Origin of the sequence: Mesorhizobium sp. B2-4-13, from assembly GCF_006658535.1 — a bacterium.
Taxonomy (GTDB): Bacteria; Pseudomonadota; Alphaproteobacteria; order Rhizobiales; family Rhizobiaceae; genus Mesorhizobium; species Mesorhizobium australicum.
On record NZ_VFVB01000003.1, the window covers coordinates 288,358 to 511,931 of the forward strand.

At 62.6% G+C, this 223,574-nt stretch carries 218 protein-coding genes and 4 pseudogenes (2 of these 222 only partly in view); 114 read left to right on the top strand and 108 right to left on the bottom strand.

The annotated features are described in order from the left end of the window. The 4 genes in view from FJ936_RS09380 to FJ936_RS09395 are tightly spaced (at most 25 nt apart) and all read left to right on the top strand, a layout consistent with a single transcriptional unit that may run on beyond the window. Positions 1 to 457: the 3' portion of an iron ABC transporter permease gene (locus FJ936_RS09380; RefSeq protein ID WP_181763118.1), read on the top strand. It extends 1,352 nt beyond the left edge of the window; the window shows 457 of its 1,809 coding nt (coding positions 1,353–1,809); its start codon lies beyond the left edge, outside the window; it ends in the stop codon at positions 455 to 457. Then, the gene (locus FJ936_RS09385; protein WP_181763119.1) at positions 454 to 1,497 is read left to right on the top strand and encodes an ABC transporter ATP-binding protein; all 1,044 of its coding nucleotides are present in this window, start codon (positions 454 to 456) and stop codon (positions 1,495 to 1,497) included. The genes FJ936_RS09380 and FJ936_RS09385 overlap by 4 nt, the downstream gene beginning before the upstream one ends. Positions 1,498 to 1,522: 25 nt before the next feature. Continuing rightward, positions 1,523 to 2,275 carry a COG4280 domain-containing protein gene (locus FJ936_RS09390; RefSeq protein WP_141906459.1) on the top strand — a complete coding sequence of 251 codons (753 nt, stop codon included), beginning with the start codon at positions 1,523 to 1,525 and terminating at the stop codon, positions 2,273 to 2,275. After that, positions 2,275 to 2,490, top strand: a complete 216-nt coding sequence (locus FJ936_RS09395; protein WP_141906460.1) for a hypothetical protein — start codon at positions 2,275 to 2,277, stop codon at positions 2,488 to 2,490. Before FJ936_RS09390 ends, FJ936_RS09395 begins: the two co-directional genes overlap by 1 nt. Here the strand turns inward: FJ936_RS09395 and FJ936_RS09400 are convergent, their stop codons facing one another. Further along, on the bottom strand, positions 2,491 to 3,123 hold the full coding sequence (locus tag FJ936_RS09400; protein ID WP_141906461.1) for an isoprenylcysteine carboxylmethyltransferase family protein: 633 nt from the start codon (positions 3,121 to 3,123) through the stop codon (positions 2,491 to 2,493). It lies immediately after the preceding gene. Between the two features lie 236 nt (positions 3,124 to 3,359). Here FJ936_RS09400 and FJ936_RS09405 point away from each other — a divergent pair, with 236 nt between their 5' ends. From FJ936_RS09405 to FJ936_RS09450, 10 genes are all read left to right on the top strand, one after another. Next, a complete protein-coding gene (locus FJ936_RS09405; protein WP_141906462.1) occupies positions 3,360 to 3,617 on the top strand; it encodes a hypothetical protein in 258 nt (85 codons plus the stop codon). Between the two features lie 29 nt (positions 3,618 to 3,646). Further along, entirely contained in the window at positions 3,647 to 4,441 is a 795-nt protein-coding gene (locus tag FJ936_RS09410) for a hypothetical protein (RefSeq protein WP_141906463.1), read from the top strand. Between the two features lie 39 nt (positions 4,442 to 4,480). After that, positions 4,481 to 5,050: a tyrosine-protein phosphatase gene (locus tag FJ936_RS09415; protein ID WP_246680437.1), complete on the top strand. Its 570-nt coding sequence runs from the start codon at positions 4,481 to 4,483 to the stop codon at positions 5,048 to 5,050. A gap of 60 nt (positions 5,051 to 5,110) precedes the next feature. Next, positions 5,111 to 5,785: a winged helix-turn-helix domain-containing protein gene (locus FJ936_RS09420; protein WP_141906464.1), complete on the top strand. Its 675-nt coding sequence runs from the start codon at positions 5,111 to 5,113 to the stop codon at positions 5,783 to 5,785. Positions 5,786 to 5,848: 63 nt separating this feature from the next. Next, entirely contained in the window at positions 5,849 to 7,228 is a 1,380-nt protein-coding gene (locus tag FJ936_RS09425) for an ATP-binding protein (RefSeq protein ID WP_141906465.1), read from the top strand. Between the two features lie 106 nt (positions 7,229 to 7,334). Continuing rightward, positions 7,335 to 7,937, top strand: a complete 603-nt coding sequence (locus FJ936_RS09430; protein WP_141906466.1) for a hypothetical protein — start codon at positions 7,335 to 7,337, stop codon at positions 7,935 to 7,937. Between the two features lies 1 nt (position 7,938). Further along, positions 7,939 to 8,601 (top strand): ABC transporter ATP-binding protein, encoded by a 663-nt coding sequence (locus tag FJ936_RS09435; RefSeq protein ID WP_141906467.1) that lies wholly within the window; start codon positions 7,939 to 7,941, stop codon positions 8,599 to 8,601. After that, positions 8,594 to 9,262: an ABC transporter ATP-binding protein gene (locus FJ936_RS09440; RefSeq protein WP_141906468.1), complete on the top strand. Its 669-nt coding sequence runs from the start codon at positions 8,594 to 8,596 to the stop codon at positions 9,260 to 9,262. The genes FJ936_RS09435 and FJ936_RS09440 overlap by 8 nt, the downstream gene beginning before the upstream one ends. Continuing rightward, complete coding sequence (locus tag FJ936_RS09445; protein WP_246680438.1) at positions 9,238 to 11,919, top strand: ABC transporter permease; 2,682 nt, start codon at positions 9,238 to 9,240, stop codon at positions 11,917 to 11,919. The genes FJ936_RS09440 and FJ936_RS09445 overlap by 25 nt, the downstream gene beginning before the upstream one ends. Positions 11,920 to 12,088: 169 nt before the next feature. After that, complete coding sequence (locus tag FJ936_RS09450; protein ID WP_141906469.1) at positions 12,089 to 12,343, top strand: DUF1344 domain-containing protein; 255 nt, start codon at positions 12,089 to 12,091, stop codon at positions 12,341 to 12,343. 371 nt (positions 12,344 to 12,714) lie between these two features. On the opposite strand, the gene FJ936_RS09455 is transcribed toward FJ936_RS09450, so the two are convergent. Beyond that, on the bottom strand, positions 12,715 to 13,257 hold the full coding sequence (locus tag FJ936_RS09455; RefSeq protein WP_141906470.1) for a phosphatase PAP2 family protein: 543 nt from the start codon (positions 13,255 to 13,257) through the stop codon (positions 12,715 to 12,717). A 2-nt stretch (positions 13,258 to 13,259) separates the two neighbouring features. On the opposite strand from FJ936_RS09455, the gene FJ936_RS09460 reads away from it, so the two are divergent. Beyond that, entirely contained in the window at positions 13,260 to 13,790 is a 531-nt protein-coding gene (locus FJ936_RS09460; RefSeq protein WP_246680439.1) for a DUF2127 domain-containing protein, read from the top strand. Here the strand turns inward: FJ936_RS09460 and FJ936_RS09465 are convergent, their stop codons facing one another. Further along, positions 13,791 to 14,438, bottom strand: a complete 648-nt coding sequence (locus FJ936_RS09465; protein WP_141906601.1) for a phosphatase PAP2 family protein — start codon at positions 14,436 to 14,438, stop codon at positions 13,791 to 13,793. It lies immediately after the preceding gene. Positions 14,439 to 15,244: 806 nt separating this feature from the next. Between FJ936_RS09465 and FJ936_RS09475 the strand changes: the two are divergent. Together FJ936_RS09475 and FJ936_RS09485 are read left to right on the top strand one after the other, a co-directional pair. Continuing rightward, a pseudogene (locus tag FJ936_RS09475) lies at positions 15,245 to 15,585 on the top strand (transposase); the annotation flags it as partial. Positions 15,586 to 16,551: 966 nt separating this feature from the next. Further along, positions 16,552 to 18,420 carry a recombinase family protein gene (locus FJ936_RS09485; protein WP_246680440.1) on the top strand — a complete coding sequence of 623 codons (1,869 nt, stop codon included), beginning with the start codon at positions 16,552 to 16,554 and terminating at the stop codon, positions 18,418 to 18,420. A gap of 111 nt (positions 18,421 to 18,531) precedes the next feature. Here FJ936_RS09485 and FJ936_RS09490 read toward each other — a convergent pair. Continuing rightward, a pseudogene (locus FJ936_RS09490) lies at positions 18,532 to 19,298 on the bottom strand (IS5 family transposase). Between the two features lie 134 nt (positions 19,299 to 19,432). Between FJ936_RS09490 and FJ936_RS09495 the strand changes: the two are divergent. Next, positions 19,433 to 19,729: a hypothetical protein gene (locus FJ936_RS09495; RefSeq protein ID WP_141906471.1), complete on the top strand. Its 297-nt coding sequence runs from the start codon at positions 19,433 to 19,435 to the stop codon at positions 19,727 to 19,729. 54 nt (positions 19,730 to 19,783) lie between these two features. On the opposite strand, the gene FJ936_RS09500 is transcribed toward FJ936_RS09495, so the two are convergent. After that, on the bottom strand, positions 19,784 to 20,209 hold the full coding sequence (locus tag FJ936_RS09500; RefSeq protein WP_141906472.1) for a hypothetical protein: 426 nt from the start codon (positions 20,207 to 20,209) through the stop codon (positions 19,784 to 19,786). Positions 20,210 to 20,537: 328 nt separating this feature from the next. Further along, entirely contained in the window at positions 20,538 to 21,665 is a 1,128-nt protein-coding gene (locus FJ936_RS09505) for an FAD-binding oxidoreductase (protein WP_141906473.1), read from the bottom strand. A gap of 237 nt (positions 21,666 to 21,902) precedes the next feature. Here FJ936_RS09505 and FJ936_RS09510 point away from each other — a divergent pair, with 237 nt between their 5' ends. The 5 genes from FJ936_RS09510 to FJ936_RS09530 all read left to right on the top strand — a co-directional run bounded on the left by FJ936_RS09510 (position 21,903) and on the right by FJ936_RS09530 (position 28,623). Beyond that, a complete protein-coding gene (locus tag FJ936_RS09510) occupies positions 21,903 to 22,802 on the top strand; it encodes a LysR family transcriptional regulator (RefSeq protein WP_141906474.1) in 900 nt (299 codons plus the stop codon). 89 nt (positions 22,803 to 22,891) lie between these two features. Next, a complete protein-coding gene (locus FJ936_RS09515) occupies positions 22,892 to 24,970 on the top strand; it encodes a hydantoinase/oxoprolinase family protein (protein WP_141906475.1) in 2,079 nt (692 codons plus the stop codon). 4 nt (positions 24,971 to 24,974) lie between these two features. Next, a complete protein-coding gene (locus FJ936_RS09520; protein WP_141906476.1) occupies positions 24,975 to 26,960 on the top strand; it encodes a hydantoinase B/oxoprolinase family protein in 1,986 nt (661 codons plus the stop codon). Beyond that, positions 26,957 to 27,259 carry a (2Fe-2S)-binding protein gene (locus FJ936_RS09525; protein ID WP_141906477.1) on the top strand — a complete coding sequence of 101 codons (303 nt, stop codon included), beginning with the start codon at positions 26,957 to 26,959 and terminating at the stop codon, positions 27,257 to 27,259. Before FJ936_RS09520 ends, FJ936_RS09525 begins: the two co-directional genes overlap by 4 nt. Continuing rightward, entirely contained in the window at positions 27,256 to 28,623 is a 1,368-nt protein-coding gene (locus tag FJ936_RS09530) for an FAD/NAD(P)-binding oxidoreductase (RefSeq protein WP_141906478.1), read from the top strand. Before FJ936_RS09525 ends, FJ936_RS09530 begins: the two co-directional genes overlap by 4 nt. Before the next feature lie 45 nt (positions 28,624 to 28,668). On the opposite strand, the gene FJ936_RS09535 is transcribed toward FJ936_RS09530, so the two are convergent. Beyond that, positions 28,669 to 29,994, bottom strand: coding sequence for an FAD-binding oxidoreductase (locus FJ936_RS09535; protein ID WP_141906479.1), 1,326 nt, complete (start codon positions 29,992 to 29,994; stop codon positions 28,669 to 28,671). 223 nt (positions 29,995 to 30,217) lie between these two features. Between FJ936_RS09535 and FJ936_RS09540 the strand changes: the two genes are divergently transcribed. Continuing rightward, on the top strand, positions 30,218 to 30,694 hold the full coding sequence (locus tag FJ936_RS09540) for an Lrp/AsnC family transcriptional regulator (RefSeq protein WP_140504424.1): 477 nt from the start codon (positions 30,218 to 30,220) through the stop codon (positions 30,692 to 30,694). A 31-nt stretch (positions 30,695 to 30,725) separates the two neighbouring features. Here the strand turns inward: FJ936_RS09540 and FJ936_RS09545 are convergent, their stop codons facing one another. Then, positions 30,726 to 31,667 (bottom strand): LysR family transcriptional regulator, encoded by a 942-nt coding sequence (locus tag FJ936_RS09545; RefSeq protein WP_141906480.1) that lies wholly within the window; start codon positions 31,665 to 31,667, stop codon positions 30,726 to 30,728. Positions 31,668 to 31,739: 72 nt separating this feature from the next. On the opposite strand from FJ936_RS09545, the gene FJ936_RS09550 reads away from it, so the two are divergent. Both FJ936_RS09550 and FJ936_RS09555 read left to right on the top strand, forming a co-directional pair. Continuing rightward, complete coding sequence (locus FJ936_RS09550; RefSeq protein ID WP_141906481.1) at positions 31,740 to 33,815, top strand: NADH:flavin oxidoreductase; 2,076 nt, start codon at positions 31,740 to 31,742, stop codon at positions 33,813 to 33,815. Between the two features lie 9 nt (positions 33,816 to 33,824). Next, positions 33,825 to 34,301 (top strand): Lrp/AsnC family transcriptional regulator, encoded by a 477-nt coding sequence (locus tag FJ936_RS09555; RefSeq protein ID WP_140504419.1) that lies wholly within the window; start codon positions 33,825 to 33,827, stop codon positions 34,299 to 34,301. Here the strand turns inward: FJ936_RS09555 and FJ936_RS09560 are convergent, their stop codons facing one another. The 7 genes from FJ936_RS09560 to FJ936_RS09590 form a co-directional block, all read right to left on the bottom strand. Next, positions 34,302 to 35,957: an ABC transporter ATP-binding protein gene (locus FJ936_RS09560; protein WP_141906482.1), complete on the bottom strand. Its 1,656-nt coding sequence runs from the start codon at positions 35,955 to 35,957 to the stop codon at positions 34,302 to 34,304. It abuts the gene before it with no gap. Further along, complete coding sequence (locus tag FJ936_RS09565; RefSeq protein ID WP_140748540.1) at positions 35,954 to 36,799, bottom strand: ABC transporter permease; 846 nt, start codon at positions 36,797 to 36,799, stop codon at positions 35,954 to 35,956. The genes FJ936_RS09560 and FJ936_RS09565 overlap by 4 nt, the downstream gene beginning before the upstream one ends. 2 nt (positions 36,800 to 36,801) lie before the next feature. Further along, positions 36,802 to 37,752, bottom strand: a complete 951-nt coding sequence (locus tag FJ936_RS09570) for an ABC transporter permease (RefSeq protein WP_097572240.1) — start codon at positions 37,750 to 37,752, stop codon at positions 36,802 to 36,804. Positions 37,753 to 37,837: 85 nt separating this feature from the next. Next, entirely contained in the window at positions 37,838 to 39,448 is a 1,611-nt protein-coding gene (locus tag FJ936_RS09575; protein ID WP_141906483.1) for an ABC transporter substrate-binding protein, read from the bottom strand. Between the two features lie 64 nt (positions 39,449 to 39,512). Continuing rightward, a complete protein-coding gene (locus FJ936_RS09580) occupies positions 39,513 to 40,235 on the bottom strand; it encodes an HAD-IA family hydrolase (protein ID WP_141906484.1) in 723 nt (240 codons plus the stop codon). Positions 40,236 to 40,472: 237 nt separating this feature from the next. Further along, positions 40,473 to 41,846, bottom strand: coding sequence for an aspartate aminotransferase family protein (locus FJ936_RS09585; RefSeq protein WP_141906485.1), 1,374 nt, complete (start codon positions 41,844 to 41,846; stop codon positions 40,473 to 40,475). Between the two features lie 13 nt (positions 41,847 to 41,859). Next, positions 41,860 to 42,699 (bottom strand): GNAT family N-acetyltransferase, encoded by an 840-nt coding sequence (locus tag FJ936_RS09590; protein ID WP_141906486.1) that lies wholly within the window; start codon positions 42,697 to 42,699, stop codon positions 41,860 to 41,862. A gap of 319 nt (positions 42,700 to 43,018) precedes the next feature. Between FJ936_RS09590 and FJ936_RS09595 the strand changes: the two genes are divergently transcribed. After that, on the top strand, positions 43,019 to 43,687 hold the full coding sequence (locus tag FJ936_RS09595; RefSeq protein WP_141906487.1) for a haloacid dehalogenase type II: 669 nt from the start codon (positions 43,019 to 43,021) through the stop codon (positions 43,685 to 43,687). A gap of 16 nt (positions 43,688 to 43,703) precedes the next feature. Next, positions 43,704 to 44,978, top strand: coding sequence for an FAD-binding oxidoreductase (locus FJ936_RS09600; protein ID WP_141906488.1), 1,275 nt, complete (start codon positions 43,704 to 43,706; stop codon positions 44,976 to 44,978). 21 nt (positions 44,979 to 44,999) lie between these two features. Here the strand turns inward: FJ936_RS09600 and FJ936_RS09605 are convergent, their stop codons facing one another. The 6 genes and pseudogenes from FJ936_RS09605 to argE all read right to left on the bottom strand — a co-directional run bounded on the left by FJ936_RS09605 (position 45,000) and on the right by argE (position 51,576). Then, a complete protein-coding gene (locus tag FJ936_RS09605) occupies positions 45,000 to 46,457 on the bottom strand; it encodes an NAD-dependent succinate-semialdehyde dehydrogenase (protein ID WP_141906489.1) in 1,458 nt (485 codons plus the stop codon). A gap of 17 nt (positions 46,458 to 46,474) precedes the next feature. Continuing rightward, positions 46,475 to 47,517: pseudogene (locus FJ936_RS09610) on the bottom strand (tartrate dehydrogenase). Between the two features lie 10 nt (positions 47,518 to 47,527). After that, positions 47,528 to 48,991: an aldehyde dehydrogenase family protein gene (locus FJ936_RS09615; protein ID WP_141906490.1), complete on the bottom strand. Its 1,464-nt coding sequence runs from the start codon at positions 48,989 to 48,991 to the stop codon at positions 47,528 to 47,530. A gap of 147 nt (positions 48,992 to 49,138) precedes the next feature. Continuing rightward, positions 49,139 to 49,492 carry a cupin domain-containing protein gene (locus FJ936_RS09620; RefSeq protein WP_141906602.1) on the bottom strand — a complete coding sequence of 118 codons (354 nt, stop codon included), beginning with the start codon at positions 49,490 to 49,492 and terminating at the stop codon, positions 49,139 to 49,141. A gap of 23 nt (positions 49,493 to 49,515) precedes the next feature. After that, positions 49,516 to 50,439 carry a glyoxylate/hydroxypyruvate reductase A gene (locus FJ936_RS09625; protein WP_141906491.1) on the bottom strand — a complete coding sequence of 308 codons (924 nt, stop codon included), beginning with the start codon at positions 50,437 to 50,439 and terminating at the stop codon, positions 49,516 to 49,518. A gap of 12 nt (positions 50,440 to 50,451) precedes the next feature. Further along, complete coding sequence (gene argE, locus FJ936_RS09630) at positions 50,452 to 51,576, bottom strand: acetylornithine deacetylase (protein WP_141906492.1); 1,125 nt, start codon at positions 51,574 to 51,576, stop codon at positions 50,452 to 50,454. Between the two features lie 232 nt (positions 51,577 to 51,808). Here argE and FJ936_RS09635 point away from each other — a divergent pair, with 232 nt between their 5' ends. Further along, positions 51,809 to 52,711, top strand: coding sequence for a GNAT family N-acetyltransferase (locus FJ936_RS09635; protein ID WP_141906493.1), 903 nt, complete (start codon positions 51,809 to 51,811; stop codon positions 52,709 to 52,711). Between the two features lie 505 nt (positions 52,712 to 53,216). Here FJ936_RS09635 and FJ936_RS09640 read toward each other — a convergent pair. Then, entirely contained in the window at positions 53,217 to 54,134 is a 918-nt protein-coding gene (locus FJ936_RS09640; protein WP_141906494.1) for a LysR substrate-binding domain-containing protein, read from the bottom strand. A gap of 123 nt (positions 54,135 to 54,257) precedes the next feature. Between FJ936_RS09640 and FJ936_RS09645 the strand changes: the two genes are divergently transcribed. The 8 genes from FJ936_RS09645 (at position 54,258) to FJ936_RS09680 (ending at position 63,532) form a co-directional block, all read left to right on the top strand. Continuing rightward, positions 54,258 to 55,298, top strand: coding sequence for an aromatic ring-hydroxylating dioxygenase subunit alpha (locus tag FJ936_RS09645; protein ID WP_141906495.1), 1,041 nt, complete (start codon positions 54,258 to 54,260; stop codon positions 55,296 to 55,298). Then, positions 55,295 to 56,422: a 2Fe-2S iron-sulfur cluster-binding protein gene (locus FJ936_RS09650; protein WP_141906496.1), complete on the top strand. Its 1,128-nt coding sequence runs from the start codon at positions 55,295 to 55,297 to the stop codon at positions 56,420 to 56,422. Before FJ936_RS09645 ends, FJ936_RS09650 begins: the two co-directional genes overlap by 4 nt. Before the next feature lie 47 nt (positions 56,423 to 56,469). Continuing rightward, positions 56,470 to 57,591 carry a histidinol-phosphate transaminase gene (hisC, locus tag FJ936_RS09655; RefSeq protein WP_141906497.1) on the top strand — a complete coding sequence of 374 codons (1,122 nt, stop codon included), beginning with the start codon at positions 56,470 to 56,472 and terminating at the stop codon, positions 57,589 to 57,591. Positions 57,592 to 57,614: 23 nt separating this feature from the next. Then, entirely contained in the window at positions 57,615 to 59,114 is a 1,500-nt protein-coding gene (locus tag FJ936_RS09660; protein WP_246680458.1) for an FAD-binding oxidoreductase, read from the top strand. A gap of 22 nt (positions 59,115 to 59,136) precedes the next feature. Beyond that, a complete protein-coding gene (locus tag FJ936_RS31150) occupies positions 59,137 to 61,146 on the top strand; it encodes a DUF2817 domain-containing protein (RefSeq protein ID WP_141906499.1) in 2,010 nt (669 codons plus the stop codon). A 75-nt stretch (positions 61,147 to 61,221) separates the two neighbouring features. After that, complete coding sequence (locus FJ936_RS09670; RefSeq protein ID WP_140716619.1) at positions 61,222 to 62,019, top strand: transporter substrate-binding domain-containing protein; 798 nt, start codon at positions 61,222 to 61,224, stop codon at positions 62,017 to 62,019. 77 nt (positions 62,020 to 62,096) lie between these two features. Next, a complete protein-coding gene (locus FJ936_RS09675; protein ID WP_181763128.1) occupies positions 62,097 to 62,810 on the top strand; it encodes an ABC transporter permease subunit in 714 nt (237 codons plus the stop codon). Then, positions 62,807 to 63,532: an ABC transporter permease gene (locus tag FJ936_RS09680; protein WP_141906501.1), complete on the top strand. Its 726-nt coding sequence runs from the start codon at positions 62,807 to 62,809 to the stop codon at positions 63,530 to 63,532. Before FJ936_RS09675 ends, FJ936_RS09680 begins: the two co-directional genes overlap by 4 nt. Positions 63,533 to 64,529: 997 nt before the next feature. Here FJ936_RS09680 and FJ936_RS09685 read toward each other — a convergent pair. The 5 genes and pseudogenes from FJ936_RS09685 to FJ936_RS09705 form a co-directional block, all read right to left on the bottom strand. After that, on the bottom strand, positions 64,530 to 65,162 hold the full coding sequence (locus FJ936_RS09685) for a class I SAM-dependent methyltransferase (RefSeq protein WP_140790650.1): 633 nt from the start codon (positions 65,160 to 65,162) through the stop codon (positions 64,530 to 64,532). A gap of 104 nt (positions 65,163 to 65,266) precedes the next feature. Next, a pseudogene (locus FJ936_RS09690) lies at positions 65,267 to 65,422 on the bottom strand (nuclear transport factor 2 family protein); the annotation flags it as partial. Positions 65,423 to 65,542: 120 nt separating this feature from the next. After that, positions 65,543 to 66,145 (bottom strand): NADPH-dependent F420 reductase, encoded by a 603-nt coding sequence (locus FJ936_RS09695; protein ID WP_140790616.1) that lies wholly within the window; start codon positions 66,143 to 66,145, stop codon positions 65,543 to 65,545. Positions 66,146 to 66,176: 31 nt separating this feature from the next. Continuing rightward, a complete protein-coding gene (locus FJ936_RS09700; RefSeq protein ID WP_140790618.1) occupies positions 66,177 to 66,929 on the bottom strand; it encodes a glucose 1-dehydrogenase in 753 nt (250 codons plus the stop codon). A 48-nt stretch (positions 66,930 to 66,977) separates the two neighbouring features. After that, positions 66,978 to 67,712, bottom strand: coding sequence for an SDR family oxidoreductase (locus FJ936_RS09705; protein WP_140790652.1), 735 nt, complete (start codon positions 67,710 to 67,712; stop codon positions 66,978 to 66,980). A 227-nt stretch (positions 67,713 to 67,939) separates the two neighbouring features. Between FJ936_RS09705 and FJ936_RS09710 the strand changes: the two genes are divergently transcribed. Next, complete coding sequence (locus FJ936_RS09710) at positions 67,940 to 68,836, top strand: LysR family transcriptional regulator (RefSeq protein ID WP_140790620.1); 897 nt, start codon at positions 67,940 to 67,942, stop codon at positions 68,834 to 68,836. 64 nt (positions 68,837 to 68,900) lie between these two features. On the opposite strand, the gene FJ936_RS09715 is transcribed toward FJ936_RS09710, so the two are convergent. From FJ936_RS09715 to FJ936_RS09740, 6 genes are all read right to left on the bottom strand, one after another. Further along, positions 68,901 to 69,641: a ribonuclease activity regulator RraA gene (locus FJ936_RS09715; RefSeq protein ID WP_140665598.1), complete on the bottom strand. Its 741-nt coding sequence runs from the start codon at positions 69,639 to 69,641 to the stop codon at positions 68,901 to 68,903. Between the two features lie 23 nt (positions 69,642 to 69,664). Further along, the gene (locus tag FJ936_RS09720) at positions 69,665 to 70,828 is read right to left on the bottom strand and encodes a mandelate racemase/muconate lactonizing enzyme family protein (protein ID WP_140790622.1); all 1,164 of its coding nucleotides are present in this window, start codon (positions 70,826 to 70,828) and stop codon (positions 69,665 to 69,667) included. Positions 70,829 to 70,861: 33 nt separating this feature from the next. Then, positions 70,862 to 71,959 (bottom strand): ABC transporter ATP-binding protein, encoded by a 1,098-nt coding sequence (locus FJ936_RS09725; protein ID WP_140790624.1) that lies wholly within the window; start codon positions 71,957 to 71,959, stop codon positions 70,862 to 70,864. Positions 71,960 to 71,969: 10 nt separating this feature from the next. Further along, positions 71,970 to 72,860 carry a carbohydrate ABC transporter permease gene (locus FJ936_RS09730; RefSeq protein WP_015319199.1) on the bottom strand — a complete coding sequence of 297 codons (891 nt, stop codon included), beginning with the start codon at positions 72,858 to 72,860 and terminating at the stop codon, positions 71,970 to 71,972. After that, positions 72,857 to 73,816 (bottom strand): sugar ABC transporter permease, encoded by a 960-nt coding sequence (locus FJ936_RS09735; RefSeq protein WP_015319198.1) that lies wholly within the window; start codon positions 73,814 to 73,816, stop codon positions 72,857 to 72,859. The genes FJ936_RS09730 and FJ936_RS09735 overlap by 4 nt, the downstream gene beginning before the upstream one ends. 73 nt (positions 73,817 to 73,889) lie before the next feature. Next, positions 73,890 to 75,368, bottom strand: coding sequence for a sugar ABC transporter substrate-binding protein (locus FJ936_RS09740; RefSeq protein WP_015319197.1), 1,479 nt, complete (start codon positions 75,366 to 75,368; stop codon positions 73,890 to 73,892). A gap of 177 nt (positions 75,369 to 75,545) precedes the next feature. Between FJ936_RS09740 and FJ936_RS09745 the strand changes: the two genes are divergently transcribed. The 5 genes from FJ936_RS09745 to FJ936_RS09765 all read left to right on the top strand — a co-directional run bounded on the left by FJ936_RS09745 (position 75,546) and on the right by FJ936_RS09765 (position 80,531). Continuing rightward, a complete protein-coding gene (locus FJ936_RS09745; protein WP_141906502.1) occupies positions 75,546 to 76,256 on the top strand; it encodes a GntR family transcriptional regulator in 711 nt (236 codons plus the stop codon). A gap of 56 nt (positions 76,257 to 76,312) precedes the next feature. Beyond that, complete coding sequence (locus FJ936_RS09750; protein WP_140877765.1) at positions 76,313 to 77,479, top strand: mandelate racemase/muconate lactonizing enzyme family protein; 1,167 nt, start codon at positions 76,313 to 76,315, stop codon at positions 77,477 to 77,479. 55 nt (positions 77,480 to 77,534) lie between these two features. Then, complete coding sequence (locus FJ936_RS09755) at positions 77,535 to 78,893, top strand: mandelate racemase/muconate lactonizing enzyme family protein (RefSeq protein WP_141906503.1); 1,359 nt, start codon at positions 77,535 to 77,537, stop codon at positions 78,891 to 78,893. A gap of 102 nt (positions 78,894 to 78,995) precedes the next feature. Beyond that, positions 78,996 to 79,322: an NIPSNAP family protein gene (locus FJ936_RS09760; RefSeq protein WP_141906504.1), complete on the top strand. Its 327-nt coding sequence runs from the start codon at positions 78,996 to 78,998 to the stop codon at positions 79,320 to 79,322. 9 nt (positions 79,323 to 79,331) lie between these two features. Beyond that, positions 79,332 to 80,531 carry a mandelate racemase/muconate lactonizing enzyme family protein gene (locus FJ936_RS09765; RefSeq protein WP_141906505.1) on the top strand — a complete coding sequence of 400 codons (1,200 nt, stop codon included), beginning with the start codon at positions 79,332 to 79,334 and terminating at the stop codon, positions 80,529 to 80,531. A 112-nt stretch (positions 80,532 to 80,643) separates the two neighbouring features. Here the strand turns inward: FJ936_RS09765 and FJ936_RS09770 are convergent, their stop codons facing one another. The 5 genes from FJ936_RS09770 to FJ936_RS09790 all read right to left on the bottom strand — a co-directional run bounded on the left by FJ936_RS09770 (position 80,644) and on the right by FJ936_RS09790 (position 85,602). Further along, positions 80,644 to 81,237 carry a DJ-1/PfpI family protein gene (locus FJ936_RS09770; RefSeq protein ID WP_015319191.1) on the bottom strand — a complete coding sequence of 198 codons (594 nt, stop codon included), beginning with the start codon at positions 81,235 to 81,237 and terminating at the stop codon, positions 80,644 to 80,646. Positions 81,238 to 81,304: 67 nt separating this feature from the next. After that, complete coding sequence (locus FJ936_RS09775; RefSeq protein ID WP_140665623.1) at positions 81,305 to 82,255, bottom strand: substrate-binding domain-containing protein; 951 nt, start codon at positions 82,253 to 82,255, stop codon at positions 81,305 to 81,307. A gap of 55 nt (positions 82,256 to 82,310) precedes the next feature. Further along, positions 82,311 to 83,300: an ABC transporter permease gene (locus tag FJ936_RS09780; protein WP_181177950.1), complete on the bottom strand. Its 990-nt coding sequence runs from the start codon at positions 83,298 to 83,300 to the stop codon at positions 82,311 to 82,313. Then, complete coding sequence (locus tag FJ936_RS09785) at positions 83,297 to 84,889, bottom strand: sugar ABC transporter ATP-binding protein (protein WP_141906506.1); 1,593 nt, start codon at positions 84,887 to 84,889, stop codon at positions 83,297 to 83,299. Before FJ936_RS09785 ends, FJ936_RS09780 begins: the two co-directional genes overlap by 4 nt. A gap of 11 nt (positions 84,890 to 84,900) precedes the next feature. After that, entirely contained in the window at positions 84,901 to 85,602 is a 702-nt protein-coding gene (locus FJ936_RS09790; protein WP_141906507.1) for a GntR family transcriptional regulator, read from the bottom strand. A 154-nt stretch (positions 85,603 to 85,756) separates the two neighbouring features. Here FJ936_RS09790 and FJ936_RS09795 point away from each other — a divergent pair, with 154 nt between their 5' ends. From FJ936_RS09795 to FJ936_RS09810, 4 genes are all read left to right on the top strand, one after another. Further along, positions 85,757 to 86,983 carry an iron-containing alcohol dehydrogenase gene (locus tag FJ936_RS09795; protein WP_141906508.1) on the top strand — a complete coding sequence of 409 codons (1,227 nt, stop codon included), beginning with the start codon at positions 85,757 to 85,759 and terminating at the stop codon, positions 86,981 to 86,983. A gap of 17 nt (positions 86,984 to 87,000) precedes the next feature. Next, entirely contained in the window at positions 87,001 to 88,488 is a 1,488-nt protein-coding gene (locus FJ936_RS09800; protein ID WP_141906509.1) for an NAD-dependent succinate-semialdehyde dehydrogenase, read from the top strand. A gap of 9 nt (positions 88,489 to 88,497) precedes the next feature. Then, positions 88,498 to 89,313, top strand: coding sequence for an alpha/beta hydrolase (locus FJ936_RS09805; protein ID WP_141906510.1), 816 nt, complete (start codon positions 88,498 to 88,500; stop codon positions 89,311 to 89,313). 154 nt (positions 89,314 to 89,467) lie between these two features. Beyond that, positions 89,468 to 89,935, top strand: coding sequence for a hypothetical protein (locus tag FJ936_RS09810; protein WP_246680441.1), 468 nt, complete (start codon positions 89,468 to 89,470; stop codon positions 89,933 to 89,935). Positions 89,936 to 89,973: 38 nt separating this feature from the next. Here FJ936_RS09810 and FJ936_RS09815 read toward each other — a convergent pair whose 3' ends face one another. The 10 genes from FJ936_RS09815 to FJ936_RS09860 all read right to left on the bottom strand — a co-directional run bounded on the left by FJ936_RS09815 (position 89,974) and on the right by FJ936_RS09860 (position 98,112). After that, complete coding sequence (locus FJ936_RS09815; RefSeq protein WP_141906512.1) at positions 89,974 to 90,537, bottom strand: hypothetical protein; 564 nt, start codon at positions 90,535 to 90,537, stop codon at positions 89,974 to 89,976. Next, positions 90,534 to 91,106 (bottom strand): L,D-transpeptidase, encoded by a 573-nt coding sequence (locus tag FJ936_RS09820; protein WP_141906513.1) that lies wholly within the window; start codon positions 91,104 to 91,106, stop codon positions 90,534 to 90,536. The genes FJ936_RS09815 and FJ936_RS09820 overlap by 4 nt, the downstream gene beginning before the upstream one ends. After that, positions 91,093 to 92,256, bottom strand: coding sequence for an AAA family ATPase (locus tag FJ936_RS09825; protein WP_141906514.1), 1,164 nt, complete (start codon positions 92,254 to 92,256; stop codon positions 91,093 to 91,095). Before FJ936_RS09825 ends, FJ936_RS09820 begins: the two co-directional genes overlap by 14 nt. Next, entirely contained in the window at positions 92,253 to 92,837 is a 585-nt protein-coding gene (locus FJ936_RS09830; RefSeq protein ID WP_246680442.1) for a TadE/TadG family type IV pilus assembly protein, read from the bottom strand. Before FJ936_RS09830 ends, FJ936_RS09825 begins: the two co-directional genes overlap by 4 nt. 41 nt (positions 92,838 to 92,878) lie before the next feature. Then, positions 92,879 to 93,370 (bottom strand): TadE/TadG family type IV pilus assembly protein, encoded by a 492-nt coding sequence (locus FJ936_RS09835; RefSeq protein WP_141906516.1) that lies wholly within the window; start codon positions 93,368 to 93,370, stop codon positions 92,879 to 92,881. A 7-nt stretch (positions 93,371 to 93,377) separates the two neighbouring features. Further along, entirely contained in the window at positions 93,378 to 94,913 is a 1,536-nt protein-coding gene (locus FJ936_RS09840; RefSeq protein WP_141906517.1) for a pilus assembly protein TadG-related protein, read from the bottom strand. A 69-nt stretch (positions 94,914 to 94,982) separates the two neighbouring features. Beyond that, the gene (locus tag FJ936_RS09845) at positions 94,983 to 95,255 is read right to left on the bottom strand and encodes a hypothetical protein (protein ID WP_246680443.1); all 273 of its coding nucleotides are present in this window, start codon (positions 95,253 to 95,255) and stop codon (positions 94,983 to 94,985) included. 4 nt (positions 95,256 to 95,259) lie between these two features. Next, on the bottom strand, positions 95,260 to 96,693 hold the full coding sequence (locus FJ936_RS09850) for a type II and III secretion system protein family protein (RefSeq protein WP_141906519.1): 1,434 nt from the start codon (positions 96,691 to 96,693) through the stop codon (positions 95,260 to 95,262). A gap of 54 nt (positions 96,694 to 96,747) precedes the next feature. Beyond that, positions 96,748 to 97,788 (bottom strand): Flp pilus assembly protein CpaB, encoded by a 1,041-nt coding sequence (cpaB, locus tag FJ936_RS09855; RefSeq protein ID WP_141906520.1) that lies wholly within the window; start codon positions 97,786 to 97,788, stop codon positions 96,748 to 96,750. Positions 97,789 to 97,896: 108 nt separating this feature from the next. Then, positions 97,897 to 98,112, bottom strand: coding sequence for a Flp family type IVb pilin (locus FJ936_RS09860; RefSeq protein ID WP_141906521.1), 216 nt, complete (start codon positions 98,110 to 98,112; stop codon positions 97,897 to 97,899). 539 nt (positions 98,113 to 98,651) lie between these two features. Between FJ936_RS09860 and FJ936_RS09865 the strand changes: the two genes are divergently transcribed. The 7 genes from FJ936_RS09865 to FJ936_RS09895 all read left to right on the top strand — a co-directional run bounded on the left by FJ936_RS09865 (position 98,652) and on the right by FJ936_RS09895 (position 104,563). Then, positions 98,652 to 100,040, top strand: a complete 1,389-nt coding sequence (locus FJ936_RS09865) for a CpaF family protein (protein ID WP_141906522.1) — start codon at positions 98,652 to 98,654, stop codon at positions 100,038 to 100,040. Next, complete coding sequence (locus FJ936_RS09870; RefSeq protein ID WP_246680444.1) at positions 100,040 to 101,014, top strand: type II secretion system F family protein; 975 nt, start codon at positions 100,040 to 100,042, stop codon at positions 101,012 to 101,014. The genes FJ936_RS09865 and FJ936_RS09870 overlap by 1 nt, the downstream gene beginning before the upstream one ends. Before the next feature lie 16 nt (positions 101,015 to 101,030). Beyond that, positions 101,031 to 101,981 carry a type II secretion system F family protein gene (locus tag FJ936_RS09875; protein ID WP_141906523.1) on the top strand — a complete coding sequence of 317 codons (951 nt, stop codon included), beginning with the start codon at positions 101,031 to 101,033 and terminating at the stop codon, positions 101,979 to 101,981. A gap of 54 nt (positions 101,982 to 102,035) precedes the next feature. Then, positions 102,036 to 102,596 (top strand): tetratricopeptide repeat protein, encoded by a 561-nt coding sequence (locus tag FJ936_RS09880; RefSeq protein ID WP_141906524.1) that lies wholly within the window; start codon positions 102,036 to 102,038, stop codon positions 102,594 to 102,596. A 2-nt stretch (positions 102,597 to 102,598) separates the two neighbouring features. Further along, positions 102,599 to 103,138 carry a prepilin peptidase gene (locus tag FJ936_RS09885; protein ID WP_141906525.1) on the top strand — a complete coding sequence of 180 codons (540 nt, stop codon included), beginning with the start codon at positions 102,599 to 102,601 and terminating at the stop codon, positions 103,136 to 103,138. Between the two features lie 247 nt (positions 103,139 to 103,385). After that, entirely contained in the window at positions 103,386 to 103,703 is a 318-nt protein-coding gene (locus tag FJ936_RS09890; RefSeq protein WP_141906526.1) for a hypothetical protein, read from the top strand. A gap of 365 nt (positions 103,704 to 104,068) precedes the next feature. Beyond that, complete coding sequence (locus FJ936_RS09895) at positions 104,069 to 104,563, top strand: hypothetical protein (RefSeq protein WP_141906527.1); 495 nt, start codon at positions 104,069 to 104,071, stop codon at positions 104,561 to 104,563. 68 nt (positions 104,564 to 104,631) lie between these two features. Here the strand turns inward: FJ936_RS09895 and FJ936_RS09900 are convergent, their stop codons facing one another. Next, positions 104,632 to 106,743 (bottom strand): catalase, encoded by a 2,112-nt coding sequence (locus FJ936_RS09900; protein ID WP_141906528.1) that lies wholly within the window; start codon positions 106,741 to 106,743, stop codon positions 104,632 to 104,634. 290 nt (positions 106,744 to 107,033) lie between these two features. Here FJ936_RS09900 and FJ936_RS09905 point away from each other — a divergent pair, with 290 nt between their 5' ends. Then, positions 107,034 to 107,597, top strand: coding sequence for a sigma-70 family RNA polymerase sigma factor (locus FJ936_RS09905; RefSeq protein ID WP_140793122.1), 564 nt, complete (start codon positions 107,034 to 107,036; stop codon positions 107,595 to 107,597). Here the strand turns inward: FJ936_RS09905 and FJ936_RS09910 are convergent, their stop codons facing one another. The 10 genes from FJ936_RS09910 to FJ936_RS09955 form a co-directional block, all read right to left on the bottom strand. Further along, on the bottom strand, positions 107,598 to 107,774 hold the full coding sequence (locus FJ936_RS09910; RefSeq protein ID WP_015319163.1) for a hypothetical protein: 177 nt from the start codon (positions 107,772 to 107,774) through the stop codon (positions 107,598 to 107,600). Positions 107,775 to 108,003: 229 nt separating this feature from the next. Beyond that, positions 108,004 to 108,984 (bottom strand): class I SAM-dependent methyltransferase, encoded by a 981-nt coding sequence (locus FJ936_RS09915; protein WP_246680445.1) that lies wholly within the window; start codon positions 108,982 to 108,984, stop codon positions 108,004 to 108,006. A 70-nt stretch (positions 108,985 to 109,054) separates the two neighbouring features. Then, positions 109,055 to 110,047: a GNAT family N-acetyltransferase gene (locus tag FJ936_RS09920; RefSeq protein WP_140793126.1), complete on the bottom strand. Its 993-nt coding sequence runs from the start codon at positions 110,045 to 110,047 to the stop codon at positions 109,055 to 109,057. Next, positions 110,044 to 111,108, bottom strand: coding sequence for a glycosyltransferase (locus tag FJ936_RS09925; RefSeq protein WP_140793128.1), 1,065 nt, complete (start codon positions 111,106 to 111,108; stop codon positions 110,044 to 110,046). The genes FJ936_RS09920 and FJ936_RS09925 overlap by 4 nt, the downstream gene beginning before the upstream one ends. A 129-nt stretch (positions 111,109 to 111,237) precedes the next feature. Further along, positions 111,238 to 112,170, bottom strand: coding sequence for a beta-xylosidase (locus tag FJ936_RS09930; protein ID WP_015319159.1), 933 nt, complete (start codon positions 112,168 to 112,170; stop codon positions 111,238 to 111,240). Continuing rightward, positions 112,163 to 112,924 carry a TIGR04290 family methyltransferase gene (locus FJ936_RS09935; protein WP_015319158.1) on the bottom strand — a complete coding sequence of 254 codons (762 nt, stop codon included), beginning with the start codon at positions 112,922 to 112,924 and terminating at the stop codon, positions 112,163 to 112,165. Before FJ936_RS09935 ends, FJ936_RS09930 begins: the two co-directional genes overlap by 8 nt. A gap of 2 nt (positions 112,925 to 112,926) precedes the next feature. Beyond that, the gene (locus FJ936_RS09940; RefSeq protein ID WP_140793130.1) at positions 112,927 to 113,730 is read right to left on the bottom strand and encodes a sugar phosphate nucleotidyltransferase; all 804 of its coding nucleotides are present in this window, start codon (positions 113,728 to 113,730) and stop codon (positions 112,927 to 112,929) included. After that, entirely contained in the window at positions 113,730 to 114,830 is a 1,101-nt protein-coding gene (locus tag FJ936_RS09945; RefSeq protein WP_140665711.1) for a glycosyltransferase, read from the bottom strand. Before FJ936_RS09945 ends, FJ936_RS09940 begins: the two co-directional genes overlap by 1 nt. A 14-nt stretch (positions 114,831 to 114,844) precedes the next feature. Beyond that, entirely contained in the window at positions 114,845 to 115,441 is a 597-nt protein-coding gene (locus FJ936_RS09950) for a histidine phosphatase family protein (RefSeq protein ID WP_140617543.1), read from the bottom strand. Then, positions 115,438 to 116,541: an inositol-3-phosphate synthase gene (locus FJ936_RS09955; RefSeq protein WP_140793148.1), complete on the bottom strand. Its 1,104-nt coding sequence runs from the start codon at positions 116,539 to 116,541 to the stop codon at positions 115,438 to 115,440. Before FJ936_RS09955 ends, FJ936_RS09950 begins: the two co-directional genes overlap by 4 nt. 155 nt (positions 116,542 to 116,696) lie before the next feature. On the opposite strand from FJ936_RS09955, the gene FJ936_RS09960 reads away from it, so the two are divergent. Continuing rightward, entirely contained in the window at positions 116,697 to 118,442 is a 1,746-nt protein-coding gene (locus tag FJ936_RS09960) for a hypothetical protein (RefSeq protein ID WP_140793134.1), read from the top strand. Positions 118,443 to 118,448: 6 nt separating this feature from the next. Here FJ936_RS09960 and FJ936_RS09965 read toward each other — a convergent pair whose 3' ends face one another. The 9 genes from FJ936_RS09965 to FJ936_RS10005 all read right to left on the bottom strand — a co-directional run bounded on the left by FJ936_RS09965 (position 118,449) and on the right by FJ936_RS10005 (position 127,680). Beyond that, a complete protein-coding gene (locus tag FJ936_RS09965; protein ID WP_224582624.1) occupies positions 118,449 to 118,649 on the bottom strand; it encodes a hypothetical protein in 201 nt (66 codons plus the stop codon). A gap of 80 nt (positions 118,650 to 118,729) precedes the next feature. Then, positions 118,730 to 119,776, bottom strand: coding sequence for a UDP-glucuronic acid decarboxylase family protein (locus FJ936_RS09970; protein WP_140793136.1), 1,047 nt, complete (start codon positions 119,774 to 119,776; stop codon positions 118,730 to 118,732). Positions 119,777 to 119,799: 23 nt separating this feature from the next. Next, positions 119,800 to 120,903, bottom strand: coding sequence for a glycosyltransferase (locus FJ936_RS09975; protein ID WP_140715380.1), 1,104 nt, complete (start codon positions 120,901 to 120,903; stop codon positions 119,800 to 119,802). After that, the gene (locus tag FJ936_RS09980; RefSeq protein WP_140793138.1) at positions 120,900 to 121,994 is read right to left on the bottom strand and encodes a glycosyltransferase; all 1,095 of its coding nucleotides are present in this window, start codon (positions 121,992 to 121,994) and stop codon (positions 120,900 to 120,902) included. Before FJ936_RS09980 ends, FJ936_RS09975 begins: the two co-directional genes overlap by 4 nt. Further along, positions 121,991 to 123,121: a glycosyltransferase gene (locus FJ936_RS09985; RefSeq protein ID WP_140793150.1), complete on the bottom strand. Its 1,131-nt coding sequence runs from the start codon at positions 123,119 to 123,121 to the stop codon at positions 121,991 to 121,993. Before FJ936_RS09985 ends, FJ936_RS09980 begins: the two co-directional genes overlap by 4 nt. 2 nt (positions 123,122 to 123,123) lie before the next feature. Then, positions 123,124 to 124,224, bottom strand: coding sequence for a glycosyltransferase family 4 protein (locus FJ936_RS09990; RefSeq protein WP_140793140.1), 1,101 nt, complete (start codon positions 124,222 to 124,224; stop codon positions 123,124 to 123,126). Then, positions 124,209 to 125,501, bottom strand: a complete 1,293-nt coding sequence (locus FJ936_RS09995; RefSeq protein WP_140793142.1) for a TIGR04295 family B12-binding domain-containing radical SAM protein — start codon at positions 125,499 to 125,501, stop codon at positions 124,209 to 124,211. Before FJ936_RS09995 ends, FJ936_RS09990 begins: the two co-directional genes overlap by 16 nt. Continuing rightward, complete coding sequence (locus FJ936_RS10000) at positions 125,498 to 126,577, bottom strand: NAD-dependent epimerase/dehydratase family protein (RefSeq protein WP_140793144.1); 1,080 nt, start codon at positions 126,575 to 126,577, stop codon at positions 125,498 to 125,500. The genes FJ936_RS09995 and FJ936_RS10000 overlap by 4 nt, the downstream gene beginning before the upstream one ends. Next, a complete protein-coding gene (locus FJ936_RS10005) occupies positions 126,574 to 127,680 on the bottom strand; it encodes an NAD-dependent epimerase/dehydratase family protein (protein ID WP_141906529.1) in 1,107 nt (368 codons plus the stop codon). Before FJ936_RS10005 ends, FJ936_RS10000 begins: the two co-directional genes overlap by 4 nt. Before the next feature lie 215 nt (positions 127,681 to 127,895). Here FJ936_RS10005 and FJ936_RS10010 point away from each other — a divergent pair, with 215 nt between their 5' ends. Beyond that, positions 127,896 to 128,168 (top strand): hypothetical protein, encoded by a 273-nt coding sequence (locus FJ936_RS10010; protein WP_015319143.1) that lies wholly within the window; start codon positions 127,896 to 127,898, stop codon positions 128,166 to 128,168. A 146-nt stretch (positions 128,169 to 128,314) separates the two neighbouring features. On the opposite strand, the gene FJ936_RS10015 is transcribed toward FJ936_RS10010, so the two are convergent. Both FJ936_RS10015 and FJ936_RS30485 read right to left on the bottom strand, forming a co-directional pair. Next, positions 128,315 to 128,911 carry a response regulator gene (locus tag FJ936_RS10015; RefSeq protein WP_015319142.1) on the bottom strand — a complete coding sequence of 199 codons (597 nt, stop codon included), beginning with the start codon at positions 128,909 to 128,911 and terminating at the stop codon, positions 128,315 to 128,317. A 4-nt stretch (positions 128,912 to 128,915) separates the two neighbouring features. Then, positions 128,916 to 129,143, bottom strand: coding sequence for a hypothetical protein (locus FJ936_RS30485; RefSeq protein WP_181171361.1), 228 nt, complete (start codon positions 129,141 to 129,143; stop codon positions 128,916 to 128,918). 98 nt (positions 129,144 to 129,241) lie between these two features. On the opposite strand from FJ936_RS30485, the gene FJ936_RS10020 reads away from it, so the two are divergent. After that, entirely contained in the window at positions 129,242 to 132,352 is a 3,111-nt protein-coding gene (locus FJ936_RS10020; protein ID WP_140791474.1) for a CheR family methyltransferase, read from the top strand. Between the two features lie 20 nt (positions 132,353 to 132,372). After that, the gene (locus FJ936_RS10025; protein ID WP_246680446.1) at positions 132,373 to 132,720 is read left to right on the top strand and encodes a response regulator; all 348 of its coding nucleotides are present in this window, start codon (positions 132,373 to 132,375) and stop codon (positions 132,718 to 132,720) included. Positions 132,721 to 132,743: 23 nt separating this feature from the next. On the opposite strand, the gene FJ936_RS10030 is transcribed toward FJ936_RS10025, so the two are convergent. The 3 genes from FJ936_RS10030 to FJ936_RS10040 all read right to left on the bottom strand — a co-directional run bounded on the left by FJ936_RS10030 (position 132,744) and on the right by FJ936_RS10040 (position 135,200). After that, positions 132,744 to 132,983 carry a hypothetical protein gene (locus tag FJ936_RS10030; protein ID WP_140791478.1) on the bottom strand — a complete coding sequence of 80 codons (240 nt, stop codon included), beginning with the start codon at positions 132,981 to 132,983 and terminating at the stop codon, positions 132,744 to 132,746. 126 nt (positions 132,984 to 133,109) lie between these two features. Beyond that, a complete protein-coding gene (locus tag FJ936_RS10035; RefSeq protein WP_140617532.1) occupies positions 133,110 to 134,288 on the bottom strand; it encodes a zinc-dependent alcohol dehydrogenase in 1,179 nt (392 codons plus the stop codon). Positions 134,289 to 134,414: 126 nt separating this feature from the next. Continuing rightward, on the bottom strand, positions 134,415 to 135,200 hold the full coding sequence (locus FJ936_RS10040) for an SDR family NAD(P)-dependent oxidoreductase (protein ID WP_140791480.1): 786 nt from the start codon (positions 135,198 to 135,200) through the stop codon (positions 134,415 to 134,417). A gap of 354 nt (positions 135,201 to 135,554) precedes the next feature. On the opposite strand from FJ936_RS10040, the gene FJ936_RS10045 reads away from it, so the two are divergent. From FJ936_RS10045 to FJ936_RS10080, 8 genes are all read left to right on the top strand, one after another. After that, positions 135,555 to 135,821: a hypothetical protein gene (locus FJ936_RS10045; protein ID WP_015319136.1), complete on the top strand. Its 267-nt coding sequence runs from the start codon at positions 135,555 to 135,557 to the stop codon at positions 135,819 to 135,821. After that, positions 135,818 to 136,042 (top strand): hypothetical protein, encoded by a 225-nt coding sequence (locus FJ936_RS10050; RefSeq protein ID WP_140791482.1) that lies wholly within the window; start codon positions 135,818 to 135,820, stop codon positions 136,040 to 136,042. The genes FJ936_RS10045 and FJ936_RS10050 overlap by 4 nt, the downstream gene beginning before the upstream one ends. A gap of 320 nt (positions 136,043 to 136,362) precedes the next feature. Next, positions 136,363 to 136,581 carry a hypothetical protein gene (locus FJ936_RS10055; protein ID WP_140715361.1) on the top strand — a complete coding sequence of 73 codons (219 nt, stop codon included), beginning with the start codon at positions 136,363 to 136,365 and terminating at the stop codon, positions 136,579 to 136,581. Positions 136,582 to 136,832: 251 nt separating this feature from the next. Further along, complete coding sequence (locus FJ936_RS10060) at positions 136,833 to 137,060, top strand: hypothetical protein (protein WP_181171363.1); 228 nt, start codon at positions 136,833 to 136,835, stop codon at positions 137,058 to 137,060. Between the two features lie 450 nt (positions 137,061 to 137,510). Continuing rightward, complete coding sequence (locus FJ936_RS10065) at positions 137,511 to 137,915, top strand: hypothetical protein (RefSeq protein ID WP_140791487.1); 405 nt, start codon at positions 137,511 to 137,513, stop codon at positions 137,913 to 137,915. Further along, positions 137,912 to 139,132 carry a divalent metal cation transporter gene (locus tag FJ936_RS10070; RefSeq protein ID WP_140661619.1) on the top strand — a complete coding sequence of 407 codons (1,221 nt, stop codon included), beginning with the start codon at positions 137,912 to 137,914 and terminating at the stop codon, positions 139,130 to 139,132. The genes FJ936_RS10065 and FJ936_RS10070 overlap by 4 nt, the downstream gene beginning before the upstream one ends. Next, on the top strand, positions 139,132 to 139,491 hold the full coding sequence (locus FJ936_RS10075) for a hypothetical protein (RefSeq protein ID WP_015319130.1): 360 nt from the start codon (positions 139,132 to 139,134) through the stop codon (positions 139,489 to 139,491). Before FJ936_RS10070 ends, FJ936_RS10075 begins: the two co-directional genes overlap by 1 nt. 2 nt (positions 139,492 to 139,493) lie before the next feature. Further along, positions 139,494 to 139,826 (top strand): hypothetical protein, encoded by a 333-nt coding sequence (locus tag FJ936_RS10080; protein WP_140661618.1) that lies wholly within the window; start codon positions 139,494 to 139,496, stop codon positions 139,824 to 139,826. A 29-nt stretch (positions 139,827 to 139,855) separates the two neighbouring features. On the opposite strand, the gene FJ936_RS10085 is transcribed toward FJ936_RS10080, so the two are convergent. After that, positions 139,856 to 140,173 (bottom strand): hypothetical protein, encoded by a 318-nt coding sequence (locus FJ936_RS10085; RefSeq protein ID WP_015319128.1) that lies wholly within the window; start codon positions 140,171 to 140,173, stop codon positions 139,856 to 139,858. Positions 140,174 to 140,245: 72 nt separating this feature from the next. Continuing rightward, positions 140,246 to 140,533 carry a DUF982 domain-containing protein gene (locus FJ936_RS10090; RefSeq protein WP_224595357.1) on the bottom strand — a complete coding sequence of 96 codons (288 nt, stop codon included), beginning with the start codon at positions 140,531 to 140,533 and terminating at the stop codon, positions 140,246 to 140,248. Positions 140,534 to 140,751: 218 nt separating this feature from the next. Here FJ936_RS10090 and FJ936_RS10095 point away from each other — a divergent pair, with 218 nt between their 5' ends. From FJ936_RS10095 to FJ936_RS10115, 5 genes are all read left to right on the top strand, one after another. Further along, positions 140,752 to 141,495 carry a DUF4142 domain-containing protein gene (locus tag FJ936_RS10095; RefSeq protein WP_015319126.1) on the top strand — a complete coding sequence of 248 codons (744 nt, stop codon included), beginning with the start codon at positions 140,752 to 140,754 and terminating at the stop codon, positions 141,493 to 141,495. A gap of 21 nt (positions 141,496 to 141,516) precedes the next feature. Next, entirely contained in the window at positions 141,517 to 142,119 is a 603-nt protein-coding gene (locus FJ936_RS10100) for a general stress protein (RefSeq protein ID WP_015319125.1), read from the top strand. A gap of 286 nt (positions 142,120 to 142,405) precedes the next feature. Next, positions 142,406 to 143,215: a hypothetical protein gene (locus tag FJ936_RS10105; protein ID WP_015319124.1), complete on the top strand. Its 810-nt coding sequence runs from the start codon at positions 142,406 to 142,408 to the stop codon at positions 143,213 to 143,215. Then, the gene (locus tag FJ936_RS10110) at positions 143,208 to 143,957 is read left to right on the top strand and encodes a metallophosphoesterase (protein WP_140791491.1); all 750 of its coding nucleotides are present in this window, start codon (positions 143,208 to 143,210) and stop codon (positions 143,955 to 143,957) included. Before FJ936_RS10105 ends, FJ936_RS10110 begins: the two co-directional genes overlap by 8 nt. 212 nt (positions 143,958 to 144,169) lie before the next feature. After that, positions 144,170 to 144,601: a hypothetical protein gene (locus FJ936_RS10115; RefSeq protein WP_015319122.1), complete on the top strand. Its 432-nt coding sequence runs from the start codon at positions 144,170 to 144,172 to the stop codon at positions 144,599 to 144,601. Positions 144,602 to 144,658: 57 nt separating this feature from the next. Here FJ936_RS10115 and FJ936_RS30490 read toward each other — a convergent pair whose 3' ends face one another. From FJ936_RS30490 to FJ936_RS10130, 4 genes are all read right to left on the bottom strand, one after another. Continuing rightward, positions 144,659 to 144,823, bottom strand: a complete 165-nt coding sequence (locus FJ936_RS30490) for a hypothetical protein (RefSeq protein WP_015319121.1) — start codon at positions 144,821 to 144,823, stop codon at positions 144,659 to 144,661. Positions 144,824 to 144,910: 87 nt separating this feature from the next. Then, the gene (locus FJ936_RS10120) at positions 144,911 to 146,536 is read right to left on the bottom strand and encodes a DHA2 family efflux MFS transporter permease subunit (RefSeq protein ID WP_015319120.1); all 1,626 of its coding nucleotides are present in this window, start codon (positions 146,534 to 146,536) and stop codon (positions 144,911 to 144,913) included. Continuing rightward, positions 146,533 to 147,585, bottom strand: coding sequence for an HlyD family secretion protein (locus tag FJ936_RS10125; protein ID WP_140617523.1), 1,053 nt, complete (start codon positions 147,583 to 147,585; stop codon positions 146,533 to 146,535). Before FJ936_RS10125 ends, FJ936_RS10120 begins: the two co-directional genes overlap by 4 nt. 424 nt (positions 147,586 to 148,009) lie before the next feature. Then, complete coding sequence (locus FJ936_RS10130; RefSeq protein WP_140791546.1) at positions 148,010 to 149,080, bottom strand: YihY/virulence factor BrkB family protein; 1,071 nt, start codon at positions 149,078 to 149,080, stop codon at positions 148,010 to 148,012. Between the two features lie 168 nt (positions 149,081 to 149,248). On the opposite strand from FJ936_RS10130, the gene FJ936_RS10135 reads away from it, so the two are divergent. From FJ936_RS10135 to FJ936_RS10170, 8 genes are all read left to right on the top strand, one after another. Next, positions 149,249 to 149,608 carry a DUF768 domain-containing protein gene (locus FJ936_RS10135; protein WP_140661615.1) on the top strand — a complete coding sequence of 120 codons (360 nt, stop codon included), beginning with the start codon at positions 149,249 to 149,251 and terminating at the stop codon, positions 149,606 to 149,608. Next, positions 149,605 to 149,787 carry a hypothetical protein gene (locus tag FJ936_RS10140; protein ID WP_140791493.1) on the top strand — a complete coding sequence of 61 codons (183 nt, stop codon included), beginning with the start codon at positions 149,605 to 149,607 and terminating at the stop codon, positions 149,785 to 149,787. The genes FJ936_RS10135 and FJ936_RS10140 overlap by 4 nt, the downstream gene beginning before the upstream one ends. Positions 149,788 to 150,000: 213 nt before the next feature. Beyond that, a complete protein-coding gene (locus tag FJ936_RS10145) occupies positions 150,001 to 150,411 on the top strand; it encodes a DUF427 domain-containing protein (protein WP_140617520.1) in 411 nt (136 codons plus the stop codon). Between the two features lie 244 nt (positions 150,412 to 150,655). Further along, positions 150,656 to 151,225 carry a (2Fe-2S)-binding protein gene (locus FJ936_RS10150; protein WP_246680447.1) on the top strand — a complete coding sequence of 190 codons (570 nt, stop codon included), beginning with the start codon at positions 150,656 to 150,658 and terminating at the stop codon, positions 151,223 to 151,225. Position 151,226: 1 nt separating this feature from the next. Beyond that, a complete protein-coding gene (locus FJ936_RS10155) occupies positions 151,227 to 152,249 on the top strand; it encodes a xanthine dehydrogenase family protein subunit M (RefSeq protein WP_140791497.1) in 1,023 nt (340 codons plus the stop codon). Between the two features lie 2 nt (positions 152,250 to 152,251). Beyond that, complete coding sequence (locus FJ936_RS10160; protein ID WP_140791499.1) at positions 152,252 to 154,531, top strand: xanthine dehydrogenase family protein molybdopterin-binding subunit; 2,280 nt, start codon at positions 152,252 to 152,254, stop codon at positions 154,529 to 154,531. Positions 154,532 to 154,650: 119 nt separating this feature from the next. Further along, the gene (locus FJ936_RS10165; RefSeq protein WP_140661611.1) at positions 154,651 to 154,854 is read left to right on the top strand and encodes a hypothetical protein; all 204 of its coding nucleotides are present in this window, start codon (positions 154,651 to 154,653) and stop codon (positions 154,852 to 154,854) included. Positions 154,855 to 154,958: 104 nt separating this feature from the next. Further along, positions 154,959 to 155,123 (top strand): hypothetical protein, encoded by a 165-nt coding sequence (locus FJ936_RS10170; RefSeq protein ID WP_015319110.1) that lies wholly within the window; start codon positions 154,959 to 154,961, stop codon positions 155,121 to 155,123. 22 nt (positions 155,124 to 155,145) lie between these two features. Here FJ936_RS10170 and FJ936_RS10175 read toward each other — a convergent pair whose 3' ends face one another. From FJ936_RS10175 to FJ936_RS10210, 8 genes are all read right to left on the bottom strand, one after another. Beyond that, a complete protein-coding gene (locus FJ936_RS10175) occupies positions 155,146 to 155,421 on the bottom strand; it encodes a hypothetical protein (protein WP_015319109.1) in 276 nt (91 codons plus the stop codon). 68 nt (positions 155,422 to 155,489) lie between these two features. Continuing rightward, positions 155,490 to 156,008 (bottom strand): ferritin-like domain-containing protein, encoded by a 519-nt coding sequence (locus FJ936_RS10180; RefSeq protein ID WP_015319108.1) that lies wholly within the window; start codon positions 156,006 to 156,008, stop codon positions 155,490 to 155,492. A gap of 156 nt (positions 156,009 to 156,164) precedes the next feature. Then, on the bottom strand, positions 156,165 to 157,166 hold the full coding sequence (locus tag FJ936_RS10185) for an ATP-dependent DNA ligase (protein WP_140661610.1): 1,002 nt from the start codon (positions 157,164 to 157,166) through the stop codon (positions 156,165 to 156,167). Between the two features lie 66 nt (positions 157,167 to 157,232). Beyond that, the gene (locus FJ936_RS10190) at positions 157,233 to 157,676 is read right to left on the bottom strand and encodes a PPC domain-containing DNA-binding protein (protein WP_015319106.1); all 444 of its coding nucleotides are present in this window, start codon (positions 157,674 to 157,676) and stop codon (positions 157,233 to 157,235) included. Positions 157,677 to 157,701: 25 nt separating this feature from the next. After that, complete coding sequence (locus FJ936_RS10195) at positions 157,702 to 158,019, bottom strand: hypothetical protein (RefSeq protein ID WP_015319105.1); 318 nt, start codon at positions 158,017 to 158,019, stop codon at positions 157,702 to 157,704. Between the two features lie 111 nt (positions 158,020 to 158,130). Continuing rightward, on the bottom strand, positions 158,131 to 158,316 hold the full coding sequence (locus tag FJ936_RS10200) for a hypothetical protein (RefSeq protein ID WP_140617515.1): 186 nt from the start codon (positions 158,314 to 158,316) through the stop codon (positions 158,131 to 158,133). 20 nt (positions 158,317 to 158,336) lie between these two features. Beyond that, the gene (locus FJ936_RS10205; protein ID WP_140661608.1) at positions 158,337 to 160,049 is read right to left on the bottom strand and encodes an HAD-IIB family hydrolase; all 1,713 of its coding nucleotides are present in this window, start codon (positions 160,047 to 160,049) and stop codon (positions 158,337 to 158,339) included. Between the two features lie 10 nt (positions 160,050 to 160,059). After that, positions 160,060 to 161,031 (bottom strand): SDR family oxidoreductase, encoded by a 972-nt coding sequence (locus FJ936_RS10210; protein ID WP_140661607.1) that lies wholly within the window; start codon positions 161,029 to 161,031, stop codon positions 160,060 to 160,062. 707 nt (positions 161,032 to 161,738) lie between these two features. On the opposite strand from FJ936_RS10210, the gene msuE reads away from it, so the two are divergent. Further along, entirely contained in the window at positions 161,739 to 162,299 is a 561-nt protein-coding gene (msuE, locus tag FJ936_RS10220; RefSeq protein ID WP_140791548.1) for an FMN reductase, read from the top strand. Between the two features lie 201 nt (positions 162,300 to 162,500). On the opposite strand, the gene FJ936_RS10225 is transcribed toward msuE, so the two are convergent. Then, positions 162,501 to 163,784 (bottom strand): FAD-binding oxidoreductase, encoded by a 1,284-nt coding sequence (locus tag FJ936_RS10225; RefSeq protein WP_141906530.1) that lies wholly within the window; start codon positions 163,782 to 163,784, stop codon positions 162,501 to 162,503. 304 nt (positions 163,785 to 164,088) lie between these two features. On the opposite strand from FJ936_RS10225, the gene FJ936_RS10230 reads away from it, so the two are divergent. From FJ936_RS10230 to FJ936_RS10260, 7 genes are all read left to right on the top strand, one after another. Continuing rightward, on the top strand, positions 164,089 to 164,862 hold the full coding sequence (locus FJ936_RS10230; protein ID WP_140791503.1) for a glucose 1-dehydrogenase: 774 nt from the start codon (positions 164,089 to 164,091) through the stop codon (positions 164,860 to 164,862). Between the two features lie 79 nt (positions 164,863 to 164,941). After that, a complete protein-coding gene (gene hisD / locus FJ936_RS10235; RefSeq protein ID WP_140791505.1) occupies positions 164,942 to 166,264 on the top strand; it encodes a histidinol dehydrogenase in 1,323 nt (440 codons plus the stop codon). 15 nt (positions 166,265 to 166,279) lie between these two features. Next, a complete protein-coding gene (locus FJ936_RS10240; RefSeq protein WP_140791507.1) occupies positions 166,280 to 167,308 on the top strand; it encodes a zinc-binding dehydrogenase in 1,029 nt (342 codons plus the stop codon). A gap of 1 nt (position 167,309) precedes the next feature. Continuing rightward, complete coding sequence (gene hutC, locus FJ936_RS10245; protein WP_140617508.1) at positions 167,310 to 168,041, top strand: histidine utilization repressor; 732 nt, start codon at positions 167,310 to 167,312, stop codon at positions 168,039 to 168,041. Between the two features lie 265 nt (positions 168,042 to 168,306). Beyond that, on the top strand, positions 168,307 to 169,317 hold the full coding sequence (locus tag FJ936_RS10250) for an ABC transporter substrate-binding protein (RefSeq protein WP_140791509.1): 1,011 nt from the start codon (positions 168,307 to 168,309) through the stop codon (positions 169,315 to 169,317). 28 nt (positions 169,318 to 169,345) lie between these two features. Continuing rightward, on the top strand, positions 169,346 to 170,209 hold the full coding sequence (locus FJ936_RS10255; protein WP_140791511.1) for an ABC transporter permease: 864 nt from the start codon (positions 169,346 to 169,348) through the stop codon (positions 170,207 to 170,209). A gap of 10 nt (positions 170,210 to 170,219) precedes the next feature. Then, complete coding sequence (locus tag FJ936_RS10260; RefSeq protein ID WP_140791513.1) at positions 170,220 to 171,002, top strand: ABC transporter ATP-binding protein; 783 nt, start codon at positions 170,220 to 170,222, stop codon at positions 171,000 to 171,002. Between the two features lie 37 nt (positions 171,003 to 171,039). Here FJ936_RS10260 and FJ936_RS10265 read toward each other — a convergent pair whose 3' ends face one another. Beyond that, on the bottom strand, positions 171,040 to 171,369 hold the full coding sequence (locus FJ936_RS10265) for a hypothetical protein (protein WP_140791515.1): 330 nt from the start codon (positions 171,367 to 171,369) through the stop codon (positions 171,040 to 171,042). A gap of 279 nt (positions 171,370 to 171,648) precedes the next feature. On the opposite strand from FJ936_RS10265, the gene FJ936_RS10270 reads away from it, so the two are divergent. Further along, positions 171,649 to 173,094 carry a DHA2 family efflux MFS transporter permease subunit gene (locus FJ936_RS10270; protein WP_140791517.1) on the top strand — a complete coding sequence of 482 codons (1,446 nt, stop codon included), beginning with the start codon at positions 171,649 to 171,651 and terminating at the stop codon, positions 173,092 to 173,094. Between the two features lie 53 nt (positions 173,095 to 173,147). On the opposite strand, the gene FJ936_RS10275 is transcribed toward FJ936_RS10270, so the two are convergent. Both FJ936_RS10275 and FJ936_RS10280 read right to left on the bottom strand, forming a co-directional pair. Then, complete coding sequence (locus FJ936_RS10275) at positions 173,148 to 175,037, bottom strand: ABC transporter ATP-binding protein (RefSeq protein ID WP_181171367.1); 1,890 nt, start codon at positions 175,035 to 175,037, stop codon at positions 173,148 to 173,150. Further along, positions 175,037 to 176,890 (bottom strand): ABC transporter ATP-binding protein, encoded by a 1,854-nt coding sequence (locus FJ936_RS10280; RefSeq protein WP_140791520.1) that lies wholly within the window; start codon positions 176,888 to 176,890, stop codon positions 175,037 to 175,039. The genes FJ936_RS10275 and FJ936_RS10280 overlap by 1 nt, the downstream gene beginning before the upstream one ends. Before the next feature lie 262 nt (positions 176,891 to 177,152). Here FJ936_RS10280 and FJ936_RS10285 point away from each other — a divergent pair, with 262 nt between their 5' ends. Next, positions 177,153 to 178,595: an NAD(P)-dependent oxidoreductase gene (locus tag FJ936_RS10285; protein WP_140791522.1), complete on the top strand. Its 1,443-nt coding sequence runs from the start codon at positions 177,153 to 177,155 to the stop codon at positions 178,593 to 178,595. Between the two features lie 8 nt (positions 178,596 to 178,603). Here the strand turns inward: FJ936_RS10285 and hutH are convergent, their stop codons facing one another. The 5 genes from hutH to FJ936_RS10310 form a co-directional block, all read right to left on the bottom strand. Further along, a complete protein-coding gene (hutH, locus tag FJ936_RS10290) occupies positions 178,604 to 180,100 on the bottom strand; it encodes a histidine ammonia-lyase (protein WP_140791524.1) in 1,497 nt (498 codons plus the stop codon). 149 nt (positions 180,101 to 180,249) lie between these two features. Then, complete coding sequence (locus FJ936_RS10295) at positions 180,250 to 181,344, bottom strand: alcohol dehydrogenase family protein (RefSeq protein ID WP_140791526.1); 1,095 nt, start codon at positions 181,342 to 181,344, stop codon at positions 180,250 to 180,252. 8 nt (positions 181,345 to 181,352) lie between these two features. After that, positions 181,353 to 182,732 (bottom strand): aspartate aminotransferase family protein, encoded by a 1,380-nt coding sequence (locus tag FJ936_RS10300; RefSeq protein ID WP_140791528.1) that lies wholly within the window; start codon positions 182,730 to 182,732, stop codon positions 181,353 to 181,355. A 34-nt stretch (positions 182,733 to 182,766) separates the two neighbouring features. Further along, positions 182,767 to 184,260 (bottom strand): NAD-dependent succinate-semialdehyde dehydrogenase, encoded by a 1,494-nt coding sequence (locus tag FJ936_RS10305; RefSeq protein ID WP_140791530.1) that lies wholly within the window; start codon positions 184,258 to 184,260, stop codon positions 182,767 to 182,769. Between the two features lie 129 nt (positions 184,261 to 184,389). Beyond that, positions 184,390 to 184,881 (bottom strand): Lrp/AsnC family transcriptional regulator, encoded by a 492-nt coding sequence (locus FJ936_RS10310; RefSeq protein WP_140617495.1) that lies wholly within the window; start codon positions 184,879 to 184,881, stop codon positions 184,390 to 184,392. A gap of 83 nt (positions 184,882 to 184,964) precedes the next feature. Here FJ936_RS10310 and FJ936_RS10315 point away from each other — a divergent pair, with 83 nt between their 5' ends. The 13 genes from FJ936_RS10315 to FJ936_RS10375 all read left to right on the top strand — a co-directional run bounded on the left by FJ936_RS10315 (position 184,965) and on the right by FJ936_RS10375 (position 199,784). Further along, complete coding sequence (locus tag FJ936_RS10315; protein ID WP_140617494.1) at positions 184,965 to 186,350, top strand: PLP-dependent aminotransferase family protein; 1,386 nt, start codon at positions 184,965 to 184,967, stop codon at positions 186,348 to 186,350. 179 nt (positions 186,351 to 186,529) lie between these two features. After that, complete coding sequence (gene ehuA / locus FJ936_RS10320) at positions 186,530 to 187,321, top strand: ectoine/hydroxyectoine ABC transporter ATP-binding protein EhuA (RefSeq protein ID WP_015319080.1); 792 nt, start codon at positions 186,530 to 186,532, stop codon at positions 187,319 to 187,321. Between the two features lie 91 nt (positions 187,322 to 187,412). Then, complete coding sequence (gene ehuB, locus FJ936_RS10325; protein WP_015319079.1) at positions 187,413 to 188,264, top strand: ectoine/hydroxyectoine ABC transporter substrate-binding protein EhuB; 852 nt, start codon at positions 187,413 to 187,415, stop codon at positions 188,262 to 188,264. A 159-nt stretch (positions 188,265 to 188,423) separates the two neighbouring features. Next, entirely contained in the window at positions 188,424 to 189,083 is a 660-nt protein-coding gene (ehuC, locus tag FJ936_RS10330; RefSeq protein ID WP_140791532.1) for an ectoine/hydroxyectoine ABC transporter permease subunit EhuC, read from the top strand. A gap of 34 nt (positions 189,084 to 189,117) precedes the next feature. Then, complete coding sequence (gene ehuD, locus FJ936_RS10335) at positions 189,118 to 189,777, top strand: ectoine/hydroxyectoine ABC transporter permease subunit EhuD (RefSeq protein ID WP_015319077.1); 660 nt, start codon at positions 189,118 to 189,120, stop codon at positions 189,775 to 189,777. A gap of 3 nt (positions 189,778 to 189,780) precedes the next feature. Further along, positions 189,781 to 190,560 (top strand): ectoine utilization protein EutA, encoded by a 780-nt coding sequence (gene eutA, locus FJ936_RS10340; RefSeq protein ID WP_140791534.1) that lies wholly within the window; start codon positions 189,781 to 189,783, stop codon positions 190,558 to 190,560. Between the two features lie 5 nt (positions 190,561 to 190,565). Beyond that, positions 190,566 to 191,558 carry a hydroxyectoine utilization dehydratase EutB gene (gene eutB, locus FJ936_RS10345; RefSeq protein WP_140791536.1) on the top strand — a complete coding sequence of 331 codons (993 nt, stop codon included), beginning with the start codon at positions 190,566 to 190,568 and terminating at the stop codon, positions 191,556 to 191,558. Beyond that, the gene (gene eutC, locus FJ936_RS10350) at positions 191,555 to 192,547 is read left to right on the top strand and encodes an ectoine utilization protein EutC (protein ID WP_140791538.1); all 993 of its coding nucleotides are present in this window, start codon (positions 191,555 to 191,557) and stop codon (positions 192,545 to 192,547) included. The genes eutB and eutC overlap by 4 nt, the downstream gene beginning before the upstream one ends. Before the next feature lie 137 nt (positions 192,548 to 192,684). After that, the gene (gene doeA / locus FJ936_RS10355; RefSeq protein WP_140791540.1) at positions 192,685 to 193,863 is read left to right on the top strand and encodes an ectoine hydrolase DoeA; all 1,179 of its coding nucleotides are present in this window, start codon (positions 192,685 to 192,687) and stop codon (positions 193,861 to 193,863) included. A 5-nt stretch (positions 193,864 to 193,868) separates the two neighbouring features. Then, entirely contained in the window at positions 193,869 to 194,870 is a 1,002-nt protein-coding gene (gene doeB / locus FJ936_RS10360; RefSeq protein WP_140791542.1) for a N(2)-acetyl-L-2,4-diaminobutanoate deacetylase DoeB, read from the top strand. Between the two features lie 268 nt (positions 194,871 to 195,138). Further along, positions 195,139 to 196,308, top strand: a complete 1,170-nt coding sequence (locus tag FJ936_RS10365; protein WP_140791544.1) for an acyltransferase — start codon at positions 195,139 to 195,141, stop codon at positions 196,306 to 196,308. A gap of 127 nt (positions 196,309 to 196,435) precedes the next feature. Next, positions 196,436 to 197,224 (top strand): DeoR/GlpR family DNA-binding transcription regulator, encoded by a 789-nt coding sequence (locus tag FJ936_RS10370; RefSeq protein WP_041163907.1) that lies wholly within the window; start codon positions 196,436 to 196,438, stop codon positions 197,222 to 197,224. 82 nt (positions 197,225 to 197,306) lie between these two features. Then, positions 197,307 to 199,784, top strand: a complete 2,478-nt coding sequence (locus FJ936_RS10375; RefSeq protein WP_140724380.1) for an FAD-dependent oxidoreductase — start codon at positions 197,307 to 197,309, stop codon at positions 199,782 to 199,784. Here the strand turns inward: FJ936_RS10375 and FJ936_RS10380 are convergent. Next, positions 199,781 to 200,650, bottom strand: a complete 870-nt coding sequence (locus FJ936_RS10380; protein WP_140724383.1) for a LysR substrate-binding domain-containing protein — start codon at positions 200,648 to 200,650, stop codon at positions 199,781 to 199,783. The two genes, FJ936_RS10375 and FJ936_RS10380, sit on opposite strands and share 4 nt — an antisense overlap. A gap of 265 nt (positions 200,651 to 200,915) precedes the next feature. On the opposite strand from FJ936_RS10380, the gene FJ936_RS10385 reads away from it, so the two are divergent. The 9 genes from FJ936_RS10385 (at position 200,916) to FJ936_RS10425 (ending at position 211,678) form a co-directional block, all read left to right on the top strand. Further along, entirely contained in the window at positions 200,916 to 202,115 is a 1,200-nt protein-coding gene (locus tag FJ936_RS10385; protein ID WP_140724386.1) for a 2-aminoethylphosphonate--pyruvate transaminase, read from the top strand. 24 nt (positions 202,116 to 202,139) lie between these two features. Continuing rightward, a complete protein-coding gene (phnA, locus tag FJ936_RS10390; protein ID WP_140724388.1) occupies positions 202,140 to 203,396 on the top strand; it encodes a phosphonoacetate hydrolase in 1,257 nt (418 codons plus the stop codon). Positions 203,397 to 203,662: 266 nt separating this feature from the next. Then, positions 203,663 to 205,120 (top strand): phosphonoacetaldehyde dehydrogenase, encoded by a 1,458-nt coding sequence (gene phnY / locus FJ936_RS10395; RefSeq protein ID WP_140724391.1) that lies wholly within the window; start codon positions 203,663 to 203,665, stop codon positions 205,118 to 205,120. Positions 205,121 to 205,193: 73 nt separating this feature from the next. Continuing rightward, entirely contained in the window at positions 205,194 to 206,552 is a 1,359-nt protein-coding gene (locus FJ936_RS10400; RefSeq protein ID WP_140724394.1) for an aspartate aminotransferase family protein, read from the top strand. Between the two features lie 2 nt (positions 206,553 to 206,554). After that, positions 206,555 to 207,568, top strand: a complete 1,014-nt coding sequence (locus FJ936_RS10405) for an NAD(P)-dependent oxidoreductase (protein ID WP_140724397.1) — start codon at positions 206,555 to 206,557, stop codon at positions 207,566 to 207,568. A 250-nt stretch (positions 207,569 to 207,818) separates the two neighbouring features. Continuing rightward, positions 207,819 to 208,847: a 2-aminoethylphosphonate ABC transporter substrate-binding protein gene (locus tag FJ936_RS10410; RefSeq protein ID WP_140724400.1), complete on the top strand. Its 1,029-nt coding sequence runs from the start codon at positions 207,819 to 207,821 to the stop codon at positions 208,845 to 208,847. A gap of 32 nt (positions 208,848 to 208,879) precedes the next feature. Next, positions 208,880 to 210,025 carry an ATP-binding cassette domain-containing protein gene (locus FJ936_RS10415; protein ID WP_140617479.1) on the top strand — a complete coding sequence of 382 codons (1,146 nt, stop codon included), beginning with the start codon at positions 208,880 to 208,882 and terminating at the stop codon, positions 210,023 to 210,025. Then, positions 210,018 to 210,878 (top strand): 2-aminoethylphosphonate ABC transporter permease subunit, encoded by an 861-nt coding sequence (locus FJ936_RS10420; RefSeq protein WP_015319061.1) that lies wholly within the window; start codon positions 210,018 to 210,020, stop codon positions 210,876 to 210,878. The genes FJ936_RS10415 and FJ936_RS10420 overlap by 8 nt, the downstream gene beginning before the upstream one ends. A 2-nt stretch (positions 210,879 to 210,880) precedes the next feature. Continuing rightward, a complete protein-coding gene (locus tag FJ936_RS10425; RefSeq protein WP_140617478.1) occupies positions 210,881 to 211,678 on the top strand; it encodes an ABC transporter permease subunit in 798 nt (265 codons plus the stop codon). Between the two features lie 11 nt (positions 211,679 to 211,689). On the opposite strand, the gene FJ936_RS10430 is transcribed toward FJ936_RS10425, so the two are convergent. The 8 genes from FJ936_RS10430 to FJ936_RS10465 form a co-directional block, all read right to left on the bottom strand. After that, a complete protein-coding gene (locus FJ936_RS10430; protein WP_181171274.1) occupies positions 211,690 to 212,139 on the bottom strand; it encodes a MaoC/PaaZ C-terminal domain-containing protein in 450 nt (149 codons plus the stop codon). Then, the gene (locus FJ936_RS10435) at positions 212,136 to 213,212 is read right to left on the bottom strand and encodes a Gfo/Idh/MocA family oxidoreductase (RefSeq protein WP_140793959.1); all 1,077 of its coding nucleotides are present in this window, start codon (positions 213,210 to 213,212) and stop codon (positions 212,136 to 212,138) included. The genes FJ936_RS10430 and FJ936_RS10435 overlap by 4 nt, the downstream gene beginning before the upstream one ends. Beyond that, on the bottom strand, positions 213,205 to 213,534 hold the full coding sequence (locus FJ936_RS10440; protein ID WP_140793961.1) for an L-rhamnose mutarotase: 330 nt from the start codon (positions 213,532 to 213,534) through the stop codon (positions 213,205 to 213,207). Before FJ936_RS10440 ends, FJ936_RS10435 begins: the two co-directional genes overlap by 8 nt. Positions 213,535 to 213,543: 9 nt before the next feature. After that, on the bottom strand, positions 213,544 to 214,656 hold the full coding sequence (locus FJ936_RS10445) for a mandelate racemase/muconate lactonizing enzyme family protein (RefSeq protein WP_141906531.1): 1,113 nt from the start codon (positions 214,654 to 214,656) through the stop codon (positions 213,544 to 213,546). Positions 214,657 to 214,661: 5 nt separating this feature from the next. Further along, positions 214,662 to 215,759 (bottom strand): sn-glycerol-3-phosphate ABC transporter ATP-binding protein UgpC, encoded by a 1,098-nt coding sequence (gene ugpC / locus FJ936_RS10450; protein ID WP_140794014.1) that lies wholly within the window; start codon positions 215,757 to 215,759, stop codon positions 214,662 to 214,664. Positions 215,760 to 215,763: 4 nt separating this feature from the next. Next, entirely contained in the window at positions 215,764 to 216,630 is an 867-nt protein-coding gene (locus FJ936_RS10455) for a carbohydrate ABC transporter permease (RefSeq protein ID WP_140617472.1), read from the bottom strand. 2 nt (positions 216,631 to 216,632) lie between these two features. Further along, a complete protein-coding gene (locus tag FJ936_RS10460; protein ID WP_140794016.1) occupies positions 216,633 to 217,529 on the bottom strand; it encodes a sugar ABC transporter permease in 897 nt (298 codons plus the stop codon). A 125-nt stretch (positions 217,530 to 217,654) separates the two neighbouring features. Continuing rightward, a complete protein-coding gene (locus FJ936_RS10465; RefSeq protein WP_140794018.1) occupies positions 217,655 to 218,974 on the bottom strand; it encodes a sugar ABC transporter substrate-binding protein in 1,320 nt (439 codons plus the stop codon). A 168-nt stretch (positions 218,975 to 219,142) separates the two neighbouring features. On the opposite strand from FJ936_RS10465, the gene FJ936_RS10470 reads away from it, so the two are divergent. Together FJ936_RS10470 and FJ936_RS10475 are read left to right on the top strand one after the other, a co-directional pair. After that, entirely contained in the window at positions 219,143 to 219,928 is a 786-nt protein-coding gene (locus tag FJ936_RS10470) for an IclR family transcriptional regulator (RefSeq protein WP_023771193.1), read from the top strand. 64 nt (positions 219,929 to 219,992) lie between these two features. Continuing rightward, positions 219,993 to 220,832 carry an amidohydrolase gene (locus tag FJ936_RS10475; protein WP_140794020.1) on the top strand — a complete coding sequence of 280 codons (840 nt, stop codon included), beginning with the start codon at positions 219,993 to 219,995 and terminating at the stop codon, positions 220,830 to 220,832. Positions 220,833 to 220,841: 9 nt separating this feature from the next. Here FJ936_RS10475 and FJ936_RS10480 read toward each other — a convergent pair whose 3' ends face one another. The 3 genes in view from FJ936_RS10480 to FJ936_RS10490 are tightly spaced (at most 2 nt apart) and all read right to left on the bottom strand, a layout consistent with a single transcriptional unit that may run on beyond the window. Beyond that, the gene (locus tag FJ936_RS10480; protein WP_181171534.1) at positions 220,842 to 221,990 is read right to left on the bottom strand and encodes an extracellular solute-binding protein; all 1,149 of its coding nucleotides are present in this window, start codon (positions 221,988 to 221,990) and stop codon (positions 220,842 to 220,844) included. Continuing rightward, positions 221,987 to 223,147, bottom strand: coding sequence for a CaiB/BaiF CoA-transferase family protein (locus tag FJ936_RS10485; RefSeq protein WP_140794022.1), 1,161 nt, complete (start codon positions 223,145 to 223,147; stop codon positions 221,987 to 221,989). Before FJ936_RS10485 ends, FJ936_RS10480 begins: the two co-directional genes overlap by 4 nt. A gap of 2 nt (positions 223,148 to 223,149) precedes the next feature. Further along, positions 223,150 to 223,574, bottom strand: partial view of a MaoC family dehydratase gene (locus tag FJ936_RS10490; RefSeq protein WP_140794024.1) — the 3' portion only. Its footprint extends 127 nt past the window's final position; 425 of the gene's 552 nt are visible here — the last part of the coding sequence; the start codon falls outside the window, past its right edge; the stop codon is at positions 223,150 to 223,152.

A 223,574-nucleotide genomic window follows, 5' to 3' on the forward strand; every position in this document is an offset into this window, starting at 1 on the left:
CTATGGCGACGGCTCGCTGCTGGTCATGGGCTATGTGGCGGCGGCACTTCCCTACTGTCTCGTGGTCATCCTGTCGGCCATCGGCCAGCTGGCGCCCAGCCTGACCGACGCCGCGCGACTGCATGGCGTCGGCGCGCTGCGGCGTTTGCTGTCGGTCACCTTGCCGCTGATTGTGCTCAGTGTCGTCACCGCTTTCCTGCTGACCTTCATCCGCACGGTGTTCGAATTGCCGATGTCGCAGATGCTCATCCCGCAAAGCGGCCCGCCGGCGCCGACGCTGATCCTGAAACTGTTCAGCCATGACCGCGACGGGCTGGCCTGTGCGATCGCCCTGGTCGCGATGACGGTCGCCGGAGGTACGGCGGCCCTGATATGGTACCCGCTGAACCGGTTCGTCGGACCGGGACGGCGTCGTGCACACGGCCGCCGCGAGGTTGCCTTGGAAAAACTGCCATGACCGCTTCGCTCAATTGCGCCGGCATCTGCAAATCGCTCGGCGGCCGCGCCGTGCTGAGCGACCTCGATCTGGCAATCAGCGCCGGCGAGGTGGTGTCGCTTCTGGGTCCGAGCGGCTCCGGCAAGACCACGCTGCTGCGCAGCATCGCCGGGCTGGTCGATCCGGAACGCGGCACCATCACCCTCGACAATCGCATCGTCTGGAGTGAGAGAACGGTAGTGCCGCCGGAAAAGCGGCGGATCGGCATGGTGTTCCAGGACTATGCTCTCTGGCCGCATATGACGGTGGCCGGAAATCTGGCCTTCGGCCTGCAGTCGCAGCGTCTGTCCGAGCGCGACGTCGCGGCGCGCCTTGGACATGCCCTGGAGGTCACACGCCTTGCGCCCTATTGCGATCGCTATCCGGCCGAACTCTCGGGCGGCCAGCAGCAGCGCGTCGCCATCGCCCGCTGCCTCGCCGCCCGACCGGCGCTGATGCTGTTCGATGAGCCGCTCAGCAATCTGGACGCTGCACTGCGCGAGGACATGCGCATCGAGATGATGGAATTGGTGCGCCGCGAGACCGCCACCGTGATCTACGTCACGCATGACCAGGCCGAGGCGATGGCAGTTTCCGATCGCATCGCGGTGATGCGCGACGGTCGCATTGCCCAGTTCGACACGCCGCGCGCGATCTACGAAGCGCCGGCCGATTCTTTCGTCGCCGGTTTCATCGGTGGCTTCTCGGTGGTGCCCGGCGTGGTCCAGGACGGGCTGTTCAGGCTGCGCGACAGCGATGCCGAAAGCCTGCGCACGCCCGGCGCCCGGTCCGGCGAGGGCATGCTGGTGGTACGCCCCGAAGATGCCCGGCCGGCCGAAGCCCATCCCGCAAATCGGCTGCAGGGCCGGGTGCTGTCGAGCGCCTTCCAGGGCCGTTGCTGGCGGCTGGCGGTGGAACTCGGACGGCAGCGCGTAAGGCTCGACTGGCCGGAGGCGCCGCCGGTCGGCTCGTCGCTCGCTTTCTCCCTGCCGCCGGAGCGCTGTATCGTCCTGACCCACTAGCGATTCTCGAACACAAGGTATCTTCATGCATGGCCTGACGCCGATACTCTCCACCGTCACCGCTTCGTTCCTGGCGTCCTTCGTCGAGGTCGTCGAAGCCTTCACCATCGTGCTCGCGGTCGGCGTGACGCGCAGCTGGCGGCCGGCGTTGACCGGCGCGGCGCTGGCGCTGGCCGCTCTGGCGGCGCTGGTCCTGGCCTTCGGTCCGCTGCTGGCACTGGTGCCTATCACCGTCCTGCAATTCGTCGTCGGCGTGCTGTTGATCCTGTTCGGCATGCGCTGGCTGCGCAAAGCCATCCTGCGCAGCGTCGGCGTCATCGCCTTGCATGACGAGGCGGCAGCCTTCTCCAAGGAAACGGCCGCGCTCAGCCGCCAGGCCGGCGAGCGCCGGGCCGACTATCTGGCGGGTCTGGCGTCGTTCAAGGCGGTTTTGCTCGAGGGCGTCGAAGTGGTGTTCATCGTCATTGCCGTCGGTGCCGCCCACGGCCAGACGTTCTACGCCGGCACGGGCGCGCTGGCCGCCTTCGTACTGGTGATGCTGATCGGTCTCGCCGTGCACCGGCCGTTGGCGCAGGTGCCGGAGAACGCGCTTAAATTCGTCGTCGGCCTGATGCTGACCAGCTTCGGCATCTTCTGGACCGGCGAAGGTCTTGGCGCCGACTGGCCCGGCGCCGATCTCGCGCTACTTGTCATTTTCGCAATCGTTGCGTTGGCGTCCCTGGCCATCGTGCGCTGGCTGCGCGCTATCCATACCGCGCCGGCTGAAGGAGCCGCCTGATGAACGTCATTGGTCTCGTGCTGAAGGAACTCGTCGGCATGTTCGTCGACGACGGCAATTTGGCGCTGCTGGCGCTGACCCTGATCGCCCTGGTCACCGCAGCGGTGAAATTGCTGGCTTTGCCGCCGCTCATCGGCGGCTGCCTGCTTCTGATCGGCTGCCTGGCGATCCTTCTGGACAGCGCCCGCCGCGCCGCGCGCGACAGGCAGCGCTGATCAGTAGACTGTGAAGAGCGTCGGCAGCACGCCGCTCAGCCTGAAATGCTCGACCGTTTCGATGAGCGGGAACAGAGCCAAAAAATAGAGCCCGTCATAAAACGTGCTCTTCAACGCGCGGGTGGAAAAAGACCATTCGTCCTGATCCGTATAAAGCGCCGGGTTCGGCCAGAACCGGGGCGTCCGCTCAGCATAAGCCGTGTAGGCGGCGCCGAACTTACCGAGCAGGAATTCGGCCTCCTTGCGCGCGGTGAAGCGGAACACGAAGAAGCTCACGGCACCCAGGAACGCGGCCGCCAGCACTGACCCGAACATCAGTCCGATGCCGACCGCGCCAACGGTCGAGAAAAAATAGAGCGGGTTCTGTGTCACCGAAAACGGGCCGGAGACGATCAGCTCGCCATTCTTCCTGCCGCCGACATAAAGAATGCTCCACAGCCGGCCAAGGAAGCAGGCGAGCACGAGGATGAAGCCGGCCAGCTCCATATATTCATGCCCGTCCGAGCCTTCTGTGAGAAACGGCTCCGTAAACAGCAGCAGGACAATGGCCGCCACGGCTGCGACCTGGACGAGGATCAGGCGCTTGTGCTGGTCAAAGGGCTTCGGCGCCGATTTGAGGGATGTGTAGGCCATTCTTTTGCTGCTCCGGCGGCCATCGGGAGGCATGGGGACGTGACGTTTCTCCACTAGCCCGTCTGCCGGCTCATGGCGAGGGCCAGGCTTCATTTTCGGTCTTTCTTACCAATTTGTAAGGCGGCGGACAGGCTGAGGTGAATTGCCCCGCCTAACCTTCTCTTCGCCGCCACACGAGATTTGAGGCGGCTTGGATAGGTGCAGCCGGACTCCGGCTCAAGACGGGACATTGAACCATGACCAGATTTGCCCTTCCCCTGGCGATAGCCACGATTGCCGTGGCCAATCCGCTCTCATCGGCCATTGCCGCACCGACGCCTTGCGAGACCGTGCTGAAAGATCTGCGCGTCGCCGAAGCCACGGCGAAACTCGGCGATGCCGACAAGAACAAGGTGTCCGAACTGGAGACCAAAGGCATTGAGCGCTGCAACGCCGACGACGACAAGCGCGCCGACGGCTTCTTTGCCCAGGCGATGAAGATTCTCGGCAAGTAATTCCCGCACAGACCCGAATGGATATCGCCATGACCTCACTGGCCGACAAGCCCGTCGCGCCGGCACTCAACCGGGTTCCGGACGTCACCATCGATTTCTGGCTGATCAAGGTCATGGCGGTCACCATGGGGGAGACGGCGGCCGACTATCTGGCTGTCAATCTCGGGCTCGGCCTCACCGTCACTTCGCTGATCATGACCGGCGTGCTGATCGTCGCGCTGGTTGTTCAGTTCGCGCAGAAGCGCTATGTGCCCTGGGCCTACTGGCTGGCGGTGGTGCTGATCAGCATTGTCGGCACCCTGGTCACCGACAATCTCGTCGACAATTTCGGCGTGCGGCTGGAGACAACGACGATTGTGTTTTCCATCCTGCTCGCCTTGACCTTCGCGGTCTGGTACGGCAGCGAGAAGACGCTGTCGATCCACACCATCTTCACCACCAGGCGCGAGGTCTTCTACTGGCTGGCGATCCTGTTTACCTTCTCGCTCGGCACCGCGGCCGGCGACCTGGTGGCCGAGCGCTTAGACATGGGCTATCTCACCACCGGGCTGATCTTCGGCGGCGTGATCGCGCTGATCGCCCTTGCCTATTATTTTCTCGGCCTGAACGGTGTCCTTGCCTTCTGGCTTGCCTATATCCTGACCCGGCCGCTCGGTGCCTCGTTCGGCGACCTGCTTTCGCAGCCGGTCGAATATGGCGGCATGGGCTTCGGAACCACTTTCACCAGTCTGGTCTTCCTCGGCTGCATCATTGCGTTGGTGCTTTACATGACGCTGAAGAAGGGTAGCGATGAGGCCGATGAAATCCTGATCGAAAACGACTAACTATGGCGTAAGAGCAGACGGCAACGAGGAATCCAATCGGTGAGGGCATCGCGGCGCATCAGGGTCTGGACGGCAGCGGCGCTCGGCGTGTTCGCATGCGCCGGCGGCGCGCTTGCGGCCACCCATCTGAACGATAATTTCCATGTTATTGTCGAGGGCCAGGCCTATCGTTCAGCGCAGCCGACGGCCGATGAGATCGCCGGCTATCGCCGCGACGAGCACATCGCGGCGATTGTCAATCTGCGCGGCGCCGCCCCCGGCCAGGAATGGTACGACGCCGAGGTGCGCGTGGCCAAGCAACTCGGCATCCGCCATATCGACTTCGCCATGTCGGCGCGCACGACATTGACCCGGCAGCAGTCGCTTGCCCTGATAGCGTTGATGAAATCGGCACCCAAGCCATTGCTGATCCATTGCCAGGCGGGATCCGACAGAAGTGGCCTGGCGGCGGCCCTCTACACGGCCGCGATCGCGCACGCCGGCGAGGAGAAGTCAGAGGCGCAGCTCTCGATCCGCTTTGGTCATATCGCCATTCCGATTATTGGCACCTATGAAATGGACCAGAGTTTCGAGAACATGGAGCCGGCGTTGGGTTTTTTCGGTTCGTGAGCTTTTCTGGGCAGCGCCACCACCGGCGCTTGCATTTCGATATTATATGGGCACGCAACGATGCGCCTTTTACTTGTCGAGGATGAACCAAGAACCGCCGCCTATGTCGTCCGCGGGCTGACCGAAGCCGGCCATGTCTGCGATCTCCTGCGCAATGGTCATGACGGGCTCTTTGCCGCGACCCGCGATGCCTATGACGTGATCATCGCCGACCGTATGATCCCCGGACTCGACGGCCTGTCCATGATCAAGGCGGCGCGCGCCGCGGGCGTACGCACGCCGGCGATATTCCTGACCTCCATCGGCGGTGTCGACGACCGGGTCGAGGGCTTGGAGGCCGGCGGGGACGACTATCTGGTCAAGCCATTCGCCTTTTCCGAACTGCTCGCCCGCATCAACGCGCTTGGCCGCCGGCCGGCAGCGCAGGAGCAGAAGACGGCGTTGCGGGTCGCCGATCTCGAGATGGACCTGATCATGCGCCGGGTGACCAGGCAGGGCCAGACGATCGACCTGCAGCCGCGGGAGTTCAGCCTGCTCGAAGTGCTGATGCGCGGCGAAGGCCGCGTCATCACCCGCACCATGCTTCTGGAGCGCGTCTGGGACTTCCATTTCGAGCCCAAGACCAGCGTCGTCGAAACCCATATCAGCCGGCTGCGGGCCAAGGTCGACAAGCCGTTCGAGGTGCCGCTCATCCACACCGTGCGCAACACCGGCTACAGCCTGCATGCAGTCTGAGCAATCTCAGGAAAAATGCGCGGCGGTTTTCCGTTCGGAATTGCCGCAGGCCATAGCTGAGGCATGAGCAGGATGCGCGCCAGCCTGCTGAGCAGCACGCCGTTCAGGCTGGCGTTGGCCTTCGCCTTCCTGTTCGTGCTGGCCTTCATCCTCTCCGGCTCCATCGTCTATCGCCTGATGAGCAGCGACCTCGCAAGACGGTTGGATGAATCGATCAAGGAAACCTATTCGGTCGTGGCCGTGACTTATGCCGAAAGTGACCAGGAGGATCTCATCTCCACGGTCAACGACCATGCACGGCTCAGCGCAGGCAAAGAACAGCTATTTTCGCTGACCGACGCCAAAGGCAATCATCTGGCGGGCAATTTCGCCGCCTCCAACCTGCCCGACGGCTTTTCGATGTTTGCCGCGAGGCTGCCGGGCGTGCCATCCGATACCATGTACCGCGCCTATTCGGGTGAGGTTGGCGGCAACAGTTTGACGGTCGCCTTCTCGCTGTCGGAAACCGAGGAACTGGAAACCATCGTGCTGATGAGCTTCGGTTGGGGAACGCTCTTCATCCTGGGCCTTGCGATCGCCGGTGGCGCCGTGCTCGCATCGCGCGTCCAGCGCCGCCTCGACGGCATCGCTTCCACCATGGTCGACGTCTCGCATGGGCGGCTCGACGCCCGCATCCCGCTGATCGGCAATGGCGACGACATCGATGCCGTCTCTGGCCAAGTGAACGCCGCGCTTGATCGCCTGTCGGCGCTGGTCGACGGCATGCGGGAGGTCAGCGCCAACATCGCGCATGATCTGAAGACGCCGCTCAACCGGCTGCAAATGATCCTGGAATCCGCCGCCGACAAGACCGCGTCGGGCGAGGATGTTTCCAGCGAACTGGCTGACGCGCGTGCCGAGAGCGTGCAAATCAACGAGACCTTCGACGCGCTGCTGCGCATCGCGCAGATCGAGGCGGGCGCACGCAAGGCCCGGTTCGTCGAATTGGACCTCGGCGACGTCGTCGAAACCATGGGCGAAATCTATGCCGATGTCGCCGACGATGACGGAAAGTCGCTGTCGGCAGAGATCGTCCCAGAAGCGGAATGGCTTATCCACGGCGATCGGGAACTGCTGATGCAGATGGTCGCCAACCTCGTGGAGAACGCGTTGCGGCACTGCCCCCGAGGCACGGCCATCGAATTGTCGGTAACCCCGCAAGGCGACCGCATCCTGGCCAATGTGTACGACAATGGCCCCGGCATACCGGCGGAGGAGCGCGAAAAAGTCTTTCAGCGGCTTTACCGGCTGGATTCGAGCCGCTCGACGCCCGGCAGCGGCCTCGGCTTAAGTCTGGTGCGGGCGATAGCCGACCTGCATGGCGCGACCATTTCGCTCGAAGACAGACATCCCGGCCTGGCGGTCGTGGTCAGCTTCCCGGCGGCGAGGCCGCCAGGCGCCTGAAGCAAGGCGTTTTGCAGCTTACCAATCCGTATGAATGAGGCGACCTCACCGTAAGTTTGGCGCGGCATAGTGGTGCACATGTCGATCCATCGAAAGGCAGTATGACATGATCGTTTTTCGTCAGAAAGTTACCCGGTTCCTGCCTGCCCTGTCGCTCGCCGCATACCTGGCCGCCGGAGGCCTGCTCCCCGGCCCCGCCGTCGGCCCGGCAGCCGCCGCCGAAAAGGCTGTTCCCGCCGAAAAGAACCCGCCCGGCGACATCCCCGACAGCCAGGTCTTCATCGATTATGCCTCGCCGGAAGGCTTCACCATGAAGGTGCCGGAAGGATGGGCGCGGTCCGACCGCGCCGATGGCGCGAGCTTCATAGACAAGCTCGACGGTGTCGTCGTCTCGGTGGCCAAGGCGGATACCGCGCCCACCGTTGAAAGCGCCAAGGCGGACTATGTTCCGAAGCTGGAAGCCAGCGAACGGGCGGTACGGGTGACCGCGGTCAAGCAGGTCAATCTGCCCGCTGGTCCGGCGATCCGCATCGTCTATACCTCCAATTCCGAACCGAACGCCGTGACCAACAGGCAGGTTCGTCTCGAAGACGAACGCTACCTCTATTTCAAGAACGGCAAGCTCGTCACGCTGGAGCTTTACGCGCCCAAGGGCGCCGACAATGTCGATCAATGGCAGCTGATGTCCAACTCATTCCACTGGAAATGACATGCACGTGCTGGAAGCGCACGAGCTCTACCGGTTCTTCCATATAGGTGACGACGAGACCGCCGCCCTGCGCGGCGTCAGCTTTCATCTGTCGGCCGGCGAGATCGTCGCTCTTGTGGGACCCTCCGGAAGTGGAAAATCAACGCTGCTGTCCTGCGTGACGGGACTGGACGAGCCGGACGGCGGCTATGTCGAAGTCGGCGGCTCACGTCTGACCCGCAGACCGGAGACCGAGCGCACGCGCATTCGCGCCGCCAGTTTCGGCATTCTCCTGCAATCCGGGAATCTGTTCGGCCATCTCACTGTGGAGCAGAACCTGCGGCTGCAGATGCTGCTGGCAGGAAGATCGGACGAGAAGCGAATCGCCATGCTCCTCGAAAGCGTCGATCTCCTGCATCGGGCCTGGGCTCTCCCGACCGAGCTTTCCGGCGGCGAGGTGGCGCGTGCCGGCCTTGCGGTGGCGCTCGCGGCTAATCCGCCGATCCTGGTCGCCGACGAGCCGACGGCCGAGGTCGACCGCGACACCGAAACCCGTCTGATCGCGCAGTTCGAGGCGCGCCGCCAGGCTGGCTTGGCAACGCTCATCGCCACCCACAGCAAGGCGCTTGCCCATATGGCCGACCGCATCATTACCTTGAAGGACGGGAGGATCGACGGTGAGTGACCCGCTCGTTATCTGCCGCGGCATCGGCCGCAATTTTCAGCGCGGGGTCGCGGCGCTGCGCGATGTCCATTGCAGGATTTCGGCCGGCGCACGCATTGCGCTGGTCGGCCGGTCCGGCAGCGGCAAGACGACCTTGCTGCATATTGTCGGCGGACTGGACCGGCCGACGGCTGGCAGCATCGAATGGCCGGGACTTGGACCGTTCGACGAACTGAGGCCGCGCCAGATCGGATTGGTGTTCCAGTCCCCGAGCCTGTTCCCCGCCCTGACCGCCGCCCAGAATGTGGCCCTGCCGCTGGTGCTAGCCGGCGAACACATGGCCGCCGGCGCCAACACCAGGGCGCTGCTGGATAGCTTCGGCCTCGGCGAGCTTGCCGATAAATTGCCCGAGGAATTGTCCGGCGGACAGTCACAGCGCATAGCCATGGCCCGAGCACTCGTCATGCGGCCGAAGCTGGTTCTCGCCGACGAGCCCACCGGTCAGCTCGACAGCGTCACGGCGCAGTTCTTCTTCGATACCGTCCTGGAACAGCTGGAAGGCACTGATACAGCGCTTGTCGTGGCGACCCACGACGAGGCGGTAGCCGCCCGGATGGCAACCAGATGGACGATGGACCATGGCCGGCTTGTCTCCGAATGGCCAAGACACGAGGCGGCATGAAGGTGGCGTGGCTCTGGATACGCGGCATTCTGGCAAGGCGCTTTCTGCGCGTGGCAGGCGCCACCGCGGGTGTTGCGATGACCGTCGCCCTGCTCGCGGCGATGACGCTTTTCCTGGTCCAGGCAAGCGCTTCGATGACCTCCCGCGCCATCGGCGCAGTGCCGATCGACTGGCAGGTGCAGGTGATTTCCGGCGCCGATCCGGTATCCATCCGCAAGGCGATGGCAGACGCCGCGCCGGTCAAGGCCGTCCATGGCGTAAGCTATGCCGACGTGGCGGGCTTCGAAGCATCGACCGGCGGCACGACGCAAACCACCGGTCCGGGCCAGGTCGTTGCCTTCGACAGCGGCTATCTCGCGGATTTTCCCGCCGAGATCCGCTTGCTGTCGGGCAGCAGGGATGGCGTCCTGGTCGCGCAGCAGACGGCGGCCAACCTCCATGTCCAACCAGGCGATACGGTTTCGATCAAGCCGACAGGTCTGCCGCCGGCGACGGTCAGGATAGCGGGCGTGGTCGATCTTCCCGACGCGGATTCGCTGTTCCAGGCCGTCGGTCTGCCGGCCCAGGCCGCGCCGCAAGCGCCTCCCGACAATGTGCTGGTGCTGCCGCGGCAAGACTGGCAAGGGCTCTTCGAACCGCAGTTGAAGCTGCGCCCCGACACCGTCCGGCTGCAATGGCATGCGCGGCTCGCCCATGATGTGCTGCCGACCGACCCTGTCGCGGCCTACACTTTCGTCACCGGCGCGCAACGGAACCTAGAGGCAAGAACCGTTGGCCAGGCTCTCGTTGCCGACAATCTCGGTTCGCGCCTCGGAGCGGTCCGCGAGGACTCGCTTTACGCCTCGGTTCTCTTCCTCTTCCTGGGATTGCCCGGCATCGCGCTGGCCATGGCGCTTACCTTCGCGGTGACGTCCTCCGGTGCGGTGCGGCGGCGGATGGAACAGGCCCTGCTGCGCGTGCGCGGCGCCACCACGCAAGCGGTCCTGTTCCTCTCGGCTGTCGAGGCGGCGCTGGTAGCCGTCGCCGGAACCGCCCTTGGCCTTGCGGAGGCATGGCTCTTTGGACCTGCCGGCGCGCCAGGTCCGCAGCCGATTTCGGCGGTGAGCGATCGGCCGCTGCTTTTCGTGGCGCTGTTCGGGGTGGCGCTGGGCTTCGCAGCCTTGCTGTTTCCGGCCTGGCGCGATGCGCGCCTGACCACCGTCGCGGCGGCGCGGCGTACCGTCGGGCGCGGCGCCGTGCCGCTCTGGCGGCGGCTGTGGCTGGACGTGGTGCTGCTCGGCTGCTCAGGGTTTCTCTTCTGGCAGTCGGCCGGCACCGGATATCAGATCGTGCTGGCGCCCGAAGGCGTCGCCGCGACCTCGGTCGACTACAAGGCCTTCATCGCGCCCGCGCTGTTCTGGCTCGGCACGGCGCTGCTGACGATCAGGCTGTCGGGCATGGTGATCGCGCGAAACAGCGGGCTATTGCGGGCAATCGTGGCCCCGGTGTCCGGGCCGCTGGCGCCTGTGGTGTCGGCCGCCTTGTCGAGGCAGCCGGGGCGGCTCACGACCGGCATCGCCATGACGGCGCTGGCCATCTCCTTCGCCACGTCGACGGCAATCTTCAACACGACCTACAATGCCCAGGCCCGCATCGACGCCGAACTGACCAATGGTTCCGAAGTCACCGTGTTCGGCACATCCGAGAAGCCGGCCGGAACACACATCGCGGCGCTGACCACACTGACCGCGGCAGCCGCCGTGGAGCCAATGCAGCATCGTTTCGCCTATGTAGGCGCCGATCTGCAGGACCTCTACGGCATCGACCCCGCAAATATCGGGCGCGCCACCAATCTCTCCGACGCCTATTTCAGCGGCGCCAGCGCCGCCGCCACGCTCGACCGGCTTGCCGCCACGCCGGACGGCGTCCTTGTTTCAGAAGAAACCGTGAATGACTTCCAGCTCCAGCAGGGCGATACGATCAATCTGCGGCTGATCGATGCGAAGGATCACCAGTACCATTCGGTCGCATTCAAGTTCATCGGGGTCGCGCGTGAATTTCCGACGGCGCCGAAGGATTCCTTCCTCGTCGCCAATGCAGCCTATGTGGCGCGCATGACCGGGTCGAACGCATCCGAATATGTCCTGATGCGGGCAAAGCGCGATCCGGCGGCGCTTGCGCGGCAGGCCGCATCGGTGCTCTCCTTCGATCCCGCGCTAAAGGTCACCGATATCGGCCAGGCGGCGCATCTCATCGGGTCGAGCCTGACCGCAGTCGATCTTGGTGGGCTGACGCGGATCGAACTCGGCTTTTCTGTCGTGATGGGCGCCGCGGCCGCTGGCCTCGTGCTGGCGCTGGGCTTCGCAGAACGCCGGCGGCCCTTTGCCATACTTGGCGCCATCGGTGCCAGGCCGTCGCAGCTGGCCGCCTTCCTGTGGGGCGAAGGCCTCGTCATCATTCTCGGCGGGCTGATCTTTGGCTTGCTGTCGGGAGTCCTCACCGCATGGATGCTGGTGAAGCTCCTGACAGGCGTGTTCGATCCGCCCCCGGAGACGCTTTCGGTGCCATGGCTGCATCTGGCGATCGTGCTTGGGCTGGTCGTGGCGTCGGTCTCGGCGGCGGTGCTTTCGGCCAGGCCTTCGTCGGGGCTGACTGCCGAGCCGTTACGTGACCTGTGAGGTCCCGCAGCCTTACGCATTTGTAAGGCCCCGGCCAGCCGGTCGAAAACTCCATGGCCTAATGTCGTTCTCGCTCCCTCCGCGGCCGGGGCCACGATCCGGCAAATCCGGATCCTGCCAAAACCGCCCGGGGCAATGCCCTTGGCTACGCAATGAAAGGAAAACCAAGATGAAGAAATCAGTCATCGCTGCTGCTACGATCCTGGCAATCGCATCCTCCACCGGTGCTTACGCGAAGGCGGCCACCGGCACCATTGCAAGCGTCGACAAGAAAAGTGATGCTATCACCCTGTCCGACGGCAAGACATTCACCTTGCCGGAAGGAATCGAAGCCGAGACGCTAAAGGTCGGCGAGAAGGTCACCGTCACCTACTCGGCGAAAGCCGGCAAACTGACGGCCTCGAGCATCCAGCCGGCCAAATAGGCCACCCGTATCCGGTCGCGGGCCTTTCCGGCGGGGCTGGCATGGTTGCCGGTCCCGCCAATGAGTTGACGGGCAGACCGCAAGTTGAGGAACGATTATTGTACTTTCGACTGGCCCGAAAGCCCACCGCGCCCGCCAGGTGATTGTGGAATTGGTGGCGTAATTCCAGGCCGATCCTACAGCCGCGACCGACAGCCCCAGCCACCCTCCAACGTCAGGATCGGTGTAGGGCAGGCTCGAAACGCCTACGCCGGCGACCACTCCGAGTCTGCAAACGAACATGCCGACGGCATGGCTGCCGTATGGATACTGGCCGACGTTGAAGTTGTCTCCGCCGGCGAAGGGGTAGTCCGGCGCGGTAGAACCACGTCCTAAAGGATTTTGGTTACAAAATTGTCCAGTCGGGAGTTCTCGCGGTTGGCCAGTCGCACGACAACCGCACCGAAGGCTCCAGTGACAGCACCGCCGATGACGTCGGTAAGATAGTGGGTGCCAATGTAAATTCTCGACCAGCAAATCAGAAATGCCAGAATGCAAAGTGCTGCCGTTCGGCGTGGCAGACCTTGCATCGCGAAGGCCGCAACGATCGCCATGGCCGCGGTGGCGTGGTCGGAAGGGAATGACCAGTCGGCACTAGGGGCAATCAGCAGGTGGGTCACGCCGGCGTCGTAGGGTCGTATCCGATGCACGAACAGAAGAATGAACTGGTTGATCGCCAGCCCGAGCAAGAACGCCAGACCGGCCGACAAGGCCGCGTGTCGGACGTGATAGCGGTCGGTCTTCACCCACCATTGCAGAACCACGGCCAGCACCATGAACGGAACGCCGATTTGTGAGACGCCAATCATTGCCCTATCAAGCACAGGGTGAAGCCCGGCCGCCGCGTTGATCCAGTGGGTCAGAGTTGCATCCATTCTTGCTTGCTTCCGTTGTTGTGGATCGCGAGGTGAATTTTGTGAGAGCAGTCGACGAACGCCACATCCATCAGATTTTTGAAGTCAGCGTCTGGCTCAAAGGTGCGCACGCCCTGATCGAATGCCTTGGCGGTGTCCTGCTCTATCTCGTCACCACGGATGCGATTGCCTCATGGGTCAATGCCTTCACCCAGGAGGAATTGATAGAAGATCCGAGCGATTTCATAGCTGGCTATCTGTCGCAGATGGCGAGCCATTTCTCGGTCGCCAGCAAGGAGTTCTACGCCTTCTACCTGCTCAGCCACGGCCTAATTAAGCTGCTCTTGGTCGTCGGTCTTCTGCGAGGCAAGCTGTGGTCGTATCCCGCTTCGCTCGTGGCGCTTGGAGCTTTCATGATCTACCAAGTCTATCGCTGGTCCTACACGCACTCTGCCGGCCTCTTGGTTTTGACCGTGTTTGATGCCTTGGTGATGGTGCTGATCTGGCATGAATGGGCTGTAGTGCAACGCCACAGGCTGGCATTGCGGTCCTAGCTATCGGCCTCGCCTTTGTTCGATTCCATTGACGGCAGACCAGCACAGAATGGCCCAAGCGGAACCGACGCACCAACCCGCGAGAACGTCGGTGGGGTAATGGACGCCGAGATAGACGCGGCTAAGTCCGACCATGACCGTCAGAAACACAGCGAGCGAAATGAAATACGCTTTGACGCGTGGCTCGGGATTCGCTTTGGCCAGCAATGCTCCAATGGTCAGGAAAGTGACGGCGGAAAGCATGGCGTGTCCGCTCGGAAAGCTCGCTGTAAAGACCCTAGTGGCGTGTATGAGATCGGGCCTTTGGCGGTCGAAGGCGAACTTCAAAAGGGTGCTGATGGCCTCGCCGCCAGCCACGGCCGCCGCAACAAGCCCAGCGTACTTCCGCTTTCCGGCGAAAAGCAGGTAGCCCACTGCGGCCACAGACACGAAGCCCAGGAAGGCGAAGCTGCCCAGGGACGTAACGTCCCGCCCCATCTCCTCCAGCCAGGGCGGACCAATCGGGTTCGTGGGATCACCGGCGTTGCGGAAGGCCATAAGCACAGCCCGATCAAAACCGCTTGTATCCCCCTCCACCACTTCTTCCGCCAGAAGGCCGAAGCCGAGGACAAGACCGCCTGCCACAAGCAGAGACAAGATCAGCCACATGCCATCGCTACGAAAGCCGCGCAGAAAATCGCCGGATGAAGCAGGTGCCTTGATCTTCACGCGTCTTGACCTACTAAAGAGATGCCACCAGCGCGGCAACTGACCACGGACAATCGTGACCACACCCTCTTGTTCCATGCGAGGATCGCAACGAGGTTCTATTTATGTCTGGCTGGTGTTCACCAACGCCTTGGTTGGGGGCGGCGGCGTGATGAATCGAGTACAGAAACTGCGCAATCTGAAACATTTTCGCTTCGGCCTGCGAAGCAAGCTTACGCCTTCACCTGCCTGAACAGCCAGTCCCTTGCGGCGCTGATGTAGAGAAACTTCCGCGTGGACCCATGTGGTCGACGCCCTTGAAGGTCAGAAACGTGATGTTGCTGTCCTGAGACAGGTAACCGTTGATTTGCTTGGTCAGCTCCTTCTGGTCGGCGATTGGAAAAATAAGCGTGGGTCAAGCCGCTCGGCAGGGCGTATCACCATGCCGCCTGCCTTTTCCCACACCGGCACGCACCCCTTGTATCTGCACAGAGATGATTTTGTGCGATGGAAGCGACTGAGCCTCGAACCGGATGGCCATCCGGTTTGAGGCTTGGCGAAGTCGCCCGACACCCCTGCGGCTACAACCGTGGATGAGCCTGGGATCTTCGCCTTCGTCACGCACGACCGAATAGTCGCTTGGCTCCAATCGCACGCACAAGGCAGGTTACCGTGAACAAGACCCTCTGTGGAATAGAGATTTCGAAAGACTGGCTCGACGCCCATATCGAGCCGATCGGAACGACAGGCCGTTTCGCCAACGACGTGGCAGGCATCGCGCCCGTCTCATGGCCGAGCTGCCCGAGATCGGCATCCTCTCCAACAAGACCATCGCCAAGCTCGCGGGCCTGGCCCCAATCGCCAACGAGAGCGGTAAGCGCAGTGGCCGCCGCTCGGTGCGCGGCGGCCGCGAAGGCCCGCGCTCCATCCTCTTCCTGATCGCCCGCACCGTCGCTCGATACGATCCTCACCTTGCTGCCTTCCATCAACGGTTGCAGGATGCAGGAAAGGAGAAAATGGTCATCCGCATCGCGCTCGCCGCAAGCTGCTCGTCATTCTCAATGCAAAAGCACGCGACGCGCGCATCCATTTCGCAAATGCAACTTGACACCCCAGATAGTCGCTCATTCCAGGGTGTCGCCTTGTCGTCGTCGGCACCCATGATGATAAGGACCTTCTGCTTGGCAAGGGTCACAACGTCGCCAGGGCGCTGCTGGCCGCGATGATGAGTCCGGCTGCGAAGGTCTCCGAATGTTTTGCCACTGATAGCGAGAAGGAGAGGATAGGCTTTGTTTTCGCCCCCAGCCTTGAGAAACGACCCTCGGCGGGCAAATGCTCTATTCGAGCCAGGCGGAACGCGTGTCGTCCCACCACCAGTGGTTCTGTTCCCAGGTACAACGCCGCGGATGACGACGTTGTTTCCGCGCCTGCCAGCGTTGGTCCTTACCGTTCCGGTCGCGGCATAGACCGAGCCGCCCACTGTCTTGATGTTCTGTCCCTAGGTTCGCCATACCATGCCAGATCATACGAAGGATACGACGGGTTGGCTAACCATCCGCTAAACCATTGATTATCTTTTGGAATCTCACACCCTCCGAGCCTGCCATCTTCACCACTGCGGTCCAGTTCTGATATGGCCACCATTGGCGAACGTCGGCATCGGTGTTGGCGCGTCCGTGATTTGAAGCTTCGGTTCTTTCCCGACAAGGTTGAACGAGAGCAACCAATCAGCTCGCGGATTTCCGAATTGCACGCCTTGCTATCCCATTCTGCGACCAATCGATTTGATGGCTTCTCTCGGCTCTCGCGTGAGCACATCTTGCGAGACATGGACCAAGATTATAATCTCGGGAGCCTTAACGAAGGCTGCGCACCATGCGGACTGCTAGTTTCCGTGGCAGTAAGGCCCGCCCTATTCTTGACCCGTAGCGAGCGCCACCCGCAATGGTGGTGAAATCCCACAACCGGGTCTTGCGCCAAGTGCCTGACAGAGCGATTCTGCGGCTTGCAACCGCACTCGCGCGCCAAGCTGCGCGCGAAGATCACGCACATGAACAGGCCGAGAAAATACATCATGAATCGAGTCGCGATCTACGCACGCTTCTCAACCGACCTCCAGAATGAGCGATCGATAGACGATCAGCTCGCTTTATGCCGAGCGTACGCAGAGCGTGAGGGGTTGAACGTTGTCGCAACGTTTGATGATCGAGCGCGCTCCGGCGGCTCTGTTTTGGGACGCGATGGTTTACTCCACCTCATGGACAAAGCTCGTGAGCACGAATTTGATGTGCTCGTCGTGGAGGCCCTTGATCGGCTCTCGCGCGACATGGAAGACCTTGCTGGCATTCACAAACGCCTTTCATTTCTTGGCATAGAAATTCGTGCCGTCCACGAGGGCGTAGTGAACACAGTCTTGGTCGGGCTTCGCGGTCTGGTTGGGCAACTCTATCGAGAGGACATCGCTCATAAAGTCCGTCGGGGCCAGGCCGGCCGAGTCAACAAGGGGCTCCATGCCGGTGGATTAACCTATGGCTACTTGTATGTGCTCGGCGACCCCGGAAAGCGGCTAATCGCCGAGGACGAAGCGGAGATCGTGCGTCGCATCTTCAGGGAGTATGTCGATGGACAGACACCGCGTGATATCGCGCACAATCTCAATAGGGACCGCATACCGCCGCCTCGGGGTCGAGCCTGGAATGCCTCTACTATCAATGGAAATGTGCAGAGAGGGACGGGGCTCCTTCATAATGAGCTTTATGCTGGCCGCTTGATCTGGAACAGGGTCAGAATGATCAAGGATCCTGATACGGGGAAACGTGTCTCGCGTCCAAATCCCAAGGGTGAATGGCGAACAGTCGAAGTACCCGATCTTGCTATTGTTGCGTCCGACCTGTTCGACGCAGCAAACGCGCGGAAGAAGGCGCGCGCAACCACCCATCCAAGCCACCAGCGCCGACCACGGCATATGTTGACCGGACTCTTGAGGTGCGGTGCCTGCGGTGCGGGAATGTCGTCAAAAGGCATGGACAAGTCCAAGCGCATTCGCATCCGCTGTTCGGCCGCGACAGAAAGCGGAACATGCGCTGATCCTAAAACCTTTTACTTGGATACGGTCGAAACTGCAGTTCTGAACGGGCTTGCCGCCGAGTTGCGCCATCCTGAAGTGATTGCCGAGTACGTGCAGACGTACCACGAAGAACGGAAGCGCTTGGCAGCCGATACCGATGCCAGCCGCACTCGTTTGGAGCGACGGCTTGGAGAACTATCTCGGGAGATCGAGCGGCTGGTCAACGCCATTGCCAAGGGTCACGGCGACCCAGCCGTACTGGGACCGCAATCAACAACGCTGAATGAAGAGCGTAGGGGCATTTTGGCCGAGTTGGATCGGGTGCCCGCCGCGACCGGAGTGATTGCGCTGCATCCTGCGGTGCTGGCACGCTACGAGGAACAACTGAACCAGCTTCAGACAGGGCTTGCCAAGGGCATTGCTTCTGGCGATTCCGAATCTGCGGAGGCGATGCGGGACTTGATCGAAACCGTCACGGTGTTTCGAGATCCATCGCGGATCGGCGGGATTGAAGTCGAAATCGCTGGGCGGCTAACGGCACTCCTGGGCGAGAGCGCCTTTCCCCACGGCGTTAAAGGAGTGGGGGGAATGGTGGTAGCGGGAGGGCGCTACCATCCCTTGACCGTTCGAAAATTGGCCTATGCGGCGTCACCCCGACATCGGGCGCCACTGTCCTGGCGAGGAGGTACTCCGTGGTGTCGAAGGTCTGCTGGACACAGCATCGCAATATCTCCGTTCCGTTCTGTTTTTTGGCTAACGCGCCCGCATCTTGCGCGTGACCATTGGTTAGCTCGCTTGCAGGGATTCTTAGCGCATCCATCTCAACGCCAGAATGCGTGCGACGCACGCGTGCGGCGAAGGCGTGCAGCGGCGTGATAAAAGGACGGCTTTCATCCCACAGGATGAGGTGAATGCCGACGATTGCTAGACAGGGTGAAGAAGCAGCGGCAGGGTGGCGAAGATTGGCGACAGCCAGATGTGAATGCCTTAGGGCGTAGACTCATTATAGCGTAACCAGATGCGGATTGAGACGAGTTTGAGGGCGGCGAGATAGTTCTCGGCCAGCTTGTCGTAGCGGGTGGCAATACGGCGGAACTGCTTGGCCTTGTTGAAGAAGCGCACGACGAGGTTGCGCGCTTTGTAGAGGAATGGGCTGAAGCAGATCGGATCCTTGCGGTTAGCCTTGGGCGGGATGTTGGCCCATGCCTTTCGCTCGGTGACGACGGTCCGCAAGACGTTGGCATCATAGCCTTTGTCGGCGAGCAACATGGCACCCTCGGGCAAGTCCGTGATCAAGTCCGCTGCGGAGGCAATGTCACTCATCTGACCTGCCGTGAGCATCAGCTTGATCGGCCTGCCTTTGGCGTCCACAAGAGCATGGATTTTGGTCGTCAGCCCACCTCGTGACCGACCGAGACAATGATCTCGATCCCCCTTTTTGCCGTCGCCCCCTGCTGATGGACGCGAACAATGGAGGTGTCGATCATCTGCCCCCCGTCGTCATGGGCTTTGGTAATGTTGGCCATGAGGCGGTCCCACACACCTGCTTTCCGCCATCGGACAAAACGATTGTAGCAGGTGGTGCGTGGGCCGTATCGCTCCGGCAGATCGCGCCATGGCGCACCGGATCGCAGCACCTAGAAGATGCCGTTCAGCACCCGCTGGTCATCTACGCGCGGCACCCCTCGCGGTTTGTTGGGCAACAAGGGCTCGATCACGCGCCATTCGAAATCGGTCAGGTCATATCGACTCATGCTGAGCGTGAATCAGATTTCGTCGCAAAATAAAAGTTTCGGTCGGAAGACGATCATTGTGGACCTGCGCCCAAGAAGGATATGTTTGGGCAGCGCGCGTAGGCAATCCGCCTCACCATCGCGGCGCATGTTTCATGAAAGAAAATAAGAGATTCTACTCGCTCATGCACGCGGTCTGTGCTGGTCATGGCTATTGCGGAGGAATGCACGGTGACAAGTTCATGGATGTCATCGATTTTATTCCTAAATCCGGTAATGTTACAGCGGATCAATTCGTGGAATGGGTATTTCTAGCTGAGTATGAGAATGAGATTGTGCGAATGTCTCCCAGGGGGGATCAGCATCGCCAGAGGATACGAGATTATTTTGTTGAGCATATGGGCTCAGACGCTGTCGATGCCAGCCAACTAAAATGGGAAGTGGAGGGCTAAGCCAACCCTTTTACTCTGCTTCCCACACATCTCGGTCATACCGCATTTATGAGTTCACGACCTAGTGGGTATTTCCCGTGTCAGCGACCAATCTTGAGCCACGATCTCAATTGTGTCGTCACGGAAGTAGAACAGGAATTGACGGGAGGCCGGCAAGTCCGCCGACAAGACGTCCCAATCGTCATCCTCCACGACCCGGGTGTCGCCCATAACCTCGTAGAACTCGCCCCATTTCGGAGCCTGACCGGTGTATAATCCTTGTCCTGCAAACCATGCATGATCATTCGTCGCGTCCCAACGAAAGCGACTGCAACCAAGAAATCGTAGTGTCGCAATCTCTCCAAGCTCGGCACTGTAGGCCCACGGGTTAAGACGAAAGGAAAGACGGACCGTATTGCCTTCCACTGCCAGCTCCACGTCAGGAGCATTGGGCTCAGCATTCCAATCGGTGTTAAGGTGCTGGAACGATAAATTGGCCATCAGCCATCTTGCACGCCAAGATGGCGATTTCCACCTGTCGGCGTCGTTCCATTTATGAGTTCACGGCCTAGGGTATTTGCCGTGTCCTTTTAGGTTTCGTAATGCCCTTCACGGCGCTGCTTTTATTCCAAACCCAGTGGGCTCACTATGGCGCGAAAGAAAAAAGACTCCCCAGTTCGATTCTTCACGGCCGATGGCGTTGAGGTGCAAACCATTCTCGATTTGGCCGGCCCTCACAAGGATGAACTGTTGAAGCGAATCGTTGAGACGCTGGCGCGAGACGCGGCGAGGCGGGATTTAATCGCCGAGCCTGGTCACAACCGTGAGCTCAATCCCTTAAGGCTGCGCGGCCGAAGCGATCGACCCTGAAATCGTCGAGTGGCGTTTGACAACGGTCGGTCGCGATGAGCTCGGCCATGGCGTCGCCCACACCCGGGCCGAGCTGGAAGCCATGTCCGCTGAAGCCGAAGGCGTGGAACAGGCCGGGTGTCGTCGCCGAGCGTCCCATGACCGGCAGCATGTCCCGGATATAGCCCTCGCAGCCGGACCACGTGCGGATGACGGAGATATACGCGATTGCCGGCAGCAGCCGCGCGACGGCGCGCAATTGCATCTGGAGGCGAATGGGATCGGCGGCCGCGTGGCCCGGATCGAGGTCCACCCGCACCCTTTCTGCCGCGCCGCCGAAGACGATGTTGCCGCGCTCGACCTGGCGTAGATAGGCGCCATGGTCCTTGTCGCGCGTCCAGATGCCGACCACCGGCAGGATCCGGTGCGGCAGCGGCTCGGTTACGCCCATCTGGGGGCCGCGGGCGTCGAGCGGGACTTCTTCGCCGAACCCAGCGGCAATGCGCGCGCCCCAGGCTCCGGCGGTGTTGAGCAGACACTCGGAGGCGAATGTGCCCTTCGAACTGGTGACAAGGAAACCGGAGCCCGTATGGGTGATTTTCTCGACCTTGGCGCCCTCGATGATTTGCGCCCCCAGTTTGCGAGCCGCCGCGGCAAAGGCCGGCGCGATCAGCCGCGGATTGCCGCTGCCGTCATGCGGAGAAAATGACGCGGCGATCGCGTTGGCGCCGAGGCCGGGAAAGCGGGCGCTAATCTCGCGTGGGCCGAGTTCTTCCAACTCGAGGCCCCAGGGCTGTGCGGCTTGGGAATAGGCCCGCATGTCGGCGAGGCTTCCTTCATCGAAAATCAGCCGGACATGACCGGTGGCGCGGAACTCGACGTCGCGGCCAAGCATCTTTTCGGCTTCGCCCCACAGTCGGAGCGAGCGGTGGGCGAGTGGAAGCTGGGACAGATGGCGTCCCGTGCGCCGGATGTTGCCGAAAGACGCGACCGTCGCTCCGGTGCCGACCCGATTGCGCTCGATCAGCGTCACGCGTGCGCCGCGCCGGGCGAGGAAATAGGCCGAAGCCGTTCCCATCAGTCCGCCGCCCAGCACCATCACATCCATGGTTATTCCCTAGAGCATGATCCCGAAAAGTGGGAACCGGTTTTCTCGGACAAACGGTTTCCGTTTGTCCAGGAGATCATGCTCCAACAAAGAGCTAGATGATGGCTATTCGACCAAATGTCATCTTCATCTGGCGCGGAGCGAACAATCCCTGAAGGCGCCGACCTTGTCGGAACCGCTTCATTGCGTCAAAGATGGGTTTGGACAACAACCATAAGCTAAGCCTATGGAGTGGCAATGCGTGCCCGTCAGCTCGAAGTGTTCATCGCCGTCATGCGCGCGGGCACCGTGACCGCCGCGGCTCGGATGCTGAACATCTCCCAGCCTGCGCTCAGCCAGATCCTGCTCCATACCGAGGATGAACTCGGCTTCACGCTGTTCGAGCGGGTGAAGGGCCGCCTGCGGCCAACCCCGGAGGCGCTCGAGATCTTCGCCGATGCCGAGAGGCTGTCGGCGGGACTGGAAGGCCTGCGCCGCAAGACCACCGACCTGCGTTTGGGCCGGACGGGGTTGGTGCGAGTGGCGGCCTCGCCGCCGCCGGCCATGGCCATCTTGCCGCGCGCATTCACCAGCTTCCGGGCGCAGCATCCCGATATTCTGCTGCGTTCCCATAGCGCGCCGATCGCCGCGATCGTCGACATGCTGCGCGCCGGCGATGCTAGCCTCGGCGTGGCGTTGGACGACCGGCTGCCTCCCGATATCGATGCAGAGGTGATCGGCAGCGTCGGCTTCGCCTGCCTGCTGCCCGCCGGGCATGCATTGGCCGGGAAAACCGAGTTGAGCCTCGGCGATCTCGCCGGAGAAGAGTTGATATCCTATCGCGGAAACACCCGCCCCGCCGACGAGTTGGCCCACGCGGCCCGCGCGCAAGGTGTGGCGCTTTCGCCCTCGCTCGAAATCGATGTCTCCATCTCCGCGGTCGGCTTCGTCCAGGCCGGCCTGGGCATCGCCCTGGTCGACGCGCTGCTGCCCTGGCATCAGTTTACCGGGCTTGCCGTCAGGCCGCTCGCGAATGGGCCGGAATTTCCGATCGCGCTGCTCACGTCGCGCACACGCGCTCTCTCTCGGGCCGATGAGATAATGCGCGACCAGATCCGCACCGCCTGTTCCGTCGTGTTGGGCGGCGCCAGGCCATAAGCAAGACTTATATCGTTCCTCTTCATACGTCTTGGACCCTGGCCATCCTGTCGTGTCAGCTTTGGTTGGCAGACAGGAAGGGACGCATCATGGATGGTGTCATCGCGGCCAACGAGGCGCGGAACGAAACCGACTGGAAGGTCGGCGTCGATATCGGCGGCACATTCATCGACTTCTGCGCGCTCGAAGCGCGCTCCGGTCGCGTCGCCTCGCTGAAAGTGCTGACGACGCCGGAGGATCCGGGCGCCGAGCTTATGACGGGCCTCACGCTTCTGGCCGACCGCGAAGGCTTTGATCCTGCCCGCATGACGCGCTTCGTGCACGGTACGACGGTGGGCATCAACACGATCATCCAGCGCAAGGGCGCATCGCTCGCGTTGTTCACCAATGCCGGCTTCGAGGACGTCATCGAAATGGCGCGGCTGCGCATGCCGGACATGTATTCGCTGTTCTGCGCACGGCCGGAGCCGCTGATCTCGCGCGACATGGTTTTCGGCATTCCGGCCCGCATGCGTGCCGATGGGAGCGAATCCCGGGCGCCGGACATGGAGGCGGTGGAAAAAGCGGTGGCAGTGGCAAAAGCGAATGGGGCGCAAGGCATCATCGTGTCCTTCCTCCATTCCTGGCGCAATGCCGCTCAGGAAGCTTCAGTGAAGGCGACGATCGCGCGTCTTGCACCCGACCTCTTCGTCTTCTCCTCGGCCGAGGTCTGGCCGGTCATCCGCGAATACGAGCGCAGCTCGACCGCCATCCTCAACGGCTATGTGCATCCGCGCGTCTGCGGCTATCTGACGGCGCTGGAACAGCGGTTGAAAAGCCGTGGCGTGCCGGCGCGTCCGATGCTGACGAAGTCGAATGGAGGACTGATGAACGCCGCCGAAGGCAAGCGCGCCTGCGTGAATATGCTTTTGTCGGGAACGGCCTCCGGTGTGATCGGCGCCTCGTGGCTGGCGCGTCAGGCAGGCGAAGACAAAGTCCTTACCCTCGACATCGGCGGCACCTCGGCCGACTTCGCGCTCATCATCGGCGGCGAGGCGCAGTTCGGCACCGGCGAGCTGATCGGCGAATTTCCACTTCATATCCCCTCCGTGTCGGTCAGTTCGATCGGCGTCGGCGGCGGCTCGATCGCCAGTGTGGATGCGCAAGGTGTGCTGCGGGTCGGACCGGAATCGGCAGGTTCGACGCCGGGACCGGCCTGCTACGGCCGTGGCGGCGAGAGGCCAACGGTGACGGACGCCATGGTGGTTTGCGGATGGCTCGGTCACAGCGAGTTGGCCTATGGCCAGCTCAGAATTGATACCGGCCTGGCGCATCGTGCGGTCGGCGAGCTTGCCACCCGGCTCGGCCGCCCCATCGAGCAGACCGCGCAGGCGATCCTCGATATCGCGGTGTCGGAGATGTTCGTCGAGGTCGAGAAGCTCGCCTCGCGCGCCGGCGTCGACTTGCGCGACTTCACGCTAATGCCTTTCGGCGGTGGCGGGCCGATGCTCGGCGCTTTTCTTGCCCGCGAACTCGGCATGAAGCGCGTGATGGCGCCGCGCCGCCCCGGCGTGGTGTCAGCGCTCGGCGGACTGGTGGCGGATTTGCGCGGGGATTTCATTCGCACCATCTTCACCCCGCTCTCGGGCGTGTCGCTCGCCGGAATTCACGAGGCCTTTGAGGCGCTGGCGCAAGAGGGGCGCGACTGGCTTGCGGCGCAGGGGCACGACGCGGCCGCGGATCTCACTTTCTCCTGCGACATGCGCTATGTCGGGCAAAGCTATGAGATCGAGGTTGTCCTGTCGCCGCAATGGTTGCCAGATGGTGATGCGGCCGCCATCGCGCAGGCCTTCCATCTCACCCATCAACAGCTCTACGACTTCCACGACGTTGATGGCGAGATCGAGCTCGTGAACGTGCGGCTGTCCGCAGTGGGCGCGGGGCCGAAGCTCTCCCTCCCGGAGACCGACGAGATCAACGCTCAGGCCGTCCCGGCGCGCAGTCTTGCCGTCTACACGGGCGCGAGCGTCGAGACCGTCGACCTCCACAACCGGCAGACCCTCGTGCCGGGCAGCACGTTCCACGGGCCTGCCGTGGTCGTTCAGGAAGACACCACGTTCGCCATTCCCGCCGGAGCGCAGGCGAGGGTCGACCGCCATCTCAACCTTCTGCTGACCTTCGCGGAGTGACGCCATGTTTGACCGGACAAACCTTCAGGTTCTGGCGAACCATGCCCGCGCGGCAGCCGAGAACATGGCGCACACGTTGCACCGCACCGCGCACTCCGCTTTCGTCAAGGAGACGCAGGATTTCACGGTGATGCTGATGGACCGTTCAGGCGCGACCTTCGCCGTGCCGATGGAACTCGGTGCCACCTGGTACCCGGGGCTTTCGTATCGCCGCGCGATCGCGATGGTCGACGACTATCGGCCGGGAGATGTCGCCTTCACCAACGATCCCTATTCCGGCCACGTCGCCACGCACGCGCCAGACACGCATCTGTGGAAGCCGGTCTTCGTTGACAACGGCATCGTCGCCTGGACCGGTGGCCATATCCACAACACCGACATGGGTGGCGCGGTGCCGGCTTCGCTCAGCCGGGCGCTGACCGAAATCCATCAGGAAGGCATCCGCTTTCCGCCCATGAAGCTGGTGAATGAGGGCATCATTGACGAGTCGATCCTGCGGATCATGAGCACCAATGTGCGCAAGCCCGACCTTAACATCGGCGACATCAAAGCGCTGATCGGTGCGCTTAACACCGGCGAGCGCAAGATCCAGGCAATGGTACGAAAGTTCGGCAAGGCCGGCTTCATCGAAGGCGTTGCCGCTCTTCTCGACCAGGCGGAAGCGCAGGCGCGCGACGTGCTGCGTTCCATGCCCGACGGCACATGGGAGTTCGCCGATTATGCCGACGAGGATTCCGTCGAGGCCAATCCGTGCCGGCTGAAGCTGACGCTGACGATCAAGGGCGATGCGGCGGTGCTCGACTTCACCGGCTCCGATCCGCAGCTCGGCTCCTCGCTCAACGTGCCTTCCGGCGGCGACCCGCGACACACCATGCTGCTGGTGGGGGTCTACTACGTGCTGTATACCCTCAACCCCAAGATCCTGCTCAACACCGGCCTGACCCGGCCGTTTACCTGCACCACGCCCCGGGGTTCCGTGCTGAACCCGGTACACCCCGCCGCCGTAGGCATGCGCTCGCTCACCTGCGCCCGACTGCGGTCGGTCATCTTCGGCGCCTTCTCGCAGGTGATGCCTGAACGCCTGCCCGCGGCGCCGGCCGGCAACAACTGCATCGTTAACGTCATGACCACGGACGAGCGCACCAGCCGGACCGTCATCACGGCGGTGAATCCCGTGGTGGGTGGCGGCGGCGCGATGCCGCATCGCGATGGCACCAATGGCTCGGGCGCCGATGCCGCCTATCTCAAGAACACGCCGATCGAGATCACCGAGACCGAGACCCCGGTCGAATTCGTGAAATACGGGCTCGCCAAGGACAGCGGTGGTGCCGGGTGTTGGCGCGGCGGCTTGGCGACCGAGATGGCCTTCCGCGTCTTTGCCCCTGATTCCAGGATCACGGCCCGCAACCGCGACCGCAGCTTCTTCCGTCCTTGGGGCGTGCTGGGCGGCAAGGCTGCCGGCCTGTCGGACATGATCGTCAATCCGGGGACCGAGCACGAACGGCGGCTGGGCAACATTGACACCACTGTGCTGCAACCCGGCGATGTGCTCGAGATCCGCTCCGCCGGAGGCGGCGGGCGCGGCGATCCACGTCAACGTGAACCCTGGCTGGTCGCACAGGATGTGCGGCGCGGCTACGTTTCGACGGCAGCTGCCGAACGCGACTACGGCGTCGTCATCCGCGGCGGCGAGATCGACGAGCAGGCAACAGAGCAACTGCGCGCGCGGCAAGAGCCGGTCGCCGGCCATTTCCATTTCGGTCCGGAGCGCGACGGCTACGAAGCGCAGTGGACGCCCGACGCCTATGACCGGCTCACTGCCATACTGGGGGATTTGCCGATCCATTGGCGGTTCTTCACCAAGACGGAGGTCTTCCGCCGCATGAAGGGGCGCTGGGGACCGGAAGGCGTCCAGGCGGCCTTCGATGCTGTCTGCGAGCGCTTCCCCGAACTGCCTCGTCCTGGCACGGTGCGAGAGGCGGCGGAATGATCACCGCCGGCCGCATCGTCAGACTGGCCGAGTTCGACCGGGCAGAGGTGCATTTCTATCTCGACGGGCAGAGGTGCGGTGCGTTGGCGGGCGACACCGTGCTGACCGCCATGCTGGCTTCAGGCCATGTGCTGCGAAACTCCGAGTTCGGACCCGAGTGGCGCGCCGGTTTCTGCCTGATGGGAGCCTGCCAGGATTGCTGGGTCTGGCAAGACGAGGGGCCGCGCCTGCGGGCGTGCTCGGCCCTGATCACGCAAGGTTTGCGATTGCGCACGACGCCGCCGGAGAACTGGCCATGAGCGGGACGGCGCCGCCTCGGATCGTGATCGTCGGCGCCGGCCCCGCCGGCATAAGGGCCGCGGCAACGCTGGTCGAGGCCGGACTCCACCCGGTGGTGATCGACGAAGCGCAGCGTGCAGGCGGCCAGATCTACCGGCGCCCGCCAGACGGGTTCATCCGCACGCCGGAGCAGCTCTACGGGTCGGAGGCGGCGAAGGCCAGCGCACTGCATGCGCTCTTCGATCGGCTGTCCGCAGAGGGGCGGCTTACCCATTGCGCGGGAAGCTCGGTCATCGCCGTGCAAGAGGGGCGGCTGCACGTGATGGGTGAGGGGGGCGTGCCGGTGATCTTCCATGACCGCCTGATCCTTGCGACCGGTGCATCCGACCGTGTCGCTCCGGTCCCAGGCTGGCAGAGCGCCGGAGTTTATAGCCTCGGCGCGGCCCAGATCGCGCTCAAGGCACAGGGCGTGGCGCTGGGGCAGCGGATCGTCCTGATCGGATCGGGGCCTTTGCTGACGTTGGTCGGCGCCCAGCTTGTCAAGGCTGGAGCCGATGTGGCGGCGGTGTTGGATACCTCTTCCTGGCGTCAGCAAATGCGCGGATTCTCTGGACTTGCCGCCCGGCCGTTGGTCGCGCTGCGTGGCCTGGCTCTGCGAGCGAAGCTGGGCCGCCGCTATCATGCGGGCGTGACGCTGGAGTGCATCGAGGCCGACGGGCAAGGTGTAGTGGCCTTGCGCTGGCGTGATGCCGGCGGTCGGCAGCAGCATACGCCTTGCGACATGATCGGCATGGGCTGGCACCTGCGGGCGGAGACGCATCTGGCCGACCTGGCGGGATGCGCCTTCACCTATGACGAGCGGTGGCGGCAATGGTCGCCGAAGACCGACCAGATGGGACGGGCTGGCAACGGCGTTTATGTGGCGGGCGATGGGGCTCGTCTTCTGGGAGCGGACGGGGCGGAGATCGCCGGGCGTCTGGCGGCAGCGGCGTGCCTTGCCGATCTTGGATTTCCAGCGCCCTCCTGCGCGGCCGATCTGCGGGAGCTTGCACGGCTCGAGCGCTTTGCCTGCGGCTTGGCTTCCGCCTTTCCCTGGCCAGCGGTGATGGCGCGGGCGCTCCCCGACGATGCGGTCGTCTGCCGCTGCGAGAATGTGACCGCCCGAGATGTGCGCGAAAATGTTGATTTTGGCGGCGGCGAAGCAAACAGGGTGAAATCGCTGTCGCGCGTCGGCATGGGCCGATGCCAGGGACGCTATTGCCAGTTGGCCGCCGTGGAACTCGTCGCGGCACGAGCCGGCTGCGCGCCAGATGCAGTCGGCCGGTTTCGCGGGCAGGCCCCTGTCCGACCAGTGCCTGTCGGCGCGTTTCTCCGGGAGCACTGATGCGATTGCCAATGCCGCGCCCCGGATGTCGGCATGGATCACCTCCTAGAAGTCGGCGACTTCGCCCCAGACCGAACCATCGAAGCGGCGCGGATCGTAGGATGTCGCATCCACGATCGGCGCCAACCCGGTTACCAGATCCGCGACCAGATGCCCGGCGCCGGGGCCGATGCCGAAGCCGTGTCCCGAGAACCCGGCAGCCAGGAAGAAACCCGGAACGGTATCAATCTCGCCGATGGCGGGCACGCCGTCGGGCGTGCTGTCGATGTAGCCGGCCCAGGCCGCATTGATCCTGGTCTGGCGCAGTGCCGGCAGCAGCTCGAGCGCCCGGGCGTGGGTCAGGCGGATGGCCGCCTGGTCGGGGGCCGGATCGAGGATGCGCATCCGCTCCATTGGCGTTGGCTGGTCGAGCCCCCAGTGTCGGAGCGTTTCGTGGCCCGAGCGCACACCCTGCAGACCGCCGGGCGCGAGGCTTCGCCACCGCTTCAGGAACATGGGCAGGAACTGCGACGAGAAGCGCAGCTGCTGCGGCGTGACGTCCACGCGGCCGCGTCCGCTTATGGCGAGCGTGTAGCCGCCGTCGCCGCGACGCGTGGCTGAGATCCGTGCCGTGTGCAGCGCATCCGGCAGGTTCTCAGCGCCGGGCGAGACGGACAGGATGGAGGATCGGACCGACGCCTGCGGAAAGCGGAAGCCGAACTGATGGCAGAAGGAGGACGCCCACGCGCCGCCGGCCAGGACCGCCAGCTTCGTCCGGATCGTTCCGCTTTCGGTGACCACGGCGCTCAGGCGCCCGCCCTCGACCTCGATACCGCGCGCGGCACAATTCTGGCGGACGGCGCCTCCAAGCTTGATGATGGCGCGGGCCACTGCCGGTGCCGCCCGCGACGGATCGGCGGTGCCGTCGGTCGGCGAGAAGACGCCGCCCCTCCAGCTCCGACCCGTGGCGAGGCCCCGCGCTGTGGCCTCGGCACTGTCGAGCATGTACGTGGTAACTCCAGCGGTTTTGGCGAAATCACGCCAACGCGCCCAACCGGCGAGTTCCGCCTCGTCATTGCTGAGATAGAGCAGGCCGCAACGGCGGAAGCCGGTGTCTTCACCGGTTTCCGCCGCAAAGCTGTCCCACAGGTCCAAGCTTCTTGTTGCCATCGGCAGCTCGCGGGCGTCGCGATTCTGCTGGCGGCACCATCCCCAGTTTCTGCTGGACTGCTCGGCGCCGATTCGCCCCTTTTCGACAAGCGCGACCTTCAGACCGCGCTGGGCCAAGTAATAAGCCGTAAAGACACCGACGATGCCGGCGCCGATCACCACCGCGTCCGCGGACTGCGGCAGTTGCTCAGTCGTTTCGATTTGCTGCAGCGGCGCGCGCATGGTTCTCCCTGCCGTGAAGCGCCAATCTAGCGTGTTGCGCAGGCAGCCGCTGCTGCACTTTTAGCCGGAGCAGAATTTTATTCCGGCAGTCGCGTTAGAATCGGGAGTCCCTGCGTTTCAAGCGGCGTCCACTCGGATGGACAGCCCAGCGGGCTGTGATAGTGTCGACCGTCATCAGCAGGGCAGCATTTTGTGCTGCGGCACGGTTCCTCGGAGGCCACCCGTGAAACTCGATCGGATCGATATCAAGATTCTTCACGAACTGCAGAAGAACGGCCGCATCACGAACGTGGAATTGGCCGAACTGGTGCATCTGTCGCCGAGCCCATGCCTGATGCGGGTCAAAAGACTGCAATCGGAGGGCTATATCGGAGGCTATTCCGCGCAGGTCAATATAGGCAAGCTCGGCCAGACACTGACAGTCTTCACCGAGATCACGTTGAAGAACCACCGCCAAGTGGACTTCGCACGTTTTCTCGCCGTCGTGGACAAGATCGAGCAGGTCATCGAATGTCATCTTGTGTCGGGCGGCTACGACTATTTGATGAAGTTCGTGACCTCCGGCATCGCTGAATACCAGACGATCATGGAGCGGCTGACCGACATGGATATCGGCATCGACAAGTATTTCAGCTTCGTGGTGCTGAAGTCTCCCATCGTCAAGGCGCACATGCCGCTGCCTAGCCTGTTTCCGAGGTAGTCAACGACGAGCGCGCTGCGCTTGTCGCCCGCTACACGGTGTCCGGCCGCAATATCGGGTGCAGCGCTTTCAATTCGACTTGCATCTCGGCGATCATCCAGGCGCAGATGTCGGAGACGACAGGCCGTACCGGCTTTGAGAGCGGTGCAATCAGCTGATGGATCCGGCCCGTCTTGATCTGTCTGTCCGAGGCCGGGACAAGGGTTCCTTGAAGCAACGCCCTTGAAACGTTGCTGAGCCAGCCGAGCGCTACGCCTTCCCCGTTCATGGCGGCTTGAAGCACGACCGCGTAGTCCGAGAATTCGAGCCACTTTGCCCTGCTGGTCTTGCGGTCCGCCACACTGCCCCATGCGTCCAGCCACTGCTCCTTGGCGTCGGTCAGGTGAAGCAGCGCATGACCTTCCCCGGTTCCGGCATGGATCAACCGACCGTGGGCCGACAAATAGGATGGGCTGCATACCGGAACTATGATTTCCGGCGAGAATGCCCAGTGGTGATAGTGCGTGTCGTCATCGGCCAGGATTCTCGTGGCAAGGTCGACATTCTCGGCTGGTCCTCGCAAAACGCCCGCGATCAGTTCGAACCTCAGGTCGACGTCAGGAAATCTTGTGTTGAATGCCCCTAACCTTGGAACGAACCAATAGGTTGCCAGAGAACTCGAAAGTGAAAGGGTCACCACCGGCTTTGCAGCGCTGCTCTGCTTCATCCTCCGGATCACCTCAGCGATGCCGTCAAATCCCTCCCGCACAGCCGAATGGAGGGCACGTCCTTCTGCAGTCGGGGCCAATCCCGTTGGACCCCGCGTGAAAAGACGCACACCGAACTCGGCCTCGAGCTGCGCAATGCTGCGGCTGATCGACGGTTGCGTGACGTTGAACTCGCGCGCGGCGGCCGTGAAGCTGCCCAGCCGGACAGCAGCCTCGAAAACGAGAAGTCCGCGCGCGGAAGGAACGAGTTTTGCAAATCCAGCCATACGCCCAGCGTATAACCACCCCAACAATTTTCAAGCTTTCCGCAATCCTGGAAATGGCGAACTATAATCCTTATGAATGGGGCGGAGCAGAACGTGAAGGTAGCGGGATCTCAAGCAGGCAGCACGCCCAGCGATCCACTGCTTCAGCCGTTTCGGCTCAAGGGTCTGACGCTGCGCAACCGCGTCGTCAGCACCAGTCATGCTTCGATGCTGGACGATGGCGGCCTGCCGCTGGAGCGCTACCAGCGCTACCATGAGGAGAAAGCGCATGGCGGCCTTGCGATGACCATGGCGGGCGGCTCGGCCATGACCTCGCCCGACTCCAGTTGGGGCGGCGGTCAGCTGGACCTTTCGAGCGATCGCGTCGTGCCTCATCTCCAGTCGCTGTCGCAGCGGATCCACCGCCACGGCGCCGTCGTCATGTGCCAGGTTTCGCATCTTGGCCGGCGCGCCACCGCCTATGCCGGGAACTGGCTGCCGCCCGTAGCGCCGTCACGCGTTCGCGAGACGCGAAACCGGAACTTTCCGAAGGAGATGGACGCAGCCGACATCGACAGGATCGTCAGGGACTACGCCAGTGCGGCAAGGCGCTGCGTGGACGGCGGTCTGGACGGCGTCGAAACCGTCACCGCCGGCCATCTGATCGGGCAATTCCTCTCGCGCAGAACCAACAGACGCACGGATGGCTTCGGAGGTTCACTCGAAAACCGCGCGCGCTTCGGCCTGATGGTTCACGAGGCGATCCGCCGCGCGGTGGGCGACGATTTCGCTGTCGGCATCCGGTTCGTGATCGACGAGGCGGTCGAGGACGGGTCGGATTTCGAGGAATGCCTGGCCTTCGCCAGGCTGTTCGAGCGGGCAGGCCATATCGATTTCTTCAACTGCATATTCGGCCGCATGGACACCGATTTGTCCCTGGCCGAGCAGAACATGCCCGGCATGTTCACCAAGAGCGCGCCGTTTCTGCCTCTGGTCGGGCAGTTCAAACGGGAAACAAGGATGCCCGTGATCCACGCCGCGGGCATCCGGGACATAGCGACTGCGCGGCATGCTATCCGCGAGAACCTTGTCGACCTGGTCGGCATGACCCGGGCGCATATTGCCGACCCCCATATCGTCAACAAGCTGATGCGCGGTGAAGAAGAACGCATTCGCCCGTGTGTCGGCGCATCCTACTGCCTGTACAAGAAGGTGCAGTGCATCCACAACCCGGCCAGCGGCCATGAAACGATCATCAGCCATACCATCCTGCGTGCTGAAACGCTGAAACGTGTGGTCGTGGTCGGCGGTGGTCCGGGAGGGATGGAAGCGGCAAGGGTCGCCGCCGAGCGCGGACACAGAGTGAGCCTGCTCGAAGCCGCGGCGCGACTTGGTGGGCAGGTGCTCGTCGCGGCCGCTGCCGTCGACCGCAACGATCTCATCGGCATAGTCGACTGGCGTACCGGTGAGCTTGATCGCCTGGGCGTCGAAGTCCGCCTCAACACCTATGCGGACGCAGCGATCGTCCTCGCCGAGAGACCGGACACGGTCATCATCGCCACTGGCGGCATTCCGGACATGGAATGGCTGGAGGGCGCCCAACATTGCGACAGCGTCTGGGACGTCTTGACCGGGGTCGTGCCGGCGAAGGACGACGTGCTCATCTACGATGAGACCGGACGCCAGGCGGCAGTTTCCTGCGCCCTGCATCTTGCCCGTCCGGGGCGCCTGGTCAGCCTGGCCATGGCGGACGACACAATTTCGATCGAGACGCCCTATCCGGACAGGGTGAGTTTTCGCAAACGCGCCTCGGAACGCGGCATCCGCATCGTCGGCGATGTGCGCCTGGTCAAAGCAGCGCGCCAGGGCAACGGCATCGCCGCCACGTTCCGGCATGAGCTCACAGGTGCGGAGATGGAAATGACCGCCGCCCAGCTCATTGTCGAGCGCGGCACCGTGCCAATGGAGGATACCTACCAGGAATTGCGCGCGCGCTCCGCCAACAACGGAGTCACCGACATAGCGCTGATGATGGGAACGGAAACGGACGGGGACAATAGTTCCCAAGCTGCCGGATCGTTCGTCCTGCACCGCATAGGAGACGCGGTCGCCAGCAGGGACATCTACTCGTCGATCTATGAGGCCTACCGGCTCTGCTCGCAATTGTAGACAAGGCCCATGAAACTCGATCGGATCGACATCAAGATTCTGTACGAGCTGCAGAAGAACGGCCGCATCACAAATGTGGAGCTGGCGGAACTGGTCAGTCTCTCCCCCAGCCCATGCCTGATGCGGGTAAAGAAGCTGCAGGCTGAAGGCTATATCGTGCGCTATTCGGCGCAGATCGACATCGCAAAGCTGGGACGGACGCTCACCGTCTTCACGGAAGTCACGCTAAAGAATCATCGTCAGATCGACTTCGCGCGTTTCCTTGCCGCCGTCGATAAGGTTGACGCGGCCGTCGAATGCCATCGAGTTTCCGCCCGTTACGACTATCTCTTGAAATTCGTCACGGGTGGGATTGCCGAATATCAGGCGACGGTGGAGCGGCTCACCGACATGGATATCGGCATCGACAAGTGTTTTAGCTTCGTGGTGCTGAAGTCTCCCATTGTCAAAGCACACATGCCGCTGCCCAGCCTGTTTCCCTTGTAATCAGCGATGGCCGTACTGGCTTACCAGTTCAGGGTCGCGGACGAGGCCATCGAGCCACGTCGGATCGAGCTTGGGCACGGAGGAGAACAGAAGCTTCGAATAGGGGTGGGTGGGCGCTTTCAGTCCGTCGGGCGTGATCTGCTCCACCCGCTCGCCATTGTACATGACCATGATTTCGTCGCAGATCGCTTCGACGACGGAGAGGTCGTGGCTGATAAAAATGTAGGAAAGGCCCAGCTCGCTCTGCAGCTCCTTGAGCAGTTCGATCACGGCGGCCGCCACCACCGTGTCGAGCGCCGAGGTGATTTCGTCGCAGATGATGAGCTTGGGTCCGGCGGCCAGGGCGCGCGCGAAGTTCACGCGCTGCTTCTGGCCACCCGAGAGCTCCGAAGGGCGACGGTAGCGCAGCGTCCTTGGCAGGCGAACCATGTCGAGCAGTTCGTCGACGCGCTTCGAGCGCGCCTGCCGGTCGAGCCCGTGATAGAAGGCCAGCGGCCGGGAGATGATGTCCTCCACCGGCTTGGCCGGATTGAGCGCGGTATCGGCATACTGGAACACGATCTGCATCTCACGCAGTTGGTCCTGGCTGCGTTTGCCTGCGGCGCGCTCCAGTTGCTTGCCCTCGAAGACGATGTCGCCGGCCGCCGCCGGATGGATGCCGGCGATGACGCGCGCCAGCGTCGATTTTCCGCAGCCGGATTCGCCGATGACGCCAAGATTGCGCCCCTTCTCGACGATCAGGCTGACGGAATCGACAGCGCGTATAAGTGGCAGTCCGTCATCCCGCACCGCGCCATAGCCGGCCGTCACATTATCGATGCGCAGCAACGGCTTCGCGCCGGCATCCGCGTCCGCATGTGCTTGCCGCGGTTTCGGCTCGAAGGCAGCCAGCAGTTCGCGCGTATAGGGGTGCCGGGGGGCCGAAAGAATCTGAGCCGTGGTGCCGGTCTCCTGCACTTCGCCGCCCTTCAGCACCACGATGTGGTCGGCGATCTGGGCGACGACAGCAAGGTCGTGAGAAACGTAGACACCCGCTATTCCCCCAGCCCGCATGACCGACTTGAATGCCTTCAGCACGTCGATCTGCGTCGTCACGTCGAGTGCCGTCGTCGGCTCGTCGAAGATCATCAGCTTGGGATCGCCGATCAGCGCCATCGCCGCCGACAGCCGCTGCAACTGCCCTCCTGAAACCTGGTGCGGATAACGGGCGCCGAGCCCTTCCGGGTCCGGCAGCGACAACGCCCGGAACAGCTCGACCGCGCGCTTTCGTGCCTGCTCGGGCGCCATCAGCCCATGGATGCGCGTAACCTCGATCACCTGCTCCATGATGGTGGACGAGGGGTTGAAGGAGGCGGCGGCACTTTGCGGAACATAGGCGATATCGGTGCCGCGCAACCTGGCGCGCTGCTTTTCGGTAAGTGCGGCCATGTTCTTGCCGTTTACATTGATCTCGCCGTCGGTAACCCGGCAACCAGGTCGCGCATGGCCCATCAGCGAGAGCGCGATCGTCGTCTTACCGGAGCCGCTCTCGCCGATCAGGGCGACGATCTCGCCGTCGGCGATGTCGAGGCTGACGCCCTTGATGATTTCGACAACACGACCGGCATCGGTCGTCGCCTCGATTCGCAGGTTCCTGACCTCGACGAGATTGGTCATGCGTCCCTGTCCCTGATCTTCTGCGGAAGGTTGTCGATCAGCAGGTTGACGCTGATGGTGAGGCTGGCGATCGCCAGCGAGGGAACGATGACGGCGGGAGCCGCGAAGGGCAGGCCGCCTATGTTCTCGCGCACCAGCGCGCCCCAGTCGGCGAGCGGCGGTTGCAGGCCGAGCCCGAGGAAGGACAGGCCGGACAGCAAGAGCACGATGAAGACGAAGCGCAGGCCGAAGTCGGCCAGCACCGGGCGCATGATATTGGGCAGGATCTCTGACCCGATGAGATAGGCGGTGCTTTCGCCGCGGACGCGAGCGACGGTCATAAAGTCCATGGTGTTGATGTTGACGGCGAGCGCCCGCGCGAAGCGATAGGCGCCCGGTATGTAGATGACGGCGAGCGTCAGGATCAGCGCCGGGATCGACGAGCCGACCGCGGCCACCACCACAAGGCCGAACAGCTTGCTTGGAATGGAGTTCATGGCGTCGAGGAAGCGGCTGAGGCAGGTGTCGAGCCAGCCGCCGGTGACGGCCGCGATCATCCCCAGCACGACGCCAGAAAAGCAGGCGATACAGACGGCGGCGAGCGATATGCCGACGGTGTAGCGCGCACCCATCAGCACCCGCGAGAGCATGTCTCGCCCCAGATAGTCCGAGCCGAGCCATAGGCCCTGACGCATCGGGCCGAAATAATCGTCGTCGACAATGTCGCCGATCGAATGGGGAATGATGGCGGGTGCGAAGATGGCGATTAGCGTCCACGCCAGAATGACCAGCGAGGCGACGACCCCCACGAGATTGTAGCTGTGGCCCAGCAAGGACCGTCGGGAAGCTGCCACGCGTGCCATCGTCACCTCAGCCTTGGGTTGGACATGATGGCGATGATGTCGGCGACGGTGATGAGCAGGAGATAGCCGAGGCAGAAGATCATTGCGCAGCTCTGGATCAGCGGCAGGTCGCGGGTCGCGACCGCATCGACCATCAGCTTGGCGATGCCGGGATAATTGAAGATCGTCTCCACGATGATGACGCCACCGACCAGATAGGACAGCGACAGCGCAACCGCGTTGACGATCGGCCCGAGCGCATTGGGAAGTGCGTGCTTGAGCACCATGCGGCCGCGTGAGGCGCCTTTGAGCAGCGCCATCTCGACATAAGGCGTGGACAGCGTTTCGATCACCGCGGCGCGGGTCATACGGATCATCTGAGCCGAGATGACGAAGGTCAACGTGATCACCGGCATTGCATAGATGCGCACGAGGTCGGTCAGCGTATGCGCCTCATTGACCGAGGACAGCGCTGGCAGCCATTTGAGATAAACGGCGAAAAGCAAAACCGCGAGGGTCGCGACCATGAATTCCGGTACCGAGATGACGCCGATCGCAAGAATGGTGACAGTGCGGTCATAGAGCGAACCGCGCAACATGGCGGCGGTGATGCCGAGCGTCAGCGCTAGGGGCACCGAGAGCAGCGTGGTGATGCCGGCGAGCTCCATGGTGTTGACGAAGCGCCCGCCGATCAGCGCCGCGACCGGCATCTCGTTGGCATAGGAAGTGCCGAGATCGCCGTGGAGCAGGCCGAGAAGCCAGCGCAGGAAGCGCAGGATTGCCGGATCGTTGAGATGCATGGCCTCGCGCAGGCCGGCGACGGCTTCGGGTGTAGCCGCCTGGCCGAGCAGAATCGACGCGGTGTCGCCAGGCAGCATGCTGGTGGCGAAAAACACGGCGAACAGGACGATCAGAAGTGTAACGACCGCGATTGCGAGCCGCTTCAGCACGAGGTTTAGAACCCCAGACGTCATGGAAGCGCTCCTGCGGTTGCGTTCGGCCAAGCCATGTTGCGCAATAGTGCCAGGGACCGGCTGTCCGGTCCCTGGCAGGCGCCTCTCAGGCTTCGAGCCAGAGATATTCCGCCATTGCGTAGCCCATCATGCCACCGAGTGGGTTCGCCTCCAAACCCTTCACCTTGCTGGAGAGAGCATCCACGTTGGAAATGTAGGCCGGGATGATCGTGCCGGCCTGCTCGGAGACCATGGTCTGCATCTGGCCGTAGATTTCCTTACGCTTGGCCTGGTCCAGCGAGCCGCGCGCCTCGACGAGCAGCTTGTCGAACTTCTCGGACTTGTACTGGCTTTCGTTCCAGGGCGCGTTGGAGGCGTAGAGGAGCGAGAACAGGATGTCGGGTGTCGGGCGCGGATTGATGTTGCCGAAATGGATCGGCGCCTTGAGCCAGTAATTGTCCCAATACCCGTCGGACGGGACGCGTTGGACATCGAGCTTCATGCCGATATCAGCACCAGCGGCCTGGATGATCACCGCCATGTCGATCGACGACGTCGCGGCATCGGAGGCGACCACGGGGATGGACTGGCCGAGCAGGCCCGACTTCTGGAAGTGAAACTTGGCCTTGTCCGGGTCGAAGGCCTTCGGCTTGAGGTCGGCATTATGGAAGATGTTCGCCGGCGAGACAGGCTGGTCGTTGCCGATTTCGCCGAGGCCGCGCAATGCCGATTTGACGATCTGCTCGCGGTTGACGAGGTATTTCATGCCGGCGACGAAGTCGGCCTTATTGCCCGGATCCATGTCGAGCCGGATGTTGAGGTCTGTATAGTTGCCTGAGGTGGTTTTCGACAGTTCGAAGCCCTGCTGGCCGCCGATGAGCTTCATCGCGCGCGGATTGATCGAGGCGGCGAAGTTGACGTCACCGGAAAGCAGGGCGTTGACGCGAGCGCTGTCGTCGCTGATGGCGATGAACTCGAACGAATCCAGATAGGGCTTGCCGGATTTCCAGTAGTTCTTGTTCTTGGACACGACCGACCGCACGCCCGGTTCGAACGTTTGCAGCACGAAGGCGCCGGTGCCGTTGCCCTTTGAGAAGTCGGTGGTGCCATCCGCCACGATCATGAAGTGATGCAGCGCCATGATGGTCGGAAGGTCGGCATTCGGGTCGGCGAGCGTGATTTCGACGGTCGACTTGTCCATCGCCTTGAAGCCGGTCATCTGAGCGGCGATCTTGGCAACCTTGGAGCCGACCGCCGGATCGAGATGGCGCTTCATCGAGAAGACGACGTCGTCGGCCGTGAGGTCCTTGCCGTCGTGGAAGGTGACGCCCTTGCGCAGCTTCACGGTCCAGGTCTTGGCGTCCTTGCTGTCGAAGCTTTCGGCCAGCTCCATCTGCGTAACGCCATCCTTGTCGAGGAAAGTGAGGCGATTGTAGAGCGAGCAGCAGCGGACATAGTCGGTCGACAGCGACGCCTTTGCCGGATCGAGCGTGTCGGCGGTCGAGGAGGACCAGCCGGCGGCCTTGAAACTGCCTCCGGAAACCGGCGTGGCGGCGACGGCATTGGTGGCACGGCCAAGCACCACGCTGCCCGCGGCGATCGCGGCGCCGCCGGCCAGCAGCATCTTGAGGAGTTCGCGGCGGCTCGCGCCCCGCCGAATGGCATTTTCGACCATGGCATCGTCTGCGCTGGTCCAGTTCGTGATTTTGTCGGTCATATCATTCCCCTTTCTGTTTGTTTTTCCGGGTTGCTCGTCTTGCTGCGGCTTTCCGGGCTTGGGCTCAGGTTCGTTGCTTCAGGCTTTCCCGCACGGCGGCGGCAAGGGCCGCCATTGACGTGAAGTGGTAGTCAGGCGCGGTGAAACGCTCGGGCTCGATCGTGCCGCCGTAACCCTTCTGGGCATGCCGGCGCTCGATCCAGCAATTGGTCATGCCAAGCGCCCGGGATATGCCGATGTCGTGGTACTGGCTTTGCGCCACGTGGAGGATGTCGTCCTTGCTGTCGTCCCTTGAGGCCACGTAATCGAAAACCTTCTGAAAGTAGGCCGGGTCCGGTTTTTCCGTACCTGTATCGTCGGCCGTAAAGGTGGCGAAGAAGGGCGAACCGAGTTGCTTTTCGAAATGATCGAGCGCCCAGCGCCGGGCATTGGTCATGGCGATCAATCTGTGCGACTTCGCAAGGTCCGCCAATGCCGCCGCACTGTCAGCAAAGCCTTGCCAGCCACGGGCGGAGTCCCGCAGGCGCACACCATATTTCTCCTCGGGGGGGAGGCCGAGACGCGGCGCGATGACCGTGTAGACACGCACGAGATCGTCGGGAAACAGGCTCGCATCGGGCATGTAGCGGGCCTGCCGGTAAAGGGCCAGCGCCTCCTCGCTATCGACCGAAACGCCGGCCTCGGCGGCAATTTGCGCCAGGCAGGTCGTGATTCCGCCTTCGAAGTCGATCAGCGTGCCGACGACATCGAAGGTCATGTATTTGAACTCGCTAAAGCCCCTGGCCAAGACTGGGTCTCCTCTGCATGCGGCCGAATTGCACGTGTTGGACAGAACAAAATTCCGTGCTGTCCGGGGCGTCGGTCTCTTTTGAAGGCCTGGAAATCCGGGCTTTCTGGCCTTGTCTTCTCAGCAGTCTGGCACTTCCCCCACGCTGGATTCGCCGAAAAGGCGTGAGGAGGCGGCACAAAATTGCGAAATGGTCTGCCCCGGCGCTATTTCGAAACACAGGGTATTCGTCTGCCGTCATGCCAGGGCCTGGCGGACATCGGGATCGTCCAGCGTCTGGTCGAGCGTCCGGCGCGTGCGCTCGATGATCGCGTCGATGTCGGCGTCGGTGCAGCAGAGCGGCGGTGCATAGCCGATAACCCCATGCGCAAAGGCACGGATGATGAGGCCATTGTCCCACGCCCTGTCGAAGACGCGCCGCGCCGGCATGGCCGACGCCGGAAGCGGCGTCTTCTTCTTCTTGTCGACCACCAGTTCGATCGCGGCAAGCATGCCGCGGCCGCGCACGTCGCCGACGAGGGGGTGGCCGCTCAGGCTTGCCAGTCCTGCCATCAGGCGGGCGCCGGCGTTGATGCCATTCTCCAGAAGGCCGTCTTCGTAGAGCTTCAGCACCTCGAGCGCGACGGCGGCGCTGACGGGATGGGCGGAATAAGTGTAGCCGTGACCGACGGCCGAGGCACCCGCGCCATCGGCGATGACGTCGTAGACATGATCGGCCATGAAGACGGCGCCCATGGGAACATAGCCCGAGGTCAGACCCTTCGCCGTCGTCATGAAATCGGGAACGATGTCCTCATCGGTGCAGGCGAACAAGGGCCCCGTGCGGCCGAAACCGGTGATCACCTCATCGGCAATGAACAGGATGCCGTACTCCCGGCAGAGTTCGCGTATCGCCGTGATCCAGCCTTTCGGTGGAACGATGACGCCACCCGAGCCCTGGATCGGCTCGGCATAGAAGGCGGCGACCCGCTCCGGCCCGATCTCCTCGATCTTGGCCTTCAGCGTGGCGAGTGATGCGGCGATGATCGCTTTGCCGTCCTCGCCGACCGGGTTGCGGTAGGGATAGGGGGAGGGGATCTTGTGCTGCCACTCAAAGGGAATGCCGAAACCGGCGTGAAAGGCGGGCAGGGCGGTCAGGCCCGCGCCAACCACCGACGAGCCGTGATAACCCTGCTCGATGGAAATGAACTGATCGCGTTTTGGCTCGGCCCTGGCATTCCAGTAGTAGCGGACGAACCGGATCGTGCTGTCGACCGCGTCCGATCCGCCAAGAGTAAAATAGACGTGGTTCAGATCCCCGGGCGCGCGCTCGGCCAGTTCCGAGGCGAGGCGGATCGCGGGCTCAGAGCCGAGGCCGAAATAGGCGGTGGCGTAGGGAAGCTCTCGCATCTGCCGGGCCGCCGCCTCGACGATGCTGTCATGGCCGTAGCCGGCATTGACACACCACAGCCCCGCGAAACCGTCGAGAAGTTGCCGGCCGGACGCATCGGTCACGGTCGCGCCCTTCGCCGATTTCAACACGCGCACGCCGTGCGCCTCATGACCACGGTATGAAGAGACTGGGTGGATGAGATGGGCGCGATCGAGTTCGATCAGGGAATTGGCGAGCATTGTTGTTCTCCGACTATCCTAGCGCTTGGTTGGCGAGGGCGTAAACTTTTGGCCTGGCCTGTTCCGCGACCGTCTTAGGCGGACGGTCCATGGCTACGCCGCCGCCGACATGGGTAAGGCCGATTTCCTCGAGCCAGCCGGCGATGCCGGTTCCGCTGCCGGTATCCACGCGCAGGAAGGCACCGGCGCGCGCGGCGGCGAAGAAGCCGATCAGGGCCTTTGCCTCGTCGATACTTCCCGCGATGACTGGACCAATCACCTCGCCGCGTCCGAACGGCCGGATCGCGGCATAGGCCCCGATGGCGCCGTCGCGGCGGATGACGGCGAATTGGCCGCGCTCGGCCAGCGCATCGATTAGAGCTCCACGGTCGGCGCCATAGGCGTCGCGGTCCAGCGCCTTGATTTCCCGGAGATCGGCGGCGTCCGCAGCTTCCACGCCGCCCTGCGCACCAAGCTTGGCAACGCTACCTTGATGTTGCCGGATCGTACCGGACGGCACAAAGCCGAGCTTTTCATAAAGAGGCATGCCGTCTGCTGTGGCGACGAGCCGCAGCGGACGGTCACCGGCAAGGGCGAAGGCCCGATCCATGAGCCGGCGCCCAAGCCCCTTGCCGCGCACAGTCCTGTCGACGATCACCATGTTGATCATGGCGCAATCTGCGCCGTAGGGCGTTACCAGGATGGTTCCGGTGACGCGGCCCTGATCGTCGAGCGCAACGGCGCCATTCGAGAGCTGCAGCGCCATCTGCCAGTCCTGCGGGCGATGTGGCCAATTCTCCTGGCGAGAAAGCACTACGGCTCCCTCGATATGGTCGGGCCCGAAGGCCCGGAGTTCGATGTCGCCCTGCGGCATGAGGCATCCTTCCGTCTGACGACAAGTTTCGACCATCGGCGCGCCGCAGATCATCTGAAGGCTTTGGCTTGGACAGTATCTTTCGCCGTAGCGTAAGCGGTGCGCCGCATCTTGTGCTGGCGTCATCCACGGCGGGGGCGCCTCACGCCGTGCGCGGCGCCGCAATCGGCACGCCAGATGCCACAGCATGCCAAACCGGATGGCGGATACGGAACTTTCTGCTTTCGGAAGGCCTATTTCGGTCAGGTGGGTCGCCGCCTGCCGCTCTATGATGAAATACATCCCAGCGCGGATGTGCTTCCACCGGAGATCGACGGACATGGCTTCCTTCAGGCCCAAATACATCACCTTCGACTGCTACGGCACGTTGACCTTTTTCCAGATGGCGGAAGCGGCGCGCGATCTCTACGGCAGCCGGCTCGACGAGCCGCGCATGCAGGAGTTCATCAAGAATTTCGCGGCCTACCGGCTGGATGAGATTCTGGGCGACTGGAAACCTTATGCCGACGTCGTCCACAATGCGCTCGAGCGCGCTTGCAAGCGCAACGGCGTCGCCTTCAGCCCGGACGACGCCAGGATGGTCTATGAGCGCGTGCCGACATGGGGACCTCACGCCGATGTCCCCGCGGGCTTGACGAAGGTCGCCGAGGAAATTCCGCTGGTCATCCTGTCCAACGCGATGAACGCGCAGATCATGTCCAATGTCGAAAAGCTCGGTGCGCCCTTCCATGCTGTCTATACGGCCGAGCAGGCGCAGGCCTATAAGCCCCGCTTCAAAGCCTTCGAGTACATGCTCGACATGTTGGGCTGCGGCCCGGACGATATCCTTCACTGCTCGTCCTCGTTCCGCTACGACCTGATGTCGGCGCACGATCTCGGCATCAAGAACAAGGTCTGGGTCAACCGCGGCCACGAACCAGCCAACCCCTATTATGGCTATGTCGAGATACCGGATATTTCAGGCCTTCCAGGCGTGGTCGGTCTCTAAAACAGGCGGATTGCCGATGAAGCTGGTCTCCTACTGGCACGACACTGCCCCCGTCTTTGCCGGCGCGGCGCAAGGCCCGGTCGAGGGTCACTACGATGCCGCCATCGTCGGCGGCGGCTTCACCGGACTCGCCGCCGCCCGCCAATTGGCGAAGGCCGGCGCGAAGGTGGTGGTGGTGGAAGCGGAGCGCGTGGGCTGGGGTGCATCCGGGCGCAATGGCGGACATCTAAACAACGGACTTGCCCACAGCTACCTCTCGGCCAAGGCGGAACTCGGAAAGGAACGCGCGGTCGCGATCTACCGGGCGCTGGACGAGTCCGTCGACACCATGGAGGCGCTGGTCGCCGAGGAAGGCATTGATTGCAACTTCCTCCGCGCCGGCAAGCTGAAGCTAGCCTCTAAGCCGCAGCATTTTGGTTCGATCGCCCGCAACTTCGAAGCGATCCATTCCGAGGTGGATCCGGATACGGCGCTGCTGTCAGCGGCCGATCTCAAATCGGAGATCGGCTCGCCTTTCCATGGCGCGATGCTGTCGAAGAAGAGCGCCATGATGCATATGGGCCGCTATGTGGCGGGTCTCGCCACGGCAGCCGCGCGCCACGGCGCCGTCATCCACGAGAACGCTGCGGTGACCGATCACAAGCAGGCCGGCAAGCGGCATGAGTTGACCACGTCGCGGGGTCGCATCAGCGCCGACGCCGTGCTGGTGGCGACCGGTGCCTATACAACGCCGAATTTCGGCTATTTCCGCCGCAGGATCATTTCGGTCGGCAGCTTCATCATCGCCACGCGGCCCTTGAGCGACACCGAGATCACTGCCACCATGCCGGGCAACCGGACATGCGTGAACTCGATGAACATCGGCAACTACTTCCGGCTTTCGCCCGACAACCGGTTGATCTTCGGCGGCCGCGCACGCTTCTCGGCGACGTCGGACCAGCGCTCCGACGCCAGGAGCGGTCAGATATTGCGGGCAAGCCTGGCGGCCATCTTCCCGCAGCTCGCCAGGGTCGAGATCGACTATTGCTGGGGCGGGCTGGTCGACATGACCAAGGACCGTTTCCCGCGCGCCGGCTACCATGACGGGGTGTGGTACGCGATGGGCTATTCCGGTCATGGCGCGCAGCTTTCCACCCAGCTCGGCATGATCCTGGCCGATGCCATGCTTGGCCGCGAGGACCGCAATCCGCTGAAGGGGCTCGAGTGGCCTGCCATTCCAGGCTATTCAGGCAAGCCGTGGTTCCTGCCGATGGTCGGCCTCTACTACAAGGCGCTCGACCGGATCCAATGACCACTGATCCGGCGGATAGGTTTAGCCCAGCCCGCCCATATGGAAGCTTTTCAGCTCAAGATATTCCTCGATGCCGGCCTGCGCGCCTTCGCGGCCGAGGCCGGACTGCTTGACGCCGCCGAAGGGTGCCACCTCCATCGAGACCGAGCCTGTGTTCAAGCCCACCATGCCGAACTCCAACGCCTCGCCGACGCGCCAGGCGCGTTTCAAATTCTCGGTGTAGAAGTAGGAGGCAAGTCCGTAGGGTGTGCCGTTGGCCAGCGCGATCGCTTCCTCTTCCGTCTCGAAACGGAAAAGCGGCGCGACCGGGCCAAACGTTTCTTCGCCGGCGAGCTGCATGTCCTTTGTGGCGCCGGTCAGAACCAGCGGTGCGACATACTGAGCGCCTTCCGGCAGCGCCGGCTTCTGCGTGATGATCGCAGCACCCTTGGCGAGCGCGTCCTTAACGTGACGGTTGATCTTCTCGACCGCCGCCATGTTGATCATCGGCCCGATGGCGACGCCGGGCTGTGTTCCGGGCCCCACGGTCATGGCGTTGACGCGGGCGGAAAGCTTGGCGGCGAAGGCGTCATAGACTCCGGCCTGGATAAGGATGCGGTTGGCGCAGACGCAGGTCTGGCCGCCGTTGCGGAACTTCGAGACGAGCGCGCCCTCGACGGCGAGGTCGAGGTCGGCGTCGTCGAAGACGATGAAGGGTGCGTTGCCGCCGAGTTCGAGACTCAAGCGCTTCACGCTGTCGGCCGCGCCGCGCATCAGCAGCGAACCGACCCGCGTCGAGCCGGTGAAGGATATCTTGCGGACGGCCTCGTTCGCCATGATCTCGTTGCCGATCTCTGCCGGCATGCCGGTGACGATGTTGATGACCCCGGCGGGTATGCCCGCCCGTTCGGCGAGCACGCCAAGTGCCAGCGCCGAATAGGGGGTGAACTCGGACGGCTTGATGACCACCGTGCAGCCGGCAGCCAATGCCGGCGCGACCTTGCGGGTGATCATCGCATTGGGGAAGTTCCACGGCGTGATGATGCCGCACACCCCGACCGGCTCCTTCAGCACGATGATCCGGCGGTCTGGCGTCGGCGAGGGGATGGTATGGCCGTTGATGCGGCGCGCTTCCTCCGCGAACCATTTGACGAAGGAAGCGCCGTAGCGGATCTCGCCCTTGGCCTCGTCCAGCGGCTTGCCCTGTTCCGTCGTCAGGATCAGCGCGAGATCGTCCAGATGCGCCAGCATCAGGCCATGCCAGGCCTCCAGCAGGGCCGCGCGTTCGGCGTTGGTTTTCTTCTTCCAATCCGCATAGGCGGAAGCCGCGGCCTCTATCGCCGCACGGGTCTCCGTACCGGCCATGTCGGGTACTGTGCCGATCGCCAATTGAGTGGCTGGGTCGAGCACATCGACAATTTTGCCGGAGCCGGCGGCGACCCATCTGCCGCCGATCAGGCCGGCTTCGCGGAAGAGATCTTCGTCTTTGAGGTTTTTCATCGAAAAATGCCTTGCAATCAGGTGAGTGCCGCGACGATGGCCGCTGTGATGGCTTCCGTCCTGTCTTTCCCGGGAGCGGTTCCAATGCCGCGCGCGGTTGTCGCTTCGACCGCCTTCATGACGCGGCCGGCCGCAGCCGTTTCGCCGAGATGTTCGAGCATCATCGCGCCGGACCATATGGTGGCGATCGGGTTGGCGATGCCCAGATGCGCAATGTCTGGTGCGGAGCCGTGCACCGGCTCGAACATGGACGGCGCCGAGCGGTCGGGGTTGATGTTGGCGGAGGCGGCGTAGCCAAGCCCGCCCTGGATCGCCGCGCCGATGTCGGTGAGGATATCGCCGAACAGGTTGGAGGCGACGACCACGTCGAGGCTCTGCGGCGCCATGATCATGCGCGCGGCCAGCGCATCGACATGATAGCTGGTCACGGCCACGTCAGAGTACTCCGCAGCAAGCTTTCGCGTGATCTCGTCCCAGAACACCATCGAGTATTTCTGCGCATTGGACTTGGTGACGGAGGCCAGCTTGCCGCGCCGTGTCCGCGCCTGCTCGAAACCGAAGCGCAGGATGCGCTCGACGCCGGCGCGGGTGAAGATCGAGGTCTCCACCGCCACCTCGTCCAGCGTGCCTTGATGCACGCGCCCGCCGGCGCCCGAATATTCGCCTTCGGTGTTCTCGCGGATGCACAATACGTCGAAGCTTTCGGCCCGCAGCGGTCCCGTGACGCCCGGCAGCAGGCGATGCGGCCGGATGTTGGCGTACTGCACGAATGCCTTGCGGATCGGCAGCAGCAGGCCGTGCAGCGAGACCGAATCCGGCACTTCCGCCGGCCAGCCGACGGCGCCGAGAAGAATGGCGTCGAAGCCGCGCACTGTTTCGATGCCGTCTTCCGGCATCATACGGCCGGATCCCAGTAGAATTTGCAGGACCAGGGAAATTCGGTTCCGGCCAGCGCAAAGCCGGCATGTTTGGCCGCCGTCTGCAGCACGGACCAGGCGGCGGCGGTCACATCGGGGCCGATGCCGTCACCGGGGATCAGGGCGATCGAATAGGACTTCATCGGCATCTCTCTAGAGGCTGATCAGGACGCTCTTGGTCCTGCGATTGGCGAGATAGGCTTCGCGGCCGAGGTCCTTGCCGATGCCGGAGCGCTTGTAGCCCCCGGTTGGCAGGATATGGTCGCGCGAGCGGCTGTAGCGGTTGACCCAGACGGTGCCGGCTTCGAGCTTGCGCGCGAAGCGGATGGTGCGGGACAGGTCGGAGGTGAACAGGCCGGAAGCAAGCCCGTAGGTCGAATGGCTGGACAGCGCCAGCGCCTCCTCCTCGGTCTCGAAGGTCTGGACCGTCAGGACCGGGCCGAAGATTTCCTCGACGATCGCGGGATTGGCCTTGTCCACGTCAGCGATCAGCGTCGGCTGGTAGAAATAGCCGGGGCTGTCCATGACGCCGCCGCCGGTCAGGCATTCGCCGCCGGCTTCGACCGCAGCCTGCACGATGCCGTCGACACGCGCCCGCTGCCGTTCCGAGATGATTGGCGAATACTGCGTCGCGTCGTCCCAGGTAGGGCCTGGCCGCACCATCTTCATCCGTTGTAGGATCGCGGCCGTCAACCTGTCGGCGACGCTCTTCTCGACGATCAGGCGCGTGCCGGCGACGCAAGCTTGGCCGGCGTTGAAGGTGACGCTGCCGGCGATCGCTGCCGCCGCCTTGTCGAGATCGGCATCGGCAAAGACAAGCTGGGGGCTCTTGCCGCCGAGCTCCAGCGTCATTGGTTTGACGCCGGTGCGGGCCACATTCTCCATGATCGCCGAGCCGGCGCGGGTCGAGCCGGTGAAGGAGACCTTGGCGATGTCGGGATGGCCGGTCAGCGCCGCGCCGGTGGTTGGCCCATCGCCCAGCACCACGTTGATCAGTCCCACCGGCAGGCCGGCTCTCAGGGCGAGTTGCGCCAGATAGACGGCCGAGAAGGGCGTCATTTCCGACGGCTTCAACACAACCGCATTGCCGGCGGCCAACGCCGGGCCGAGCTTCCAGCCGGCCATCGAGACGGGAAAATTCCATGGCGTGATCGCGCCGACGACGCCATAGGGCTCGCTCATGATCATGCCGAGAGTGGCATCGTCGGTCGGCACGAGTTCGCTGCCTTCCTTGTCGGCGAATTCGGCGAAGAAGCGGATCTGCTCGGCGGTGATAGCGATGTCGCCGGCGATGAGCTGGCCGACTGGCCGGGTGGAGCACAGCGCCTCGATCCTGGCCAGCGTGTCGGCCTCGGCTTCGATCAGGTCGGCCCATGCCTGAAGCGCCTTCGTCCGTTCGCGTGGCCGAACACTGCCCCAGTTGCTGGTCTCCAGCGCCACCTGAGCACTTTCCACCGCACGGCCGACCACATCGACACCGGCCACCGGGCAGGCGGCATATGCCTTGCCGTCCGACGGTCGGCGCATCTCGATCGCACCCTCGGCCGCGATCAGCTCGCCGCCGATGAAATGGCCGACGGGAAGGAAGACGGTATCCGGGTCGAAGCTTAGGCCCATGGCACCCACTCTGGAATTTTCCGCAGGAGCCTAGCTCGGGCGGCAGCGCAGCATACACCGTTCGACCATCGGTCGCGGATGATTGTTGCGTGCCGGCGATGGGTGACGGCAAAATCTGTTGCGAGGCCAGCGCGTCGCGCGCTCCCATTACCCCACGGTTACGTAGATCTTGCGCACCGTTTCGATGGTCTTCCAAATCCCGGTAAAGCCAGGTTTCATCACGAAGCTGTCGCCGGCACGGTAGGTCACCGGCTGGCCGCCGTCGGGCGTGATTTCGACCACTCCGGAGAGGATGTGGCAGAACTCGAAAGTCTCGCCCTTGATCGAGCGCGTCTCCCCAGGCGTCGCTTCCCAGACGCCGGTGTGGACGAGATCGTCCTTGGCGATGTCTTGCGCCCACGTCTTGAAGGCGGGGTTGCCGGAAATCAGCCGTTCGGGCAGCGCCCCGGATTCGCGCGGCGGAAAGGCAGGGCTGGTATCGACGATCTTGAGCAGGGACAAGGGATGGCCTTTCATGTTGGACTTCAATAGCCGCGCGACCGGTCGACGAGCCCGATGGGATCGAGACCGGCGCGATAACGCCTGATGTTTTCGACAACGGCCTGCGCTGCGCTGGCGGGCTGGGTGACGCTGGCGACATGGGGGGTCAGGATGATTTTCGGATGCGACCAGAACGGATGGCGCGGCGGCAGAGGTTCAGGATCGGTGACGTCGATCATCGCCGCGGAAAGATGGCCGGTGTCGAGCGCAGCGACGAGGGCTTCATGATCGAGCTGCGGCCCCCGGCCGGTGTGGACGAGCGCCGCGCCCTTGGGCAGTTTCGCAAACAGCTTGGTATCGAGGAAATCCCGCGTCTCCTCGGTTAGCGGCAGCAGGCAGATCAAAATGTCGCTGGCCGCGAGCATCTCGTTCAGCCCGGGCTCGCCATGATGACAGGTCACGCCCTCGATCCGCCGCGGCGAGCGGCTCCATCCGGCGAGCGGGAAGCCGAAGGGCTTCAGGCGGTCGAGGACGGCTTGGCCAAGCTGTCCGAGGCCGAGCACGCCGACCCGGCGCGCCCCGGCCTGGGGCTGCGCGATATCCGCCCATTCGCCGGCGCGCTGCTGGGCCAGATATCCAGGCAGGTTGCGGTGGAGCGCGAGCACGGCAAGCGTCACATACTCCTGCATCATGCGCACGATGCCTTCCTCGATCATGCGCACGATCCTCACGTTCGCCGGCACCGCATCGAAGCGAAATTGGTCAACGCCGGCGCCGATGGAAAACAGGATTTCCAAGTTCCTGTAGCGGGCGAGGTTATCCGGCACGGTCCAGGTGATGAGATAGCGCACCGCGTTGGGATCGACCGTCGCGGCGTCCATGGCGAAGGGGAGGTCCGGCAGTTCTTTGGCGAAGGCATCGGCGAAGACCCCGCCGCGGCGCGCATCGGAATTGAACAGGAATGTCATCCCGGTTCTCCTTCAAGCCGCGCAACGTGCGCCCAGCGCTTCGATCATCCGCTGGCAAGCAGTGAGTTCGCTGGCAAGAATATATTCGTCCGGCTTGTGAGCACGACCGATGTCGCCTGGGCCGCAGATGATCGCATCGAAGCCGGCGGACTGGTAGAGCCCGGCTTCGGTGCCGTAGCTGACGGCGGCGAGCGGCGCTTCGCCGGTCAGCGCGCTCAGCAGTGCCGCCAGCGCCGCGTCTGGCGGCAGCGACATCGCAGGATAGGCGCTCATCGGTGTCCACTCGATACGCAAGCCATCGGCCGCAAGCGCCTGGGCCCGCGCCTTGACCGGCGCGAGCAGGCGCGCCGGATCGACGCCAGGTATGGCGCGCGCCTCCAGGTCCAGCGTGCAGGTGTCGGGGATGATGTTGACCTGATGTCCACCCGCCACCACACCCGCCTGCAGCGAGGAGTAGGGCGGCTCGAAGGTTGGATCGAACGGGCCGTGCGTCAGTCGCTCGGCTTCGCTGACAGCCGCGCTCAGCGCCTCGGACATCGCATGGATGGCATTGAGTCCGAGATCGGGCCGCGAGGAATGGCCGGAGCGTCCCTTGATGGTGACGCGGGCGGCCGCCTTGCCCTTGTGACCGCGCACGGCGCGCATGCCGCTTGGTTCGCCGACGATGACGCCGAGGGGCATGGCGCAAAGTTCGGGAAGCCGGGCGATGAGATGCGGCACGCCGCGGCACCCAATCTCCTCATCATAGGAAAAGGCGAGATGGATCGGCCTCGCAAGGCGCAGCCGCGACAGGGCAGGCACCGCCGCCAGCGCAGCGGCAAGAAAGCCCTTCATATCCGTGGTGCCGCGTCCGTAGAGGCGTTCGCCGTCCGGACGCAGCACGAAAGGGGATGAACTCCACTGCGGCTCGCCAGCGGGAACGACGTCCATGTGGCCAGACAGGATGTAGCCCGGCACATGGGCGGGGCCGATCGTTGCAAAAATATTGGAGCGGTTACCCTCCGGCCCTGGAAGTAGGGTGACCTTTATTCCGTGCTCCGCGAGGTAGGCCTCGATCCAGCCAACGATGTCATCGTTTGGCTTGCCGGCGACCGATGGAAAGGCGACGAGACGGTCGAGGATGTCGAAGACGTCCATTCCTGCCCTCAAAACATTTGGGTGCGCCGGATTGGTGCCGTCGACCATAAGCTGCAACAATTCGAAAGAGGATGTGCGCGTTCTTTCGCGATTGCGTGCCGAAAGCGAAAGTGTTTCAGTTGAATCTTGCGTTGGTGCGCGGCTTTCTAGCAAATCGTATCGGTAGTTTGTTTTAGCGTTGACAGGAGCATGGGTGGCCTGTGTGTCACTCGTTACGCGGTCTTTCAGAGGCATGGAATTGAAGCCGTCCGGAAGTTTGAAAATCGATGCCTTCTCCATGCGGATCGGCGACATCGAAGGCGTCGAACTCGACCGGTTGCACGCGCACTCTCTATCCGTCGGATGGCCGCATCGCGCCGAGGACTGGCAATTCCTGCGCGAATCGGGACGGGGGTTCGTTGCGCTCGACGAGATCGGCCGGGTGCTCGGCTCAGCCATGTGGTTCCCGCATGGCCACGATTTCGCGACGGTAGGGATGGTCATCACCTCGCCGCGGCTACAGACGCTGGGAGCCGGTCAGTGGCTGATGAAGCGGGTCTTCGACAACGTGGTCGGGCGCGACTTGCGCCTCAATGCGACCCGGGCGGCAAAGCGGCTCTATCTTTCGCTCGACTTCAGGCCGGAGAAGACCGTCTACCACTGCCATGGCATTGCCCGCGCTGCCACGGCGGCTGGAATAGACAGGGAGTGTGGCGAGGTGCGTCGGCTGCTGGCCGAGCACTTGCCGGCGATCATCGCGCTCGATGCGGTCGGTTTCGGGGTGCATAGAGCGGCACTTGTCGAAAAGCTGTTCGAACAATCTGTTGGCTACGGGCTCTTCGGCGACGGGGCGCTCAAGGCCTTCGCTCTCTGCCGGCCCTTCGGCCGCGGCCATGTCATCGGTCCGGTCCTAGCGGAGCGAGATACCGATGCCATCGCAGTGGTCCGGCCGCACATCGCCGATCATTCGGGCAGTTTCCTTCGGGTGGACACGCATATGGGAAGCGGCGAATTCGCCGCCTTTCTGGCGCACAGCGGAATGCCGGTCTTCGACACGGTGCTGACCATGTCGCTGGGCAAACGCCTAACCGATTTTGCCGTCGGCGGTGCGACCAGACCGAAGAGCTATGCCCTGGCAAGCCAAACTCTCGGGTAGGTTGTTATTCGACTTTGCGTCAATCGGGCCGTCGGGGTGGTGTCTATCATCGCCCCGTTTGTTTTCAAATTCTTCGGATTCGACGCCCGGCACTACGGGGTCCTCGCTGCCGCTGTCCTGCTCACGACGTCAGTCTTTAATGCGCCTGAGGAGCCAATCGGGACGCGTTCGGGATTGGACAGGCGCACAGCGGGTTGAAGGCGGCGACGGCGGCAGCGAGCGTCAAGACGTTGCCGATGATCGTCCGTCAGTACTCGGGGAGGGCGAGCAGTTTTGCCCTTGTCGTAGATCATCGAGGTTGAATTGATGTGGCGAGAACGGACACGGCGGCGCGGCTTCAGGCTGCTGGCCGAGGTCGAGCGTCGGCTAAAACTCGATCGCGAAGGGCGGATGCGCGACCGCGCTTTTCCGACCACTTGGGCCTTTCAGACATTCAGAAGCCGACCATCCGACCTTCGGTTTTTGTGAGAACAGAACGGAAGTGCGTCCCGAGATCAGCGCTCAGCTAACCTGCCAAGGTAGCGCCAAGCCGCTTGGAAATTAAAACAATCCAGGTTCGGAGCTCCGGCCCAAAAGGTTTTTCCAGCATCGCCCGGTCCCAGGCCAGGAAATAGGGCTCCGGCAGCCTGATGCGCTTGTCGAACGGCGCCACCAGCCTGCCCGAGGCGATGTCGTCGGCGGCCATCGACAGTTGTGCCAGCACGAAGCCCTTGCCGTTGGCCGCAGCATCGATCGCGGCGCTCGACAGGGAAAAGGCGACTTCACCCGATGTTTTGCGGTGCACCGCGCCGATGCTTGCGGCCCATTCCGCCCATGTGGGCGGCGAGCGATGGTCGCGCGCCCATTCGATACTGAGAAGCGGCAGATCGAGGATATCGGCGGGCTTGCGGACCGGATGTTTCGCCAGCAGCGCGGGCGAGCAGGCCGGCACCACCCAGTCGGTGAACAACTCGGTGTAGTGCTCGAAATCACGATATTTGGTGCCGTAGGAAATGCGGAAGTCGACTTGTTCGGCGCTCAGCCTTGGCTCTGTCTCAGCGCCAACCAATCGTACTGTCGCGCCGGGGTGGCCGATCTGCCAATCCAAAAGCTGCGGACCAATCCATTTGCTGGCGAGCGACGGCAGGCAGGAGATGGTCAAAGTGTCGGCGGACCGGGCCCGTTCGATGACATCCTGGGCTTCGCGAATGTGCTCGAAGCCGACGGAAACCGCCGCGTGATAGACACGCCCCAGCGCTGTGAGGGCGACACTCCTGCCGCGCCGTTCCAATAGCCTGGCCTCCAGGGCGTCTTCCGCCTTGCGGATCTGCTGGCTGACCGCGCCGACAGAGACGCCGAGCTCATTTGCCGCGGCTGTGACGCTGCCACGCCTGCCGAAAGCCTCGAAGGCCTGTATCGCACGCAGCGGGGGCGGTTTCTTCACCTGGGCAACGATCCTGGGGTCAGCTTGATTTAGTTTTTCTAAAATAGATCGCAGATGCAAGCTCTATGTCGTCCCCGGCCCGCAAGATATTCATTTTGGCGTTCACAAGCTCGGGAGGACGCCATGTTTCTTCGAAACTGCTGGTACGTTGCAGCATGGGATCATGAGATCGCGGACCGGCTGGTTCCGACCCGGATCCTTGGCGAGGATATTGTCCTCTACCGCCGTACCGACGGCGTGGTGGCGGCGCTCGAAGACGCCTGTCCGCATCGCAAGCTGCCGCTGTCCATGGGGCGCATTAAGGGCGACAGGGTCGAATGCGGTTACCACGGCCTGACCTTTGACAGCACGGGAAGCTGCACGCGAGTGCCGGGCGCGGAAAAGATACCGCATGTCGCGTGCGTCCGGTCCTATCCGATCGCCGAGCGCTACGGGCTGCTCTGGGTCTGGATGGGCGAGGCGGGAAAGGCCGATCCCGACCTGATTTTCGCCGTCGACCACTGGGGCGATCCGGCGTGGGGTGTCAATCGGGGCGAGTCGATGGCGCTGGATTGCAACTATCTCTACATGACCGACAATCTGCTCGATCCATCACATGTCTCGTGGGTCCATCAATCTTCCTTCGGCGGTGTCCAGGCCATGGAAGATGCGCCGCTCGAAACCACCGTCGGCGAGGACGGCGTGACGGTGTGGCGCTGGGTGATCGATGCCGCGCCAGCGCCGTTCTATGCGCCCTTCCTCAAATTCTCCGGCAATTGCGACCGCAAGCAGCACTACGAAGTGCGTTACCCCTCCAACGCGATCATCAAGGCGATTTTCGTGCCGGCCCGCACCGGGGGCGAGGGGAAGCCGCTGCACGAGGACGTGTTCCTCATGGACAGCTACAACTTCATGACGCCGGTCGATGAGAACCAGACGAAATATTACTGGTTCCAGATGCGCAATTTCGCTCCCGACGATCTGGAGGTGTCGCGCCAGTTCGCCACCTCCGTGCGCGGCGCTTTCGACGAGGACCGCACCGTGCTCAATGCCGTGCACAAAGGCATGGCCAACAAGCGCACACCTAATCTCGATCTCAAGATCGATGTCGGGCCGCTGCGTTTTCGCCGCAACCTGGCCAAGCTGATCGCCAGCGAAAGCCAGCAATTGGTGGCCGCCGAATGAACGCATTCACCGCTCGCGACACCATCGCAAGAAGCGGATTTCGCGACCTGAGGGTGGTTGCGAAGGTGCGCGAAAGCGCCATCATCACGTCGTTCCACATGGAGCCGGTCAATCCAGGGGATTGGCGCGATTTCGAACCGGGCCAGTTCCTAGTATTTAAGATACCCGTGCCGCAGGCGGCCGGCGAAAAGGGATATGTGCTGCGCAACTACAGCGTCTCCTGTTCCCCGGCCGCCAAGGGTCGCTACCGGATCAGCGTAAAGCGTGAAGCAGCACCCGCGCCCGGTCTGCCTGACGGGATAAGCTCATGCTTCCTGCATGACCGGATCGAAGTCGGCGACATACTCCAGGCCGAAGGGCCGCGCGGCGATTTCGTGCTCGACAGTTCGAGCAGCCGTCCAGTCGTGCTGCTCAGCGGCGGCGTCGGGCTGACGCCGATGGTGTCGATGCTGCATGCGCTGGCTTCGACGCCGTGCCGCCGTGCCGTGTTCATTCACGCCTGCGAGAACGGCGACGTGCATGCCTTGCGCGACGAGGTCGCGGGCCTTCTCGCGACACGGCCAGGCCTCACCGCGCACTACTGCTACCGATCCCCGTCCGAACGCGACAATGCCGAGCAACACTTCCACAGCGAAGGCATGATTTCGCGGTCCGTGCTACAGCGCCTGTTGCCTTTAGACGATTACGATTTCTACCTCTGTGGTCCGCCGCCGTTCATGAAAGCGATTTACGCCATGTTGCGCGAGCTTGGCGTGCCGAAGCACCGCATCGCCTACGAATTCTTCGGCCCGGCGACGGTGCTTGAGCCTGATGCCGTACGAACCCCAGCGGTTGTTGCGCAGACGGCAAGAATCGCGCCGGCAGCCGAGGAGACAACCGTGGAGTTCCGAAAATCTGGCCTCAAGGCTGTCTGGGACGGGTCCACCGCATCGCTGCTCGACTTAGCCGAGGATCAGGGTCTGGAACCGGAGTTCAGCTGCCGGTCCGGCATCTGTGGCACATGCAAGTCGCGGCTGGTCTCGGGCGACGTCGTCTATTTCGAAGAACCGCTGGACGAGCTTGGGGCAGGCGAAGTGCTGCTGTGCTGCTCGAAGCCGAGCGGATCAATCGTCCTGGATATTTGACAAGATCGCGATGCCGCGTGTGCGCGCGGGGAAACGGAAGTCGGAATTTGGAACAGTCGGTCAAACCAGTGTCGAGCCTGCCGCTCAATCCGCATATCGCGGCGTTGCCGCCCTACAATGCCGGCATGAACATTGCCATGGCGCGGGCGCTGAGTGGCCGCCACGACATTGCTCGGCTGGCCAGCAATGAGAACCCCGACGGCTGTTCACCCGCCGTCATGGCCGCATTGGCCTCGTCATCCTTCGAACCATGGCGCTATGCCGATCCGGCCTGCATGGCGCTGCGGGCAGTGCTCGGCGAAAGACTGGCGGTCGATCCGGGCCTGATCGTTGCCGGCAACGGCTCCGAAGAAATGATCGCCGCCATCTCGCGCGCCGTTCTGGTGCCGGGCGCCTCTGTCGTCACCACGGTGCCGAGCTTCGGCCTGCATGAGATAGAGCCGCTGGCGATGGGGGCGGATGTCGTCAAGATTGCGATGACGCCGGACATGGGGTTCGATCTTGCTGCGCTCGAAACGGCAATCGCCGCCGGGCCGCGGATCGTTTTCATATCCTCGCCATGGAACCCGGTCGGGCCGGGCCTCGACCATTCCAGCCTGCAACGGCTGATCGGCGCCGTGCAGCCAGGCACGCTTCTTGTCCTCGACGAAGCCTATTTCGAATTTGCCGATCCCGGCGCACCCGACGGCATCAAGGTCCTGCGCGACAGCGGCATCGACCATGTGGTGCTGCGGACATTTTCGAAGGCCTATGGCCTGGCGGGGTTGCGCGTGGGCTATGCCGTCTGTTCGAGCCTCGAACTGGCGCGAGTGATCGCCGCTGCCAAGACGCCGTTCAACGTCAATGCGGCGGCGCAGACCGCAGCCATCGCCGCACTCGCCGACGAAAGCTGGATGAAGGCGTCGGCGGGCCGCGTCAGGGCCGAGCGCGCGCGCACCGCCGCCGCGCTTGCCGGCCTTGGTTTCCGGGTTGCACCGTCGCAGACAAACTTCCTGTTCTTTGACTGCAAGGGCGACAGTTCGAACCTCGCCGCCGGTCTCCTGAAGCAAGGGATCATCGTCAAGGCGTGGCGCGAAGCGGGCTACGAGCACTATCTGCGCGCCACTATCGGGCTGCCGGCTGACAACGACCGGCTGATTGCGGCCGTCCAGGAATTGGTAACGCGATGACCGGCCTCGCGTCTCCAAGGCAAATGAACGTGACCGACCAGGCGGTGCCGCCGTCGGTTATCAACGCGATCCGCGATGTCGTCGGTGCGGCGAATGTGCGTACCGGAGAGGATGCCGGGGCGATCGACCTTGGCTCGAATGGCGCGGATTGTGGCGCCGGCATCGTCGTTGCGCCTTTATCGGCCGCCGAAGTCGCGGCGGTGGTGCGCATCTGCCGCCAGAACGAGATCCCGATCGTGCCGCAAGGTGGGCGGACCGGCCTGGTCGGCGGCAGCGTTTCGCGGCCAGGCGAGATCGTCCTTTCGATGATGCGCATGAACCGCATCGAGCGGCTTGATCCCGCCGAACGCGTGGCCGTCGTCGGCGCCGGGGTCACTCTTGAAGCGCTGCAAGAGGCCTCGCGCGAACACCGGCTGGAGCCGGGCGTCGATCTTGCCGCACGCGGCTCGGCGACGATCGGCGGCATGGTGTCCACCAATGCCGGCGGCGTGATGGCTTTTCGCAACGGCGTCATGCGCCACCGCGTGCTTGGCCTCGAGGCCGTTCTGGCCGACGGATCGGTCTATTCCGATCTTACCCGGGTGGTGAAAAATTCCGCCGGCTATGATCTGAAACATCTCTTCATCGGTGCCGAGGGCACGCTCGGCATCGTCACCCGCGTGGTCGTCAAGCTCGACCCTTCGCCGCGCGCCACAGCGACCGCGCTTTTCGGGCTGCCATCGGTCGATGCCGCTCTGCGGATCATTCGTCTTGCGCTTGAATCGGATGCTGGGCATCTGCGCGCGGCGGAGGCGATGTGGGCCTCGTATTTCAACTTGGCCGCCGCCGCGCATGAATGGTCCGAACCAGGCGTGCCGCTCGACCAGCCGCTGTTCTTGCTGCTGTCGCTTGGGGGCGCGCGCGAAGAGGCGCTGCGCGAGGATTTCGAGCGGATTTATTTGGAAGTAATGGAGCGCTATCCCGAAGCGACCGGCATCATCGCGGCCTCGCGGCGGCAAGAGGAGGATTTGTGGCGGCTGCGCGAGGACACCAGCGTGCTCTACCGCGCCTATCCCCATGCGCCCTCCTTCGACGTGTCGGTGCCTCTGTCGGAAATTCCGGCCTACCTCGACGGGATTCTGCCTGGGCTCGCCGCGATCGAACCGGATCTCGCGCCCTATGTCTTTGGACATCTGGCCGACGGGAATCTGCACATCATCTTGAACCGAAAAGGCCCGCTTGGCCTTGACATGGCGGAGGCTGTCGAGGGCGTCCTGTATCAACAGCTGCGGGAAATTGGCGGTTCCTTTTCCGCCGAGCACGGTGTTGGGTCGAAGCGCATCCATTCTCTGCTGGCGACGGCGGACCCGACGAAGCTCGCCGTGATGGAGCGGGTAAAACGAGTGCTGGACGTTCAGTCGATCATGAATCCCGACAAGGTGCTTCCCTGCGACGCCTGGTTCGTCCGATCCTCCAGTCCATCTCATTCTGGTAGCGAACGCCGATTGCCCTTCAAGAACGTGAGCGACCTCACCGATGAGTAACCCCATGCCGGAACCACAGAGAATGAACGGATTGACCGCCAGCCGTCCAGTGGGATCGACCACGCGCCCTGACGAGCCGACCCCGGCCCATGCCTGTGATTTCGGCGCCTTGCGCCAAGAATTTCGCCAAGCGGCCGAGCGGGCGGGCGCGGAGCTGTCTGAATATGTCCATCCGCTGAACGGGCCTGATGGCGGGGCGCTGGCGACGGATGTGGCACTGCTTGGCCGTCGCGGCGCGCGCAAGCTGATCGTGCTTATCTCCGGCACGCATGGTGTCGAGGGGCGGTTCGGCTCGACCTGCCAGACCGCCTGGCTCGGCCAGAAGAACCTGCGGCGCTTGCCTGACGACACGGCAATCCTAGCCATTCACCTCATCAATCCGTGGGGCACGGCGTGGTCGCGGCGCGTCAACGAAGACAATGTCGACCTCAACCGCAACTTCATCGACTGGTCTTCGAGTCCTCCGGCCAACAACGGCTATGCCGGTCTGCATGACGCCCTGGCATACCGCGAATGGGAAGGGCCGGACCGCATAGCGGCCGACGAGAAGCTGGCCATGGCGCGCAGGAGGCTTGGACATGCCGGGCTGGCGGCGATCGTCGAGGCCGGCCAGTATGAGTTCGCCGACGGGATGTTCTATGGTGGCGGCGGCCCGGTCTGGTCGAACAGGACGCTGAACGAAATCCTGAAGACCTTTGCCCGCGAGGCGCGTCAAGTCATTGTCTTTGATCTGCATACGGGGGCAGGGCCCTACGGCTATCCGGCGCTGCTTTCGGTGGCGAGTTCCGAGCATGCTGGCCTTGCCTGGGGCAAATCCATTTTCGGGCCGGCGCTGTCGACCGTGCTGACCGGCCCGGGCGCCAAGACAGGCACCGGCATCGCTGCGACGGCGACCGGCTATGTCTCCGACGCCGTCCGCAAGGCAATGCCGAACGCGCGCGTGCTGCCGCTTGTGGTCGAATGCGGCACGCTGAACGGTCCGGCCGTCATGGAAGCGGTGCAGGCCGACAACTGGCTGCATCTGTTCGGCAAGCCCGACTCGCCGCTGGGCAAACGGATCCGGGACACGCTGCGCTCTGCCTTCATTCCGGACGATCCAGATTGGCAGCGCGCTTGCCTGTCCAGCAGCCTGCGCCACTTCGACCGCGCGCTGGCGGACCTGAAGGCTGTCGAGCTGGATCAGGACGAAGCCATCAAAGGCGAACCGCCGCCGCCCACAATTCGCGCTGGGGTTGCCGATCCGGTGCCCGCCGACGAGGCGAAGACCACGACGCCGGCCGTGCAGATCGACGAGCTTCACAAGAGCTTCGGCTCGCTTCTGGTGCTGAAGGGCGTCAATCTCACCGCTCACGCCGGCGAAGTCATTTCCATGATCGGCTCGTCAGGCTCGGGCAAGAGCACGTTCTTGCGCTGCATCAACCTTCTGGAACAGCCGGACGGCGGCAAGGTCGCCATCGACGGCGAACTCATCAAGATGAAGCCGCTGTCCAACGGCCGTCTTGGGCCGGTCGACATGGCGCAGGTCGAGCGGATCCGCGCCCGCGTCGGCATGGTGTTCCAGAACTTCAATCTGTGGCCGCACATGACGGTGGTGGAGAACATCGTCGAAGCGCCCCGGCATGTGCTGAAGGAGCCGCGCGATAAAGCCATCGAACACGCGCACGCGCTGCTGCAGAAGGTAGGGCTCGCCGACAAGCACGCCCATTATCCCGGCCAGTTGTCCGGCGGCCAGCAGCAACGGGCGGCGATCGCGCGCACACTGGCGATGCGGCCCAAGGTCATCCTCTTCGATGAGCCGACATCGGCGCTCGATCCCGAGCTGGTCGGCGAGGTGCTGCGGGTGATCCGTCAACTGGCGGAGGAAGGCAACACCATGATCCTCGTGACGCATGAGATGCAGTTCGCGCGCGAGGTCTCCCACAAGGTTCTGTTTCTCCACCAGGGAAAGGTGGAGGAAGAGGGTGCACCAGCGGAGCTGTTCGGCAGCCCGCGCTCGGAGCGTCTGCGCCAATTCCTGGCACGGACACTGTGAGGCAAGCCCGCATCCTCGAAGCGTCCGGTTCGCACCGGACAACGACAATGAAGATCAACAACAAGGGGAACTGATATGAAACTGAAAGTCTTCACGCTGCTCGCATGTCTGGCGGGAAGTATGGGCAGCGCATTGGCGGCCGAGGGCGAGCTGTCGATTGGTACGGAAGGCGCCTACCCGCCGTGGAGCATGTCCGACGCCAATGGCAACGTGACCGGTTTCGACGCCGATGTCGGCGCATTGCTGTGCACCAAACTCGCGGTGACCTGCCATTTCGTCGTACAGGCGTTCGACGGTCTGATCCCGGCGCTGAAGGCCAAGCGCTTCGATGTCATCATCTCGGGCATGTCGATCACCGCCGACCGCAAGAAGGAGATCAATTTCAGCGTCGGCTATGCCGAACTGGCCAACATGTTCGTCGCGGCCAAGGGTTCTGATCTGGCCGCCATTACCGATGTCGACACCCTGCTGAAATCGCTCGATGGCAAGAAGGTCGGCGTGCAGGCCGGCACCACGCACGCGCACTTTCTTGAGAAGCGTGCGCCGAATGCCGACCTGAAAACCTACGACACACTCGACCAGATGCAGATCGACCTTGCGAGCGGCCGGATCGATACGGCTTTCGCCGATCAATCCGCCTTGCAGGATTTTCTGGACAAGCCGGATGGCAAGAACTTCCAACTCATAGGTGTTGAGATCAAGAGCACGTTCGACCCGACGCTTGGCGAAGGCATCGGCGTCGGCATCGCGCAGGATAACACCGAACTCAAGGCCAAGATCGACAAGGCGCTTTGCGAGTTGATCGCGGACGGCTCGGTCGGCAAGGCCAGCCAGAAATGGTTCAAGACGGACATTTCCCGGCCCTGCAAATAACGCCTTGGAATTCTGGCATGCGCCCGGACAGCCGGGCGCATGCGTCTCATTGGCACGACAGACTTAGGGCAACTCAGATGGAATTCGGTCTTTGGCAGGTTTGGGAAGCGGGTTGGGTGACCGCCATCCTGCGTGGCGCGTCGATCACAATCCTTGTGGGTTTCGTCAGTATGGCGGCCGGTATGGTGATCGGCATCGTCTGCGGGCTGATCAAATGGGCCCGAATATTTCCGCTTTCGCTGCTCGTTGATGCCTATACCTCGCTGGTGCGCGGGGTGCCCGAACTTCTCATCATCTACCTCCTGTTTTTCAGCTCGGTTGAATTCGTAACCAAGGTCATGACCGCGTTCGGCTATGCCGGTGTCGCGGAGAGCGGCTATGCGTTCGTCATCGCGGTCATCGCCATCGGCGCGATCTCCGGCGCCTATTCGACCGAGGTCGTGCGCGGGGCTCTGGGCGCGATCCCCGATGGGCATATCGAGGCCGCTCGCGCCCTAGGACTGTCGGGCGCTCGGATCTTTCGCCGCATCATCGCCCCGCAGATGCTGCGCATCGCGGTTCCCGGCATCAACAATGTCTGGCAGACGACGATCAAGGACACCGCCTTGGTTTCTGTGGTCGGCCTTCAGGAGTTGATGCGCATTTCCTTCATCGGCGCGAACTCCACCCGCCACCCGTTCATCTTCTACCTGATTGCGGCGGTGGTTTATCTCGCCATCACGCTTGTAAGCCAGGCCGGCTTCGACAGGATCGAACGCCTGCTCAGGCTACGGACGAGAAAAGCAGTATGATAGACCTCATCCAGCTTGCAGTTCCCGTTCTGCTCAAGGGCCTATGGGTCACAGCCGCGCTGACCTTCGTTTCGGTGCTGATCGGCTTCAATCTCGGTCTCGGACTGGCGCTTATGCGGCTGTCGTCGAACTGGCTCCTATCGGGCTTCGCCAAATATTACAGCAACGTCTTTCGCGGGACTCCGCTGCTGGTGCAGATCTTCCTGTTTTACTACGGGCTCGGCCAGCTTTCCCTGATCAAGGACAACGCGACTTTGTGGTGGGTGATCAGCGACGGATCGCATTGCGCCGTCCTGGCGCTCGCCCTGAATACGGCTGCCTACACATCCGAGATCCTGCGCGGCGGATTGATGTCGGTTCCGGTTGGTCTCGTCGAGGCGGCTCAGGCGTGCGGCATGTCGCGCATGCTGCGGTTCCGCCGCATCGAGTTCCCGCTCGCCATCCGCCAGGCACTGCCGGCCTATGGCAACGAGCTGATCCTTGTCGTCAAAGGCACCAGCCTCGCCTCGACGATCACGGTGCTCGAAATCACCGGTTACGCCAAGCGGCTCATGAGTCAGACCTTCGCGATCTTCGAGATATTCGCCATTGCCGGGGTGCTCTACCTAGTGATCAACCTGCTACTGATCGCGATTGTCCGTGTCATTGAACGCTTTCTCATGCGGCACGAGACGTCTTCTCGTCGGAAACCGGTAGCGCTCACCCAAGTCAATCTACCGTGATTTCGTCACATCCTAAGATTGGCTGTTTGATCTCCCCGCTCCGTGCGACCCATCGTCATCAATAGCCCGGGACCGCATTGGCCTTAGGGTTCGCGACCCGAAAGGTTGCCCCTATCTCATTCGTCCACCGTCCCCTGGAGAATGCAATCCTCGGCCAAGAGCGATTTCGGGCCCAAACTACCGCTTTCTCTTTGGGCTGCTCCGAACGCGGGCCATCCGTGTCCGGCCACATTTCGGCCAATCACAAAGTGAGTCCTGGGCCACTCGGGCTAAATTGTTATCGAGCCAGTAATCAATCTCGTTCGTGGTTTTCGGGTTCGCCAGACCATACGAGATCTTACGAAGGATATGGGCTGGCTAACCATCCGCTAAACCATTGATTTGTCCTTGATGAGATCACACGCTCCGGGCCTCGAACCCCGGGGGGCACTGTAGGCCGGTCTGTCGCTTCGACTTATGGTTTAGTGACGGTACTTTTCGGACCAGCCCTGCACGCGACATTTGGCCCTCAATGGTTCAAAAATCGCCGACTGTCCCCGATAGTTGCCGAAACCGCGAAAAAATATTTGCCGCGATTTTCCCTTTAAAATCAACAGCGTAACTTTTTGATGGCCTGAGTGTCGGAATTTCTGGCGCTGTGGAATAAATTTGGTAGCAATTTCAAAATGTTATATGCTGTTGAAACAAAAATGTTATATGCTGTTGAAACAATCGAGTGGGAGTGAGGGATCCTAGGTCGCCGATAGCGCCGATAGACTCTAGACTAGGCGACCCGCAGATCTGCCGCGAGGCCTGGCCTGCCTTACCGAATCCTGCAATCGCATAGCTCACAATCTTCTCTGATCCGCGTTGACACTAATTTTCTCCTCTTCAGTAGGGCTGCGTCACACCAGCACCTTTGCTCAAGAGAACGGACAGCCAAGGCCCTTCCGTGTGGAAACGGCAACGCTTTCACGCTTGCGGGAGCTGAGCTCACTGTAGGACGAATGACTCACTGTTAGGGCCTCAGAAACCGATAGGCGAGACGATCGGTCTTGCCCTTGATCGAAGGATCGAACACCTTGATCGAGTGCGGATCGTCCTTGTTCGCCAGCATGGTGCTTTCCGCGTCCAGGATGAAACCGGCCGCCTCCACCTCCTCGCGAACGGATGCAGGCTCGATCCGATGTAGCGACTGTGCCTCGCTCGTGCCGGCCCCGACGGCGGCGGCGTGGTCCACGATAACGTAGGAACCACCGGGCTTCAGCCGCTCATAGACGGCTCGATTGAAGTCGGCTGCCGTCGCGCCCCTGGCCTGAATCAAAGCGGTGTGGAGATCGTGGTAGAACAGATGCAGCCATATAACATCCGCTGGCTGCGTGACCTCCGGCATCGCCACAAGGTCCGCCGAGACGGCTTCGATGTTCTCTCGGCCCGGCTCCTTCGCGAGCGTCCGCATGCGGCCGACCGGATCGTCCTTGAAGTGGGCGACTTCGGCCGGCACGAAGCTGTAGACACGTCCTTGGGGTCCCACGATGTCTGAGAAGACGCGGGTCCAGTCGCCGTCGCCCGGGTAGACGTCGATGACGGTGAAGCCCGCATCCGCGCGTGCGAACCGGATCAACTCGGATAGCTTGGATTGGTCGTACATCGAGATCTCCTTTCGATTGAGCATTCGACGAGCGCCAGCGTGCGAGGGGGCGATCCACGGCTGATCCGCCGTCCACCACATTCGATGGCCGCAGACGGCAAGCGCTACGCCGGTCCGGACGCGTCCATCTGCGAGGCGCGTGCCAGTGCTTGTGTGTCGACGTATTCCCGGATGTTGGTCAATCTGCCGTCCCGGACCGTGATGGCGAAGGTCCAGTCGTCCTCGAACGTCTTGTTCGTGGCCTTGATCCTTCCCCTCGCGGAGCCCCTCACGGTCTGGATGGTCTTCTCGATAGTCATGGGAATTTCCCTATTTCGCGCGGACCGGATCACGCTCGGTCCGGTCCGTGCATCGTGACCCTGCCGGTGGGCAGGTCGTGTTCATCGGTCGAACTTGACCAGGTCCTTGAAGATCAGATGACCCCAGCTATTTCCGCGCGCCTGGACCAGCAGCCCACCTTCCGAAAGCCCGCCAAGTTTGATCGGCGAGAAGCCGAGATTTTCCGCGAGCGTACCAATCTCCGCTGCGGCAGCGTCATCGTCGCTCGCCAGGAACACGACTCTCCTGCCGCCATGCACTGCTGAATCTTGGTCAAGGGTGGCAGCGCCCAAATGGTTGAAGCCCTTGACCAGTCGTCCACCGGGGAAAGCCTGCGCGATGAACTTGGAAGAAGGCTGTCCTCCCAGCTTCTCAGGGGGCACGCCGTAGGCATTGGTCACATCGACGATGGTCTTCCCCTTCCAGGTGGACAGCGCCTTCGCGACATCGGGATGCGACTCGAAGCGGACTGCCAAAAAGATGATGTCCGCCCTGAGCGCGTCCGCCAGCTTTTTGGGGATGATCGTAGGCCCGATCGCGGCCGCGTCCGCGGCAAAGCTTTCCGGGTCGCGCGTGGTTGCGACGGATACCTCGATGCCCTTGCGAGCAAATGCCTTGGCGAGGGCTCGGCCGATATTGCCGAAGCCGATAATTGCGTAGCTCATGATGTTTCTCCGATCTTGTGTGATGCTGAGGTCAGACCTGGGCCATGCCTCCATCAACGGCGAAATCTACGCCGGTGATGTAAGAGCTTTCGTCAGAAGCAAGGAACGTGACGGCAGCCGCGATTTCCTCTGGCTTGCCCCTGCGACCCATTGGGATCTGTGAAGCAAACTGGGCGGCCGCTTGCTCGGCTTGCTCGGGGGTAAGGCCCGTCGTTGTCGCCAATGCCGGGGTCTCGATTGGTCCGGGACTCATTGAATTCACGCGAATTTTGCGATCTTTCAGCTCCAGTGTCCAAGCGCGCGCGAAGTTTCGCACCGCCGCTTTGCTCGCAGCGTAGGCGCTGAACCCTGGCAGCCCCAACACGTTGGAGACCGAAGAGGTCAGGATGATCGAACCGCCGTCACTGAATAGTGGAAGCGCCTTCTGTACCCTGAAAAACAACCCCTTCACATTCACATCGAAGGTTTGGTCAAAATGGGCCTCAGTCGCTGCCGCGAGAGGTGCGATTGTCCCCGCGCCTGCGTTCGCGAAGAGAATGTCGATGTAGCCGTGTTTCTCTTTCACGACGGCATAGACCCGGTCCAGATCCTCCAAGCGCGACACGTCGCCTGCGACCGTCGTAACGTTTCTCTCGATGAAGGCCGCGGCCTCCTTCAGCTCTTTCTCTCGTCGCCCGGTGATCACGACATGCGCGCCTTCTTCAACGAAGCGCTTGGCTGTCGCCAAGCCGATCCCGCTGCTTCCGCCGGTGATGACAGCGACCTTATTTTCTAACTTTTTCATGATCTTCTATCCTTCGTTGTGTGGGCCAGGCGCGGGAACGCGCCGGCGTCAGAGTTGTGCCAGGCCGCCGTCGACGGCGACCTCGCTGGCAGTCATGAAGCTGCTGTCCGACGACGCGAGAAAGGCAGCCACCGCCCCGATTTCCGCCGGATCGGCCATGCGCTGGAGCGGAGTCATCGAGGCGAAGACCTTCTGTCCTTCCTCGCCCAGCGCTTCCTTCGCGAGGTCGGTCGCGGTCGCCCCGGGCGACAGCACGTTTACGCGGATGCCGGTGCCCTTCAGGTCCTCCGCCCAGGTCCGCGCGAGGTTGCGGACTGCCGCCTTGCTCGCGCTGTAGGCAGTGAACCCCGGGGCGCCCGTTGTGCCGGCGCTCGATCCGGTCACGATGATTGACCCCCCCGGACCCATCAGCGGCAGCGCTTTCTGGACCGTGAAGATCGTACCCTTCACATTGGTGTCGAAGGCTTCGTCAATGTGCTCGGCGGTGATCTGGCCGAGCGAAAGCGGGCCTCCAGCCCCGGCATTGGCGAAGACGATGTCGAGGCTTCCGCGCTCGGCCCTCACCGCAGCGTAGAGCCGGTCGAGGTCGGCCTCATCCGAGACCGAGCCTTTCACCGCGCGGGCATTGGGCCCGAGGTCCGCCACAGCGGCGTCGAGCGCTTGCTGCCGGCGGCCGAAGATGAAGACGAAGGCGCCTTCCTCGATGAAGCGCTTTGCAGCGGCGCGGCCGATGCCGGTAGCGCCGCCGGTGATCACGGCGGTCTTTCCATTCAGTCTGTTCATGTCGTGCGTCCTTCGTTTCGCCATCTCCGGGTCTTTGGCTGTACGGTGGGTCAACCCGAGCCTGAACATGGGATCGCCGAAGTCGGGCGGTGAGTGCGAAATCGTGCACATCGGTGGTGCGAAAACGATCCAGTCAGACGATTGAACGCCGCAACAATCACACGCATTGCGGCTCGGCGTGCTAGAATGGGCTTCGGAAGGCGCAGCTGGCGGCGCGGGAATGCACCATGATTGACTGGGATGACGTTCGCTACTTTCTTGCCGCCGCGCGCGGCGGCTCAGTACGGGCTGCCGCCGAGCGCCTCGGGGTGTATCACTCGACCGTGCTGCGACGCATCGCTCAACTCGAGGAACGCCTCGGGACGCGGATGTTCGAAAAGCTGCCTTCGGGCTACCGCCTGACGGCTGCGGGCGAGGAGGTCCTCGAGCTCGCGAACCAGATGGAAGCGTCGTCGCACCAGCTGGAGACGCGCGTCTTCGGTCGCGACCAGAGCGCGCGCGGGCTTTTGCGGGTGACAGTTCCACCGTTCCTCGCCACACACCTGCTCATGCCGGATCTCGCCGACTTCGCGCGTATGCATCCGGATATCGAGATGGAAATCTTGACCACTGGCGAGGTGGCGAATCTGACAAACCGAGAGGCCGACGTCGCGATCCGCATTGTCGCCGACCGCAAGACCCTGCCGCTCAATCTTCACGGCCTGAAGGGACCGGAGGTGTTCAGCGGCGTCTACATGTCTCGCGATCGACTACCCGCGTTGCGTGCGGGCACGCCTGATCCCCTCCGGTGGATCGCAATAGACAATCATGGAATTCCGGACTGGGCGCGCGAGGGAGAAGTTCACATCACGGGAGCTCCGTTCAGGACTCCGGATGCCGAGACGCAGATCATCGCGGCGCAGCAAGGGATCGGGATGACGAAACTGCCGTGCTTTGTCGGAGATGCCGACCCCCTGCTCGTGAGGGTGCCGGGCACCAACCCGCCCATGCATGGGACACTCTGGATTCTCACGCAGGGGGAGACACGCAAGACGAAGCGCGTTCGGCTTTTCACGGAGTTCGTATCCCGCAGGCTCGCCGCGTACGCTCCGCTTATCGCAGGACTGTCCGTAACGCGTGACTAACGCCCGTCTGGGACTTGGCGGTTCGCCTGCCGTTCATGAGACATTTCGGGATCTCGATCGTCCATCAAAATTTTGGGTTGGTTGCCCGCCAAGCCTCGTACTCTTCGGTCGCACTTGGGTGCAGCGGATAATAGCGTTGCAACGACCCGCCCTCCATGAGCTTCATGCGTGAGAACTCCTCCCAGTCGTGATGTTTCTGGGATTCTTCGATCACCTTCGCGGCCATCGCAAGGGGTAGCACCACCACCCCATCATCGTCGGCGACGATGATGTCGCCGGGGATCACGGTGACACCGCCGCAGGCAATCGGAACGTTGACGGCATTGGGATAAATGCTGGTTTGCACATGGTAGTTGGGCGTCCAGCCGCGCAGCCATAGGGCCAGATCGAGCTTTTCGACATTGGGCCGGTCGCGCATGCAGCCGTCGATGACGATGCCCGCGCCGCCTCTGCCCTTGAAATACGTCGACATCATATCGCCGAAGACGCCCGAACTCATGTCGCCGCGCGCATCGACCACGACCACATCCCCTTCCTGTGCGTGGTACAGCACATGCCGGTGCAGCTGTGTTTCCGGATCGGCATATTCTCCCTCGTTGAAAAGATCGGGCCGCTGCGGCAGGAACTGCAGCGTCAGCGCCGGCCCGACGATCGATCTCCCGTGGTTCTGCGCCACCGGGCCGACCATATGCGGATTGCGGAAGCCCATATGGCCAAGCGTGCCGGCAACCGTCGCGGCGCCGATCTCCTTTAGCGCGTCGATCAGATCCTTCGGCGGCCGCGTGATGTCGGAAGTATGCGTCATTGTGGACTCCGATTGAAAGGGAACTACCAGTTCGTGACAGAACCATCGCGGCGCTTGAGGTGGGGCGCTTCCCAGAAACGGAAGCTCTGCGCCTGGACGGCCTCTTCGTTGACCTCGACGCCGAGCCCCGGCAGATCGCCCACCGGGTAGTCGGGGCCGTCGAGCCGTGGTTGCACCGGGAAAAATTCGGAATTGTCGAAGCCGAGCCTTGCTTCGGGGGCCCTGGTTTCGAGCCACGCGAAGTTGGGGACCGCGGCGGCCAGATGCACGGTCGCGGCCGTGCACACTGGACCAAGCGGATTGTGCGGCATCAGGTCCACATAGTGCGCCTCGCTCCAGCCAGCGATTTTCATTGCCTCGGTGAACCCGCCGGCATTGCAGATATCGAGCCGGTTGAACTGGTGGATGCCGCGCTCGATGTAGGGCAGGAACTGCCACTTGCTGGCAAATTCCTCGCCAATGGCGAAGGGGATGTCGGTCATCGTGCGGAGGGATTCGTACGCTTCTGGCGTCTCGTCGCGTATCGGCTCCTCGAGAAAATCGAGCACGCCGCGGTCGAGCTTGTTGCAGAAGCTCGCCGCCTCCGCCACCGACAGCCGATGATGATAGTCGATGCCGAGGACGACATCGTTACCCAGCGCCCGGCGCGCCTTGTTCAGCATGGTCGCGGTAGCGCCGATCGACTCGCGTGGCTCGAAAACATCCCTGCTGTTTTGCCCGACGGGAAAGAAGCGGATCGCCTGCCAGCCTTGTGCGCGCAGTTCGCGGGCCCGCTCGATGGCAACATCGCCCTCGGCCTCGTCTCCGGTCGAGGCGAAGGTGGGGATCCGGTCGCGCTGCTTGCCGCCCAGCAATTCGTAGACCGGCACCCCCAGCGCCTTGCCCTTGATATCGTGAAGGGCGATATCGATGGCCGAAATAGCTGCCTGCAGAACCCGACCGCCTTCGAAATACTGGCTGCGATAAACCTCCTGCCAGATCCGCCCGATCTGCATGGGATCGCGGCCGATGAGAAACTCGCGATAGTGCTCGACCGCGCCGGCCACGGCCTTCTCGCGGCCGCTCAGGCCGCTCTCGCCCCAACCGAAAATGCCCTGGTCGGTCTCGACCTTGACCAGCATCTGATTGCGCGTTCCCACCCATGCCGGATAGGGTTTGATCGCCGTGATCTTAAGTTTCGTAGTCATTCACGCCCATGTCCCACACGCATCCGCCCTGTCTCAGTTGGCCTCGAGAGCCACTTCGGTTTCACCGTCGAATAGATGCATCCGCTCCTGGTCGAACTCGAGCCAGATCCGCTCGTCGGGCGCGACGGCAATGTTGGGCGGCACGCTGACGTTGACGATGGCACCGGACAGGAACGCCTGCACGAAGGTGACGTCTCCGGTTGGTTCCACCGTGTAGACCTTGGCCGGGATGCTGCCTTGCACGGCGCTCTTGTGCAGCTTGATCGTCGAGTGGCGTGCGCCGAGCACGATTTTCCTGGTCGTTGCCCCCGTGACCTTCTGGACGTTGCGCGGCGAGAGCCCGAGGCTCCAGCCCTCCGCGCTGGTCAGCACGGTGTTGCCGTTCGCCGTCGATGTCTCCAGCGGAATGAGGCTCATTGCCGGGCTGCCGATGAAGCTGGCGACGAACATGTTCACCGGATGGGCAAAGACCTGCGCCGGTGAATCGTATTGCTGCAGGAAGCCGCCGTTCATCACCGCCATCTTGTCGGCCATGGTGACGGCTTCGAGCTGGTCGTGCGTCACATAGATGATCGTCGCCTTGAGGTCCTGGTGGAAGCGCTTGATCTCCGACCGCATCTGTACGCGCAGTTTCGCGTCGAGGTTGGAGAGCGGCTCGTCCATGAGAAACACCGCGGGATCGCGCACGAGCGCACGGCCCAGCGCCACACGCTGCTGCTGCCCGCCCGAAAGTTCGCGCGGCTTGCGCTCGAGCAGGTGCGTCATGTCGAGCACGCGCGCCGCTTCCTTGACCTTCTTGTCGATCTCGTCCCTGGGCAGTTTGCGCATCTGTAGCGGGAACGCGAGGTTCATGTAGACCGACTTTTGCGGATAGAGTGCGTAGTTCTGGAACACCATTGCGATGTCCCGGTCCTTGGGGTCGAGATCGTTGACCACCTGGTCGCCAATGAGGATGTCGCCCGATGTGATCGGGGTCAGCCCGGCAACGAGATTGAGCGTGGTCGTCTTTCCGCAGCCTGAAGGGCCGACAAGCGCAACGAACTCGCCGTCGTTGACCGTCAGTGAAACGTCGTTGACGGCCTTGAAGCCGCCATAGGTCTTGACGAGATCTTTGAGGACCACGTGGGCCATCGGCAACTCCCTAATGCTTGACCGCGCCTTCTGTCAGGGCGCGTACGAAGTATCGCTGCAGGACGAGGAACAGCACCACGACAGGCACGCTCATCATGAAGCTCGCCGCCATCAGTCCCGGAAAGTCCGTCGTGTTTTCCGAGAAGAAGCGCTGGATGCCGACCGGCAGGGTCAACTGTTCATTTTTGGAGAGGAACGTGTAGGCGTAGATGTACTCGTTCCACGCGCCGATGAAGGAATAGATCGCGGTGGCGATGATCCCCGGCGTCGAGAGCGGCATCACGATCATGATGAAGGCCTGGAACCGTGTTGCCCCATCGATACGCGCCGCCTGCTCGAGCTGCACCGGGATGTTGTCGTAAAAACCCTTGAGCAGCCAGATCGCCAGGGGCAGGCCGAAGGTGAGATAGGTCAGGATCAGCGAGCCATGCGTGTTCACCAGCCCGATCGCACGCATCAGGATGAAGAGCGGCACGAGAAAGATCACCGCTGGGAACATGTTGCGCAGCAGCACGGCGAAGAACAGGAAGTTCCGGCCGGGGAAGGTGAAGCGCGAAAACGCGTAGGCCGCGGGGACGGCAACGATCACCGAAAGGATTGTCGTGACGGTCGACACGAACAGGCTGTTCCAGAAGAAGCGCAGGAAGTCCTGGCCGACGCTGTTCTGCGGATCGAGCAGCTTCTTGTAGCTGGCAAGCGTAGGCTCGTTTGGCCACCATTGCGGCGGGAACTGCGTCGCCGCGAAGCCGGACTTGATCGAGGTGATCAGCATCCAGATCATCGGCACCGCGGTGTAAATCAGCATGAACAAGAGGAAGATGCGCCCGGCCCAGCGCCATCCGTCGACGCGCATGCGGCGATGGGGCCGGCCTCGGGAGGCTGTCTCTGCAAGCGTGCTCATGTGCTCCCCTCTTTCCGCTCGTTGCCGCTCAGCGCCCGGACGTAGAAATAGCCCAGCGTCATCAGGATGAGGAACAGGAGCACCGAATAAGCCGATGCCACGCCCCAGCGCTGGCGGCCGAAGGCGAGCTCATAGATGTGGGTTATCCAGATATGCGATGCGTTCGACGGCCCGCCTGCGGTCATGATCCAGGGGATGATGAAGGAATTGAAGTTGGCCACCGCGAGCAGCAGGATCGTCACCACCGAGACGTTGCGCAAGTGCGGGAAAGTGACGTGCCAGAAGCGCTGCCATGCATTCGCCCCGTCGACCTTGGCGGCCCGCAACAATTGCTCGGGGACTGTCTGCAGGCCGGCCATCATCATGATCATGGCAAACGGAAACTCGCGCCAGATATTGACGACGATCAGGGAGGGCAGCACCGTGCTGACGTTGTCGATGAAATTGGGTGGCCGGTCAGTCAATCCGAGGCCGACCAGCACCGCGCCGATGATGCCGAAATCCGAATGGTAGATCCACTTCCAGATATAGGAGGCGGCAACGGCGCTGATCACCCAGGGAATGATCAGGATGGCGCGCAGGACGCCGCGGCCGACAAAGTCTCGGTGCAGCGCCAGCGCCGTGGCAAACCCCAGGACAAAGGAGATGAAAGTGGATCCGAATGTCCAGATCAGGGTGTTCCAGGTTACTTTCCAGAACACATCGCTGGTGAGGATGGTGGTGTAATTGTCGAAGCCGATGAAGGTCTTGTCGCGGAGCTGCAGACCGGGCGGCGTCTTATAGAACGACAGCTCGATCGTGTAGTAGATCGGATAGGCGATGACGACGAGCATCACGGCGATCGCCGGGAGCACGTATGCGTAGTCGGCGCGATGGGCCCAGATGTTCCGCAATGCGCCTGACCCGCCGGGTTGCGATTTTCGGCGAGCCTCGGCCTTGCCGGTCACGATCGTCACTGTGGCGTGCCCTTGTTTTTCGAAAAGAACCGGCTGCGCTCTTGGCGCAGCCGGTTCGCAGGTCAGGTTGGGACTAGAGCCCGCCCATTAGGTCTTTCACCTTCTTGGCCGCATCGTCCGCTGCCTGGTCGACGGTCATCGCGCCGGTCAGCGCATTCTGCAGCATGTCCGGGACGATGATGTTCATGATCTCGGGGGATTCCGGCAGCGCCGGGAAGGGGATGCCATAGGGCAGCATCGAAGTCGTGACATCGAGGAACTTGATATGGTCCAGACGTTCCTTCATCCATTTGGTCTTGAAGCCGTTAAGATTGCCCGGGTTCGAGCCGGCATAGGCCATCTTCAGCGACCATTCGGGGCTCGCCCACATGCAGATCATCGCCTTCGCGGCCGGCTCGTCCACCTTGCCACCCTCTACATACTCGGGCTTCAGGATGTGAATGTTCGAGCCGCCGAACACGACGGCGCGCTTGCCGTCAGGACCGGTCGGGATCAGGCCGTAACGCATATTGTCGATGACGGTCTGCGCCTTGTCCTTGTCGGTCCCGGTCGCCTTTGCCTGCAGGTCGAGCATGACATTGTAGTCGGACGGGTGGGAAACCATCATGCCCAACTGGCCGGCGACGAACAGAGGCTGGTTGTCGGCCTGCTGGTTGGTAAGTGCCGAAACCGGAACCGACTTGTCGCGGACATACATGTCGTATGAGGCTTGCAGCGCCGCCTTGCTCTGCGGGCTGTCGAGCTCCACCTCCTTGTAAGTCGGGTTCGCGGTGGCTTCGTCGAAGACGCCGCCGCCATAGGCCCACAGCTGTGGCATGAAGCGATAGGGCGTATTGCCGGCATTCTTGCGAGCCACGAGGCCGTAACCGGCAATGCCGAGCTTGTCGTGGATCTGCTTGGAATATTTGACGACGTCGTCCCAGGTTGCGGGAGCTTTGTCCGGATCGAGACCCGCACGCTTGAAGATGTCGGCATTCCAGATGAACGCCATCGTCTCGTTGTTCGTTGGAACGCCGTATGTGACCCCATCCCAGGTCACGGCCTTCATGGCGCCGGGCCAGAAATCCTCGGTCGAATAGCCCACATCCTCCGGCTTGAGCGGCTGCAGATAGCCTTTCGAGGCAAATTCGGTACCGCCCAGGATTTGCAGGCGCACCGCCATCGGCGCGGCATTGCCCAGGAGCGCGGTGCGGAACTTGTCGAGAAGGTCGTTATAGGTGAGGGCCTGTTCCTCGAGCTTGATGTTTGGATAGGTCTTGCGGAAAGTCTCGAAGAAATCCTTGTAGTACTGGCGCAGCAGGTCGGGATCGCCCTCGAACACGCCCTGATACCAGAAAGTCAGTCGCCCCTTGTAATCCAGCGGCGTGACCTTGGCGCAATCGCCGGCCGTGTCGAAATCCTGTGTTCCCGCGATGGAGCGCACATATTCGGGCGACCATTTGCTGAGGTCGACCGGTGGCGCACCCAACGCCGATGTGGACATAAGTGATGCCGTCAAAATACCGACGACAGTGCCGCGCAGGACCGCACTGCCGAGCATGATCCTCGTCATAGGTATCCTCCCTGGTTCTCCGCCCTGCGATCGCGAGGATGCAGTACGGTGTATCCTCTCGACCACTTGGTACGTTTTCAGAACATGGATTGCCTGTCAACGCACCGGATCGTACATTGTTTATGGGAACCGTGCGTGATATCGGACAGACTGTGTATTAATTTGGGGAGCCGGCCCTTGGCCGAAACAGACGATTTCAAAGCAAAGCCACCCCCGGGGATCGACGCCACCGGAGCCTCCAGCGAGGGTGCCTCGCTTTACGAACTGATCAGGGAAGACATCATCGAGGGACGGCTCGCCGCCAACGAACGGCTTGTTGTGACCGATCTCGCCCGCCGCCACGGCACGTCGACCAATCCCGTGCGCGAGGCCCTGCAACTGTTGCGGGGCGAGGGGTTCGTCATCTTTTCTCCCAACCGCGGGGCGCGTGTAAGGCCCATCGATCAGGATTTCGTCCGCGATATCTACGAGATCGGAGTTCTGATCGAGCCAGCCCTGACGCGATGGTTTGTAGGTATGGCCACCGGCGAGGACATCGCCGAACTCGAACGCATCCAAGGCCTGATCGAAGAGAACAATTTCGCCAACACGTTCAGGCACAGTGAACTGGATACCGCATTTCATACGGTGATGTACCAGCGGCACTATAACCGCCATGCCGCCGAGCTCTGGTGGAAGCATCGCGAAGTGCTGCGAGCGGTGAGCCGGCGTTTCAATTTCACGCTCGCGCGGCGTGCCGCGATCATTCGTGAGCATCGCGAACTCATTGCGCTCATCAAGGCCGGGGAGGCCGACAAGGCGGCCGAACTCATCTCCCGCCACGTCGAGGGTTCCGGCCGGCATGTTCTCGAACAGATGCGTGCACGCAACGCCGCTCGGGCCGGATAGGACGAGGGGTCAGGTCTGGAACAGCGTGGTTGACCACTAGTGAAAAGGCAGTTGAAATGAAAATCACGAGCGTTCGGCCGTGGCTGATCAAGTCTGGTGCTTCCTATTGGGGGGAATTCCTGTTCGTCGAGGTAACGACAGACGAGGGAGTGAGCGGCTGGGGAGAGATCACCACCACCACGAAGCTCGCCAACCGCGCCCTCTGCACGATCCTTCGACAGATCGGAGCCGCCGTGACAGGCGAAGATCCGGCGCGTATCGAATGCCTCTGGCACAAGATCTTCCGCGGCTTCACCTATATGGGTAGCCGTGGCGCCGCGGTCGAATGCGTGAGTGCGATCGACATAGCCCTCTGGGACATCAGGGGCAAAGTCCTCGGCAAGCCGATCTACGAGCTGTTGGGCGGGCCGGTCCGCGATGAGATCGCGCTCTACACCCACCCCAACCAGGCCAAATTCACCAGCAAGGACGCTGTGGTGCGCGAAATCCTGGACATCGTCGAGTCCGGACATACTGCTCTCAAGTTCGACCCCTTCCCCCACCAGGGTCGCGATGCCGACGGTGTGTCGCGCGAACAGCGGGACGGCTATCTCGACGGCGGCATGACCCGCAAGGACGAGCGCGAGGCTGCCGAACTCACGGCTCTGATCCGCGAAACGGCAGGCCCCGACATCGACATCCTCATCGATGCGCACGGCCGCTTCGATGTTCCGACCGCCATTCGCCTCTGTCGCAGCCTCGAGGAGGCCGGCCAGATCGACTGGTTCGAGGAGCCATGCCCGCCCGAGAGCCTTAACGCCCTCAAGCAGGTTCGCGAAAAGGTCAGTGCCGCTATCTCTTGGGGCGAGCGTGGCCACACAAAGTGGGATTTCGTGCCGGTTCTCGAGAACAAGCTCGCCGACTACATCATGCCTGACGTCACCTGGACCGGCGGAATTACCGAACTCAAGAAGATTTCCGCCCTGTGCGAAGCCTACTACATCCCAGTCTCGCCGCATGACGCCGCGGGACCGATCAACGTGGTTGCGGGAGCGCAGGTGATGATGACCGTTCCGAACTTCTACAAGCTCGAAACGTCGGAGTGGAATTTGGGCAAGTACGATCATCTTATCGACGAGCCGCTCGATGTTTCGAACGGTAGCCTCAAGCTCTCGTTGAGGCCGGGTCTCGGCATCGAGATGAACCGCGATTACCTGCAAGCCCATGAGATCGAACTGGGCTAGCAACGCAATCGACAGCATGCGGGCGACAACCCGCAAATCAGAACGGGGATAAGTCATGCCAACGACCGATGGAGCCGACGAGGCCCTCAACCGGGTCAACACCGACTCGAAGCCGTCCGAGCTTCGCATCACCGACATGCGGGTGGCCGAGATCGTCGGTGCGCCGTTCACCTCGGCGCTGCTCAAGATCTATACCAATCAAGGCATCGTCGGGCTTGGCGAGGTGCGCGACGGCGCCAGCGCCACCTACGCGCTGATGCTGAAGAGCCGGCTGCTTGGCGAGAACCCTTGCGACATCGATCGCCTGTTTCGCCGCATCAAGCAATTTGGCGCACACGGTCGGCAGGGCGGCGGCGTCTCGGCGGTCGAGATCGCGCTCTGGGATCTCGCCGGCAAGGCCTATGGCGTTCCCATCTACCAGATGCTCGGCGGCAAGTTCCGCGATCAGGTGCGCGTCTATTGCGATACCGATGCCGAGAAACCGAGCGGCACCGAAACCGGAAAGCGCCTCAAGCAGCGCATGGACCGTGGTTTCACCTTCCTCAAGATGGACCTGGGCTTGATGCAGATCGCCCATGTCCCGGGCGCCGTATCCGCGCCCGCCGGCGCGCTCGAAGGGTTTCATGCCAATCCGCGCGGCCGTGGCGGCACGCTTGAGGAGCGCAAGGCCCGCAATCTCGCCTACGACGCGCAGAACGTGCAGCACCCGTTCACCGGCCTGCATTTCACCGAGAAGGGGATCGACCTGCTCGAGCAGTACATCCACGAGGTTCGCGAGGTGATTGGATACGAGATCCCGCTCGCCATCGACCATGTCGGCCATATCTCGCTGCAGGACGGCATACGCCTGTCGCGTCGCATCGAGAAATACGTACCGGCCTGGCTGGAGGATGTGATCCCCTGGCAACACACCGAGCAGTACCGACAATTGCAGGGGGCCACGACGGTGCCGATGTGCACCGGCGAAGACATCTACCTCAAGGAAGGCTTCGAGCCGTTGCTCAAGAGCGGCGGCCTCTCCGTCATCCACCCGGACCTGCTCACCAGTGGGGGTATTCTCGAGACCAAGAAGATCGGCGACATGGCGCAGGATCACGGTGTCGCCATGGCCATCCATATGGCCGAAAGCCCGATCGCCGCGATGGCCGCCGCGCATGTCGCGACCGCTACCGAAAACTTCATGGCCCTCGAATACCACTCCGCCGATGTCGAGTGGTGGGACGATATCGTCACCGGCCTGCCCAAGCCGCTCGTCAAGGACGGCTTCATCACCGTGCCCGACAAGCCGGGGTTGGGCATAGACGATGTGGTCGACGAGGTGATCAGCCAGCACCTGCAGCCCGGTGTCACCGGGATATGGCAATCCACCGAGCATTGGGACAATGAATATAGCTGGGACCGGACCTGGAGTTAGCCCAGACTCCTGCCCTCACTCTCCTTGGCTCACAGGGCCGACGACTGACCATTCGTGTCGACCTCTCCCAAGGGAGAGGCGAAGAAAGAAACGGACGAAACCATGATCTACGAACTGCGCATCTATGACTGCCTGCCGGGCAGGCTGCCGGCTTTGCTCAAGCGCTTTTCCGACCAAACGCTGGCCATCTGGGAGAGGCATGGCATCCGCCAAGCCGGGTTTTTCACCACGGCAATCGGCGAAAACAGCAATCGCCTCACCTATTTCCTAGCCTGGAAATCACTGGCCGAGCGTGAGGCGAAATGGACGGCTTTCGTCACCGATCCGGCATGGCACAGGGCCCGGGACGAGTCCGAGCGCGACGGGCAGATCGTTGCCAATATCAGCAGCCAGCTGCTCACGCCGACAGCTTTCTCGTCCGTGAGATAGGACTGCGGCATGAAAATCACCGATCTCCGCTGTGCCGTCATCGGGCGGCATCCCATCGTTCGCGTCGTCACTGACGAGGGCCTCTACGGTCTGGGCGAAGTCGAGTTCACCAAGACCTATCTCAAGCCCTTTGTGCTGCATTTCCGCGAGGCGCTGATCGGCGAGGAGCCGACCGATGTCGAGCGGGTCATGTTGAAGATCCGCCAACGCGGTTCTTTCAAGCCTTATGGCGCGGCGGTCAGCGCTATCGAACATGCGCTTTGGGACATTGCCGGCAAGGCCGCGGGCGTGCCGGCCTATAAGCTGCTCGGCGGCAAGGTGCGCGACAAGGTACGCGTTTATAACGGCTCGATCCGCCAGAAGCGCACAGGTGACCGGCCGGAGGACTATGCCGCAGACGTCAAATGGATGATGGAGCAGCCGCAGAACTTCTTCATGGTTAAGCAAGGCATCTCGTTCCATTCCAACATGAAGGACAGCATCGAGGACTTCCATTACGGCGTGACGCAGAAGAAGGCCGGCTATCACGGTGCCATGGATCAGGGCGTGATCAGCGAACGCGGTTTCAACCACATGCTCGACTGCGTGATCGCGATGAAGGAAGTGCTGGGCGATAAGGTCAGCCTGGCACTCGACTGCGGCCCGGGCTGGATGCTGCCCGATGCGATCAAGTTTGCCCGCGCGGTCGAGAGGTACAATTTGATGTGGCTGGAGGACATGCTGACCGGCGACTATGTGCCGTGGGTCAATCCGCAGGCCTACCGGGAACTGACCACCTCCACCTCGACGCCGATCCATACCGGCGAGCAGATTTACCTCAGGCACAATTTCAAGGAGCTGATCGAGACACAGGCGGTGCGCGTCATCGGCCCCGATCCTGCCGACATCGGCGGCATTGCCGAGCTCAAATGGGTCGCCGAGCACGCCTATATGCACTCGATCCTGATGGCGCCGCATGGCACGGCGAATGGCCTGCTGGGCCTGGGCGCGCTGATCAACGTCTGCGCCACCTTGCCCGCCAATTACGTGGCGTTCGAATACCCCAGTGCCTCGGACCCCTGGTGGAACGACATCGTCATTGGCCTGCCCAAGCAGATCGTGAAGGACAGCATGGTGGATCTGCTGGAAGCACCAGGGCTAGGCCTCGATATCGACGCCGAAGGCGCCAGGAAGTATTTGCTGGCGGAGGATGCCGGATTCTTCGATTGACCGGCGACGGTGGCCCTCGATCTCATCGACCGAGGGCCCGCTTCAAAGACTCGTGGATGCACATCCCATCACAAACAGAAGCCGGCGCATTGTTGACGCGCGCTGACCTTGTTTAATTATGGCGAATCTCGGTCCCGAGCACCTTCAGGCATTCGCGGATGAAGGCAGCGAGGGCTGTCCATCCCTTGGCCGACACCATGGTTCCGTCGACATACGCCTCCGTCGGCGACAGGTCGATGTAGGTGCCGCCGGCCAGCGTCACTTCCGGTTCGCAAGCGGCGAGCGCGCCGACCTTCTTGCCGCGCACGACACCGTCCACGGCAATCAGAATCTGGACCCCATGGCAGATCGTGAAGATCGGCTTCTGGGTATCGTGGAAGTGGCGCACCATGGCTTGCACCCGTTTGTCGGTGCGGATGTATTCCGGGCCGCGGCCGCCGGCGCAATATACGGCGTGGTATTGATCGAGCTGCTTTTCCGCCTCGGCAAACGTCTTGTTGATCACCTGAAAATGGCCGAGCTTTTCGGTGTAGGTCTGGTCGCCCTCGAAGTCGTGCAGGGAGGTCTTGATGAGGTCTCCTGCCTTCTTGTCCGGGCAGACCACGTGGACCGTGTGACCGACGGCTTCCATTGCTTGCTGGTAGACGAAGATCTCGTACTCCTCGGTGAACTCGCCGGTGAGCATCAATATTTTCTTGCCTGACATGATCATGTCCTCTGTCGTGTGAAAGGGGCGGGGCGAGTCATGCTGCGCCCCGCATTGATTGCGTTCTTCAGAACGGAGAGTCGGGGAAGAAGTATTCCTTGGCGTTGTCCTTGGTGATCAGCGGCGCGTCCAGCTTGACGGCGCCGCGAACCGGGGCCTGGCCAACCAAATTGGCCATGGTCATGTATATGGCCGTCTTGATCATGGACGGCGGGTAGGGAGTCTCGACGGGGGTCATGGTGTCGCCGTCGATGACCTTCTTGACGATGTCCTTCATGCCGTTGCCGCCAAGCGCCAGCTTGATATCGGTGCGGCCCGACTGCTTGACCGCCTCGAGCACCCCCAGCAGCATGTCGTCGTCGTTCGCCCACACCGCGTCGATATGCGGATATTTGGCGAGGTAGTCCTGCATCAGCTTGAAGGCTTCGTCGCTGTTCCAATGAGCGTACTGAATGTCGAGAACCTTGAGGCCGGTCCCGGCGATGGCGTCCTGAAAGCCCTTGATGCGCTCGTCGTCGATCACCGTTGGGATGCCGCGCAGGACAACCAGGTCGCCCCTGCCGCCAAGCTTGTCGATCATGTATTTCGCGGTGTTGCGCCCGACGGCGATGTTGTCGCCGGCGACGTAGAGGCCCTGGATGGTCGGGTCGGTCAGGCCACGGTCGACGACGGTGATGAAGGTGCCCTTCTCCTTGATGGCCTTGACCGGTTCGGTCAATTCTTCCGAGGAGTAAGGCAGGATCACCAGCGCATCGATCTTGCGTGAGGCGGAGAGATCCTCGATCGCCGACACCTGATCGGCCGCCGACGGCGACGTCTTTACGATGACCTCGACGCCGGGGAAAGCCGCGTTGATTTCCTTGGCGGCCGTCTGCGCGTGATAGACGACGCCGGCGGTCCAGCCGTGGTCGGCGGCCGGTATCGAAACGGCGATGACTTTCTTGTCCTCGGCCATGGCATGGCCCGTGAGCAGCAGCGTGCCGAGCGCGGCCGCAGCCATCCATTTTTTACTGAACATTTTCTTCTCCCAGATTGGACCTGCAAAGACGCACCCGTGTGGTCCGGACACGGGGCTATTTCGAATTCGAGAACCTCTGAATGAGCATCGCGATGATGATGATGACGCCCTGAACCGCGGCGACCAGGTACTCGGAGACGAAGTCCGACAGCACCATGAGATTGGCGATCAGCTCCAGAATGACGGCGCCAGCGACGGTTCCCCAGACATGACCCTTGCCGCCACGCAGCGCGGTGCCGCCGATCACCACGGCGGTGATCACCTGCAGTTCCCAGAGCTGCCCGGTGGTCGGCGTTGCGGCACCCAGTCGCGGTACGTAGCAGATCGCGGCGATGGCCACGCAGACGCCTTGGACGACGTAAGCAATGGTGCGCGTCTTGATGACGGAGATGCCGGAATAGCGCGCGACGTCCTCGTTTGCGCCGACCGCCGCACATTTGCGCCCATACTTCATCTTGTAGAGGACGAACGATGCGACCGCGGCGACGGCGACGGATATCAGGATCGGGATCGGGACACCGCCGACGGTGCCGAAATAGACCGGCCGATATGCTTCGCGCAGCGACCGGTCTATCGGTATCGTGCCGCCGTCGGTCAGATAGGTGATCAACGCGCGGAAAATGCCCATTGTGCCGAGCGTCGCAATGAACGGTTCGATCCGGCCTATGGTGACGATCAGGCCGTTGGCGAGGCCACACATAAGACCGACCAGGGTCGCCACGAGCATTCCAGCCGGTATCGCCCACAGGCCGGCGTGCGGCGCCACCGCGTTCATGAACATGATGGTGATGCCGGTGACGAAGGCGGCCATCGAGCCGACGGAAAGATCGAGCCCTCCCGACGAGATAACGAACGTCGCGCCGACAGCGATGATGGCGATGAAGGCGCTGCGGGTGATGACGTTGGCAAGGTTGGTCGCGGAGAGGAAGTCTGGATTGATGAGGAAGCCGACCACCAGCAGGGCGGCCAATGCCAGGAAGGGACCCACGTCGGTCCAGGTGATGTTCAAATCACCGACGCGATGTGTGGATGGGGATCCGGTCATGACAGCCATTCTGTTCCTCCCTCGGCCTTCGGCCTCGGTTTCGGGCCGCTTGTCGCCAGCAGCGCCACATTGCTTTCGGTCATCTCGGCGCCTTGGACCTCGCCCGTCAGGCGGCCTTCCCGCATGACGAGGATGCGGTCGCAGATGCCGATCAGCTCCTGCATTTCCGACGAGATGACGATGCAGGCTTTGCCGCTGCCGACGATGGCGTGGATGAAGGCGTAGATCTGAGCCTTGTTGGCGATGTCGATGCCACGGGTCGGTTCATCGATGACGACCACAGAGGGGTTGGTGAGCAGCACCTTGGCGAGCAGCAGCTTCTGCTGGTTGCCGCCGGAAAGCTGTCCCGCCTTCACGCCAGGGCTCTTGAGCCGGATATCGTAGCTCCGGACGGCCTCTGTCAGCGCGGCCGACTCGCGGCGTCTGCTGAGAGCCAGTGCGGGATGGAACCGTTCAAGTGCGGAAAGCGTGAGGTTGGGCGCCAGCCGTTCCTCGAGGAGCAGGCCCTTGCTCTTTCGGTCCTCGGTCAGGTAACCGATGCCTGCGTCGATCGCTTCGCGTTGCGAGCGGATCCGGACGGGCCGTCCCTCGAGTTCGATCACGGCGTGGGCCGGACGCAGGCCCACCAGCCCTTCGAACAATTCCGTGCGGCCCGCGCCGATCATGCCGGCAAAGCCAAGAATTTCGCCCCTGTGAACGGTGAAAGAGACGTCTTCGGCGTAGCCCGGGACGGTGGCGCTTTTCACGCTCAGCATCGGCTCATCGGACGGTGCACTCTTCTGCGGGTAGAGCGTTGCAAGCTCGCGGCCGACCATCAGGCGTGCCATGTCCGTCTGCGTCAGGGCCGTGCCCGGATAGGTACCGATCATCCTGCCGTCGCGCAGCACGGTCACCTTGTCGGCAAGCTGCTGCACCTCATCCAGCCGATGGCTGATATAGAGGACGGCCGTGCCGTGGGCCTTTAGCTGCCGGACGATTTCGAGGAGCCGATCCACTTCCTCGCCGGTCAGCACGGCGGTCGGCTCGTCGAAGATCACGACCTTGTAGTCGTCGAGCAGCGCGCGGGCGATCTGGACCAACTGGCGGTCGGCCAGCGAGATGTCGCGCACCAGCGCGGTCGGCGAGACCGCGCAGCCGATCCGTGCCAGCTTTTCGGCTGCCAGGCGCCGCATGGTGCGGTCGTCCATCACATGGCGGCGCGAAAGCTCGCGGCCGAGAAATAGATTGTCCGTCACCGTAAGCGCTTCGGCGAGCAGGATTTCCTGGTGGACGAGGGCGATACCGGCTTTCTGGGCCTGGTCGGGCTTGGCGAACGTCACCGGCCGACCGGCCATGGACAAGGTGCCGCGGGTTGGCTCGGCATAGCCGGACAGCAGCCGCATCAAAGTGGATTTTCCGGCACCGTTCTCGCCGATGATGGCGTGGATTTCGCCCGGCAGTATGTCGAGCGTGACGTCGGAGAGCACGGTCACCGGCCCATATTGCTTCGAGAGACCCTGAGAGCGCAGCACCGGCTCCACGGCCCCAGGCGCATTGCCGCCGGGCAGCGCACTTCCTCCCTCTCCGGCAATATTGGCGGTAACGGACATTCGTTCAGGCCTCAATCGAAGGCCGGCAGCAGGCGATCGCGCGAGTGCTCGATGTGGGCGCGCATTGCTTTCGCGGCGGCATCCGGATCGGCAGAGCCGAACGCGGCGAGGATCGCCTCATGCTCGTCCAGCGCCTCCTCGGTCACGCGGGAATGGTACATCAGGCGGAAAATGTGGAAGTGGGTGTGTTGATAACCCAGCGTCTCGCGGATGAGCTCGTTTTCAGCGTATTCCATGATCTTGTCGTGGAAGATCGCGTCCTGCCTGGCGAAGTTCGAATAGCGCAGGCGCTCGTCCTTGCCCTCGCGGCGCGACATCACGCCTGCGGCCTCCAGCAGCGTGCCGAGTTTGGCCTCGTCCATCGTGGCAGCGGCTTTCGCCGCGCCGTGCGGTTCGAGCAGGAGACGCATTTCGTACAATTCGTCGAAACGACGCCGCGTGATCTGCGGCGCGGCGCGATATCCGATCAGGTGCGTCTTCAGAACCAGTCCTTCGCCTTCGAGACGCCCCAGCGCCTCGCGGATCGGCGTATGGGAAACGTCGAATTCCTTGACCAGATTGTCGACGGTGATGCGCGAACCGGGCGCGATCTTCAGCGACATCAACTGCGCGAAGATGGCCTCGTAGACGTCCTCGGCCAGGCTGCCGGCCCGCTGAATGCGGCCCGCTCCCGTGGGCGTTTCACCACTATTGCTCAAACTGACAGGTTGCATTTTTCGCCTCTCGACAGGGCAGACTGCTAACACGAGGGTTTGACCGATGCAATACTATATCCTATACGATTTTGTCGGCGCCGCTCGATTGAGGATTTTCGGTGCGGATTTTTGCAATGCGTTTCTCCGAAACTCCCCAAGGATGCAGCCTGTCATGAGCCTTCTCACAGCCCTCCGGCTCCCACGCGAAATTCTATTCGGAAAGGGACAGCGTCATGCGCTGCCAGCCGTGGCCGGCCGCCATGGCCGCCGCGCCCTGGTCTGCACCGACGAGCGTTTCGCCGGCACCGGCGTGTTCGCCGAAATGATGGAATCCCTGCGGTCGGCATCGATCGACGTGCTGGTTCACGACGGTGTCCTTCCGGACGTGCCGCGCGATTCGGTGGCGGTCTGCGTCGAGGAAGCGAGGGGCTTCCGGCCAGATATGGTGATCGGCATCGGCGGCGGCAGCTGTCTCGATTTCGCCAAATGTGCCGCCTTGCTGATCAGCCATGGCGGCGAGCTGCGGGACTACTACGGCGAGTTCAAGGTCCCGGGGCCGATGCTGCCGCTGATCGCCGTGCCGACCACGGCTGGCACAGGATCGGAGGTGACGCCCGTTGCAGTGATATCGGATCCGGACCGGACGCTCAAAGTCGGCATATCGAGCCCCTATCTCATTGCTGCCGTTGCCGTCTGCGACCCCGAACTGACAATGACTTGTCCGCCGGGCCTGACCGCGGTTGCCGGTGCCGACGCGCTCACGCATGCGATCGAGGCCTTTACGGCCATGCGCCGGGACGGGGACTTCAGCCTGCCGCAGCGCCACGTGTTCATCGGCAAGACGCCGCTGACCGACCATTTCGCGCTGCTGGCCGTCAAACTTCTCGGCCGCAGCCTGGAGAAGGCGTGCATTGACGGCGGCGACGCCGAGGCGCGCTCCGACGTGATGATGGGAGCGCTGGCTGCGGGTTGCGCGTTCGGCACCGCCGGCACGGCGGCAGCGCACGCGGTGCAATACCCGGCCGGCGCGCTCACACATACGCCGCATGGGCTGGGAGTGGCGACAATGATGCCTTACGTCATGAGCTACAACAGCCGCGTGGCCGCGGCTGAGATCGCCGAGATAGGGATTGCTCTTGGCCTCGAGCCGAACGGTCGTGGCGTCGACGAAATGGCGGACGCGACCATCGAGGAGATCAGGCGCTTGTTTGCGGCGATCGGCATCACCCCGACGCTGGCCGGTCTGGGGCTCCCGGCCGACAAGCTCGACTGGACCGCCGAGCAGGCGCTCGGCATCGATCGCCTGATCAAGAACAACCCGCGCCCATTCGACCTCGCCGCCATGCGCCGCCTTGTCCAGGCGGCCTATGACGGCGATCTCACCGCCTGCGCCATGTGAACGTCAGGAACAAGACGATGAACCTTCCCTACAATGCCTTCCCTCTCGATCAGGATCCGTACGACGTTCGGGGCTTTCCGCACCGGCTCTATATTGGCGGACAATGGCTGCCGTCGTCCGACGGCGGGCTCATCGAGGTCACCGATCCATCCTCCGGCGCGGTGATCGCGGCAGTCCCCGATGCGACCCTGGAGGATGCCGCCGCCGCGGTCGAAGCGGCAGCCAAGGCCGCCAAGGGGTGGCGCGAGACAGCGCCGCGCAAGCGCTCGGAGATTCTCAGGCGCTGTTTCGAGCTGATGGTCGAGCGGTCGGAGACGCTTGCCATGCTGATCTCGCTGGAGAACGGCAAGGCCCTGCGCGACGCGCGCGGCGAGGTCGCCTATGCAGCCGAATTCTTCCGCTGGAACGCCGAGGAAGCGGTTCGTATCACCGGCGAGTTCGGCACCGCCCCGTCTGCCGCCAACCGCATCCTCGTCGACTACCAGCCGATCGGCATCTGCGTCCTCATCACGCCGTGGAATTTCCCCGCCGCGATGGCGACGCGCAAGATCGCACCGGCACTCGCGGCAGGCTGCACGGTCATTCTGAAACCGGCCAGCGAGACGCCGTTGACCGCCTATGCGCTGGCCGCGCTCTACAGCGAAGCCGGCGTACCGGATGGTGTCGTGAACGTGCTGACGACGTCGACACCCGGCCCCCTGACGTCGGCCATGCTGGCCGATCCGCGCGTCAGGAAGCTCTCCTTCACCGGTTCGACCGGGATCGGCCGGGCCTTGCTCGCCGAGGCCGCCAAGCGTGTGATTTCCTGTTCCATGGAGCTTGGCGGCAATGCGCCCTTCATCGTCTTCGACGATGCCGATCTCGATGCGGCCCTCGACGGCGCCATGATCGCCAAAATGCGCAATGCCGGCGAAGCCTGCACGGCGGCCAACCGCATCTACGTCCAGTCCGGCATCCACGATGCGTTCGCCGACGGCCTTGCGCAGCGCATGGCTGCGCTCAAGATCGGCGCCGGCACCAAGGCGGACACCGAATGTGGACCCATGATCACCAAGAAGGCGGTCGACAAGATCGACCGGCTGGTCAAGGACGCGGTCAGCCGGGGGGCCAAGGTACTGTGCGGCGGCTCGGTGCCTGAAGGGGATGGCTTTTTCTATCCGCCGACCGTCCTGGCCGAAGTCTCGCCGGACGCCGACATGGCGCATGAGGAGATCTTCGGCCCGGTGGCGCCCATCACCCGCTTCGAGAGCGAGGCGCAGGCCATCCTCCACGCCAACAACACCGAATACGGCCTCGCCGCCTATCTCTACACCCGCGATGTGGCACGCGGCATGCGGGTGGCCGCCGAGATCGAGGCCGGCATGATCGGCCTCAACCGCGGCCTGATGTCGGATCCCGCCGCGCCCTTCGGCGGAGTCAAGCAGAGCGGCCTCGGGCGGGAAGGGGGCCAGCATCACGGCATCGCCGAGTTCATGGAGGCCAAATACATCGCTGTAACCTTCTGAGCGGACACCATGTCGAAGGACCCTTTTCGCACCCGCGACCACGTTGCCGATTTCGATGACATCGTGGCCGACATCGTCGCCCGCAGCACCGCGACGCGGGCTTCGCTGCCGATGCTGGCGGACATCGCCTATGGCCCGCACGAGGCCGAACGCCTCGACCTGTTCTTTCCGGAGGGACCGCGCAGGAACCTCCCGGTGCACATCTTCATCCATGGCGGCTATTGGCGCATGTTCGCCAAGAGCGACTATTCCTACATCGCCGAAACTGTGACGAGCGCCGGGGCAATCGCGGTCGTGATCGACTATGCACTGATGCCCGCCGTCAGGATGGCGGCAATCGTCGACCAGGTCCGGCGCGCGAGGCAATGGGTGCTGGATAATATCGCCAGCCATGGCGGCGATGCCGGTCGGCTAAGCGTCAGCGGTCATTCCGCCGGGGCGCATCTGGCGACCTTTTTGTTCGACGAGGGGTCGGCACGTCCGCCCTCGGCGGCACTTCTGCTCGGCGGGCTCTACGATTTGAAGCCCCTCCAGCAATCCTTCCTTGAGCCCTTGATAGGCCTGACCGACACGGAAGTCGGGGCGTATTCGCCGATGAGCAAATCCCACTCGTCGCGGACAAAGGTCACGCTGCTGGTCGGCGAGCGGGAAACCGAACCGTTTCACCTGCAGGCCAGATTGTTTGCCGATCGCCTGACGGAGCAGCGCCTGACGGCTTCGATCGGCATCGTCGAGGGGCGCAATCACATGGACAGCGTCCGGGATTTGGGTGTCAGGCATACAAAAGCGGGCACTTGGCTGTACGACATGATCCGAGCCGCTTGATCGGTCCTGTCTCAGCCGAAACCTTCCCCCGTTAAGCCTTGCGCAACTCATGGCGCGTAATCTGCGTGCCAGATTGCGAGGCACCATGAAGCGCCAACCACTATTGCTTTTCGCCTTTCCTGCCTGTGTCCTGCTGATCCTCGCGGCGGAGCGAATGGCCACGCTCCTGCTCGGAACCTACCCGGCAAGCCCCGACATGTGGAAGATCTGGCTTGCCTTGCATCCCTCGTCGGGCATGGTCTGGCAGCAGGTCGATGCCTATCTGGGAGGGTCGATGGTCCTGGATTTCGCTCTGCTGGGCGCGGCCCTGGTGGTCTGCTGGATGGCAAGCCGGGCCAGAAGGTCGGCCGCATTCTTTCTTGCCAACCACGGCATCTTGGTCCTCGCGGCGTCGATGATCTTCATCGGCGGCCGTTCGCAGACCGCCAGCACCATTGCCGCGTTCACGGCGCCGAGTGGCTTTCGGTTCTCGCTGATGATGGACTTCACCTGGCTGAACTGCCTGCTGGCGGTCATCGGGGTCACCGCCTGCGCCTATTGTCACCTTGCCTATGTCCGTGAACTCGGCATGCGCGTTGAATCGCGGCGCGTCCGGATCATGGCACTGCAGCGGGATTTCTAGACCAGCGCAGCGCTACGCGACCACGCCCAAGGCCCGACCTAGTTTATCTTGTGATAGGTGACCTTGCCTTCCGGCGATACGCTCCGCTGGTAGTTGGAGCTCGGCGCGGGAGGCGCTGCCGGAGCCGACCGCCTTCGCGTTACCCGCGGCATATCCCCGATGGCAGGCTCCGCGTCGGCGGCGCTGGCGACCGCCGCCATGTCTTCGGCGGGCGAGGGGAGTTCCACGACGCGCGGCTCGTCGCCACCGTGATTTCCCGACATCTCCGGGGGCTGCCGGGCGATGTTGGCGTTGACCTCGCCGAAGCTCGCCCGCAGCCGGTCGTCCAGCGCCTCGAACCGGCTTTGAAATCCATTGTTGACGGTGTCGAGCCGCGTGCTCATGCGCTGCTCGAACTGGCCGAGGTTCTCCAGCCGCGCCTCGATCACGCGCAGATCGTTGATGCCGCGGTAGAGATAGACGGCCGCGGTGGCGTTCAGCAGGGCAAACAGCGCCAGGCCGACAGAGACGGCAATGGCGAGCCTGGACCGGCTCTTCTCCCTGTCGAGCAACAGCGGTTCGACCGCTATCACAAGGTCGTCGGGATCGCTGATCGTCGTCATTGGACCACCACCTTGGTGCCGACAGGCACGCGCCTGAAAAGATCGATGACATCGGTATTGGTCAGGCGAAAACAGCCCGAAGTGCCGTCGAAACCCACGCCCGAAGGGTCGTTGGTGCCATGGATGCGATAGAGCGTGTCGCGGCCATCCCGAAGCAGATAGAGCGCCCTTGCGCCGAGCGGATTGTACGGCCCCGAGGGCACCATGTCAGGCAATTCCGGCTGGCGGGCGCGCATTTCCCTGGGCGGCCGCCACGCCGGCCACTCGGTCTTGGCTCCCACCTGGACCGTACCCGTCCAGCCAAATCCATCGCGTCCGACACTGATCCGGTAGCGCAGGGCCTCGCCCTTGCCGGTCACCAGATAGAGCGCTTTTTCCTGCTTGCGGATGATGATGGTCCCGGTCTTCTCCTGGGTGGAAAACGCCACAGTCTTGCGCAGGCTGGGGCCCATGGCCGGCAGAGGCGGGCGGCTGTCCGCCAACGCGATCTGTCCGGCCGCTGGCGCCAGCGCCAGGCCAAGCAGGCAGGCGGCTGTCAGCCGCAAGAGATGGCCGCTAGCGGGCTGCATCGTCGAGCCGCTCGCGGAACATCTTCTTCAGGTCCTTGTTGAAGCGCGCCCGCCCATCCACTTCGGACGGCAGCATGGCGCGGTTCAGCGCGTCGGCCAGCAGGGCGTTGTCGAGGCCGACCGACTTGATGTGCGGCGCCTTGAAGATCTTCTCCAGCTCGCTGCGCGAGAAGTGGTTGCCGAACCATTTGCGCTTGTGCTTGTTGGCCACCAGCGTGATTGAGACGGCATTGCCGCGCAGCTCGCGGATCTTCTTGTAGAGCCGTTTGCCTTGCCGCAGCGAGGCGACATTGAGCTCGAAGACGATGAAGATCTCGTCGCTCGTCGACAGCACGGAATTGTGCCAGGGCGTTTCGATGTTCGGCAGGTCGATGACGATGTCGTCGAAACGGTAGGCGACGAGGTCGAGCAGCCGGAAGACGAAATCGGCGCCCTGCGGCTCGAACGGCAGCTGCGGCCGCTCGAAGGCATAGAGCGTCAGGCCGGAAGGCCGCGACAGCTTGATGACATCCATCAGTTCGACGTCGAGCCGTTCCGGCTGGCCGATGATGCCGGCAAGGTCGAACTGGTTGAACAGGTTGAGATAGGCGCCGCAATTGGCGCTCTGGAAGTCGAGGTCGACCAGGCAGGTCGAGGCCGCGCGCTCGGTCGATTTGGAGGCCAGGAATTCGGCCGCCGACAGCGCCAGCGTCGTGGCGCCGGCGCCGCCGCTGGCGCTGATGAAGGTGATGATGCGGCTCTTGGCGCCCTGGTTGCCGCTGTCGTGGAAGGTGACGGCGTTGAGCAGTTCCTTGCCGTCGAGCGGCTTGTGCAGCCAGTCGGAGGCATTCATGCGCACCAGGACGCGTGTCTGCTCCGACGTCAGCTCGTCGGAAACCGCGATCAGCGGCACACCAGCCCACAGCGCGCGCGCCTCGACGATGCCAGGATTGCCAAGCAAGTCGCCATTGCCGAGATCGAGGATGACGATGCCCGGGCGCGTGTCGGCCGGCGGCCCCTTGAGAAAATCGCCCGTCTCGGCAACCCGCACATCATAGATCGCCAGCGCATCGAGCCGCGTCGCCACATCGCGCTTGAAATTCGGATCGGAAGAAAACAGCGCAACCTGCTTTCGCTTGGTGGGGGTAACCTTGGTGCTGATGGCGTTCATGGGTAGGTGCTCTTCATGTCTTCGCCCGTGACCGTGCTCAGCATGGAGGGCATGGTGATGTTGCCGAACCCGAGCAATCCGCCCAGGAAGAAGAACTGGAAGGGATGATTGACGATGCTGACGGTGATGGTCGGCACCGGTCCGCCAGGGCGCGTCCAGTAGCCGAGGCCGGACGCGGCGTATTCAATTATAACTTCGGATTTCGTCAACATTGGCAGGAAGTCGTGCATTCCGGCGCGGTTGGCGGTGCCGTCATAAATCGCGTCGAACGCCGCTTGACTCGCATTCTCGGGCTTGCACAAGCCTCCTCCGACACTGCAGCAGGCGACGCCTGCTCCGCTTGCAGTGCAGGCATAGTCATACGTGCCGGCTGGCACCGCAGCACCGACTTTGGTGATGTCGCTTTGCGTTAGCGTCTCAGATGGAAGCCCGCTGGCGACAGGTGTGGAAATCTGCGCCAGCCTTGCGCCGGCTTGCACCGCTTTATTCCCGGCATTCCATTGGTAAAAGGCGTAGCCGAAATCGACGAAGCCAAGCAGAAGCGTCAGCAGCAGCGGCATTGCGATGGCCATTTCGACCATTGTAGCCCCAGACTGGCTGGTCCAAAATTTGTCGTGCCCCGTCACCATCCGAGGACCCGTTCCTGATGGGAAACGTTGAGCGTGAGAGGACCAAAACCGAGATACGACAGGAATCCGAGGTCCGGATAAGAATAGTCGGAACTGACGATCACGACATCGACCGTGCTCTTGCTGCTAAGATAAATTTGGGTGCCCGTGGCCAAATCGGTTGCAGCAAGGGACCTCTTGGTGATTTCAACTTTACCCGGAAGCCATCCCTTCACCCTGGCGCTGCCGTCTTTGACGACACCATTGGCTGCGAGATTTTGTGCCGACCCCATGCAAGTAGCCCAATCGCTACTGCATCGCGCCATATAGCGGGCTCCATCTTCGACGCCTGCTTCAAGCAGCAGGCGCGTGTTCAGAACGTTGGAGAACTCAAACACACCGGCCGATAGCAACAGTACAAGCGGAACAGTGATCGCGACTTCCACCAAGGCGGCGCCACTTTCGTCGCCTTGAAACCCCCGGATGATTTTGCCGAACCTGGTCATGTCAACTCTACCGATACAACTGGGCTTCGTTTCGGAATGCTTTGTCTACCAGCGTATTGTTAGCGAATCCGCCATCGACGTCGACGATCTCCAGGCTGATGGCCTTCTCTTTACCAGTACCCTCCGGATTGTCCTCATCCTTGGCGTCCTCCTTTTGGATGGGAGCTATGAGAAAGACACTCGCATAGCCATTCGGCTTGACTGCGGTGTGCCCGTTCAGCTTCGCCTGGTTCGCCTTGCAATCGACGATGGCCATGTTCATCAATCGGCGACTGGGGTCTGCCTTGGTCAGGTCTCCCTTGTAGCAAGAAGGTGTTCCCTTTTCCTTGGTTGGGTTCGGCGATTGATCTTTCACGCGATCGTTTGCGATCTCGTAGTTGTAGACGTCATATCTCGATGCCGGCTTGGTCATGTCGCCAGTCGGGTTTGTCAACGGCTTGACTGCTGTGCCGGGGTATGCCTGACCGTGATTTACGGTCCAGTAGGGAGTCCAGAAACTTTGATTGGGGATAGGTAGCGTCATGCCTGTCGAGGTATCATAGCCGGTGCCCGGAGGGAGCGGCAGCGCGGACGCCGCTGGCGCGGGATCATACTTGTTGCAGTTGTTCTTGGCTCCCTTCCGCACATTGCTGGCTGGACGATAGCCAAGATCTGTTTGGTTCTTCAACGACCCTTGATAGAGATCGAAGCGGACGTTGAGGCCTGTATTGACCTGACCGAGCGTGACGCCGGTTTTCGTGGTCAGCGAATTGCGATTGTAGCAGGTGCCGGCGGTTCCCTTGGCCATGCCCTCCTGTATTGAGGTTAGGCCGTTGTCCAGAAGGCCAAAGTTGCCCGGCCCGGGGTTGCTGTCGACTTTGAGGATCCGAAGCTCGCGGCTGTAGGTATCACCCGACGCGAACGCCTGCTGGATGGTCTTGCTGGTCAGCGGATCGGTCGTCTCGAACGGATTGCACATGAAAATCGGCACGGTTTCGCAGATCGACTGAACAAACCCGGCGACCGCCTGCGGCTGGATGTCGATCGTGTCCTTGCTGCCGATGAAACTCGCTGGGAAGATCGTTGCGAACGCACCTGCGCCATCGGTCAAACCGGAAGGATTTACTGTCACCAGGGAGAAGGACACTGCTTTAGGATCGGTGCTTGACCAGTCATGGCCAGCCGCGTCAACGCCCGCGGCATTCAAGGTGGTCGTGTCATCGGCGGGTATTCCGGTCAGGTAAGTGACGGTGACATCAGCCAGCGCGAGAGTGTGATCGTGAGAGGCAGGATCGTCGGATGTCGAAAACTTGGTTTTATTGGTGAGTAGAGTCGTCTTCGCCAAGTTCGCTCGCGTGATCGAATCCGCTCTGCCATCCAGTTCTGCGGCTGTCGCAAGAGCAAGCGCATCAACGCCCTTCTGCAGATCGTTGTGAAGCCCGTTGGCTCGGCTCATGTCGATGGCCAGCAAGGCGAAGCCGATAAGCACCGGCAGCATGATAGCCACGAGGATCATCGCTATGCCGCGCTGATCGTCCCAGAACGCACGAATGGTCCGCAACATGACCTTACTCTCTGCTTTCTTGCGCCAAGGCCTCGCATGCCCGGCGCCCTCCGCATCCTTCCGTTCAGTTCACTGCGTCACACCCGACCCGCCGACGTTTACCGTGATCGCTGGCGGCGGCGGTGGTGGTGGTGGAAATCTGTAGTTGTGCGCCACAAGAGCGGCGCGCGTGCCGTCGCCTTCGATGTGCGTATCCCTCGAGGCCGGATTGAGCGGGTCGACCGTCTGCAGCATCGAGTTGTATTTCTGCGTGTCGCCGGCGGCCAGGGTCACCGTATCGTAGTGGTTCAGATAGTCCGCGGCACAGCCCGATAGCGACCCGGCACATAGAATGAGGATCAAGGCGCTATTTCTTGACATAGAGCATCTTGTCCTTCGATTTGAAGTTCAGCATGTGGCCATAGGGGCCGGTGACGCCGTCGCCCGTTTCATATTTGCGGATCATGTCCTTGTTCACTTCGAGCTGGCCGAGCAGGAAGAATTCCGGGTCGTTGGCGGGCCGCGTCTTGTCGTACGGTGTCGCCAGCTGCTCGCCGGGTTTGACCGGCCGCACGATATGCGGCGTGACGATGACGACGAGCTCGGTTTCTTCCTTCTGGTTACTCGAATTGCGGAACAGCGTCCCGATGACCGGCACCTGGCCGAGCCACGGCACCTGGTTTTGAAGCTTGGTGGTCTTGCTGGAGAGAAGCCCGCCGACGGCGAAGCTCTGGCCGTCGCGCAATTCGACGACGGTATCCAATTTGCGATTGGTGAAGATCGGGTCGCCGGCAGTGGTGAAGCCGGTCAGGTCGCTGACCTCCGGCGCAAGCTTCATATGGATCTTGTCGTCGGCGAGCACCACGGGCGTGAACAGAAGATTGACGCCGAACTGCTTGTATTCGATCTGGACCTGGCCATTGGCGTCGACGCTGCGAATAGGCACCTGGCCACCGGCATTGAAGCTGGCCGGTTCTCCGGAAAGGGTGGTGAGGTTGGGCTCGGCCAACGTGCGCACCACGCCCTTGGCCTCCAGCGCCTCGATGATCAAATCGACCTTGATGTTATTGTCGATGACGCGGGTGATCAGCGCTGCGAATGGATTGCTGTTTGACAGCAGCCCGCTGACCAGATCACCCGCTCCGAGCTCCGCCCCATCCTTGTCCACGGTAGCGATGCCAGTTCCGACTCGAGTCGTGCCTCTGCTGTTGGTGCTCCTGATCGACACGCCCAGATCCCGGCCCGCGTTGCGCTTGGCTTCCAGGACACGCACTTCCAGATTGACCTGCTGGCTGTCGTCGACGGTGACGGAATTGATGATGGCGTCGGGGCCATATTGCTGGGCCACTTCCATGATGGCGGCCAGCGTCGCCCCGTCCTTGACATGGCCGCCAAGCCGCACCCTGCCATTGACCGAGCCGACTTCGATGCGCGCCCTTGGCGCCACCTGCCGGATCGCCGCCGCCATGTCGCTGACATCGACGCCGACCTCGATCTGGAGGGCGCCGAGCGAGCGCTTGTCCGGGGAAAACAGATTGACCGTGGTGGTTCCGGCGCCCTTGCCGATGACATAGAGGGTGCGGTCGGTCATCGGCTGCGCATCGGCGATCTTCTCGTCACCGACGACGATATCGCCCAGATTGGCGCTCACCTGGATTGTCACCGATTGCGACATCGGCAGGAAAACACGATGGACGCTTGGGTTCGACACGTCGATGAAACGGTCGGCCGCATCGGCACCGACGCTCGACAGCAGCGCCGCCAGCGCGGCCGTCGCCATCCCTAACCAAAACCCTCTCATTCCTCGTCTCCCCAAGTGCCGCCTGTGGCGGCCAATTCATTTGCCGCCACGGTGTTATGGTTGTCGCGGCACGTCATATGTCTCGAGCTTCACGCCCCGAAATACGCCTACCGACACATTCTTCGGCGGCTCGGGCTGCACATATTTGATCACTTCCTTGACGACGTCCTTGGCCGGCGGGGCCGGGACCGCCACGGGAATCGGTTTGGCCTTCCCCAATTCGTCAAGCCGGCTTCCTACGCGCTCGACAGCCTGGGTGAGCCCAGCAATCTTGTCGTCGGCACGCTTGCGCTCGGCTTCCGCCAATGCGTCCGCGGCCGCTTTCTTGTCGAGTTCGGCCTGTCGCTTGGCGACGTCGTCGGGCGTTTCGCCAGTCAGGTCCGACAGCGTCACGCGTTCGGTTGTCTCACCCTTGCTGGCGGCGGCCTGGCGAAGCGCCAACGACAACTGGCCGGCGCCTGCCGCCAATGTCAGCTTTTGTGCATCCTTGGTGCTGGCCTCGAGCGTCACGGACTTGACCACTGTCGGGTTGTCCTTGCTCGCATCAGCGACCTGGTCGATGGCGAGCACTTTCATGCTCTGCAGCAGTACATCGACAAAACTCTTGTCCGCGCCATCGTCGCCGCGCACGGTTCGCGTCAGCAAAACATCGACGCGGTCACCTGGAAAGACGAAGCCGGCGACGCCAAGCACGTCATTGACCCTTATGGAAACGGCTTTCATGCCTTCGCCAAGCACTGCCGAAAGCGTGGCGCGCTGGCCCGGACCCGTGATCTTGCTGGTCAAAATGGGCTCGTTGGCGCTGATGGTCTGAAGCGCCTGCCTTGTACCTTCGCCGGCCAGGGCCTCCTTTGCCGTCTTGAACGCGCCTGCCGGTATTGCGCCCGCCGGCCAGGGAATTTCGCGCAGCTTGTCGGCGCTTAGCGCGTCGCCGAATTTGAGCGGCATCGCCGCCACCACAACCGTATCTCGCGGGGCGACGTTCGACTGCGCCATCGCACTGCGCTGGCCGGCCAGCCAGATGTTGGCAAGCACCACCGCCAGCACGCCGAACACGCCGGCGAGCACGATCATGATCAACGTATTGGCACGCATCTTCCCACCCCACAATCGCCCCCAACGGGCGATGCCACCCCTTCACAGTGCAAAATCTTGGGCTGGGATTGAAAGATCCCAGCCCAAGGAAATCTCGTCACGAAAAGGTCAGCACGATCCCGTGCCAGCGCCGGTAGCGCTCACGCCCTTGCCATCCAGATTGGCGCAAAGGCCGGTGAACTGCTGGCCCACCCATCCGCCGATTGCGATGACCGCAACAAGTGATGCCGCGGCGATAATGCCGATAAGGATGGAATATTCGACCATGGCAGCGCCGTTTTCATCGTCGCGGAACTGCCGGGTCATCGTCATGAGCTTCTTCATGTCAATTTCTCCCTTTGGAGGTTGGAACCCGACGAGACAGAGCCAAGGATGAACTCCATACCCAAGCATCCCCCGTCATCTCGATCCTAGGTCCCGAGAAATTGCGGAGTCAAACGGGATTAACGGTTCCTTAACTTCCCAATACATGAATCTTCGAGTTAAGAGCAGCTTTAATTTTCAGCAAGAGCTTGATTCGTCTAATTTTTCAAGCGCCCTTAACCATTCGTTCACAATTATGCATGTGCCCTAATAAAGTGATAGCTATTTTAGCGACATGGCATATTCCTTTATATCTAAGGGGTTATAGCCACATATGGAGTTGATGCCGATGTCGGAGCACGCAAGGAGCACAGGAGGTTCCAAATCTTAGTACATCACGATGTTTGGTCGCGAGGACGCCCGAAATAAAAACGATATTTTTCTGGCGCGCTCCTTAACTATGTTGAAAGTATTGCCGGCACGTGAGGCGCCCCGGCGCTTGTGCGTGGCTTGGTTAACGTTTAGTTTCCGCTAATATGGTCAGGGGAGCATAGGCGATTATGCTAGGGCGTTTTATCAAGGGGCCGGGGACACAGCCTGTCGCGACGAATTTGGAGCCGCTTGCGGTGCTGCCTGCTGCTCCGGCCCTTTCCCCAGCAGCCGATATCGAATCCCATGGCGACGCGTTCCTGACGCTCAAGGTCGAGCTTCATCGTCATTTGATCGACCGCTTCAATCTGACCGCGCTCGAAAGCGCTTCCAAGGACGAGATCCTGAATGAGATCCGGCCGATCGTGCGTGAGTTCGTGCGCCAACGAAATGTGCCGCTGAATGCCCGGGAACTCGATCAACTGACCAGCGACACGGCTGACGAAATGCTTGGCCTAGGGCCAATCGAACCGCTGCTCAAGGATGACTCCATTACCGACATATTGATCAACACGCACAATCGCGTCTTCATCGAGCGGCGTGGCTTGGTTGAAGAGACGGCGATCCGGTTTCGGGACGAGGCGCATTTGCTGCGCATCATCAACAAGATCGTTTCCGCTATCGGCCGTCGCGTCGATGAATCGGCACCGATGGTCGATGCGCGGCTGGAAGATGGCTCGCGTGTCAACATCGCGGTGCGACCGATTTCGGTCGACGGTCCGCTGGTGTCGATCCGGAAATTTTCCAAGAACCCTTATTCGCTCGAACGCCTGGTGACGCTCAATTCGATCCGTCCGCCAATGGTCGATCTGTTGCGGATCGCCGTGCAGGCTCGTAAATCCATCCTGGTTTCGGGAGGCACGGGCAGCGGCAAGACGACCTTGCTCAATGCACTGTCGAGCTACATCCCGTCCAGGGAGCGCCTGATCACCATCGAGGATGCGGCGGAACTGCAATTGCAGCAGCCGCATGTCGGCCGGCTGGAGACGCGGCCACCCAACGTCGAGGGAAGGGGCGAGGTTCGCCAGCGCGAATTGCTGAAGAACGCGTTGCGCATGCGGCCGGACCGCATCATCGTCGGCGAGGTGCGCGGCGAGGAAGCCTTCGACATGCTGCAGGCGATGAACACCGGCCATGAGGGCTCGATGACCACAATTCATGCCAACACGCCGCGCGACGCCATCTCGCGGCTCGAACAGATGGTCGGCATGGCCGGCATGCCGATGACGCATGATTCAATCCGCGCGCAGATCGCGTCCGCCATCGACATCATCGTCCAGACACAAAGACTCTCGGACGGCGGCAGGCGCGTGACTTCGATCTCGGAAATCACCGGCATGGAAGGTAACGTCGTGCAGCTTCAGGAGATCTATCACTTCGTCCGCCGTGATGTCGCCGCCGACGGTGCGATCATCGGCGATTTTCGCGCCACTGGTGTCAGGCCGCGATTTGCGGCTGAGGCTGCAACGCTTGGGCATCACTTCAGCAAGGATGCCTTCAATCCGCAGGTTGCGCTCTGATGATGCTTACCGGCCAGGAATTGCTTTATTTCATCTATGCACTTGCGGCAGCGTCGGTCGTTCTTGCCGGTGAGGCCTTTTATCTCTCTTTGGTGGGGCGCCGTGCAGCGGTCGGCGCCATCAATCGTCGCTTGAAGAGACTGTCTGATGACGTTCCGGCTGAACGGACACTGCAAAACTTGCTGCGCGAGCGAGGCTTGACGGAATCCGGCGACTTTGTTTTTGGCCTGATCGGACTGAACAGGCTCTATACCCAGTCCGGTATCACCGGAAACCCGCTCACCTTCGCCGGCATGTTCGTCTGTGCGGGATTGGCATTGGCGCTGCTGCTCTCATTTTTCCTGCACATGTCGGCCATACCCGTGCTCATTGCATTCCTGCTCGTCGGGTTTGTGTTACCTCTTCTTTTGCTTCGCCGTGCTCGCAACAAGCGTATCCAGAAGTTCGCGAAGCAACTGCCGAACGCGCTCGACATGATCGTGCGCTCCTTGCGCGCCGGACACCCAGCTTCGGTGGCGGTCGGCCTTGTGGCTCGCGAGATGCCCGACCCCTTGGGAACCGAGTTCGGCATCGTCTCCGATGAGATCACCTTTGGTCTCAGTATCGAGCAAGCCGTGCGGAAACTGTCCCAGCGGGTCGGATTTGAGGGTCTTCACCTGCTTTCCATTGCACTCTCCATTCAGTCCAAGACGGGTGGCAACCTCACCGAAATTCTGGCCAATCTTTCTTCTGTCCTGCGGGAGCGGCAGAAATTGCGCATGAAGATAAAGGCGCTTTCGTCCGAGGGGCGGGTGTCGGCCTGGATCATCTCATTGTTTCCAATCGTGATGTTCTTGATCCTTCAACTCACTGCCCCGTCCTATTACGGCAAGGTCTGGCACGACCCGCTGATCATACCCGCCTTTTTGGGCTTTGGTGTATGGGCCCTGCTCGGCGACTTCATCATGTATCGGATGGTCAATTTCGATTTCTGAGGAGCGTACCATCAACTTGCTTTCCATCACCAATGGCCTGGGTTTTCTGGTCTCTGCCGCTGTTTTCGCGGCTGCAGTGGCCCTTTTCCTGTTTGGCGCGCTTGCCTTCCTGCCGGCCTTGCAGACGCGAAAACTGGTTGCCCGTAGCCTCAAGGCCGAAGGCGCCGTCGATATCCGCTCGCAGACGGGCCAGGAGGAGTTGGCCAAAATTGTAGCGCAACGACCGGTCGATGCCTACTTTCGAACGATGGAGAAGGAACGGCAGGAGCCGAGCGGGCTCGAAGCGAAGCTTTTTCGCGCCGGCTTCTATCAAGCGAGCGCTCCATTGATCTATACGCTATCGCGCCTTGGTGTGGTGTGTGTCGGATTTCTGGCTGCATACGCACTCTTGTCGCGCGTTTTGCCACCACATCTGCCAGGTTACTTCGCGCTTGCTGGATCCGCCTTGCTAGGATTGGGGTGCATCGTGATCCCGAGCATCCTGCTCGATCGTTTCGAAAATGCTCAAAAGGAAACCTACCGTCGCGGGTTCCCGGACTTCATGGACATGATGATTACCTGTGCCGACGCCGGCATGAGCCTCGAGGCGGCGGTCGAGCGCGTTGGTGCGGAACTGGCCGGCACCCACAAATGGCTGGGAATTCAGCTTGCGATCATGAACCTGCAACTGCGCGCCGGCAAACCGCTGCGGGAGGGGCTGCGCGAACTCGCGGACCGCATCGGGCTGGAAGAGGCGCGCTCGCTTGCCGTGCTGTTCAGGCAATCCGAAGAACTGGGCACCAGCCTGACGGACGCGCTGCGCGTCTACAGCGACGAGATGCGAGGGCAGAGGATTCTGACCGCTGAGGAAAAGGCCAACTCGCTGCCTGTCAAAATGATGATCCCGCTGGGACTGTGCATATTCCCGGTCGTCCTGATGGTGATCATGTTGCCGGTGATCATCCGAATAAAGGGCATTTTCTTCTAAATGCGTATATGCTTTGATTCTAAAATAGAGTCGCAGGACTCTTGGGGGATAAAAATGACAGGGCCAACGCGCCTCGCAACCGTCGTCGCTGCCAGTCTGTTGATGGCTGCGCTTGCCGGCTGCCAGACAAACGGTGCGGACACCACTGGCGGTGTCGTGCGCACCAACGAACCCTCGAAAGGCGATGTGACATCGTTTGGCGACGCCTTCGACGGATTGAAGACCGTCAGTGACGTCGAATATTACGCGTCGGACCAGGCCGTCGCCGAAGCCAAGAATCAGTTCCGCGCGGAAAACTACGGCAATTCCGGCGCGTTGTTCTTCAAGGCGACGCAGTTGGCCCCCAATGATGGCGGCGCCTGGATGGGTTTGGCCGCTTCCTGCGACCGCATCCACCGCTTCGACCTTGCCGACCGCGCCTATGGCCGCGCGTTCAAGCTGATGGGGCCGTCGCCCGAATATTACAACAATGTCGGCTACTCCGATCTGCTGCGCGGCAAGCTGCAGGATGCACGCGGCAATTTCCTGAAAGCCTATGAGTTGGCGCCCAACGATCCGACCGTGGCCAACAATCTGAAGCTGCTCTCGTCCAGCGTGCAGAACATCGAGCGCTGAACGTGCTGCTGACCGAAGCGATAGTGCTCAAGATCCTGGCCGCGGGCCTGCTCGCACGGATTGCCTGGCTCGACTTCACCACCCAGAAAATATCCAACCGCGACGTGCTGCTGCTGCTCTGCCTGGGGCTTGGATCGCTCCTGCTTTTGTCGCTTCAATCCCGCTCCTGGTGGGATATGGGCTTAAGCGCGGTGGCCGCCCTGTTGCTGTTTCTGGCGCTCTTCCCATTCTGGTTGCTGCGCAAGATCGGCGCCGGCGACGTCAAGCTGCTGGCGGTCGTGCCGCTTCTGATAAGTGGAAGCGGGCTGTCGGTGTTTTCGGTGCTGCTGCTGGTCTTTGCTCTGGCCACGGCCCTGATCGTCAAAAGACCGCTACTGCTGCCGCAGGGCGCCTTTCGTCTTTACGTCGAGCATATGGACCGCAAGGGCGTCGTGCCTTTCGGCGTGCCGATTTCGGCGGCTGCGATCTGCACGATAGCGCTCCAGATCTACTGGAGTTTTGTCTTGGCCAACAGCTCTGGAATCCTCGGCCAGCTCAACTAATCCCATCGTCCCCATGCGCATGGGAAGATCGTTTCGGGCTGATGATCCCGTCCAAACGGACCCTGCCGTTCCTGTCAGCTGACAGGCCCCACCGCCGACCCCTCCAAGCAAACCCAGGCGCGCCGAAAGCGTTCGCATCGGCACAAGAACCCATCCATGAGAATTTGGCTGAAGAGCGTTTCACTCGGAACATATCCGGGAAAGACAGGTTTGGTGGAAGCAGTACACAACCAAAGGAGATGCTCCGATGATCACCAAACTTCTCTCCGCAACCGTGCTTACGGTCGCTCTGGCCACGTCGGCCATGGCACAGTCGAACGGCACCGGATCCGGCTCGACGTCCGGCGCCACCAGTGGCGGCAATGGGACCACGACCGGCACTGGCGTCGGCACAGGCTCCGGTGCGACGACCACGCCCGCCGACCCGAGCACGACAAATTCGACAAACTCGACAACCAAGTCGAACGGCATGACCGACCGCTGCAAGGATGCCGCGGGCAACGACATCGACAACAACACCGCCAGCGGCAACACCACGTCGAACATCCAGAACTGCAACAAATGAGCCACCGGCTCGGCGCGCCGCCCGAAGTCGCTCTTCTCCCTGGAGCGACTGATCGGGCGGCGTTCTTGCTGCCAGGGCGCCGATGAGCCGCGATGGCGTCGGGCAACGCAGTCCGCTCGATCGGGTTGGCAGGCGCGTGCCGGACCTGCATCCTTCATCACAAGAAATCGTGACATGTTGGAAAGCGGCCGCCGGCGCCTTGCGGGAGAACCGGCTCATCAAGACCAGTCACGCAAGATCATGGACGGTTCCGGAGGCCGGCAAGCTGGTTCCGGTAGGTCGCTGGACATGAAGTATGTTCAGGCGTGGTGGAACATCGGCGATCGACTGTCGTTGACACGCTCGTGAGAGAAAGGACACCGCCCATGTCAAAATTCCAGGCTGCCACTCCGGATCGTCTGCGGCAACTCAGGCTTGAAGCGTCGGCTTACTTCACCCCGATGATGCTGCACGAGGCATTGCTGCGCCTTTCCCATGCCTGCGGCGGTGAAAGCCTTGGGCGGTTCGAGAAGGCCATGGTCGATCAGATAGAGGCGACGAAGGACGATCGGCCCGATTTCGAAACGATCAAGGAATTCGCGATCGAGCAGCTTTATGCCTTGATCCGCGATGCCAATGAGTCACCAAAGAAGAAACAGTCGCTGGAAAAGATAGATACACGCAGGACGCCCGGCCGCTCCGAAGAACCGCGGACGCTCGAGGATCAACTGCAGGCCGGGTTGGAGGATTCTTTTCCGGCAAGCGACCCGCCCGCGGTGGTGTCCACAGCAATTCCAGGCGGAGCAAAGAAGCTGGTCGGGACCGACGAGGTCCTGAAACAGCAGCGAGAACAGGCCGCCAGAGAGGCCCGCCAACCATAGGGCCTAGGCATGGCTGCATACCGGGCCTTGCAGCCATGCGCCGGTGTGACAGCGCATGGCTCTCCGCATCAAAGCTTGACGGCGGTCTCCCGTGCCCACAGCCGCAGTTTGCGGCACGCCTCTATAAACGTCTTCACGGAGCCTGCGGTATCAAGCCCGATCAGCCCCTCATCGGCATCGGGCGCCACGCCCGCCTTGGCCAGGAGAGATTGGGCCGCCGCTGTGAAGCCGATGAATTTGCAATGCGCGAACGCATCTGACACGAAGTCCTTCGCGGCCGCCTCGTCGAGCAGCATCTCGGCACCCTCCTCGGAGAGGAGCAGCACAACGGCGTCGAACAACACAGACGGGCCGCCGTCGATCATGTGCCTGGCCTCGATGTGGGTGCCGTCTGCCGCGTCGACGCCGCCCACCTTGGGCGCGATCACCTCCATCACCGCGCCTTCCGTTTCGATAGCGGAACGGAGCTCTTCGAACAGCGCGGGGTCGGTTCCATTGCTAAGCAAGACGCCGACTTTGCGGCCCTTGAAACTGTCAGGCCCGTTCTCGATGATGCTGAGCGCCGGCGAAGGCGGCAGGTCGTCGCGCGTCGGAACGGCTGCCTCCGCAGGGTCGGGCATATTCCGAATGCCGAGCTTGTCGGCGACGGTGGTCGCCAGGGTTTCGTCGATGTTCAGCAGATGCGAAACCATGCGTTCGCGGATCGCCGGTGCCTGGACCTTGCTTAATTCGAAGGTCAGCGCCATGGCGATGTGGCGCTGCTCCGGCGGTGTCTGGCTGTTGAAGAATTGCCGGGCTTGGCTGTAGTGATCGGCGAAGCTTTCCGCGCGCAGACGCACCTTCTGCCCTTCCTCGGCATCAGCGAAGGAACGAAAGCCGCGTTGCGGATCCTCGCGCGGTCCCAGCCCCCATGAATTCGGTTCATAGTTGGCGCGACCGACCGGATTGCGCATAGCCATGTGTCCGTCCTGTTGGAAATGGGCGAACGGGCACTTCGGCGCATTGATCGGGAGATGGGTAAAGTTCGGGCTGCCCAGCCGTTTCAACTGGGTATCGAGATAGGAGAAGTTGCGGCCCTGCAGAAGCGGATCGTTGGAGAAGTCAATTCCGGGCGGCACATTCTGCGTCATGAAGGCAACCTGCTCGGTCTCCGCGAAGAAATTATCCGGCATCCGGTCAAGCACCAGCCGCCCGACCGGGATTGGTTCGAGCACCTCTTCAGGAATGATCTTGGTTGCGTCCAGAATGTCGAAGTCGAAGCTGTCGGCAAACGCCTGATCGAACAATTGCACCGTCAACTCCCATTCCGGGAAATTGCCGGACTGGATGGCGTCCCATAGATCGCGACGGTGAAAGTCTGGATCGGCGCCATTGATCTTGACCGCCTCATTCCAGACCACCGATTGCATGCCGAGCTTTGGCTTCCAGATGAATTTGACGAAGGTGGATTCGTCTTTCGCGTTGACCAGGCGGAACGTGTGCACGCCAAAGCCCTGCATGAAGCGGAAGGAGCGCGGGATCGCGCGATCCGACATGATCCACATCACCATGTGCATCGATTCCGGCATCAGGCTGATGAAGTCCCAGAAATTATCGTGAGCGGTCTGGGCTTGAGGAAAGGCCCGGTCCGGCTCCTGTTTGGCGGCATGGATCAGATCGGGAAACTTGATCGCGTCCTGGATGAAGAAAACCGGGATATTGTTGCCGACCAGATCCCAGTTGCCTTCCCTGGTGTAGAGCTTGACCGCGAAGCCGCGGACGTCGCGGGCGAGATCGAACGAGCCCTTGTTGCCGGCAACCGTCGAGAAGCGCACGAAGGCCGGTGTCTTTTCGCCGGCCCTCTGGAAAATATCGGCACGTGTGTATTTGGCCAGAGACTCGTAGGTTTCGAAGTAACCATGCGCGCCGTAGCCGCGGGCATGGACGACCCTTTCAGGAATGCGTTCGTGGTCGAAGTGGAAAATCTTCTCCCGAAAATGAGAGTCCTCGATCAGCGCTGGTCCGCGTTCGCCGATCCGCAATGTGTTTTGATCGTCGGAGACGGGTGTTCCGAGCGCCGTGGTCAGAGTGGGCGTCTCACCCCCGGCGATCTGGTGCAATTCCCCGCCGTTTCCGCGCGCGCTATCCGGTTCCTGTCCACTTGCCGATTGGCGAGCGGAGCGACGGGCGGATTTGGCCATGACATACCTCGTTTTGATGCCGGAGGGGGTGGAAGTACTCAGGAGGTCAAACTGCCGGTGCGCGGCTTTGTTCCCGTGAAAGAACCGCTGCGCGCGCGTGCATCGCCCAAGGCGACATCCCTATCGCGGCGACGGCATGGGCCGATTGGGTAAGATGCCCCCGCTGCGCGGAATTTCTGAAGAGTTGTCTTCAGCGCGAGGAACGAACCAAACTTCCATGCATTTAGCAGGGGCTGCGTTCATACACTCTTCTTCTGGGAGCTGGACCATTGTCATCCGGAGGCTACATTTTGGCCGACCAAGAAACCAATGAAGTTTCCATCGTTGAGCTCATACCCGCCATGCGGGCTTTCGCGCGTACCTTCTGCCGCGTCCCCGACGATGCCGACGATCTGGTACAGGAGACACTGACCAAGGGTCTCGCCAACATCGACAAGTTCGAACCCGGCACACGCATGAAGTCGTGGCTCTTCACCATCATGCGCAACACGTACTACACCCGGGTCAAGATCGCTGCCCGGGAAGCGCCAGGCCTGCTCGACTGCGCATCGTCCCGACCGATTTCGGAAGCCACCCAGGAATGGAGCGTTCAAAGCAAGGAAGTCCACGCCGCCATACAAAAGTTACCGGAACACCAACGCGAGGTTCTGATGCTGATTGGCGTTCTGGGGGTGAGTTATGAAGAAACGGCCGAGATATGCGGCTGCGCGGTGGGGACGGTAAAAAGTCGGCTGAACCGTGCCCGCGCCAATATTCTCGAGTTGCTTGGGGAGAGTTCGTTGCAGACACTGATCGAAAGACGAAATCATCTATCGGATGGTCAGCTCGATATAGAGGGCGACAGCCGCAGATAGTCAGTTCTGCACGTCACGTCGACGTTTCTCAACCAGCGCGTTTTGCAACTCCATGGCCAGCCTGGTTAGCCGGTCTGGAATTTTTTCCTGCTCTATGGCGTCCAGGAGAGAAGTGATCTCCTGATCCATGGCCAGACCGAATTGCGGGTCCGCGGTATCGTCGCTCGAATGAGACATCCATATTCTCTTGATAACCAGCAGTCCCTGACTTTAGTGTGGTGACAAACGCCGGACATTACAAGGCGATGTCCGCCGCCGGCAGGGTTGCCGCCAATCCTTGCACAGCTTTATTTCCTTGGCTTACGCTGCAGGCAAAGGACATGGGGTGACGGCGTTCTTCGGCGCCTGGTCGGCGGCATGATCCTGATATTGATCGGACTTGACGAGATTGCGGTCCAGCCCGCGCTCATCGCCGTGCTGCTTCACGCGGCCGATGTTTCTTGGCGCCGGGTGCCATGATTTCCTCCTTCGGGTCGGTGCCGATCTTCGGCGCCTCTGGTTCGACGTCCGAACTGGCGGCGCGCAGTAATGTTCCGCCGCCACGAGCCAGTAGGAAAGCCTCGCCATCCCATGACCGAAACGGCTTCTCGCCATTGATGACGACCCGCATTTGGTGAGCTTCCGCCAGGCGGCCGATGTCGGCGCGGTCCCACGAAAGCGATCCGCGATAGGAATAGTTCAGCAAGGCGAGCCAGCCAGGCCGTTTCAGAACGCGTGCGATCTCATCGAAATGCCGCTCGGCCATGCCGGCCAGAACCAGATAAGGAAAGCTGTCAACCGCCAGCACGCAATCGAAACTGCCGTCGTCGAATTCGCTCAAATCGAGACCGGAGGTTTGCCGCAACTCGACATTGCCCAGCGCGGCGCACCGCTCGGAGGCGATGGAGATCATCCGCGATGATATGTCGATGCCGACCATGCGGTTGAAGGAGTTGGAAAGCGCATGCTCGAAACGGCCGATGCCACAACCAATGTCCAGAATATCCCGGCGGGTTCCGGAGAAGTCCTGCTGCTTGAGCCAGGCGACGACTTCGTCGGTCGTGGCTGAGAGCCTTTCCTCATCCCCTAGGGATGCGAGCTGGACACTTGCTGTCTCCGAAATCGCTGCCGCCGCATCGAAGCTCGAGGCCAGCCGCGTGACGACGGCGGCACCGGTCTCCCCTTCGTCGCGTGTGTGCCGAACGGCCGCTCCCGTCGCTCGCAACGTTGCAAAAACATCTGGCTTGCGGCGAAGCAACCCGGCTATCTCTTGCAGCCTTTCCGCGTCTCGCGCATTCGACGGAACGATATCCAGCACGATCTTTGCCAGTTCCGCCGCCCTGATCCCCGTCTGCAGGTGAAGCGCCAGCCTGGCGACGACTGCTTCGGCGCAGACACTATCCGCCATGCAGTCTTCAACAGCCGATCTGATCGTAGTGCGGCGCGGAGCGGATTTTGGCTTGGTTGCAGGCATGGTATCAACTCCGCGTCCAGACCCGGCGCATCGTCCACCTGTCGATGGCGCCCCAGCCATATTTGTAGGCTTCCTGGCCGCGCAGGAAATCGAACTCGCGCGCACCTTCGCGGATCGATTCCGCGATCGCGTGGCCGATCAGGATCGCCCCTGGGCTCTCTTCGGCATAGGCGGGGTCGAAGCCCCCGAGATAGGCATAGGCACGACCGCGATGGTGGAAGCCGTAATAGGCCCCGACCGTCCTGCCATCGATTGCCAAAAGCCAGCATCGGACCAGGCCGCGAGTGTCGAGCAAGGGAAGTGAGCGCCTGTGGAATTCCTTTGCAGCCGCGTCGGCCAACACGCCACCTCCGTGTCCGGCCCAGCGCGCGTCGTGCAGGCGGATCAACTGATCGAGGAAGGTTTGGGGATCGCCTCGTGCCGACGACAACGCGATCCGGCCGCGTCTGGATGCGGCCTGCCGCGCCCGTCGCAACTGGCGCCGGCGCCGGGAGGGTACACAGCCTGCAAGGGTATCGTCTCCGGCGATGGCAAGCACGGGGCAAGCATCATGAGCGGCGGGCCGCCCCGCCTTCAGATCGGGATGCGCAATCGCAAGACCGGCGCCGCCTTCCGGCAAATCCGACAAGATCCACTGCGACCAGCCGACCGAGAGGAGCTTTTCGGCAACAATGGCCGCGACCTGGTCTTCGGTGCCGGGAACACACAGGATATCCAGATAGTCGCTGAGCGAAATGCCGACCGGAAGCAGTTTCGAGCCGGCGGTTCCGTGCTCCAGATAAAGCGGCGCCAGCCCTATCAGGTCGCTTCCGCGCCAGACCGCGACCGTCGCCAGGTCGCCGGGCCCGAATGTGCGCCACCATGGCACCAGCCACGCAGGAGATTGAAACGGCGTCGCCGAGGAACTCTGCTCCCACAGTCCCCACCAATCCGCCGCAAGCGTATCGAATTGCGCCGGATCATCGATGATCTCGCCGCGCAACACAGGCTTGCTCACGGCGTGACGGCGAGGCGCCCGGCATCGGTGCCAAGTCGTGCCAGTGCTTGATAGGCATCCATGTAAGACGAGATCATTCGCTTCAGCGAGAACCGCCGTCGCGCCTCGGCCCGGCATGTCTCGGCGTCCAGGCTTGACGCCGCAACGATGGCTTGTGCCATCTCGTCGACCGTATTGACGAGAAAACCGGTCTTGCCGTGCTCGATCACGTCGGGAAGCGCACCATTCGGAAAGGCGATCACCGGTGTGCCGCAGGCCAGCGCCTCCATGGCGACAAGGGAGCTGGTCTCGGCGGCAAGGCTCGGGATGACCAGACAGCGTGCTGCGTTGAGAAAGCGCCGCTTGGCGGTGAAACCGAGCGGACCAAGAAAGCGGCGGCGGCCGTCGAGGCGAGGTTGGACCTCGTCGTGAAAGTAACGCGTGTGCGTTTCATAGGGATAGACCTTGCCGCCGACAACCAGCGGCACACCTGCCTGCTTGGCCGCGTCCAGCGCCAGGTGGATGCCCTTTTCCGGACAGATACGGCTCAGAACCAGTGCGAAGTCGTGCTTCGGCTGCGGCAGGCTGAGCGCCTCTATGTCTACTCCATTCGGAATTGGCAGCGCCAGTTTGGCGCCAGGTGGCGCGGTTTTCTGCTGGGCGGCCGAGACTGCATGAAGCCACAGGTCGTCGCGCGTCGGCCGCAGTGCCCCGGCCGGATACCAGTCCAGCGGCAGGTGAAGGGTCACCAAGGTCGGGCCATCGTCGGGCAGATAGGCATCGAAATCGATGCCATGCAGATGAACCACATCGATCGGCCATCTGGCGCGGGCAGCCGCGATCGCGGTTCGATGAGCCTGCTGCGCGCGGCTCTTTGCCGCCTCGTCGAGCACGCCGCCTTCCGCCGGTGTTTCCACAAGCGTGCCGCTCGCGCTGGAGCCCCGGCAGCCGACGACAATAGACCGATGACCCGCGCCAACCAGCGCCCGATCGAGCATCGACAGGACCTGTTCGGCACCCCCGACCGCATCCGGTCCGACAGGCGCGAGGGGATAGGCGACATTGAGGACGGTGAGCGTCATGGCCGGCCGAGCCATGGTGCGGGGTGGACGAGGGCGGTTGCGCACGACCTGGTGCCGATCTCGAAGGGGCCGAGAGCCTTGACTTCGGTCAGTGCCTCCGATGATCGCGGACCGGGTCGCATGAGAGCCTCACGCAGCCGAGGCCCGCTGCGTCGGGAGCGAGGCGGACGTCATGCCGGGCGCGTAGCGGCGGATCATCGTTGCACAGAACTCGGCGAATTCCTCGGGTACCAGCGGAGGGCTGGTGTGGTGAGGCATCATTCCGCGATGCTCGGGCGTGAAGCAGAAGGTGACCGTGACGTCGAAAGCGGCGAGTGCTTCCATCTGTCGGTCGAACCAGTCCAACGCATTCGGCCTGAAGCTATCGGCCCAGGAAAGCCCCGTGCGCATATTGGTCACGCCGAGCCGCTTCATCCAGGCGACGGCATCGTCCAGCCGCGGGTCCTCGAAATGAAACCACTGCACCAGGCCCATTGCGGGTGTGTAGCGTAGGAATTCTTCCAGCGCCGGTTTTGGCGTACCGTCCTGGCGCAGCAGCCCCATGTGGAAATGGCGGTAATAGGAAGATCCCTCCGCCTCGCGGTGCCGCGTCGTTGCTTCCCATTCGCGCGGAAGGTCATAGAGGCTGTACCACTGGATTCGCGGTGCGTTGCCGAGCAGCAATTCGGCGGTGCGCTTGAGCCCCCAGACCTGTATTTCCTCGGCCCCGAAGGTCGATACGCCGACCTCGCTGACCCAGATGGGGAGGTCGGTGACGGTCGCGATCTCACCGATCTTCTGCGGCCATTCCTGAATTTGCCACAGGTTCCAGTCGAGGGGAAAGCCGTGAACAGCGACGGCGTCAACATGGTCCAGCACGCCGAATTCCTTCATGCGCGTGATAAAGCCGGGGTCTATCGGCGAGATGCCGCCAAGCATTTTTGTCAGAGCCGGGTTCTCGGATGCGATCGCGTCCGCCGACAGGACTGCCATCCTGGCAAAGCGGCTCCAATCGGGGTCGAGCTCGGGGTCCCAATGCGATTTGTTGTTGGGCTCGTTCCAGATCATCGCGGCTTCAATCATGGAGCTTTCCTTTCGACGGATATATCGCGCCACCGCCGGCCGGATCGCCGGCAGCGCGGCAGAAATAGACCTCCTGCTCGGGATGCAGAACGATCTCGAAACCGGCGCTGCGCAGCATCGCTTCGGTGCAGGCCCGGTTCGGTATCCACCAGTTGGTCGGATCGTCGGCATAGCGGTGTTCGATGAAATGCAGCTTGGGAAATTCCGGCTGGTCGAACAGATCATGCGTCCAGAAATGATAGTTTTCTTCCAACGCGGGCAGGTCCTTGCTGCCGCGCTGCATGGACTGAAAGATCAACAGGTCGCCGGCGACGTGCTCACGGATCAGGTCGAGTGCGAGCAAGGGGTGGCGCAGATGGTAAAGCACCCCCATGAACAGCACGACATCGAATGTCTCGCGCAGGGCACCGACGTCGTAGACCGACAACTTCTGGAATTCGATATCACAGTCCGCGATCTCGGCGGCAAAGCGGGCCTGCGCCAGATAGGCCTCGTCGAAATCGATCCCGAGGACACGGGCGGCGCCTCGCCGTTTCATCTCGATCGAGTAGAAGCCGGCATTGCAGCCAATATCCAGCACGGTCTTGCCGGTCAGATCAGCGGGTATGGCATCGGCGAATTTGCGCCATTTGATCAGCGGGTAGTTGCCGAGAAAGTGGTCGGGCGCGGTTTCGACGCCGGCCAGGTCCATATTGTGGAACCACGGGCCGAGCGCGTCGATGCGCCGGCGGATTTCGGCATGGGAATGCAACATGGTCAGGCTCCTTCACCCGGAACGACAGGCACATGCGAATGCGCGCCGGGCATGATCGTTGCGGGCTGGTGATGAGCTGACGGGACGCCGTTTTCAAGCAACCGCAGAGCTGTGCGATACCCATTGAATGTACCGACATCGACATAAGCGGACCCTGCCTTGACACCATAGGCCACACCCCCGCCCGCAAGGTAGGCGTTGATCAACGTGCCGATATATTCGTCACGACCATCCCGCTCGCGCCAGAGTGCCGCAAGCCGATGCAGGATATGGCCGGGCATCTTGAACGCACCCCAAACCCAGTTCGTGGCGGCGTCCTGCCGCTTGACCTGGATTTCGATCACCCGCTCGTCATCATCGGTAACGACGGCGTCGAAGAATTCCGGGCTATCCACCGGGAAGAGCAGAAAAGAAAGCTGATCGTCAGGCAAGCGACAGAAGCCGTCCTCGGGAAACCAGATCGTATCTGGAAGCCCGACGAGGACGACCTCGTCGGGCGCGACGAGGGGCGCTGCCCGGAAAATCGCATCGCAGAGACCGACGGGTTGAGGCTGCACCACGAAGAGCGCTGCCGCCTCACCGTAGCCGGCGGCATAATATTCGAGGATGTCGGATTTGCCCGATCCGATGATGAAGCAAATCTTGTCGACGCCGGCCTGGACCATTCGCCGTACCAGATACTCGCTCACGGCGCAGGGACGTTCGGTCTGTCCGTCGATCCTGCTGCCGACCGGCAGCAGCTCCTTCGAGAAGCCGAGCGGTTGAATGCGGCTGCCGCGTCCGGCAGCAGGCACGATGCCCAACATCAGACTGCTTCCTTCATCGGTTCACCGACTGGGTTTCGCAAGGCATCGGCCAGGATTTTGTCCAGTTCCGCTGCGCGCTTGGCGGAAGTGTGCTCGCCCAAGACCCGTTCGCGGGCTCGCCTTCGAATGCCGTCGAGCTCGAACTCCGGCAATTGCAGTGCCGCGACCACATCATCCGTGTCGCGCGCCAACAGCACTTCGCGGCCGGGTTCGAAGAATTCCGCGAGGCCTGGCCATGCGTCGGTGACGATGGCAGCTCCACACGCGGCCGCTTCGAAGAGCCGTCCCGACGGGCACCAGCCCTTTTGCGCCATCGCTTCGCGGGTGACGTTCAGTGTCAGCCGCGACGAGGAGAAGAACGCCGGATGGTCGGCGGGCGGCAGATGCCTGACGAAGAAGATGTTGTCGCTCCATGGGAATTCCTGCGGATATTGTGCGCCGCCGATGATGAAGCGCTGGTCGGGCAGGCGCGCGGCCGGGCGGACCAGAAGCTTTTCGACGCCGGCCTGGCGATCCGCCGCGTAGGTCCCGAGATAGGACAGATCACCGGCGAATTCGGCCCGCTTCTCTGCCGGCCGGTGCTGGTCCGGATCGACATGCCCGTAGAGCGGCATCACGCGGCGCGCGCCCAGCACCGTCTTCAGCGCCTCGATCGCCGGGCCGCCGGTGTAGCTCAGGACGAGGTCGTAGTCGGCAAGGCCTTCAGGTCCGAAATAGGGCGGCCGCTCACCTTGTTCGACGCGGGCAAGCGTGACTGGAGTATCGAGATCGTAAAAGACACGCAGTCCGCGGCATGCCTGCTGCGCGAGGCGCGAAGCCTCGACGGCGTCGGGACAATAAGAGGTGACGACCACGACATCCGCTTGCTTCATCGCCCGTTCCGCGACGCGGCGGATGTCCTCCCAGTCCGGATAGATGACGACGTTGCCTCCATCGAGTTGATCCAGATCGCGGGTCCCGGCATAATAGGGGGTGTCGCGTTCGAAAAAGGTGATCGACCAGCCCAGCCGGGCGAGGGCGCGGATCAGCCCACGCCACAGCGTGGCATGGCCGTTTCCCCATGAAGACGTGACGGTAAGACCGAAAATGACCATCCGCATGGGGAATTTCCTCGTCAGGCAGCTTCGTTCAATCGCAGGAGCTTCGAGCCCCAGTCGCCCGATACGATCGTCGTGATCGAGGCGGGATCGATGTCGAAGCGAAAGCAGTCGCCTACCGGCAAGCCAAGCACCTTGCAGACGGCGGCCTTGATCACATCGGCGTGGCTGATCAGGGCGACACATTGGTTCTGATGCAGCTCGCGGACGCCGTTCATCAGCGAGACGATGCGCTCCTGGACATCCAGCATGGTCTCGCCGCTCGGTGTCCGGGCCTCCTGCCGCTGATCGTTCCACGCGCGCCAACTGGCATCGCCGTTCAATTCGTCGAAAGTCTTCCCCGACCAGTCGCCGAAGTCGATCTCGTCGAGTTCGGCGCGGATCGCGATTTCGCCGACACCGCAAGCGAGAGCGATCGGAACCGCCGTCTCCTGCGTGCGCTCGCGCGGGCTGCATAGAATGGCTGCAATCGTCTCACGGGCCATGCGGCCGCCAAGCTGCTCGGCTTGAGCCTTGCCGGCCTCGCCGAGACATACACCGGCCATGCGGCCCGCAAGGTACGAGCCGACATTGTCGTGCGCCGCATGGCGGATCAAAAAGAACGTCGTCGTCATTCCGCGGCATCCAGCAATGGCTCGTCCTTGCCGGCGATGAAAGCGAGCGTGCGCTGGCGCGCTTCGGCGTCGGTGAACTGTTCGGGTGGCGATTTCATGAAATAGCTGCAAGGACCCGTCAGCGCCCCGGCAATGCCGCGGTCGAGCGCGAGCTTGGCGCAGCGCACCGCATCGATCACCACGCCGGCTGAATTGGGCGAATCCCACACTTCCAACTTGAGCTCGGCATTCAGCGGCACGCCGCCGAAGGTCGTGCCTTCGACGCGGATGTAGGCCCATTTGCGGTCGGTGAGCCAAGGCACGTGGTCGCTGGGGCCGACATGGATGTTGCCCGGCTCCAGGGGAACATCGAGCTGGCTGGTTACCGATTGCGTCTTGGAGATCTTCTTCGATTCCAGCCGCTCGCGTTCGAGCATGTTGAGAAAATCGGTGTTGCCGCCGAAATTCAGCTGATAGGTGCGATCGATGCGCACGCCGCGCTCGCGAAAGAGATTGGCCAGCAACCGGTGCACGATGGTGGCGCCGACCTGGCTCTTGATATCGTCGCCGACCAGCGGCAGCCCGCGTTGCTCGAAGCGCCGGCGCCATTCCGGACGCGAGGCGATGAAGACCGGTATGCAATTGACGAAGGCACAGCCGGCCTCGAGCGCGCATTCAGCGTAGAAGTGCGTCGCCTCTTCCGAACCCACCGGCAGGTAGGAGACCAACACATCGGCTCCGCTGTCGCGCAGGATCTCGCTGACATTGGCAACCGGTTCGGGCGCTTCTTCGATTTCGTCGCGCAGATATTTGCCGATCCCGTCAAGCGTCGGCCCGCGTTCGACGAGAACGCCGGTCGTCGGCGCGTCGGCAAAGCGGAACGTGTTGTTGGGGGGAGCGTAGATCGCATCCGCGACGTCACGGCCGACCTTGCTTCTGGCGACATCGAACGCACAGACAATTTCGATGTCGTCGACGTGATAGCCACCGAGATCGGCATGCATCAGCCCCGGGATTGGTTCGTTGCTTTTGGCATGGCGATAATAGGAGAGGCCCTGCACCAGGGAGGATGCGCAATTGCCCACTCCAACGATACCAACACGAACTTTTTTCGATCCCACGAAACTGCCGCCTATGCTGTTCAAAGGTAAGTTCCTTGCGCCGAACCGCCACCGTGCCGGAATGTTCCTTGGCTTGGTCAAAAATTGCGCGAAGCAGCATGGATCGAAGCCGCGCGCGCTGCGTTGCCCGCACGGCAAGCATCGGAAATCGACCAATGATCGTCTACGGCGACCACAAGCGGACCGAGAACGCACGACAGCTTCAGAAGGCGGCGATCGAAATGGCCCAAGGCCTCGATCGCATGCTTTGCGGCATCCGGCGCCATGCCGCATTGGTCGGGCTGTTCGTCAGCGTGTCGGAACTGGTCCAGGGGCTCGCGGATGTCGACTTCAAGGCCCGGGGCGTCGACACCAATTCGCCTTCGCAGCAGCAAGGCGCCAGGCTGCTGGTCGGGCTTGCGGCAGAGGTGGCGAGGTCGTGGCGAAACGGGTTCGCCGTAGACGGTGGCATCGACCTGCGACTTCTCCAAATGCTGGCCGGGCTCGACTGCAAGGCAGAGGTTTTGACCGGCTCGGCCGAGGGCTACGCGCACTATGCCCTTTATCCAGAGAGTTATCTCGGCGCGGCGCGGATATCAGGTCTCAATGCGAACACATGCGTGATCGGCATCCGCAGCATCGGCCTGGGGCTCGCGGCCATGGTGGCGGCCGCGATCGGTGCGCCGGCGCCCATTAGCGTGCGCCCGATCGGGCATCCTTTCGATCGGCGCCTCAATGCCGATCCGGGTTTGGCGGCGGCCTGGAGGAACGAGCCGTCGGCCCGTTTCGCGGTCGTCGACGAAGGTCCCGGCCTGTCGGGAAGTTCGGTCCATGCCGTCGTCGCGTGGCTGAGAAAACAGGGCATCGATACGGACCGCATTCACCTGTTCCCCAGCCATTCGGGTGATCCGGGCGCCGAAGCCTCGCCGGATGTTCGGGAGACATGGGTGCGCTGCCGCAGGCATGTGGCGATGACGTTCGAACGCACCTTCCCCGAAAGCTCGCAAAGTCCAACGCTGCGCGATTGGGTAGCCGAGGCGGTTGGCAGTCCGAAATTGCGCTTGACCGAAATATCCGGGGGCGCGTGGCGCTCCCTTCACTACGCCGACGAAAAGCGCTGGCCACCGAGCACACGCGGCACCGAACGGCGAAAGTTCCTGGCCTCCGCGGGTCAAGGTCGCTGGCTTGTCAAATTTGTCGGCCTCGGCGAAACCGGGCTGCGCAAGATGCAAGCCGCCAGGATGTTGCATCAAGCCGGATTCGGACCGCAAGTCATCGGGGTCTGCCACGGTTTTCTGGTCGAACGGTGGACCGATGGAACCACGATGGATCAGCTGCCGCTGTCCAGGCAGAGACTTGTCGCGGCGTTCACACGCTATCTGGCCTGGCGTGCGACCAATCTGCGGACCTGCGAAGCCGGCGCATCATTGCTCGCCCTCGCGGAGATGGCGGTTCACAATGCTTCCGAAGCTTTGGGCGAAAGCCAGGCGGCTAGACTGCGGACCTGGTTCTCGAAGCAGACGCCCATAGAGGTGTTGGAACGGGTCGAGATCGACGGCAGGCTGCATCCCTGGGAGTTTCTGGTCGGTTCCGATGGCACGCTGATCAAGACGGATGCAGTCGACCATTGCCGAGGACACGATCTGATCGGCTGCCAGCCGATAGAATGGGATATTGCCGGCGCCTGCGTAGAATATGACTTGTCCGAAGCCGAGGCGGCGACGTTGATCGGCGGCATGGATAACCGCATCGACACCAGGCTCATCGATTATTTCAAACCTTGCTATTTGGCGTTTCAGCTCGGGCTGTGGAGCATGGCCGCCCAATCCGAGAATGGCTGGGAAAGAGCAAGGCTGGAGGAGACGGCAAACCGATATGAGGCAGGACTGACACGGTTCCTGGGCCAGGCCAGGGCCGATTAGTCTGCGTCAATCCAGCCTGCGCAGCATGTCTGCTTCCTGCTCGAGAATACTGGCCACCTCCTCCCGCTGCAGATGCGTCATCATCAGGCTGACACAGCACTCCAGATAGGTGATTGAGGCTCGCCGCAAATACGCAGCCGTCTCTCGTTCCGCCATCCTGTCGATATCGGTCCGAGATCGCTTGGGGTGCATGAGGAGGTCCTCCATATGTGGTCCTCCTGTCAAACCAAAAGCTTGCCTGGATGTTCCCGCGGGAATCGATGCGAAGATGTGACCGCGGTCCGGCATCAGGCCGGGAGGTTCTGCAGCCCGCCTGACGTGGGTCTCGCCCTTGTGGAGCGTCCTGCCATTTGATCGCCGATCGAGCCGCCTTCAAGCGTGGCGAAATAGCTGATCGTCCGCGCGAGCCCCTCGGTGAGAGGCACTCTTGGCGTCCAGCCGAGCAGCGTTTTTGCGCGCGAGATGTCGGGCTGCCGGCGTCGAGGATCATCCTGCGGCAGCGGCAGGAACGTCATGTCCGATTTGGTGCCGGTCATAGCCTTCACCAATGCCGCCAGTCGCACAATGGTGAATTCGCCGGGGTTGCCCAGATTGACGGGCTTGCCCGGATTGGGATTGATATCCATAAGGCCCATCAACCCATCGATCAGATCGGAGACGTAGCAGAAGGATCGCGTCTGCATGCCGTCGCCGAAAATCGTCAGCGGGCGCTTCTCGAGCGCCTGCATGATCAGGTTCGAGACGATGCGGCCGTCCGCCGGATCCATTCTCGGCCCGTAGGTGTTGAAGATACGCGCGACACGAACGTCGGCCTTGCCGGCTCGCAGATAGTCGAAGCAAAGTGTTTCGGCGGTGCGTTTGCCTTCGTCGTAGCAGGCGCGTGGGCCGGTGCAGTTCACATGGCCGACATAATCTTCCCTCTGCGGATGTTGCTCCGGATCGCCATACACTTCACTCGTGGAGGCCTGCAGCAATCGCGCGTCGTTGCGGGCGGCGAGTTCGAGCAGGTTCAACGTTCCGATGACGCAGGTTCGCGTGGTGTGGATCGGATCGGCCTGGTAACGCGGCGGCGAGGCGGCGCAGGCCATGTTGAAAATGCGATCCACCGGCTCGCCAAGCTCCAATGGACGGCAGATATCCTGCTCGATCAACCGGAAACCCGGCTGGTCCATGATCGCGTTGATGTTCTCCATGCGACCGGTAAGAAAATTGTCGGCGCAGATCACACGCCAGCCATCGCGTAACAATGCTTCGCAAAGATGCGAACCGAGGAAGCCCGCGCCACCGGCGACGAGCACCGTCTTTGCCCTTTGCGCTTTTTTTGTTTGTCGCATCGCGATTTTCTCCTGTCTGCCAGTCATGCTGCACTTCCGATATCGAGATCGAGGACCACCGCCCCCTTTTGCGTAAGCGCCGTGATGAATTCGCGAGCCCTGGCCGCACCGGTGTGGGAGGCAAGGACGAGTTCGCGTGCCCGGTCGGCCATCGCGAGACGTGTACGAGCCGATTCCCGGGACAGGATCGCGACGACCTCGTCCGCCATCCTGGCCGTGTGGATCGTCGATGCGGGAAAGAAGCTGTCGAGGCCTGGCCAGCGGTCGCTGATGATCGGCGTGCCGCAAGCCGCGGCTTCGAAAAGGCGCACGCTGGGCGACCATCCCGCGGCAATCATGGAACTGCGTGTGACGTTCAGGGTGTAGCGCTGACGGCTATAGAATGCGGCATGATCGGCCGGCGGCAAGTGTTCGATGCGCTCGACATTGTCGGGCCAGTCGATGTCGGACGGATATTGCGAGCCGGCCACGACGAAACGCCGATCCGGCATGCGCCGTGCAGGCTCGAGCAGAAGCGCGTTGAGCGTGGCTTGCCGGTCGGCGCTGTAGGTGCCGAGATAACCGAGATCCCAGCCGATCGGATCGGCGGTGCGGTGATGCCGTTCCGGATCGACCGAACAGTAGAGCGGCTCGGCGCGGCGTGCGCCGAAGGTCTGCGTCAGATCGGCAAGCATCGGGCCGCCGGCAAAAGAGAAATAGATGTCGAAGTAGGGGATTTGGCGCCAGCTCAGATAGTCGCAATCGTCCGCCGACAGCTTCGCCAGGGTCACCGGCGTGTCGATGTCGTAAAAGCAGAGTTGTCCTTTGCAAAGTGAAGCGACGGTGTCGATCACCGCGCGCCCTTCCGGTACGAAGGAGCCGATCACCACGACATCGGCCTGTTGCAGACACCGCGCGTAGTCGCGTTGCAGTTCCTGCACGGTTTCGTAGTAGCGCAAGGCGCAGAAATCCGGATCGCGCAAATCGCGGTGATTGGCGTACCATGGCACATCGCGCTCCAGAAAAGTTACGCGATGGCCGAGTTGGTGGAGGCCTTTCAACAGACCTCGAAAAGTGGTGGCATGGCCGTTTCCCCAGGACGAGGAAAGCGACAGGCCGAGAAAGACGATGTCCAACTGCCTGGTCATTCGGCTGCCTCCACGGTCCCGTGCGTCAAATGCCGTTTGAAGACCGCATCAGCCACGGCCGCCCGCAATGCGTAGGTATGATCGGCGAGAACGCGTCGAAGTGCGGCCTGGCCGATCGCCTTTGCCCGGACGGGAGTCAGCGCCTGCATGATTTCGGCGACATCGCCGCCGTCGCGCGCCACAAGGATCTCCTCGTCGGGCTTCAGGAACAGCTCGACGCCGAGCCAGGCATCGGTGATCAGGCAGGCGCCGGCGCCGGCCGCCTCGAAGACACGCGTGGCGGGTGAAAAACCGTTCGCGGCCATGCTGTCGCGGCTGATGTTCAGCACCGCCTTCGGCGTGACATTGAAGGCGTTGTGATCGCGGGTGCCGACATGGCCGAGCCAGCCGACATTGGCGGGGAGCGGCTTGTCGCCCCACCCAGATCCGCCGAGCAGAAAACGTTGTTCCGGCAGCTGGCTCGCAGGACCGAGGAAGAACGATCCCACCCGCGCTTCACGATCCGGCAGCCTGTTTCCGAGGAACGCCAGATCGCAGGCAAAACGCGCATTGCTGGCGACCGGGTGGTGCGTTTCGGGATCGAGCGCATTGTAGATTGGCACGCACTCGTTCGCGCCCATGGCACGATAGGCCCAGACCACGGGATCGCCGCCGCCATAGGTCAGCACAAGGTCGATTTCTTGCAGCGCACGATGCAGCGGGTGGTCCGGCTCGTCACGCAGTTGGGCGAGTGTGGCCGGCGCGTCGACGTCCCAGAATACAATGAGCGCATCGCTGCGGGCGTGGTCGAGCACGGCGCGAAGCAGCGCCTCGTCCTCGAAGCCGACGCCACTCGCCTTGACGACGATATCGGCCTCGGCGGCACGCGCCGCCACCTGCATCAGGGCATGGTGGGTTGCCTCGTAGACGACGACAGAGCACCAGTCCGGCGCCTCGATGTCACGGTTCTTCTGCCGGTCATAAACGTCAGGCTCATAGAAGGTGATTTCGTAGCCCAGTTGCGAAAGCGCCTTCAGCAATCCTCGGTAATAGGTCGCGGCGCCGTTCCAGTAGGACGACAAAAGGCTCGATCCATAGAATGCGATCTTCATGCTGCGGCTTCCTTTGCGGCGGTCAGCTCGGCGGTGTGCAGGGTCGTGCATTGCCAGAGCACGTCGAACAACTCGTCGACGCGGTGACGGCAGGTGTGCCGCGAGCGGATGGTCTCAAGACCCGAGGTCACCAGGGAGGCCGCAAAATCGGGATCGGCCAACACCGCCTGGAGGTGTTGCCGCATTTGCGATCCATCCTCGGCAAACAGGAAGTCGATGCCGGGCCTGAAAAGCTGCTCGACATCGGACCAAGGCGCTGAAATCAGCGGGATGCCGCAGGCAAGTGCCTCGAACATGCGGATCGTCGGAATTCCCGGCAAGCCTTGACGATAAGGACGCCGCGGGATGTGCACGGTGACACGATGCGCGGCGAACGCCTTCGGCACGTCGGCATTGGCGATCCACCCTTCGTAGCGCAGACCCGCGGCGGCCAGTTCGGCAAGTGCCGGCTCGGGATAGCGGACACCGTGAACAGTGGCCTGAAGACTGAGATCGCGCACGGGTTCGATCAGGAACTCCTGGATTTCGGCCGTCCGCTCGTCGTCGCCCCAGTTTCCGATCCAGACTAGGTCGGACGTCGCGTGGATTTCCGGGTGCGGTTTGAACAGCCGATCGTCCGCCGCTTCATGCCAGGTGAAGACGCGCTTGCCCCAGCCGGCGCGCAGATAGCTCTCGCGCAGCGCTTCGCCAAAGGCGAGAACGCCATCATAATGTTCCAGGCGGAGCGCCGAGATTGCCTCGGTGGCCGACACGGCGCGGTGATGGGTGTCGTGAAACAGCAAGGTGAATTTGCCGCCATCGGCCCGGGCACGGCCGATGCGAGCGACAAGCTCCGGGTCGGTCCATTCGTGGACGATCACCACGTCGGCCTCGGCGATCCAGGCTTCATGATCGAACGCGGCATCGTAGGTCATCGGCATCAATTCGGGGAAATCCTTGCGAAAACGTTCGATCGCGAAGGATCCCTTCTCGGCCAGCAGGTTCGATCGGCTCCAGCCGTCCGCCGGCTCCAGAGCGATGGCCTGGTGCCGGCGCGCCACCAGTTCGCGCATGACGCCGCGAAGGAAATGGGCATTGCCGTGGTTCCAGTCGGAGACGAGCGAGTGGGTGTAGAACAAAAAGCGCATCATCAGCGCTCCGCCACGGCCAGCGCCGCCTTTTCGTAGACATCGCGCATGGCCGCTGCCTGTCTCGCCAGAGTGAACCTGCGGCTTCGGCGGAGGGCGGCGTGGCCGAGCTCTCGCCTATGCCCCGCATCGCTGGAAAGACGATTGATGCAGGCTGCAAGATCATGCGGGTCGCGACCGTCAAAGAACATGGCGGCCCCGTCCCATAACTCGCGATAGGTCGGGATGTCCGAGAGCACCAGGGGCGTTGCCGACATGGCCGCTTCCAGAGCCGCCAGACCGAACGGTTCGTAGAGCGACGGAGACACGAAAATACCGGCGCGGGCCATCAGGGAGCGCACCTCGTCATGCGGCAGTGCTCCGAGAGGAACGGCATGGTTGACGGTGGCGCGCTCGCCGTTCGGGCCGTGAAGCGAACCGGCTGTAAAGAGAGGCCATTGCGTCAACGAGGCGGCCTGGTCGACCACCACCACATTCTTTCCCTCGTCCCACCAGCGGGCGGCGGCGAAGACGAGCGGCTGGCGGGTTTCTGCTGTCGGGACGGGGCGTGCGGCATTTCCGACGACGTGAAGGCGTGCGATCGGGCCATAGCAGGTCTCGAGCATCTCGGCATGGCTGCGGCTTGGGGCGATGACTGCGTCGGCCCTGTCGAAGCCGCGCCTGTTGCGCTCTTTCTGCCAGCTCCATGCGCTATCCAACGCCTGTCCCTTGACGGAATGGAACCATGTCGTCACGCATGAATGCGAGACCGCTATGACTGGGCAAGGCGCGTCCAACCCCACCGCCTGCGTCGGTCCGTTGAGATGGACAAGGTCGATGGCGTAGTCGCGTATCGGCGCACGCAATTCCAGCGGCAGACGGTCGAGCTCGCCGGCGCTGCGGGTCATCCAGTCCAGTGGCGTATTCAACCAGATGAGCGTCGCGAAGGACCGTGCCTCTTCGGCCTGTTGCCTGGATGGTTGCGGCCCCAGCCCGGCGAACACAACGCTGTCGCCGCCATTGACCAGTTCCCGGCCGAGATCAAGCGCATAGCGCCATACTCCGCCCATGGCGTCGACGGTCATCAGGATGCGGCGCTTGCGTGGCGTCAGTGTCCGCAACATGCCGCCTCCAGTTCCGCCAGCGGGCGCGGGCGCTTTTCCTGGATGTCGCTGAACTTCTGGAACGATGCGAGGTAATGATCATGAGCGCGCTCCCAGGCGAGGTCGTCGGGTTCGCCCCAAAGCTCGCGATAGCTGGGCGAACTCGGATATGGATACAGCGGCACGGGTTCATTGGCCCACACGCCATTGTCGATCAGGTGGGCTCGCCAGTGATCGACAAGGGCAGGATCGTCCTCGACAACGCCGATCAGATTGGCCTGGACGAAGGGAACGTGGCATCTGGCCTTGACCAGCAGCGCGGCAAGCTCCTCGGTGCCCAGCCGGCAGCGCTTCGCCAGCATGGCCCGCCCTTCCACCGTCAGGCTTTCGAGGCCGGCTTCGATGGACACGCAGCCTGCCGCGCCCAGCAGTTCCAGCAGCTCGGGTTTCCACAGATCGATGCGGGTCTGGACGCCGAATTTTACATCGCGGCCGACCAACGCCTCCAGCAACGCTTTTTGGGGCAGGAAGATTTCGTCGATGAAGTAGATGTAGCCGACACCCTGGGCGATCAGCCTATCGATTTCAGTCACCACCGCTTCGTGGTTGCGGCGGCGATAGGCATCGCGGAAATCGATCTTGGCGCAGAAGCTGCAATTGTAGGGACAGCCGCGCGACGCCTCGACCTCGGCGCCGAATCCAAGCTGTTGGTCATCGAACCGGTGATGGTGATGCGAATGGGCGGCAATCCAGTCGGATGGCCATTCCAGCGGCGGGTGATCGACAAACGAACTGGAATGGACGCCGCCGTTCGACACCAGCTTGGCGTCCCGCAGATAGGCGGTTGAGGGTACCGCGCTCCAATCGTCGCGTCGTGCAAGTTCCGCGACGACTTCCTCGCATTCGCCGCGCACGACAATGTCGACGCCCAGCTTGCGCAAGGTCGGCGCCGGCGTCGCCGAACCATGTGGCCCGACCGCGACCGTGCGTCCGCCACGCCCGGCCAGGCGATTGAGGAAATCGGCCGGCACCCGCAATTCCGGCGGTGCGCAGCGCCAGAACAGATAGGTCGGCGCGGTGCTGACGACCGTCATTGCCGGCGCGAAATCAACCACGCGTTCGCAGAGCCCGGAATTGTCGAGCTTCTGCAATTGCCCGTCCAGCATCAGCACCTCATGGCCGGCCGCCTCGAGCAGGGCTTTCGAATAGCCGAGTTCCAGCGGCAGATGCGGTTGGCGGCAGCCGAAATAGATGCTGTCGTCATATGTCCAGGACGGGTTGACGAGGGCTATTCTCATGCGACGTACCTCACGGCTTCGGGGCGGGGCTCGAGCCGGTGGCGCTGCAGCCAGTTGGCGAGATCGCGAATGCCCTCACGCCACGCAATCTGCGCCTTCCAGCCAAGCGCCGTCTCGATCTTGCGGGTATCGGCGACGAAGAAGGGCTGGTCGCCGGTCCGTTCCCCATCGTGGCGGACCGAGAGCTCGCGACCGGTCAGGCTGCGGATCTCGCTCAACAGCATACGCAGGCTGAGCGCGTTTTCAGGTCCGCCGCCAAGATTGAATGGCTGGCCCTTGGTGATCTCGATATGGTCCAGCACGGCCCTGTAGGCGGCGACCGCATCGGAGACGTGCAGGATGTCGCGCACCTGCCTGCCGTCGCCATAGATGGTGATTTCCCGTCCCGTCAGGGCGCTGAGCAGGAAGTGCGCTACCCAACCCTGGTCCTCGGTTCCAAACTGGCGCGGTCCGTAGATGCAGCTCATCCGCAGCACCGCCGTGGGCATGCCGTAGGATTTGGCGTAGTCGAGCACATATTGGTCCGCCGCGCCCTTGGAGCAGCCGTAGGGTGTGCAGAAATCGAGGCCGCGAGCCTCGTCGATCCCGCCGGCCTGGATCGCGCTATCGCAAGGTATGTAGCGGTCGTCGTCCGCGCGAACCGCGACGTCGGGGAGGCTGCCGTAAACCTTGTTGGTGCTGGCGAAAATCACCGGGATGCGCTCGCCGCTCAGCCGCGCCGCTTCCAGCACGTTGAACGTTCCGCGAAGATTGATGTCGAAATCCTCGTCCGGCCGGACCAGGCTCGTGGTGACGGCCGTCTGCGCGGCCAGATGGAAAATCGCCTTGCATCTCATCAGGGCCGGCGCCAAGGCATTGGCGTCCCGCACATCGATGGTCTCGACCGTAAGGCGGCCACCGTGTTTCTGGGCAAGCCATTGCAGGTTCTGTTCGATGCCGGGACGGCTGAGATTGTCGACCACCAGCACCGGCTCGCCATCCGACAACAGGCTGTCGGCCAGGTTTGATCCTATGAAGCCGCTGCCGCCGACGATGGCGACTGGCGCTTCGCGTCGGTTGCGTGCGCCCGGGCTCATGACACCAACCCGCGCTCTTCGAGTTCGCGCTTCATTTCGGCGCCGCGATCGACGGCGGCCGTGTTGCGCACCCAGGAAACGAAATCCCCGAGAGAGTTCTCCAATTGCAGGGCGGGTTCGAAGCCGAGCAGCTCACGTGCCTTGGAGATATCGGCGAAGCAGTTGCGAATGTCGCCGGAGCGCGCCTTGCCGAGCAGCTCGGGCGAACGGTTCGGGGTTCCCATGGCTTCCGCCAGCAATCGCGCGACTTCGCTGATCGCATAGGCGCGGCCGCTGCCGATGTTGATGACGTGGCCCTTTGCCTGACGTTGCTGCAGCGCAAGGCGAAAGGCGCGGGCGACGTCATGCACATGAACGAAATCGCGCTTCTGTTCGCCATCCTCGAAGATCATCGGCCGCTGGCCATTGGCGAGACGTGAAGCGAAATTGGCCAGCACGCCGGTGTAGGGATTTGATAGCGCCTGGCCGGCACCGAAGACATTGAACAGGCGCAACGCGACCGCATCGATGTTGTACGCTTCGCCAAAGATCAGCACGGCGCGTTCCTGGGCATATTTCGTCAGCGCGTAGATCGAGGCGAGGTCGACCGGCTTTTCTTCATCCGTCGGCAGCGGCGAAAGGGGGTCGCCTTCCGGCGACAGCGGATTCCACTGTCCGCTTTTGATGTCGCTTGACTTGCGCCTTGCATTGTCGATGCGCCGGCCGTCGGGCGTGGCATAGAGGCCCTCGCCATAGACGCTCATCGAGGAGGCGACGACGATCCGTTCGACCGGATGCTTGATCAGCGCCTCAAGCAGTGTCGCCGTGCCGAGATCGTTGGTGCCGACATAGCGCGCGATCTCGTACATTGATTGTCCGACGCCGACTTCCGACGCCAGGTGAATGACAGCGTCGACGCCTTCCAGCGCCTCGGCAACGGCTTCGCGGTCGCGAATGTCGCCCTTGATCAGTTCGGCACCTGCGGGAAGCGCGACCGCTTCACCCGCATGCACCTGCTCCAGCAGGGCGTCGAGAATGCGAACTGAATAATCCTGAGCGATGAGTTCTTGTGTGACGTGGCGGCCGATGAAGCCGCAGCCTCCTGTAACCAATATGCGTTTCACGACGACTCCTCGGACAAGTGACCTCGGCGCCCCGAACTTTTCGGCAAAAGGTTTGTTCCCTGTGCTTCAACAAAGTTCCCTTCGCGGGCTTCGCCTGAAAGCAAGCGCAACACCATCCGCCCGCGATGCGGGAACATTGCCGCCGGTATGCTGTTAGGGCGCTCGACAGCCGCCGTGACGCCGAAAGGCGAAGCCGATGATCAAGGGAGATTTCAATGTCGCAGTCCCAGACGACCACCAATCACGACGAAATTCGCAAATGGGCCGAGGAGCGGCAGGGCCGGCCGGCGGTGGTCCGCACCAAGGGCGAAGGCGGCATCCTGCGGATCGACTTTGGCGAGCCCGAGGAAGCATTCGACCCCATCGATTGGGACGAGTTCTTCCGGATATTCGACGAGAACGATCTGGCCTTCCTTTATCAGGCCAAGACCAGCGACGGAAAATCCAGCCGTTTCAATAAATTCGTCGAGCGCGATCGCAAGGGTTGAGAGGGCTGGCTGGCGGCCGATGCAGCGGGCCCCAGAAAATCTCGAAAGTCGCTGGAACAATCGACTGCCCTATTGCTTCGGGCCTGATCCAGAAAGGTGATCCAGCAACCCCCAAGGGAAGCGCCTTGGCCTCGGCCCAGGAGAATTCAATGCATCAGCTTTGCGCCGCGGGCTTTGGCCACCTCTCGCATGACGTCGTTGAGCCAGTTTTCGGTGGACTGGCCAAGCTGCCGGTGGTCGACGTCCCGGATCGCTTGCTCGAGTGTCCTCTCGACCAGCCGGTCCGATGCGTTGACGTCTCCCAGCAGAAGACGCGCCGCGAGGCGCAGTTTGGGCAAAAGGGTGAAAACGTCGTCTGGCGGGGAGGGCACGGAGATGTCCGCTTGTTCGGATGCCTGCGGCGGAAAAAGGGCATTGAACACAGCCTTGCTGCCCGAGGATTTCCGCAAATTGCTGGCGTAACGGAGATGCTCGGGGATGGCGATGTCGTTGTCGCCGCTGAAGAATACGAAGGGGATACCGCGGCGCATCAACTTGTCGGCGATCGGAAACACACGTCGGCCGTTGAGATTGACGTCCAGGATTGCAGCTTCGGCTTGATCGGTATGTTCAGACGCCTGCTCGACGGTAGCGGCGGGCCCGAGAATGATAGCACCCATGTTGCTGAAAAACCTCGCAAGATCTCCAGCCATCGACCATTCGTCTTCGACAATCAGAAGATGCAACCCCCGCAGATCGCGCACGTCGTCATCCTTTCTTCGAACGGAGTTTAGGATGCAAAGAAGGCACTTCCACTTTCCTGTCATCCAGCGCCGCCTGCAACCGTTTCGCAAGCACCAGCATGCGATCCGGGATGGGCCCATCGAGACCTTCGATTAATTCAGGCGCCCCCGGCACCATTGGCGCCAGGAGTTTCAGGCCAGCAGAGCGTTTTGTCATTGAACCACCATGGATATCGGGTTCAACGTCATCCATGCTGACTTGTTCCATCCTCCCTGCGCGCTATATGGTTGTGTCCTGTCCGATCCGACGTTGAGAGACTTCATGTCGGTCGGGCGAAAGGGGGACATGCCGTGACAGCCCGATCAATCAAGTTCCCCATCGTCGGCATCGGAGCGTCCGCGGGTGGCATTCCCGCAATGGAAGGGCTTTTCAAGGGCATCACCGACCGGCCCGGCATGGCGTTCGTGATCATCACGCACCTCAGTCCCAAGCGCAACAGCCTGCTGCACGAGGTCATCGACCGCTACACCGAGATGCCTGTCGTGGTGGTCGAGGACGGCGTGGCCGTCGAACCCGACCACGTCTATGTGATGCCGGAAAACGTCACTCTGGTCATCGAGAATGGCGTGCTGCACCTGCGGCGCCCCAATGGGCTTACCCAAGAGCGCAAACCTGTCGATATCTTCTTCAGCGCACTGGCCGACGACCAGGGCGAATACTCGGTCGGCGTGATTCTGTCGGGCGGTGATTCCGATGGCACCCTGGGCGTCAAGGCGATCAAGGAGCGGGGCGGGCTCACCGTCGCGCAAGCACCGGACGGCTATGGTCCGCGCAATCCCGACATGCCGCAGAGCGCCATTGCCAGCGGCCTGATCGATGTTGCCGTGCCCGCCGAGGAGATTGGAGCGAAGCTCGAGGCTTACGCCAGGGGCTTCGACACGCTGGACGGGCTGACGAACGAAGAGGACGACCATGCGGCCGACATAGATAAGGTCCGCGAACAGATATACGGCATTTTGCGCAGCCACTCCGGCCACGACTTTTCAGGCTATAAAACCAAGACATTCCTGCGCCGCATCAAGCGGCGCATGCAGATCGCCCAGATGCAGTCCATCAACGGCTATATCGACTGGCTGAAGAAGGACCCTCGCGAGGTGATGAACCTGTTTCGCGATCTGCTGATCAATGTCACCAACTTCTTCCGCGATCCCGATGCCTTCGAATTGCTGGAACAAAAGATTATCCCGCGGCTGTTCGAGGGCAAGACCGCGACCGATACGGTCAGGGTCTGGGTTCCCGGCTGCGCCACCGGCGAGGAGGTGTTCTCCATCGGCATCCTGCTGCGTGAACACATGGAAACGCTTTCAGCCGTTCCGCGCGTCCAGATATTCGCCACCGACATAGACGAGCCGGCCTTGGCCGTGGCGCGCGCCGCACGCTATCCCGAGGCCTTGATGCAGGGTCTTTCCCCGGAGCGCAAACAGCGGTTTTTCAACGGCGATGGCGAAAGCTACGTCATCAGCAACGAGATCCGGGAACTGTGCATCTTCTCGCCGCACAGCGTCATCCGCGATCCGCCCTTCTCGCGCATGGATCTGGTTTCGTGCCGCAATCTGCTGATCTATTTCGGCCCAGCCATTCAAAGCCGCGTTCTTCCTGTCTTCCACTATTCGCTGAAGCCGGGTGGCTATCTTTTCCTCGGCACGTCCGAAAGCGTCGGGCAGCACGAAAATCTGTTCGCCACCGTCGACAAGAAACATCGCCTCTTCCAAGCACGGGAGCATGCCTCGCCACATATCAGGCTGCCGGCCCTGATCGGGGATGTCCATTCCGGCGTCTTTCCCGCCGAAACCGCCGGCTTGAAGAAGGGCACGGTCGGCTATCCGCTGCGCCAGGCTGTCGAGGCGCAGGTGCTGGAGCGGTTCGCGCCGCCGCATGTCCTCGTCAACGCCGAAGGCGACGTCGTCTACTATTCGGCGAGGACCGGAAGATACCTCGAAGCGCCGCAAGGCATCCCCAGCCGGCAGTTGCTGACGATGGCGCGCCGCGGGCTTCGCCTGGACCTGCGCGCCGCATTGAGGGAGGCGACGACGACACGCCGCACTGTTGTGCGGGACAATCTCGCCGTCGAGGAAGACGACGAACGCGTCCAACCGATCAGGCTGACCATCGAACCCCTGGCCGAGAGGGGCAATGGTGAGCCGCTTTACCTTGTCCTCTTCGAGCCGTCGGGCCCGACCCAGGCCCGATCCGATGAGGACGGTGGCGGCCGTGACAGCGACAGCACCGCCGATCTTGAGCGGGAACTGCGCGACACAAGAGAGCGCCTTCAATCCACCATAGAGGAATACGAGACGGCCCTCGAAGAGGTGAAATCGTCGAACGAGGAACTCGTCTCCGTCAACGAAGAGGCGCAATCCACCAACGAGGAACTTGAAGCGTCCAAGGAAGAGATGCAGTCGCTCAACGAGGAGCTCAACACGATCAACGCGGAGTTGACCAGCAAGATAGAAGAGCTCGATCACGCCAACAGCGATCTGCGCAATCTGTTCGAAAGCACCGACATCGCGACCATTTTTCTCGACCGCAGTCTTGTGGTGCGGACCTTCACGCCGGCGGCCTCATCCTTCTTCAGTCTGCGCCCCTCCGATGTCGGCCGGCCGCTGACGGATTTGTCGAGCCAACTCGATTATCCCGAGTTGAAACAGCACATCGACAAGGTGTTCGAGACGGGCGAGATCCTGAACCACCATCTTGCGCGCGATTCCAGGGGCCTGTTTCACATGGTCCGCATCAATCCCTATCGGGACAAGGGCAACAGGATACAGGGCGTCGTGGTGACACTGGTCGACGTTACCACCCTGGCGCGGGCGGAAGAGCATCAGCAGGTGCTCATCTCGGAGCTCAACCATCGCGTCAAGAACATGCTGGCGGTGATCGCCAGCATCGCCAACCGGACGCGGGACAGTTCGGATACGAAAGAAGAGTTCGCGGAGGCCTTGATCGGCCGGCTGCATGCCATGTCCCGGGCCTACGGACTGCTGACCCGCGAGAGGTGGAAAGAAGCTTCGGTCAAGGAACTGCTCCACCAGGAACTCGAGCCGTTTGGCCTCGAACGGATCGAACTCGATGGCGACGACGTCAGACTCGGCCCGCAACAGGGGCTTTCCCTCAGCATGGCCATCCATGAACTGGCAACCAACGCGGCCAAGTATGGTGCCCTGTCCAAGCCCCGAGGCAGGATCGGTGTCAGATGGGCGATGGATGGCGATAATTTCACGCTTGGCTGGCGCGAAAAGGATGGCCCTCCCGTCAAGGAGCCGTTGAACGACGGCTTTGGCCTGAACCTGTTGAAGGGGGAAATCGGCTACAGGCTCGGCGGCCAGGTCGACACCTCCTTCCGCAAGGACGGCCTCGATGTCCAGATCGCTTTTTCGGCAAACCACAAGGATGCGCCGTGAGCGACAGACCGCGCGTTCTGGTGGTTGAGGACGAGTGGCTGATCGCGGAGGACGTCGCGTCTGATCTGCGTGCGGCGGGCTATCCCGTGGTCGGGCCTGTTTCGTCCGTTGCCGCAGCACTTCGGCTGGTCGAGGCCGATAAGGTCGACATGGCGTTGCTGGACGTTCAACTGAACGCCGAAACGAGCCTGCCGATCGCGGAGATATTGCTGGCCCGCGGCACTCCTTTCGCGTTCGTAACGGGATATGGGCGGGGCGATCTTCCCGCCCGGTTCCGAAACTGCAAATTCGTGACAAAACCCGCAAGCGAAGCGGCCATCCTCACTGCCGTGGCCGACCTGGCATCGCTTCGCGCCAAGAAACCGTGATCCAAAGAGCTAGCCTGTCGCGATCAATCCAGCGGCTTGTCGGTGGGCGGGGGCGTGGTGCTCGCCTGGCGCGGCCGACCGGCATTTCGGTTGGCGACCGGATTGTCCAATGGAACGCTTGACGGGCGCGACGCGCCCGCGGTCTTTGGCGTCAGCGGTTTTGCACCGGCATCCGTGTCGCTGGCATCCCTCCTTGGGTGCGGCAGGCCCTCGGCGTTGGGTGACCGGACGGCGGGTTTCGAGGCAGAATCTTCCTTGGCCATGATGGTTCCTTTCCTTGCACGAAACGATTTCAATCATCGGCACGATTGAAAGTTCCGCGACCGCGACGGCGCCATGAAGCGGAAGGCACGAGCGAAGACGAAACGGTTCTCGTGCCGATGAACGGCTCACCCATGCGGCCGCATGACCACCTTGATGCAGCCGTCCTGCTTGTCGCGAAACGTCTTGTAGAGATCGGGCCCGGCTTCAAGGCCGGCCCTGTGCGTGATCACGAAGGACGGGTCGATCTCGCCGGTCTGGACCTTGGCCAAAAGCGGTTCGAGATACCGCTGCGTGTGGGTCTGGCCCATACGGAACGTCAGGCCCTTGTTCATCGCGGCGCCAAAGGGGATATGATCGACGAGGCCGATATACACGCCCGGGATCGAAATGGTGCCGCCCTTGCGGCAACAGTAGATTGCTTCGCGCAGCACATGTGGCCTGTCGGTGCCGAGGAAGGCAGCCGCCTTGACCTTGTCGAGCATGGAGTCTGCACTGGCGCCGGCATCGGCTTCGGTACCCACGCAATCGATGCAGCGATCCGGCCCTCGGCCATCGGTCATCGCCATCAGGGCGTCGTAGATGTTTGAATTGCTGAAATCGAGTGTCTCGGCCTTGCCATGTTCGCGAGCCATGGCCAGTCGTTCCGGAACCTTGTCGATCGCGATGACGCGACCGGCGCCGAGCATCCATGCGCTCTGGATGGCGAACTGGCCGACCGGACCGCAGCCCCAGATCGCGACCGTGTCGCCGGGCTCGATGCCGGCGTTTTCCGCTGCCATGTAGCCGGTCGGAAAGATGTCGGAAAGAAACAGCACCTGCTCGTCATCCATGCCTTCCGGCACCTTGATCGGGCCGACATCGGCGAATGGTACGCGCAGATATTCGGCCTGGCCGCCCCAATAGCCGCCAACCAGATGCGAATAGCCGAACAGGCCGGCCGGCGATTGTCCCATCACCTCGGCCGCTTGCTTGGCATTGGGATTGGACCGGTCGCAAAGCGAGAACAGCCCCTTCTGGCAAAACCAGCATTCGCCGCACGAAATGTTGAACGGCACCACGATGCGGTCGCCCTTCTTGAACTTGGAATGACCGCGGCCGACCTCCACGACCTCTCCCATGGTCTCGTGTCCAAGCACGTCGCCCGATTCCATGGTCGGCATGTAGCCGTCCATCAGATGCAGGTCCGAGCCGCAAATGGCGCAGCAGGTGACCTTGATGATGACATCGCGGTCATCCTCGATGGCCGGATCCTGCACCTGATCGCAGCGTATATCGCCTTTGCCGTGCCATGTGAGGGCTTTCATCCTGTTGCTCCTGCGTTGATTATTTTGAGGTATCGGCAAATGCAGCTTTCATTCAGCCGAAGTGGGCGCCACCGACGATTACCTTGCGATACTCGCAAAGGGTCTGCGTCCGCAGACAGGAAGAGATCAGTCCCTGGACGCTGAACCCGGCTCGGCCATTTTGCGGTGCTGTTCGGCCAGCGTACCTGCCGGAGTGATATGCGCGGCGGCGACCTGCAGCTTGTTCTTCCAGCCGCTGATCACTTGTTCCTCTCCCGCCATCATCGCCTCATAACCGGTTCTGGCGACATCTGCCGGATTGTCCTTCTCGTCGGTGCCGACCTTGGTATCCATCATTTCGGCGCGTTCGAAGAACCGCGTCTGCGTCGCCCCGGGCATCAGCACCGTGACTGTGACGCCGGTGTCCCGCATCTCATGGCGCAGTGCGATCGAGAAGGAATCGATGAACGCCTTGGTGCCGTTGTAGACCGCCTGGAAAGTGCCGGGCATGAAGCCGGCAATCGATCCGGTGAACAGAATTCGGCCACGGCCGCGGCGTGCCATCCTGGCGCCGAGCTCATGCGCCAGGTAGACCGTGCCCGTAATGTTGGTGTCGATGACCCGGCGAACTTTCTGCCAGTCCTGGTCGAGAAAGCCGTCGCCGAGGCCGCGTCCGGCGTTCAGGAACAGAAGGTCGATGTCGCGATCGCCGATCCGCGCAATGAGTTGATCGACGCCCTCGACGGATGCCAGATCTGCCTCGACGGCTTCGACAGTCACATTATGCGAGGCCAGAGCCTCGGCCGCCTGTCGGACCGCGGGCTCGTCGGCGGCTATGACCAGATTATAGCCGTCCTTGGCGCATAGTTTGGCAAGTTCCTTGCCGATGCCGCTCGATGCGCCCGTCACCACGGCCAGCTTTGTGTTCGTCATCATGTTCTCCGAAGTTCGTTCCGGCCGAACCAGCGGGGTCCCTGATTGTTCCGCGTGGACCGGATCGAATGCCGGGCTGCCGAAGGGCCGTGCAGTCGACCCCCCTGGCGCGTTCAGGCACGAACAACGCGAAGATGACGAAGTGGAACAACTGAGGCCGATCCAGGTTCGGTGTCGTGCGGCGTCGTCGCTCCCCTTGTTTGGCGCCGCGCGATCGGGTTCCCCTCAGCCTGATCAGCCCGCGCGCTCCCCGGCCGGGAGGCGCGGGCTTTCTCATGAGCTTGGCGATCGTGTTTTGAGTTCAGCTGGGAACAACCCACACACTCGGCAGTTCGGCGCGCAGGAGAAACGAAAATGCAATATGCCGATGAAATCGCGCTCAGGCGCGTGAAGATGCTGGTCGAACAATATGTATCCGCCAGAAGCAGAAGATATGACTTCGTCTCGACCGAGTTGGCGTGCAAGGCCATTCGTCAGCTGGTTCGCAGCCCCATCGACGATAGCGAGCTGGATCATTTGCTGGCCAAAAGTGCCGTCAAACAAGGGCTTTCCATCCGGTTCGATCGAATAGGTCCCTTGCAGGTTGCTTCACCCGAACTCATCCAGGAAAAGTCAGTATGAAAGCGACATGGTTGATTTGGTCAGCATCGGCGTTGCTCGCCCTGGCGGCGTGCAACAACAATGCCGACCCCGTCAAATCCAAGACGGATACGATGAACAGCCAGCCGGTGAACAAGAATCCAACAACGGATACCAATCCGACACCGCAGTCCAGCACCGGCGGGGACCAGCAAGGCACGCAGCCGACGCAGCCGGCGTTACCGAAGCCATCTGGTGGTTAGGGTTGGTGCCGTTGCTTGTCCGGGTAGTGACACCCGGCGAGAGTCGTGAGTCGCGTATGAGATCCAAAGCGACGCCGCGTCTGGTTTCGACATGATCGGCAACGGCAGTTTCATCACGCCCTTCGAATACGAACACCAAACTTCGCCCTTTCTTGAAGTTCCGGAGCATGCGAAGCGCACGTCGCTGGCGCGACCCGGCCGAGCTCGATCCCGTTGCGTTGCTTCGCTGCTGCGGCGACGGCCGGTGCCCGGCATCGGTGCCATCTGGCTGTGGAACTATTTTCGTCATTGGCTGTTCGGCAGGCGAAGGGAGCCGCAGGATGGAACGACGCAACGCACTACTCTCGCTGGTGATAGCCGTTGTCATCATCGTCGGTTTCCTGATCGGCTTTCTCTACGTCGATGTGGGGTGGCGCACCTCGCCCCTGAAACGAGCGCCTGAGCAGAACCAGGGTGGCAATGCTCCGGCGGACACCTCACCGGCTGCAGGGGTCAAGAAAGATCCCAAGGAGAATACCGAGATGCCGGGGCAGCAGTGATTCTCGGCTCGCCAACAGCCGCAACTTGGTCACCAGTGGCGCCGTCTTTTCAGCCGAGGGCGTTGTCTGTCATCCACCGTGTTGTGTCTGACGTTCCTTCTGCTCCCGGCCTGGTTGGTCGCTGGTTTCCCGACTGGCTCTGCCATCGCGCTTCGAATATCGAAACGGCGCCGGGCGCTTGCGTGCTTCTCGGAACATCTCCGCTGGACTGACCATTATCAGGATGGAGAGCAAAGCTATGGAGCTTGGTGATGGGTATCCTTTCCGATCTGGACAAGAAGCTGACGGACAACATGTATGAACATGGCAGTGAGCTCACCGACGCGGTTGCGGACCTGCCGCGGCCGGTCGTTGAAACCGTCGACCGGCTGATGCTTTTCATTCAGCCCGAAGCGCGCGAGACAGTGAGAAATCAGGTTCTTGGCCTGGTCCACGAATACAGGATCGAGAACCCTGCAGACCCAACAGAGCAGGATTGAACATCTAGCCGTTCTGGTCGATCGCGTGGGGCGCGGGCTGGCTGCCGCTATCGTTGCTCGTTCTATGGCTGCCGAGCCACAACCAAGCCGCGATGATTACGACCGCCACGATGGCTATCCAGACTATGAGACGAGGCATTGCGGAATCCTCTGTGCCAGCAGTCCATCACGTCGATGATCAGGACGGGTCGCCACCTTCCCGTGTTCCAATCCCACAATCGATGCTTTGTTCCGCTTGAATTGGTTCTCGTGGCCGGCGGGCCTCTGTCGTTGGTTCTTATGTCTCGCGGTCGGCGCCTGTCCGAGCGGTGGCGTTTGATTGACGGGCACATCGGGCGCTCTAGATCAATTCACGCCGACCGCGACTTCCATCGGCCCGGGGAGACCAGTCTCGTGGCGCACCAAACGCCGGCTTTGACCTTTAGTGGCCCTTATCCCAGGCTGAGTTGTATGTGCGCGCTGTTGCTCACGGGCGTCTTGGCGGGATGCTCGTCCTCCGACCAGATCGAGCAGCAATCAAAAACGGCGGCCTCCGCGGCACAGACCGTATCGGTAATGCTCGATGCCTGGATGGATGGGGCGGCGCCGTTCGCATACACAGCCGGCACGCTGCGGTCGACCGGCAAGACTCTGGCCGACGCCGAGGCACAAATCCGATCGGCCGGAACGGCTGAACCGGCCGAGCAATCTGCTTTGGCGGCAGCGGTCAAGGATCTGTCGACCGCAGTGGCTCGCGCCGAGGCGGGATTGCAGGCGGACAATCGAGCGGAGGTCCAAAACGCAAAGCAGGATCTTCGACGGGGCTCGCGCACGCTGGCCACCGCCTATGCCAGATATTTCGCGCCGAAGCCATGAAGAAGCTCGTGGAGATATCGCTTGGCGTGGTTACCAGCGTTGGCGGCTTCCTTGAAGTCGGATCGATGGCAACGGCGGCCCAAGCGGGCGCAACCTTCGGCTTCCAGTTGATCTGGGCCGTGGTCCTCGGCACCATCTGCATCATCTTTCTGGTGGAAATGGCCGGCCGGTTCGCCGCGGTGAGCCATCACACGATCTGCGACGGCATCCGCGAGAGATTTGGTTTCAACGTCTTTGTGTGGCCGTTGCTTGCCACCTTGCTGCTCAGTCTCATGGTGCTCTCCGCCGAGATCGGCGGCGTTGCCATCGCACTCGAACTTGCCACGGGCATAGGCTTCCAGTGGTGGGCTCTGCCGGTGGCTTTTCTGGCATGGCTGCTGCTCTGGAAAGGCACGTTCGGTTTCATCGAGAAAGGTGTGTCGATGCTCGGCTTGGTGACGTTGTGTTTCGTCGTCGCGGCCGTGATGCTGAAACCCGATTGGACGGCGGTCGCGGCTGGCGCAGTGCCTTCGCTGCCAACCCACGACACCGCCAATTACTGGTTCATGGCGGTCAGCATTCTCGGCGCCTCGATATCGCCCTACCTGTTCATGTTCTATTCCTCGGGGGCTATCGAGGACCAGTGGGACAAGAGCTACCTCGGCGCCAACCGGGCCATAGCGGGACTGGGGATGACCTTCGGCGGCACCATTTCGATCGGCGTGTTGATCGTGGCCGCTCTCGTGCTGGCGACGCACGGCATCAACCAGGTCGATGACTATCACCAAATGCCGTTGATGCTGATCCCGGTATTCGGCTTCTGGGGTTTCATCCTGTTCGTAGCCTCGCTCGCCATTGCCTGCTTCGGCGCTGCACTCGAAGTCGCGCTGCAGCAGGCTTACCTCGTGGCGCAAGGTTTCGGCTGGACCTGGGGCGAGGACCGCAAGCCGCGCGAGAATCCAGGCTTCAGCGCCGTGTATACGGTATCGTTGTTGCTTGCGGCCATCCCGATCATGCTTGGTGTCGATCCGTTGAGGCTCACCATATTTTCCATGGCGCTGACGGCGGCCAGCCTGCCGTTGACGGTGGTTCCATTCCTGTTTCTGCTGAACGACGAACGCTACGTCGGCGAGCATCGCAACGGCATTCTCTCGAATGCCGCGGTCATCTTCATCATCGCGCTCGGCTTTGTGCTGGCCGTGGTGACGATCCCGCTGCAGATATTCGGAGGCACATGATGGAGTTGCTGCGTGATCTCCTGGACAAGCAGGTGGTCGACCGCCGCCAGGTCAAAATCGGCAAGGTCGATGGGCTGGTGGCCGAATTGCGGCAGGGCAAGCCCCCAAGGATCGTCGCGATCGAACTCGGCTCCATCACTTTGGCGCGTCGCCTTGGCACGTGGCCGGGGCGATGGATGGCGCAACTCGCGGCAAAGCTGGGTGGCAAGCGCCACGGCGAGCCGCATCGGATCGCCTGGCACAAGGTGAAGGATATCGGCGTCGACATCGAGTTCGATATCGATGTGCGTCGCACGACGATCTTCGCCTGGCAGGACTGGTTGCGCGATCATGTCATCGGACGCATTCCGGGAGCTTGATGATGACCGTCGTCAATCTTGAACATCTGGCTGGGCGACGCGTGCTTTCGCAGCGGGGCAAGAGCATCGGCTACATCGAGGAAATCCGCGCCGAACCGGATGGCGACGATTTTGTCGTTACTGAATTCCATGTCGGCGTCTACGCCGCTTTCGAGCGTCTTTCGACCTCGGCCATAGGCGTGGCGGTGCTCGATCTCTTTCGGCTGCGCCGCCGCGATGGCCTATACCGCATCCCTTGGGACAAGCTCGACATTTCTAACCCGGCGCGGCCGCGGCTGCTGTGTCCGATGACCGAACTTTCGGGCATGAAGAGCGCACCCGATCTTCGCGAATAGGCCGTCGCCGCGCTTTCTCGCAGACGTCTTCACCGAAGCATGCTCGCCGCCAGAAAAACCGCGGCCGCTACCAAAACGACGGCTGCAACGACCAACAGCGGCCAGTTGCTGCGAGGTCGTAGTTCCGGCTCGCCTTCGACCGGCCGCATCGCATTGGCGAAGCTGGCGTCATTTTCGAATTTCGGCCGGCGGGAACGTGGCGGCTCCGTAGGGATCGGATTTTGTGTGTCCGCCGCCTCGGCATCGGTCTCCATCGGAGCAACGGCAGGATCGAAGCCCGGCGTTTTGTCCTGCGTCTCTCCCCCCTGGATCTCGCCTCTGGCAGAGGCCGGTGTAGGAATTGACATCTTGGCACTGACCTCTCTCGTTCGAACCAGGCTCTGCCAAATCCGCAGCGGTGGTGCGCATAGCGCCAACGACTAGATTTGATCGCCGAGCAGAATCCTGGCGTCCTTGGCCGCAACAATGAACGCCTGTCGTGCAACCCTTGGAGGCTTTTCGCCACGCATCACCGCAAGGCAGGCCCTGATCGCGGCAAGACGCCTTTCCGACGTCGGCTTTGGCCAGTCCCGCAGCAGCACTTCGGCGGCATCGGACACAGAGACCACAACCCTGTCGCGGTCTATGCGGCCAGGTTGAATAACGATCGGTTTTCTGAAATGGCCTGTACGCACCCGCCCCTCCAAGACCTTCGCCTGTTGCTCCACGGAGCCTTCCGCGGACGGCCTCTAACGCCGCGACAGTCGATTTGTTCCAGTGCACCTGGCGTTTGGAATTTGGAATAACGACGCCTGAGTCACTCGTCTCCACCCATGGTTTTCTGGCGCTGCCGGGTCTAGCGGCATGGGGCCTGGAGAGCGGAACAAAGCGCATCTTGGCTTGTTAGGACGCAGCGCAAATTCGCTCACCGACAAGGACAAAGCCGATGAAAACACGACACCTTCTCGCATCCCTCGCGGTTGCTTCCACGGTTCTCGCAATGCCTGCCTTCGCGGCCGACAGCGCCCAGGATTTTGTCGACAAGGCTGCCGTCGGCGGCAAGTTCGAAGTGGACTCGAGTCAGATTGCCTTGGGCAAGGCCCAGGACCAGCGCATCAAGGATTTTGCCCAGATGATGATCCGGGACCACGGCGCCGCCAACACCAAGCTGCAAGCGGTCGCCGGCGAACAAAAACTGAAGGTGCCCTCAGCGCTCGACGCTCAGCATCAGGGCGATCTGGATAAGCTCAAGAACGCGCAGGGGCCGATTGATCCGGCCTATGTCGACGCGCAGCGCAAGGCGCATGACGAAGCCGTCAAGCTGTTCGAGGATTATGCCAGCGGGGGTGACAACGCCGCGCTCAAGACTTTTGCCCAGCAAACGGTCGGCACGCTGAAGATGCACCAGCAGGCGATCGAAAAGATCGCCGCCGGGCAAGATTCCGTTACGGGAGCGACAACGCCGGCGGTGAAGACCGACAATACTCCCAACGCCGCCGCCCTCGTTCCTGGTGCAAACAGCTTCACCGAAGCCCAGGCCAAGAGCCGTATCGAGAACGCCGGATATTCGAACGTGTCGAAGCTGACCAAGGACGATCAGGGCATCTGGCGCGGTCAGGCGGCCAAGGGAGGCGAAAACCTCAACGTTGGCGTCGACTACCAGGGCAACGTGGTTGCCGCAAGCAAGTGAGCGTGGATCAGGAGAAATCACATGAAAACCGTAACTGGACTGTTCGACAATTATGACGACGCGGCCGATGCGGTCGGCGAGCTTGAGGCGACGGGAGTCCCGCATTCCAACATCAGCATCGTCGCCAACAACTCGGATGACTGGTACGACGCAAATCGTTCCGAGGCCGCTGAAGACGCTGGCAGCGGTGCCGGAATCGGAGCCGTGATCGGCGGCGCCGGGGGGTTGCTCACGGGACTTGGCGTCATGGCCATCCCGGGTGTTGGCCCGGTGGTCGCGGCCGGATGGCTCGCCGCCACCGCCGCCGGTGCGGTTGCCGGTGCCGTGGCCGGTGGAGCGGCCGGCGGCATCATTGGCGCTCTGACGGAATCGGGCGTGCCCGAGCGCGATGCGCACGTCTATGCGGAAGGTGTACGCCGCGGCGGTACCTTGGTGACGGCCAAGGTGGAGGACGAACTCGTGCCGAATGCCGAGCAGATTTTGGGGCAATCCCGATCGGTGGACCTGGCCGAACGCCGCAGATCGTACGAGGCCGACGGCTGGACCGGCTTCGATGCCAATGCAGGCGAATACGTGCCGGGCGAGATCGATCGCGACGGCGGACGTGCAATCAATCGACCCTGAAAGCGGCTCACGTTCCTCTGACTGGCACGCAGCGACGAGGTCGCGGAAATCGATCTTGCCGCGCATGCAGGGGCGCTCTGCGGCGTTTAAGCACCATCGAACCCATCTCGAGGATATCGGGCTGGGTTCGATCTCGTTTGAAGCCATGTTGCCTGCGGAATCTCCGCCGCTCGGAACGGATCGCTCCATGACGAAACCGACCCCGCCCGCAAGGCGGAACCATGGAGGGGTCGACGTTGTTGTCCCAGCGGCCGACTTGTCGGTTGGCGGCTAGGAGCCATCATTGATGACCACCGATCGATCACGCGAAGACGTCCTGGTTTCGCTCCCGTTGATCAATGCAAAGGCGGCGCCGACGCTTAAGCACGCCGGGGCGGAGGTGTTCTACATGGAAGCCGTCCGCGAGCTCACCGCCACGGACATTCCCTTTCTGGTCGCTGGAACCTATGCGGTAAGCGCCTATACCGGCGTCACTCGCCAGACCAAGGATCTCGATATCTTCTGCAAGGCCGGTGACTACGCGCGGATCCTCGCCCATTTCAAGGAGCTTGGATATGCCGTCGAAATCGTGGACGACCGGTGGCTTGGCAAGGTGTTCAAGGGCAGGCATTTCTTCGACGTCATCTTCGGATCGGCCAACGGCATGATGCCTGTTGGCGATCGATGGCTGGAGCACGCCAGACAGACCGAGTTGCTGGGCAGCCGTGTGCGGATCATCGGGCCGACCGAACTCATCTGGTCCAAATGCTTCATTCAAGACAGGGGCCGGCACGACGGCGCCGATATCGCCCACACGATCCTCAAGGCACACGACCAGATAGATTGGCACCGGCTGCTTTCCTATCTGGAGGTTCATTGGGAGGTCCTGCTGATGCAGCTCATCAACTTCAGATGGATTTACCCAAGCGAGCGCGATCACATCCCGGCATGGCTCCTCGATGAACTCCTCGACCGCCTCGCCAAGCAACGGCAATTGCCGTCCCCCAGGATGAAGATCTGCCGCGGGCGGCTGCTGTCGCAAACCGACTACGAGATCGATGTCAAGGAATGGGGCTTCGCCGGCGTCGGCGGCGTGGGAGATTTTCGTGATGCCTGACCGCCTGGAGAACGTCGCGCCGAAGGATAACGCAGCGACGCTCAGAGTTGCTGCCATGGGGGATTTGCATGTCAGGGAAGATCCCCGAACCTCGTATCGCGATCTCTTCGGCGAGATATCGAGGGAAGCCGAGATTCTCGTCCTGACGGGAGATCTCACCAATCTCGGCAAGCCTCGTGAGGCGGAGATGCTCGCCGAGGACCTGCGCAACTGCTCGATCCCCGTGGTGGCGGTGCTCGGCAACCACGACTACGAATCCGGCGCGGTGGACGACGTCGCAAACATCCTGCGCCAGGCGCATGTTCACCTTCTCGATGGCCATGCGGTCGAAATCGAGGAGGTCGGCTTCGTCGGCGTGAAAGGGTTCGTCGGTGGCTTCGGATCGCGCATGCTCGGCTCCTTCGGCGAACCCGCGATCAAGGCGATGGTCTCGGAAAGTGTCAACGAGGCAATGCGCCTCGAAAACGCGATGCGCCAGGTACGGGCGAAGCGGACGCTCGTGGTCCTCCACTACGCGCCGATCGCTGAGACCGTCGAGGGAGAACCGCTGGAGATATTTCCGTTTCTTGGCTCTTCACGCCTTGCCGAGACGATCGATCGGTTCAAGGTCAGCGCCGTTGTGCACGGTCACGCGCATCGCGGCTCCTATGAAGGCCAAACGCCCGGCGGCGCCAAGGTTTACAACGTCGCCATGCACGTGGCCAAACCGAACGGCCGCCCCTATGCCCTGCTGGAACTCTGACGCCACGGCATCGTGCGAGCATTCAGTTGGAAGGCTCTGCCAGGAAGTGGCGGCGCGACAGTGCGAGCTGATCACGGTTGTTTGCCCGCGACATTATTTTGGAGTTCGTCGCCAGCGGCGAATTCGTCAAACCTCCGTCTTGTCGAAGCCCTGCCGGGCGATAATTTCTTCAGAAGGCGTGGGTGCTTCTCCCTCTCAGACAGGAGCCGACCATGAAACATCAGACACTCGACCAGCTCCAAACCGTCGCCAGGATTGAGCCGCTGGCGCCGTTTTCGGTAATGACACGTAATGAACGCATCGCGCGTTGGGCTGAACTTCTCGAGCAAAATCCCGAACGATGCCTCGGTGCGCTAACCGGCACGGAACATTTGCGTCCTGAAGCACGGGCCATCGCACGTGGGGAAGGATCGGCACTCGCGGTTGCCTTCGAAGACCCGATCTTGCGTGCATCGGGTCTGAGGGACGACACATACGGCGAGGCGAAGCGCTTCTTCGAATTGAGCGACTGGCAGCTCCACGACATTGTCTGTGATTGCCACGTCGGTGCCACCATGAAAGCACGATGGGCCGCGGCTCGGGTCCGTGCAACGATCAGCGGGAACAGGCTCTTTGCGTTCCTGAGGCGGTGCTTGATGCGGTGAGACCAAGGGGAGGTCGTTGCATGTCCGCGACGACCTCCTACACCGCCAATGCGCAAGCTATCGCCGATCGTCCTCGCGATAGAGCTGGTCGGTAGCGCGGTCGCTTTCCCTGCGTTCAACCGGACCACGGTTACGGCGGGTTACCAGGACATAGGCAATCAGTATGACCAGCAACGCTGGCCCGCCGGCGACGACGATTAGCCACATGATACCGTCAGACATGGGAAATCTCCTTTCCTCCACAACCGGCAAGGAGACGATCCGTTCCGCTTGGAGCGGTTCGCGGCGCGGACCGGCGATCGGTTCCTGTCATCCAGGGGGTCCAGACGCCTCCCCGCTATTGCCGGTCGGGTTTCCTTGCGAAGACCGCAGCAGAAGGGCGAGAGGAACCAGCAGCGCCGTTGCCACCGCGCAGTAACGAAAGACGTCGATATAGGCGAGCAGTGAAGCCTGGCGGGCGATCAACTGCCCGATCCAGCCAATGGCCTGCTGCTTGGCCTGGAGCATCGAGGAACCCTCGGCGACGAAGTGCTCGGTCGCCTGCCGTACCACCTGCTGGTAGGCGGGCGACGATTGCGCGGTGTGGCCGACAAGGTTCGCCTGATGGAGTTGTGCGTTCTGGGCGATCACGGTGTTGGAGAGCGACACGCCGATGCTACCGCCGATATTGCGGGCAACATTGATCAAGGCCGAGGCCTGGTTGGTCTTTTGCGGCGCCAGACCGACATATGCCGCGGTCGAAATCGGGATAAACAGGAACGGCAATCCGATCATCAGGAAGATGCGGGCAAAGGCAAAGAAGCTGAAGCTGGCGTCGGGCGTAAGCGAAGTCATATGCCACAGGCCGATCGCCACCACCGCCATGCCCGCCATGATCAGGTATTTTGGCTGGACGATGCCGGCGGCAAATCCCGAAATCGGCATGAGCATCAGCATGGCGATGCCGCCCGGCATCATCGACAGGCCCGATAGCGTCGCCGTGTAGTCGAAGGCGGTCTGCTGCAGCTGGGGCATCAGCTGCGTGGTGCTGAACAGCACCGCACCGACCGCCATCATCACTAGGAAGGATGTACCGAACTGGCGGGTGAACAGCAGGCGCATGTCGACGATCGGATCGCGGTGGCGGAATTCCCATGGGATCAGCAGGGCGAAGGAGATCGCCGAGATAATGGCGAAAGTCGTGATGAAGCTCGACGCGAACCAGTCGTTGCGCTGGCCCTCGTCGAGAAAGATTTCGAGGCAGCCGAGCGCGGTCGCCACCAGGATGAATCCGACCCAGTCGATCCTGAGACCTCCTTTCAGCCGCTGCTGGCGTTCGCGTTCGAGTACCTCCGGTTCGACCAGCAGCCACTGCACCAACGCCAGTGACATGATGCCGAACGGCACGTTGATGAAGAAGATCCAGTGCCACGAAAAATTGTCGGTCAGCCAGCCGCCGATGGTCGGCCCGACCGTCGGCGCGACGATGACGGCGATGCCGTAGAGGGCAAATGCCTGCGAGCGCTTTTCAGGCGGAAAGGTGTCGGCCAGGATGGATTGCTCGCTTGGCGCCATGCCGCCGCCGCCGAGGCCCTGCAGGATCCTGAAGACGATGAGCATCTCGAGATTGGGCGCCAGCCCGCACAGCAGCGATGCCAGGGTAAACGTCGCGACGCAAAGCATGTAGTAGCGCTTGCGGCCGATCACGCTGGCCAGCCACCCACTGATTGGAATGATCACGGAGTTGGCGACCAGATAGGTGGTGATGACCCAGGTACTTTCATCCATGCCGGCAGCCAGGCTGCCGGCGATGTTGCGCAGCGCCACATTGGCGATCGAGGTGTCGAGCACCAGCATGAAGGTGGCAATGGAGACAATGATGGCGATGAGCCAGGGATTGCGCTCACCGGCCGCGGATCGGCTTTCGCCCTGGTCGCTGGCGTTGTCGCGGCTCATCGCACCTTGACCGTCGGCACCACCGACAGGCCTGGGCCGAGCAGCACATCGGGCGGGTTGTCGAAGACGATCTTGACCGGCACACGCTGCACCACCTTGACGAAATTGCCGGTGGCATTTTCGGCGGGCAGCAGGCTGAAGGCGGTGCCGCTGCCGGCCTGCAGGCTGTCGACATGGCCATGAAAGGTCTTGTCCGGATAGGCGTCGATATCGATGTCGACCGGCTGTCCGGTTCGCATCCTGTCGAGTTGGGTTTCCTTGAAGTTCGCCTTTACCCAGACTTCGTTGGGAACGAACATCATGAGCACCTGACCCGGCTGGGTGTAGGTGCCGATGGCGGCCGAAATGCTTGTCGCGCGGCCGGCGACAGGGGCTGTAATAGTGGTACGGGTCAATGCCGTGCGGGCTTGATCCCGGCTGGCCTGTGCCTGGTGAAGCTTGGCTTCGCCGCTTTTGGTCTGTGCCTGCAGCACTGTCACCTGGCTCTTTGCCGCGGCCACGTCCGCCTCGGCGCTGTCCAGGGTTGCCTGGTCCTGTCGAAGGGTCGATGCAGCCTGCTGCGCCTGCTGCTGCGTCACCGTGCCCTTCGTCAGCAATTCGCGATTGCGCTGGTCTTCGGCCTTGGCGAAGTCGAGCGCTGCCTGGGCCAGCGCCACCTGCTTCTGGGCGGCGTCGATCTTGGCATTTTGCGCCTCGATCTGGGCCGCCACATTGGTGATGTCGGCCTGAGCGGCGGCTACGCCGGCATCCGCTTGGCTGAGCGATGCCCGGTAGTCGCTGTCGTCGATGCGCAAGAGAACGTCACCCTTGCGCACCGGCTGGTTGTCGGTGACGGCCACATCGGTGATACGCCCGGCAATCTCGGCGCTCACCGTTACCGTGCGGGCATCGATGAAGGCATCATCGGTGGATTCATACTGACGCGTATTCAGCCACCAGATCGCTACACCCATCGCAACAAGCAGAAGCAGGAGGACAATTGCCGCTGTCCAATAGGGATGGCGCCTGGGAAAGCCCAGCAGGTTCGATTTCTGCGGCCTGTCGTCCATTTGCCGATCGTCCGATTTGTCGTGCCGCGAACTTGGCTGGCTGGCGAGACGCTTGCTTTGCCCGGCCCTGTCGTCGGATGGGTCCGGCTCGCTTTTCTGAGGCTTCGTATCCACGGAACTGGCTTTCAGCAGACTGAAGGGTGATGTCCGCGATGGCGAACGCGGTTTCAACGGCAAAGCCTTGGCAAAGGTTCCTGTTTTGACTTCCCGCCAGCGCCATGGGCAGCGACGCCCTTCAGCCAGTCGGTGTGTGGCTGCTCATCCTCTTTGGCCTGCCCGATTGGGCAATAGGACCGCCCTCCCATCAACCTGGGGCGCTGAGTACCAGCATTCCCGTTTTATAGACGATAGCCGCACTTGGTGAGAGTGGCTCGAACCTTGTCGCTCGTGCAGGTGACGATGGGACATCTACCTGAAAGTTTCATCAGTCCGCAGTCTTGCCCAATGTGTCGGCGACGACCGCGCCGCGCTCACCCATGGGAACCGCCGGGCCTGTGGTCGAGTCACAGGCTGTCTGATGTTCCATTTCCGCGTTGATGGCGGCGCCGGCGATCAGGATGATGACTGAAATCCATGTCCACATCATCAGGCCGACCACGGCACCGAGCGAGCCGTATGTCGCGTTATAGTTGGCAAAATGCTGGAGATAGAACGAGAACAGCCACGACGCGATGATCCATGCCGCGGTCGCCGCAAGCGCTCCCCAGCTCAACCATCGCCATTTCGCATGTTCCCGGCTCGGCCCGAAGCGGTAGAGCAAGGAAATGCCGGTTAGGATCGACACCACCAGGATGGGCCATCGGGATACCGCAACCACGGTTTCTGTCCAGGCATCAAGGTAGAAAAAGCGCAACAGCGCCGGAACAACACCCACCGTAAGCAGCAGCACGATGCCGATGAGCAGGGCTCCGACCGTGAACAGGATCGACATCAGATTGAGGGTAATGAACGAGCGTTTCTCACGCTCTTCGTAGGCGATGTTCATCGCGTCGAAGAGCGCCTTCATGCCGCTGTTGGCGCTCCAGAGGGCGATTGTCAGGCCTATGAAAAAGCCTGTGCCGAGAGCGCCTGCTTTCTGGCGGGCCAAGGCCTGCAACTGATCGCGGATAAGATCGAGTCCACCCTGCGGTAGCAATCCCTGGAGGTAAGCGACATGGTCGGCGACCGTGACCGGGTCCGCGACGAAGCCATAGATCGAGATGAAGGCCGCCAGGGCGGGAAACAAGGCGAGCAGGAGATAGAAGGTCGCGCCGGCAGCCACCAGCAGAACCCGGTCCTTGTTGAACTCTTCCCAAAGTCGCCAGAAGATGTCCTTCCACCCCAGCCCCGTGATTTGAGATGGCCACGTGGCGTCGCGCCCACGGCTTCCTGGCTCCCGCCCTGCCGTGGCGTTGCTGTCCTTCCTTGTCGAGGCCGCGCGACTGGCTGCTTCCTCATCGATCAGCGAGGGCTGCTTGTCGTTCGGCGGAGAGCCTCGTTGTGGTTTCAAAGCCATTACCGGGTTCGCGGATATCCAAAGCGTGGCTGACAACGCGGGATGTGGCTGACAACGCGGGATATAGACACCCGTTCCCGATGCGCGGCCGATCACGTTTTTCCTCCTTCCCTGCATCTTTTGCGGCCGATCGGCGTTTGAAATTGGTCAGGTGAACGGGTGTGTCCGATGAGAACGACAACCAGGGATAAGCTCAGGGGCGAAGCGGAGTTGTCCGAGGACGCCGACCTGATCGTCAATCGAACAGCCCACTTCATTTCGGATTGGATCGAAGAACACGTCGTTGACGAGCCTATCCCTATGTCCGGCATCGATGCCGCGGAGGAACTCGCAAATCAGTGCGTGGCGGATGCGCAAGATGAGGGGATCGCGGCGCAGGACATCCAGGATGAGGTGGGCGATCTTACTGAATACATCGCGGAAACGATCGATGAAGGGAACGGCTCCCCCTTGGAAGGGGTGGCCACGGCGGCAACCAAAATCGCGGAACCTCGTTTGTCGAGTGTCAACCCGAGGAGATGGCGATGACGAGGTCCCTATCCTTTCTGATCCTGGCAACGGGTCTTGCGCTCACCGCATGTGACAACAGCACCGAGCCGACGAAGGCCAACACCGACACCGTCACCAAGAACCCACCAGTCGACCAGGACGCCAGACCGAAGTCGACGACCGGTGGCGATCAGCCAACTGCCCCGGCGACCAAATGAACGTGATTTCCTATTGCTACACGCCGCTGCCGCTTGCGTGGCTGGCCTGACGGATGAGGCTCCGGTCATTCCCCTGGCGCGGCTAGGCTGATGACTGCGGACGCCAGGATTTCCGGAGGGACCGGAACCTCAATCCACTGCCGCGCATTTCGACTTCACGCGTGGAAGACAAATGTCATCCAACCATCAAGACGCTGGCCAAGGAGAATTCAGATGCAAGGTTCAGAAGCGATTTCCAGGCGCCCTATCGGCGGCATGAGCATAGAACCATTCCTCGGCACGGTGACGGTCCGGTTCTCCGACGCGATAGTCGCCGCAAGCGACCGTGCGAAAATTCTTCGGGAGGAGGGCCATGAGCCGGTCTTCTATATCCCCTTCGAGGATATCTATTTCGACCTGTTCGAGAAGACCAACACCACCAGCGAGTGCCCGTTGAAGGGAACAGCGAGCTATTGGCGTGTTCATGCTGTCGGCGGCTCGGCCGATGACTTCATGTGGGCGTATGAGACGCCGGATACCGCGGCCCTGGCCATCGCGCGTCATGGCGCCTTCGATCCGAAAAAGGCACGTATTGACGTCGATCCGAAGGAGGACAAGCGGCATACTCCACATGTCATTGAGTAGGATGCCGCCTCGACCGTCGTTCTTCTTGCTTGTCGCCATGCCGGCAAAGCCACTTCGATCAGGTTTAGCCGCGCCTCACCGCCATGCGGGAGCAAAATCACTCTTTCGCGATCAGGCAGGGTTTTGTCGCACTGCATTCGGAACAATGCCCGGAGTGAAAGGTTAGCGGCGAAAGCCAGCCCAGGAGCGAGCCATGTCCGAAACCCTCGTCCCAAAGCCAATTAGCCTCAGCCGGAGACGTTTCATGACGGGCACGGTTTCGGCCGCTGCGGTCGCACCGCTCATGTCTCCTGAGGCCAAGGCGGAGGAAGTGGCCGCGTCCCGTTCCAAGCTCCGGGAGCCGGTCGTCACCTCGCTTCGTATCAACAGGCAAGCTTACGAGCTTTCGCTCGACACCAGGACCAGCCTGCTCGACGCCTTGCGTGACCACGTTGGGCTGACCGGGACGAAAAAAGGCTGCGACCATGGGCAATGCGGTGCATGCACCGTGCTCGTCGACGGAAAACGGGTCCTCTCCTGCTTGAGCTTCGCGGTGATGATGCAGGGCAAGGATGTGACGACCGTGGAGGGGCTCGCCTCGCACGACGGCGCCCTGCATCCGATGCAGCAGGCCTTTATCGACCATGACGCCTTCCAGTGCGGCTATTGCACGCCGGGCCAGATTCTGTCGGCCATCGGCTGCGTCAACGAAGGCCACGCCGGTTCCGAGGCCGATATCCGGGAATATATGAGCGGCAACATCTGCCGGTGCGCCGCATACCCCAACATCGTGGCCGCGATCGTGCAGGCTCGCGACGAAACCGGGAGAGCCTGACATGCGTCCTTTCGTTCTCGAGCAACCGGCCAACATCCCGGCGGCTGTCGCCCTCGCTTCGAACTTTGCCGCGCCGGATCGGCCGCCGACCCAGTCAGACATGCAATTCATCGCTGGCGGCACCAATCTGGCCGACTACATGAAGCTCGACGTTGCCCGGCCGAACCGCCTGCTCGATCTCAATCGTCTCTCCGAGCCGGCGCTTCGGCAAATCCGCGTCACCACCGAAGGGGTTCGTTTCGGCGCGCTGGTGCGGATGGGCGAGGCGGCTGACGATAAAGACGTCAAGCTCCACTATCCGGTCATTGCCGACAGCCTCAGGCTGGCAGCCAGCGGCCAACTCCGCAACATGGCCAGCCTTGCCGGCAACGTGCTGCAACGGACGCGGTGCGAGTATTTCAGGGAGATCTCATGGGCCTGCAACAAGCGCCAGCCGGGTTCGGGCTGCGCGGCAATGGAAGGTTTCAATAGGCAACACGCGGTGCTGGGCGTCAGTGATGCCTGCATCGCCACCTATCATGGTGATTTCGCCCAGGCACTGATTGCCCTTGACGCCAACCTCCATGTCGAGGGTTCTGGCGGCGCGCGCGAAATCCGGTTCGCCAACCTGCATCGCTTGCCCGGCGATACGCCGGATGTCGAGACCGGCCTCGCCGCTGACGAGATCATCACCGCCATCGATGTGCCCGCGGGTCCTTGGACCCGGCGTTCCCGCTACCTTAAGGTTCGTGACCGCGAATCCTATGCCTTCGCCCTGGCTTCCGCGGCGGTCGCTCTCGACCTCGACGGCAACAGCGTCCGCGAGGCACGCATAGCCCTTGGCGGCGTCGCCACGGTCCCGTGGCGGGCGAGGGAAGCGGAAGCGGTCCTGCACGGCAAGATGCTGGACGAGGCAATGGCGCGGGCGGCCGCGGAGACGGCTTTCGCCGATGCCAGGCCGCGCGGCCACAATGCGTTCAAGATCGAGCTTGGCAAACGGACGCTGGTGCGGGCGCTCCTCGAAACCCGTGACATGAAGGTGTGATCATGAACGCAGCCGCTCCGCAGCCCAAGGAGAACATGGGTGCCCCGCTGCCGCGCATCGACGGGCGGCTGAAGGTGACCGGCCAGGCGAGTTATCCGGCGGACCTCGCGGCGGCCAATGTCGCCTATGGCGTGCTGGCCACCAGCAGTATCGCCAGGGGCACGGTGACGGCACTTCACCTGGACAATGCCCGAGCGGTGCCGGGCGTGCTCGACATCGTGACCTATGGCGACATGGACGCGGTGGACAAGCCGAAATTCGGCAATACCGCCGCCGCCTCGATCGCGCCGCTGCATGACCGGAAGGTCTTTCACGATGGGCAGATCATTGCCTTGGTGGTCGCCGAGACCTTCGAGGCGGCGGAGGAGGCTGCGCTGCTGATCCGTGCCGACTACGCCGAGGAGAAACCGAGTGCGGGCTTCGACAGCCCTGGAGCAACGACCATTGCCGCCGCGGGCAAAAGCCCGATGTTCAAGGAAGACGTCAAGGTCGGCGATTTCGATACTGCCTATGCCGCTGCTCCGGTCAGGATCGATGCACGCTATTCGACACCAACGCAGCACCACAATCCGATCGAACTGTTTTCGACGACGGCAATGTGGCAGGGCGATCAACTCACCATTCATGAGCCGTCCCAGAACGTCACCGGCTGGAAGGCCGAACTTGCCAGGCAGTTGAAGATCGATCCGGCGAAGGTGCGCATCGTCAGCCCATACATCGGCGGCGCGTTCGGCTCGAAGGGACCGATGACGGCCCGCACGGCGATCGTCGCGGTCGCCGCAAGGCGTCTCGGCCGACCGGTGCGTTGCGTGGTCAGCCGCATGCAGGCGTTTGGTACCCAGACCTATCGCGCCGAGACCAGGCACCGGATCCGCATGGGCGCCGACAAGGACGGCCGCATAACCGCTTTCGCGCATGAGGGCTGGGAGGTGACATCGCGACCCGATCCCTACGTGGTCGGGGGAACGTCTGCGACCGGCCGCATGTATGATTACGGCGCGGTGCTTACGCACGTGTCGCTGGTCCAGGCGGACCGCAACACGCCCGGCTACATGCGTTCGCCTCCCGAGACGCCTTACGTCTATGCGCTGGAGAACGCCATGGACGAGATGGCGGTGGCCCTGGCCATGGACCCGGTGGAGTTCCGAAGGGTGAACGAGCCAAAAGCCGAGCCGATCGGGAGAAAGCCGTTCTCGAGCCGCTCGCTGATGCAATGCTACGATCAGGCGGCGGACGCATTCGGCTGGACGAAGCGGGACGCCAAGGTCGGGTCGATGCACGACGGCGACTGGTTGATCGGCATGGGTTGCGCCACGGCGATCTATCCGACCTCGTCGGCTCCCTGCGCTGCGCGCGTATGGCTGACCGTCGACGGCGATGTGCGCGTCCAGAGCGGCTCGCATGAAATCGGCACCGGCGTGCGCACGGTCGCCGGCCAGATGGCAGCAGAGCGCCTCGGTGTCGCCATGGACAGGGTGAGCGTCGAGATGGGCGACAGCACCTTGCCCCCGGCGCCCGTGTCGGGAGGGTCTATCTCCACGGCAAGCGTCTGTTCGGCGGTGCTCAAGGCCTGCGACGCGATCAGGACGAAGCTGTTTGCCGCGGCGATCGGCGAAGGTGGTCCGCTTGCCGGCGCCCACAATGAGGAACTGGATATCCTTGATGGCAAAATCATTGCCAAGGGCGGCGCTTCGGCAAAAGTCGGGGACGTCTTGAAAGCCATGCGGGTGGGGGCGATCGAGGAGTATGCCGAGTATGCGCCCAAGGGGGCGAGCCCCGAAGCGCTCAAGAAGCTCTATGCCGGCCAGCCGGAGTTTCACGGCGGCGAGCAGGACGAGGATTCGGTGAAATATGCATTCGGCGCGGAATTCGTCGAAGTTCGCATCAATCGCCTTACCAGGGAAATCCGCGTGCCGCGCATTGTCGGAGCCTTTGCCGCCGGCCGCATCATGAACACGCGCACGGCGCGCAGCCAACTGATGGGCGGAATGATCTGGGGCATCGGCCAGGCGCTGCATGAGGCGACCGAGGTCGACAGCCGCTATGCCCGCTACGTCAATCGAGATCTGCAGGACTACCTCGTGCCGGTCAATGCCGACATCAAGGATCTCCAGGTGATTCTGGTTCCGGAGATTGACCACGAGGTCAATCCGGCCGGCGTCAAAGGCCTCGGAGAACTGGGCAATGTCGGCACGGCGGCCGCCGTTGCCAGCGCGGTCTACCATGCGACTGGCAAACGCATCCGCGATCTTCCGATCAGGATCGAGCAGCTTATCGTCTGATCTGGCCTACCCCATGGGCGGTCCGATTCACGAAATATTACGTGAGGGAACGTCCGGGCCGCCAGCGTCTTTGACCCTTGAGGCGGTTGATCGCCTCGCATAACTCAAAGGAGAAGAAGATGCCCAATCAAGGTGGTAGCCATGAGCAACATGTGAAAGCAGGCCAGCAGAGCCACAAGAACATGGACGATAAGAACCGCCGTCAGCAGCAGGCAGCCGGTGACAACCATCGCCAACAAGGCGGCGACAGCGCCGGCACGACGCGTGGCGGAACCCATGAACAGCATGTGAGAGCTGGCGAGCAAAGCCACAAGAATCGCTAGCAAACCTGTGTGGCTCCGTGCCCGTCCCGAGCGCTCGGGACGGGCTCTGCATGCGACCGTGCTGGGCAGAGCCGACCCGCACAGCCGAAAGAGAGACAGATTTGATGCCCGATCCGAGAGAACCCGACCCCAACCGCGACGTACCCATGCCGGCTCCCAATTGGAAGCCCAAGCCGATCGGCGAACCGGAGCCGGAAGGATTGCCCGATGAGGCGCCGTTACCCAATCCTGACGAGAACGAAGAGCCCCCAATGCACGCGGTCGGCTGAGCGGAATGCGCCCGTAGTTTGGTCACTCCTCGTCGAAGCGGCCGCCTTCCCTTGAAGGATCGCGTGACAGCACCGCTTCCTCGACATCGTCGGGCAATGCCTCGTCGCTTTCCTGGTAGGCGTTGTCGTCATCTTCCTCGGGCAATTCGCCGTCGGCCTCGTCTTCCACCTCGACGTCATCCGGAAGGATTTTCGCGCCTGCTAGCGCGTCCCAGTCCTGCTGCTCTACCGTGGGACCTTCAGTCTCCGTCGGGTCTTCCGTCTGAACTGCGGGTTGCTCTCTTTTGCGGGGGTCCATTGTCGTTCTCCGAAATCCGGGGAGTTTGCCCCGGATCGCCTGAAGCGCCCGGGGCAACAGCTCGCCAGCTAGGCGGCCTGTTCCAGGGCACGCTCGTTGACGCCGCCCTCGCCAAGGCTGGAAAGTGCCTCGTCGGTCGCCGTCTCCTCCTCGAGGGTCTCGTTGAGGAGTTTGACCACGTCGCTCTTGCCGAGCTGTTCGGCCCAGGCGATCAGCGTCCCGTAGCGCGCGATCTCGTAGTGTTCGACGGCCTGCGCAGCCCCGACCAGCCCAGCATCCAGCGCGGGGTCGCCCTTGTATTCCTGGAGGATTTCCGAACCCTCCTCGATGATGCCGTCGATGGCCGGACAGGTCTTGCCGCGGGCCGGCTTGTCGAGGAGTTCGAAGATCTGTTCGAGGCGGTCGACCTGGCCCTCGGTTTCCTGCAGGTGTTTCTCGAATGCTGCCGAAACATCTTCCGATTCGGCGCCTTTTGCCATTTTCGGCAGCGCCTTCAGGATTTTCTTCTCGGCGTAGTAGATGTCCTTCAGCCCGTCGAGGAACAGGGCTTCAAGCCCTTTCGTTGCCGCTTTCTTCGCAGTCGCCATGATTGTCATCTCCATTGTCGTGAAGCCCACCAGCGGTGTAGCTGGAGCACAACTTGCCGTGAGGACGGTTGTTCCAGCCATCTCGCAAAGAGGCGACCGCTGCGTAGGCTCTCATCGCGACCGGGCTTCGCAAGCGCGTCCGCGGCACGAACTCCATCACTGGATCTGTTGTATGGTGCATTGACGCGGCGCCTTGTCCGGCCGCCAGCGCAACAGTTTGGTGCCATGCCGGAACCTGTCGCCGGTGACATGGTCGAAGCGGACCTCGACCACCAGTTCCGGCCGCAGGGGCTCCCATTCGCCGCTGCGCTGCGTGCTCCAGCGGCTAGGCCCGCCCGGCGCCTTGCCGGTGAAGCCGGGTCCGCCACGCAGCTTTTCCAGCTTTCGGGTGACGCCAGCCCGGTCATCCCTGCCGATGGTCGAGGTAAAGCCGACATGGTCGAGCTTGCCCCTATCATCGTAAAGGCCGAGCAGGAGCGAGCCGACCTCCTTGCTGCCGGTCAGATAGCGGAATCCTCCAACCACGCAGTCGGCCGTACGCAACCGTTTGACCTTGACCATCGCGCGTTCCCCTGGACGGTAGGGGTCGGCCAGCAATTTGGCGACCACGCCGTCGGTGGAACCATGGCCGGCTTCCTCAAGCCAGCGTCTGGCGGCCGCCGGATCGGTCGTGCTGGGCGAGAGCCGCAAGCCAGGCTCGGCGTAGTCCTGAACGAAGCCCTCGACCGCCCGGCGTCGTTGCGACAACGGCTCGCCGAGCAGGATCGTGCCGCCCGGCGCGACCGGCATGTCGAACAGGATCAGCCGGGCAGGCGTTTGCGCGCTCAGCTTGCGGATGCGGCTTTCGGCTGGGTGAAGCCGCATCTGCAGCGCATCGAAAGAAAGCTGGCCTTCGAGCTCGATGACGATCTCGCCATCGACCACGAAATTGCGGGCCTTGACTTGCCGCAGCATGGCGACGAGCTCCGGGAAGTAACGACCGAGCGGTTTGCCGGATTTGGCGCGCAAGTCGACATCCGTGTCGCCTTTGAAGGCGAGGCAGCGAAACCCGTCCCATTTGGGCTCGTATTGCCAAAAGCCCTCCCCATCCGGCAGAGCGTCGGCTGCCTTGGCCTCCATGGGGGGGGTGTTCAGGGGTAGGGCAAAGCTGTCCGTCATTGCCTTACGTCGCTTTCTGGGGCACGCGCCAGCGGCGAAGCCCGCCAACCGGCACCCGCGGCAGCTTCAGGCACCGAGATCGATCAAAGCCACGCCGAATTCGGCTCGCTTGCGGCGGCGCAGGTGACCCGGCGCTTCCACCACGGTGATTTCCAATGTCGGCCGAACGGTGCCTTCGAGCAGATGGCCGCCTTTGGTCGTGCCGTCGCTCAAGCCAAGCACCGCGTGGACATGAAGGCTTGGCTTGCCATCATCGCCCGTCGCGACATCACCGATCGCGCTCAGGACCTCGCATTGTTCGTCGATCGGGATTTTTCGATAGCTCTTCGCCTCCAGGTCGAACCAACCGACGGTGGCCCGTTGGAACGCGCCGATCGCCGTCAGGGAGGCGCTGCCGATCTTCTGCTCGACCGCGAAGCTGGTCAGTGCCGCGAACGCTTCCTCGCCCGGGTCGAGCACCACGACAAATGTCCGTTGGCCATTGGCCTCGTTGACGAGTCGCGATTTCATGCCGGCGTCCAATCCTCGCGGTCGGTCAGTGGGCGTGGTGTTCGGCGTTCCTCTTGCGGGTCGCCGCCGCCTTCTTTGCCGATTCGGACCGGCTGGCGGCCGATCGGGAAGCGGACGCCTTTCCGCCGCTTTTGCCGCCCTTGTGCGCCGCTGGGTGACCTGTGTGCTTGCCACGCCCGGAGCCGCCTTCCTTCTTGCCGCCACCATCGTCCTTGTTGACCGTCGCCCATGCGCGCCGCTCGGCTTCCTTGTCGGAGACGCCACGCTTCTCGTAGCCTTCGGCAATATGGTCGGCCTTGCGTTCCTGCTTGTCGGTGTATTTGGATTTATCGCCTCGGGGCATGATCGTTTCTCCTTCTCGATGGAGGTTGAACGCCAAGTCGGCGCCCGGGTTCCAATCGCGGTCAGCCTTGCCCGACACACCCTGTCGCGGGGCTGTTGCAACAAGGCAGGTTCAACCGATCGCGAACCTCACCACCGCCGCCAGGATCAGGATGCCGACCAGTCCTGCCACGAAGATGATCCGGCGCGTGCGGGTTCGCAGGATGATCTCGCCTTGCGAAGCCTGGCGCGCGGAGAAGACAGGTCCATTTTCGCCGCGTCCGTCTTTGTCGTCTTTGCCATGCCGGTCGTCGCTCATGACCGCCTCCTGTCGGGCTGTTACGCCTCTGGCGCCGTCGCGGGTGCCGTGTAGCGCCGCCGAACGGCATCGAGCACCCGTTTGCGGCTCTCGTCAGCCGAAAGCTTGCTGTCCTTTTCCGCCTCGGCGGTTTCGCGGGCGAGGTCCTTGTCCCTGATCTGGTGGCGGAACCATTTCGAATAGTCGCCCGCGCGCAAATGGAACTCCCAGGTCTTGTCGTCTATGCCTTCGGCCATCTGAGCAAAGATCATCAGATTATGGGCCCTGAGGTTCATCGCGTCGTCGGGACCGCGGAAATAGAAGCTGCCGGTCTCATCGAGTTGACCCTCGGCATATTTACGGCTGTGGCGCTTGAGCGACTGGCGAGGTTCTATGACCTTGACCGTCGTGAGTTTTTTGCGCGCCCCCGGCCGCCAGAACAGAACCCGATCGCCCTTGGGCGTGGGAATGTCCTTCGGCGGCTCGATGCCGGTCTCATGGCAGAAGGTCTTCACCACGTCCTTCGCCTTCGGGCCAAGGGCGATGACGGCCGTCATCAGGCGCAGGGCGTCGGTCGAAATCGCCTCGGGATGGACGGTGATCAGGATCGTGCCCGGCAGTTCCAGGGAGAGCACGGCGCGGGTGTCGTCGCGCCGCTTCGGAAGAAGATGGTGCGCTTCGTCGATGACCAGCCAATGCGGCCTTGCGGTGCGGCGACGGAAACTGCCAAGGCCAGGCAGCAGGTCGGCAAAGAAGTCTGGCCGTTCGTTGACACGCAGCGCCAGCCCGTTGACGACGACATTGCTGTCGGCCTTGGCGATCAGGTCGAGCACCTGCGCCTTTGTCGGCGCGCTCGATGCATCCCCCAGCCGAACGGCGCCCTCGAGGCCGTCATAGTCACCCTCTGGATCGAAGACGCAAAATTGAAATTGGCTGTCGACGAAGCGTTCCGTCAGTGCGGTGGCCAAAGTGGATTTGCCGATGCCCGAACTGCCGGCGATGAGCACGCTTTCGGTCGGCGACAGATAGATGTCATCGCCACCGGACGATCCCAGAACAATCCCGCCATGACGCTTCGGCACGATCCCGTGGTCGCTTTTTATCAGCTTGGCGATCAGTTCCTCGACGCCTTTGCCGCGTGCGCCGCGCGTGACCAGGTCCGCGGTGCTTTTGACCGCGGGAATGGCATTGTCGACCGCAACGCTGCAGCCGCAGGCCTTCAGGAAGGCGTGATCGTTCTCGGCGTCGCCGATACCCACAACATTGTGCGGCGACAGGTGAAGGTCCTCGAGCGCGGCCGCCAGACCGGTGGCCTTGTTGACGCCGCTCGGCAGGATCATCACCGCGCCCTTGTTGAAGATGATTTCGAGTTCGAGCCCCATCTTCTTGATGACCTCGAGCACGGTCGCCTGATGCGGTTCCCAGGTGGCGACGATCGACCGTCCCACGGAAAGTGGCTTCACCCCCTGCTTTTTCAGCCTGGCGACGAATTCGGGCTCCGGCGATGGTGAGATCGCCCGCTCTTCCTCGCTGGCGGGTGTGTAGATCAGGGCGCCGTTTTCGGCGACGACCTTGTCGAACAGGCCGACATCGGGAAACACGCGCTTGAGGTCGGGCAACTCGCGGCCGGTGACCAGAAGCAGTTTACGGCCACTTTTCTTGAACCGCTCCAGTGCCGCGAGCGTCTTGTTGGAGACCGTCCCGTCATGTGCGAGCGTCCCGTCATAGTCGGTCGCCAGGGCAATGAAATACATTGCGCTGACCTCAGTAGCCGCCGACGATCGGCAGGATCTCGCCGGTGATGTAACTCGAACAGTGCGGGGAGGCGAGGAAAACATAGGCGGGAGCCAGTTCCTCCGGTTGGGCCGGCCGTTTCATCGGCGTGTCGGCGCCAAATTTCGAGACGTCGTCGGCTTCCTTGTCGGACGGATTGAGCGGTGTCCAAACCGGGCCAGGCGCGACCGCGTTCACCCTGATGCCCTTGGCGATGAGGTTGCCCGAAAGCGCGCGCGTGAAAGCATGGATGCCGCCCTTGGTCATCGAATAGTCGACCAGCTGCTTCGAGCCTTCTATGCCGGTAACCGAACCCGTGTTGACGATCGCCGAGCCCGGCTTCATGTGGGGCACGGCTTCCTGCGCCATATGGAAATAGCCATAGAGATTGGTCTTCAGCGTCGTGTCGAAATGTTCTTCGGTCAGGTCGCCGAAGTCGCTGGAATGGATCTGGAAGGCGGCGTTGTTGACCAGCACGTCGATGCGGCCGAATGTTTCGACCGTGGTCGCCACGGCATCGTGGCAGTCCTGGCGTTCACTGACGTCGGCCTTCAACAGGATGCAGCGTCGGCCTTCTTTTTCGACAGCGGATTTTGTCTCCTCGGCATCCCTGTCCTCGGCCAGGTAGACGACTGCGATGTCGGCGCCTTCGCGAGCGAACAAAACCGCGACCGCGCGGCCGATACCCGAATCGCCACCAGTGATGAGAGCCACCTTCCCTTCGAGTTTCTTTGATCCGACATAGTAGGGTGCATCGTAGAGCGGAGCAGGCTCGATCGCCGCTTCATGCCCGGGTTTCGCCTGATGTTGCTTGGGGAAGGGCGGCTCGGGATAGGGGCGCGCGCCTGCCTGCATGGCGTGCTCCGCCTTTCCGTTGCGCTTCGATTTGTCCTTGGCATCGATGCCGCGCTGGATATGGCGCTGCTTGGCGACTTCACCGGCCGTTTGTGACTTCGTCTGCATGGTCGTCTCCTCGGCTGAAGAAAGTTCAACGCGCGGCAGACCGGCGGTCTGCGCGGCGCATGGCTTGTCAGAAGGTATCGCCCCCGTCCGCGTCAGTCCTTGACATAGGCGCCGGGTTGGCGGCCCGACCTTGGAGCCTTCGCGTCCTTCGAGTGCTCGGAGATCGCCGGGCCCGCGCCGGATGTCTTCTCCGTTGCGGGGCTGGGCGTCGCCTTGCGAGGCGGGTTCTGTCCTTCTGACTGGTGTGTCTCTTCATTTGTCTGATCCGCCGGTCGCGTAAGCCCCATTCCGCCTGCCGGCGGCTTGTTGCCCGCTGCGTCAACCGAGAAATCATCGTTCGGATCCGGGCCGGTCCTGGCGGGATACTTCCGTGCGCCGGTTTCATATTCGGTTCTGTCGCGTGCCATGGCTTCCTCCGTATTTGGCTGAACGGAAAACAGCCGCCGGGCGATCAGGTTCCGAACAAACGGTGATGGTCCCCCTTTTCGCCACCGGTCGCATCGCCCTTCGCGTGCGACGGCTGCCAAGTGCATCTGGATCGGGTGACGTCATCATCCGGCATGCAGGCGGGCGATCTGGCTCCCCGGGAGAAAAATCTTTTCCGATTTCGTCCCACGGCGACCGTGAATTCCTTTTGTTCGGCAGCAATGTCTATAAAAACTATGGACATTGGCAAACTGGTTCGAAAAGATCACAGGGCATCCATCATGACCAATCCGGCCATTGTCGGCTTCTCCGGCAATTTCACGCGGCCCTCCAAGACCCGTGGCTTCGTGGACCATATCGTGACGGAGATCGCCGGACGATACGGCCTCGCCGCCAGTACCCATGACATCGTCGATCTCGGTCCCAGCCTTGGCAATGCCAAAGCCACTCGGGACCTGGACGAGCAGGCCCGCGCCGTCCTCGAGCGGATCCTGACCGCCGATGTCCTGGTGGTCGGCTCGCCCACCTACAAAGGCAGCTATACCGGGCTGTTCAAGCATTTCTTCGATCTCGTCGATCCGGCGGCCCTCAGGGGCAAGCCGGTGCTGCTGGCGGCGACCGGCGGCGGCGATCGCCATGCATTGATCGTCGAGCATCAGCTGCGGCCGCTGTTCGGCTTTTTCGAAGCCTTTGCGTTGGCGACGGCCATATACGCCTCGGAGAAAGATTTCGCTGATGGCGTGCTGGCATCCGAAGCGATCCAGACCCGCATTGGCCTCGCCGTGGACGATGTCGGTCTGGCGCTCTTCGGCCGGCAGCGCGCCAGGATAGCCGCCGAGTAGCGTGCTCGGAACATATCCCGCTCCGACCGCTGGCGCGCTGAGGCGCTTGGCTGAAGCCGGCCGTTGAACGCGCCTGCGCGCCGCAGGGCGACTTGCAGTGCACGGTCGCAAATCAGCAGGCGCTGATGCTCCGCATGCATGGACGACCACGCCCGAAGATTGTCCGATGCCAAGACCGGAGCATAGCGGCGTACTTTTCCGTTATCGGCCGAACCGGTCCTTCACCCGGCCCGAAAGGATCGCCGCTCTGACGCCAAGCGGCCAGAAGCGGTGGAGCCGGATCGGCTTCAGCCCCGATATCGGCATCGGGAAGGGAATGGTCTCGTCGCCGCGAAGGCGGTTTGCCAGCGCATTGCCCATCGCCGAGGCCATGGCAACACCGCGGCCATTGTAGCCAAGGCAGATCAGCACGCCGTCTTCCGGCTCGTGAACGTGTAGAAGATGGTCCTTGGTGACCGCGACCCGGCCGTTCCAGCCATGTGTCCACCCCGCTCCAGCAAGCGCCGGCCAGAGCCGTAGCGCATAGTCGGTGAGATAGCGGATGGCGGAAGCATCGCCGATGGGCCTCATCGGTCCCCGTCCGCCCATGAGGAGCCGGTTCTGGACGTCGATGCGGTAATAGACGGTGATGTTGCCGGCTTCGTAGACGACCGGCCTTTCGGGAAGAATTGCGGCCGCGACCGTGGGCGACAGCGGTTCGGTCGCCGCGATGGCGCTGAACACCGGAACCAGCGACTGCTCCAGGCCAGGCCACAAGTTTCCCGTGTAGCCGTTTGTCGCCACAAGGACCTTCTCGGCGCTGACGGATCCGTTTGCGGTCTCGAGGAGCCAGCGCCCGGCCTGCCTGCTGAGCGAGAGAACCTCGCTGCCGCCAAATATCCGCGCGCCGGCCTTCCGCGCGGCGGCCGCCAGGCCACGCGCGTATTTCAAGGGATGGAGGTCGCCGCCGCGAGCATCGAACATGCCGAACATGTATCTGTCCGTGCCGGTTCGCGCCGCCATCGCTTTTGCGTCAAGCAAGCCGACCGGCATCCCCCGCCGCTCGCATTGGTTGGCCGTGGCCCGCACCGCGGCTGCCGGCTGCGGCCGGATGGCCGCGCGTATGGTGCCGTTCTGCCGGACCTCGCAATCGATCGACAGGCGCTTGATGAGGCTGAAGGTGAAATCCGGAGCACCGTAGGAGAAGTCGATCATCCGCGACCCCAGCTCGGGGCCGAACATGGCTTCGATCGTGTCGGGATCGTATTTGAGGCCGGGATTGACCTGGCCGCCATTCCTGCCCGAGGCTCCCCATCCCGGCTGATAGGCCTCGAGCACGCAGACGTCGTCGCCGGCTTCCGCCAGATGCAAGGCAGTCGACAGGCCGGTCAAGCCAGCGCCGACAATGGCGACCCTTGCCCGCTGCGCGCCGGCAAGGGAGGGGTAGTTGCCGGTGCCGCCAGCCGTATCGCGATAGAGGCTCCGGGGCGGGCTGTTTTCGTTCATGGACGAGGCTCTCACGACAAGGCGGCCGGCTCGAGGGGCACGATAGCTTTCAATGGCCGATATCCCGCACGCGCGGCAGACCCAGACTTTCATGTCGGGTACGCCAGGCAATTCTGCTTGCTTTCGGGAGGTCACGACATTTGCGACAGGGCTGCCGCCCGTGGCATCTCGTATGAAGAGCCAACTACGCGATCCCGGTGCGGCGGATGACGTCCCGCTATCGCAACGAGCTTTGTTTGTATATGCTTGTATATGTAAGTCGATCTGGTAGTCTCTGGGCTATGGAGCGGCCAAGGAGGATCACATGCGCGACGCTTCTCTTTTCGACCTCTCCGGCAGGAAGGCGCTTGTCACCGGCGCCAGCCGTGGCATTGGCCGCAGCATCGCCGAGGCGCTGAGCGCGGCCGGCGCCGATGTCGCGGTCACGGCGCGTAGCCTGGACACGCTTGACGAGACGAGGGCGGCCATCCGCGCGGCCGGCGGGGTTGCGCACGCCATTGCGCTTGACGTGACCGATGTCGACCAGTGCCGCACGGCCATCGCCGAGGCAGCCCGCCTGCTTGGCGGCTTCGACATTCTCGTCAACAATGCCGGAGTGGAAGAGGTCCGGCCCTCGCTCGACGTTGACGAGCCGCTGTGGGACCGGATCGTCGACACCAATCTCAAAGGGGCGTTCTTCTGCGCCCAGGCGGCGGCACGGCAGATGCGGGACGCCGGGCGGCCCGGCGCCATCATCAACCTCTGCTCGTTGACTTCAGAAGTCGGCATTCCGACGGCGGTGCCATACGGCTCGTCCAAGTCGGGCCTGCTCGGCATGACCCGGGCGCTGGCAGCGGAATGGGCGCAGCTTGGCATCAGGGTCAACGCCATCGCCCCGGGCTATTTCAGGACGGCGATGACGGAGGTGTTCTACGCCGACGAAGCGTGGCGGCAATCCATGCTCGCCAAAATCCCGCAGCATCGTTTCGGCGATCTGCGCGACTTGCACGGCGTCGCCGTGTTCCTTGCTTCGGATGCCTCAGCCTACATTACCGGCCAGTCCATTCCGGTGGATGGCGGTTTCCTCGCATCGATCTGAGGCGGCTCGCCCAGGTTAGAGAACAAAGTCTTCCGCAATGTGACCGGCCGGCGCATTGCTCTGAACAGAAGGAGCACCCATGTCCGACATCAGCTTCCACGATCTGTCATCCCTCAATACCACGCAACGGGCCGGTCTGCTGAAACGCGCCGAAGGCGATCTGTCGGCCTTCGTCGAAAAGGTCCGCCCGATCATCCAGGCCGTCAGGGAAGAGGGTGACGCCGCCCTGATCCGTTTCGCCAGGGAGTTCGACAAGGCCAATGTGAGGGAAGGCGGACTGAAAGTGTCGGAAGCGGAGTTCGATGCGGCCTTCGACAAGGTCGAGAAGGAAGTCGTGGAGAGCATCAGGTTCGGCATCGAGAATATCAGGCATTTTCATGAGGAGCAGAAGCCGGAGACCATGTGGCTCAAGGAGATCCGGCCGGGCGCCTATGCCGGCGACCGGTATACGCCCATCGCATCGGTCGCGCTCTACGTGCCGCGCGGCAAGGGCGCCTTTCCATCGGTGACGATGATGACGTCGGTTCCGGCTGTGATTGCCGGCGTGCCGCGGATCGCGATCGTGACGCCGCCAACCTCGGATGGTTCGGTGGACGCGGCCACGCTGGTCGCCGCTCGCCTTGCCGGCGTCGAAACCGTCTATAAATGCGGCGGCGCGCAAGCCGTTGCCGCCGTCGCCTACGGCACCGAGACGGTGAAGCCGGCGCTCAAGATCGTCGGCCCGGGCAGTCCCTGGGTGGTGGCGGCCAAGAGCGTGCTGTCCTCGATCATCAATACGGGCCTCCCGGCCGGACCGTCGGAAGCCATCATCTTTGCCGACGACAGCGTCGACGGAGGCCTTGCCGCGCTCGACCTGCTGATCGAAGCCGAGCACGGGCCGGATTCTTCAGCCTATCTGGTGACGCACAGCCGCAAGGTCGCCGAAGCAGCCCTTGCTGCACTTCCCGACCACTGGTCGCGGATGACCGAACAGCGTGTGGAATTCTCGCGCGCGGTGCTGACCGGAAAGCGCGGCGGCATCGTGCTGACGGCGTCGCTGGAGGAAAGCTATCGCTTCATCAACGACTACGCGCCCGAACATCTGGAAATCCTGTCGAAGGAGCCGTTCGCGCATCTCGGCCACATCACCGAGGCGGCCGAAATCCTCATGGGCCCGCATACGCCGGTGACCCTTGCCAACTTCGTCCTCGGGCCGAATGCGGTGCTGCCGACCAGCCGCTGGGCGCGAACCTACGGGCCGCTTTCGGTGACGGATTTCGTCAAGCGCTCCTCGGTCGGCTATGTCACCTCGGCCGCGTATCCGGAACTGGCGCAGCATGCCCGCAGGCTCGCCCGCTACGAGGGCTTCAGCTCGCACGAAAACGCGGTCTCGGAAATCCGCGACCGCTATCTCGCCGGCTGAGCGGAGACGATCGCGATGAAGGCGGCACGACTTTATGGACCGGGCGACCTGCGCGTCGAGGACATCGCCGCGCCAGGCATTCCCGATGCCGGCTGGGTAAAGCTCAGGGTCGATGCCGCCGGCATCTGCGGTTCGGACCTGCACAATTTCCGCACCGGCCAATGGATAAGCCGGGCGCCCTCGACGGCGGGCCACGAGTTGACCGGCACGGTGATCGCGCTGGGCGAGGGCGTCGATACCATTGCCGTCGGCGACAGGGTCGTCGCCGATTCCCGTTTCTGGTGCGGAGACTGCGCGCAATGCCGTGCCGGCAAGCGGCATCTCTGCGCTGCGCTGGGCTTCGTCGGCGAAATCTGCGACGGCGGCTTTGCAGAACAGGCGGTGTTGCCCGCACGTCTGCTGCATGTAATCGATGCGAGCCTTGACGAGCGCGTCGCGGCGATGGCCGAGCCGCTTGCCGTCGCGCTGCACGCGGTGCGGCGTCTGCCGAAGACGGTAGGTTCGGTTCTGGTCGTCGGCTGCGGGCCGATCGGTGGTCTTGCCGCGCTGTTGCTTTCGCGAACCTTCGCGGGCACGGTGCTTGTCGCCGACCGCAACCAGGCGCGCTGCGCCCGCGTGGCGCGAGTGACGGGCGCCACGATCGTCGATCTCGACCGCGAGGCCATTGCAGCCGCGACCGCCAGCGCCCCGCTGCTGGCGGCCGTCGAGGCGACCGGCAGCATCGCGGCGTTCAGCCAGTTGCTCGGCGTTCTCGATCCTGGTGGCGCGATAGCGATGGTCGGCATCTTCCATGGCCGCCTCGACATCGACCCCAATGTTCTTGTCGAACGCGAGATCGCGTTGCTCGGATGCCATGCTTTCGCGGACGAATTGCCAGACGCTGTCCGGATGCTGGGCGAGCTGAGTGAACCGCTGCTGGCCCTGGTCGATTGCGAGATCGGTCTGGACGACATCCCAGCCGCCTATGAGCGGCTGTTGGCGGGAAGCAGCGATGGCTTGAAAACAATCATCCGCATGCGGCAACCTGCCGGAAAGGATTTTTGAAATGATCGATTTGCCCGACACGGCAAGCCCCCTCTACGAGAAGGTGAAGGACTATATCCTGACCAATATCGGGACGGGCCGGTGGGGCAAGGACCGCAAGCTGCCGTCCGAGAATGAGCTAGTGGCGTCACTGGGCGTGTCGCGGATGACGGTCCACCGGGCTCTGCGGGAGCTGACCTCGGCGGGATTCCTGATCCGGCTGCAGGGTGTGGGAACATTCATCGCGCCGCCCCGGCCGCAGTCGACGCTGATCGAGATCAACAATATCGCTGCGGAGATCGTCGAGCGCGGCAACAGCCACCGCTCCGAAGTCCTCGTTCTCGAAACGATGATGCCGAGCAAGGAATTGGCACTGTCGTTCGAGTTTGCGAAGCGGGTTTCGATCTATCACTCCGTCGTCGTCAATTTCGAGAACGACTTGCCGGTGCAACTGGAGGAGCGTTTCGTCAATCCGGGCCTGATCCCCGACTACGACAAGCAGGACTTCACCAAGACAGCGACCTATGACTACCTGATGCAGAAGACGCCGGTGACCGAGGTCGAGCATATCATCTCCGCCATCCCGGCCGACAAGGAGGCCGCACAGCATCTCGGCATCGATGTCGGCAGTTGCTGCCTTCTCCTGCATCGCCGGACATGGACGGGGGCCATCGTGGCCACGATCAGCAAGCTGACCTATGCCGGCAGCCGCTACTCGCTCGGCAGCCGCTACTCGCCTTCCAAAGCGAGCTGAAGGCGACGGGAGCGAGCTGAAGGCGACGGGCCAATGCAAGCCGCCGAGCTGGATCAACCTGAAATTTGAGTCTCTCCAACTTGTATATGCATGTATGTATTTCAGCCTTGACATCCGCTGCCGCTGCCGCTGAAATATGTCAGCGCTTCAACCATGAAGTGGCGGGCAAGACGCCGAGGCACAGTGCCGCAAGAGCAGAACCCCGCAGTCTCACCAGACCGGATGCCTGGGTAAAAAGCGGTCTGATCATCAAGGGGAACGAAAGATGACGCTTAACCTAGCAGGACAATTTCGCGCGCTCGTGATGGCCGCCGCGATCGGGCTCGCCACCGCCCCGGTGGCCCACGCAGCCGATGCTGCCATCCCGACGACACCTGAAGCTGGATCGTTCAAGATAGGCATCGAGCCCTGGCTTGGATATGGTCAATGGCACGTCGCCGAGGCCAAGGGACTGTTCAAGACAAACGGTCTGTCGGACGTCCAGATCGTCAACTTTGCCGAGGACAAGGATATCAACGCGGCGCTCGCAAGCGGCCAGCTCGACGCCGCCAACATCGCCACCCACACGGCGATGGGCATGGTTGCGGCCGGTCTGCCGGTGAAGATCGTGCTGCTGCTCGATGTCTCCATGACCGCCGACGCCATCGTCGCCGGCAAGGATGTCACCTCCATCGCCGATCTCAAGGGCAAGCAGGTCGCTTTCGAGGAAGGCACGACGAGCGACATCCTGCTCAAATATGCGCTCGCCAGGAGCGGCATGTCGGTCGCCGATATCCAGCCGGTTCCGATGCCTGCCGCCGACGCCGGCGGCGCCCTGATCGCGGGCCAGGTGCCGGTCGCGGTCACCTACGAGCCGTACCTCACTGTCGCCATGGCGCAGAACAAGGACGTCAAGCTGCTGTTCACCGCCGGCGAGGATCCCGGCCTGATCAGCGACGTGCTGGTGGTGCGTGACGAGGTGATCAAATCGCGACCCGGCCAGGTGCTGGCCATGATCAAGAGCTGGGACGCCGCGCTCAAGGATTATAACGCCGACACCTCCGGCGGCCGCGCCATCATCGCCAAGGCGGTCGGTTCCGATGTCAAGGACCTCAACACCGCTTTCGACGGGGTGCGCTACTATTCGCTCGCCGAAAACAAGACGGCGCTCACCGGCGAGTTTACCACCAAGACATTCGCCGATGTCGAAGCGGCCGCCAAGAACGCCAAGCTTCTGCAGGCCGATGTGACGCCGGAGCAGATGATCGATCCGTCCTTCGTCAAGGCGGCGCAGTGACGAGATCCGGATCGCGGTGGTAACGCGGATGTCCGGGGAGCCTCCCGCGAAAAACGGCTTGGCCCGCCCGGCACGAGCGCCCGCCGCAAAACAGGCAAGGCGACGCCGATCCTCCGGGATCGGCGTGCCCATCGCCCGGTCGCGTTTCCTGGCGATAGCGGTGGCCGTCTTTGTTGGCCTTGGCCTTGCCTGGTGGGCGGCGACCGGGCTGGGATGGGTGAAACCCATCTTCCTGCCGTCGCCGGGCAGCGTTGCGACCCAGATCGCCAAGCTCGCCGCCGACGGCACCTTGTGGCTCGACCTCAGGGCCTCGATGTACCGCATTTCCATCGGCTTCCTCCTCGCCTCGGCACTGTCCATACCGATCGGCGTTCTGATCGGCAGTTTCCGTTCCTGGGAGGCGGCCATCGAGCCGCTGGTGGATTTCATCCGCTACATGCCAGTTGTCGCCTTCGTGCCGCTCTCCATCCTGTGGGCAGGTACCGGAGATACCCAGAAATTCCTGATCATCTTCATCGGCACTTTCTTCCAGCAGGTGCTGATGATCATGGACAATGTGAAACGGGTTCCCGCCGACTTTATCGGCCTTGGGCGCACGCTCGGCCTGCCGGACCGCAAGATCCTGACGCGCATCGTCGTTCCCAGCGCCTTGCCGGGCATCTGGGACACGCTGCGCATCAGCCTCGGCTGGGCATGGACCTGGCTGGTGCTGGCCGAACTCGTCGCGGCGACATCCGGCCTCGGCTATCGCATCACCGTGTCGCAGCGCTATTTTCAGACAAACACCATCATCGGTTACATCCTGCTGCTTGGCGTGCTCGGCCTCATCACCGATCAGGTCATGAAGGCCCTGGAGAAGGTGCTGTTCCGACAGGAAGGCCACCCGCAATGAGGAACCGCCGGTGACTGTTCCCAAATTGCGCATCGCCGGTCTCGACAAGAGCTTCGGCACCGGAGAGCGGCGCACGCAAGTGCTGCGGGACATCAATCTCGACCTCGCCGACAACGAGTTCGTCTCCCTTGTCGGCACGTCGGGCTGCGGCAAGAGCACGCTGCTGTCGATCGTCGCGGGACTGCAGGATTTCGACGCCGGCGATCTCAGCATCGATGGCGCGCCGATCCTGCAGCCGGGCCTCGACCGTGGTGTCGTCTTCCAGTCCTATACGCTGCTTCCCTGGCTGACGGCGCGGCAGAATATCGAGTTTGCCCTGAAGGCCGCCGGCTATGATCGCGCCGCCTGCCGCGAGATCGCGCTCGAGCATCTCGACCTCGTCAAGCTCACGCAAAGCGCCGATCGCTTCCCGTCCGAACTGTCGGGCGGCATGAAGCAGCGCGTCGCCATCGCGCGCGCTCTCTCCTATCGCCCCAAAATGCTGCTGATGGACGAACCCTTCGGCGCGCTCGATGCCTTGACCCGACACCAGATGCAGGAACTGCTGACCCAGATCTGGGAGGAGCACCGGCTCACGGTGCTGTTCGTCACGCATGACGTCGAGGAGGCCGTTTATCTATCGGACCGCATCGTCGTCATGGGGATCGGCCCGGGTCGCATCATGCAGACCTTCAACGTCGACATCGAACGCCCGCGTCGGGAAGAAGTGATGGAAACGCCGGCCTTCATGGATTTGCAGCGCGGCGTGCACAAGGCGATCCGCGAGGCGTCAAGACGTCCCGAAATGGTGTAGTGCCAGCAACCTTCGTAGGCCCGCCGGCGGACAGGTATCATGGGCCGTGAGGACCGCACAGGCCGAGCGTCCACTGGATGGTTCCACAGAAGTCGTCAGCGCGGCCCCGGTAACTGCCGTAGCCATTGTAGTAGCTGTCCATCCAGTCGTTATTGTCGGCCGAATTCTCGCCGGTCCAGCCCCTGCCGACCCAACCGTCGCGGTGTCCGTGCCCGCGGTTCGCGGCGTGCGCGTGGCCGTTATGAGCCGCGGTGACGCGGACATAATGGTGCCTGGTGACGGCGGCATCGGCCCCAGTGGCAAACAGGACAGCACTCGCGGCCAGCAGCACCACGAGGGAGCCGAGGAATACGCTTCGCTTTCTCATCGGCATGTCTCCTTGCTATTCGAGACATATGGGAAAGAACGCCCGCCTCGCTGCACACGTTCCTTCACGAAATCGGGACGGCGCTCGCTGAAATGGACAGTGTTTGTCCGCGGCACTCGTGGTGCCGGTCAAGATTTGTTGACTTCCCGCGAAGCGGAAATGACTACCGCTCGCCGATTTGCCGGATCACAAGAGGCCTGCGATCAGGCCCGGCCGGCCGGCAAGGCAATCTTGCCTTTGAACCGGGACAAGCCACTTTGGCCGATAGAAGCCATCTGCATGACGGAATTGACCAGAGCATTGGAACAGCCTCAATTTGCCACCGAGCGCGACCCGAGGCTGCGGCTGATCATTCCGATCATCGTCGCCATCGCGTTTTTGATGGAGCAGCTCGATTCCACCATCATCACCACCGCGATCCCGGCAATAGCGCAAAGTCTCGACACGACGCCGGTCCGGCTGAACCTTGCGATCACCACCTACATCTTGACCCTCGCCGTGTTCATCCCGGTCAGCGGCTGGTTTGCCGACAGGTTCGGCGCGCGCAGGGTGTTCGCGCTGGCGCTTTTCACCTTCACCCTTGGCTCGGCGCTGTGCGGCATGGCCGACAGTTTCGGCATGCTGTTGGCGATGCGTGCCCTGCAGGGGCTGGGCGGCGCCATGATGACGCCGGTCGGTCGGCTGATCCTGCTGCGCAGCTTTCCGCGCAGCGGCCTGATCACCGCCATGACCTATATGACCCTGCCGGCCATCATGGGGCCTGTCATCGGGCCGCTGCTCGGCGGCCTGCTGACCACCTACGCGTCGTGGCGCTGGATATTCTATGTCAACGTGCCGTTCGGCTGCCTTGGTATCGTTGCCGCGCTGCGCTTCGTCGACGACTTCCATGGCGAGGCGGTGCAGCGTTTCGATGTCCCGGGCTTCCTGATGGTGGGGTTTGGCGTGGCACTACTGCAGTTCGGGCTGGAGAATATCGGTCGGCCGGTCATTCCCGGCTCCGCGACGGTGCTGGTGCTGGCCGCGGCCGCGTTGCTGCTGCTTGCCTTCGGGCGCTATGCGCGCCGCGTCGTGGCGCCGGCTGTCGACCTGACGCTGTTTCGGTTCCGGTCGTTCTGGGTTGGTACGCTGGCGGGCGGCCTGTGCCGCGTCGGTCTCAACGGCGCGCCGTTCCTGGTGCCGCTGATGCTGCAGGTCGGCTTCGGCATGAGCCCGGTCGCATCAGGCTCGCTGACATTCGTCGGCAGCTTCGGGGCGCTGCTCATGCGGCCGCTGCTGTCGCCGCTGCTGCGGCGCTTTGGCTTCGGTGTCGTGCTGGTCGGCAGCGCGCTCGTCGGCTCCGCCACCGTTGCGGGCTTCGCCCTGATCGGTCCCGATACGCCGCATTGGCTGATCGGTTTCTATGTCTTTCTGTTCGGCATCGTCCGCTCGGCGCAGTTCATGACATCCAACACCCTGTCCTACGCCGATCTGCCGGCCGACAAGCTCAGCCGCGCCACCAGTCTTGGCGGCGTGCTGCAACAGCTCAGCGTGTCGCTTGGTGTCTCGATCGCCGCCATGCTGCTGGGTCTGATTGCGGGCGAAAGCCACGTCCTCACGCCGGAACGCTTTCACCAGGTGTTCCTGCTGACCGCGATCATCCCGCTGCTCTCGATTCCCGGCTTCCTGTACCTGCGCGCCGAAGACGGCGTTCAAGTTAGCGGCCACGTCAGGGGATCTCGCAAATAGGTCTTGTCGGAGGCATCTGGCAATCCGTCGGCTCGCACCCTGCCGGCACCGGCTCACGTCGCTTCGCCGACGGAAGCGTCCATTCCCATGGCTTCCTCGGAAATGTCGTCGAAGGAAGCGTAGTTCATGTTGTAGAGGCGGGCGTAAAGACCTTTTCTCTTCATCAACTGTTCATGGTTGCCGCTTTCGACGATCTCGCCATTCTGCAGCACGATGATGCGGTCGGCGCCCCTTATGGTCGCCAGCCGGTGCGCGATGACCAACCCGGTGCGCCCTTCGAGCAGCTTGATCAATGCCTTCTGGATCAGCATCTCGGTGTAGGAATCGATGCTGGCGGTGGCTTCGTCGAGCACCAGGATCTTGGCGTCGGCCACCAGCGCCCGCGCGAAGCTGATCAACTGGCGCTGGCCGAGCGAGAGATTGCCGCCGCGCTGCTCGAGTTCGGTGTCGTAGCTGTCGGGCAGTTGCTCGATGAAGTCGTGCGCGCCGACGGCCTGTGCGGCGCGGACCACCTCTTCGCGGCTGGCGCCGGTCTTGTGATAGCGGATGTTCTCCAGCACCGTGCCGGAGAACAGGAACGGCTCCTGCAGCACCATGGCTACCTGATCGCCGAGCGAATCCTGCGTCAGGTCGCGCACGTCATGGCCGCCGACCAGGACCTCACCCGACCAGACATCGTAAAAGCGGTGCACCAGCGCCATCGAACTCGACTTGCCTGATCCGGTCGGCCCGACAAGCGCGACCGTCTCGCCGGGATTGACGCGGAAGGAGATGTTCTTCAGCACCGGCTGGTTCGGCCGGTAGCCGAAGGTGACATTCCGGAACTCGACCGAACCGTCCATGTCGCGCGACAGCGCCACCGCATTTTCCTTGTCGCTGACATCCACGGGCACGTCGAGCACTTCGGAAATGCGCTGGCCTGACGCCATGGCGCGCTGCATGACGCTGTATTGCATGGTGAGCGAGCGGATCGGGTCGAAGAAGCGCTGGATGTAGAACAGGAACGCCACCATCACGCCGATATCGAGACTGTGCGACAGCACCATCGACCCGCCGACGACGATCACGGTCGCCATGGCGATGCCCGTCAGTGTGTCGACGATCGGCACCATCACCTGCGCATATCTCGCCGACCGCAGATGGGCGTTGAGATTGGCCAGCACCTTCTCGTCATAGAGATCGAAATTGACGTGCTGGCGCTCCAGGCTCTGCACCGTACGCACGCCGTGGATGCCTTCGGCCAGCGCCCCGTTGGCGATGGAGTTGGTCTCGTGCGCGGCCATGAAGGCGACCTTGGCGCGCGGCAGCCAGAACAGGCGCACGATGAACAGCGCCGGCATGGTCGACAGCGTCAGCAGCCCGAGCCGGAAGTCCAGCCACAGCAGGACGGTGACGATGCCGAACAGAAGCACGATGTCGCCAACCGACATCACGGACGTTTCGAGGAATTCCTGCATCGAATTGACGTCGCCCTGCAGGCGCGACATCAGCCGGCCGACCTCGGTCTTGTCCATGAAGCCCAGGGAGACACGCTGCAGGTGGCTGAACATGGCGCGGCGCAGGTCGGACAGCACGTTCTCCGCCACCTTGCCGACGACGCTCTCTTGGACATGGCTGGCGGCGTAGTTGATGAGGATGATCACGGCAAAGGCGGCGATCGCGGTGATCATCACCGAACGGTCGAGCCTGCCTGGCGCCATGCCGTGATCGATGGCGTAGCGGATGACCAGCGGGATCGCCAACTGCGTCAGCGTGAGCACCAGCACCGCCGCGACCGAGATGAAGATCCGGCCCCGATATGGTCTGACGAAGCTCCAGATGCGCCTGACGATGCGTGGATCGTAAGCCTTGCCGAAGACCTCTTCCTCATCGCGGTGCGAGCCGACGACGGCCTTGGTCGGGCGTCGGCTTGTATCTTCCTTCTCGTCGTCCTGCGTCGACATCAGGCGGCTCCCTCGAGCCGATCGTCGTCCGGCCGCAACTGCAGGTCGTAAAGCGCGCGGTAGCGTCCGCCGAGCGCCAGCAATTCCTCATGCGTGCCGCGCTCCACGATCCGCCCGCCCTCGACGAACAGGATCTGGTCGGCATGCATCAGCGAACTCAGCCGATGCGAAATGATGAGCGTCACGCGATCCCTGGCGAAGCGCTTCATCGCCGCCCGGATCCGCTGCTCGGTGCCGGCGTCGACCGCGGCCGTGGAATCGTCGAAGACCAGCACCGATGGTCTTAGCATCAGGCTGCGCGCGATGGTCAGGCGCTGCCGCTGGCCGCCGGAAAGCGAGGCGCCGCGTTCCCCCACGACCGTGGTGTAGCCGGCCGGAAGCCCGATAATGTAATTGTGCAGCTGGGCATACTCAGCTGCCTGGCCGATGCGGGTCTCGCGCGCCCAGGGATTGCCGTAGGCGATGTTGTTCTCGATCGAGGTGGTAAACAGGAACGCATCCTGCTGCACGACGCCGACCGCCTTGCGCAGCGATTGCAGCATGACCTTGCGGATGTCCTGTCCGTCGATGGTGATCGCGCCCGAGGTCACGTCGTAGAAGCGCGGGATCAGGTGCGCGATGGTCGACTTGCCGCTGCCTGGCGGCCCGACGATGCCGACGGTCTCGCCGGGCCTTGCTTCGAACGAAACGCCGGAAAGCGTCGGACGCTCGCCCGCGCCCTCATAGCGAAAACCGACATTGTTGAAGCGCAGCACGCCCTCGGCGATGACGAGCTCCCTGGCGTCGGGCGCGTCCTCGATGTCGAGCTCAGCGTCGAGCAGTTCGAACAGCCGCGTGCCGCAGGTCGAGGCGCGCGCGAAGGAGTTGACCATCAGGCCGAGCTGGCGCACCGGCATCTGCAATATGGTCATGAAGGTGAGGAACTGGGCCAGCGTGCCGACGCTGATCTGACCCGCGATCACCTTCTGGCCGCCGAACCACAGCACCAGGCCCATGGCGGCAAGGAAGGAAAAATTCATGGCGCTGGTGTTCGAGACGCGGATGTCGACACGCTCATTGGCGAGGTCCAGTGCGTCCCGTTTGGCACGGTCGAATTTTGCCAGCTCATGCCGTTGAGCCGCGAAGGCGCGCACGACACGGATGCCGCCGAGATTCTCGTCCATCACCCGGCTCAGCACCGACAGCCGCTCCTGCAGCGTCAGCCAGGTGCTGCGCAGTCGGAGCTGCGTCACTGACGAGCGCCAGGCAACAAATGGCACGAAGCTGAGGCTCAACAATCCGAGCACGAGATCGGTGCTGATCAACAGATAGGCGCCGACACCGATCAGGACGCCAAGCAGCACCACGCGCAGGATACCGGTCGAAAAGAACATGCGCACGCCGTCGAGGTCGAGCAGCCCGAGGGTGATGAGATCGCCGGTATGGACCTTGTCGTGGAAGGAAAAGCTCAGCCGCTGGATCTTCTCGTAGAAGGCGAGCCGCAGCTCATAGCCTGTCCGGTGGCCGACGGCTTCGCCATAGTAATTCTGCGCCATGGTGAAGAGGCCGCGCAGGATGCTGACGACCAACAGCGTCAGCGCCGTATTCCACAGCGCCCGCTCGGCCGCGGTGCCGGCGCCCGCCGCCATCACCCCTTGCGCCTGGTCGATGGCGCGCCCCAGGAGACGCGGAATGAAAAGCTGCAGCGTCGCCGCGATAAAGGTCGAGATGAGGGTGATGGCAACCTGCCAGGGATGGCGCAGCGTCATGCGCACGATGCGCAGCAAGGTGCTGAGGCCCTTGCCCCAGGAGGCTTCCGCCACATGGGCAAATGATTTGCCGCGCTTGGCCGCGCTGGTCGCATCAGTGTGCAAGGAAATACCAGACCAATCCGGACATTAGCCCGAACGAATGTAGCAGACTCAATCAGATAGCGCGATTTTACGCGCGTCCGACCTGCCCGTTCAAGGGACCAATGGCGGCATCGCACTGTACCTGAAACCGGCAAGATCGTGTCGCAACTCGCCGCTGGTCTGCCGCCGGTGATCGATCTCGCGCCGTTCCCGGCGGATAGGTTCTGATTATTCAAAGCCTGCCGGACCAGCAGGACTCCGCTCTTGCACGAAGGAAACCGACGTGATCGCAAATGCCGACACCCGCGCCGTTGAACCGGTCGATCCGCAACGCGCCTACACCGTGCTGGTCTGCGATCTGATCGGCCTGCGCTTCGACGCCGACGGAAAGCCCGACCCGTCGGAGGTGCGTGCGCATATCGAAGCCAAGGGCGGCCGCTTTCATACGGCTGCGCTTGGCGACAAGGCCGCTCTCGAATCTGGCCGCGTGCATTTCTTCTATCAGCCGGACCTCAGCACCCGCGAAGAGCTGATCGAAGTCGCCGGCGATGGACGCTATGATGCCGTCATTGCCGCCGCGACCTTCCTGCCCGCCGAAACCGTCTTTCCGCTCGCCGGCGTCCGCATCGGCGCCGGCACCGGCAATATGGGTTCGCATTCCTGGGGCGGCAGCAGCGGCGAAGGCGGTACGGCCGTGCTGATGAATACGCCCGGCATCAACAGCCGCGCCACGGCGCAGATGGTGATGAAGGCGATCCTGAAAGTGCTGCCGGATCTCCCGGTTGACTTGCTTCACAACCGGGTGGCGCGTGGCGCCTTCGACACCGGCAGGGAGCTGCGCGATTTCCCGACCGAAAAGCTCGAAGACAAGACGATCGCGATCGTCGGCTACGGCAATATCGGCAGGGAGGTGGCCAAACTTGCCCGGGCCTTCGGCATGCGCGTGGTGATCCACGCACGGCCCCGGCATCGGGACTGGATAGAGGCCGAAGGCTTTGTCTATGCGACGGACCTCCTCGATGCGGCTGATGGTGCCGATGTGTTGAGTGTTCATGTCGGCCTGGGCAAGCAGGATGCGCAGACCGGCCGCTACGCCAATGCCGGGCTCATCGGCGCGGATGTCCTGTCGCGCGTGAACAAAGGCGCGGTGCTGGTCAACTACGATCGCGGCGAGCTTGTCGACGTTGCGGCCCTCGGCGAAGCCTTGTCCTCGGGCAGGGTGCGTCATGCCGCGATCGATGCCGACCTGTTCAAGGATGCCGCGACCGGTCGCCTTTCCGGACCGATGCTGCCCTATCTGGGCCTCGTCGAGAAGCACAGCGGAAAACTCGAGCTTCTGCCGCATGCGGCAGCCGATACGGATCATCCCTCGCGCGTCGCCGGCGCCAAGCAGGCCGTCGACCAGATCTTCGATGTCATCTGCCGAAAGTCGGTGACGAACGCAAAAGGTAGCGTGCCGCCGGCCTATCTTTCCCTTGGAGCAACCACGCCTCCAGGCATTGGATTGGTGACCTCCGGCCAGCTCTTGAAACTGACCGCTAGCGAATGTTCCGAGCTGGCGGATCTCTGCGATCGGCAAGGCCGGTTGTGGATGGCTCTCTCCGATAACTCGCCTGCCGAGCGAGGCGCCGTTGTCGCCGAGCAGGGCGAGGACCTTGTCCGGTTGATCGACCGCTTCTGCCTTCTGGCCGAGAACCTCAATCTCAGGGGACCTTCCCAGCGATAAGCCGGAACTCAGTCTCGGGGACCAGCCACCATCCAGGCGACCCGCGTCATGTCCGCGCTCATCTCGCGGTCGTCGTCGAGCGGGCTGACGAGCGCACGCACGGCGGCGTAGGTGCGCCGTGGTCCTTCGCCCATACTGTCGACGACGCCGCGCAACTCCACGCCCGTCGCCGCGAAGATCAGCTCCATCGCAACGAGATAGCGCAGGCGTTCGACAATCTCGGCTGTCTTGGCCACCACCCGTGGTGCCATCGACGACTGGTCCTCGATCCCGTCCGATACGGCAAGCGGGCTGAGCGACATCGGGTTGGCCAGATGCCGGATCTCGGCCTCCAGCGCGGCAAGCGGTTTCTGCAATTCGGCGTAGCCTTGGCGGCTGCCGCCCCTGGCCGACAGGAAGCGCGGCAGTTCCGCCACCGTCGGCGACATCAGCTTCATGCAGCGATTGGCGGTGCCCACGGCGCAATGCGCAAGCGCCTGGCCGAGCTGCTCCCAGGCCAGCGTCATCGCGGTGAGGTCGAAATTGCCGTTCGAGACGACGCGTCCGTCCTCGGGTAGGATCACCGGGTTGTCGCCGGAATGGGCCAGTTCGATCTCCGTTGCCAGCTTCGCCTGTTCGAACGCATGCAACAGGCCGCCCCACACCTGCGGCACGCAACGATAGCTGAGCGGATCCTGGAGCCGCCGCGCGGCGTTCTCCCTCCAGAGCCCGCTTCCAGCGAGTTCCGCCCGCAGCCGTGCCCCGATCTCCCGCTGGCCGAACGCCGGTCGCGCCGACAGCGCAGCTTCATCGATGGCGGTGAGTGACGAGCGGAACGCTTCGTGGTTGAGTGCCACCGCGGCCAGCGACCAGTCGATGAGGTGGGCGACATCCTCCAGGCAGAGGCAAGCCGTGCCGGTCGACAGGCTGTTGGCGACGATGATGGCATGGCCGTCCTTCTCGCGCAGGTCGAGCCGTTCGAGCCCGGCGAGCGCGAGCGCCTCGGCCGACGGCATGATCCTGCCCTGGAACTCCGTCTCGCCGTCGCCGCGCAGCCCTCGCGCCATGTGGCCGAGATGGGCAAGGTCCGCCGCTCCGATCGATCCCCAGGTCGGGATCACCGGATGGACGCCGGCGTTGAGTGCCGCCACAAGGCCCATCACCACGCGTTCGGAAGTGCCGGTGCCGCCGCCGGCCATTCCCGAAATGCGCGCGGCCATCAGCGCGCGGACCGCCTCGGTGGGAAGGGCCGGGCCGATGCCCATGCTGTGGCTGAGCGGCACGCTGTGCTGGAAGGCGATCAGATCGGCCTGCGCGAGCGGCGTGTCGACGCAGGCGCCGAGGCCGGTGGTGACGCCGTACATCGGCTTGCCTAGTTGCGTCAGCTGCTCGACGAGCGTGCGGCTCGCCCGGATGCGGCGCATCGCCTCCTCGCCCAACATCAGCCGCGCATTGCGCCGCGCGATCTCGGCGACATCCTCGATGCCAAGCGGCTTGGCGTCGAGCAGTATCATTCGGGCTGTCATGTCTCGCCTGTATCCCGTGACCGTATGCCCGGGCCGACGGCGCGGCGGGCGTCACCGTTTGTGGCGGCTTGCCGGCTGGTCTACAAGCCATTCCGATCGTGGCAGCAGCAGGCGAGGGGCGCTTCAGGCGAAATGCAGGTTTCGGCAGGTCACCTCGCGACGGCGTCGGGCACCACCACCAGCTTGCCGACGAAATCCTTGGCGATGAAATCGGCCTGCGCGTGGTGGAAATCGGAGAGTTTGTAGACGCCGCCGACAAGCGGCCGGATCTTGCCCTCTTCGATATAGCGAACGATACGGCGGAAGTCCGCGCGCGTGCCCTGGCTCGATCCGTGCAGCTGCAACTGTTTCAGATACATGGTCCTGAGATCGAGCTGGACGACCGGACCTGCGATCGCGCCGGCCGTGGTGTAGCGGCCCTCCGGCCTCAGGATGCGCAGCAGATCGTTGAAGATCGCGCCGCCAACGAGATCGGCGACCACATCGATCGGCTGGCCGCCCGTCGCCTCTGTCACGGCCTGCGGCAGGTCCGCGACACCACGGGTGATGACCGCCTCGGCGCCGATGTCGAGCACCGCCTTTTCCTTGCCCTTGCCTACGACAGCAAAGGGAATGGCTCCACGCGCCCGCGCCAGTTGCACGATGCCGGAGCCGACGCCGCCCGACGCGCCGGTGACCAGCACGCGCTCGCCTGCCTTGAGCTTGGCCCGTTCCAGCATCTGTTCGCCGGTGAGATAGGCGCAGCAGAAGGTGGCGAGTTCGACGTCGCTCAAAATGGTGTCGACAACATGCGCGTTGTCGGCCGGCACGGTCTGATACTCGGCATAGCCGCCGTCGCGGCCATGGCCCATATAGTCGATGTCGGCAAGTGAATCGTCGTCGCGGTTGTAGATGGAGAAATCGACCATCACCCGTTCGCCGATTCGATCGGACGAAACGCCTTCGCCGACGGCGACGATGGTGCCGACAGTGTCGGTGCCCTGGATGCGCGGGAAGGTCAGCGTGTTGCCCTGGCGGCGCCAAGTCGAAACGGCGGCCGCGTCCTCTTCGGTGCCATAGGCGCCCTGGCGCACCCAGACATCGGTATTGTTCATGCCGCAAGCGGTGACTTTCACCAGTACTTCCCCTGACGCAGGCGCGGGCACTTTCACATCGGTTCGGTAGACGAGCTTTTCCGGTCCGCCGTGCCCGGTGAGCAGCACGGCGGCCATGGTGGCGGGGAGGGTTTTGGTCATGACATTCATCGGTCGTCTCAGAGATTGGCAAATACGCTGTTCACGGCATCGGCGGTCTTGGCCACCACGATGTCGGCTTCCTCTCGGGTCAGGCACAGCGGCGGCGCGAAGCCAAGAATGTCGCCCTGCGGCATAGCGCGGCCGATGACGCCGCTCGCGGCAAGGGCCGTGGCAATTTGCGGCCCGATCTTCAGCGAAGCATCGAAGAAGACACGGTCGTCACGGTCTTTGACGAATTCCACTGCCGCCAGCATGCCGTCGCCGCGCACCTCACCGACGTGTTTGTGACCCCCGACGGCCTTGGCCAGTTCGGCACGGAAATAAGCGCCGGTCTCGCCGGCATTCCGCACCAGGTCCATCTCATCGATCAGTTCGAGATTGGCGACGCCGGCGGCAACGCAGATCGGATGCGCCGAATAGGTCCAGCCATGGCCGAGCGAGCCGAGCTTGTCGGAGCCTTGCACCAGCACCTGCCACATCTTGTCGGCCACGATGACGCCCGACAGCGGCGCATAGGCCGAGGTCAGGCCCTTGGCGATGGTGATAAGGTCGGGCTTCATGCCGTAATGGTCGGAGCCGAACATGGTGCCCAGCCGGCCGAAGCCCGTCACCACCTCGTCGGCGACCAGGAGCACATCATACTTCTTCAGCACCGCCTGGATCTTTTCCCAATAGCCGGCGGGCGGCGGCACGATGCCGCCGGTGCCGAGGATCGGCTCGCCGATGAAGGCGGCGACGGTTTCGGGCCCTTCGGCGAGGATCATCTCCTCGAGCTTGTCGGCGCAATGCTGCGAGAACTGCTCCTCGCTCATCAAGCGGTCGGCGCGGCGGAAATAGTAGGGCGCCTCGGTGTGCAGGATCGGCGCGCGCGGCAGGTCGAAGGCATTGTGGAAGAGGTCCAGCCCGGTCAGCGAGCCCGTCATGACGCCCGAGCCGTGATAGCCGCGCCAGCGCGAGATGATCTTCTTCTTCTCCGGCCGCCCCAGCACATTGTTGTAGTACCAGATCAGCTTGATGTTGGTTTCGTTGGCGTCGGAACCGGAGAGGCCGAAATAGACCCTCGACATGCCCTTCGGCGCGCGGTCGATGATCATCTTGGCGAGCGTGATCGACGCCTCGGTGCCGTGCCCGACATAGGCGTGGTAATAGGCCAGGTTCTTCGCCTGGGTCGCGATTGCATCTGATATCTTCTGGCGGCCATAGCCGACATTGACGCAATAGAGGCCGGCGAAGGCATCGATGCTCTTCCTGCCATTGTTGTCCCAGACGGTGACGCCTTCACCGCCGGCCATGATCCGCGTCGGCGATTCACCGCGTGCGTGCGTGCCCATATGCGTTGAGGGATGGAAGAAATGGTCGCGATCCCATGCGGCGAGTTCGTTGGATTGGTCGAGCATTTTTTAACTCCTTGAAAGAGATCCGGGTGCGAGCCTACGCCACATCCAGGCAAAGGTATTTGAGGTCGGTGAAAGCTTCTAGCCCGTGGCGCGAACCTTCGCGGCCGATGCCGGACTGCTTGACGCCACCGAACGGGATCGGCGCGCCGGTGATCTTCACACGGTTGATGGCGACCATGCCGTAGTCAAGCGCGCGGCCCATGCGCTGCTGGAGCGCGCCGTTCTCGGTCACCACATAGGCGACCAGGCCATATTCGGTCGCATTGGCGCGTGCGATGACTTCGTCCTCGCTGTCGAAAGGCGTGACGGCGGCGACCGGACCAAAGGTCTCTTCGCGCATGATCAGCGCGTCGTCGGCGACATCGGCCAGCAGCGTCGGCTGGTAGAAGAGCGGTCCGGCCTGATGGCGCTTGCCGCCGGCGAGGCAACGCGCGCCGAGGACCACGGCGTCGGCGACCTGTTCCTCGACCTTCTTGACGGCGCGCTCATGCATCAGCGGCCCGATGTCGATGTCATCGGCCAAGCCATTGCCGGCCCGCAGCGCCTCGACGCGCTTGGCGAAAGCGGCGCAGAAGCGGTCATAGAGCGGACGCTGGACATAGATGCGGTTGGCCGCAAGGCAGTCCTGGCCTGATGTGGCGAATTTGGCGTCGATGGCAATGGTCACCGCTTTGCTGAGATCGGCATCGGCAAAGACGATCAGCGGCGCGTGACCACCAAGCTCCATCACCAGCCGCTTCATCGTCGGCGCGCTTTGGGCGGCGATCAGCCGGCCGATCTCGGTCGAGCCGGTAAAACTCATGGCGCGCACGCGCGAATCTTCGCACATGCGTCCAACGATCGTCGCGGCCTTGCCGGTGACGATGTTGAAAACGCCGGCCGGCAGTCCGGCGCGTTCGCCGAGTTCGGCCAGCGCCAGCGCCGAAAGTGGCGTCTCAGAAGACGGATGGGCAACGATGGTGCAGCCGGCGGCAAGAGCGGCGGCTGCCTTGCGGGTCAGCATCGCCGAAGGAAAATTCCACGGCGTGACCACGCCGACGACGCCGAGTGGTTCGCGCCGCACCATCATTTCCGCGTTCGGCAGATGGCTGGTGACGCTCTCGGCGTTGAGGCGTTTTGCTTCCTCGGCATACCACTCGATGAAAGAGGCGGCGTAGTCGATTTCGCCAAGCGACTCCTTGAGCGGTTTGCCCTGCTCAAGCGTCATCAGCAAAGCGAGGTCGTCTTTCGCTGCGATGATCAGCTCGAACCATTTTCGCAGGATTTTGGAGCGCTCCTGCGGCAGCAGCGCCCGCCAGGCCGGAAAGGCGCGCGCGGCGGCGTCGATGGCTTTTGTCGTCTGGCCGGCATCGAGCGCTGCGACGAAGGCCACGGTGGTGCCGGTCGCGGGATCGGTGACCTCGAAACTCTCGGCCGCCTCGCTTGCCGTCCAGTGGCCGTCGATATAGGCGAGTTCGCGCAGCAGCCGGCGGTCGGCGAGCCGGTCGAGCGCTTCGTGGCGATGCGAGCGGGCGAAATGCGCGGACATGGTCAAAGCCTCCCGGTTCGGTCTGATGCGGGGAGACTACCCATCACCGGCAGACAGAGAGGCTGTTTGGATGCTTGAGCGTAGAGAGAGTCTCTCTATTGCGGCGAGGGGGCAGTCGATCTCTCCGGTCTAGGTCGACGCCGGCAGCAGGTCCGCTATCGGCAGCGCGATGTCATCCTTCACCGTCTTGATGACGATGTAGGTGAAGTAGCGGTCGATGCCGATCTCGCGATCGAGCAAGCCATCGACCAGCCGCTGATAGGCGTCGATGTCGCGCGCCATCACCTTCAGCACATAGTCGACGCCGCCGCCCACCGACCAGCAGGCGACGATCTCAGGAATGTCGCGGACGACGCGCTCGAAGCGGTCGAAATCGGCCTGGCGATGGCTGGCCAGCGTCACCTCCATCAGCACGGTGGCGACTGGCGCCACAACGCGCATGGCGATCCGGGCATGATAACCCGAGACGATGCCGGCCTTTTCCAGCTTGCGCAGCCGCATCCAGCACGGCGTCGGCGACAGCCCGACTTGCTCGGCCAACGCCAGCTTGGTGATGCGTCCATCACGCTGGATGGCGTCGAGGATTTTGAGGTCGATCGCGTCGAGTTTCGCAGCAGTCATCAGCGCTCACTTTTTCGTCGATCGTACCATGACGGCGCATTATTTCGATTGTCAATTGCACTGATTTCGATCTCTAATAAGTCATGACATTGTGGCACCCTGATCCCGCGCTCATCCGGCGGCCGGCCTATCAATCGTTGGCCGACCAGTTCGCGCGCGCCATCCACGACGGCCGCCTCGCCAACGGCACGCGGTTGCCGACCCACCGCCGCCTGGCCGACGACCTCAAGCTTTCAGTGCAGACGGTCAGTCGTGCCTATGAGGAACTGATCCGGCGCGGCCTGATTTCGGGCGAGATCGGCCGCGGCAGCTTTGTGCAGACGCAGCGCCGTGAACCGGAGCCGCCTTATCTGCCGGAGCGCCTGGGTGAAGTCATCGACCTGTCGATCCTGAAGCCGGTCTGCGAGCCGATGCACCTGGAGCGGATGAAGCAGGCGCTGGGCTGGCTCGCCGAAAACCTGCCTTCGAGTTCGGCACTGTCGTTCCGGCCAAACATGGTGTTCCCGCGCCACCGTGCCGTGGCGGTCGAATGGCTGAAGCTGTGCGGGCTGGACGCCTCCGCGCAGAACATCAGCCTCACCAATGGCGCCACGGCCGGCATGACGGTGGCGCTGATGAGCGTGGCGCCGCCCGGCTCCACCGTTGCCACCGAGGCGATCGGTCATCATACGCTGGTGCCGCTGGCGCGCTATCTCGGCTTCAATCTTCAAGGCCTGCCGATCGACAGCAATGGCCTGATTCCGGAAGCGCTGGACGAAGCCTGCCGGCTGTCCGACATCCGCGCCGTCTTCGTGCAGCCTTCGGTAATCAATCCCACGGCAACGCTCATGGATGCGGAGCGTCGCGAGCAGATCGCGGCGGTGGCGCGCAAGCACGACATCGCCATCATCGAGAACGACGTGCTGGGTCCCTTGGTCGAGGATCGACCGCCGCCGGTCGCCGCTTTCGCGCCGGAACGGACGCTCTACGTCACCTCCTTCACCAAGATCACCGTGCCCGGCCTGCGCATCGGCTATCTCGCCGCGCCCGATCGCTACGTTGCCGCTGTCGCCAACCGGCATCTAGTTTCGAACTGGATGGCGACACCGCTGGTGGCCGAGATCGCCACCAAATGGGTGACCGACGGCACCGCGATGGAGCTGGTGCGCTGGCAGCGCGCGGCGTTGCGGCGGCGACAGGACATCGCGGGCGAGGTGCTGGCCGGCGTCGACTACCGTGCCCGTCGCGACGGGTTGCATATCTGGCTGCAACTGTCGGCCGACCGTTCCGAGGAAAGCTTTGTCGCCCAGGCTCGGCTGCAAGGCGTGGCCATTGCGCCGGGCACCTCCTTCCGTATTTCGGATACCCCCTGGCATCCGGCGGTGCGCATTTCGCTGGGTTCGACCACCGAGGGGGAACTGCGCGCAGGTCTCGGCGTTGTCACCAAGCTCTTGCTTGGCGATCCGGAGCATCTGCTGCTTGCAATCTGAGCATGCCACCCAATACACCAGGGCGTTCTGACATAGGCATGCCCAAAAAGCCGGCTGGGATCGACCAGAGAATGTGCGCAATCAGAATAATTGTCATGATATTATTTTCCCAATTGACATGATTTGGCGCGTTCCGCATCGTTAGGGGCACCAGGCTTCTCCAGCACGGGGAAATTCATTTGTCCGCAACCGCGCCCATCATCAAGATCGACAGCATCTCGAAGAGCTTTGGCAGCTTCAAGGTTCTGGACGGCCTGTCGATGCAGGTCATGCCGCGTGAGAAGCTGGCGCTGATCGGCCCCTCCGGCTCGGGCAAGACGACGATCCTGCGCATCCTGATGACGCTGGAGCGCATCGACGGCGGTCACATCCAGATCGACGGCGAGCAACTCTACCACATGGAGCGCAACGGCCAGCTGCTGCCGGCCGACGAGCGCCACCTGGCGCGAATGCGCCAGAAAACCGGCATGGTCTTCCAGCTGTTCAACCTGTTTCCGCACAAGAGCGTCATCGATAATGTGACCCTAGCGCCGATGCTGACCAAGGGCACGCCGCGCGCCGCGGCGCAGAAGCGGGCGATGGAACTGCTCGAGATGGTCGGCATGGCCGACAAGGCGAAGGCGATGCCGGCGCAGTTGTCAGGCGGTCAGAAGCAGCGCGTGGCGATCGCCCGTGCGCTTGCTTTGCAGCCGAAGATCATGCTGTTCGATGAGGTGACGTCGGCGCTCGACCCGGAACTGGTCGAGGAGGTGCTCAGTGTCTTGTGGCGGCTCTGCGCCGAGACCGACATGACCATGCTGCTGGTCACCCACGAGATGGGTTTCGCCCACGACTTCGCCGACCGGGTGCTGTTCTTCGATCGCGGCAGGATAGTCGAGGAAGGCAAGCCCGACGAGATTTTCCGCAATCCCAAGCAGGAGCGCACGCAAGGGTTCCTGAAGAAGATCATCGCGGCCGGACATCGTGTCTGACCGCATGCCAAAGGCGGCGATGCCGTCCCTATGGGCGGTTGAGCCGTCCTAAGATCACGCAAACCAAGACAAGAACAAGGAGTTGGGAACAATGAAGAAACTTGGAACTCTGGCCGGCGTCGCCGGTCTCGCGCTTTCGGCGGTTCTGGCCGCCTCGATCACGGGTTCGGCCGACGACAGCAAGCTTGAACAGCTGAAGTCGCAAGGCTTCGCTCGCTTGGCCATCGCCAATGAGCCGCCCTATACGGCTGTCGCCGCCGACGGCAAGGTTTCGGGTGCCGCGCCCGACGTCGCGCGCGAGATATTCAAGCGGCTGGGCGTTGCCGATGTCGCCGCCTCGATCTCGGAATATGGCGCCATGATTCCCGGCCTGCAGGCCGGCCGCTTCGACGTCGTCACCGCCGGCCTGTTCATGAAGCCGGAGCGTTGCGCCGCGGTTGCCTATTCCGAGCCGGTTCTGTGCGACGCCGAAGCGATGCTGGTGAAGAAGGGCAATCCGAAAGGCTTCAAGAGCTACGAGGATGTCGCCAAGGACACGTCAGCCACCATCGGCGCGCCGGGCGGCGGCACCGAGGAGAAGCTTGCGCTCAACGCCGGCGTGCCACGCGAACGCGTCATCGTCGTGCCGGACGGCCAGAGTGGCCTGAAGATGGTGCAGGACGGCCGCATCGACGCCTATTCGCTGCCTGTCCTTTCGATCAACGACCTGATGAAGAAGGCCGCCGATCCGAACCTCGAAGTCATCGCCCCGGTGCAGGGCGCGCCGGTCTATTGCGACGGCGCGGCCTTCAAGAAGGGCGACGAGGCGTTGCGCGATGCCTTCGACGTCGAACTCGCCAAGATGAAGAAGTCGGGTGAGTTCGCAAAGATTATCGAGCCCTACGGCTTCTCGGCGGCGGCGGCTATGTCGACCACGCGCGACAAGCTCTGCGCGGCGAAATAAGGGCGTCTTTCTTGCCTTCTCCCCGTTCACGGGGAGAAGGTGTATGAGGGGCGGCGCCATATTTGGACAAGCTAGCGCTGCCCCTCATCTGCCTGCCGGCATCTTCTCCCCATAAACGGGGAGAAGGAAGCTGAAACCAACGTTGGAAACTTCAACTCTATGACCCAGTGGTCCGGCTATTTCGGCCTGATATTGCAGGGAGCGCTTGTCACCATCGAGCTGACGCTGATGGGGTCGGTGCTCGCCCTGATCATGGCCTTTTTCGCCGGCATGGGGCGCCTGTCGCGCTTCTTCGTGCTGCGGGCCCTGGCCACGGCCTATATCGAGTTCTTCCGCGGCACCTCGATCTTCGTGCAGCTGTTCTTCGCCTATTTCGTGTTGCCGCTGGTGGGTTTCGAACTGACCCCGCTGCAGGCCGGTGTGTTGGCGCTGGGCTTGAACGTGGGCGCCTATGCAGCCGAGGTGGTGCGCGGCGCCGTGCAGTCGATCGGCCGCGAACAGCATGAGGCCTGCGTCGCGCTCAATCTCGGCCGTTGGCAAGGCATGCGCCACGTCATCCTGCCGCAGGCGTTTCTGGTGATGCTGCCGACCTTCGGCAACAATGCCATCGAGCTGCTCAAGGCGACATCGGTGGTCTCGCTGATTTCGCTCGCCGACCTGACGTTCCAGGCACAGGTGGTGCGTGCCCAGACCGGCAACACCATGGTGCCGTTCACCACGATCCTCATCATCTATTTCATCCTGGCGCTGCTCATCTCGTGGGGTGTGCGCTCGCTGGAACACCGCATGGCGCGCGGCCTCGACGGAGTGCGCGTCTGATGGCCAGAGCATTCCTGATGAATTGGGTCCACTGATGGATTGGGACTGGGACTTTGTCCGGCAGATCCTGCCGACCCTGATCCAGGGGGTGAAGATCACCATCCTGGCGACGCTGCTCGGCTCGGTACTGGCCGCGATCGTCGGTCTGGGCATCGCGCTGGCGCGCCGCTCGCCGAACAAGGCGCTGTCGCGCACCGTCGGTTGGGTGGCCGAATTCATCCGCGGCACACCGCTCCTGGTGCAGCTCTATTTCATCTTCTACGTCTTGCCCGACATCGGCATTCTCTTGCCGCCGCTGGTCGCCGGCGTCATCGGACTTGGCTTGCACTACGGCACCTACACGGCGGAGGTCTACCGCGCCGGCATCGACAATGTGCCGCGTGGTCAGTGGGAAGCCGCCAAGGCGTGCAATCTCAGCGCGCGGCAGACCTGGTCCCACATCATCATCCCGCAGGCTATTCCGCCGATGATCCCGGCGCTGGCCAATTACTTCATCGCCATGTTCAAGGAGACGCCGCTGCTCTCGGCGATCACAGTGCTGGAGCTGATGAACCAGGCGAAAAGCGTCGCCAACACCTACTATCGCTACCTCGAGCCGATCACGCTGGTCGGCGCCTTCTTCCTCGCCATCAGCCTGATTTCGGTCGTGCTGCTGCGCTGGCTGGAACGCCGCTACGGCAAGATCGAAAGATAAAAGATGAAGCCCTTGTCCGAGATCAAGCTTGTGCCCGACCGGCCAGCGCTCGATGAGCGTCCGCTGGAGCGGCGTGTCGGGCTGATCATCCTGGCCACCGACCACACGACCGAGCCGGATTTTCGCCGCATGGTGGCGAGCGAACGGATCGGCGTCTATGTCGCGCGCATTCCCTACGCTAACCCGACGACGCCTGAGAACCTGCGCAAGATGCAGCCGGCGCTGACGGCGGGCGCTGCCTTGATCCTGCCCGACGAGCCGCTCGACGCCATCTGCTACTCCTGCACGTCGGCCTCGGTGGTGATTGGCGATGCCGAGATCGAGAAGGCGATCCAGGCCGCCAAGTCAGGTATACCCGTTGTCACTCCTCCGATGGCTGGCATGCGCGGGCTGAACGCCTTCGGCGTGCGCCGGATCAGCATCCTCACGCCCTATACCGTCGAAACCTCCAGACCGATGGCGACCTATTTCGCCGAACGTGGCTTCGAAGTCCTAAGCTTCACCTGTCTCGGCTTCGAGGACGACCGCGAGATGGCGCGCATTGCCCCGGCAGCCCTAATCGATCTCGCGCGCCGGGCGACGCATCCGCAAGCCGACGCGCTGTTCGTGTCCTGCACGGCACTACGCGGCGCGCTGGCGGTCACCGGCATGGAACAGGCGATCGGCCGCCCGGTGGTGACCAGCAATCAGGCGACCGCCTGGAACTGTCTGCGCCTTTGCGGTGATGAGACAGCCCATCCCGAATTCGGCCGTCTGATGACGCTGCCCTTGCCGCGCGGTTGACGACCATGGCGACCGTCACCCTTGGCGATATCCGTGCCGCGGGCGAGCGAATTGCCGGCAAGATCGAGCGCACGTCGATCGTGCTTTCGGCAAGTCTCTCCGAAAGGCTGGGCGTCCCGGTTCAACTCAAGCTCGAGCACCGCCAGACCACCGGCAGCTTTAAATTGCGGGGCGCTTCCAACGCCGTCGCTTCGCTCAGCGCAAGGGAGAAGGCGCGCGGCGTCGTCGCGGCATCGACCGGCAATCATGGCCGTGCGCTTGCGCATGCGGCAAAGCTCGAGGGCATGCGTGCTGTGATCTGCATGTCTCGACTGGTACCCAGGAATAAGCTGGACGAAATTCGCCGCCTCGGCGCGGAAATCCGTATCGTCGGCAACAGCCAGGACGATGCCCAGCACGAGGTCGAGCGGCTGGTGACGGAGGAGGGGCTTGTCATGCTGCCGCCCTTCGACCATCCGGCCATCATTGCCGGTCAAGGCACGCTCGGGCTGGAGGTGATGGAGCAGGTCCCGGATGCCGCTCTGGTGCTGGTGCAACTGTCCGGAGGTGGGTTGGCCTCGGGTGTAGCGGCCGCCGTCAAGGGCGTCCGTCCCGGAACCAGAGTCGTCGGCATCTCGATGGCGCGCGGGGCGGCAATGAAGGCCAGCCTGGATGCGGGCCGCCCTGTGCTGGTCGAGGAACTGACGACGCTGGCGGATTCGCTCGGCGGCGGCATCGGCCTCGACAACCGGCTGACCTTCGCCATGTGCCGCGACCTGCTCGACGATGTCGTCCTGCTCAGCGAGGACGAAATCGCTGCCGGCATTCGCCACGCCTATGAACAGGAACGCGAGATCGTCGAGGGAGCCGGTGCGGTAGGCATCGCGGCGCTGCTCGCCGGCAAGGTCAAGGCGGAGGGGCCGGTTGTGGTTCTGCTTTCCGGCCGCAACATCGACATGCAACTGCATAGGAAGATTGTCTGCGGGGAAACGCCATCGATTTCGGAGCGCGCCGCATGAGCACGATGACCATCCTCACCGAAGCTGAACTGCGCACAATCGTGACGCTCGATCTCGACGCCGTCGCCTGTGTCGAGAACGCTTTTCGTGCGCTCGCCACGCTGCCGGTGGCGATGCCGCCGATCCTGCGGCTCGATATCCCCCAGCATCGCGGCGAGGTTGACGTCAAGACCGCCTATGTGCCTGGTATCGATGGCTTCGCCATCAAGATCAGCCCCGGCTTCTTCGACAATCCCAAACTTGGCCTGCCCAGCGTTAACGGCATGATGGTGCTGCTGTCGTCGAAGACAGGGTTGGTCGAGGCTTTGCTGCTCGACAACGGCTATCTCACCGATGTTCGCACCGCTGCTGCGGGAGCCGTCGCGGCCAAGCATCTGTCGCGGCCGGACTCGTCGGTCGCGTCGATCTTCGGCGCCGGCGTGCAGGCTGGGCTGCAACTGCAAGCGCTGACGCTGGTGCGGCCGATCACGCAGGCCCGCATCTGGGCGCGCGATGCCGCCAAGGCCGAAGTGACCGCGACCACCTTACGCGAAAGGCTCGGCATCGACGTGCGCGCCGAGACTGACGCAGCCAACGCTGTTGCCGGTGCCGACATCATCGTCACGACCACCCCGTCGACCGAACCACTGATCAAGGCAGGGTTTGTCTCGGCCGGCCAGCACATCACCGCCATGGGTTCGGACGCCGAGCACAAGAACGAGATAGCGCCGGCGATCCTGCGCATGGCCGATCTCTATGTCGCCGACAGCGCGAAACAGACGCGGCGCCTGGGCGAATTGCACCATGCCATCGCGGCGGGCGTGATGGCTGGAGACGCGGAGGTGACCGAGCTCGGCCAGATCATCGCCGGCGCGAGGCATGGCCGGCGCTCGGCCAGCGACATCACCATCGTCGATCTGACCGGCACGGGCGTGCAGGATACGGCGATCGCCACGCTCGCCCGCGACCGTGGGCTGGCCGCGAAAGCCGGAACGATCTTTGAAAGCTGACGCCGGCCGCAGGAGCATGATCCGGAAAATGGCAACCGGTTTTCCCCCGCAGATTATGCTCAATCAAAAAATTCCCTGGAGCCGGATTCAACGGAGTTGAAACCGGGCTCCAGCCCCAACAAACGAGGACCAACAAAATGCTGCCAAACCTGAAATTCTCGCGAAGCGAATATGCGGAACGCCTCGCCAAGACGCGGAAAGCCATGGGGGCGAAAGGCGTCGATCTTTTGATCGTCAGTGATCCCTCCAACATGGCCTGGCTCACCGGCTACGACGGCTGGTCCTTCTACGTCCACCAGGCGGTCATCGTGCCGCCATCGGGCGAGCCGGTCTGGTACGGCCGTGGCCAGGACGCGAACGGCGCCAAGCGCACCGCCTACCTCGCCCATGACAACATCGTCGGCTATGCCGACCACTATGTGCAGTCGACCGAGCGCCACCCGATGGATTTCCTGTCGAGTGTGCTGACCGATCGCGGCTGGGGCAAGCTCACCGTCGGCGTCGAGATGGACAATTACTGGTTCTCCGCCGCCGCCTTCGCCTCGCTGCAGAAGCATCTGCCCAACGCCCGTTTCGTCGATGCCACCGCGCTGGTCAACTGGCAGCGCGCGGTGAAGAGCCCAACCGAGATCGACTATATGCGCAAGGCCGCCCGTATCGTCGAGGCGATGCACCAGCGCATCGTCGACAAGATCGAAGTCGGCATGCGTAAGAACGATCTCGTCGCCGAGATCTACGATGCCGGCACGCGCGGCGTCGGCGGCATTGGCGGTGACTATCCCGCGATCGTGCCGCTGCTGCCCTCGGGCGCCGACGCCTCGGCGCCGCACCTGACCTGGGACGATAAGCCGATGAAGTCGGGCGAGGGCACTTTCTTCGAGATCGCCGGCTGCTACAACAGGTACCATTGCCCGCTGTCGCGCACCGTCTTCCTCGGCAAGCCGACGCAGGAATTCCTCGATGCCGAGAAGGCAACGCTGGAAGGCATGGAAGCTGGCCTTGCCGCCGCAAAGCCGGGTAATGCCTGCGAGGACATCGCCAATGCCTTCTTCGCCGTGTTGAAGAAATACGGCATCGTCAAGGACAACCGCACCGGCTATTCGATCGGGCTTTCCTATCCGCCGGACTGGGGCGAGCGCACGATGAGCCTGCGCCCCGGCGATCGCACCGAACTCAAGCCCGGCATGACCTTCCATTTCATGACCGGCCTGTGGCTGGAGACAATGGGGCTGGAGATCACTGAATCCATCCTGATTACCGAAACCGGTGTGGAGTGCCTGGCCAACGTGCCGCGCAAGCTGGTGGTGAAGGATTGAGCCCGATGTCCAGTCTTCGCCCGTCGCCGGTCACGCCGACCGTCGATTTCGATCGTGACGGCGTCCAGCATGGTTTCCTGCGCTTGCCTTATAGCCGCGACGACTCGGCCTGGGGCTCGGTGATGATCCCGATGTGCGTCATCCGCAACGGCAAGGGGCCGGCGGCGCTGCTGACCGGCGGCAATCATGGCGACGAGTATGAAGGGCCGCTGGCGCTCTACGAACTCGCCCGCACGCTCGATCCCAGCCAGGTCAGCGGCACCGTCATCATCGTGCCGGCGATGAACTATCCTGCTTTTCGGGCCGGCACGCGCACCTCGCCGATCGACAAGGGCAACATGAACCGCAGTTTCCCCGGCCGGCCCGACGGCACGGTGACGCAGAAGATCGCCGATTATTTCCAACGCGAGCTGCTTCCCCGCGCCGACATCGTCTTCGACTTCCATTCCGGCGGCAGGACGCTGGATTTCGTACCGTTCTGTGCCGCCCACACTTTGCCCGACAAGGCGCTGGAGCAGAAAGCCTTTGCCGCGGTGGCGGCATTCTCGGCACCATTCTCGATGCGCATGACCGAGATCGATGCGATCGGCATGTATGACACGGCGGCCGAAGAGATGGGCAAGGTCTTCGTCACCACCGAGCTCGGCGGTGGCGGTACGTCGCGAGCCGAGACGGTGCGGATCGCGCGGCGCGGCATCCTCAACGTGCTGCGTCATGAGGGTATCGTCGCCGGGGCGGCCGAGACGGGCGGAACGCAGTGGCTGGACATGCCCTCGGGCGATTGCTTCTGCTTCGCCGAGGATGACGGCATGATCGAAACCATGGTCGATCTCGGCGAACCTGTCGAGGAGGGCGCGGTGGTGGCCCGCATCCATTCCACCGGCCGCACCGGCGTCGCGCCGCGGGAAATCCGGGCCAAAATGTCGGGCATGCTGGCGGCGCGGCATTTCCCTGGCCTGGTCAAGGCCGGCGACTGCGCCGCGGTGGTCGCCGTGAAGGTCGATTGAGCAAAGCGGTTTGTACATGGCTAGGAAGAGACGTCGATGCTCCACTCATTGCATGAAGCCGCGCCATGCCCCTTTTTCGCTGACGATTGCACTCCGGTCGCTGGGCTGTACCGGGAGTAAATTTTTGGGATAAATAGAAGTCTAAATTAACGAGAAGCGGTCAAGGTGGGACATGTAGGCGAGGTATCCTCGCTGCGTGCCGTTGAACGCAACTATAGACGACGCAGCGCGGCAACGGTCGTCCAAAGGCGGACGCTTGGCCTGAATCATGAAGTCTTCGACTGGAGAACATTATCCGGCGCTTGATCATGTTCGAGGCCTTGCGGCTTTCCTGGTCTTCACCTGGCATTTCCTTCATCAGTCTCCCGATGGCCCGGTACCCTACGGCTTCGAACCGGCTCTGCCTGTCTTCAGCTTTCTGGACGAAGGACACACCGGCGTTTCGCTGTTCATGGCGCTCTCGGGCTATCTCTTTGCCAAGCTGCTTGACGGAAGACAGGTCAACTATTTGCCGTTCTTTGCCAACCGGGCGTTGAGGCTGCTGCCACTTCTGTTCGCCGTGATCGTTATCGAGGCCTGCCGCAGGCATCTCGCTGGCCAACCCCTGGACGAGTATTTCACCGATGTCGGCAAGGGCCTCATCTTTCCCACCCTTCCGAACGGGGGCTGGTCCATAACCGTCGAAGCGCATTTCTACATTCTGCTTCCATTCCTGCTGATGGCGTCCAGGCGATTTCCGTTCGCCCCGCTGCTGTTCATCGCCGCAACCATTTTGCTGAGATCTGTACTCTATACCCACCTCGGCGAGGTGCAGTTGGCGGCATCGACAACCATCATTGGCCATGCCGATCAGTTTGTGGCTGGCATTCTTGCTTTTCATCTTCGTGCCTATGCGATGGATCGGCACTGGCTGGCGCTGGCCGTTCTCATCGCATTCTCAGGGTTCTTCTGGTGGTTCGATGCCGCTGGCGGATTTTACCAACTTGGGGGTTATCCGTCGCCCCATTGGATATGGATCATCTTGCCGACCCTGGAGGCGGCGGGATACGCATTCGGCATCGCCTATTATGACACGAGCTTTTCAAGAAAGCGGACAAGCCTGCCGTTCAAAATCCTGGAGAAAGCGGGAGCTTACAGTTATTCGATCTATCTCCTGCACCTGTTCTTCGTCATGCAATTGGCGGCATTCATCGACGTAAACATCATGAGTATCAGCAATTTCTACGTCGCTTGCCTTTGGTCCGCCTTTTGCTTTCTAGCGACAATCCCGATCGGCTATCTCAGCTACACCTGCATCGAAGCACCGTTCTTGCGCATGCGCATGCGATATGCAGTGCCGCGGATTGCTGATCCGAACCCGGCCCAGGGACCGGCTGGCCACATCGGCAGCGGAGCACCTACCCCCTCCAGGGAAGCGGCACGCTGGTCACTGCCATAGAGGGCGGCGGGCTGGCGCGAAAGTCCTAGGCCCGAAGGGCAGGGGCAGCCGCAATCGTGGCGCGTGGTTGCCACCGCGCCGGTTCGCTGCCACATATTGCAACATCAATGCTCGACACGAGGATGCCATGTCTCCCGTCAGCCGCCTGCCGGCACGTGCCCTTGCCCCGCGCCGCCATGACGAGATCCTGCGGCGGCTGGGCGCCCAGGGTTCCGTTAGCGTCGCCGAACTGGCTGGGTTCTTCGACGTCTCGCGCGAAACCATCCGCCGCGATTTGAAGCTGCTTTCCGACCAGGGCAGGCTCGGCATCGTGCATGGCGGGGCCGCCCGCTTCGAACCGAGCGAACCCGCGATGAGCCAGCGCAGCCAGGAAAATGCCCAAGGCAAGGCCGCGATCGGCAGGGCGGCCGCCGGGCTGGTCAGGGATGGCATGGTGGTCTTTCTCGATTCCGGCACCACCACTTTGGCCATCGCGCATGCAATGACGGAACTGCGCGATCTGACGATCTGCACGGCCAGCCTGAAGATAGCGCTGCACCTATGCCATGTTCCCGGCATGCGCGTGCACATGCTGGGCGGCGAAGTCGACCCGGGCGAGGAGGCGGCTTCCGGCATCGACACGCTCGATGCGATGGCGCGCTTTCGCGTCGATATGGCCTTTCTGGGTGGCGGAGCGCTGTCTCCGGTCGGCGAGGTGACCGATTTCACCCGCGCCGGGGCCGAACAGCGGGGCCGGATGATCAGCCTCGCCGGCAAGGCCTATTTCGTGCTCGACAGCAGCAAATTCGGCAAGCTGACGCCGCTCAGAATTCCGAATTTCGAACGTGCCGCTGGGGTAATCGTCGACACCGACCCCGAATTCGCGCTTGCCGAGGCGCTTTCGCACAGGGGGCCTGAACTCATCGTTGCAGCTTGATGTGATATTTTGTGATATTATGAGTTGATATTTGGTTTTCCCATGGTAATGTCTCGGCTATCCCTCAAATGGCGGAACGCTCATGGCACATGAATTTCCCACCCAGGCTCGAATTGTCATTGTCGGCGGCGGCATCATCGGCTGCTCGGTCGCCTATCATCTGACCAAGCTGGGCTGGAGCGATGTGGTGCTGCTTGAGCAGGGACAGCTCAGCGGCGGCACCACCTGGCACGCGGCCGGTCTTGTCGGTCAACTGCGCAGCCATTCCAACATGACCAGCCTGATCCGGTACTCCACGCAGCTCTACAGCGAACTGGAGGCCGAGACCGGCCTCGCCACCGGCTGGAAGAACTGCGGTTCGCTATCCGTCGCGCGCACCACCGACCGCATGGCGGTGTTGAAGCGCACGGCCGCGTCGGCGCGTGCCCAAGGGGTCGAGATCGACGTCATCTCGCCTCGCGAGGCAGCCGAGCTCTGGCCGGTGATGGCGACAGACGATCTGGTCGGCGCCGTCTGGCTGCCCGGAGACGGCAAGGCCAATCCCACCGATCTCACGCAATCGCTGGCCAAGGGCGCGCGCAATGGTGGCGTCAAAATCTTCGAGCGGGTGCAGGTCACCGGCATCACGGTGAAAAACGGCGTCGCCTGCGGCGTCGAGACGGACCGCGGCGACATCGCCGCCGAGATCGTCGTCAACTGCGCCGGCCAATGGGCCCGCAAGGTCGGGCTGATGTGCGGCGTCTCGGTGCCGCTGCATTCGGCCGAGCACATGTACATCGTCACCGGCCGGATCGAGGGTGTGCATCCGGACCTGCCCGTGATGCGCGACCCCGATGGCTTCATCTACTTCAAGGAGGAGGTCGGCGGTCTGGTGATGGGTGGCTTCGAGCCGCACGCCAAGCCGTGGGGCATGAACGGCATTCCCGAAAATTTCGAATTCGCGCTGCTGCCCGACGACTGGGACCAGTTCGAGATCCTGATGGAAAACGCGCTGGTGCGCGTGCCGCAACTGGCGCGGGCCGAAGTCAAGAAATTCTACAACGGACCCGAAAGCTTCACGCCGGACAACAATTTCCTCCTCGGCGAGGCGCCGGAGTTGAAGAATTTCTATGTCGGCGCCGGCTTCAATTCGATGGGCATTGCCAGTGCCGGTGGCGCCGGCAAGGCACTGGCCGAATGGATCGTCAACGGCGCGCCGACCATGGATTTGTGGCCGGTCGACATCAGGCGCTTCGCCGCTTTCAACAACAATCCGCGCTGGCTGCATGACCGCGTCAAGGAGACGCTCGGCCTGCATTACGCCATGCCGTGGCCGAACCGCGAATTGGATACCGCGCGGCCGTTCCGCCGCTCGCCGCTCTATGATCGGCTCGCCGCCAAGGGCGCCTGCTTCGGTTCCAAGATGGGCTGGGAGCGTGCCAACTGGTTCGCGGCGCCGGGAGAGAAAGCCGGGAACGACTATGCCTTCGGTCGCCAGAACTGGCACGAGGCCGTGCGGCGCGAGATGAAGGCGACGCGCGAAGCCGTCGCCATCTTCGACCAGACCTCCTTCGCCAAGCTTCTTGTCCAGGGCCGCGATGCCTGTGCCGTGTTGAACCGCATCTGCGCCGGCGACATCGATGTGCCGGTCGGCACGTCGGTCTACACCGGCGTGCTCAATGCGCGCGGCGGTTACGAAAGCGATCTCACCGTGATGCGGCTTGGCGCGGAAAAATTCCTCATCGTTACCGGTTCCGCCCAGGCGGTCCACGACGCCGACTGGATCGTCAAGAACATTCCGCCGGATGCGCATGCCGTCCTGACCGACGTCACCTCGGCCTATGCGGTGCTGGCGTTGATGGGGCCGCGTTCGCGCGATCTCCTCGGCAAACTGTCGTCGGCCGATCTTTCCAACGCCGGCTTTCCCTTCGCCACTATCCGCGAGATCGATATCGGCTACGCCACTGTCTATGCCAACCGCATGACCTATGTCGGCGAACTCGGCTGGGAACTGATCGTGCCGGCCGAATTCGCCGTCGGCGTCTACGAGGCGTTGCATGAGGGCGGCCGCGAATTCGGTTTGGCCGACGCCGGCTACTACGCGCTCGACGCCTTGCGCATCGAAAAAGGTTTTCGAGCCTGGGGTCGGGAACTGACGCCTGATATCAATCCCTGGCAGGCGGGGCTTGGCTTCGCCGTTGCTATGGACAAGCTGAGTGGGTTCATCGGCCATGACGCGCTTGTTGAGGCAAAGTCGTCGTCGGCACCGGCAAAGCGTATCGTGCTCCTTACGCTCGACGATACCGAGCCGATGCTGTGGGGCGGCGAGTTGGTCCTGCGCGACGGCAAGCCGGTCGGCGAGGTTCGCTCGGCCGCCTACGGCCATACGCTTGGCCGGTCAGTGGCGCTCGGCTTGATCGAAAACGAAACCGGCGTGGATGCTGTGTTCCTGAGCGGCGGCCATTTCGAGATCGATCTAGCCGGCGTACGCCATGCGGCTACCGCGCATCTGCGCAGCCCCTACGATCCGAAGTCGGAGCGGGCGAAAGCTGATGCAATGGAGATCAGGGCCGCGGCTTAATCCGTCGACATAGAGCGCGCCATGTCGAGAAAGGCGCGCACCAGTTTGCCGCCGCTGCGCTCGCGCAGGCAGATCAGCGCCTCGTCCATCAAGGTCTCGGGCGCGTCGATGGTGATTGGGACGAGCCGCGAATCCTGGCCGAATTCGGCCGCCGAGACAAAGCCGATACCGGCGCCCGAGGCGACGATTTCGCGCACGGCTTCCCGGCCTTCTGCCTCGATCACAGGCCTGAGTTCGATCTTCGACGCGGCGGCCAGGTCTTCGAGCTTCTGGCGCGTCTTCGAGCCGCGCTCGCGCATGACCAGGGATTCCTGTGCGAGCTGCTTGAGCGTCAGCGATTTCTTCCCCGACAGCGGATGGTCGATCGAGGTGAAGGCGATGATCGGCGTCGAGTTCAGTTTCAGCACTTCGAAGTCGCGTCCGGCGGGCACCTCGCCCAGCACGCCGATATCGGCATCGTAGCTGTAGAGGCTGCTGATCACCGTCTCGGTGTTTCCGGCACGCACCGAGACCTGCACTCCGGGATAGCGGGCGCGGAAGCTGCCGAGAATGTGAAGCAGATGATGCGCGGCGTCGGCGACGATGCGCAGCGTGCCGGAACGCAGGGCGCGCGACTCGGTCAGAAGCTCCAACGCCTGCTGCTCGGTGTCGAACATGCGGTGGGTTATTTCGAGCAGTTTCTGGCCGGAATGGGTCAGCGTGACCTGCTTCTTGTTACGATTGAACAGCAGGACATCATACTCTTCCTCGAGCTTGCGGACCTGGTCCGATATCGCCGGCTGGGTCAGGAACAGCGCTTCGGCCGCCCGCGAAAAGCCGCCGGAGATCGCCACCTGATGAAAGGCCCGCAACTGAACATAGCGCATCTTCTTCGCTCCCGAGCCTCTCTGGTTACCAGCAGCCTATCATAAGCCCTGCTATGCAAAAGCCGGAAACAAACGATTCGGTTTATGTCTTGGAATGGGCCTGCCGGGTTTCACGAAGCTGTCACGAGCGCCATGCAGCTTCTGCTGTCTGTATCGGATCATCACTGAAATCGATACGTCGATACAAAATAACGATTTTACAAATATATGCCCTCAGCCAACAATGGCGCCAGATCAAAAAAGCAGCGACCTGTCGGAGGACATCATGCTCGCCGAAACGAAATTTGCCGCGGAGCCGCTGACCAGGCCGGCGCTGGGCGAGCCCTATCTGTTGACCCCCGGGCCGCTCACCACGGCCTATTCGGTCAAGCAGGCGATGCTGCGCGACTGGGGATCGTGGGACGGCGACTTCCGCGCCATGACATCAGACATGCGCCGCCGCCTGCTGGCGCTGACCGGTGACACCAATGGCGAGTTCGACTGCGTGCCGATGCAGGGCTCAGGCTCGTTCTGCGTCGAGGCGATGCTGGGGTCGTTCGTGCCCAGGGATGGCAAGGTTCTGGTGCTGGCCAATGGTGCCTACGGCCTTCGCGCCGCACAGACCATGCAGTATCTCGGCCGCGCCTATACGCTGATCGACAAGGGCGATTACCTGCCGCCGCGCGGCGACGAGGTGGCGGCAGCGCTCGAAGCCGACCACGCCATCACCCACGTCATCGCCATTCATTGCGAGACCAGCTCCGGCATTTTGAACCCGGTCGCCGAGATCGCCGAGGCGGTGCACACCAAGGGCCGCAAGCTGCTGGTCGATTCCATGAGCGCGTTCGGCGCCGTCGCGCTCGACGTCAACGAGATCCGCTATGAGGCGATGGTCTCGTCGGCCAATAAATGCATCGAGGGCGTGCCCGGCTTCGGCTTCATCATCGCCCGCAAGAGCGAACTCGAGGCAGCCAAGGGGCGCAGCCATTCCCTGTCGCTCGACGTCCACGCGCAGTGGGCGCACATGAACAAGACCGGCCAGTGGCGCTACACGCCGCCGACGCATGTCGTCGCCGCTTTCCTGGAGGCGCTGCGCCAGCATGAGGCTGAAGGCGGCGTCGCCGGCCGTGGTGCCCGCTACACCAGGAACCGCGACGTCATGGTGTCGGGCATGCGCGAACTCGGCTTTGAGACATTGCTCAAGGACCGCTGGCTGTCGCCGATCATCGTCACCTTCTTCAACCCGGCCCACGCCAACTTCGCCTTCGATCGCTTCTACGAACTGATGAAGGACAAGGGCTTCATCATCTACCCCGGCAAGCTGACGGTCGTGGACTCCTTCCGTGTCGGCTGCATCGGCCAAATGGACGAACATGTCATGCGTCGCGTCGTCGAGGCGGCGGCGCAGTCGCTTGATGAAATGGGCGTCGACACCGCCGCTCCACCCGCCGCGGCAATCGCCGAGCGCGCCAAACTCGCCGCCTGAAGCGGCCGATTTCGAGGATTTTTGATGAACCAGATGTCTCCCATCAACGTCGCGGTCAACGGCCGCACCTACGCCTGGCCGCGCGTGCCGGCGATCGCCATCTGCCTCGACGGCTGCGAGCCGGCCTATCTCGATGAAGCGATCAAGGCCGGGCTGATGCCGGCCCTGGTCAGGATCAAGGAGAAGGGCACGGTGCGTTTCGCACACTCGGTCATTCCGAGCTTTACCAATCCCAACAATTTGTCGATCGCCACCGGTCGCCCGCCCTCGGTGCACGGCATTTGCGGCAACTATCTCTACGAGCGCGAGACCGGCAAGGAAGTGATGATGAACGACCCGCGCTTCCTGCGCGCGCCGACCATTTTTCAGGCCTTCTATGATGCGGGCGCCAAGGTTGCCGTTGTCACCGCCAAAGACAAGCTGCGTGCGCTGCTCGGCAAGGGTCTGTCTTTCGACGAAGGGCGCGCGCTGTGCTTTTCGGCGGAGAAGTCCGATACGACCACGGTTGGCGAGCACGGCATCGACAATGCCTCGAAGCATTTCGGCCTGCCTGTGCCAGAAGTCTATTCGGCCGAATTGTCGGAATTCGTCTTCGCCGCCGGCGTCCAGTTGCTGAGGGAATTCCGCCCCGACATCATGTACCTGACGACGACGGACTATGTGCAGCACAAATACGCACCGGGCGTGCCGCAGGCCAACGCCTTCTACGAGATGTTCGACAAGTACCTGACCGAACTCGATGCGCTGGGCGCCGCGATCGTTGTCACCGCCGACCATGGCATGAAGCCCAAGCACAAGGCCGACGGTGCGCCCGACGTCGTCTACGTCCAGGACCTGCTTGACGAATGGCTGGGCAAGGATGCCGCCCGCGTCATCCTGCCGATCACCGACCCCTATGTCGTGCACCATGGCGCGCTGGGCTCTTTCGCCACCGCCTATTTGCCTGATGGCGCGGACCAGGCGGGCATCATGGCGCGGCTGGCCAAGGTTGACGGCATCATGCTGGTCGTCGATAGCCGGACGGCCTGTGAGCGCTTCGAACTGCCGGCTGACCGCATCGGCGACATCGTGCTGGTCTCGACCGAGAACAAGACGATCGGCACATCGGAACATCGCCATGATCTGGCGGCGCTGAACGAGCCGTTGCGCTCGCATGGCGGGCTAACCGAGCAGGAAGTGCCGTTCATCGTCAACCGCGTGCTACCCGATTTGCCTGATGAGCCGGCGCTGAGGAACTTCGACGCCTTCTACTACGCCACGCTTGCCGCGGCGCTCGCGTGACGGATGGGTCGGGTGCCGGTAGGTGTCGCCTCCATGATGGCGCTGGTCGACCCCCACTCCGTCGAGCTTCGCTCGACACCTCTCCCCCGATCGACGGGGGAGAGGAAATCAGGCGAGGTCGGCGCCACCACGCTTTTAGGCTAAGCCGCCGCTAGCCCTGGCGGCCTTCCTCTCCCCCGTTGATCGGGGGAGAGGTGGCCCGAAGGGCCGGAGTGGGGGTCGACGCCTCGCCGCGACGTACCCAAGAATCTGCCGGAGCAGAGCACATGACCAAGCTTGACCCTGCCATCAAAGTTCGCCACGAGCCGATGCGCATTGCCGGCAAGAAGGTCGATGCCGGTGGTGTTGTCGAGGTGCGTTACCCCTGGAACGACACCGTCATCGGCATCGTCCCCGCCGGCCGCGCCGAACACGCCCGCCAGGCGTTCGAGATCGCTGCAGGCTACAAGTCGAAGCTGACGCGCTACGAGCGCCAGCAGATTCTGTTCCGCACGGCGGAAGCACTGGCGTCGCGCCGGGAAGAAATATCCGATCTGATCACGCTCGAGCTCGGTATCTCCAAGGCCGACTCGCTCTACGAAGTCGGCCGCGCCTATGATGTGTTCACGCTGTCGGCGCAGATGTGCATCCAGGACGATGGCCAGATCTTCTCCTGCGACCTCACCCCGCACGGCAAGGCGCGCAAGATCTTCACCACGCGCGAGCCGCTGAAGGCTATCTCGGCGATCACGCCATTCAACCATCCGCTCAACATGGTCTCGCACAAGGTGGCGCCGGCCATCGCCACCAACAATTGCGTGGTGGTGAAGCCGACCGAACTGACGCCGATGACGGCGTTGGTGCTGGCCGACATTCTTTATGAAGCCGGCCTGCCGCCGGAAATGCTTTCGGTGGTGACCGGCTGGCCGGTCGACATCGGCAACGAGATGATCACCAACGAGAATATCGACTTGATCACCTTCACCGGCGGCGTGCCGGTCGGCAAGATGATCGCCCGCACCGCCGGTTACAGGCGCCAGGTGCTGGAACTCGGCGGCAACGATCCGCTGATCATCCTCAACGATCTCTCCGATGACGATCTGGCCAAGGCCGCCGATCTGGCGGTCGCCGGTGCGACCAAAAACTCCGGCCAGCGCTGCACGGCGGTCAAGCGCATCCTCGTCCAGGAAAGCGTCGCCGACCGCTTCGTGCCGCTGGTGCTGGAGCGGGCGAAGAAGATCCGCTTCGGCGATCCGATGGACCGCTCGACCGATCTCGGCACCGTCGTGCACGAGAAGGCGGCGGCGTTGTTCGAAGCGCGCGTCCACATGGCGGCCGAGCAGGGGGCTGAGATTCTCTACAACCCGGGTCGTCAGGGTGCGCTGCTGCCGCCAATCGTCGTCGACCGCGTGCCGCACACATCCGAACTGGTGATGGAAGAAACGTTCGGGCCGATCATCCCGATCGTGCGCGCGCCGGATGACGATGAAGCACTGATCGCGTTGTCCAACTCGACCGCCTTCGGCCTGTCGTCGGGCGTCTGCACCAATTCGTTTTCCCGCATGCAGAAATACATCGCCGGCCTGCAGGTCGGCACGGTGAACATCTGGGAAGTGCCGGGCTACCGCATCGAGATGTCGCCCTTCGGCGGCATCAAGGACAGCGGCAATGGCTACAAGGAAGGCGTCATCGAGGCGATGAAGAGCTACACCAATGTGAAGACATTTTCGCTGCCTTGGTCCTGACCGGATCACATAAGCTGGCGGAACAAACCGAGGGAGCGTCCCACGCTCCCTCATTCGCATTTCGGAGACAATGATGGCCGCGATATCAGAGCTTGTGCATACCGAAGGCGATTCCAACACGACGGCGGCGCGCGGCCGCTGGGATGCGGGCCAGGACGATCCCCGCATTCGCGGCCTGCTCGATCGCGATGCCGCCGCGTTCATGCACCAGAGCCTGTCCAGCCCCTGTCTTTCGACGATCGCTAGGGCGGAAGGCATCTGGATCGAGGACACCGCCGGCCGCCGCTTCATGGATTTCCACGGCAACAGCGTGCATCACCTCGGCTACGGCCACCCGAGATTGGTGGCGGCGATCAAGAAGCAACTCGACGACCTCTGCTTCGCGCCGCGCCGTTTCACCTGCGAGCCCGCCGTCGAACTGGCCGAAAAACTGGCCGCGCTGGCTCCCGGCGATCTCGGCAAGGTGTTGTTCACCACCGGCGGCTCCGATGCCATCGAGGTCGCGCTGAAGATCGCGCGGGCGGCCACCGGCCGTTTCAAGACGGTGTCGTTCTGGGATGCTTTCCATGGCGCCGGCTTCGGCGCGGCCAGCGTCGGCGGCGAGGCGACGTTCCGCTCGCATATATCAGGCCCAATGATGACCGGCACCGAGCATGTCGCGCCCTGGGATGGCTATCGTTGCCCCTATGGCCACGATAGCCTCGAGGCATCGGGGCTCGCTTGCGCCAACATGATCGCCTATGTGCTCGGCCGCGAGCAGGACGTGGCGGCTGTCGTTGCCGAGCCGATGCGCGCGACGCCCAATCCACCGCCGCCCGGTTTCTGGAAGCGCGTGCGCGAGGCCTGCGATAGGCACGGCACGCTGCTGATCTTCGACGAGATTCCGACCGGCCTCGGCAAGACCGGAAAATTTTTCGCCCATGAGCATGACGGCGTAACGCCCGACATCGTTGTCCTCGGCAAATCACTCGGCGGCGGCATCCTGCCGATCGCCGCCGTCATCGCCCGCCGCGACCTCGACGTCACCGGCGGCTTTGCCATCGGTCACTACACCCATGAGAAAAACCCCGTGACGACGCGTGCGGCGCTGACGACCATCGACATCATCCTGGAAGAAGGACTGGTCGAACGTGCGGCCGAGCTTGGCCGGCATATGCTGGGACGCATGCAGGATCTGATGGGGCGCTCGCCCCATGTCGGCGACGTCAGGGGCAGGGGATTGATGGTTGGCGTCGAACTCGTCGAGGACCGGGCCTCGCGCCAGCCCGCGCGCGATCTTGCCGAACGCGTCTTCTATGCCTGCCTCGAACAGGGGCTGAGCTTCAAGGTCAGCCACGGCAACGTGCTGACGCTGTCGCCGCCGCTGGTGATTTCGAAAGCCGATCTCGACCGTGCGCTCGACATCGTCGAACGCGCCGTGTTGACGGCCTGACCGTGAAAGCCGTCCGCACCGACCGCGAGCTCGAATGCCCAGGCATCGATGCCGGCTTGCGGGCAAGGGGCGTCGAGCTGGTAACGCTGCCGGATGGCATCCCCGAGGCGGAGCTCAAAGCCGCGATCGCCGACACCGATCTGCTCTTGATGTGCTACACGCCAATCACTGCGGGGGTGATCGACGCGGCGCCCAGGTTGAAGGGCATCGTCAAATATGGCGTCGGCATCGACGCCATCGATATTCCCGCAGCGATGCGGCGTGGCATTCCCGTGGTCAACGTGCCCGACTATGCCGAGGAAACCGTTGCCGAAGGCGCCTTCGCGCTGATGATTGCGCTCGCCAAGCGGCTGCCGGGGATCACCCAGGCAATGACGCGAGACGGCTGGATTTGGCCCGAACAGCGCTGGCTGGGACGCGATATATCAGGCGCCACGCTTGGGCTGGTCGGCTGCGGCAAGATTGGCCGCAGCATGGCGCGCATGGCCGGCCAGGGGTTTCGCGCGCGCGTCGTTGGTTTTGATCCCGGTGTCGATGCCGCGACGATGCGCGCCGCCGGCATCGAGAAGGCCGACGACCTGCACGCCATGTTGCGTGCCTGTGATTTCGTTTCGTTGCATTGCGTGCTGAATGACCAGACACGCGGCCTGATCGGCAAGCATGAGCTCGCCTGCCTGAAACCGTCGGCCATCATCGTCAATGTCTCGCGCGGTGCGCTGATCGATGAGGCGGCGCTCGTCGAGGCGATCGTTGCCGGTCGCATCGGTGGTGCCGGGCTCGACGTCTATTCGGTCGAGCCGCTGGCGAGGTCAGGCCATCCGATGAGCGCATTGTTCGGTCGCGACAATGTGATCCTGTTTCCGCATCTTACCTTCTTCACCTACGAGGCGATGCGCCGGCTGGAAGACGACACGCTCGCGCGCTGTTTCGAAATTCTCGAAGGCCGGCCAGTGACCATCCGCTCGCATGATCCGCGATTGCGGGCGCAGACCGCAGGCATTGTGTTCGGCCGATAACCTATATTTTCAAACCGGTAGCCGCCATCGGCGCAGCATATTTGTATCCACGACATCGATGCGACAGTTCCATGACAAATATCAGAGAAAGTTTGCGTCTCATAAAATAAATAGATTTTACTTATCGATGCCCAATCCCCAGAGTTGTCACAACGAAGACATCCAACCGGCTCAACGTCCGCCAGAGACCCAAAGGCCGGTTGGTCCTAGTGCATCGCAGAATGTGCCTTCAATCAAAGGGGAACTGGTTATGAAATCAAGAAACGCAACCATGGTCGGGGCCTTCGCCGCATTGCTCGCATCGGCGGCTCTCATTGGGCCGGCACTTGCCGACGGCGTCGTCACCGTCTACTCCGCCGATGGGCTGCATGATGGCAATGGCAGCTGGTACGAGACCGAATTCGCAGCCTTCACCAAGGCCACCGGCATCACCGTTCAGTATATCGAGGCGGGCTCGGGCGGCGTCGTCGAGCGCGTCGCCAAGGAAAAGTCGAACCCGCAGGCCGACGTGCTGGTGACCTTGCCGCCCTTCATCCAGCGCGCCGCCGCGGACGGTCTGCTGCAGGATTACAAACCCGAAGCCGCATCCCAGATCGACGGCGGCACCGACAAGTATCGGCCGCTGGTCAATAACTACATGAATTTCATCTACAACAGCGCCGTGCTGTCCGAAGCGCCGAAGAGCTATAACGATCTGCTCGATCCGAAGTTCAAGGGCAAGATCCAGTACTCGACCCCCGGCCAGGCTGGCGACGGGACGGCCGTCATGCTGCAGATCATCCATGCCTTTGGCGGCGAGGATGCCGGCTTCGAATTCATGAAGAAGCTGCAGGACAACAATGTCGGCCCGTCCGCCTCGACCGGCAAGCTGACCGCGCTGGTCAACAAGGGCGAGCTGCATGTGGCCAATGGCGACCTGCAGATGAACATGTCGCAGATGGCAGACAATCCCAACATCAAGGTGTTCTGGCCCGCTGGCCCCGATGGCACCCGCTCCACCTTTGCGCTGCCCTATGAAATCGGCCTGGTCACCGGTGCGCCAAATAGCGACAACGGCAAGAAGCTGATCGACTTCCTGCTGTCCAAGGAGGCACAGTCGACTGTAAGTTCCGTTGCCCTCGGCATGCCGGCCCGCAAGGACGTGACGCCGTCCGACGCCAATTTCGCCAAGCTGCAGGAGGCGATGAAAGGCCTGACCATCTGGTCGCCGAACTGGGACGAGGCGCTGAGCAAGCTTCCCGACTACGTCAAGAAGTGGAACGAAGCGACCGGAAGTTGATCCGCACGGGAAGCAATCCGGAGAACAATGCCATGTCGGCCGCCGCCTTCACGGGCCCTAGTGTCACGGACATCGACGCCGCGAAGGTTCGCGGCGCCGGCTCGAACGTCCACTTCGACAAGGTCGTTGTCGCCTATGGCGCCCATGTCGTCCTGCATCCGCTGACCCTCGACATCGCGCCTGGCGAAATCCTGGCGATGATAGGCCCGTCCGGCTCCGGTAAGACGACCGCTCTGCGTGCCGTTGCCGGCTTCGTGCGACCGGCAAGCGGCCGCATCCGCATCGGCGCCACCGACGTCACCGATCTGCCGCCCTATGAGCGTGGGCTCGGCATGGTGGTGCAGAACTACGCGCTGTTCCCGCATATGCGGGTCGAGGACAACGTCGCCTTTGGCCTCAGGGCACAAGGCGCCGACAAGGCGCTGATCGGCGAACGGGTGAAGGATGCGCTCGCCACCGTCGGCATGGCGACGTTTGCCCGGCGTTATCCGCGCGAGCTTTCGGGCGGCCAGCAGCAGCGCGTCGCGATTGCGCGGGCGCTTGCCGTGCGGCCGCGCGTGCTCCTGCTTGACGAACCGCTTTCGGCGCTCGACGCGCAGATCCGCCGCAACATGGTCGAGGAGATCGCCCGTCTGCACCGCAGCCTGCCGGGCCTGACCATCCTCTACGTCACCCACGACCAGACCGAGGCGCTGACGCTTGCCGACAAGATCGCCATCATGCGCGACGGCAGGGTCTGTTCGCATGGACCGACGACCGAACTCTATCGCCGTCCGCCAAACCGCTTCACCGCCGAGTTTCTCGGTCGTGCCAACCTTCTGCCGGTGACGGTTGCCGATGCTGCCGGCCCGAAAGGCTTTGCCATGGCCAGGCATGGCGATGCCGTGCTCGCCGGTGCCGGTCGCGGCGAGAAGGTTGGCGACAAGAGCCTGCTTTGCATCAGGCCGCAGCACCTGAGCCTGACGGCCGACAGCGAGCACACCAACCGCATTGTCGGCACGCTCAGGGAAGTGCACTGGCAGGGTGAACTCACGCATCTGGTGCTCGATGTCGACGGCACGCCGGTGCGCGTCTCGGCAACGAAACTGCCAATGGCCTTGCCGGAACCCGGCACAGAGGTGCCGCTGTTCTTTGCGCCGGCCGATACGTCGCTTCTTCCGGAAGACGCCGGTGTCTGAAGCGCTCGCCATTGGTATGCCGACGGCCAGAAAGCGAGAGCCGGGCCGGCTGTGGATCGTGCCGCCGGCGGCCCTGCTGGCACTGCTGTTCTTCTACCCGCTGGCGTTGATTGTACGCCAGGCCTTCCTCGACGACAGCGGCGTCGCCAATGTCGCCGAGATCGTCCGCGTCCTGCATTCGCGCTTCTTCCTCAACGCGCTGGTCAACACGGTGACGATCTCGGTCACGGCGACGGCCGGATGCCTGGTCGTCGGCCTGGTGCTGGCGCTGATCCTTGCCTTCGTGCCGTTTCCAGGCAGCGGCTTCATCGCCAGGCTGATCGACACTTTCATCGCCCTGCCGACCTTCCTGGTGACGCTGGCCTTCACCTTCCTTTATGGCTCCGCCGGCATGCTCAACTCCGGGCTGATGGAAGCCTTCTCGCTGCCGCTGCCGCCGGTCGACTTCCTTTATTCGACATGGGGCGTCGTTCTGGCCGAGGTCACGGTCTACACGCCCTTCATCCTGCGGCCGCTGCTTGCCGCCTTTTCGCTGGTCGATCGCGGCCAGATCGAAGCGGCAAGCGTGCTTGGCGCGCGACCGTTCCGCATTGTCCGCCAGGTCATTCTGCCGGCGGCGGTACCCGCGCTCATCGCCGGCGGCAGCCTCTGCCTGCTCCTCACCGTCAACGAATTCGGCATCGTCCTGTTCATCGGCGCCAAGGGCGTCATCACGCTGCCGCTGCTGATCTATGGCAAGGCGATCCAGGAATCGGCCTACCAGGTCGCCTGCATCATCGCCGTGGTCAACATAGCCCTGTCGCTCGGCCTGTTCGGCCTCTACCGCTTCGCCGCCGGCCGGTTGGGAGTCTAGCGATGCTGGTCTGGTCGCGTTCCGGTCGCTTCGTCATCTGGGTGATCTTCGCGCTGATCTTCGGCGTGCTGTTCCTGGCGCCGCTGGCGGTGATCCTGCTGTCCAGCCTCGCCGACCAGTGGAACGGCGTGCTGCCCAATGGCTTGACCACGGAGCACTACGCGGATGTCGCCAAGGGCGCGGCCTGGAACGCGGTCAAGGCCAGCCTTGTCACCGGCTTCGCGGCAAGCGCGCTGGCGCTGGTCAGCGGCACCTGGGCAGCACTTGCGCTGCGCATCCAGGGCGCCACGCTGGCGAAGGCACTCGGCCTCCTGTTCTTCATCCCGAGCGCGGTGCCTTCTGTGTCCGTCGGTCTTGGCCTGCTGGTTGCCTTCAGCCATCCGCCACTGCTGCTCAACGGCACGATCGCAATCGTCATGATCGCGCATTTCGTGCTGATCTCGGCTTTCACCTTCGGCAATGTCTCGGCCGGGCTTGCGCGGCTGTCGCCCGACTTCGAGCAGGTCGCGTCGAGCCTCGGCGCACGCCCTGCCTATCGGCTCCGGCATGTCACGCTGCCCTTGCTCGCACCCTATCTGGTCGCGGCCTTCGGGCTGAGCTTCGCGCTGTCCATGGGCGAGCTTGGCGCGACCGTGATGGTCTATCCGCCGGGTTGGGTGACGCTGCCGGTGTCGATTTTCTCACTGACCGATCGCGGCGACATCTTTGCCGGGGCGGCGCTCACCATGATCCTGGTGGCGGCAACGCTGGTCCTGCTGCTCGGTCTGGAGCGCATCACCAAGCGCGCTACCGGCGCATAGCGGACATTGCCTCAGGCCGGCTGGCGTTCGACGATGTAGATGTGGTCGGCCGCCAGCACCACCTCGCCGCGCTGGTTGATCACTTCGCAGCGCTCGATCACGCGTCCGGAACCCGGTCGCTTGGGGTCGTCCTCCTTGGCCGCGATGGTGGTGCGTGTGCGGATCGTGTCGCCGATGAACACGGGCTTGATGAAGCGCAGCCGGTCGTAGCCATAGGAAAAGGCGACGGGATTGATGACCGTTGCCGTCAGCCCGATGCCGACCGAGAACACCAGCGTGCCATGCGCGATGCGCTGGCCGAACGGTGTTGTCTTCATGAACTCGGCGTCCATGTGGTGCGGGAAGAAATCGCCGGTGTGACCGGCATGGACAATGAAGTCGGTCTCGGTAATCGTGCGGCCGTTGGTCAGCCGCGTCGAGCCGATCTCGTACTCCTCGAAATACTGGATCTGTTCCATCAGGGCCTTTCCGCGATCGGCGTCGCCGGCGCCGCGCTCGAACGATAGGCGGCTTCCACCAGCGCCATTGTGTTCCATGCATCCTCGACCGAACTGATCAGTTCGGCGTCTTCGCCGGATGCAAAGCGCTGGACATTTGCCATGCGCCCGACAAAGGCGTCGGGAAACCACTCGCCGGCCAAGGGCACCGCGATCCAGTCCGATCCGCCCTTCGGATAGATTTCCAGAATATCCGGCTCGCCCCGGGGATAATCGAGATTGAGACCGAGCTTGAGATAGGCGGCACCCTCGGTGCCGCAGACGCGAAATTCGCAGGCTTGATGCCGGCGCCCGAACTTGTGGTCGTGGTTGATCGATAGCGCGCAGCGCACGGTGTCGCCATAGTCGAGAATGGCGCTGGTGCGCGTCTGCGCCACGGAATGATTGGGATGGCCCAGCGTCTTGGCATGCACGCCCTTGGGGTCACCGAGCAACTGCCGGATCAGGTCGAGATAGTGGATCGAGTGCATGGCGATCTCGACGCGCGGCGCCTTGAGCAGGAATTCCCACAACTGCCACGGCGTCGCCAGCGCCAGCCAGGCGTCGAAATCGACGATCTCGCCGAGCCAGCCCTTGGCGATGGCGTCCTTCAGCGCCAGCATCATCGGCGCGAAACGGAGCTGGAAATTCACCGCCGCCTTGAGCTTCTTGGCGCGGCAGATTTCGAGGATTTCGCTTGCCTCGCCGAGATAATTGCCCATTGGCTTCTGGATCAGGGCGACCGCACCGCCGGGCAGAGCCTTCAGGATGTCGGCGTGCCGCCCCGGTGGCGTTGCCAGATCGAAGATCGCGTCCTTAGCTCCAGCGGCTTCTTGCACCGATCCGAACGCCGTCACGTCCCATTTATCGGCCAGGGCCTGCGCCTTGGCCTGGTCCGGATCGTAAAGACCGGCGATCGGAAACCCCGCTTTTCGGTAGGCCGGGAAATGCGCGTCGCCGACAATCGACCCTGCACCGAAAGTGACGATCGGTCGGGGTCGTGAGGGTTTGGCCCAGGCCTGGACGAGTGAGGCAGGGTCGAAACCGGCCTCAGTCATGATGGAAGACCTCGTCCATCGAAGCCCACCATTCACCCTCCTTGCGGGTCGCAAGCGGCTCCTGGCAAGGTATGCAGACGGCCCACCATTCCTGCGTCCTCGGATCGGCCGCCATCTTGGCCGTGTCGGCCTCGTAGTCGGTGCCGTGGTATTCGAAGGTGCTGAACAGCAGGTTCTCCGGCCGCTTCAGGTAAATGGAATAGTTCTTGATGTTGCATGCCGAAATCATGGTCAGCACGTCAGGCCAGACGGCGGCATGGAGGCGAACATAGTCCTCGACCTTCTCCGGCTTCAGCCCAAGCACAAATCCCATCCGCTGCATATCAGCTCCTTATGTCGTGATCGCCGTGGTGAATTCGGCGATGCTCATGGCCTTGACCGCGTCCCAGTCCCAATCGATGCCGATACCGGGCTCGTCGGGCGCCAGCGCATGCCCATCCTCGATGCGCATGTGCTTGCCGGTCAACTGGTCGAGTTGCGGAATGTACTCGACATACCTGCCGCTCTGAACAGCGCAGGTCAGGCTGACATGCAATTCCATCAGGAAATGCGGGCAGACTGGAATGTCGAAGGCCTCCGCCGCATGGGCGATCTTGAGCCAGGGCGTGATGCCGCCGATGCGGCCGACATCGACCTGCACGATCGAGCAGGCGCCTTTCTGCATGTATTCGCGGAAGTGCCTGACGGAATAGAGCGACTCGCCGATGGCGATCGGCGTCGGCGTCGAATTCGACAGCCTGACATGCCCGTCCATGTCGTCGGCCGGCAGCGGCTCCTCTATCCAGGCGAGATCGAGTTCTCGAAGCCTCGCTGCACGCCGGATTGCCTCGTCGACGGAGAAACCCTGATTGGCGTCGGTCATGATCTCGTAGCCGTCGCCCACTGCCTTGCGCACCGCCGACAGCCGCGCGAGATCCTCAGAGCCGTGCGGCCTGCCGATCTTCACCTTCGAGCCGCGAAACCCCTTGGCCTTGGCGGCCACCGCATCGTCGACCAGCGCCTGCGTCTCGATGTGCAGCCAGCCGCCTTCGGTCGTGTAGAGCGGGCAGCGGTCCTTGGCGCCGCCGGCGAGCTTCCATAGCGGCAGGCCCTGTTTCTTTGCCCTGAGGTCCCAGAGCGCCGTGTCGATCGCCGCGATGGCGATTGCCGTGATGGCGCCGATCGTGGTGGCGTGGGTGGCGAATTCGAGATCGTGCCAGATCGCTTCGATCATATCAGGATCGCGGCCGATCAGGCGCGGCGCCAGGTGATCGGACAGGAGCCGCATCACCGACGAGCCGCCGGTGCCGATCGTGTAGCTGTAGCCGGTTCCGACCGCGCCATCGGAATCGGTGATGGTGACGATTGGCGTCTCTTGGCTGACGAAGCTCTGGATCGCGTCGGTGCGCTTGACCTTGGGCACAAGGTCGACCATCCGCAATTCTATCTTTTCGATCTTGGCCATGTCGGTCAGCTCCGCAATGTCTTTCCGGTCTCAGCGGCAAACAGATGCGCCTGCGACAGGTCGAGGCTCATGGCGACGCGCTCGCCTGGCTTCAGCGGCCTGGGGTTCAGCATGCGAGACACCCAGTCACTGCCGTTGAACTCGACGAACACCAACGTCTCGTTGCCGAGCGGCTCGGTGACGGTGATCGGCAGTTCGATCTGATGCACGTCGGCCGCGCCGCCGGAGCTGATACCATGGCCGGTCGGATAGATGTCGTCTGGCCGCAACCCGAACACGACTTTGTCGCCGGCAGCGACGTTGGCCTTGAACTGACCGGGCAGGGGCAGCTTGGCGCCGCTGGCGAAAACCAGCTGACCGTCGTCGACCGTCGCCTCGTGCAAATTCATCGGCGGCGAGCCGATGAAGCCGGCAACGAAGCGCGTGGCTGGCCGGCGGAACACTTCATCTGGGGTGCCAACCTGTTCGATATGTCCGTCGCGCATGATAACGATACGATCGGCAAGCGTCATCGCCTCGACCTGGTCGTGGGTGACGTAGATCACCGTCGATTGCACCTTGGCGTGCAGCTTCTTGATCTCGGTGCGCATCTGCGTTCTGAGCTTGGCATCGAGATTGGAAAGCGGCTCGTCGAACAGGAAGACGTCGGGGTCGCGCACGATGGCACGACCCATGGCGACGCGCTGGCGCTGGCCGCCGGACAGTTGCGACGGTCGACGGTCGAGCAAAGCATCGAGCCCCAGGATAGCCGAGGCCTCGGCGACGCGGCGATCCATGTCGTCCTTGGCGGCGCCGGCGATCTTCAAGGAGAAGCCGAGGTTTTCGCGCACCGTCATATGCGGGTAGAGCGCATAGGACTGGAACACCATCGAGATGTTGCGCGAACGCGGCGGCAAATCGTTGACGACGCGCCCGCCAATCTCGATCGAACCGGCGCTGATCTCTTCCAGCCCGGCTATCATGCGCAGCGTCGTCGACTTGCCGCAGCCGGAAGGACCGACCAGCGCGATGAATTCGCGGTCGGTGATGTCGAGGTCGATGCCATGCACGATCTCGATATTGCCGTAGCGCTTGGTCAGCTTTTTGAGGGAAACCGTTGCCATGAGATCAGCCTTTCACCGCGCCGGAGGTCAGGCCGCCGACAAGGTGCTTCTGGACGATGAAAGTGAGGGTGAGCGCCGGAATGATCATCACCACGGCGAGCGCGCACATGCCTCGCCAGTCGATGGTGAACTCGGCCGTGTAGTCGAGCAGGCCGACCGGCAGCGTCTTGGCGCTGACCGAGCGGGTCAGTTGGGAGGCCAGCGCGAACTCGTTCCAGCAGGTCAGGAAGGCGAAGATCGCGGCCGATGCGATGCCTGGTCCGGCGAGCGGGAACTCGACCTGCCAAAAGGCCTGCCAGCGCGTGCAGCCGTCGATTTGTGCTGCCTCGGCGAGATCCTTCGGCACCTGGCGAAAGAAGCCGTCGATCAGCCAGATGGTGAAAGGCACGTTGAGCGCGACATAGGCAAGGATCAGCCCGAAATGCGTGTCGATGATACCGAGCCGCACATAGAGGAAGAACAGCGGCAGCGACAGCGCGATACCGGGCACCGTGCGTGTCAGCATCAGGCCGAGGAAGACGCTCGATTTACCGCGAAAGCGATAGCGCGCGAAGGCATAGCCGCCCGCCATGCCGATGGCGACCGCGATCACCGTCGAAGTCACCGATATGATCAGCGAGTTGCGGAAATATTCGATGACAGGGATGCCGCCCTTGCCGATGCCTGAGAACATCGCGACATAGGCGTCGAACGAAATATCCTGCGGGATCCACACCGGCGGCTTGGCCATGATCTCGACCGTCGGCCGCAGCGACGACAGGACGATCCACAAGCCCGGCAGGCAGATGGTCAGCATCGCCAGGAACAGGCCGATGCGATAGACGATATCAAGCAGCCTGCGCTTAAGGCGGGCGGAAGAATTCTCGTCCATCTTCACCACTCCGCGCCGATTTGCGTGCGCGCCGCGGCGAGCTTGTTGAAGAAGTAGACTGTGAAGGCGATCGACAGCAGGATCGAGAAATACGCCATGGCGTTGGCCATGCCCATGCGCCCGTCGCTGTAGGCGGTGCGTGCGACCAGAGTCCACAAAAGCTCCGTGCGGCCGGCCGGACCGCCATCGGTCATGATCTTGACGATGTCATAGGCACGCGCCACGTCGAGCGAGCGGATGGTCATGGCGATGTAGGCGAAGGGCATGACGAACGGCCAGGTCACATAACGGAAGGTCTGCCACGGCGTGCAGCCATCGACGCGCGCCGCCTCGATCGGCTCTTTGGGCATGGCGAGCAGCCCGGCGAGGATCAGGATGGCGAAGATCGCCGTCGACGACCAGATCTCGGCAACCGAGATGGCGATGAAGGCGAGGTGACCCTCGATCAGCCACGGGATGGCGTCCCTGGTGATGCCAAGCGACTGCAGCGCATTGTTCACCAGGCCGATATTGTCGTTGAACATGAACTTGAACTGGAAGCCGACGAGGATCGGCGAGAACATCATCGGAAACATCATCAGCGTGCGCAGGATGCGCTGGCCGCGCGTCGCCTTCTCAACCAGCATGGCGAGACCAAGGCCAAGCAGCATTTCAAGATTGAGCGCGATCGTCAGCAACAGGACGGTACGGCCGAATGCCCACCAGAAATCGGTGTTGGCCAGGATCGACAGGTAATTTCTGAGGCCGATGAAGACGAAGAACGTCTCGGGCTTGGTCAGGCGGAACGGCGTGAAGCTTGAATAGAGCGACAGAAGCAGCGGCACCACGACGACCGCCGCCAGAACGACGATGGCCGGAAGCAGCAACAGGAACGGCGCGGGTAGCTTGAGGCCCTTCATCGGGCTCCTCTGGTGTCTGGCATTCAGATTTTGGCCCGAGGCCCGATATGATGAAACGGACAACGCCGGCAAAAGGCGATTACCTCCCCCATTGAGGATGAGGGAGGCAATCTTGTGAGCAATGCTTACAGTTTGCCTGCGTCCTGCAGGATCTGCGTCGCCTTGTCGGCGGCTTCGTCCAGTGCCTGCTTGGAGGTCTTGTCGCCGAGGATCGCGGCCTGCAACTCGGGATAGACGGCGTTCGAGATCTCGATCCACTCAGGCGTCTGCGGCACGGCAAAGGCGTGCTTGGCTTCTTCCTGGAAAGCCGACAGAACCTCCTTCTTGTAAGGGTCGTTGGCGGCCTGCTGCAGGTCCCAATCCCAGACCGCGGTGCGCGTTGGCAGCGGGCCGGCGGTGGCCTCGAGCTTCTGGCTGTCCTCGTTGGTCAGCCACCATACGAGCGATGCCGCTGCCTCCTTGTTCGGGCAGTTCTCGGTCACCGAGAAGCCATGGAAGCCTGACCAGCCGGTGCGCACTCCGGCGGAGCCTTTCGGCGCGACCTTGACGCCGACATTGCCCGCGACCTTGGACGATTTCGGATCGTTGAAGAAGCCGGCCCAGCCCGGCCAGTCCAGATTGATGGCGACGGTGCCCGAGGCAAAGCCCTGGCCGAGATCGTCCCAGAGGTAGTTGGTGGTTCCGGCCGGCACGGCCTTGGCCTTGTAGAGGTTGACGAACCAGTCGAGCGCCCGGATGCCGGCTTCGGAATTGAAGACCGGCTTGCCGTTCTTGTCGAGATATTCGCCGCCCTCGGCGACGACCATTTCGTAGAAGCGGCCATTGATCGCCTCTTCCTTGCCGGCAAACTGCGTGCCGTAGAAATTGGGCGGGTTGGCGAAGAACTCAGCCTGGTCGGTGACTTCCTTCCAGGTGTCCGGCGGCACCAGGTCATAGCCGTATTTGGCCTTGAACTTGGTCTTGTTGTCGGCGTTCTCGTACAGGCTCTTCTGGTAGTAGAGCGCCGAGACGTCGAACTGCGCGCGCGGCAGCATTTCCAGCTTGCCGTCGATGGTTGCCGCCTTGATCGTCGATGGCACGAAGGCGTCGATCTCCGACTTCGGCAGGAGCTTGCTGAGGTCGGTGTAGAGGCCGGTGTATTGCGGCGCGAAGGAGGAATGATTCCAGCCGACGCACCAGTTGGTGCTGCCCGAGGCGATGTCGGACTTCAATTCCTTGTCGATGTCGAAGCCGTTCTTCTTGGTCAGGATGTTTACCTTGGCGCCTGTCGCCTTCTCCCATTCGGGAATGCGCTCGTAGAGCTTCTCATATTGCTGGCCGCCGATCAGCTTCACGTCGACGGTCACGCCGTCGAACTTGCCGGGCAGGTCGCCGGCAAGGGCGGTGCCTGCGCCTGACGCAAGCATCAATGCGCCGGCGCATACGCCGGAAAGCAGTCTGTTCATTGGTATCCTCCCTGGGTGCGCCTCGGTGGCGCCCGCAACTCGTCACGTGACAAGAAATGCTACATTCATATACAAACAAAACATTCATCCGTACGTCAAGGCGAAATTTGTTTCCGCCGGCCGCGTTCCTGCGTATATGAAGAGTTGAATTCACTGGAGGGATGAACCATGGACGACAGCGAAGACGAGCGTTATCGCGCGCCGGCGCTCGACAAGGGGCTCGACATCCTTGAGCTTCTAGCGGGCGTGGACGGTGGCCTGACCCAGGCGGAAATCGCCAAGAAGCTCGACCGCAGCCCCAATGAATTCTACCGCATGCTGGACCGGCTGGTGCGGCGCGGCTACGTCACGCGGCTCGATGGCGACCGTTATTCGCTGACGCTCAAGCTGTTTGGCCTGGCACAATTGCACGCGCCGGTGCGACGGCTGGTTTCCTATGCGACGCCGCTGATGCGCGAACTGGCCGAGACCTCGCAGCAGGCCAATCAACTCGTTGTTTTTGATCGCGGTTCCGCCGTGGTGATAGGCCAGCAGGAGGCGCCGAACTACTGGGGGATTTCGATCCGGGTCGGCTCCCACATCAGCCTGTTCGACACCGGTTCAGGCCATGTCCTGCTCGCCTTCCGTTCACCGGAAGAGCGGCAGATGATGATCTCGGAGCACGTCCGCAGCACCGACAAGACCGCGCAGCCGGCCGAGTTCTTCGCCCGTCTCGACCAGATCCGCGACCGCGGCTACGAGATGATGGCTTCCATGCAGACCGCGGGCGTCTTCAACCTTTCCGCTCCGGTGCGTGGTTCCGACGGCAAGGCCATAGCGGCGCTGTCGATCCCCTACATTACCGTCGTCAACGCGCCCTCGGCACCCGACATCACCCGCACCATCGAGTTGCTGCTCGCAACCTGCGAGAAGCTGTCGCACCTCGCTGGGTCGGCCGTCGGTTCATCGGCCTGAATTCTTATTTGAATGAAGAATTCCTCCGTGAGAGGATCGAAAAAGCTACAGGGAGGAGCCCGCCATGATCATCGACACCCATTTGCATCTCATCGATCGCTCGGCGCTTCGCTACCCCTGGCTTGCCGGCGTACCGGCACTGAACCGCGATTTCTCCTATGAGGAATACGCTACGGAGGCAAAGCGTGCCGGTGTCGAACGCGTGCTGCACATGGAGGTCGATGTCGACCCGGCCGACATCGAGGCGGAGACCGCCCGTGTCGAGGGCCTGTCGCGGCAAGCGGGCAGCATGCTCTCTGGGACAATAGCATCCTGCCGTCCCGAAGACGCTGACTTTGCCGCTTATCTCGAACGCCAGCGGACAAACCCCTTCGTCAAGGGTTTCCGCCGCGTCCTTCACGTCGTGCCGGACGATCTTTCGGAAGGCGCGCTGTTCCGTGACAACATCAAGCGGCTTGGCGGCACCGGCCTGACCTTCGACCTCGTCGTGCTGCCGCATCAGATTCCCAAGGCGATCGCGCTCGCCGAACTGGCGCCCGACGTACAGTTCGTCCTCGACCATTGCGGCGTTCCCGACATCAAGGGCGGAGCCGAGCATCCCTGGCGCGAACACATGAGCGAGATCGCACGGCGCCCGAACGTGATGGCCAAGATTTCCGGCGTGGTCGCCTATACCGACGCCGCCAATTGGACCGTCGATACGCTCAGGCCCTACGTCGAACACACCATCAATTCGTTCGGCTGGGACCGCGTCGCCTGGGGCAGCGACTGGCCGGTCTGCACGCTTGGTGGCGGTCTCTCGACCTGGGTGGCTGCGACCCATGCGCTGCTCTCGGGTTGCAGCGTTTCGGAGCGTGACAGGCTGTTGTCGGGCAATGCCCGCAGGCTTTGGCGGTTGAAATAGCGACCTCGCTCAGCTCTCGCCAGGCGAGGGGGAACTGGCCCGGAACAGGCTGATGAGATCGGCAATGACCTGGCTGGAACGATGACCTGAGGTCAGGCCGGAATTGATGCGGTCTGACGCCGCTTGCTGGAACGCCATGTAGCCGTCATGGCGCGGCCGCACCCAGGCGCCCTCCAGCGTCGCGCGCGTGCCTCGATAGAAGTTGCCGGCCACTTCATTGATAGTCTGGTCTTCCCAGGCAGCCGCATGGCCCGGCTGGCCGCCGGCGGCGGCATAGATGCCACGCTGGACATCGCCGCTGGCGACCCAATAGGCAAAATCGATCGCTGCCTCTTTGGCCTTGGAGAAGGCTGATACGGCTATGCCTGTACCGCCGAGCGCCGAGCCGATCGGACCATTGGAACCGACCACCGGAATGTCGGCAAAAGCCAACCTGTTGGTGCGAAAACCCGACGCCGCATAAGAGACGTAGCCATAGATCAGCGGCGCGCAGACAATGCGGGAACCAGCCTCGGCCATGCGTTCCGAAACGGCGATCGGGTCCATGTCGAAGCACGTCGGGTCGACCAGCGCGGCGATCTCACGCATCGTCTCGAAGACTTCGCAGCCCGTCTCGACAGCGATGAGATCGCCCGACGGATCGGTCGCGCAGGGATGCCCGAGATTACCGGCCAGCGTGTAGAAGGTCATCAGGCAATGCGGCGGTCGCAGCGGCAGCAGCACGCGGCCTTGCCGGGCGAGATCGAGCACTTCGCTCCACGTCGCTGCCGGCGCATCGAGCGCGTCCGGCCGCCAGGCCTGCACCTGGCTGGCCGCATCGATCGGAAACGCCCATTGCCGGTCTTGCCAAGTGTAACTCGGATAGGACTGGCCGACGCTCCCCGAGGCAAGCGCGGCGCGCTCCGCCTCGCGGCCGGCGACGTCGAGAGGCTCGAGGCAGCGCTCCGCGGTGATCTGGCCGACATGCGGATGGTCGATGACGATGAGGTCATAGGCGCGCGCCAACTCCTCGACCGGGAAGGACTCGAAATCCTGCAGCGAACGCTTGTCCCATTCGATGGCAATTCCCGTCCGCTCGCGCCATAGCGCCGAGCAGGCAACCATGGGATCATAGCCACGCGGATGGCTCCAGGTCATGCCGCTAAGCTTGAGGCTCACAGGTCGAACTCCTCGCGGATTTTTGCGCTGTGCTCGCCGATACGGGGTGCCGCGCGGTCGACCTTGGCCCTAACACCGTCGACCCTCAGCGGCGAGCTGGTGGTGAGGATCGAGACGTCGTCCTCGCGCGTTACCGTCTGCAGCATGTCGAGCGCCTGAAAACCCTCGCTTGCCAGCATCTCCGGCCAGGTCAGCACCTTGGCGCACCAGATGTCGGCGGGTTCGAGAATGGCCAGCCAGTCGTCGATGGTCTTGGTCGCGATCCTCTGGGCGATGATTGCCTTGATATCGTCGCGCGCGGTGAACCAGGATGCCGGCTTGTCGCGATAGGGAGCCAATCCATCGAGCGACAAAAGGTCGGCCAACTTGGGGATCGGCGTCATGGCGATGGCGAGATAGCCCTCCTTGGCCGGATAGACTCCGTAAGGCGCCGAGAGATAGGCATGCGCGCTGCGGAAGCTCGAGCGCCTGGGCAGGCGGCGCCCGTCATTGAGATGCGTGGTCAGCACCTCGAACTGGAAGTCGACCAGCGCTTCCAGAAGGCTGGTCTCGATATGGCTGCCCTGGCCTGTGATGCCGCGCCGCACCAGTGCGGCCAGGATGCCTTGCGCGCAGGCCGCACCCGCCAGCATGTCGCCGATGGCGAGGCCGAACGGCACCGGTCCCTGGTCTTCGTCGCCGTTCAGCCACATCACGCCGGAGCGCGACTGCGCCAGCAGATCCTGGCCCGGGCGCTTCACCCACGGGCCATCCTCGCCATAGCCGCTGATCGAGGCATAGACCAGGCGCGGATTGATCTGGCGGACGGTCTCGTAGTCGAGCCCAAGGCGCTCGATGACGCCCGGTCGGAAATTCTGGATCAGCACATCGGCCTTGGCCAGCAGCCCGCGCAATGTATTGAGGTCCGCCTCGTTCTTCAGATCGATGGCGAGGCTTTCCTTGGCCCGGTTGATGGCATGGAAGATGGTGGAATCGCCGCCGATCTCGGTGTCGCTAAGATAGAGCCGGCGCGACAGGTCGCCGCCGTCAGGACGCTCTATCTTGATGACGCGGGCGCCGAGATCGAGCAGCCTGAGCGAGCAGTAGGGTCCGGACAGGAATTGGCTCATGTCGACGACGACGAGACCGGCAAGCGGCAATTCGGCTGCTGCCGGCATTTCTACTTCTCCGTCTTGCCGACGAAATCGGCAGGGTTGCGGTACTTCACCGTCTGCAGATGCTCGCAATAAAGAACGAGCTCGCCTTCGCCCTTGAACACCTCGTAGCTGGCGCGGATCAGCCCCATCTCCTTGTAGCGGGGGTGTTTGTCGAGGTTGGAACGGATCGAATAGATCGTGTCGCCAATGAAGACAGGCTTTATGAATCGTAGCTTGTCATAGCCATAGGAAAAAGCGTTGACGCAGTTGGTGGCGACCAGCCCGAGGCCCGCCGAGAAGACGAACGCGCCGGCAATCAGCCGCTTGCGGAAAATGCCCTCGCTCTCGGCAAACATCTGGTCCTGCACGTAAGGATGGATGTCGAGCACCAGCGTGTTGAAAAGGTGACTGTCGCCCTCGGCCATGGTGCGACGCAGCGAGCGGATTT

What these genes read in the sequence shown, in the direction of transcription:
- FJ936_RS09385 (WP_181763119.1), top strand. Translation starts at nt 454, where the DNA reads ATGACCGCTTCGCTCAATTGCGCCGGCATCTGCAAATCGCTCGGCGGC.
- FJ936_RS09390 (WP_141906459.1), top strand. Translation starts at nt 1,523, where the DNA reads ATGCATGGCCTGACGCCGATACTCTCCACCGTCACCGCTTCGTTCCTG.
- FJ936_RS09395 (WP_141906460.1), top strand. Translation starts at nt 2,275, where the DNA reads ATGAACGTCATTGGTCTCGTGCTGAAGGAACTCGTCGGCATGTTCGTC.
- FJ936_RS09400 (WP_141906461.1), bottom strand. Translation starts at nt 3,123, where the DNA reads ATGGCCTACACATCCCTCAAATCGGCGCCGAAGCCCTTTGACCAGCAC.
- FJ936_RS09405 (WP_141906462.1), top strand. Translation starts at nt 3,360, where the DNA reads ATGACCAGATTTGCCCTTCCCCTGGCGATAGCCACGATTGCCGTGGCC.
- FJ936_RS09410 (WP_141906463.1), top strand. Translation starts at nt 3,647, where the DNA reads ATGACCTCACTGGCCGACAAGCCCGTCGCGCCGGCACTCAACCGGGTT.
- FJ936_RS09420 (WP_141906464.1), top strand. Translation starts at nt 5,111, where the DNA reads ATGCGCCTTTTACTTGTCGAGGATGAACCAAGAACCGCCGCCTATGTC.
- FJ936_RS09425 (WP_141906465.1), top strand. Translation starts at nt 5,849, where the DNA reads ATGAGCAGGATGCGCGCCAGCCTGCTGAGCAGCACGCCGTTCAGGCTG.
- FJ936_RS09430 (WP_141906466.1), top strand. Translation starts at nt 7,335, where the DNA reads ATGATCGTTTTTCGTCAGAAAGTTACCCGGTTCCTGCCTGCCCTGTCG.
- FJ936_RS09435 (WP_141906467.1), top strand. Translation starts at nt 7,939, where the DNA reads ATGCACGTGCTGGAAGCGCACGAGCTCTACCGGTTCTTCCATATAGGT.
- FJ936_RS09445 (WP_246680438.1), top strand. Translation starts at nt 9,238, where the DNA reads ATGGCCAAGACACGAGGCGGCATGAAGGTGGCGTGGCTCTGGATACGC.
- FJ936_RS09450 (WP_141906469.1), top strand. Translation starts at nt 12,089, where the DNA reads ATGAAGAAATCAGTCATCGCTGCTGCTACGATCCTGGCAATCGCATCC.
- FJ936_RS09455 (WP_141906470.1), bottom strand. Translation starts at nt 13,257, where the DNA reads ATGGATGCAACTCTGACCCACTGGATCAACGCGGCGGCCGGGCTTCAC.
- FJ936_RS09465 (WP_141906601.1), bottom strand. Translation starts at nt 14,438, where the DNA reads ATGTGGCTGATCTTGTCTCTGCTTGTGGCAGGCGGTCTTGTCCTCGGC.
- FJ936_RS09485 (WP_246680440.1), top strand. Translation starts at nt 16,552, where the DNA reads ATGAATCGAGTCGCGATCTACGCACGCTTCTCAACCGACCTCCAGAAT.
- FJ936_RS09495 (WP_141906471.1), top strand. Translation starts at nt 19,433, where the DNA reads ATGAAAGAAAATAAGAGATTCTACTCGCTCATGCACGCGGTCTGTGCT.
- FJ936_RS09500 (WP_141906472.1), bottom strand. Translation starts at nt 20,209, where the DNA reads ATGGCCAATTTATCGTTCCAGCACCTTAACACCGATTGGAATGCTGAG.
- FJ936_RS09505 (WP_141906473.1), bottom strand. Translation starts at nt 21,665, where the DNA reads ATGGATGTGATGGTGCTGGGCGGCGGACTGATGGGAACGGCTTCGGCC.
- FJ936_RS09510 (WP_141906474.1), top strand. Translation starts at nt 21,903, where the DNA reads ATGCGTGCCCGTCAGCTCGAAGTGTTCATCGCCGTCATGCGCGCGGGC.
- FJ936_RS09515 (WP_141906475.1), top strand. Translation starts at nt 22,892, where the DNA reads ATGGATGGTGTCATCGCGGCCAACGAGGCGCGGAACGAAACCGACTGG.
- FJ936_RS09520 (WP_141906476.1), top strand. Translation starts at nt 24,975, where the DNA reads ATGTTTGACCGGACAAACCTTCAGGTTCTGGCGAACCATGCCCGCGCG.
- FJ936_RS09525 (WP_141906477.1), top strand. Translation starts at nt 26,957, where the DNA reads ATGATCACCGCCGGCCGCATCGTCAGACTGGCCGAGTTCGACCGGGCA.
- FJ936_RS09530 (WP_141906478.1), top strand. Translation starts at nt 27,256, where the DNA reads ATGAGCGGGACGGCGCCGCCTCGGATCGTGATCGTCGGCGCCGGCCCC.
- FJ936_RS09535 (WP_141906479.1), bottom strand. Translation starts at nt 29,994, where the DNA reads ATGCGCGCGCCGCTGCAGCAAATCGAAACGACTGAGCAACTGCCGCAG.
- FJ936_RS09545 (WP_141906480.1), bottom strand. Translation starts at nt 31,667, where the DNA reads ATGGCTGGATTTGCAAAACTCGTTCCTTCCGCGCGCGGACTTCTCGTT.
- FJ936_RS09550 (WP_141906481.1), top strand. Translation starts at nt 31,740, where the DNA reads ATGAATGGGGCGGAGCAGAACGTGAAGGTAGCGGGATCTCAAGCAGGC.
- FJ936_RS09555 (WP_140504419.1), top strand. Translation starts at nt 33,825, where the DNA reads ATGAAACTCGATCGGATCGACATCAAGATTCTGTACGAGCTGCAGAAG.
- FJ936_RS09560 (WP_141906482.1), bottom strand. Translation starts at nt 35,957, where the DNA reads ATGACCAATCTCGTCGAGGTCAGGAACCTGCGAATCGAGGCGACGACC.
- FJ936_RS09565 (WP_140748540.1), bottom strand. Translation starts at nt 36,799, where the DNA reads ATGGCACGCGTGGCAGCTTCCCGACGGTCCTTGCTGGGCCACAGCTAC.
- FJ936_RS09570 (WP_097572240.1), bottom strand. Translation starts at nt 37,752, where the DNA reads ATGACGTCTGGGGTTCTAAACCTCGTGCTGAAGCGGCTCGCAATCGCG.
- FJ936_RS09575 (WP_141906483.1), bottom strand. Translation starts at nt 39,448, where the DNA reads ATGACCGACAAAATCACGAACTGGACCAGCGCAGACGATGCCATGGTC.
- FJ936_RS09585 (WP_141906485.1), bottom strand. Translation starts at nt 41,846, where the DNA reads ATGCTCGCCAATTCCCTGATCGAACTCGATCGCGCCCATCTCATCCAC.
- FJ936_RS09590 (WP_141906486.1), bottom strand. Translation starts at nt 42,699, where the DNA reads ATGCCGCAGGGCGACATCGAACTCCGGGCCTTCGGGCCCGACCATATC.
- FJ936_RS09595 (WP_141906487.1), top strand. Translation starts at nt 43,019, where the DNA reads ATGGCTTCCTTCAGGCCCAAATACATCACCTTCGACTGCTACGGCACG.
- FJ936_RS09600 (WP_141906488.1), top strand. Translation starts at nt 43,704, where the DNA reads ATGAAGCTGGTCTCCTACTGGCACGACACTGCCCCCGTCTTTGCCGGC.
- FJ936_RS09605 (WP_141906489.1), bottom strand. Translation starts at nt 46,457, where the DNA reads ATGAAAAACCTCAAAGACGAAGATCTCTTCCGCGAAGCCGGCCTGATC.
- FJ936_RS09615 (WP_141906490.1), bottom strand. Translation starts at nt 48,991, where the DNA reads ATGGGCCTAAGCTTCGACCCGGATACCGTCTTCCTTCCCGTCGGCCAT.
- FJ936_RS09625 (WP_141906491.1), bottom strand. Translation starts at nt 50,439, where the DNA reads ATGACATTCCTGTTCAATTCCGATGCGCGCCGCGGCGGGGTCTTCGCC.
- argE (WP_141906492.1), bottom strand. Translation starts at nt 51,576, where the DNA reads ATGGACGTCTTCGACATCCTCGACCGTCTCGTCGCCTTTCCATCGGTC.
- FJ936_RS09635 (WP_141906493.1), top strand. Translation starts at nt 51,809, where the DNA reads ATGGAATTGAAGCCGTCCGGAAGTTTGAAAATCGATGCCTTCTCCATG.
- FJ936_RS09645 (WP_141906495.1), top strand. Translation starts at nt 54,258, where the DNA reads ATGTTTCTTCGAAACTGCTGGTACGTTGCAGCATGGGATCATGAGATC.
- FJ936_RS09650 (WP_141906496.1), top strand. Translation starts at nt 55,295, where the DNA reads ATGAACGCATTCACCGCTCGCGACACCATCGCAAGAAGCGGATTTCGC.
- FJ936_RS09660 (WP_246680458.1), top strand. Translation starts at nt 57,615, where the DNA reads ATGAACGTGACCGACCAGGCGGTGCCGCCGTCGGTTATCAACGCGATC.
- FJ936_RS31150 (WP_141906499.1), top strand. Translation starts at nt 59,137, where the DNA reads ATGAACGGATTGACCGCCAGCCGTCCAGTGGGATCGACCACGCGCCCT.
- FJ936_RS09670 (WP_140716619.1), top strand. Translation starts at nt 61,222, where the DNA reads ATGAAACTGAAAGTCTTCACGCTGCTCGCATGTCTGGCGGGAAGTATG.
- FJ936_RS09675 (WP_181763128.1), top strand. Translation starts at nt 62,097, where the DNA reads ATGGAATTCGGTCTTTGGCAGGTTTGGGAAGCGGGTTGGGTGACCGCC.
- FJ936_RS09680 (WP_141906501.1), top strand. Translation starts at nt 62,807, where the DNA reads ATGATAGACCTCATCCAGCTTGCAGTTCCCGTTCTGCTCAAGGGCCTA.
- FJ936_RS09685 (WP_140790650.1), bottom strand. Translation starts at nt 65,162, where the DNA reads ATGTACGACCAATCCAAGCTATCCGAGTTGATCCGGTTCGCACGCGCG.
- FJ936_RS09695 (WP_140790616.1), bottom strand. Translation starts at nt 66,145, where the DNA reads ATGAGCTACGCAATTATCGGCTTCGGCAATATCGGCCGAGCCCTCGCC.
- FJ936_RS09700 (WP_140790618.1), bottom strand. Translation starts at nt 66,929, where the DNA reads ATGAAAAAGTTAGAAAATAAGGTCGCTGTCATCACCGGCGGAAGCAGC.
- FJ936_RS09705 (WP_140790652.1), bottom strand. Translation starts at nt 67,712, where the DNA reads ATGAACAGACTGAATGGAAAGACCGCCGTGATCACCGGCGGCGCTACC.
- FJ936_RS09710 (WP_140790620.1), top strand. Translation starts at nt 67,940, where the DNA reads ATGATTGACTGGGATGACGTTCGCTACTTTCTTGCCGCCGCGCGCGGC.
- FJ936_RS09715 (WP_140665598.1), bottom strand. Translation starts at nt 69,641, where the DNA reads ATGACGCATACTTCCGACATCACGCGGCCGCCGAAGGATCTGATCGAC.
- FJ936_RS09720 (WP_140790622.1), bottom strand. Translation starts at nt 70,828, where the DNA reads ATGACTACGAAACTTAAGATCACGGCGATCAAACCCTATCCGGCATGG.
- FJ936_RS09725 (WP_140790624.1), bottom strand. Translation starts at nt 71,959, where the DNA reads ATGGCCCACGTGGTCCTCAAAGATCTCGTCAAGACCTATGGCGGCTTC.
- FJ936_RS09730 (WP_015319199.1), bottom strand. Translation starts at nt 72,860, where the DNA reads ATGAGCACGCTTGCAGAGACAGCCTCCCGAGGCCGGCCCCATCGCCGC.
- FJ936_RS09740 (WP_015319197.1), bottom strand. Translation starts at nt 75,368, where the DNA reads ATGACGAGGATCATGCTCGGCAGTGCGGTCCTGCGCGGCACTGTCGTC.
- FJ936_RS09750 (WP_140877765.1), top strand. Translation starts at nt 76,313, where the DNA reads ATGAAAATCACGAGCGTTCGGCCGTGGCTGATCAAGTCTGGTGCTTCC.
- FJ936_RS09755 (WP_141906503.1), top strand. Translation starts at nt 77,535, where the DNA reads ATGCCAACGACCGATGGAGCCGACGAGGCCCTCAACCGGGTCAACACC.
- FJ936_RS09760 (WP_141906504.1), top strand. Translation starts at nt 78,996, where the DNA reads ATGATCTACGAACTGCGCATCTATGACTGCCTGCCGGGCAGGCTGCCG.
- FJ936_RS09765 (WP_141906505.1), top strand. Translation starts at nt 79,332, where the DNA reads ATGAAAATCACCGATCTCCGCTGTGCCGTCATCGGGCGGCATCCCATC.
- FJ936_RS09770 (WP_015319191.1), bottom strand. Translation starts at nt 81,237, where the DNA reads ATGTCAGGCAAGAAAATATTGATGCTCACCGGCGAGTTCACCGAGGAG.
- FJ936_RS09775 (WP_140665623.1), bottom strand. Translation starts at nt 82,255, where the DNA reads ATGTTCAGTAAAAAATGGATGGCTGCGGCCGCGCTCGGCACGCTGCTG.
- FJ936_RS09780 (WP_181177950.1), bottom strand. Translation starts at nt 83,300, where the DNA reads ATGACCGGATCCCCATCCACACATCGCGTCGGTGATTTGAACATCACC.
- FJ936_RS09785 (WP_141906506.1), bottom strand. Translation starts at nt 84,889, where the DNA reads ATGTCCGTTACCGCCAATATTGCCGGAGAGGGAGGAAGTGCGCTGCCC.
- FJ936_RS09790 (WP_141906507.1), bottom strand. Translation starts at nt 85,602, where the DNA reads ATGCAACCTGTCAGTTTGAGCAATAGTGGTGAAACGCCCACGGGAGCG.
- FJ936_RS09795 (WP_141906508.1), top strand. Translation starts at nt 85,757, where the DNA reads ATGAGCCTTCTCACAGCCCTCCGGCTCCCACGCGAAATTCTATTCGGA.
- FJ936_RS09800 (WP_141906509.1), top strand. Translation starts at nt 87,001, where the DNA reads ATGAACCTTCCCTACAATGCCTTCCCTCTCGATCAGGATCCGTACGAC.
- FJ936_RS09805 (WP_141906510.1), top strand. Translation starts at nt 88,498, where the DNA reads ATGTCGAAGGACCCTTTTCGCACCCGCGACCACGTTGCCGATTTCGAT.
- FJ936_RS09810 (WP_246680441.1), top strand. Translation starts at nt 89,468, where the DNA reads ATGGCCACGCTCCTGCTCGGAACCTACCCGGCAAGCCCCGACATGTGG.
- FJ936_RS09815 (WP_141906512.1), bottom strand. Translation starts at nt 90,537, where the DNA reads ATGACGACGATCAGCGATCCCGACGACCTTGTGATAGCGGTCGAACCG.
- FJ936_RS09820 (WP_141906513.1), bottom strand. Translation starts at nt 91,106, where the DNA reads ATGCAGCCCGCTAGCGGCCATCTCTTGCGGCTGACAGCCGCCTGCCTG.
- FJ936_RS09825 (WP_141906514.1), bottom strand. Translation starts at nt 92,256, where the DNA reads ATGAACGCCATCAGCACCAAGGTTACCCCCACCAAGCGAAAGCAGGTT.
- FJ936_RS09830 (WP_246680442.1), bottom strand. Translation starts at nt 92,837, where the DNA reads ATGGTCGAAATGGCCATCGCAATGCCGCTGCTGCTGACGCTTCTGCTT.
- FJ936_RS09835 (WP_141906516.1), bottom strand. Translation starts at nt 93,370, where the DNA reads ATGACCAGGTTCGGCAAAATCATCCGGGGGTTTCAAGGCGACGAAAGT.
- FJ936_RS09840 (WP_141906517.1), bottom strand. Translation starts at nt 94,913, where the DNA reads ATGTTGCGGACCATTCGTGCGTTCTGGGACGATCAGCGCGGCATAGCG.
- FJ936_RS09850 (WP_141906519.1), bottom strand. Translation starts at nt 96,693, where the DNA reads ATGAGAGGGTTTTGGTTAGGGATGGCGACGGCCGCGCTGGCGGCGCTG.
- cpaB (WP_141906520.1), bottom strand. Translation starts at nt 97,788, where the DNA reads ATGCGTGCCAATACGTTGATCATGATCGTGCTCGCCGGCGTGTTCGGC.
- FJ936_RS09860 (WP_141906521.1), bottom strand. Translation starts at nt 98,112, where the DNA reads ATGAAGAAGCTCATGACGATGACCCGGCAGTTCCGCGACGATGAAAAC.
- FJ936_RS09865 (WP_141906522.1), top strand. Translation starts at nt 98,652, where the DNA reads ATGCTAGGGCGTTTTATCAAGGGGCCGGGGACACAGCCTGTCGCGACG.
- FJ936_RS09870 (WP_246680444.1), top strand. Translation starts at nt 100,040, where the DNA reads ATGATGCTTACCGGCCAGGAATTGCTTTATTTCATCTATGCACTTGCG.
- FJ936_RS09880 (WP_141906524.1), top strand. Translation starts at nt 102,036, where the DNA reads ATGACAGGGCCAACGCGCCTCGCAACCGTCGTCGCTGCCAGTCTGTTG.
- FJ936_RS09890 (WP_141906526.1), top strand. Translation starts at nt 103,386, where the DNA reads ATGATCACCAAACTTCTCTCCGCAACCGTGCTTACGGTCGCTCTGGCC.
- FJ936_RS09895 (WP_141906527.1), top strand. Translation starts at nt 104,069, where the DNA reads ATGTCAAAATTCCAGGCTGCCACTCCGGATCGTCTGCGGCAACTCAGG.
- FJ936_RS09900 (WP_141906528.1), bottom strand. Translation starts at nt 106,743, where the DNA reads ATGGCCAAATCCGCCCGTCGCTCCGCTCGCCAATCGGCAAGTGGACAG.
- FJ936_RS09910 (WP_015319163.1), bottom strand. Translation starts at nt 107,774, where the DNA reads ATGTCTCATTCGAGCGACGATACCGCGGACCCGCAATTCGGTCTGGCC.
- FJ936_RS09915 (WP_246680445.1), bottom strand. Translation starts at nt 108,984, where the DNA reads ATGGCGGATAGTGTCTGCGCCGAAGCAGTCGTCGCCAGGCTGGCGCTT.
- FJ936_RS09925 (WP_140793128.1), bottom strand. Translation starts at nt 111,108, where the DNA reads ATGACGCTCACCGTCCTCAATGTCGCCTATCCCCTCGCGCCTGTCGGA.
- FJ936_RS09930 (WP_015319159.1), bottom strand. Translation starts at nt 112,170, where the DNA reads ATGATTGAAGCCGCGATGATCTGGAACGAGCCCAACAACAAATCGCAT.
- FJ936_RS09935 (WP_015319158.1), bottom strand. Translation starts at nt 112,924, where the DNA reads ATGTTGCATTCCCATGCCGAAATCCGCCGGCGCATCGACGCGCTCGGC.
- FJ936_RS09940 (WP_140793130.1), bottom strand. Translation starts at nt 113,730, where the DNA reads ATGTTGGGCATCGTGCCTGCTGCCGGACGCGGCAGCCGCATTCAACCG.
- FJ936_RS09945 (WP_140665711.1), bottom strand. Translation starts at nt 114,830, where the DNA reads ATGCGGATGGTCATTTTCGGTCTTACCGTCACGTCTTCATGGGGAAAC.
- FJ936_RS09950 (WP_140617543.1), bottom strand. Translation starts at nt 115,441, where the DNA reads ATGACGACGACGTTCTTTTTGATCCGCCATGCGGCGCACGACAATGTC.
- FJ936_RS09960 (WP_140793134.1), top strand. Translation starts at nt 116,697, where the DNA reads ATGATCGTCTACGGCGACCACAAGCGGACCGAGAACGCACGACAGCTT.
- FJ936_RS09965 (WP_224582624.1), bottom strand. Translation starts at nt 118,649, where the DNA reads ATGGAGGACCTCCTCATGCACCCCAAGCGATCTCGGACCGATATCGAC.
- FJ936_RS09970 (WP_140793136.1), bottom strand. Translation starts at nt 119,776, where the DNA reads ATGCGACAAACAAAAAAAGCGCAAAGGGCAAAGACGGTGCTCGTCGCC.
- FJ936_RS09975 (WP_140715380.1), bottom strand. Translation starts at nt 120,903, where the DNA reads ATGACCAGGCAGTTGGACATCGTCTTTCTCGGCCTGTCGCTTTCCTCG.
- FJ936_RS09980 (WP_140793138.1), bottom strand. Translation starts at nt 121,994, where the DNA reads ATGAAGATCGCATTCTATGGATCGAGCCTTTTGTCGTCCTACTGGAAC.
- FJ936_RS09985 (WP_140793150.1), bottom strand. Translation starts at nt 123,121, where the DNA reads ATGCGCTTTTTGTTCTACACCCACTCGCTCGTCTCCGACTGGAACCAC.
- FJ936_RS09990 (WP_140793140.1), bottom strand. Translation starts at nt 124,224, where the DNA reads ATGTTGCGGACACTGACGCCACGCAAGCGCCGCATCCTGATGACCGTC.
- FJ936_RS09995 (WP_140793142.1), bottom strand. Translation starts at nt 125,501, where the DNA reads ATGAGAATAGCCCTCGTCAACCCGTCCTGGACATATGACGACAGCATC.
- FJ936_RS10000 (WP_140793144.1), bottom strand. Translation starts at nt 126,577, where the DNA reads ATGAGCCCGGGCGCACGCAACCGACGCGAAGCGCCAGTCGCCATCGTC.
- FJ936_RS10010 (WP_015319143.1), top strand. Translation starts at nt 127,896, where the DNA reads ATGTCGCAGTCCCAGACGACCACCAATCACGACGAAATTCGCAAATGG.
- FJ936_RS30485 (WP_181171361.1), bottom strand. Translation starts at nt 129,143, where the DNA reads ATGGATGACGTTGAACCCGATATCCATGGTGGTTCAATGACAAAACGC.
- FJ936_RS10030 (WP_140791478.1), bottom strand. Translation starts at nt 132,983, where the DNA reads ATGGCCAAGGAAGATTCTGCCTCGAAACCCGCCGTCCGGTCACCCAAC.
- FJ936_RS10035 (WP_140617532.1), bottom strand. Translation starts at nt 134,288, where the DNA reads ATGAAAGCCCTCACATGGCACGGCAAAGGCGATATACGCTGCGATCAG.
- FJ936_RS10040 (WP_140791480.1), bottom strand. Translation starts at nt 135,200, where the DNA reads ATGACGAACACAAAGCTGGCCGTGGTGACGGGCGCATCGAGCGGCATC.
- FJ936_RS10045 (WP_015319136.1), top strand. Translation starts at nt 135,555, where the DNA reads ATGCAATATGCCGATGAAATCGCGCTCAGGCGCGTGAAGATGCTGGTC.
- FJ936_RS10050 (WP_140791482.1), top strand. Translation starts at nt 135,818, where the DNA reads ATGAAAGCGACATGGTTGATTTGGTCAGCATCGGCGTTGCTCGCCCTG.
- FJ936_RS10055 (WP_140715361.1), top strand. Translation starts at nt 136,363, where the DNA reads ATGGAACGACGCAACGCACTACTCTCGCTGGTGATAGCCGTTGTCATC.
- FJ936_RS10060 (WP_181171363.1), top strand. Translation starts at nt 136,833, where the DNA reads ATGGGTATCCTTTCCGATCTGGACAAGAAGCTGACGGACAACATGTAT.
- FJ936_RS10065 (WP_140791487.1), top strand. Translation starts at nt 137,511, where the DNA reads ATGTGCGCGCTGTTGCTCACGGGCGTCTTGGCGGGATGCTCGTCCTCC.
- FJ936_RS10070 (WP_140661619.1), top strand. Translation starts at nt 137,912, where the DNA reads ATGAAGAAGCTCGTGGAGATATCGCTTGGCGTGGTTACCAGCGTTGGC.
- FJ936_RS10075 (WP_015319130.1), top strand. Translation starts at nt 139,132, where the DNA reads ATGGAGTTGCTGCGTGATCTCCTGGACAAGCAGGTGGTCGACCGCCGC.
- FJ936_RS10080 (WP_140661618.1), top strand. Translation starts at nt 139,494, where the DNA reads ATGACCGTCGTCAATCTTGAACATCTGGCTGGGCGACGCGTGCTTTCG.
- FJ936_RS10085 (WP_015319128.1), bottom strand. Translation starts at nt 140,173, where the DNA reads ATGTCAATTCCTACACCGGCCTCTGCCAGAGGCGAGATCCAGGGGGGA.
- FJ936_RS10095 (WP_015319126.1), top strand. Translation starts at nt 140,752, where the DNA reads ATGAAAACACGACACCTTCTCGCATCCCTCGCGGTTGCTTCCACGGTT.
- FJ936_RS10100 (WP_015319125.1), top strand. Translation starts at nt 141,517, where the DNA reads ATGAAAACCGTAACTGGACTGTTCGACAATTATGACGACGCGGCCGAT.
- FJ936_RS10105 (WP_015319124.1), top strand. Translation starts at nt 142,406, where the DNA reads ATGACCACCGATCGATCACGCGAAGACGTCCTGGTTTCGCTCCCGTTG.
- FJ936_RS10110 (WP_140791491.1), top strand. Translation starts at nt 143,208, where the DNA reads ATGCCTGACCGCCTGGAGAACGTCGCGCCGAAGGATAACGCAGCGACG.
- FJ936_RS10115 (WP_015319122.1), top strand. Translation starts at nt 144,170, where the DNA reads ATGAAACATCAGACACTCGACCAGCTCCAAACCGTCGCCAGGATTGAG.
- FJ936_RS30490 (WP_015319121.1), bottom strand. Translation starts at nt 144,823, where the DNA reads ATGTCTGACGGTATCATGTGGCTAATCGTCGTCGCCGGCGGGCCAGCG.
- FJ936_RS10120 (WP_015319120.1), bottom strand. Translation starts at nt 146,536, where the DNA reads ATGAGCCGCGACAACGCCAGCGACCAGGGCGAAAGCCGATCCGCGGCC.
- FJ936_RS10125 (WP_140617523.1), bottom strand. Translation starts at nt 147,585, where the DNA reads ATGGACGACAGGCCGCAGAAATCGAACCTGCTGGGCTTTCCCAGGCGC.
- FJ936_RS10130 (WP_140791546.1), bottom strand. Translation starts at nt 149,080, where the DNA reads ATGGCTTTGAAACCACAACGAGGCTCTCCGCCGAACGACAAGCAGCCC.
- FJ936_RS10135 (WP_140661615.1), top strand. Translation starts at nt 149,249, where the DNA reads ATGAGAACGACAACCAGGGATAAGCTCAGGGGCGAAGCGGAGTTGTCC.
- FJ936_RS10140 (WP_140791493.1), top strand. Translation starts at nt 149,605, where the DNA reads ATGACGAGGTCCCTATCCTTTCTGATCCTGGCAACGGGTCTTGCGCTC.
- FJ936_RS10145 (WP_140617520.1), top strand. Translation starts at nt 150,001, where the DNA reads ATGCAAGGTTCAGAAGCGATTTCCAGGCGCCCTATCGGCGGCATGAGC.
- FJ936_RS10150 (WP_246680447.1), top strand. Translation starts at nt 150,656, where the DNA reads ATGACGGGCACGGTTTCGGCCGCTGCGGTCGCACCGCTCATGTCTCCT.
- FJ936_RS10155 (WP_140791497.1), top strand. Translation starts at nt 151,227, where the DNA reads ATGCGTCCTTTCGTTCTCGAGCAACCGGCCAACATCCCGGCGGCTGTC.
- FJ936_RS10160 (WP_140791499.1), top strand. Translation starts at nt 152,252, where the DNA reads ATGAACGCAGCCGCTCCGCAGCCCAAGGAGAACATGGGTGCCCCGCTG.
- FJ936_RS10165 (WP_140661611.1), top strand. Translation starts at nt 154,651, where the DNA reads ATGCCCAATCAAGGTGGTAGCCATGAGCAACATGTGAAAGCAGGCCAG.
- FJ936_RS10170 (WP_015319110.1), top strand. Translation starts at nt 154,959, where the DNA reads ATGCCCGATCCGAGAGAACCCGACCCCAACCGCGACGTACCCATGCCG.
- FJ936_RS10175 (WP_015319109.1), bottom strand. Translation starts at nt 155,421, where the DNA reads ATGGACCCCCGCAAAAGAGAGCAACCCGCAGTTCAGACGGAAGACCCG.
- FJ936_RS10180 (WP_015319108.1), bottom strand. Translation starts at nt 156,008, where the DNA reads ATGGCGACTGCGAAGAAAGCGGCAACGAAAGGGCTTGAAGCCCTGTTC.
- FJ936_RS10185 (WP_140661610.1), bottom strand. Translation starts at nt 157,166, where the DNA reads ATGACGGACAGCTTTGCCCTACCCCTGAACACCCCCCCCATGGAGGCC.
- FJ936_RS10190 (WP_015319106.1), bottom strand. Translation starts at nt 157,676, where the DNA reads ATGAAATCGCGACTCGTCAACGAGGCCAATGGCCAACGGACATTTGTC.
- FJ936_RS10195 (WP_015319105.1), bottom strand. Translation starts at nt 158,019, where the DNA reads ATGCCCCGAGGCGATAAATCCAAATACACCGACAAGCAGGAACGCAAG.
- FJ936_RS10200 (WP_140617515.1), bottom strand. Translation starts at nt 158,316, where the DNA reads ATGAGCGACGACCGGCATGGCAAAGACGACAAAGACGGACGCGGCGAA.
- FJ936_RS10205 (WP_140661608.1), bottom strand. Translation starts at nt 160,049, where the DNA reads ATGTATTTCATTGCCCTGGCGACCGACTATGACGGGACGCTCGCACAT.
- FJ936_RS10210 (WP_140661607.1), bottom strand. Translation starts at nt 161,031, where the DNA reads ATGCAGACGAAGTCACAAACGGCCGGTGAAGTCGCCAAGCAGCGCCAT.
- msuE (WP_140791548.1), top strand. Translation starts at nt 161,739, where the DNA reads ATGACCAATCCGGCCATTGTCGGCTTCTCCGGCAATTTCACGCGGCCC.
- FJ936_RS10225 (WP_141906530.1), bottom strand. Translation starts at nt 163,784, where the DNA reads ATGAACGAAAACAGCCCGCCCCGGAGCCTCTATCGCGATACGGCTGGC.
- FJ936_RS10230 (WP_140791503.1), top strand. Translation starts at nt 164,089, where the DNA reads ATGCGCGACGCTTCTCTTTTCGACCTCTCCGGCAGGAAGGCGCTTGTC.
- hisD (WP_140791505.1), top strand. Translation starts at nt 164,942, where the DNA reads ATGTCCGACATCAGCTTCCACGATCTGTCATCCCTCAATACCACGCAA.
- FJ936_RS10240 (WP_140791507.1), top strand. Translation starts at nt 166,280, where the DNA reads ATGAAGGCGGCACGACTTTATGGACCGGGCGACCTGCGCGTCGAGGAC.
- hutC (WP_140617508.1), top strand. Translation starts at nt 167,310, where the DNA reads ATGATCGATTTGCCCGACACGGCAAGCCCCCTCTACGAGAAGGTGAAG.
- FJ936_RS10250 (WP_140791509.1), top strand. Translation starts at nt 168,307, where the DNA reads ATGACGCTTAACCTAGCAGGACAATTTCGCGCGCTCGTGATGGCCGCC.
- FJ936_RS10255 (WP_140791511.1), top strand. Translation starts at nt 169,346, where the DNA reads ATGTCCGGGGAGCCTCCCGCGAAAAACGGCTTGGCCCGCCCGGCACGA.
- FJ936_RS10265 (WP_140791515.1), bottom strand. Translation starts at nt 171,369, where the DNA reads ATGAGAAAGCGAAGCGTATTCCTCGGCTCCCTCGTGGTGCTGCTGGCC.
- FJ936_RS10270 (WP_140791517.1), top strand. Translation starts at nt 171,649, where the DNA reads ATGACGGAATTGACCAGAGCATTGGAACAGCCTCAATTTGCCACCGAG.
- FJ936_RS10275 (WP_181171367.1), bottom strand. Translation starts at nt 175,037, where the DNA reads ATGTCGACGCAGGACGACGAGAAGGAAGATACAAGCCGACGCCCGACC.
- hutH (WP_140791524.1), bottom strand. Translation starts at nt 180,100, where the DNA reads ATGACAGCCCGAATGATACTGCTCGACGCCAAGCCGCTTGGCATCGAG.
- FJ936_RS10295 (WP_140791526.1), bottom strand. Translation starts at nt 181,344, where the DNA reads ATGAATGTCATGACCAAAACCCTCCCCGCCACCATGGCCGCCGTGCTG.
- FJ936_RS10300 (WP_140791528.1), bottom strand. Translation starts at nt 182,732, where the DNA reads ATGCTCGACCAATCCAACGAACTCGCCGCATGGGATCGCGACCATTTC.
- FJ936_RS10305 (WP_140791530.1), bottom strand. Translation starts at nt 184,260, where the DNA reads ATGTCCGCGCATTTCGCCCGCTCGCATCGCCACGAAGCGCTCGACCGG.
- FJ936_RS10310 (WP_140617495.1), bottom strand. Translation starts at nt 184,881, where the DNA reads ATGACTGCTGCGAAACTCGACGCGATCGACCTCAAAATCCTCGACGCC.
- FJ936_RS10315 (WP_140617494.1), top strand. Translation starts at nt 184,965, where the DNA reads ATGACATTGTGGCACCCTGATCCCGCGCTCATCCGGCGGCCGGCCTAT.
- ehuB (WP_015319079.1), top strand. Translation starts at nt 187,413, where the DNA reads ATGAAGAAACTTGGAACTCTGGCCGGCGTCGCCGGTCTCGCGCTTTCG.
- ehuC (WP_140791532.1), top strand. Translation starts at nt 188,424, where the DNA reads ATGACCCAGTGGTCCGGCTATTTCGGCCTGATATTGCAGGGAGCGCTT.
- ehuD (WP_015319077.1), top strand. Translation starts at nt 189,118, where the DNA reads ATGGATTGGGACTGGGACTTTGTCCGGCAGATCCTGCCGACCCTGATC.
- eutA (WP_140791534.1), top strand. Translation starts at nt 189,781, where the DNA reads ATGAAGCCCTTGTCCGAGATCAAGCTTGTGCCCGACCGGCCAGCGCTC.
- eutB (WP_140791536.1), top strand. Translation starts at nt 190,566, where the DNA reads ATGGCGACCGTCACCCTTGGCGATATCCGTGCCGCGGGCGAGCGAATT.
- eutC (WP_140791538.1), top strand. Translation starts at nt 191,555, where the DNA reads ATGAGCACGATGACCATCCTCACCGAAGCTGAACTGCGCACAATCGTG.
- doeA (WP_140791540.1), top strand. Translation starts at nt 192,685, where the DNA reads ATGCTGCCAAACCTGAAATTCTCGCGAAGCGAATATGCGGAACGCCTC.
- doeB (WP_140791542.1), top strand. Translation starts at nt 193,869, where the DNA reads ATGTCCAGTCTTCGCCCGTCGCCGGTCACGCCGACCGTCGATTTCGAT.
- FJ936_RS10365 (WP_140791544.1), top strand. Translation starts at nt 195,139, where the DNA reads ATGAAGTCTTCGACTGGAGAACATTATCCGGCGCTTGATCATGTTCGA.
- FJ936_RS10370 (WP_041163907.1), top strand. Translation starts at nt 196,436, where the DNA reads ATGTCTCCCGTCAGCCGCCTGCCGGCACGTGCCCTTGCCCCGCGCCGC.
- FJ936_RS10375 (WP_140724380.1), top strand. Translation starts at nt 197,307, where the DNA reads ATGGCACATGAATTTCCCACCCAGGCTCGAATTGTCATTGTCGGCGGC.
- FJ936_RS10380 (WP_140724383.1), bottom strand. Translation starts at nt 200,650, where the DNA reads ATGCGCTATGTTCAGTTGCGGGCCTTTCATCAGGTGGCGATCTCCGGC.
- FJ936_RS10385 (WP_140724386.1), top strand. Translation starts at nt 200,916, where the DNA reads ATGCTCGCCGAAACGAAATTTGCCGCGGAGCCGCTGACCAGGCCGGCG.
- phnA (WP_140724388.1), top strand. Translation starts at nt 202,140, where the DNA reads ATGAACCAGATGTCTCCCATCAACGTCGCGGTCAACGGCCGCACCTAC.
- phnY (WP_140724391.1), top strand. Translation starts at nt 203,663, where the DNA reads ATGACCAAGCTTGACCCTGCCATCAAAGTTCGCCACGAGCCGATGCGC.
- FJ936_RS10400 (WP_140724394.1), top strand. Translation starts at nt 205,194, where the DNA reads ATGGCCGCGATATCAGAGCTTGTGCATACCGAAGGCGATTCCAACACG.
- FJ936_RS10410 (WP_140724400.1), top strand. Translation starts at nt 207,819, where the DNA reads ATGAAATCAAGAAACGCAACCATGGTCGGGGCCTTCGCCGCATTGCTC.
- FJ936_RS10415 (WP_140617479.1), top strand. Translation starts at nt 208,880, where the DNA reads ATGTCGGCCGCCGCCTTCACGGGCCCTAGTGTCACGGACATCGACGCC.
- FJ936_RS10425 (WP_140617478.1), top strand. Translation starts at nt 210,881, where the DNA reads ATGCTGGTCTGGTCGCGTTCCGGTCGCTTCGTCATCTGGGTGATCTTC.
- FJ936_RS10435 (WP_140793959.1), bottom strand. Translation starts at nt 213,212, where the DNA reads ATGACTGAGGCCGGTTTCGACCCTGCCTCACTCGTCCAGGCCTGGGCC.
- FJ936_RS10440 (WP_140793961.1), bottom strand. Translation starts at nt 213,534, where the DNA reads ATGCAGCGGATGGGATTTGTGCTTGGGCTGAAGCCGGAGAAGGTCGAG.
- FJ936_RS10445 (WP_141906531.1), bottom strand. Translation starts at nt 214,656, where the DNA reads ATGGCCAAGATCGAAAAGATAGAATTGCGGATGGTCGACCTTGTGCCC.
- ugpC (WP_140794014.1), bottom strand. Translation starts at nt 215,759, where the DNA reads ATGGCAACGGTTTCCCTCAAAAAGCTGACCAAGCGCTACGGCAATATC.
- FJ936_RS10455 (WP_140617472.1), bottom strand. Translation starts at nt 216,630, where the DNA reads ATGGACGAGAATTCTTCCGCCCGCCTTAAGCGCAGGCTGCTTGATATC.
- FJ936_RS10460 (WP_140794016.1), bottom strand. Translation starts at nt 217,529, where the DNA reads ATGAAGGGCCTCAAGCTACCCGCGCCGTTCCTGTTGCTGCTTCCGGCC.
- FJ936_RS10465 (WP_140794018.1), bottom strand. Translation starts at nt 218,974, where the DNA reads ATGAACAGACTGCTTTCCGGCGTATGCGCCGGCGCATTGATGCTTGCG.
- FJ936_RS10470 (WP_023771193.1), top strand. Translation starts at nt 219,143, where the DNA reads ATGGACGACAGCGAAGACGAGCGTTATCGCGCGCCGGCGCTCGACAAG.
- FJ936_RS10475 (WP_140794020.1), top strand. Translation starts at nt 219,993, where the DNA reads ATGATCATCGACACCCATTTGCATCTCATCGATCGCTCGGCGCTTCGC.
- FJ936_RS10485 (WP_140794022.1), bottom strand. Translation starts at nt 223,147, where the DNA reads ATGCCGGCAGCAGCCGAATTGCCGCTTGCCGGTCTCGTCGTCGTCGAC.